The 230,686-nt window shown below is 58.7% G+C and carries 183 protein-coding genes, 2 tRNA genes, 3 rRNA genes and 8 pseudogenes (2 of these 196 running past the window's edge); 107 read left to right on the top strand and 89 right to left on the bottom strand.

Annotated features, from left to right (window positions below):
• The 3 genes in view from GH657_RS16630 to GH657_RS16620 are tightly spaced (at most 17 nt apart) and all read left to right on the top strand, a layout consistent with a single transcriptional unit that may run on beyond the window.
• Positions 1-786 carry the 3' portion of an acyl-CoA dehydrogenase family protein gene (locus GH657_RS16630; RefSeq protein WP_153102128.1) on the top strand. It extends 411 nt beyond the left edge of the window, so only the last 786 of its 1,197 coding nucleotides appear in the window; its start codon lies beyond the left edge, outside the window; it ends in the stop codon at positions 784-786.
• Between the two features lie 10 nt (positions 787-796).
• Positions 797-1,954, top strand: coding sequence for an acyl-CoA dehydrogenase family protein (locus GH657_RS16625; protein WP_153102127.1), 1,158 nt, complete (start codon positions 797-799; stop codon positions 1,952-1,954).
• 17 nt (positions 1,955-1,971) lie between these two features.
• Positions 1,972-2,433: a MaoC family dehydratase gene (locus GH657_RS16620; RefSeq protein WP_153102126.1), complete on the top strand. Its 462-nt coding sequence runs from the start codon at positions 1,972-1,974 to the stop codon at positions 2,431-2,433.
• Between the two features lie 86 nt (positions 2,434-2,519).
• Here the strand turns inward: GH657_RS16620 and GH657_RS16615 are convergent.
• Both GH657_RS16615 and GH657_RS16610 read right to left on the bottom strand, forming a co-directional pair.
• Positions 2,520-3,226 (bottom strand): annotated as a pseudogene (locus GH657_RS16615) (glutathione S-transferase N-terminal domain-containing protein).
• A gap of 95 nt (positions 3,227-3,321) precedes the next feature.
• Positions 3,322-4,890 carry a 3-hydroxyacyl-CoA dehydrogenase gene (locus GH657_RS16610; RefSeq protein WP_153102125.1) on the bottom strand — a complete coding sequence of 523 codons (1,569 nt, stop codon included), beginning with the start codon at positions 4,888-4,890 and terminating at the stop codon, positions 3,322-3,324.
• 137 nt (positions 4,891-5,027) lie between these two features.
• On the opposite strand from GH657_RS16610, the pseudogene GH657_RS16605 reads away from it, so the two are divergent.
• Positions 5,028-5,674: pseudogene (locus tag GH657_RS16605) on the top strand (glutathione S-transferase family protein).
• 81 nt (positions 5,675-5,755) lie between these two features.
• Here the strand turns inward: GH657_RS16605 and GH657_RS16600 are convergent.
• A complete protein-coding gene (locus GH657_RS16600) occupies positions 5,756-6,937 on the bottom strand; it encodes a pyridoxal phosphate-dependent aminotransferase (protein WP_153102124.1) in 1,182 nt (393 codons plus the stop codon).
• A gap of 118 nt (positions 6,938-7,055) precedes the next feature.
• Positions 7,056-7,541: a putative toxin-antitoxin system toxin component, PIN family gene (locus tag GH657_RS16595; protein ID WP_153102123.1), complete on the bottom strand. Its 486-nt coding sequence runs from the start codon at positions 7,539-7,541 to the stop codon at positions 7,056-7,058.
• A gap of 83 nt (positions 7,542-7,624) precedes the next feature.
• Between GH657_RS16595 and yaaA the strand changes: the two genes are divergently transcribed.
• Both yaaA and GH657_RS16585 read left to right on the top strand, forming a co-directional pair.
• Positions 7,625-8,407, top strand: coding sequence for a peroxide stress protein YaaA (gene yaaA, locus GH657_RS16590; protein ID WP_153102122.1), 783 nt, complete (start codon positions 7,625-7,627; stop codon positions 8,405-8,407).
• 56 nt (positions 8,408-8,463) lie between these two features.
• A complete protein-coding gene (locus tag GH657_RS16585; protein WP_153102121.1) occupies positions 8,464-9,618 on the top strand; it encodes a M14 family metallopeptidase in 1,155 nt (384 codons plus the stop codon).
• A gap of 100 nt (positions 9,619-9,718) precedes the next feature.
• Here GH657_RS16585 and GH657_RS16580 read toward each other — a convergent pair whose 3' ends face one another.
• From GH657_RS16580 to GH657_RS16565, 4 genes are all read right to left on the bottom strand, one after another.
• Positions 9,719-10,333 (bottom strand): BspC domain-containing protein, encoded by a 615-nt coding sequence (locus GH657_RS16580; protein ID WP_153102120.1) that lies wholly within the window; start codon positions 10,331-10,333, stop codon positions 9,719-9,721.
• A 161-nt stretch (positions 10,334-10,494) separates the two neighbouring features.
• Positions 10,495-11,169 (bottom strand): energy-coupling factor ABC transporter permease, encoded by a 675-nt coding sequence (locus tag GH657_RS16575; protein WP_153102119.1) that lies wholly within the window; start codon positions 11,167-11,169, stop codon positions 10,495-10,497.
• Between the two features lie 87 nt (positions 11,170-11,256).
• Positions 11,257-12,117 (bottom strand): response regulator transcription factor, encoded by an 861-nt coding sequence (locus GH657_RS16570; RefSeq protein ID WP_153102118.1) that lies wholly within the window; start codon positions 12,115-12,117, stop codon positions 11,257-11,259.
• A 508-nt stretch (positions 12,118-12,625) separates the two neighbouring features.
• Positions 12,626-13,843 carry a DUF2863 family protein gene (locus tag GH657_RS16565; RefSeq protein WP_153102117.1) on the bottom strand — a complete coding sequence of 406 codons (1,218 nt, stop codon included), beginning with the start codon at positions 13,841-13,843 and terminating at the stop codon, positions 12,626-12,628.
• Between the two features lie 704 nt (positions 13,844-14,547).
• Between GH657_RS16565 and GH657_RS16560 the strand changes: the two genes are divergently transcribed.
• The 5 genes from GH657_RS16560 to rrf all read left to right on the top strand — a co-directional run bounded on the left by GH657_RS16560 (position 14,548) and on the right by rrf (position 19,789).
• A 16S ribosomal RNA gene (locus GH657_RS16560) occupies positions 14,548-16,078 on the top strand.
• Between the two features lie 62 nt (positions 16,079-16,140).
• Positions 16,141-16,217 (top strand) — tRNA-Ile (locus GH657_RS16555).
• Positions 16,218-16,280: 63 nt separating this feature from the next.
• Positions 16,281-16,356 (top strand) — tRNA-Ala (locus GH657_RS16550).
• A 302-nt stretch (positions 16,357-16,658) separates the two neighbouring features.
• Positions 16,659-19,538 (top strand): 23S ribosomal RNA (locus GH657_RS16545).
• Positions 19,539-19,676: 138 nt separating this feature from the next.
• Positions 19,677-19,789, top strand: a 5S ribosomal RNA gene (rrf, locus tag GH657_RS16540).
• The 16S, 23S and 5S rRNA genes sit together here with 2 tRNA genes alongside, the layout of an rRNA operon.
• A 244-nt stretch (positions 19,790-20,033) precedes the next feature.
• Here rrf and GH657_RS16535 read toward each other — a convergent pair.
• Positions 20,034-21,098, bottom strand: coding sequence for a HoxN/HupN/NixA family nickel/cobalt transporter (locus GH657_RS16535; protein ID WP_153102116.1), 1,065 nt, complete (start codon positions 21,096-21,098; stop codon positions 20,034-20,036).
• A gap of 439 nt (positions 21,099-21,537) precedes the next feature.
• Between GH657_RS16535 and GH657_RS16530 the strand changes: the two genes are divergently transcribed.
• The 7 genes from GH657_RS16530 to ureG all read left to right on the top strand — a co-directional run bounded on the left by GH657_RS16530 (position 21,538) and on the right by ureG (position 27,060).
• Positions 21,538-22,407 (top strand): urease accessory protein UreD, encoded by an 870-nt coding sequence (locus tag GH657_RS16530; protein ID WP_153102115.1) that lies wholly within the window; start codon positions 21,538-21,540, stop codon positions 22,405-22,407.
• 240 nt (positions 22,408-22,647) lie between these two features.
• Complete coding sequence (gene ureA, locus GH657_RS16525; protein WP_153102424.1) at positions 22,648-22,950, top strand: urease subunit gamma; 303 nt, start codon at positions 22,648-22,650, stop codon at positions 22,948-22,950.
• A 32-nt stretch (positions 22,951-22,982) separates the two neighbouring features.
• On the top strand, positions 22,983-23,288 hold the full coding sequence (locus GH657_RS16520; protein WP_153102114.1) for an urease subunit beta: 306 nt from the start codon (positions 22,983-22,985) through the stop codon (positions 23,286-23,288).
• A gap of 73 nt (positions 23,289-23,361) precedes the next feature.
• Positions 23,362-25,068, top strand: coding sequence for an urease subunit alpha (gene ureC / locus GH657_RS16515; protein ID WP_153102113.1), 1,707 nt, complete (start codon positions 23,362-23,364; stop codon positions 25,066-25,068).
• A 2-nt stretch (positions 25,069-25,070) separates the two neighbouring features.
• Positions 25,071-25,697 (top strand): urease accessory protein UreE, encoded by a 627-nt coding sequence (gene ureE / locus GH657_RS16510; protein ID WP_153102112.1) that lies wholly within the window; start codon positions 25,071-25,073, stop codon positions 25,695-25,697.
• Positions 25,684-26,364 carry an urease accessory protein UreF gene (locus GH657_RS16505; RefSeq protein ID WP_153102111.1) on the top strand — a complete coding sequence of 227 codons (681 nt, stop codon included), beginning with the start codon at positions 25,684-25,686 and terminating at the stop codon, positions 26,362-26,364. The genes ureE and GH657_RS16505 overlap by 14 nt, the downstream gene beginning before the upstream one ends.
• 51 nt (positions 26,365-26,415) lie before the next feature.
• Positions 26,416-27,060, top strand: coding sequence for an urease accessory protein UreG (gene ureG / locus GH657_RS16500; RefSeq protein ID WP_153102110.1), 645 nt, complete (start codon positions 26,416-26,418; stop codon positions 27,058-27,060).
• 44 nt (positions 27,061-27,104) lie between these two features.
• Here the strand turns inward: ureG and GH657_RS16495 are convergent, their stop codons facing one another.
• The 4 genes from GH657_RS16495 to GH657_RS16480 all read right to left on the bottom strand — a co-directional run bounded on the left by GH657_RS16495 (position 27,105) and on the right by GH657_RS16480 (position 30,313).
• The gene (locus GH657_RS16495; RefSeq protein WP_153102109.1) at positions 27,105-27,926 is read right to left on the bottom strand and encodes a hypothetical protein; all 822 of its coding nucleotides are present in this window, start codon (positions 27,924-27,926) and stop codon (positions 27,105-27,107) included.
• A 133-nt stretch (positions 27,927-28,059) separates the two neighbouring features.
• Complete coding sequence (locus GH657_RS18435; RefSeq protein WP_153102422.1) at positions 28,060-28,377, bottom strand: 4-oxalocrotonate tautomerase; 318 nt, start codon at positions 28,375-28,377, stop codon at positions 28,060-28,062.
• On the bottom strand, positions 28,335-29,270 hold the full coding sequence (locus GH657_RS16485) for an urea transporter (RefSeq protein WP_153102108.1): 936 nt from the start codon (positions 29,268-29,270) through the stop codon (positions 28,335-28,337). Before GH657_RS16485 ends, GH657_RS18435 begins: the two co-directional genes overlap by 43 nt.
• 119 nt (positions 29,271-29,389) lie before the next feature.
• A complete protein-coding gene (locus GH657_RS16480; RefSeq protein ID WP_174770012.1) occupies positions 29,390-30,313 on the bottom strand; it encodes a mechanosensitive ion channel family protein in 924 nt (307 codons plus the stop codon).
• A 278-nt stretch (positions 30,314-30,591) separates the two neighbouring features.
• On the opposite strand from GH657_RS16480, the gene GH657_RS16475 reads away from it, so the two are divergent.
• Positions 30,592-32,256 (top strand): ATP-binding domain-containing protein, encoded by a 1,665-nt coding sequence (locus GH657_RS16475; protein ID WP_153102107.1) that lies wholly within the window; start codon positions 30,592-30,594, stop codon positions 32,254-32,256.
• An 89-nt stretch (positions 32,257-32,345) separates the two neighbouring features.
• Entirely contained in the window at positions 32,346-34,199 is a 1,854-nt protein-coding gene (locus GH657_RS16470; RefSeq protein WP_174770026.1) for an ATP-binding response regulator, read from the top strand.
• Positions 34,200-34,258: 59 nt separating this feature from the next.
• Here the strand turns inward: GH657_RS16470 and GH657_RS16465 are convergent, their stop codons facing one another.
• Entirely contained in the window at positions 34,259-35,134 is an 876-nt protein-coding gene (locus GH657_RS16465; RefSeq protein WP_153102106.1) for a helix-turn-helix domain-containing protein, read from the bottom strand.
• 414 nt (positions 35,135-35,548) lie between these two features.
• Here GH657_RS16465 and GH657_RS16460 point away from each other — a divergent pair, with 414 nt between their 5' ends.
• The 3 genes from GH657_RS16460 (at position 35,549) to zwf (ending at position 42,027) form a co-directional block, all read left to right on the top strand.
• On the top strand, positions 35,549-36,637 hold the full coding sequence (locus GH657_RS16460; protein WP_246174204.1) for a potassium channel family protein: 1,089 nt from the start codon (positions 35,549-35,551) through the stop codon (positions 36,635-36,637).
• Positions 36,638-36,832: 195 nt separating this feature from the next.
• Positions 36,833-40,186, top strand: a complete 3,354-nt coding sequence (locus tag GH657_RS16455) for a hypothetical protein (RefSeq protein ID WP_153102105.1) — start codon at positions 36,833-36,835, stop codon at positions 40,184-40,186.
• Positions 40,187-40,521: 335 nt separating this feature from the next.
• Positions 40,522-42,027 (top strand): glucose-6-phosphate dehydrogenase, encoded by a 1,506-nt coding sequence (zwf, locus tag GH657_RS16450; protein WP_153102104.1) that lies wholly within the window; start codon positions 40,522-40,524, stop codon positions 42,025-42,027.
• Between the two features lie 183 nt (positions 42,028-42,210).
• Here the strand turns inward: zwf and GH657_RS16445 are convergent, their stop codons facing one another.
• From GH657_RS16445 to GH657_RS16435, 3 genes are all read right to left on the bottom strand, one after another.
• A complete protein-coding gene (locus tag GH657_RS16445; protein WP_153102103.1) occupies positions 42,211-43,395 on the bottom strand; it encodes a hypothetical protein in 1,185 nt (394 codons plus the stop codon).
• Between the two features lie 367 nt (positions 43,396-43,762).
• On the bottom strand, positions 43,763-45,055 hold the full coding sequence (locus GH657_RS16440) for a hypothetical protein (RefSeq protein WP_153102102.1): 1,293 nt from the start codon (positions 45,053-45,055) through the stop codon (positions 43,763-43,765).
• A 167-nt stretch (positions 45,056-45,222) separates the two neighbouring features.
• Positions 45,223-46,377, bottom strand: a complete 1,155-nt coding sequence (locus tag GH657_RS16435; protein ID WP_246174203.1) for a GlxA family transcriptional regulator — start codon at positions 46,375-46,377, stop codon at positions 45,223-45,225.
• Here GH657_RS16435 and GH657_RS16430 point away from each other — a divergent pair.
• Together GH657_RS16430 and GH657_RS16425 are read left to right on the top strand one after the other, a co-directional pair.
• Positions 46,376-46,609, top strand: a complete 234-nt coding sequence (locus tag GH657_RS16430) for a hypothetical protein (RefSeq protein WP_153102101.1) — start codon at positions 46,376-46,378, stop codon at positions 46,607-46,609. The two genes, GH657_RS16435 and GH657_RS16430, sit on opposite strands and share 2 nt — an antisense overlap.
• Before the next feature lie 166 nt (positions 46,610-46,775).
• Positions 46,776-47,117 (top strand): annotated as a pseudogene (locus tag GH657_RS16425) (FAD-dependent oxidoreductase); the annotation flags it as partial.
• 346 nt (positions 47,118-47,463) lie between these two features.
• Here the strand turns inward: GH657_RS16425 and GH657_RS16420 are convergent.
• The 3 genes from GH657_RS16420 to GH657_RS16410 form a co-directional block, all read right to left on the bottom strand.
• The gene (locus GH657_RS16420) at positions 47,464-48,786 is read right to left on the bottom strand and encodes a hypothetical protein (protein ID WP_153102100.1); all 1,323 of its coding nucleotides are present in this window, start codon (positions 48,784-48,786) and stop codon (positions 47,464-47,466) included.
• Between the two features lie 371 nt (positions 48,787-49,157).
• Positions 49,158-50,444 (bottom strand): hypothetical protein, encoded by a 1,287-nt coding sequence (locus GH657_RS16415; RefSeq protein WP_153102099.1) that lies wholly within the window; start codon positions 50,442-50,444, stop codon positions 49,158-49,160.
• A 167-nt stretch (positions 50,445-50,611) separates the two neighbouring features.
• Positions 50,612-51,766 (bottom strand): GlxA family transcriptional regulator, encoded by a 1,155-nt coding sequence (locus GH657_RS16410; protein ID WP_246174202.1) that lies wholly within the window; start codon positions 51,764-51,766, stop codon positions 50,612-50,614.
• Between GH657_RS16410 and GH657_RS16405 the strand changes: the two genes are divergently transcribed.
• The 7 genes from GH657_RS16405 to GH657_RS16375 all read left to right on the top strand — a co-directional run bounded on the left by GH657_RS16405 (position 51,765) and on the right by GH657_RS16375 (position 59,403).
• Entirely contained in the window at positions 51,765-51,935 is a 171-nt protein-coding gene (locus GH657_RS16405) for a hypothetical protein (protein ID WP_153102098.1), read from the top strand. The two genes, GH657_RS16410 and GH657_RS16405, sit on opposite strands and share 2 nt — an antisense overlap.
• Before the next feature lie 166 nt (positions 51,936-52,101).
• Positions 52,102-53,346, top strand: a complete 1,245-nt coding sequence (locus GH657_RS16400) for a sarcosine oxidase subunit beta family protein (protein ID WP_153102097.1) — start codon at positions 52,102-52,104, stop codon at positions 53,344-53,346.
• 63 nt (positions 53,347-53,409) lie between these two features.
• Positions 53,410-53,748 (top strand): sarcosine oxidase subunit delta, encoded by a 339-nt coding sequence (locus tag GH657_RS16395; RefSeq protein ID WP_153102096.1) that lies wholly within the window; start codon positions 53,410-53,412, stop codon positions 53,746-53,748.
• Positions 53,745-56,768, top strand: coding sequence for a sarcosine oxidase subunit alpha family protein (locus GH657_RS16390; protein ID WP_153102095.1), 3,024 nt, complete (start codon positions 53,745-53,747; stop codon positions 56,766-56,768). The genes GH657_RS16395 and GH657_RS16390 overlap by 4 nt, the downstream gene beginning before the upstream one ends.
• Entirely contained in the window at positions 56,758-57,423 is a 666-nt protein-coding gene (locus GH657_RS16385) for a sarcosine oxidase subunit gamma (RefSeq protein WP_153102094.1), read from the top strand. The genes GH657_RS16390 and GH657_RS16385 overlap by 11 nt, the downstream gene beginning before the upstream one ends.
• 189 nt (positions 57,424-57,612) lie before the next feature.
• On the top strand, positions 57,613-58,131 hold the full coding sequence (locus GH657_RS16380; protein ID WP_153102093.1) for a hypothetical protein: 519 nt from the start codon (positions 57,613-57,615) through the stop codon (positions 58,129-58,131).
• A gap of 141 nt (positions 58,132-58,272) precedes the next feature.
• Entirely contained in the window at positions 58,273-59,403 is a 1,131-nt protein-coding gene (locus tag GH657_RS16375; RefSeq protein WP_153102092.1) for a nucleoside hydrolase, read from the top strand.
• 47 nt (positions 59,404-59,450) lie between these two features.
• Here the strand turns inward: GH657_RS16375 and GH657_RS16370 are convergent, their stop codons facing one another.
• On the bottom strand, positions 59,451-60,227 hold the full coding sequence (locus GH657_RS16370; RefSeq protein WP_153102091.1) for a class I SAM-dependent methyltransferase: 777 nt from the start codon (positions 60,225-60,227) through the stop codon (positions 59,451-59,453).
• An 81-nt stretch (positions 60,228-60,308) separates the two neighbouring features.
• Positions 60,309-60,659 carry a zinc ribbon domain-containing protein YjdM gene (locus tag GH657_RS16365; protein ID WP_153102090.1) on the bottom strand — a complete coding sequence of 117 codons (351 nt, stop codon included), beginning with the start codon at positions 60,657-60,659 and terminating at the stop codon, positions 60,309-60,311.
• Between the two features lie 190 nt (positions 60,660-60,849).
• On the opposite strand from GH657_RS16365, the gene GH657_RS16360 reads away from it, so the two are divergent.
• Positions 60,850-61,968 carry a hypothetical protein gene (locus GH657_RS16360; protein ID WP_153102089.1) on the top strand — a complete coding sequence of 373 codons (1,119 nt, stop codon included), beginning with the start codon at positions 60,850-60,852 and terminating at the stop codon, positions 61,966-61,968.
• Between the two features lie 180 nt (positions 61,969-62,148).
• Here GH657_RS16360 and GH657_RS16355 read toward each other — a convergent pair whose 3' ends face one another.
• Positions 62,149-63,117 carry a hypothetical protein gene (locus tag GH657_RS16355; RefSeq protein ID WP_153102088.1) on the bottom strand — a complete coding sequence of 323 codons (969 nt, stop codon included), beginning with the start codon at positions 63,115-63,117 and terminating at the stop codon, positions 62,149-62,151.
• A 274-nt stretch (positions 63,118-63,391) separates the two neighbouring features.
• Here GH657_RS16355 and fdhA point away from each other — a divergent pair, with 274 nt between their 5' ends.
• Positions 63,392-64,588 carry a formaldehyde dehydrogenase, glutathione-independent gene (fdhA, locus tag GH657_RS16350; protein WP_153102087.1) on the top strand — a complete coding sequence of 399 codons (1,197 nt, stop codon included), beginning with the start codon at positions 63,392-63,394 and terminating at the stop codon, positions 64,586-64,588.
• 105 nt (positions 64,589-64,693) lie between these two features.
• Here the strand turns inward: fdhA and GH657_RS16345 are convergent, their stop codons facing one another.
• The 7 genes from GH657_RS16345 to GH657_RS16315 all read right to left on the bottom strand — a co-directional run bounded on the left by GH657_RS16345 (position 64,694) and on the right by GH657_RS16315 (position 74,116).
• Positions 64,694-67,264, bottom strand: coding sequence for an adenosylcobalamin-dependent ribonucleoside-diphosphate reductase (locus GH657_RS16345; RefSeq protein WP_153102086.1), 2,571 nt, complete (start codon positions 67,262-67,264; stop codon positions 64,694-64,696).
• 111 nt (positions 67,265-67,375) lie between these two features.
• A complete protein-coding gene (locus GH657_RS16340) occupies positions 67,376-68,107 on the bottom strand; it encodes a LytR/AlgR family response regulator transcription factor (protein ID WP_153102085.1) in 732 nt (243 codons plus the stop codon).
• 1 nt (position 68,108) lies between these two features.
• Positions 68,109-69,146, bottom strand: coding sequence for a sensor histidine kinase (locus tag GH657_RS16335; protein WP_174770011.1), 1,038 nt, complete (start codon positions 69,144-69,146; stop codon positions 68,109-68,111).
• A 25-nt stretch (positions 69,147-69,171) separates the two neighbouring features.
• The gene (locus tag GH657_RS16330) at positions 69,172-70,533 is read right to left on the bottom strand and encodes a hypothetical protein (RefSeq protein WP_246174201.1); all 1,362 of its coding nucleotides are present in this window, start codon (positions 70,531-70,533) and stop codon (positions 69,172-69,174) included.
• A gap of 193 nt (positions 70,534-70,726) precedes the next feature.
• Entirely contained in the window at positions 70,727-71,701 is a 975-nt protein-coding gene (locus GH657_RS16325) for an outer membrane lipoprotein-sorting protein (RefSeq protein WP_246174200.1), read from the bottom strand.
• 106 nt (positions 71,702-71,807) lie between these two features.
• Positions 71,808-73,319 carry an ABC transporter permease gene (locus tag GH657_RS16320; protein ID WP_153102083.1) on the bottom strand — a complete coding sequence of 504 codons (1,512 nt, stop codon included), beginning with the start codon at positions 73,317-73,319 and terminating at the stop codon, positions 71,808-71,810.
• Entirely contained in the window at positions 73,316-74,116 is an 801-nt protein-coding gene (locus tag GH657_RS16315; protein WP_153102082.1) for an ABC transporter ATP-binding protein, read from the bottom strand. Before GH657_RS16315 ends, GH657_RS16320 begins: the two co-directional genes overlap by 4 nt.
• Positions 74,117-74,693: 577 nt before the next feature.
• Here GH657_RS16315 and GH657_RS16310 point away from each other — a divergent pair.
• From GH657_RS16310 to GH657_RS16260, 12 genes are all read left to right on the top strand, one after another.
• Positions 74,694-75,194, top strand: a complete 501-nt coding sequence (locus GH657_RS16310; protein WP_153102081.1) for a hypothetical protein — start codon at positions 74,694-74,696, stop codon at positions 75,192-75,194.
• Between the two features lie 95 nt (positions 75,195-75,289).
• Positions 75,290-75,655 carry a hypothetical protein gene (locus tag GH657_RS18080; RefSeq protein ID WP_174770010.1) on the top strand — a complete coding sequence of 122 codons (366 nt, stop codon included), beginning with the start codon at positions 75,290-75,292 and terminating at the stop codon, positions 75,653-75,655.
• Positions 75,655-76,086, top strand: coding sequence for an ApeI family dehydratase (locus GH657_RS18075; RefSeq protein WP_174770009.1), 432 nt, complete (start codon positions 75,655-75,657; stop codon positions 76,084-76,086). The genes GH657_RS18080 and GH657_RS18075 overlap by 1 nt, the downstream gene beginning before the upstream one ends.
• A complete protein-coding gene (locus tag GH657_RS16300; protein WP_153102079.1) occupies positions 76,083-76,811 on the top strand; it encodes an SDR family NAD(P)-dependent oxidoreductase in 729 nt (242 codons plus the stop codon). The genes GH657_RS18075 and GH657_RS16300 overlap by 4 nt, the downstream gene beginning before the upstream one ends.
• Positions 76,812-76,826: 15 nt before the next feature.
• Complete coding sequence (locus GH657_RS16295) at positions 76,827-77,198, top strand: acyl carrier protein (RefSeq protein ID WP_153102078.1); 372 nt, start codon at positions 76,827-76,829, stop codon at positions 77,196-77,198.
• Between the two features lie 78 nt (positions 77,199-77,276).
• Positions 77,277-78,383 (top strand): beta-ketoacyl synthase N-terminal-like domain-containing protein, encoded by a 1,107-nt coding sequence (locus GH657_RS16290; protein WP_153102077.1) that lies wholly within the window; start codon positions 77,277-77,279, stop codon positions 78,381-78,383.
• The gene (locus tag GH657_RS16285) at positions 78,383-79,654 is read left to right on the top strand and encodes a beta-ketoacyl-[acyl-carrier-protein] synthase family protein (protein WP_153102076.1); all 1,272 of its coding nucleotides are present in this window, start codon (positions 78,383-78,385) and stop codon (positions 79,652-79,654) included. Before GH657_RS16290 ends, GH657_RS16285 begins: the two co-directional genes overlap by 1 nt.
• Positions 79,655-79,656: 2 nt before the next feature.
• Complete coding sequence (locus GH657_RS16280) at positions 79,657-81,231, top strand: AMP-binding protein (protein ID WP_153102075.1); 1,575 nt, start codon at positions 79,657-79,659, stop codon at positions 81,229-81,231.
• An 8-nt stretch (positions 81,232-81,239) separates the two neighbouring features.
• On the top strand, positions 81,240-82,496 hold the full coding sequence (locus tag GH657_RS16275; protein WP_246174199.1) for a phenylacetate--CoA ligase family protein: 1,257 nt from the start codon (positions 81,240-81,242) through the stop codon (positions 82,494-82,496).
• Positions 82,497-82,614: 118 nt separating this feature from the next.
• Positions 82,615-83,949: an MATE family efflux transporter gene (locus GH657_RS16270; protein WP_174770008.1), complete on the top strand. Its 1,335-nt coding sequence runs from the start codon at positions 82,615-82,617 to the stop codon at positions 83,947-83,949.
• Positions 83,950-84,011: 62 nt separating this feature from the next.
• A complete protein-coding gene (locus GH657_RS16265; protein ID WP_153102073.1) occupies positions 84,012-84,944 on the top strand; it encodes a nicotianamine synthase family protein in 933 nt (310 codons plus the stop codon).
• Positions 84,925-85,524, top strand: coding sequence for a GNAT family N-acetyltransferase (locus GH657_RS16260; RefSeq protein ID WP_153102072.1), 600 nt, complete (start codon positions 84,925-84,927; stop codon positions 85,522-85,524). The genes GH657_RS16265 and GH657_RS16260 overlap by 20 nt, the downstream gene beginning before the upstream one ends.
• 25 nt (positions 85,525-85,549) lie before the next feature.
• Here the strand turns inward: GH657_RS16260 and GH657_RS16255 are convergent, their stop codons facing one another.
• Together GH657_RS16255 and GH657_RS16250 are read right to left on the bottom strand one after the other, a co-directional pair.
• Entirely contained in the window at positions 85,550-86,530 is a 981-nt protein-coding gene (locus GH657_RS16255; protein ID WP_153102071.1) for a GlxA family transcriptional regulator, read from the bottom strand.
• 75 nt (positions 86,531-86,605) lie between these two features.
• On the bottom strand, positions 86,606-86,938 hold the full coding sequence (locus GH657_RS16250) for a hypothetical protein (protein WP_153102070.1): 333 nt from the start codon (positions 86,936-86,938) through the stop codon (positions 86,606-86,608).
• A 215-nt stretch (positions 86,939-87,153) separates the two neighbouring features.
• Here GH657_RS16250 and GH657_RS16245 point away from each other — a divergent pair, with 215 nt between their 5' ends.
• The 15 genes and pseudogenes from GH657_RS16245 (at position 87,154) to GH657_RS16180 (ending at position 112,339) form a co-directional block, all read left to right on the top strand.
• Positions 87,154-88,125, top strand: coding sequence for a dipeptidase (locus GH657_RS16245; protein ID WP_153102069.1), 972 nt, complete (start codon positions 87,154-87,156; stop codon positions 88,123-88,125).
• A 112-nt stretch (positions 88,126-88,237) separates the two neighbouring features.
• Positions 88,238-88,783: a DUF5943 domain-containing protein gene (locus GH657_RS16240; protein WP_153102068.1), complete on the top strand. Its 546-nt coding sequence runs from the start codon at positions 88,238-88,240 to the stop codon at positions 88,781-88,783.
• A 76-nt stretch (positions 88,784-88,859) separates the two neighbouring features.
• On the top strand, positions 88,860-90,923 hold the full coding sequence (locus GH657_RS16235; protein ID WP_153102067.1) for an NADH:flavin oxidoreductase: 2,064 nt from the start codon (positions 88,860-88,862) through the stop codon (positions 90,921-90,923).
• 2 nt (positions 90,924-90,925) lie between these two features.
• The gene (locus GH657_RS16230; protein ID WP_153102066.1) at positions 90,926-92,845 is read left to right on the top strand and encodes a (Fe-S)-binding protein; all 1,920 of its coding nucleotides are present in this window, start codon (positions 90,926-90,928) and stop codon (positions 92,843-92,845) included.
• Between the two features lie 5 nt (positions 92,846-92,850).
• Positions 92,851-94,044 (top strand): annotated as a pseudogene (locus tag GH657_RS16225) (electron transfer flavoprotein subunit alpha/FixB family protein); the annotation flags it as partial.
• 113 nt (positions 94,045-94,157) lie between these two features.
• Positions 94,158-94,976 carry an electron transfer flavoprotein subunit beta/FixA family protein gene (locus GH657_RS16220; protein WP_153102064.1) on the top strand — a complete coding sequence of 273 codons (819 nt, stop codon included), beginning with the start codon at positions 94,158-94,160 and terminating at the stop codon, positions 94,974-94,976.
• 39 nt (positions 94,977-95,015) lie between these two features.
• Positions 95,016-96,338 carry an aromatic ring-hydroxylating oxygenase subunit alpha gene (locus GH657_RS16215; RefSeq protein WP_153102063.1) on the top strand — a complete coding sequence of 441 codons (1,323 nt, stop codon included), beginning with the start codon at positions 95,016-95,018 and terminating at the stop codon, positions 96,336-96,338.
• Positions 96,339-96,578: 240 nt separating this feature from the next.
• Complete coding sequence (locus GH657_RS16210; protein ID WP_153102062.1) at positions 96,579-97,745, top strand: FAD-binding oxidoreductase; 1,167 nt, start codon at positions 96,579-96,581, stop codon at positions 97,743-97,745.
• A gap of 155 nt (positions 97,746-97,900) precedes the next feature.
• Positions 97,901-98,761 carry a glycine betaine ABC transporter substrate-binding protein gene (locus GH657_RS16205; RefSeq protein ID WP_425495771.1) on the top strand — a complete coding sequence of 287 codons (861 nt, stop codon included), beginning with the start codon at positions 97,901-97,903 and terminating at the stop codon, positions 98,759-98,761.
• Positions 98,762-98,988: 227 nt separating this feature from the next.
• Positions 98,989-100,167: a porin gene (locus tag GH657_RS16200; protein ID WP_153102060.1), complete on the top strand. Its 1,179-nt coding sequence runs from the start codon at positions 98,989-98,991 to the stop codon at positions 100,165-100,167.
• 392 nt (positions 100,168-100,559) lie between these two features.
• Positions 100,560-100,877, top strand: a complete 318-nt coding sequence (locus tag GH657_RS16195) for an ESPR domain-containing protein (RefSeq protein ID WP_153102059.1) — start codon at positions 100,560-100,562, stop codon at positions 100,875-100,877.
• Entirely contained in the window at positions 100,874-101,641 is a 768-nt protein-coding gene (locus GH657_RS16190; RefSeq protein ID WP_153102058.1) for a hypothetical protein, read from the top strand. The genes GH657_RS16195 and GH657_RS16190 overlap by 4 nt, the downstream gene beginning before the upstream one ends.
• A 5-nt stretch (positions 101,642-101,646) precedes the next feature.
• On the top strand, positions 101,647-107,526 hold the full coding sequence (locus tag GH657_RS16185; protein WP_153102057.1) for a YadA-like family protein: 5,880 nt from the start codon (positions 101,647-101,649) through the stop codon (positions 107,524-107,526).
• A gap of 598 nt (positions 107,527-108,124) precedes the next feature.
• Positions 108,125-108,877: pseudogene (locus GH657_RS18580) on the top strand (hypothetical protein); the annotation flags it as partial.
• Positions 108,878-108,910: 33 nt separating this feature from the next.
• Positions 108,911-112,339, top strand: a complete 3,429-nt coding sequence (locus tag GH657_RS16180; RefSeq protein WP_174770007.1) for a YadA-like family protein — start codon at positions 108,911-108,913, stop codon at positions 112,337-112,339.
• Between the two features lie 243 nt (positions 112,340-112,582).
• Here GH657_RS16180 and GH657_RS16175 read toward each other — a convergent pair whose 3' ends face one another.
• Entirely contained in the window at positions 112,583-113,566 is a 984-nt protein-coding gene (locus GH657_RS16175; RefSeq protein WP_153102055.1) for a GlxA family transcriptional regulator, read from the bottom strand.
• Between the two features lie 424 nt (positions 113,567-113,990).
• On the opposite strand from GH657_RS16175, the gene GH657_RS16170 reads away from it, so the two are divergent.
• The 6 genes from GH657_RS16170 (at position 113,991) to GH657_RS16145 (ending at position 120,045) form a co-directional block, all read left to right on the top strand.
• Complete coding sequence (locus GH657_RS16170; protein WP_246174198.1) at positions 113,991-114,884, top strand: choline ABC transporter substrate-binding protein; 894 nt, start codon at positions 113,991-113,993, stop codon at positions 114,882-114,884.
• Positions 114,885-114,987: 103 nt separating this feature from the next.
• Positions 114,988-115,917, top strand: a complete 930-nt coding sequence (gene cdhC / locus GH657_RS16165) for a 3-dehydrocarnitine:acetyl-CoA trimethylamine transferase CdhC (RefSeq protein ID WP_153102054.1) — start codon at positions 114,988-114,990, stop codon at positions 115,915-115,917.
• 107 nt (positions 115,918-116,024) lie between these two features.
• Positions 116,025-116,990, top strand: a complete 966-nt coding sequence (locus GH657_RS16160; RefSeq protein ID WP_153102053.1) for an L-carnitine dehydrogenase — start codon at positions 116,025-116,027, stop codon at positions 116,988-116,990.
• 113 nt (positions 116,991-117,103) lie between these two features.
• Positions 117,104-117,700: a thioesterase family protein gene (locus tag GH657_RS16155; protein ID WP_153102052.1), complete on the top strand. Its 597-nt coding sequence runs from the start codon at positions 117,104-117,106 to the stop codon at positions 117,698-117,700.
• 50 nt (positions 117,701-117,750) lie between these two features.
• The gene (locus tag GH657_RS16150) at positions 117,751-118,740 is read left to right on the top strand and encodes an alpha/beta hydrolase (protein WP_153102051.1); all 990 of its coding nucleotides are present in this window, start codon (positions 117,751-117,753) and stop codon (positions 118,738-118,740) included.
• A gap of 117 nt (positions 118,741-118,857) precedes the next feature.
• A complete protein-coding gene (locus GH657_RS16145; RefSeq protein WP_153102050.1) occupies positions 118,858-120,045 on the top strand; it encodes a TauD/TfdA family dioxygenase in 1,188 nt (395 codons plus the stop codon).
• 550 nt (positions 120,046-120,595) lie between these two features.
• On the opposite strand, the gene GH657_RS16135 is transcribed toward GH657_RS16145, so the two are convergent.
• Positions 120,596-120,886 carry a DUF3331 domain-containing protein gene (locus GH657_RS16135; protein ID WP_174770006.1) on the bottom strand — a complete coding sequence of 97 codons (291 nt, stop codon included), beginning with the start codon at positions 120,884-120,886 and terminating at the stop codon, positions 120,596-120,598.
• A gap of 376 nt (positions 120,887-121,262) precedes the next feature.
• Between GH657_RS16135 and GH657_RS16130 the strand changes: the two genes are divergently transcribed.
• Positions 121,263-122,345, top strand: a complete 1,083-nt coding sequence (locus tag GH657_RS16130) for an AI-2E family transporter (protein ID WP_153102048.1) — start codon at positions 121,263-121,265, stop codon at positions 122,343-122,345.
• A gap of 19 nt (positions 122,346-122,364) precedes the next feature.
• Here GH657_RS16130 and GH657_RS16125 read toward each other — a convergent pair whose 3' ends face one another.
• The 4 genes from GH657_RS16125 to GH657_RS16110 all read right to left on the bottom strand — a co-directional run bounded on the left by GH657_RS16125 (position 122,365) and on the right by GH657_RS16110 (position 126,592).
• Complete coding sequence (locus GH657_RS16125; RefSeq protein WP_153102047.1) at positions 122,365-123,222, bottom strand: alpha/beta hydrolase; 858 nt, start codon at positions 123,220-123,222, stop codon at positions 122,365-122,367.
• 160 nt (positions 123,223-123,382) lie between these two features.
• Complete coding sequence (locus GH657_RS16120) at positions 123,383-124,492, bottom strand: OpgC domain-containing protein (RefSeq protein WP_153102046.1); 1,110 nt, start codon at positions 124,490-124,492, stop codon at positions 123,383-123,385.
• A 523-nt stretch (positions 124,493-125,015) separates the two neighbouring features.
• Positions 125,016-125,414 carry a DUF883 domain-containing protein gene (locus GH657_RS16115; protein ID WP_153102045.1) on the bottom strand — a complete coding sequence of 133 codons (399 nt, stop codon included), beginning with the start codon at positions 125,412-125,414 and terminating at the stop codon, positions 125,016-125,018.
• 92 nt (positions 125,415-125,506) lie between these two features.
• On the bottom strand, positions 125,507-126,592 hold the full coding sequence (locus tag GH657_RS16110) for a calcium:cation antiporter (protein WP_153102044.1): 1,086 nt from the start codon (positions 126,590-126,592) through the stop codon (positions 125,507-125,509).
• A 259-nt stretch (positions 126,593-126,851) separates the two neighbouring features.
• On the opposite strand from GH657_RS16110, the gene GH657_RS16105 reads away from it, so the two are divergent.
• Positions 126,852-128,006: an acyl-CoA dehydrogenase family protein gene (locus GH657_RS16105; RefSeq protein WP_153102043.1), complete on the top strand. Its 1,155-nt coding sequence runs from the start codon at positions 126,852-126,854 to the stop codon at positions 128,004-128,006.
• A 295-nt stretch (positions 128,007-128,301) separates the two neighbouring features.
• Complete coding sequence (locus GH657_RS16100) at positions 128,302-128,628, top strand: DUF4148 domain-containing protein (RefSeq protein WP_153102042.1); 327 nt, start codon at positions 128,302-128,304, stop codon at positions 128,626-128,628.
• A 153-nt stretch (positions 128,629-128,781) separates the two neighbouring features.
• Here the strand turns inward: GH657_RS16100 and GH657_RS16095 are convergent, their stop codons facing one another.
• The gene (locus GH657_RS16095) at positions 128,782-129,228 is read right to left on the bottom strand and encodes a CBS domain-containing protein (RefSeq protein WP_153102041.1); all 447 of its coding nucleotides are present in this window, start codon (positions 129,226-129,228) and stop codon (positions 128,782-128,784) included.
• Between the two features lie 297 nt (positions 129,229-129,525).
• Between GH657_RS16095 and ribA the strand changes: the two genes are divergently transcribed.
• Positions 129,526-130,173, top strand: a complete 648-nt coding sequence (gene ribA, locus GH657_RS16090) for a GTP cyclohydrolase II (protein ID WP_153102040.1) — start codon at positions 129,526-129,528, stop codon at positions 130,171-130,173.
• Between the two features lie 96 nt (positions 130,174-130,269).
• Here ribA and GH657_RS16085 read toward each other — a convergent pair whose 3' ends face one another.
• Positions 130,270-132,309 (bottom strand): glycoside hydrolase family 3 protein, encoded by a 2,040-nt coding sequence (locus tag GH657_RS16085; RefSeq protein ID WP_425495763.1) that lies wholly within the window; start codon positions 132,307-132,309, stop codon positions 130,270-130,272.
• 376 nt (positions 132,310-132,685) lie between these two features.
• Between GH657_RS16085 and GH657_RS16080 the strand changes: the two genes are divergently transcribed.
• A complete protein-coding gene (locus GH657_RS16080) occupies positions 132,686-134,299 on the top strand; it encodes an ABC-F family ATP-binding cassette domain-containing protein (RefSeq protein ID WP_153102039.1) in 1,614 nt (537 codons plus the stop codon).
• A 104-nt stretch (positions 134,300-134,403) separates the two neighbouring features.
• On the opposite strand, the gene GH657_RS16075 is transcribed toward GH657_RS16080, so the two are convergent.
• Positions 134,404-135,186 (bottom strand): M15 family metallopeptidase, encoded by a 783-nt coding sequence (locus tag GH657_RS16075; protein WP_220094868.1) that lies wholly within the window; start codon positions 135,184-135,186, stop codon positions 134,404-134,406.
• 236 nt (positions 135,187-135,422) lie between these two features.
• Positions 135,423-136,403 carry a DNA-binding protein gene (locus GH657_RS16070; protein WP_174770005.1) on the bottom strand — a complete coding sequence of 327 codons (981 nt, stop codon included), beginning with the start codon at positions 136,401-136,403 and terminating at the stop codon, positions 135,423-135,425.
• Between the two features lie 196 nt (positions 136,404-136,599).
• Between GH657_RS16070 and GH657_RS16065 the strand changes: the two genes are divergently transcribed.
• The 3 genes from GH657_RS16065 to GH657_RS16055 all read left to right on the top strand — a co-directional run bounded on the left by GH657_RS16065 (position 136,600) and on the right by GH657_RS16055 (position 141,576).
• The gene (locus GH657_RS16065; RefSeq protein WP_246174197.1) at positions 136,600-137,880 is read left to right on the top strand and encodes a tyrosine-type recombinase/integrase; all 1,281 of its coding nucleotides are present in this window, start codon (positions 136,600-136,602) and stop codon (positions 137,878-137,880) included.
• A gap of 86 nt (positions 137,881-137,966) precedes the next feature.
• Positions 137,967-138,893 (top strand): class A beta-lactamase, encoded by a 927-nt coding sequence (bla, locus tag GH657_RS16060; protein WP_153102036.1) that lies wholly within the window; start codon positions 137,967-137,969, stop codon positions 138,891-138,893.
• 298 nt (positions 138,894-139,191) lie between these two features.
• Entirely contained in the window at positions 139,192-141,576 is a 2,385-nt protein-coding gene (locus GH657_RS16055; protein WP_153102035.1) for a Rad50 family protein, read from the top strand.
• A 14-nt stretch (positions 141,577-141,590) separates the two neighbouring features.
• Here the strand turns inward: GH657_RS16055 and GH657_RS16050 are convergent, their stop codons facing one another.
• Positions 141,591-142,451, bottom strand: a complete 861-nt coding sequence (locus GH657_RS16050; protein ID WP_220094867.1) for an IclR family transcriptional regulator — start codon at positions 142,449-142,451, stop codon at positions 141,591-141,593.
• A gap of 276 nt (positions 142,452-142,727) precedes the next feature.
• Between GH657_RS16050 and GH657_RS16045 the strand changes: the two genes are divergently transcribed.
• From GH657_RS16045 to GH657_RS16020, 6 genes are all read left to right on the top strand, one after another.
• A complete protein-coding gene (locus tag GH657_RS16045) occupies positions 142,728-144,062 on the top strand; it encodes an MFS transporter (protein WP_153102034.1) in 1,335 nt (444 codons plus the stop codon).
• 108 nt (positions 144,063-144,170) lie between these two features.
• Positions 144,171-145,220, top strand: coding sequence for a 2-dehydro-3-deoxygalactonokinase (locus GH657_RS16040; protein WP_153102033.1), 1,050 nt, complete (start codon positions 144,171-144,173; stop codon positions 145,218-145,220).
• Positions 145,213-145,911: a 2-dehydro-3-deoxy-6-phosphogalactonate aldolase gene (locus GH657_RS16035; RefSeq protein ID WP_153102032.1), complete on the top strand. Its 699-nt coding sequence runs from the start codon at positions 145,213-145,215 to the stop codon at positions 145,909-145,911. The genes GH657_RS16040 and GH657_RS16035 overlap by 8 nt, the downstream gene beginning before the upstream one ends.
• Before the next feature lie 135 nt (positions 145,912-146,046).
• Positions 146,047-147,774 carry an IlvD/Edd family dehydratase gene (locus GH657_RS16030; protein ID WP_153102031.1) on the top strand — a complete coding sequence of 576 codons (1,728 nt, stop codon included), beginning with the start codon at positions 146,047-146,049 and terminating at the stop codon, positions 147,772-147,774.
• Between the two features lie 94 nt (positions 147,775-147,868).
• Complete coding sequence (locus tag GH657_RS16025) at positions 147,869-149,224, top strand: MFS transporter (protein WP_153102030.1); 1,356 nt, start codon at positions 147,869-147,871, stop codon at positions 149,222-149,224.
• Positions 149,225-149,264: 40 nt separating this feature from the next.
• Complete coding sequence (locus GH657_RS16020) at positions 149,265-150,197, top strand: dihydrodipicolinate synthase family protein (RefSeq protein WP_174770004.1); 933 nt, start codon at positions 149,265-149,267, stop codon at positions 150,195-150,197.
• A gap of 158 nt (positions 150,198-150,355) precedes the next feature.
• Here the strand turns inward: GH657_RS16020 and GH657_RS16015 are convergent, their stop codons facing one another.
• Together GH657_RS16015 and GH657_RS16010 are read right to left on the bottom strand one after the other, a co-directional pair.
• Positions 150,356-152,638, bottom strand: a complete 2,283-nt coding sequence (locus GH657_RS16015) for an amylo-alpha-1,6-glucosidase (RefSeq protein WP_153102029.1) — start codon at positions 152,636-152,638, stop codon at positions 150,356-150,358.
• Positions 152,639-152,867: 229 nt separating this feature from the next.
• Positions 152,868-153,866: an N-acetylmuramoyl-L-alanine amidase gene (locus GH657_RS16010; RefSeq protein WP_153102028.1), complete on the bottom strand. Its 999-nt coding sequence runs from the start codon at positions 153,864-153,866 to the stop codon at positions 152,868-152,870.
• A 525-nt stretch (positions 153,867-154,391) separates the two neighbouring features.
• On the opposite strand from GH657_RS16010, the gene GH657_RS16005 reads away from it, so the two are divergent.
• The 3 genes from GH657_RS16005 to GH657_RS15995 all read left to right on the top strand — a co-directional run bounded on the left by GH657_RS16005 (position 154,392) and on the right by GH657_RS15995 (position 156,869).
• Positions 154,392-155,693, top strand: a complete 1,302-nt coding sequence (locus GH657_RS16005; RefSeq protein ID WP_153102027.1) for an NCS2 family permease — start codon at positions 154,392-154,394, stop codon at positions 155,691-155,693.
• A 100-nt stretch (positions 155,694-155,793) separates the two neighbouring features.
• Complete coding sequence (locus GH657_RS16000) at positions 155,794-156,327, top strand: cytochrome b (protein ID WP_153102026.1); 534 nt, start codon at positions 155,794-155,796, stop codon at positions 156,325-156,327.
• Positions 156,328-156,578: 251 nt separating this feature from the next.
• A complete protein-coding gene (locus GH657_RS15995) occupies positions 156,579-156,869 on the top strand; it encodes a DUF1488 family protein (protein ID WP_153102025.1) in 291 nt (96 codons plus the stop codon).
• An 85-nt stretch (positions 156,870-156,954) separates the two neighbouring features.
• Here GH657_RS15995 and GH657_RS15990 read toward each other — a convergent pair whose 3' ends face one another.
• The 8 genes and pseudogenes from GH657_RS15990 to GH657_RS15955 form a co-directional block, all read right to left on the bottom strand.
• The gene (locus tag GH657_RS15990; protein ID WP_153102024.1) at positions 156,955-158,220 is read right to left on the bottom strand and encodes an MFS transporter; all 1,266 of its coding nucleotides are present in this window, start codon (positions 158,218-158,220) and stop codon (positions 156,955-156,957) included.
• Positions 158,221-158,795: 575 nt separating this feature from the next.
• Positions 158,796-159,047 carry a PAAR domain-containing protein gene (locus tag GH657_RS15985; protein WP_153102023.1) on the bottom strand — a complete coding sequence of 84 codons (252 nt, stop codon included), beginning with the start codon at positions 159,045-159,047 and terminating at the stop codon, positions 158,796-158,798.
• A 10-nt stretch (positions 159,048-159,057) separates the two neighbouring features.
• Positions 159,058-159,954: pseudogene (locus GH657_RS15980) on the bottom strand (type VI immunity family protein); the annotation flags it as partial.
• A gap of 311 nt (positions 159,955-160,265) precedes the next feature.
• Positions 160,266-161,477, bottom strand: coding sequence for a VRR-NUC domain-containing protein (locus GH657_RS15975; protein WP_174770003.1), 1,212 nt, complete (start codon positions 161,475-161,477; stop codon positions 160,266-160,268).
• A gap of 26 nt (positions 161,478-161,503) precedes the next feature.
• Positions 161,504-164,293 carry a type VI secretion system Vgr family protein gene (locus GH657_RS15970; RefSeq protein ID WP_153102021.1) on the bottom strand — a complete coding sequence of 930 codons (2,790 nt, stop codon included), beginning with the start codon at positions 164,291-164,293 and terminating at the stop codon, positions 161,504-161,506.
• 47 nt (positions 164,294-164,340) lie between these two features.
• Positions 164,341-165,367 (bottom strand): annotated as a pseudogene (locus GH657_RS15965) (transposase family protein).
• Positions 165,368-165,539: 172 nt separating this feature from the next.
• A complete protein-coding gene (locus GH657_RS15960) occupies positions 165,540-165,734 on the bottom strand; it encodes a CsbD family protein (protein ID WP_153102020.1) in 195 nt (64 codons plus the stop codon).
• 164 nt (positions 165,735-165,898) lie between these two features.
• On the bottom strand, positions 165,899-166,366 hold the full coding sequence (locus GH657_RS15955) for a hypothetical protein (protein ID WP_153102019.1): 468 nt from the start codon (positions 166,364-166,366) through the stop codon (positions 165,899-165,901).
• Positions 166,367-166,478: 112 nt separating this feature from the next.
• Between GH657_RS15955 and GH657_RS15950 the strand changes: the two genes are divergently transcribed.
• The 3 genes from GH657_RS15950 (at position 166,479) to GH657_RS15940 (ending at position 168,848) form a co-directional block, all read left to right on the top strand.
• The gene (locus tag GH657_RS15950) at positions 166,479-166,760 is read left to right on the top strand and encodes a hypothetical protein (protein WP_153102018.1); all 282 of its coding nucleotides are present in this window, start codon (positions 166,479-166,481) and stop codon (positions 166,758-166,760) included.
• Positions 166,761-166,900: 140 nt separating this feature from the next.
• Positions 166,901-167,185 (top strand): translation initiation factor IF-1, encoded by a 285-nt coding sequence (gene infA / locus GH657_RS15945; RefSeq protein WP_153102017.1) that lies wholly within the window; start codon positions 166,901-166,903, stop codon positions 167,183-167,185.
• Positions 167,186-167,666: 481 nt separating this feature from the next.
• Positions 167,667-168,848 (top strand): cyanate transporter, encoded by a 1,182-nt coding sequence (locus GH657_RS15940; RefSeq protein ID WP_246174233.1) that lies wholly within the window; start codon positions 167,667-167,669, stop codon positions 168,846-168,848.
• 111 nt (positions 168,849-168,959) lie between these two features.
• On the opposite strand, the gene GH657_RS15935 is transcribed toward GH657_RS15940, so the two are convergent.
• The 4 genes and pseudogenes from GH657_RS15935 to GH657_RS15920 form a co-directional block, all read right to left on the bottom strand.
• Positions 168,960-169,940, bottom strand: a complete 981-nt coding sequence (locus tag GH657_RS15935) for a GlxA family transcriptional regulator (RefSeq protein ID WP_153102015.1) — start codon at positions 169,938-169,940, stop codon at positions 168,960-168,962.
• Positions 169,941-170,023: 83 nt separating this feature from the next.
• Entirely contained in the window at positions 170,024-170,929 is a 906-nt protein-coding gene (gene choW / locus GH657_RS15930) for a choline ABC transporter permease subunit (RefSeq protein WP_153102014.1), read from the bottom strand.
• A pseudogene (locus tag GH657_RS15925) lies at positions 170,922-172,088 on the bottom strand (quaternary amine ABC transporter ATP-binding protein); the annotation flags it as partial. The pseudogene GH657_RS15925 and the gene choW, both read right to left, overlap by 8 nt.
• A gap of 482 nt (positions 172,089-172,570) precedes the next feature.
• A complete protein-coding gene (locus GH657_RS15920) occupies positions 172,571-173,200 on the bottom strand; it encodes a LysE family translocator (RefSeq protein WP_153102012.1) in 630 nt (209 codons plus the stop codon).
• A 145-nt stretch (positions 173,201-173,345) separates the two neighbouring features.
• On the opposite strand from GH657_RS15920, the gene GH657_RS15915 reads away from it, so the two are divergent.
• The 4 genes from GH657_RS15915 (at position 173,346) to GH657_RS15900 (ending at position 176,045) form a co-directional block, all read left to right on the top strand.
• The gene (locus GH657_RS15915) at positions 173,346-173,810 is read left to right on the top strand and encodes an Lrp/AsnC family transcriptional regulator (protein ID WP_153102011.1); all 465 of its coding nucleotides are present in this window, start codon (positions 173,346-173,348) and stop codon (positions 173,808-173,810) included.
• A 179-nt stretch (positions 173,811-173,989) separates the two neighbouring features.
• A complete protein-coding gene (locus GH657_RS15910; RefSeq protein WP_153102010.1) occupies positions 173,990-174,223 on the top strand; it encodes a hypothetical protein in 234 nt (77 codons plus the stop codon).
• Between the two features lie 358 nt (positions 174,224-174,581).
• A complete protein-coding gene (locus tag GH657_RS15905) occupies positions 174,582-174,884 on the top strand; it encodes an ArsR/SmtB family transcription factor (RefSeq protein ID WP_153102396.1) in 303 nt (100 codons plus the stop codon).
• Between the two features lie 99 nt (positions 174,885-174,983).
• The gene (locus GH657_RS15900; RefSeq protein WP_153102009.1) at positions 174,984-176,045 is read left to right on the top strand and encodes an alkene reductase; all 1,062 of its coding nucleotides are present in this window, start codon (positions 174,984-174,986) and stop codon (positions 176,043-176,045) included.
• Between the two features lie 56 nt (positions 176,046-176,101).
• On the opposite strand, the gene GH657_RS15895 is transcribed toward GH657_RS15900, so the two are convergent.
• The 3 genes from GH657_RS15895 to GH657_RS15885 form a co-directional block, all read right to left on the bottom strand.
• Positions 176,102-176,524, bottom strand: a complete 423-nt coding sequence (locus GH657_RS15895) for a bactofilin family protein (RefSeq protein WP_153102008.1) — start codon at positions 176,522-176,524, stop codon at positions 176,102-176,104.
• 90 nt (positions 176,525-176,614) lie between these two features.
• On the bottom strand, positions 176,615-177,004 hold the full coding sequence (locus tag GH657_RS15890; RefSeq protein ID WP_153102007.1) for a hypothetical protein: 390 nt from the start codon (positions 177,002-177,004) through the stop codon (positions 176,615-176,617).
• Positions 176,997-177,944, bottom strand: a complete 948-nt coding sequence (locus GH657_RS15885; RefSeq protein WP_153102006.1) for a M23 family metallopeptidase — start codon at positions 177,942-177,944, stop codon at positions 176,997-176,999. Before GH657_RS15885 ends, GH657_RS15890 begins: the two co-directional genes overlap by 8 nt.
• 95 nt (positions 177,945-178,039) lie before the next feature.
• On the opposite strand from GH657_RS15885, the gene GH657_RS15880 reads away from it, so the two are divergent.
• Positions 178,040-178,183: a hypothetical protein gene (locus tag GH657_RS15880; RefSeq protein ID WP_153102005.1), complete on the top strand. Its 144-nt coding sequence runs from the start codon at positions 178,040-178,042 to the stop codon at positions 178,181-178,183.
• Positions 178,184-178,399: 216 nt separating this feature from the next.
• On the opposite strand, the gene GH657_RS15875 is transcribed toward GH657_RS15880, so the two are convergent.
• Both GH657_RS15875 and GH657_RS15870 read right to left on the bottom strand, forming a co-directional pair.
• Positions 178,400-179,254, bottom strand: coding sequence for an aminoglycoside phosphotransferase family protein (locus GH657_RS15875; protein ID WP_153102004.1), 855 nt, complete (start codon positions 179,252-179,254; stop codon positions 178,400-178,402).
• A gap of 78 nt (positions 179,255-179,332) precedes the next feature.
• Entirely contained in the window at positions 179,333-179,827 is a 495-nt protein-coding gene (locus GH657_RS15870; RefSeq protein WP_153102394.1) for a GNAT family N-acetyltransferase, read from the bottom strand.
• 154 nt (positions 179,828-179,981) lie between these two features.
• On the opposite strand from GH657_RS15870, the gene GH657_RS15865 reads away from it, so the two are divergent.
• Positions 179,982-180,569, top strand: coding sequence for a nucleotidyltransferase family protein (locus GH657_RS15865; protein ID WP_153102003.1), 588 nt, complete (start codon positions 179,982-179,984; stop codon positions 180,567-180,569).
• Positions 180,570-180,910: 341 nt separating this feature from the next.
• Complete coding sequence (locus tag GH657_RS15860; protein WP_220094865.1) at positions 180,911-182,236, top strand: hypothetical protein; 1,326 nt, start codon at positions 180,911-180,913, stop codon at positions 182,234-182,236.
• A gap of 45 nt (positions 182,237-182,281) precedes the next feature.
• On the opposite strand, the gene GH657_RS15855 is transcribed toward GH657_RS15860, so the two are convergent.
• The 3 genes from GH657_RS15855 to aepX are packed head-to-tail and all read right to left on the bottom strand — an operon-like array spanning position 182,282 to position 186,299.
• Positions 182,282-183,361, bottom strand: a complete 1,080-nt coding sequence (locus tag GH657_RS15855) for a 2-aminoethylphosphonate aminotransferase (RefSeq protein ID WP_153102001.1) — start codon at positions 183,359-183,361, stop codon at positions 182,282-182,284.
• Complete coding sequence (gene aepY / locus GH657_RS15850) at positions 183,358-184,533, bottom strand: phosphonopyruvate decarboxylase (protein WP_153102000.1); 1,176 nt, start codon at positions 184,531-184,533, stop codon at positions 183,358-183,360. Before aepY ends, GH657_RS15855 begins: the two co-directional genes overlap by 4 nt.
• Positions 184,530-186,299: a phosphoenolpyruvate mutase gene (gene aepX / locus GH657_RS15845; RefSeq protein ID WP_153101999.1), complete on the bottom strand. Its 1,770-nt coding sequence runs from the start codon at positions 186,297-186,299 to the stop codon at positions 184,530-184,532. The genes aepY and aepX overlap by 4 nt, the downstream gene beginning before the upstream one ends.
• Before the next feature lie 454 nt (positions 186,300-186,753).
• Between aepX and GH657_RS15840 the strand changes: the two genes are divergently transcribed.
• From GH657_RS15840 to GH657_RS15830, 3 genes are all read left to right on the top strand, one after another.
• Positions 186,754-187,383, top strand: a complete 630-nt coding sequence (locus tag GH657_RS15840) for a trimeric intracellular cation channel family protein (RefSeq protein WP_153102392.1) — start codon at positions 186,754-186,756, stop codon at positions 187,381-187,383.
• Positions 187,384-187,479: 96 nt separating this feature from the next.
• Entirely contained in the window at positions 187,480-189,261 is a 1,782-nt protein-coding gene (locus GH657_RS15835) for a peptidoglycan D,D-transpeptidase FtsI family protein (protein WP_153101998.1), read from the top strand.
• A 204-nt stretch (positions 189,262-189,465) separates the two neighbouring features.
• Positions 189,466-190,911 (top strand): catalase, encoded by a 1,446-nt coding sequence (locus tag GH657_RS15830; RefSeq protein ID WP_153101997.1) that lies wholly within the window; start codon positions 189,466-189,468, stop codon positions 190,909-190,911.
• 188 nt (positions 190,912-191,099) lie between these two features.
• Here the strand turns inward: GH657_RS15830 and GH657_RS15825 are convergent, their stop codons facing one another.
• Entirely contained in the window at positions 191,100-191,801 is a 702-nt protein-coding gene (locus GH657_RS15825) for an H-NS histone family protein (protein WP_246174196.1), read from the bottom strand.
• 685 nt (positions 191,802-192,486) lie between these two features.
• Here GH657_RS15825 and GH657_RS15820 point away from each other — a divergent pair.
• A complete protein-coding gene (locus GH657_RS15820) occupies positions 192,487-193,461 on the top strand; it encodes a DUF535 family protein (protein ID WP_174770002.1) in 975 nt (324 codons plus the stop codon).
• A 159-nt stretch (positions 193,462-193,620) separates the two neighbouring features.
• Here the strand turns inward: GH657_RS15820 and GH657_RS15815 are convergent, their stop codons facing one another.
• From GH657_RS15815 to phnN, 15 genes are all read right to left on the bottom strand, one after another.
• Positions 193,621-194,985 (bottom strand): MFS transporter, encoded by a 1,365-nt coding sequence (locus tag GH657_RS15815; protein ID WP_153101994.1) that lies wholly within the window; start codon positions 194,983-194,985, stop codon positions 193,621-193,623.
• 264 nt (positions 194,986-195,249) lie between these two features.
• The gene (locus tag GH657_RS15810) at positions 195,250-195,459 is read right to left on the bottom strand and encodes a hypothetical protein (RefSeq protein ID WP_153101993.1); all 210 of its coding nucleotides are present in this window, start codon (positions 195,457-195,459) and stop codon (positions 195,250-195,252) included.
• Positions 195,446-197,212 (bottom strand): FAD-dependent monooxygenase, encoded by a 1,767-nt coding sequence (locus tag GH657_RS15805; protein WP_153101992.1) that lies wholly within the window; start codon positions 197,210-197,212, stop codon positions 195,446-195,448. The genes GH657_RS15810 and GH657_RS15805 overlap by 14 nt, the downstream gene beginning before the upstream one ends.
• A 28-nt stretch (positions 197,213-197,240) precedes the next feature.
• The gene (locus GH657_RS15800) at positions 197,241-198,398 is read right to left on the bottom strand and encodes an alpha/beta hydrolase family protein (RefSeq protein ID WP_246174195.1); all 1,158 of its coding nucleotides are present in this window, start codon (positions 198,396-198,398) and stop codon (positions 197,241-197,243) included.
• Positions 198,395-198,931, bottom strand: coding sequence for a VOC family protein (locus tag GH657_RS15795; RefSeq protein WP_153101991.1), 537 nt, complete (start codon positions 198,929-198,931; stop codon positions 198,395-198,397). Before GH657_RS15795 ends, GH657_RS15800 begins: the two co-directional genes overlap by 4 nt.
• Positions 198,932-199,061: 130 nt before the next feature.
• Positions 199,062-199,919 (bottom strand): helix-turn-helix transcriptional regulator, encoded by an 858-nt coding sequence (locus GH657_RS15790; RefSeq protein ID WP_246174194.1) that lies wholly within the window; start codon positions 199,917-199,919, stop codon positions 199,062-199,064.
• Between the two features lie 157 nt (positions 199,920-200,076).
• Positions 200,077-201,279, bottom strand: a complete 1,203-nt coding sequence (gene pcaF, locus GH657_RS15785; protein ID WP_153101990.1) for a 3-oxoadipyl-CoA thiolase — start codon at positions 201,277-201,279, stop codon at positions 200,077-200,079.
• A gap of 341 nt (positions 201,280-201,620) precedes the next feature.
• On the bottom strand, positions 201,621-202,604 hold the full coding sequence (denD, locus tag GH657_RS15780; protein WP_153101989.1) for a D-erythronate dehydrogenase: 984 nt from the start codon (positions 202,602-202,604) through the stop codon (positions 201,621-201,623).
• 66 nt (positions 202,605-202,670) lie between these two features.
• Entirely contained in the window at positions 202,671-203,462 is a 792-nt protein-coding gene (gene otnI, locus GH657_RS15775; protein ID WP_153101988.1) for a 2-oxo-tetronate isomerase, read from the bottom strand.
• 88 nt (positions 203,463-203,550) lie between these two features.
• The gene (locus tag GH657_RS15770) at positions 203,551-204,882 is read right to left on the bottom strand and encodes an MFS transporter (protein ID WP_153101987.1); all 1,332 of its coding nucleotides are present in this window, start codon (positions 204,880-204,882) and stop codon (positions 203,551-203,553) included.
• A gap of 151 nt (positions 204,883-205,033) precedes the next feature.
• A complete protein-coding gene (gene otnC, locus GH657_RS15765; RefSeq protein ID WP_153102386.1) occupies positions 205,034-205,690 on the bottom strand; it encodes a 3-oxo-tetronate 4-phosphate decarboxylase in 657 nt (218 codons plus the stop codon).
• Positions 205,691-205,695: 5 nt separating this feature from the next.
• Positions 205,696-207,108 carry a 3-oxo-tetronate kinase gene (gene otnK, locus GH657_RS15760; RefSeq protein ID WP_153101986.1) on the bottom strand — a complete coding sequence of 471 codons (1,413 nt, stop codon included), beginning with the start codon at positions 207,106-207,108 and terminating at the stop codon, positions 205,696-205,698.
• Between the two features lie 22 nt (positions 207,109-207,130).
• Positions 207,131-208,030: an L-threonate dehydrogenase gene (ltnD, locus tag GH657_RS15755; RefSeq protein WP_153101985.1), complete on the bottom strand. Its 900-nt coding sequence runs from the start codon at positions 208,028-208,030 to the stop codon at positions 207,131-207,133.
• A gap of 80 nt (positions 208,031-208,110) precedes the next feature.
• Positions 208,111-208,815: a FadR/GntR family transcriptional regulator gene (locus GH657_RS15750; RefSeq protein ID WP_153102384.1), complete on the bottom strand. Its 705-nt coding sequence runs from the start codon at positions 208,813-208,815 to the stop codon at positions 208,111-208,113.
• Positions 208,816-209,071: 256 nt separating this feature from the next.
• Positions 209,072-209,647: a phosphonate metabolism protein/1,5-bisphosphokinase (PRPP-forming) PhnN gene (phnN, locus tag GH657_RS15745; protein WP_153102382.1), complete on the bottom strand. Its 576-nt coding sequence runs from the start codon at positions 209,645-209,647 to the stop codon at positions 209,072-209,074.
• A gap of 433 nt (positions 209,648-210,080) precedes the next feature.
• Between phnN and GH657_RS15740 the strand changes: the two genes are divergently transcribed.
• From GH657_RS15740 to GH657_RS15725, 4 genes are all read left to right on the top strand, one after another.
• Complete coding sequence (locus GH657_RS15740; protein ID WP_153101984.1) at positions 210,081-210,848, top strand: ABC transporter substrate-binding protein; 768 nt, start codon at positions 210,081-210,083, stop codon at positions 210,846-210,848.
• Between the two features lie 441 nt (positions 210,849-211,289).
• Positions 211,290-212,405: a succinylglutamate desuccinylase/aspartoacylase family protein gene (locus tag GH657_RS15735; RefSeq protein ID WP_153101983.1), complete on the top strand. Its 1,116-nt coding sequence runs from the start codon at positions 211,290-211,292 to the stop codon at positions 212,403-212,405.
• 180 nt (positions 212,406-212,585) lie between these two features.
• Complete coding sequence (locus GH657_RS15730; RefSeq protein ID WP_153101982.1) at positions 212,586-212,981, top strand: DUF6232 family protein; 396 nt, start codon at positions 212,586-212,588, stop codon at positions 212,979-212,981.
• Positions 212,982-213,235: 254 nt separating this feature from the next.
• Entirely contained in the window at positions 213,236-214,303 is a 1,068-nt protein-coding gene (locus GH657_RS15725) for a hypothetical protein (RefSeq protein WP_246174193.1), read from the top strand.
• 116 nt (positions 214,304-214,419) lie between these two features.
• Here GH657_RS15725 and ltaE read toward each other — a convergent pair whose 3' ends face one another.
• The gene (gene ltaE / locus GH657_RS15720; RefSeq protein WP_153101981.1) at positions 214,420-215,424 is read right to left on the bottom strand and encodes a low-specificity L-threonine aldolase; all 1,005 of its coding nucleotides are present in this window, start codon (positions 215,422-215,424) and stop codon (positions 214,420-214,422) included.
• 604 nt (positions 215,425-216,028) lie between these two features.
• On the opposite strand from ltaE, the gene GH657_RS15715 reads away from it, so the two are divergent.
• On the top strand, positions 216,029-216,574 hold the full coding sequence (locus GH657_RS15715; RefSeq protein WP_153101980.1) for a hypothetical protein: 546 nt from the start codon (positions 216,029-216,031) through the stop codon (positions 216,572-216,574).
• Between the two features lie 170 nt (positions 216,575-216,744).
• Here GH657_RS15715 and GH657_RS15710 read toward each other — a convergent pair whose 3' ends face one another.
• Positions 216,745-217,074: a DUF4148 domain-containing protein gene (locus GH657_RS15710; RefSeq protein WP_153101979.1), complete on the bottom strand. Its 330-nt coding sequence runs from the start codon at positions 217,072-217,074 to the stop codon at positions 216,745-216,747.
• Positions 217,075-217,275: 201 nt separating this feature from the next.
• On the opposite strand from GH657_RS15710, the gene GH657_RS15705 reads away from it, so the two are divergent.
• Positions 217,276-218,568 (top strand): MFS transporter, encoded by a 1,293-nt coding sequence (locus GH657_RS15705; protein ID WP_153101978.1) that lies wholly within the window; start codon positions 217,276-217,278, stop codon positions 218,566-218,568.
• A 31-nt stretch (positions 218,569-218,599) separates the two neighbouring features.
• On the opposite strand, the gene gndA is transcribed toward GH657_RS15705, so the two are convergent.
• From gndA to GH657_RS15680, 5 genes are all read right to left on the bottom strand, one after another.
• Positions 218,600-220,039, bottom strand: coding sequence for an NADP-dependent phosphogluconate dehydrogenase (gene gndA / locus GH657_RS15700; RefSeq protein ID WP_153101977.1), 1,440 nt, complete (start codon positions 220,037-220,039; stop codon positions 218,600-218,602).
• Positions 220,040-220,278: 239 nt separating this feature from the next.
• Positions 220,279-222,318 carry an acetyl/propionyl/methylcrotonyl-CoA carboxylase subunit alpha gene (locus GH657_RS15695; protein ID WP_153101976.1) on the bottom strand — a complete coding sequence of 680 codons (2,040 nt, stop codon included), beginning with the start codon at positions 222,316-222,318 and terminating at the stop codon, positions 220,279-220,281.
• A gap of 30 nt (positions 222,319-222,348) precedes the next feature.
• A complete protein-coding gene (locus tag GH657_RS15690) occupies positions 222,349-223,146 on the bottom strand; it encodes an enoyl-CoA hydratase/isomerase family protein (RefSeq protein ID WP_153101975.1) in 798 nt (265 codons plus the stop codon).
• Positions 223,147-223,176: 30 nt separating this feature from the next.
• On the bottom strand, positions 223,177-224,784 hold the full coding sequence (locus tag GH657_RS15685; protein WP_153101974.1) for a carboxyl transferase domain-containing protein: 1,608 nt from the start codon (positions 224,782-224,784) through the stop codon (positions 223,177-223,179).
• Positions 224,785-224,835: 51 nt separating this feature from the next.
• Positions 224,836-226,017 carry an isovaleryl-CoA dehydrogenase gene (locus GH657_RS15680; RefSeq protein ID WP_153101973.1) on the bottom strand — a complete coding sequence of 394 codons (1,182 nt, stop codon included), beginning with the start codon at positions 226,015-226,017 and terminating at the stop codon, positions 224,836-224,838.
• 327 nt (positions 226,018-226,344) lie between these two features.
• Here GH657_RS15680 and GH657_RS15675 point away from each other — a divergent pair, with 327 nt between their 5' ends.
• On the top strand, positions 226,345-227,115 hold the full coding sequence (locus tag GH657_RS15675) for a TetR/AcrR family transcriptional regulator (protein ID WP_153101972.1): 771 nt from the start codon (positions 226,345-226,347) through the stop codon (positions 227,113-227,115).
• Positions 227,116-227,140: 25 nt separating this feature from the next.
• On the opposite strand, the gene GH657_RS15670 is transcribed toward GH657_RS15675, so the two are convergent.
• Positions 227,141-228,634 carry an aldehyde dehydrogenase gene (locus GH657_RS15670; protein ID WP_153101971.1) on the bottom strand — a complete coding sequence of 498 codons (1,494 nt, stop codon included), beginning with the start codon at positions 228,632-228,634 and terminating at the stop codon, positions 227,141-227,143.
• Between the two features lie 1,037 nt (positions 228,635-229,671).
• Here GH657_RS15670 and GH657_RS15660 point away from each other — a divergent pair.
• Together GH657_RS15660 and GH657_RS15655 are read left to right on the top strand one after the other, a co-directional pair.
• The gene (locus tag GH657_RS15660; protein ID WP_153101969.1) at positions 229,672-230,460 is read left to right on the top strand and encodes a gamma-glutamyl-gamma-aminobutyrate hydrolase family protein; all 789 of its coding nucleotides are present in this window, start codon (positions 229,672-229,674) and stop codon (positions 230,458-230,460) included.
• 30 nt (positions 230,461-230,490) lie between these two features.
• Positions 230,491-230,686: the 5' portion of a glutamine synthetase family protein gene (locus tag GH657_RS15655; protein ID WP_153101968.1), read on the top strand. 1,139 nt of this gene lie beyond the right edge of the window; the window shows 196 of its 1,335 coding nt (coding positions 1-196); its start codon is at positions 230,491-230,493; the stop codon falls past the right edge of the window.

Genomic DNA, 230,686 nt, shown 5'->3' with positions numbered 1-230,686 from the left:
GCGTCGTTGCGCACCCGCGCCGAGCGTCATACCGATCACTACCGGGTTAATGGCCAGAAAACCTGGACCACGCTGGCGCAGCACGCGGACATGATGTTTTGTCTGGTACGCACCGATAGCGGCGGGAAGAAGCAGGAAGGCATTTCATTTTTGCTGATCGACATGAAAACACCGGGCATCACGGTGCGTCCGATTGCCATGCTCGATGAGGATCATGAAGTTAACGAGGTTTTCTTTGAAGATGTGAGCGTGCCGCTTGAGAATCTCGTCGGCGAAGAAAATCACGGCTGGACCTACGCGAAATATTTGCTGGGGCACGAGCGCACCGGCATTGCCCGGGTTGGCCAGTCGAGGCGCGAGCTGGTGTTTCTCAAGCAACTCGCGCTGAAGCAGCTTAAGAATGGCGCACCGCTTTTGCATGATCCGGTTTTTGCGGCCAAAGTCGCGCTACTCGAAATCGAGCTGATGGCGCTGGAGGTCACCGTGCAGCGTGTCGTGGCGAGCGAGGCCGGGGCTCGCGGGCCGGGACCTGAAGCCTCCATGCTGAAAATTAAAGGCACCGAAGTGCAGCAGGGTTTGACTGAACTGATGGTCGAAGCTATCGGGCCCCTCGCAGCACCTTTCGATGTGCTGTTTCTGGAAGGCGAGCGTGACCATGCGCTTGGCGGCGATGATGACGCGGCGCCACTCGCCGCGTACTACTTCAATTTTCGCAAGACGTCGATTTACGGCGGCTCAAATGAGATTCAGAAGAACATCATCGCGCAGATGATTCTTGGACTTTAAGGGGCGGCGCATGGACTTTACCCTGACGGATGAACAGCAACAGTTCGGCGACACGGTGCGCCGTTATCTGGAGCGGCATTATGGTTTCGAGGCACGCCGGGCGATTGTGCATTCGCCGGAAGGCGTCTCCGATACGCACTGGCAAGCGTTCGCCGAACTCGGTTTGATGGCGTTGCCGGTGCCAGAAGCACAAGGGGGCTTTAACGGTAATGCGATCGACATGATGGTTGTGATGCAGGCGCTCGGGCGCGGCCTGGTCGTCGAGCCTTATTGGGCGACAGCCGTCGGTGTCGAAGCGCTGCGTGTGGCTGCATCAGGAGCTTGCGCCGATACATTGCTGGCACCATTGCTTGAGGGCGTGGCTCAGGGCAAGAACCGTCTTGCCGTGGCGTTTCATGAGCCGCATGCGCGCTATGACCTGTTTTCGCTCGCCACGCTGGCCACGGCCACGCAGCAAGATGGGCTGTATCGGCTGGAGGGCATCAAATCGGTTGTGCAGCACGGTGCTCAGGCTGACCACTGGATCGTGCCTGCGCGGCTCGCTGATGAGATCGTGTTGTTCCTGGTCGCGCGTGATGCAGCTGGCGTCGACGTGACGGAATACCGCACGATTGATGGTCAGCGCGCCGCGACGCTCACGTTTCGCAGCACGCCGGGCCGCCGCTTGAGCGCTCCAGGCTGTGGTGCTGAACGCCTTGAGCAGATTGCCGATTACGGTGTGGTGCTGTTGTGCGCGGAAGCGCTCGGCGCGCTTGATGCGTTGAATCACGCCACGCTTGAATATACGAAAACACGCCAGCAGTTCGGTGTGCCTGTCGCCCGTTTTCAGGCGTTACAGCATCGCATGGTCGACATGCTGATTCATACCGAACAGGCCCGTTCGCTTACCTGGCTGGCCGCGATGCGCTATGCCAGTACCGATACCGAGGTTCGCCATCGCGCCGTATCCGCCGCAAAGACCCGGGTTGGGCAGGCCGCGCGGTTTGTCGGGCAGCAGGCCATCCAGTTACACGGCGGCATGGGCGTGACCGACGAGGTCGCGGTCGCGCATCTGTTCAAACGTTTGACGGTGATCGAAACCACCCTGGGCGATGTCGATCATCATTTGGCACGGTTTGCCGCGCTGCCGGGCTTTGCGAATACCGTGGCGTATGCCCCGGTTAGCTGAATCAAAGAGGAAGCAGAATGAAAATCAGTTTTGAGGACATGGTGGTGGGTTCCACGATGGATATCGGCGAACACACATTCACGCGCGATGAAATTATCGCGTTTGCCACGCAGTTTGACCCTCAGCCGTTTCATCTCGATGAGGCCGCGGCTGAGCGTTCGATGTTTGGCAAGCTGGCCGCGAGCGGCTGGCATACCTGTTCGGTGATGATGGGGCTGCTGGTGCGCAATGTACTCGCGGATTCGACTTCGTTAGGGTCGCCCGGCATTGACGATATTCGCTGGTTCAAACCCGTGTATGTAGGCGACACGATTAGCATGAAGAATACGGTGCTCGACAAGCGGGTTTCATCGAGCAAGCCCGACCGGGGTATTGTATCGACGCAATGGGACGGTATTAATCAGCACGGTGAGACGGTGATTACCGTGCGTTCGAAGGCGTTTTTCGGGCTGCGTCATCCGGGTGTCCAGAGTACCTGAACACGTCTGCCGGGCGGAGGCGGCGCTTGGGGTTTGAGCGCTTTTAAACAGCGGCCTTGCTGCCCGGCAAAACAGGCTATGCGACGTTAGCGCCGCACGTATTGCGTTGCGCCGTAAAGCACTTCCTGTTCTTGCGCGTTCATTTTCGGGCGGCGTGCCGTGCCGAAGCCAGCACCTCAACGCCGCGCTGGACCGCCGGACGCGCAGCGATTTCTTCATGCCAGCGTTGCACGTTGGCAAACTCGCTCAGCTCAATGCCCTGATTGAGCCATGAACGCGTCCACGGAAAGGCCGCAATGTCGGCGATCGTATAAGCATCGCCTGCCAGATAGCGGGTCTTGCCGAGTTGCGTGTCCATTACCTGGTACAGCCGCTGCGCCTCATTGGAGTAGCGCTTGATCGCGTATTCGATGCGCTCGGGGGCGTAGAGGCGGAAGTGGTGTGCCTGCCCCAGCATGGGCCCGAGGCCACCCATCTGGAACATCAGCCATTGCAGCGTGGTGTATCGCGCTAAAGGATCGGAAGGTAAAAATTGCCCGGTTTTTTCCGCCAGATAGATCAGGATCGCTCCTGATTCAAATAATGAAAAAGCTTGGCCATCTGGCCGTATGGGGCCATCCGTATCGACGATTGCTGGAATTTTATTGTTGGGGCTCAGCGCCAGAAACTCGGGCTTGAACTGCTCGCCTGCACCGATGTCGATGGGATGCACCCGATACGGAAGGCCGGTTTCTTCAAGCATGATGTGAATCTTCTGGCCATTCGGCGTGGCCCAGCTATAGACGTCGATCATCTTCGCTCCTTCACGTAGTCAGGGCGATGCCACGATATGCGGCATCGGCAGAGGCAGATTAAAACATGCCCTGCAGCCTGCTGCCGGGCATGGGTTCATGATGGGCTTTCGGGCGCCATGCATGTGCTGTCATCGGCCCGCTCGCCGTGGGTCAGCGGGAGTCCCAGTTGCGCCCGCCGTGCCAGCCAGGGAGACGCACGGTAGCGTGGGTCATCCAGCACGCGTGAGATGTTGCGCAAGATCATCAGGATGGTTTGCGCGCCGAGCGCATCGCCGAGCGCGAGAGGCCCTTTAGGATAACCCAGGCCGAGCGTGACAGCGAGATCAATGTCGTGTGGCAAGGCGATCTGGCGCTGGGCGATGTCACAACCGATATTCACGATGGTGGCCACCACCCGTTGCGCGACAAACCCGGTTGAATCGCGGATGACGGTGACGGGGACGCCATCTGCGGCAAAGAGTGCGTGCGCGGTGTCGCGTGCATGGCGTGTGGTCGCGGGCGTGGTCATCAACGTGCGGCGCCGGGCGTGGACGAGCGGGAACAACGTATCCACTGCGATGACGCGGCTGGCATCCAGCGCCTCGTCGAGCGCTGCCGTGGTGGCATCGAGGCCGAAGGGGGTGAGAACCAGTAGTGCATCGGCTGCGGGTAGGTCGCCTTCATCGAGAAGCACGCCTGTTTTTTCGATCAGCTCAAGCACGGCAGCCCGTGCCTGCGGATGCCGCTTGCTGACCCAGACTCGGGAGGGTAACGCGGTGGGGGCGGGCGCTTCAGCCAGCACCTCGCGCTGGCCGTCGACGTAGCGATAGAAGCCCTCTCCGACCTTGCGTCCGATGAGCCCGCCGGCGAGCCGCGTGCCGATAATGGGCGATGGCGTAAAGCGTGGCTCTTCGTAAAACTGGTGATAGATCGATTCCATCACGGGATGAGAGACGTCGAGCGCGGTCAGGTCAAGCAGCTCGAAGGGCCCCAGCCTGAAGCCTGCCTGTTCGCGCATGATGCGGTCGATGTCGGCGAAGCTCGCCACGCCCTCATCGGCGATGCGCAAGCCTTCGGTATTCATGCCACGCCCGGCATGATTCACGATAAAGCCCGGCATGTCTTTGGCGCGCACGGGCGTGTGGCCCATGCGCCGCGCCAGGTCCATCAGCGCATCGCCGATAGCCGGGTCGCCGCGCAAGCCGTCGATGACTTCGACTACTTTCATCAACGGCACCGGATTGAAAAAGTGATAGCCCACGACCCGCGACGGATCCTGGCATGCCGCGGCCAGCGCAGTGATCGACAGCGAAGAGGTATTCGATGCCAGTACGCAATGTCTGCTGACGATGGTTTCCAGTTCGCGCAAGAGCCTGCGTTTGGCATCGAGTTGCTCAACGATGGCTTCGATGACGAGATCGCACTTCGCCAGCATGCCGATCTCCTTGGCCGCACTGACCCGCGCGAGCGCCGCGTTTGCCTGTGTTTCGTCGAGCCGGCCTTTGGCGCAAAGCTTGCTGAAGGTGTCGCCAAGGTAGTAGCACGCTGCGCTGATGGCAGCCGGATCGGCATCATGCAGGCGCACGTTCAGGCCAGCCAGCGCGGCGATTTGCGCGATGCCGCGTCCCATTGCGCCCGTGCCGACAATACCAAGGGTTTTGAAGCTGAAATGGCGAGAGGTCATGTTGAGGCTTGACTCCGTGGTTACTCTAGAATGGCGTTCACCTGTCAGCGTGTTTTGACGATGTACTGAGAGTTGCATTGCAGTTCGCCAGGCACTGGTCAGGGATGCTGAATTCAATCATGCGAAGGAGAGGTCAGATGATCAGGCTTTGTGGTTTTCCACTGTCTAATTACTACAACAAGGTTAAGTTCGTGCTACTCGAGCATGAGATCCCGTTCGAAGAGGTCCGCGTGATTCCGGCTCAGGATGAAGCGGTTTTGGCGCATTCTCCGCTGGGCAAGGTGCCGTACCTTCAAACCGAACAGGGGGACTTGAGCGAATCGGCCGTCATGGTCGAATACCTCGCCGCGCGTTACCCAGACAAGGCAATTTTTGCCTCCGACCCTTGGGAAGCGGCAAAGGAACGCGAACTGATGACTTACATCGAGTTGCACCTTGAACTGGTTGCGCGCGAGCTGTACGCGGAAGCTTTTTTGGCGGCACCGTGAGCGCTGAAGTTCGCGCACGCGTTGAGAAGCTGCTGACGCGCCACCTGCGAGGTTTTCGGCGGTTGGCACGGTTCGAGCCTTACTTGCGCGGAGCGGCGTTTGGCGTGGCGGATATTGCGGGTTATATCAGCTTGCCTCTGGTTGCCATGGCAACCCAAAAAATTTACGGGCGCGATTTTCTGCTTGAAGCCGGCATCGACTGGCAGCCGTATAAGGAAATAATCGAAGCACGCCCCGCCGCGCGCCGTGTGATGGACGACCGCAAGATGTACGTTGAAAGCACTCGCACCGCTTAAGCCTTGGGATTGGCGCATAGTCAGACCGTGCTGCGGCAGCGCTTTTGTCGACATCCGCGTGTGCTGCCGCGTGCGGGGCGGTTAAAGACGCGCTAACCGTTCAAGTGCGGCAGCGAGCGTGCGCTCTTGCTTGGCAAAGCAAAAGCGCACGACGCCAGATTCGTGGGGTGCATGATAAAACGCCGATACAGGAATGGCCGCAACGCCAATTTCGCGTGTGAGCCATTGGGCGAACTCCGCCTCGGGGAGGTCGCTAATCGCCGAATAATCGACGCACTGAAAATAAGTCCCTGTGCAAGGCAGTAGCTGAAAGCGTGAACCCGCCAGCCCCGCGCGGAAGAAATCACGTTTTTTCTGATAAAACGCGGGCAGTTCAAGATAGGGCGCCGGGTCGCTCATGTACTGCGCGAGGCCGATCTGCATCGGCGTATTGACGGTAAATACATTGAACTGATGCACTTTGCGGAATTCGGCGGTGAGTGCCGCAGGCGCCGCTACATAGCCGATTTTCCAGCCGGTGACGTGATAAGTCTTGCCAAAGCTCGATACGACAAAGCTGCGCGACGCCAGCTCGGGATAACGCGCGACGCTTTCATGCGGTGCACCGTCATAAACCATGTGTTCGTAAACCTCGTCTGAAAGAATCAGGAGGTTGGTGTCACGCACGATGGCTTCGAGCTGACGCATGTCTTCAGCGCGCCAGACGGTGCCGGTCGGATTGTGCGGTGTATTGATCAGGAGCAGACGGGTTTTGGGCGTGATGGCTGCGGCGATCCGCTCGAACGGTATCGCGTAGTCAGGCGCTTCCAGCGTGACGAAGACGGGCACGCCGCCCGCGAGTTCAATGGCGGGCAGGTAGCTGTCGTAGGTTGGCTCGATCACGATGACTTCATCGCCTGGATGAACCGAGCACAAGATCGCGGTCAGCAAGGCTTGGGTTGCGCCTGCGGTGACGGTGATTTCGCTGTCGGCAGCGTAATGGCGGCCGTACAGGCTGGCGATCTTGTCTGAAATCGCCTGGCGTAACGGAGCCGCGCCGGCCATCGGCGGATACTGATTGTGCCCTTCGCGCATTGCGCGTGCGACGGCATCGACAATACGCGGGTCACATTCGAAATCAGGAAAGCCCTGGCCGAGATTGACTGCGTTTTTTTCGGCGGCAAGCGCGCTCATCACGGTGAAGATGGTGGTGCCCACGTTTGGCAGACGCGATGGAAAGGACGGCGGCGCAACAGGTGACTCGTGATGGTGAGAGGCGTTCATGGTGCGATCCAAAAAGCGGGAGAAATGGCCGCGATAACCGAGGGCGGCCGGGTAGTTTTGTTGCTGGCAACATGCCAGACGCCACCCGATTGTAGGCAATTGCTCCGCAACGCGTGAACTAGCCAGATGGCTGGGATGCTGGCACGAGTGCGCATGCGGCAACAAACGGTGCGGGCTGGGCGATCTGGAAGCCGAAGTCACGCGCGATCCGGCGCGCGAGTTTTAACACGGCCCGGTCTTTCGAAACTAGCCAGTCGGCCTGTATCGCGTGGGCGAGTTCGAGGAATTTCTGGTCATCACGATCTTTGCATTTGGGCAGCGGCGTGGCGGGGTCGCCGGAGGCGGGAAGGGCGACTTGCTGCGCGAGACGTGCGAGCTGTGCGAGCACGGCTGGCTTGTCCACGGCGCGCTGGACGAATTGCGGATAGTCCAGCACATAGGTGAGCTCTGCCAGACACCTGGCGTCAATCAGCGCGACCAGCCTGCCAGACTCAAGGGCGGCGCGGATGGGGCGGGTGTGAGGGTCATCGAATACAAGAATATCGATCCAGACGTTCGAATCGAGGACGACGCGCAGCGCGCGTGAGGCGTGGGAAACAGACATTCAAGCAGGCATTCAAACAGGCATTCGTTACAATCGGGGTTTCGTCTTTGACTGCCAGGCACGGCGTGCCTGCAAGTGCCCCTATGATAATCGTTCTGTCGCCAGCGAAATCGCTCGACTACGACACCCCTGCCCACATTCAAACGCACACCATTCCTGATTTTGTCGATGACGCCGCTGAACTGGTGAGCGGGCTGCGGAAAATGTCGCCGCAACAGATTGCAACGTTGATGGGTATTTCTGACCCACTCGCCCAGCTTAACTTCCAGCGTTACGCGGACTGGTCACCACAATTCGATACCGCTAATGCGAAGCAGGCGGTGCTGGCTTTTAACGGCGACGTGTACGAAGGGTTTGACGCCAAATCGCTTTCGCCGGCTGATCTGGACTACGCGCAACAGCACGTGCGCGTGCTCTCCGGGTTATACGGTCTGCTGCGGCCACTCGATTTGCTTCAACCGTACCGGCTGGAGATGGGTACGCGTTTCGCAAACAGCCGTGGCAAAGATTTATATGCGTTTTGGGGTGAGCGAATTACTCAGGCGCTGAATGCACAATTTCGCCAGAACACACATGCGGAACCCGTATTGGTGAATTGCGCATCAACCGAATATTTTCGCTCGGTCAAACCCGGTGCATTGCAGGTCCCCGTGGTCACGCCGGTGTTTGAAGACTGGAAAGGCGGGCGTTACAAGATCATCAGTTTCCATGCCAAACGTGCCCGTGGCCTGATGGCCCGTTATGCGGTTGAGCATCGGCTCGATACGCCCCAGCAACTCCGGCATTTTGATGCGGAGGGATACCACTTTGATGCGCAGGCATCGAATGACTCGACATATATTTTTCGTCGGCGTCTTGCCGATTAAACCGAAAATCAGGCCGATCAGGCCGGGCCTCCCCTACACCGAACTCAGGACATACCATGACGCTTTCGATTAGCAGCCATTTCGACGCAGGTGCAATTGAAGTCCTGTCGTGCACGCAAGCTGACGATATCCGTTTGCGAATCCGGCGCGATAGCCATGCCGACTTCGCGCAGTGGTTCTATTTCTGTTTGTCGGGGGCACGCGGCGAGCACTGTGTGATGACGTTCGAAAATGCCTCGGAGTGCGCGTTTGCCGAAGGCTGGCGCGGCTATCAGGCGGTAGCGAGCTACGATCGCACGAACTGGTTTCGCGTACCCGCGACCTATGATGGCCATGCGCTGACCGTCGAACATACGCCTGAGTTCGATCGCGTTTATTACGCCTACTTCGAGCCTTATAGCGAGGAGCGGCATCTGGCATTCCTGGGTACGGTTCAGCAGATGCCCCAGGCAAGCCTGACGGAACTGGGGACCTCGATCGAGGGCCGTCCGTTATCGGTGCTGACGCTTGGCACGCCGGAGGCCGACGGGGTGCCGAAAAAGAATATCTGGATCATCGCGCGGCAGCATCCTGGCGAAACCATGGCCGAATGGTTTGTTGAGGGGCTCGTGAAACGCCTGGCGGGATGGGGTGATTGGGCGGGTGATCCGGTTGCGCGCAAGCTGTACGATCACGCGGTATTTCATATTGTTGCCAATATGAATCCCGATGGCAGTGCGCACGGCAATCTGCGCACGAACGCCGCGGGTGCCAATCTGAATCGTGAATGGATGGAGCCGGATATCACGCGTAGTCCCGAAGTATTATGTGTGCGCGATGCCATTCACGCGACAGGCTGTGATTTATTTTTCGATATTCATGGCGATGAAACGCTGCCTTATGTATTCGTGGCAGGTTCCGAGATGCTGCCCGGATTTACTGAACGGCAGGCGCAGGAACAAAAGGCTTTTATTAATGCCTTTAAACAGGCCAGCCCGGATTTTCAGGATCAGTACGGATACGAGTCAGGAAAATATCAGCAAGACGCTTTGAAACTGGCATCCAAATATATTGGTAATAAATTTGGCTGTCTTTCATTGACACTTGAAATGCCATTCAAGGATAACGCTAATCTTCCCGATGAACGTGTTGGCTGGAATGGGGAGCGAAGTGCTTCATTAGGTGCCGCGATGTTGCAGGCTATTTTGCGGCATGTCGAAACGTTTTCCTGAGTGCATGACACAGATCAGGTAGGGATTTAGATGTAAAAAGCGGCGAATACACGATGAGGTATTCGCCGCTTTTTTATACGACCGCCGAACTGCTTTGCGTTCAGGATTTCTTTTTTGCGGGTGTTTTTTTTCTTGATTTCGGCGTTGCAGCCTTGGATGAGGATTTATTCTTTGATCGTTTTGCCACGGCCTTGTGATTGGTGGCATGCCTGTTTTTCACCGATTTTTTCTTCTTGCTGGAAGAAACAGTGCTGCGCGGCTTGGCTGGGGGCACGGGATCATTCCAGCTAAAAGCCAGCATCTGGTTGCCGACATAACCGCAACGAAACTCGAGATTGGCGGGTGTGCCGCCGTTCTGAGGAATGCCGAGGCCTGCCACGGTGACAATGCTGTCAACTTTGATGCGCTGCTTGCCTTCATCAAATGAATCGTTCCATGGCGTCACTGAGGCGCGTGAACTATCGAATGAACCCGGCGGGAATTCCACGTGGTCGAAAGCACTGGAAGTGCTAGCCACAAAATTGGCGTGGGCTGCACAGTCCGCAACTAACGGATTGGCAGACATGTCATCGATAAATTTGCTGGTCAGCTCGTTATGCTGTTCGATCTGATCGGCGAAGACGGGCGTTGTGAACAGAAGAGAAGCGCTTGCGGCATACATTACTAGCTGAAAAGCCAGGTGCAGCAGGTGGTGCGATCGGGTCTTGTGATCCATCTGGTGAATGAGTGACTGAAAAGGCAATAGGCACGTAAGATGCATGACAACAGCAAGGAGTTCAATCTGGAAATAAATATTTTTTTGTCTCGGCTTGATCCTGAAAAATTGGGCTATCCAGGCCAGCCCAAAATGTATCGTTCAGAACGCAATAACCGGATTTAGAGCGGTGGCTTACCTAGCCGGTAGCGCCGGGCATCGTAGGTAGTAATCCACGCTGGGCGGTAAGTGATGATGAGTGCGGTGGCGATTCCCGTGAACCATGCTTCACCCGAGGCCAGTAAAAGTGTGCTGAGGGCGTAGCCGGCGGGTGCCGCAGTTAACGGCTTGGCAACAAGTACGACGTGAACGGCCAGCGCGGCAATCGAGGTGACGATTGACGCACAAGCTGGCGAGACAAAACCCTGAGTGATAATAAATATCAATGGATTACGAGGTAGCCATGCAAGGCAGGCTCGTTGGAGTATGGCGGAGGCGCCTACGGGAACCCCACCAAAAATTAGAAAAGTGAGCCCGACCCCTTGCCAGGACGCTTCAAAAGCGATTGCCGCGAGCCCGGTGATGGCCGCCATGCCTATGAGAGCAAGCGGCCAGCCAAATAACGTGACCAACAACGTTGCACCGAGGAGGTGAATAACGGTTCCGTCATCTAGCCAGGCATTACCGGCCCACAACACGGACATGGCGACGACGACTGCCAGCCAGACATGCTGACGTGGGGCATCGTGCAAGCGTTTGAACGGGTTCCCCCACCCTGCCAGCACGAGCACGCACGCAGCGACCATCCAGCCACCGAAAGCAATCCAGAGCGAAAGCGGTGTATAGAGGAAACCCATGCGTCTCATATTACTCGCTGAGCGCAAATATGTGGGGAGGAAATCCCGTGCCGCTTAACTATTAATGAAAACTGGCACGGATATAGTCTAATTATTATCGGGTTCTGGGTCGTTATTTCCAGTGTCGCCGAATGGCTGCACAGGCTCAGCGGCAATTGGCGTATCCGCTGCTTCATTTGCCGTTGACGGGTATTTGAATGGCCGTCGGGTGGAGCGCCGTAGCGGGACGGGCCCCGGCTTGCCCATCACTGGACGAGGCGAGCCGTCGTGTTCAGCACGCAGCACTTCGAGATGTGCTGCCAGCCAGCCGTTGTAGTTTGCAACGGCAGCGGTGCGATTGCTGGCGCCCAGTTGTTGGAAAATGCTGCTGAGATGAACCTTAACCGTACCTTCTGCAATACCTAATGTTCGAGCAATCATTTTATTTGTGCTTCCCATGTGAACACAGCGGAGAATCTGTTGTTGTCGTGGTGACAGGTTGGCGATGAGTCGTATTTGGCGCGACAGGGGGCCTAGTGGATCAATGCGTTGCCCGGTCTTGTCAGTTATTTTGGGGAGACTGAAGGGCAGTGCTTCTTCTGGAATGTAACGCCAGCCGCGAACGATGATTTCGAGTGTCAAGGCAATTAAACGAGAATCATATGTTCGTGGAATGACGCCTCGTATGCCGCTCTTGAGCAAAAGATAAATATTGTCTAATGATGTGTCATCTGTCAGAACGGCCACAGGCAGGTGAGGATGGTTTTTTAACAATTGGCGAATGTCGTCAATACTCATCCATTCCTGCCAGTCAATTACCAGAAGATCGGTGTGATGCCGCCGAAGTATTCGCGTAGCCTGATGCCAGTCATGAATATCGGTGAAGCGGGCCTGGCGGTCGATTTGCCGTAGTAGAGCCTTGAGACCTTCACGACGTTCCGCATCTGCATGAAAGACTGAAAACCGCATTATTTGCCTCCTGTGGATATGTAGAAGTACGATTTATGCTAGCAGCGATGACTAATCGTCTAACGATTGGTCATTCGTATTATGCAGATTTTTTACCGGTAGGTGAACTGACTAAAAGTAATAAGACAAAATATTAAATGTTCTTATTTTCATATTATGGGGAAATTGTTAACGAGATGGTTGAATGTTGCTAATCGAACGTATGGTCAATATCGCTTTCCCAGTGTGTAAGATTTACGCAAAGCCTTTCGCAGCAAGGGCTTTGCGCTAGAGCGCGAGTGTGGCTGAACTCGTGGCCGGCAATGACTGGTTGATCGGTATTAGGAAAAAGAAATTTTGCCGGCCACAAATATTTAGGAATAAAGGACAAGCGTTCTCGGCGAAATTGATGTGTTTTGCATCAATTTCGCTGTATTTTGAATTGGGTGGGTCGGGTGCTAGAAGAACTGCGGGAAGGATACTTCGACACATCCGCAGGTTTTAGGCGGATGTGCTGGGGTGGGATGCTTTAGTGGAAGTTAGGTTGGGCAGGCATCGCGTCATCTGGCATTTCCGCATGGACAATTTCGCCTAGCGAATCGGCGTAAAGCGGTACCCCGCAATCATCGCAATATTCCGGTTCGAAACGTCCTGGGTGACGTCGAATATCGGTAACACCGGCTTCCTTGAGCAGGGTCACGATGTACTCCGGGGCCATGCGGGTTCCGTTTGTGCCAATGGCCTCCTTGCTTGCCCCCGATTCTCCATTTTCATGGCCATACAGTGGCCAGACTATGCCGTAAATGACGTCGTTGCTGCCTCGGCGGGTGAAGCCGACGCGATACTCATCGATCTGGATATCTCCGAACCCCGCGATAATGGCTCGCAAATCTTGTGGTTCGATGTCAAGGGTATCGAACAGATAACGCACCGCGGTGCGTACCGTGTGTGGGCGGATATGCTCATCGGCGTTGCGGCACGACGCGTAATAGGCGTCTGGCAACAGGCATTCGAATTCGCAGCCAGGCAAGGCCGCCGAAAAACTTGGCCCGCCTTGCGTAATCCACTGTTCGAGACATTGCTCACGGGTAACGGTTGCGCCTTCGTCCTCTTCTTGCCAGCGAAAGATCGGTGCTCCGGCAGGGGCTGTGACGAGTGCAAGCAGAAAGCGCGGATCAGCCAGAATTGGCGCGGTTTCAGGAAGCGCCGCAAAATTAACCTTGAACTTGCTGTTGCAACTTGCCGCCGCCTGGGCCAATTGTTGCGCGATTTGCCATGTTTCGACGTGTTGTTGTGGTAGCTGGTCAATGCTGTAAAGGCAAGGTGCCATGACAACGTTTGTGCCTGCGGCGAGGATGTGTGCCTGTAGCTGGGTGCGCAGCGCGTCCGCCGTGTCGTTTTTGAGCGCACCTGTTGGTATCGTGTAGCGTGTCCATGCAAGAACTGGCGCCGCAACAAGAAGTGCCTGGTATTGGCTGCCATCACGTTCGACGACGAACGATTCGCTGTACGTTTCGGCTATGTCAGCGAGTGCTCCATAGGCATCGGGATGATCCTGCTGCAAGTGATCTAACGCTGCGTCCAGTGCTGCCTGATTGCCGGTCCGGACAATTTTTGCGAGAACGAGATCAAGTTTTGTTTCCCAGAAGCGATCTTCGACGCGGCTGCCTGACGCACACAGCGCGAGCGAGCGTTTAACGAGTTTGTCGGCATCAGGGGGGAGGCGTTTGACGATTCGGGCGCGCATAAATCTGGGGGTAGAGAGCGAAGAGCTAAGTATTCTAGTCGCATCTGGACTGCGGATCACTTATTCGGGGATATAGGCGGGATTTGTTGGCGGCGCGTTGGTGAAGCCATATAAGAAAGAAGTTGGAAGCGGAGGTTGCTGACGGACGTTTTACATGATCCGCATCGTGCTTATGGGCCTGTGCGGTTGTTTGTGATTGTCTCCCGAGCCTGGTTTCGCCCCTTTTTATAAAAACCGCTTGCCAGCGGAGTCCGGCATGACTAGAATTGCGGTCTTTCGCGCTCTGGGTGGATGGGGTGCGAAAGCGGGAGGTCCTTGATGGACGGGGCTTTGGCGGTACAGGCAGCAGGTTGTCCGGGTAAGCAGGAAAAAGCGCTTCCCTGGTAAAAACAAGTTGACGGTATCGGGAAAGTTCTCCATAATCTCGTTTCTGTGCTGCAGGGCGGCACGGTGGAACTGGCAGGTGCTGTGCAGGTGTGGCGGCAGCGGGTTTCACAAATGATCTTTAAAAATTAACAGCCGATAAGTGTGGGTACTTGATGGAGGCGCGAGGGGTTTCTGCCGGTCCGTAAGGATGGGCGGGAGTCCCGATAAAGCGAAAGAATCAAGTCTCACACAGTAAAGTCAGGTATTGAAACAAGATACCTGTCAATACGTTGAGTGAGCGACCGGCCTCGAAAGAGGCCGAAAACAGTAACAGGTTTGAACTGAAGAGTTTGATCCTGGCTCAGATTGAACGCTGGCGGCATGCCTTACACATGCAAGTCGAACGGCAGCACGGGAGCAATCCTGGTGGCGAGTGGCGAACGGGTGAGTAATACATCGGAACGTGTCCTGGAGTGGGGGATAGCCCGGCGAAAGCCGGATTAATACCGCATGCGCTCTGAGGAGGAAAGCGGGGGATCTTCGGACCTCGCGCTGCAGGGGCGGCCGATGGCAGATTAGCTAGTTGGTGGGGTAAAGGCCTACCAAGGCGACGATCTGTAGCTGGTCTGAGAGGACGACCAGCCACACTGGGACTGAGACACGGCCCAGACTCCTACGGGAGGCAGCAGTGGGGAATTTTGGACAATGGGCGCAAGCCTGATCCAGCAATGCCGCGTGTGTGAAGAAGGCCTTCGGGTTGTAAAGCACTTTTGTCCGGAAAGAAAACCTTTGCCCTAATACGGTGGGGGGATGACGGTACCGGAAGAATAAGCACCGGCTAACTACGTGCCAGCAGCCGCGGTAATACGTAGGGTGCAAGCGTTAATCGGAATTACTGGGCGTAAAGCGTGCGCAGGCGGTTCGCTAAGACAGATGTGAAATCCCCGGGCTCAACCTGGGAACTGCATTTGTGACTGGCAGGCTAGAGTATGGCAGAGGGGGGTAGAATTCCACGTGTAGCAGTGAAATGCGTAGAGATGTGGAGGAATACCGATGGCGAAGGCAGCCCCCTGGGCCAATACTGACGCTCATGCACGAAAGCGTGGGGAGCAAACAGGATTAGATACCCTGGTAGTCCACGCCCTAAACGATGTCAACTAGTTGTTGGGGATTTATTTCCTTAGTAACGTAGCTAACGCGTGAAGTTGACCGCCTGGGGAGTACGGTCGCAAGATTAAAACTCAAAGGAATTGACGGGGACCCGCACAAGCGGTGGATGATGTGGATTAATTCGATGCAACGCGAAAAACCTTACCTACCCTTGACATGTACGGAATTCTGCCGAGAGGTGGAAGTGCCCGAAAGGGAGCCGTAACACAGGTGCTGCATGGCTGTCGTCAGCTCGTGTCGTGAGATGTTGGGTTAAGTCCCGCAACGAGCGCAACCCTTGTCCCTAGTTGCTACGCAAGAGCACTCCAGGGAGACTGCCGGTGACAAACCGGAGGAAGGTGGGGATGACGTCAAGTCCTCATGGCCCTTATGGGTAGGGCTTCACACGTCATACAATGGTCGGAACAGAGGGCAGCCAACCCGCAAGGGGGAGCCAATCCCAGAAAACCGGTCGTAGTCCGGATCGCAGTCTGCAACTCGACTGCGTGAAGCTGGAATCGCTAGTAATCGCGGATCAGCATGCCGCGGTGAATACGTTCCCGGGTCTTGTACACACCGCCCGTCACACCATGGGAGTGGGTTTTACCAGAAGTGGCTAGTCTAACCGCAAGGAGGACGGTCACCACGGTAGGATTCATGACTGGGGTGAAGTCGTAACAAGGTAGCCGTATCGGAAGGTGCGGCTGGATCACCTCCTTTCAGGAGCTTGCGTGCCAAGATGAAGTGCCCACGCTTATCGGCTGTAATCAGGACAGACTCAGGGGTCTGTAGCTCAGCTGGTTAGAGCACCGTCTTGATAAGGCGGGGGTCGATGGTTCGAGTCCATCCAGACCCACCAACTTTGTCTGCGGTGGTGGCGGGTGCAGGAATCCCCGGGGTTGTACAGGGTATACAGGGTACAGGGGGATTAGCTCAGCTGGGAGAGCACCTGCTTTGCAAGCAGGGGGTCGTCGGTTCGATCCCGTCATCCTCCACCAGTCACCCGCCAGTCATCATTGCACAGGATCTGGAGCACCGCGCAAGCGGAAAGTCTCCGGGGTTTGTGCATTGGTGTTTGCGCCAGTCATGGCGGCATGAAAGTGCCGGCTGTCCCGTTCTTTAAAAATCAGGAAGAAGTAGTAAAGAGACCGGTTAAAAGCGCCTCGAGATGGGCGTGAGTAGACTGGTCAGGGTTGTGATTGTATCAAAAGTATGAAAAGTTCATCGAGAGATGGGCCTGGAATACGGCACAACGCGAAAACTCAACCTGTAGCGTGTGTGCGAGACACACTCGTTATAGGGTCAAGCGAACAAGTGCATGTGGTGGATGCCTTGGCGATCACAGGCGATGAAGGACGCGGTAGCCTGCGAAAAGCTCCGGGGAGCTGGCAAACGAGCTGAGATCCGGAGATGTCCGAATGGGGAAACCCGGCCCGAATGGGTCATCCGCAGCTGAATACATAGGCTGCGCGAAGCGAACGCGGTGAACTGAAACATCTAAGTAACCGCAGGAAAAGAAATCAACCGAGATTCCCAAAGTAGTGGCGAGCGAAATGGGAGCAGCCAGTACTCTTTAGCATGACCGTTAGCCGAACGCTCTGGAAAGTGCGGCCCTAGCAGGTGATAGCCCTGTAGGCGAAAACGGACGTGTGGAACTGAGTGTACAGAAAGTAGGGCGGGACACGTGAAATCCTGTCTGAAGATGGGGGGACCATCCTCCAAGGCTAAATACTCGTGATCGACCGATAGTGAACCAGTACCGTGAGGGAAAGGCGAAAAGAACCCCGGGAGGGGAGTGAAACAGATCCTGAAACCGCATGCATACAAACAGTAGGAGCCCTGCAAGGGGTGACTGCGTACCTTTTGTATAATGGGTCAGCGACTTACATTCAGTGGCAAGCTTAACCGATTAGGGCAGGCGTAGCGAAAGCGAGTCCGAACAGGGCGTCCAGTCGCTGGGTGTAGACCCGAAACCAGGTGATCTATCCATGGCCAGGATGAAGGTGCGGTAACACGTACTGGAGGTCCGAACCCACTAACGTTGAAAAGTTAGGGGATGAGCTGTGGATAGGGGTGAAAGGCTAAACAAACCTGGAAATAGCTGGTTCTCTCCGAAAACTATTTAGGTAGTGCCTCGTGTATCACCTTCGGGGGTAGAGCACTGTCATGGTTGAAGGGTCCATTGCGGATTACTTCGCCATAGCAAACTCCGAATACCGAAGAGTGCAATCACGGGAGACAGACATCGGGTGCTAACGTCCGGTGTCAAGAGGGAAACAACCCAGACCGCCAGCTAAGGTCCCCAAATATTGCTAAGTGGGAAACGAAGTGGGAAGGCAAAAACAGTCAGGAGGTTGGCTTAGAAGCAGCCATCCTTTAAAGAAAGCGTAATAGCTCACTGATCGAGTCGTCCTGCGCGGAAGATGTAACGGGGCTAAGCAATATACCGAAGCTGCGGATGCACAGTAATGTGCATGGTAGGAGAGCGTTCCGTAAGCCTGCGAAGGTGCACTGTAAAGTGCGCTGGAGGTATCGGAAGTGCGAATGCTGACATGAGTAGCGATAAAGGGGGTGAAAAGCCCCCTCGCCGTAAGCCCAAGGTTTCCTACGCAACGTTCATCGGCGTAGGGTGAGTCGGCCCCTAAGGCGAGGCAGAAATGCGTAGCTGATGGGAAGCAGGTTAATATTCCTGCACCAGCATGAAATGCGATGGAGGGACGGATCGCGGAAGGTTGTCCGGGTGTTGGAAGTCCCGGTCCTTGCATTGGAGAAGGCGCTTTGGCAAATCCGGGCGCAGGATTCAAGGGTGCGAGGCGAGTCACTCCGGTGACGAAGCAACTGGAAGGGGTTCCAGGAAAAGCTTCTAAGCTTCAGTTTCATGGTGACCGTACCGCAAACCGACACAGGTGGGCGAGATGAGTATTCTAAGGCGCTTGAGAGAACTCGGGAGAAGGAACTCGGCAAATTGGTACCGTAACTTCGGGATAAGGTACGCCCCGGTAGCCTGACTGGCCTGCGCCAGAAGGGTGAAGGGGTTGCAATAAACTGGTGGCTGCGACTGTTTAATAAAAACACAGCACTCTGCAAACACGAAAGTGGACGTATAGAGTGTGACGCCTGCCCGGTGCCGGAAGATTAAATGATGGGGTGCAAGCTCCTGACTGAAGTCCCGGTAAACGGCGGCCGTAACTATAACGGTCCTAAGGTAGCGAAATTCCTTGTCGGGTAAGTTCCGACCTGCACGAATGGCGTAACGATGGCCACACTGTCTCCTCCCGAGACTCAGCGAAGTTGAAGTGTTTGTGATGATGCAATCTCCCCGCGGCTAGACGGAAAGACCCCATGAACCTTTACTGTAGCTTTGCATTGGATTTTGAACCGGTCTGTGTAGGATAGGTGGGAGGCTTTGAAGCGTGGACGCCAGTTCGCGTGGAGCCATCCTTGAAATACCACCCTGGCTTGTTTGAGGTTCTAACCCTGGCCCGTTATCCGGGTCGGGAACAGTGCATGGTAGGCAGTTTGACTGGGGCGGTCTCCTCCCAAAGTGTAACGGAGGAGTACGAAGGTACGCTAGGTACGGTCGGAAATCGTGCTGATAGTGCAATGGCATAAGCGTGCTTAACTGCGAGACCGACAAGTCGAGCAGGTGCGAAAGCAGGTCATAGTGATCCGGTGGTTCTGTATGGAAGGGCCATCGCTCAACGGATAAAAGGTACTCTGGGGATAACAGGCTGATACCGCCCAAGAGTTCATATCGACGGCGGTGTTTGGCACCTCGATGTCGGCTCATCTCATCCTGGGGCTGTAGCCGGTCCCAAGGGTATGGCTGTTCGCCATTTAAAGAGGTACGTGAGCTGGGTTTAAAACGTCGTGAGACAGTTTGGTCCCTATCTGCCGTGGGCGCTGGATATTTGAAGGGACCTGCTCCTAGTACGAGAGGACCGGAGTGGACGAACCTCTGGTGTACCGGTTGTCACGCCAGTGGCATCGCCGGGTAGCTATGTTCGGAAGAGATAACCGCTGAAAGCATCTAAGCGGGAAACTCGCCCTGAGATGAGATATCCCCGGGGCTTCAAGCCCCTTGAAGGGTCGTTCGAGACCAGGACGTCGATAGGTCAGGTGTGGAAGCGCAGTAATGCGTTAAGCTAACTGATACTAATTGCCCGTAAGGCTTGATCCTATAACCAGTGTGTCTTCTCCTGTACCGGAGTTTGACATGCGTGGGTCATTTGCTGTGTGCCATACGCTCACACCCCCATTTTTTACTGCTTCTTCCCGGTTTGCCGCTCCTGCGCATGCAGCTGCTGCTCCCCCTTTGCCTGATGACCATAGCGTGTCGGTACCACCCCTTCCCATCCCGAACAGGACCGTGAAACGACTCCACGCCGATGATAGTGCGGATTCCCGTGTGAAAGTAGGTAATCGTCAGGCTCCCCTTTCTGCTCAACGCCCCAGATACCAATAGTGTCTGGGGCGTTGTGCTTTCTGCGGCCCTTTCCCCGCTTCTCTCTCATCCCCCGCTTTTTTTGCCGGAACGTGTTTGTTGTTTTGCGTTGTATTCCGGGTAGCAAATCGTTGTATAGCCTTAGACTGCCCGAAGAAGAACATGGTGGCACACAGGTTATGCGATGGGTGACCTGTGTGCCTGCATTACTGTGCCTGCATTACATCTGCATCAAGCTTGCTCAGATGGCGCTTCCAGCTCGTCGAATCGTTTCCAGCGATAGATCGCCATTGAACAAAGCCAACTGACGATAAACACGCCGACGACGGTGTAGCCGATCAATCCAAAATTGTCGTTTAGCGAGCCGATCGCTTCCCAGAATGCCCCGGAGAAGTGTAGCTGGTCCTCGATCCGTCCGAGCCCCTCGATACTGCCGACCACAAGCGCGACGATCACCGAGATCGATGTGATCGTGATGTTGTAATAGAGCTTGCGCACTGGCTTCACGAATGCCCAGCCATAGGCACCGAGCATCAGGATGCTGTCGGTTGTATCGATCAGCGTCATGCCAGCGGTGAATAGCGCCGGGAACACGAGGATCGACCAGATCGGCATGCCCTGTGCAGCGCCAGCAGCTGAGATACCGAGCAACCCGACCTCGGTCGCGGTATCGAAGCCGAGGCCGAACAGGAAGCCAAGGAAATACATATGCCAACTGCGCGTGATGAGTGCAAACAGAGGCCGGAAAATCCGCGCAAGTAGCCCCCTTTGGGCGAGTAGCGTGTCGAGTTCCTCTCCAGCGTAGGGTTCGCCGCGTCGCACGCGCTGGAATGCAGCGATGACTGATTTCAGGACGAACAGGTTTGTTAGCGCGATAGCGAACAGGAAGAATGTTGAAACCAGCGTACCGACGGTGCTGCCGATGTCCTTAAAGACATTCATGTGGCTTTTCATCGTCAACGCTGTCGCCGCGATGCCGATGGAGGCAAGCACGACGATCGTCGAATGGCCGAGCGAGAACATTAGCCCAACGGTAAGCGGTCGTTGGCCCGATTGCATCAGCTTGCGTGTCACGTTATCGATGGCGGCAATATGGTCAGCATCCATCGCATGACGCAGGCCGAACGACCATGCGAGCAGGCTCATGCCCATCAGCAACGGGTAGGAGTGAAACGCGGCAAAGGCCCACAGCCATGCTCCAATGTTGAACGCGATCAGCAGCGCGTACAGCACACCGATTTTTCGCTTCATCTGTTCTTGCCCGCTGCTCTGTAACGCGGTGATCGCCCTGATCATGTCGCTCTCTCTTTGTGTGTTGATATAGTGGAGTGAGGATGATAGCGGAGCATCGAGATTTTTTGTACATTCGACTCCTAAGCGAATCTTTGCCGGCAAGCTCTATAACTGCCAGGCATGCCTTAGGATACGAAAGAGGCACGGAAGAACCGGCGCTTCAGCGCGAAGTCATTGCATACATGCTAGCTTCACTGGCCGTGCCATCCGTGCCATCCGTGCAGTCCTGATCTCGCTATCGCGTACGCTACTCTGCTGTGTTATTTTGTTGCGCCATGTGCGATTGATGGGTTCGATGCATGGCCGCATCAAGCCGGTTCGTCCGTTTCCTTTTCCTTTTCTTTCCACTTGTTGAGCGATTGAGTCCGGTAGCAAGCCGCCGTACAGTCCATCGTCACCAGCAGTCGTAGCTTGGCGATTGACCTCTCGTTGACTCCTCCGCATGCCCCGTTCCGAACACCATGTCACGCTGACCACCCTGCAAATGCCATGGTGCGCCCGGCTTGAACTCGGCTTCGTCAGGCACGATGAACGCACCACGCTTGTGCACCGGCTGCACGATGGGGCGTTGCGCGTACAGCGACCGCTTTACCCCGAAGGCCCGACGATTTGTCATGCGGTGATCGTGCATCCGCCCGGCGGTATTGCGGGCGGCGATCAGCTCGATATTGACGTCGCGCTCGGGGCAGGCACACACGCAGTGCTAACGACGCCCGGCGCGACCCAATGGTACAAATCGAATGGCCGTTCCGCGCAGCAGCGTATTGCTGTGCGCGTAGGCGAACACGCGAAGCTCGACTGGCTGCCGCAGAACAACATCATGTTTGACAGCGTGAATGCACAGCTCGATTTTTCGCTGACCTTGGCCGAGGGCGCGAGCGCGATCGGCTGGGATGCGACCCAGCTTGGGCGGCAGGCCGCAGGCGAGTGCTGGTCGGCCGGACAGTTGTGCGCGGTATCGCGTATCGTCGGCGCACGTGGCGAGTTGCTATGGTTCGAACGCGTGGGTCTCGCTGCTCACGATCCGCTGCGTAATGCGCCCCAGGGGCTTGCCGGGTTTCCCGCCTACGGCACGTTATGGGCCATCGGTGCGGCATGCGATGACGCGCTCGCCGAAGCGCTGAGCGGACAGTTGCCGTTCGACGATACGTTGCGCGCCGCAGCCTCATGCGTGACGAATGGCGTGCTACTCGTGCGCGTAGTGTCGCGGTCGATGGAAACGTTACAAAAGGCGCTCACGCGTTGCTGGCTGCAATTGCGGCCGGTTGTGCATGGCGTCGCGGCAGTGCCGTTGCGGATCTGGTCGACCTGAGCCGCGCGATCTACTTTGGCATGAAGTCGTACCAGGTCATCGGTGTCGCTGTGCTGTCTGCCGATTCACGAATCGGTTAGTATGGTTAATCGTTAGAAAGACGTGATATTGTTACCCCCGACTTGCGATTCATAAACGGTGAATGGCCGGGTGAGCGGTCAATAACCAATAGCCAATAACCAATAACCGAAGCCGATAGGCAATCGCAACGTCGTGCACCTCAACGTCGAGACCCATCCGATGAAGCTGACACCCCGTGAGAAGGACAAGCTGCTGATCTTCACTGCCGCGCTGCTCGCCGAACGGCGCCGCGCACGTGGTCTCAAACTGAATTACCCGGAGACTGTCGCGTTCATTAGCGCCGCGCTGATGGAAGCGGCCCGCGATGGCAAAACCGTCGCTGAGGTCATGCACTATGGCACCACGCTGCTCACACGCGCTGATGTGATGGAAGGCGTTCCTGAAATGATCCCCGAAATCCAGGTGGAAGCAACGTTCCCCGATGGCACGAAGCTCGTCACTGTCCATCATCCGGTTCCCTGAATTCTTCATCGTTCACCGTCAAGGCAGGCTCCATGATTCCCGGCGAACTCCTCATCGACGATGGTGAGCACGAACTCAATGCGGGTCGTGCGACCATCACGGTAGTCGTGTCGAATACCGGTGACCGGCCGGTACAGATCGGCTCGCACTATCACTTTTATGAAGTCAACGAAGCGCTGTTATTCGACCGCGATGCGGCGCGCGGTTTCCGGCTGAACATCGCAGCGGGCGTTGCCGTGCGCTTCGAGCCGGGCCAGGAGCGTACCGTGGAGCTCGTTGAACTGGCAGGCGCGCGCGTCGTCTATGGCTTCAACGGCCGGGTGATGGGCAAGCTGTGATGCATTGTTCGCGCTGTTCGCGTTCATCCGTTACAGCCCGCTTCACCGCCTTGGCCATTTCCGGATCTACACCATGACACTGCATATTGGCCGCCACGCTTACGCGGAGATGTTCGGCCCCACCACTGGCGATCGTGTGCGCCTCGCCGATACCGAACTGCTGATCGAAATCGAGCGCGACTTCACGACTTACGGCGAAGAGGTCAAGTTCGGTGGCGGCAAGGTGATACGTGACGGCATGGGCCAGTCGCAGCGCGTGCATGCGGAGGTGGTCGATACGGTGATCACGAACGCCGTGATTCTCGATCACTGGGGCATCGTGAAGGCCGACATCGGCATCAAGGGCGGCCGCATCGCCGCGATTGGCAAGGCGGGAAACCCCGACATTCAGCCGAACGTGACGATTACGATTGGTGCGGCAACCGAGGTGATCGCAGGCGAAGGCCTGATCGTGACGGCGGGCGGCATCGACACACACATTCATTTCATCAGCCCGCAGCAGATCGAGGAAGCGCTCGCCAGTGGCGTGACGACGATGATCGGCGGCGGCACCGGCCCCGCGACGGGCACGAACGCGACCACCTGTACGCCGGGCCCGTGGCATCTCGAACGGATGCTGCAGGCGGCCGATGGCTATCCGATGAATCTCGGTTTTCTCGGCAAAGGCAATGTGAGCCAGCCGCAGCCGCTGGTCGAGCAGATCGCCGCTGGCGCGATCGGCCTGAAGCTGCACGAAGACTGGGGTGCGACGCCTGCCGCGATCGATAACTGTCTCTCGGTCGCCGAGGATACCGACACGCAGGTGTCGATCCACACGGACACGCTGAACGAATCGGGCTTCGTCGAAACGACGGTGGCGGCATTCAAGGGCCGCACGATCCACACGTATCACACCGAAGGCGCAGGCGGCGGCCATGCGCCCGACATCATCAAGGTCTGTGGCGAAACAAACGTGCTGCCTTCGTCGACCAATCCGACGTGCCCGTATACCGTCAATACACTCGATGAGCATCTCGACATGCTCATGGTGTGTCATCACCTGGACCCATCGATTGTGGAAGATATCGCGTTTGCCGAATCACGCATTCGCCGCGAGACCATCGCCGCCGAAGACATCCTGCATGATCTCGGCGCGTTATCCATGTTGTCGTCGGATTCGCAGGCGATGGGCCGCGTCGGCGAGGTCATCATCCGCGCGTGGCAGGGTGCGCACAAGATGAAGGTGCAGCGCGGCGCATTGCCCGAGGACAACGCGCGCCACGATAATTTCCGCGCGAAACGCTACGTTGCGAAGTACACGATCAACCCGGCGATCACGCATGGCATCGCGCACGAAGTCGGTTCGATCGAACCAGGAAAATGGGCCGACCTCGTGTTCTGGGAGCCAGCGTTTTTTGGCGTCAAGCCTTCGCTGATTCTCAAGGGCGGAATGATCGCCATGGCGCAGATGGGCGATCCCAACGCCTCCATTCCCACACCGGAGCCGGTCCACTATCGCAACATGTTTGCCACGCGCGGCGGCGCCTTGAGCCGGACATCGCTGACCTTCGTGTCGCAGATGGCGGCCGATGCGGGCATTGCCGAGCGCTATGGTTTGAGCAAGCGGATCGTCACCGTGAAGAACTGCCGCAATCTCACGAAGGCGGACATGATTCATAACGCGTGGCGGCCTGCAATCAGCGTCGATCCAGAGACCTATCAGGTGATCGCCGATGGCCAGTGGCTGACCTGCGATCCCGCTGCCGTGTTGCCGATGGCGCAACGCTACTTCCTGTTCTGATCATGCGCACACTCGACAAACTGCTGGCGCCGCATCTGAAGATCGCCCCTGTACTGGTGAAGCGTGCCCCGACCTTGACGCTCGCGTTCGATGAACGTCGCAAAAGCCGCCTCGCAGCCACGCTCGATCATGGCGAGCCCATCGCCCTGCTGTTGCCGCGCGGCACCGTGCTGCGCGATGGCGACCTGCTGATCGCCGACGATGGCGCGCTCGTGCGTGTGGTGGCTGCGCCGGAAGCGGTGCTGGTCGTGCGGGCGCAAGACGGGCTGACGCTGACGCGTGCGGCGTACCACCTCGGCAATCGTCATACTCCCGTGGAAGTGGGTGTGGATTATCTGAAGCTCGAATACGATCCGGTACTGGCCGATATGCTCAGGCGTCTTGGTGCAATGGTCGAGCAACTGCAGATGCCGTTCCAGCCGGAGGCCGGTGCTTATGGCGGCGGTCATAAGCATGGGCATGATGAGACGTTCGCCGAAGACTATGCACTCGCGCAACAGGTGTTCAGGGAACATCACGTGCATGACCATCCGCACTCGCCGCACGACCACGACCACCATGACCACGTGCATGGCGAATCGTGTGACCACGTACATCACCTAACCCGTTCGCCCCGTGCGCATCGCTGAACTCACCGCGCTGCTGCATCTGGCTTCGCCCGCGCTGCCGATCGGCACGTTCAGCTATTCGCAGGGGCTTGAGGCGGCGATCGAAGCACACATCGTCACCGATGCCGATTCCGCACGTGACTGGATTGCCAGTGGCCTGAGCGACGTGCTCGCGCGCGCTGAACTGCCGTGCCTGGCGCACCAGATGGAACGTTGGCGCACGCATGATGCCGCCCGCCTTGCCGACGCCAACGGCGAATTTCTTGCTAGCCGCGAGTCCGCGGAACTGCGCCGGGAAACGGAACAGATGGGCTGGTCGCTGCGGCAACTATGCATATCGCTGGAATGGGGCGATGCGCCGCGACGCGCGACACTCGCCTCGATCACTCCGCTGGCGCAACCGACGGCATTCGCATTGGCTGCTTACGCACACGATGCCGCGATTGACGCCACGCTCGCCGCTTATGCTTTCAGTTGGGTGGAAAACCAGGTGGCGGCCGCATTGAAGTCCGTGCCGTTGGGACAGCTTGCGGGGCAGCGCATCATCGTTGCGCTGCGCGGGCCGATTGACGCCGCTGTGACTCGCGCGCTCATGATCGCGCCTGAGCAGATCAACACGTTCGCGCCGCAACTGGGCATTTTATCGGCGCGTCATGAGTCGCAGTATTCAAGGCTCTTCCGCTCGTAACGCACATCAGGCCACGCATCACGCCACGCATCACACAGAACACGATCTCTCATGAACGCACCTCATCATCCCGTTGCCCGCACGAAGAAACTGCCCCCGCTACGCGTGGGCATTGGCGGCCCCGTCGGTTCGGGCAAGACCACGCTGCTCGAAATGTTGTGCAAGGCGATGCGCGAGCAGTACGACCTCGTCGCCATTACCAACGACATCTATACGAAAGAGGACCAGCGCCTGCTGACGGTCGCGGGCGCGCTGCCGGCCGAGCGGATCATGGGCGTTGAGACGGGCGGTTGCCCGCATACGGCGATTCGGGAGGATGCTTCGATCAATCTCGAAGCGGTCGACCGGATGCTTACCCGCTTTCCCGATGCGGATATCGTCTTTATCGAATCGGGCGGCGATAATCTTGCGGCAACGTTCAGCCCGGAACTGTCGGACCTGACCCTCTACGTGATCGACGTCGCGGGCGGCGAGAAAATCCCGCGCAAGGGCGGCCCTGGCATCACGAAATCGGATCTGCTCGTGATCAACAAGACGGATCTCGCGCCGCTGGTTGGCGCGAATCTCGATGTGATGGCCTCCGATGCAAGGAAGATGCGTGGCGAGCGGCCCTTTGTGATGTGCAATCTGAAAGCGCTCGACGGCCTGGATGAAGTCGTGAGGTTTATCAGAAAGAAAGGGTTATTGAACGTCTAAGCACTCACTCGTCCGCCCACCCGAATGCCATCATCCCGGCACCGCTATGTCGTTTCTTTTTGCAGGGCGCCGCTTTGGGTGAGCGGTATCAATTCGCAGGCGAAGTGGCGATAAAGCCATCCTGCCGTTACTGAAAAAATAACGGTGGTTAAAGTGATATAAATTGCCCTGACTGGAATGCTTGCGAATATTTGTCCAACTGGTGTTAGTTTCTGGAAAATTTCCTCAAAAATATAAAACACGGCCAGCGTGCAGAGAATAATGGAGGCGATAATGCCAGCCATTATTCTGAATAAATTCCAGAAATGAGGCGAACTATTTTGCCATGCCGCGCGCAATGCAATATTGCTACCCAGTGCGATTGCCGGAAATAATAATGCGAGCCTGATGAATATATAGCCGGAACAGCCGAATGCAATCAGGCTGACGATATAGATCTGGGGCTTGGACAGATGAGATCCTGTCAGTAATAGCGCAATGATGAACAGGCCCAGGGTGATGACAAGGCAAATCAAAAGATACAGGAAATTTAATTTAACATACCGATGTAGCGCTTTATATCCGTCAGGGTCAAGAAATTTATTCTGTTCATTCAGAAAAAGCAGGCGATTGATTTTAATGAAGACAATTCCAGTGACATAAATATCAATTATCTGGATTACCCAGTTTTCGTTTCGCGCGGATTCTATTGCTTTGTAAATTTCGTTATTTTCTGAAGCCGAGACCATCGCCAGGACGATTGAGGATAAATCAACGATTGCAAAGATAACGATGATGGTCAGCAGGAAAGCCGGCATCGTTTTAATGATGTGCCAGGTGGTGCGATAGATTTCGCCGCTGTATGTTTTGAAAGTCAGGTGTCTCATAAGGTCTCAGATGTAGTTGTTGGTTATGCGCCATGCAGTCCAAGCATGGCGTCGGCCTGAATCTACATTTACTCAACTGATAACCTGTAAAAATTGTTTGCAGGCAGGATGCCGAAGCGGATATGCGACGTGCCTAGCTGCTTGCGTCAGACCACAATTGCCCACCGGTTGCCCAGTTTTCCCGTTTGACCTCGGTCAAAATAATATCAATGGTATTGGGTGCGACGCCTAGCGTTTGAACGCTCGCCTGAGTAATAGCAGCGATGAACGCACGTTTTTGTTCAATCGTGCGGCCTTCAAAAAGCTCGATATGAAAAGTCGGCATGCCAGATCCTCGTTGGTGTGGTTTGTGTGAAGTGAGTGAAAGCGCGCTGATTGTGGCGGGTGTCGCGGGTGTCGCGGGTGTCTTTAACGGGCCGGACGCCGGGAAAAACGTCGGACACGTTGCCATGACAGCCCGAGGAAACGGGCCCATGCCGGCTTGAGTGCGTGCTGTCCTAGCCACAGCACGCTCCACGTTGCCAGCACGAAGGGCACGCCCAGTGTGACGAGGCCGCAATGATCGGCGAGCCGTTGCAACACGACGGCCAGCGCGATTCCGCTGAGTGCCGCTAGCGCACCGCTATTGGCCAGGGCCAGGGCGGTCAGGGCGCCGTTAAAACCCAGCAGGCCCAGATCGAATGACACAACGCTTGCGCCCAGCAGGAGATGCGCCGTGCTGCCCAGTACCGTGCCGGCGAGGGCCCAGAATGCGTGCCTGCGGGATGCGGCAGCGATGCCCGCGAGAATCAGCAGGCCAGGCCATGCGCCACAGGCAAAGCTGGTTTGCGCCAGCCCGGAGAGCCAGTTGCCAGCGTCATGAAGCAAGGCGGTGCTGTGTGCCGTGGCGCGCTGAACAGTGGGGTTGCTGAGATTGATCAATGGCAGCCAGAGGCCACTGACCAGCAGCGCGGGGCTGGAGTAAAACTTCAAGCCCTGGCTACGCAGCCAGCGGGCCCAGGGCTTGAGCAGCCACGTGGTGGCCAGTGCGCTGGGCAGGGCAAACGAGATAGCCCGCGCGTTATCGGCAATAAAAGTGAAGACCACGACTGCCGCGAGTGCGCCGTTGAAACCGTGTAGCCCGCGATAGGTATCGCGCCAGGCAAATCGGTTTAAGCGCAGCGCAGCGGCATTGGCAGCCAGCGCGCCTAGCAGCCCTGCACAGGCGAGCCGTGGGCTGTAGGCCAGCCATGCGGCAAACACGCAGGCGCCGGTGGCGGCATTGCCTTGCAGCACGAGCTGGCCAAAGCTGCGCAACAGTGTGCGCAAGCCGATGAGCGTTTTTCTGGAGACTGCGGCGGGCATGAGGCGAATCAAAAGGGAGGATGCGCGGCCTGTGTGCCGCGCAAAACGTAGCAGCCGTGAGGATAGGGTGCCGGGTGCGAGCCTGGGTGTAACGCTGCGAATAGTCGCTATTTGCGCGCTTAGCGTGTTTCGGGCGGGGTTGCCGGAGGCGGTGAGGTGACGGATGTGGGGGGCATGGGCGCTGCCGCTGCGGGTGCCGCAGCCGTAGGCGCGGCATTCTGCACAATATGCAAACGCGTGCGTAATGGCAGCGAGCATTGCGCCTCGGTCAGCACATGCCGGACTTGCCGGGCAAGATCCCAGCGCAAATCCCAGAACACATCGATGTTTGACCAGACACGGATATTGAGCACCGTTGTGCTGTCTTCGAAGCGGTTGACCATGATTTGCGGCGCAGGCTCGGCGAGCACCCGCTGATCCGCCTTGACCAGGGTCAGCAGGGCATTCATGGCGTGGTCGAGATCGTCGTTGAGCGAAATCTCGACTTCCAGATCAAGCCGGCGAGTCGGGTTGCGGGTGTAATTACGGATCGAATTGCTCCAGAGCGCACTGTTGGGCACGTATTCGCAGATGCCATCGGGTTTGGTCAGACGTGTGGTGAACAGGCTGACTTCTTCCACCGTGCCCGCGACCGTGCTGCTGTCGATATAGTCCCCCACTCTGAAGGGGCGCAACAGCAGCAACATGATGCCTGCCGCGATGTTCTGCATAGTGCCCTGTAGCGCGAGACCGATGGCCAGGCCGGCTGCGCCGAGCACCGCGACGATGCTGGCTGTCTGAATGCCGATTTGCGAGAGCGCGCCCACGATGGCGATGATGCGAATGCCCCACAGGCAGGTATCACAAATAATGGGCCGCAATGTGGCATCGACACTTGACTGGCGGGTGAGCAGGCGGTTCAGCCAGTTCGAGGCACGGCGCGCCACCCACCAGCCCACTAGCAGCATGAGCACCGCGGCGCACAGCGAGAGTGAAAACGTGGTGAGCGCGTCCCAGAGGAAGTTCCAGCGATCGGGACGAATCCCCATGAACAGGTTTGACATAGTGTCGATGATCCTTGTAACAGAGTGCAGAGTGGGAACGGCGGATTGTGTCGCGCAAGACTCGCGGCGCAATCCGCACCCAGGCTGGGGAAGACCTCGCCAGTAGATGAAAAGTTCGCCAGACAACCGAACTTTTACAGCAGCAGGCAACGTGGCATGGCATCAGGATCGGGTTCCATCCCGCCCGCTCCTTCCGGTTATGGCGCACGGCGCAGCGGGTGGCGGCGTCAGCCGCGTTGCGTACAATGAGCGGCCCCGAACCTGGCGAGACCTCCCGCATGGCCCGTATCGTCCCCGACGACTGGAAACATCTTGCCGCCACTGGCGCCGCCGCACGCGAGCGCGAAACGCTGGCGTTGCTCGAAGCCACCTTGCCCGACGGCTATACGGTGTACCACGGCGTGCACTGGACCCGTCTCAAACAAAATTTTTCGGTGTTTGGCGAAGCCGATTTCATGATCGTGAGCCCCGCAGGGCGCACCCTGCTCATCGAGCAGCAAACGGGTTTTCTGCGGGAAACGCCGGAAGGTCTCGTCAAGGCGCACTTGCAAACCGAACGCAACGTGGCCATCGCGCTGGCGCGGACCAGCGAGCGCCTGCATCGCCGTTTCACTACCGCGTTTGGCGCAGGCATGTATGGCATCGAAGCGCTGTTGTACTGTCCCGACCACACGATCAAGCATGCCGCGATCGCTGGGGTGAACCCGGCTTGCATCGTCGACGCGACACGCAAGCAGCACCTCCCCGCGCTTATTCTGGCGCTGTTGCCTGCTACTGAAACGCGTCTGGCCTGTGCCGCGAAAATTCATCATTTTCTGGCCGATGAACTGGCGCTCACACCCGATGCCGGTGCGCTGATCGGTCAGGCCGGCACGCTGGTGACGCGTTTGGCAGGCGGGCTCGCCACATGGGCGCGGCGGCTCGAATTCACGCCGTTCCGGCTGCGCGTGAGCGGCACCGCTGGTTCAGGCAAAACCCAGCTCGCGGTGCAGGTGATGAAAGACGCCGTCGCGCGCGGCCAGCGTCCGCTCTACGTCTGCTTTAACCGGCCGCTGGCCGATCACATCGCACGCATTGCCCCGGCCGAAGCCAAAGTGGCCAACTATCACCAGTTGTGTGACTGGGTGGTACGCGATAGCGGCGCGCGGCCCGATTTCACGGCGAGCGATGTGTTCACCCAGCTCGAAGCCGCCTTCGCGCAAACGAGCGTGAATGCCCGCTGGCAGTTCGACGTGCTGATCGTGGATGAAGGCCAGGATTTCCAGCAACCATGGGTCGATGCGCTCGCCCGGCTGCTTAAGCCGCATGCCGCCTGGTGGTGGCTCGAAGATCCGCTGCAAAACCTCTACATGCGACCGGATGTCGTTTTGCCCGGCTGGACGCTCTTGCGCGAAAGCACCAATTACCGCAGCCCACGCGACATTCTCGATTACGTGCGTGACGTCGTGGGCGCCTCAAACCCGCTCGCGGCGGAGCTCGTACCCGGCAGTCCGTTTGCCGGCTCGGAGATCGCGTTTTCGGTTTATGACGCAGCACAGGCGCCAGACAGTGTGATCGATGCCACCAAACGCGCCATTACCCAGGCGCTGGGGCTGGGCTTTCGCCGGCAGGACATCGCGGTATTGTCGTTTCGCGGACGCGAGGGCTCGGTGCTGAGTGCGCTCGACCAGCTCGGGCCACACCGGTTGCGCAGTTTTACCGGCAAATACGATCTTTTTGGCAACCCTGGCTTTCGGGAGGGCGATGTGCTGCTCGAATCCCTTTACCGCTTCAAAGGCCAATCCGCACCGTGTGTGATTTTGAGCGAAGTCGATTTTCCGGCATTTGACGAGCGCGTGGCCCGCAAGCTGTTCGTCGGGGCCACGCGCGCGACGATGAAGCTGATGATCGTGGCTTCGTCGCGTGCCGCCGCTTATCTGCGCGCAGGAGACACGCCATGCTGAATATGAATACCGTGCTACCCGAGACCGGGCCTGCCGCCGCGACATCCCAGGCGGCAGGGCTGGCCGCGAACCGTCGGCCCCGCCAGCCCATGCGGCGGCGCCTGTTGTTCATCATCATCTGGCTGGCCGCGCTGGCCACGCCGCTCGGCGCGATCGGCTATCTGCTGTACGCCAATTTGCTCGAGCCCGAAGCGAGTGGCCAGGTCAGCGCAGGCGATGGCGGTTTCGTTTGGGATGCCACCCAGTTGCAGATCGCTTACGTCTGCCTCGAAAACCAGTTGCTGCTTTATCGCAGCGGCATCGATCCTGATTACGGCAAAGTGACGCAACGTTATCGGACGTTGAAGGACAAGCTGGGCACGATGTCCAGCCAGGCCCATCTGCATGTCGGGCGCTTGATGCGCGTGCAACGGCAAAAAGAAGATATGCGGCAACTCGGCGCGCGTCTGGACAGCATGGCCCCGGCACTGGCGGCCTTGCCCGCAGACATCACGCAAGCCGACCAGATGATCAACGCGTTGCATGCGCATGGGCGCGAGATGGACGACATGGCGAAAAGCCGGCGTTTTGTCGATGTCGCCGAACGTGCCGCGCTCAACGACGACTTTGCCGCCAAGCGCCGCATGCTGTTTATCAGCGGTTTGTGTCTCGCGCTGCTGCTCTCGGCGGTGGCGGCGCTGCTGCTGGTGGCCAATAGCCGCCGCCGCACCCGGCTGATCCGGCAACAGCACGCCGCGCTGGAGGCCGAACATCAAGCCAGCCGCGCCGCGCGCGAAGCCAATCTGGCGAAAGACGCATTTCTCGGCATGATTAGCCACGAGTTGCGCACGCCGTTGCATGCGATTGTGTCGTCGGTCGAGCTGCTGGGTTTTAACCCGCATTCCGCAGCCGACCGCAAGGTGATCCAGCGGCTTGAAACCGCCGCACGCCAGCTCGAAGCCCAGATGAAAGACCTGACCGATTACGCCCGCCTCGGTGCGGGCAAGCTCGAGTTGCGCTATGAGCAGTTCGAGCCCCGTGCGCTGTTGCTGTCGATCATCGATGAACACGAGCCCGAGGCGCGTGCCAAAGGGCTCGTGCTCGAAGGCGAGGCGCAGGGCGAGAGCGGGCAGGTCGAATCTGATCCAAACCGCATCCGGCAGATCGTCAGCAACCTCGTGACCAATGCGATCCGCTATACCGAAACCGGCTCCGTGCAGGTGCGGCTGGTGCAGCAGGCCAACGCGCTGTCGATTGCCGTCAGCGACACCGGGCCGGGTGTGCCGGTGCAACAGATTCCGCTGGTCTTCAAGGCTTTCACCCAGCTCGATACGTCATCGGCACGGCGCTTCGAAGGCGCGGGCATGGGGCTGGCGATCGTGCGCGGGCTGGCCGACTTGTTCGGCGGCAAGGTGGACGTCGAGAGCCGGGTCGGAGAAGGTTCGACGTTTAGTGTGACGCTGCCGGTCAACCCCGTTGCCGCACCGGCCTCGGCCCCGGCATCGGGGCCCGCCTCTTCACTGGCGGCCATACACAACGCGGCGCTGGCCTCCGGTGCGCGGGCGCCCGCGCCGATACCGCCACGAGTCCTGGTGGTCGACGACAATCCGCTGGTGCGGGAGTCGCTGTGCGAGATGGTCAGTCACATGGGCGGTACCGCAACGGCTGCCGCCAGCGCCGATGCGGCGTTAGCCTGGCTCGATGCGCAATGCTGCGATCTGGTGCTGCTCGACCTGCATATGCCTGAGCGCGATGGCTATGCGTTCGTGACGGAGTTCCGGGCGCGCAGCACGCGCTCGGCGAATGTGCCGGTGATTGCGGTGAGCGCCTATGCACCCGATGCCCAGGCGGGCGAGAACATCGGCCCATTTTTTGAATGCCTGCTCAAACCGGTGCGCTACGACATCTTGCGTGCCGCGATTCAGCGGGCGCTGGCCGTGGCGGCACGGAATCGCGCTCAATGACGCCGTCTGGAGGCGGCCGGCGTGGAAACAAGAACCACGCTTGGCGCAGCCGTGCAGGCTTATGCGCCCGCGCTCAGCGTCGGAGCGTGATTGAGCCGCTTGGAAAGATCCGCGACGAGAATCGCCATGCGCGCTGGTTTTTCATAACAGGCCACATCGTAACGACGGATGACCTCGCTGATTTCGGATTCGCTGGCCTTGCCCGTCAGCAACTCACCTGTCAGCACGAAAATCGGCGCATCCGGGTTTTCTGAATGACGCACCAGGCGGATCGCTCCCGCTGCGGTTTGCGCGCCAAACAGCCAGTCGATTACCACGCCATCGAACGCCTGCGTATGCAGGGCCTCGGTGAAGGCCGACAAACTATAAAAAGCGGTCGCGGCAAAGCCGTGATGTTCGAGATAGTCGCGCAGGTTGTCCGCCGAAGCGTGATCGTCATCGACCACGGCCACGAGCGGCTGATCGTTTTCCGCGCGGCGCGGATAGATCTCGATCTTGTGTACCTCATGGGCGTTCTGATAGAGCGCGCCGTCGTGACGTACCACCCGCCACTGCTCGAGCTGCGTGTACGCGACAAACTCCGGACGGCTGCCCGGCTCAAGCGCTACACCAATCCATACCGTGCACGGCAACTCGATCGCGCCAATGGCGAACACCGCCTCCTGCGCGGTTGCGCTCACTATGCCAGGGTCCAGCGTTGGTGTGCCGAAAAGCTGTGCCGCAGGCTCATCGAAGACTTCCGCGACCTTTTTGATCTGCGCCAGGGTCCATGGGCTATTGCCGCGCAGCTTGCGGTGCCCTTGGGAAAAGCTGAGCTCGAGGATGCGGCAGAGCTCAGTGGTTTGGCGGCGCTTGCCGATACCGTGACGGCTCATCAGTTCGCGCACGCGCTCGGCGATGGCGAGCGCGTCGGATGAGGGGGCTTCGTTGACCATACTGCGAGATTTTCCGCTGGGTGGGAGAAGAAAGGGAGCCAGGGGGAGCCGCCTTCAGGGCCCAATGGTGAGCCGGGGTGGCGGATGGCTTGTTTATAGGGTGCTCAGGTGCGCCTGGATAAGTGTCCAGAGCAACGTTTTAACGTGAGGCACCGGAGAGCAAATGTACCGCAAAACGGTTACAAAAAATCGACACAAGAGGGATTTTGCGTGCATGGGCGAAATTGATAGCGTGTGGCAAGCCGCTTCAGGCCCATGGGGGGCGGAAGGGGGAGTCGTGCGGTCAGCCGAGGCTTACCGCCGCCGCGCCTTAACTTCGCCACAACTTTGCCGCAACTTCGCTCGCTGCAACGAATCGCCGGTGTGTGCACCAGTCATCGTAGAATCAGCCGTTCCCACTGCTGGAGCCGTTGCGTGCCGCAAAAAAAGAGCCCCCAATCCCGGCAATCCCATCGCTTTCGTTTGCCGCGTTTGCCGCGCGGGTCATGGAAGCCGCCTCGCGCCCAAACCCTCTTCACCCGTCCCTACGTTTCGCCACGGCGCATGCTGCTGCATCGCCTGCTCCTGGTGGCCGCGCTGTGTCTGCTGGCGTTCACCGTGCTGTATCTGGACCGGCGCGGGCTGCGCGATGCCAGCCGCGATGCGCTGGGCATCATCGACCTGATGTACTTCACGATGGTGACCGTGGCGACAGTCGGCTATGGCGATATCGTGCCCGTCACCGCCCGCGCCCGGCTGATCGACGCGTTTTTTATCGTGCCGATTCGCATCGTGATCTGGTTTGTGTTTCTGGGCACCGCCTATCAGTTCGTGATTCAACGCGTGATCGAGGAATTTCGCATGAAACGTCTGCAAAAACAGCTGCATGAACATATCGTCGTGTGCGGCTACGGAATGAGCGGCTCCGTAGCGATCCGGGAGCTGCTCGAAAGCGGCGTCAAGCCTGAAGCGATCGTCGTGATCGACCCGCAGCAAACCGCGCTTGAAGCCGCGACGGGCCTCGGCATCGCGGGCCTGCTCGGCGACCCGGTACGGGAGGATCTGCTGCAGCAAGCCCAGGTGCGCGAAGCGCGTGCGGTCATTATCAGCGTGTCCGACGACGCCACGGCGATCCTGCTCACGCTGACCGTGCGCAGCATCGCGCCGCAAACCAAGATCGTCGTGCGCATCCAGGAGCAGACGTTTCAGCGGCAACTGCGCCAGGCCGGCGCGGATGTGATTGTCTCGTCGACGAAGATCGGCGGGCTATTGCTGGCCGACGCGGTGGAGAGCGAATACATCGTGCCGTTTATTAACGATCTGCTTTCAACGCGTGGCCGGGTGACGCTGCTGGAGCGCCCGGCTGAACTGCACGAGGTGGGCTGCTGGAGCAATGCCGTGCCGGGGATCGTCGTGATTGGGCTGGTGCGCGAGGGTACCGTGCTGTCGTTTTATGAAGATGCGCCGTGTCTGATTCAGCCGGATGACGTGCTGATGGTGATCCAGTCGTCCCGGGCGGGCTGAGAGGGGGGTGTTGTGTGGGGGGGCGGATGGGCTGTCGGCCTTTGGCGATAAGGCGTTCAGGGGGATCGGATAGGGCAGCGGATGTCTCGCCTCAAAAATATTTGTCAACATAGCGTTTACGAGGGAACGATCTGCTTTCCAGTTGTTACATAGGCCGCAGACAAATCTATTTCTATTTTTGGATGCCGGGCCATCATGAAAACTTCTCCAGTCAGTGGTGCTTCAATTTCCCATTTGTTGTGTGCCGTCAAGAATAAGGCTCTTGAGTTCTCGGAAGCCGTTCAGCGTGCGGCAGGGCAGATATACCTGCATTTCACGACGGTGTTCAAGGAGCGAAAGGTTAGCTCTGACACGAGCGGGGGGGTAAATCGTGCGGCGCTTCACAACCACGTAAAGTGGCTGACGCAAATGTCGCCGAACGAACGTTTGTATCAGATGGAGTCTATGAGCCAGCATATCCAGCGCGTGGGGTTTGAGTCTCAAACGGCTATGGCCGTGCAGCTGAAAGCCTTGGTGCTGACCTATATCGAGGAAACAAGTTCTCACACGGGTTTGGAGAGCGGAGAGGCGCTCTTGTACCACCTGCTTTGGGAATTCGAGGTTATGGGCGAAGTGTTTGCTTCGCTTGACAAGCAGGCCAGGTGGGATAAATTTGAATTGGCTCAGAATGTAGCGGATTACAAAAAATTCATAAAAAAAATCGCACCGGACGTAATTAAAAAATCCGAAGAAAATTTAAAGCGGATTACTCAGTTGAGGTGCTCGCTGAACTGTGCCCCCAACAGGAACTTTGATGTAATAATCAGTAATTTCAAGTTGGCAAGAGACTTGATGTGTGTTGACAAGTCATTGGCTTCATCTGTAAAAAAATTGCAGCAAGCTGTTACGGATTTTGTAGGGGCGATGATTTCTCTTGATGATAAGAAAGCCATAGAATGTTTGAAAAATATTCATACTCATTTCTCTGCAGTTAAAAGCCAGGGAAAAAAAGATTCGTTTACGCAATGGATGCCATTGTGGTTGCATAATGCTTGCAAGACGCATGGTGAAAATGATATGCCTGCATTCATGGTCACGGTAGACCTCTTTGGGAGCTATCTGGCGCAATCATTGAAAAATCCTGAATACAACAGGAAAGATTATAAAAAAATATTGTCGGCTGTAAAGCTGGTGAATTTAAGCTGGTTTATTCCGGTAAATAAAGACATTTTGCAGCAAGAGCTTGTGCAAGAGCTGCATGTTTTGCCGGAATCGAATGTGAGGCAAGCGCAAAATATTCAGGGGTCTGATACGGACTCGAATTTGGATATCATGGAGACTTCGTCGCAAATATCAAATGATGAGCGAAGTTCATCTCTCAATATGAGTTCGAGCCCGTCGTCAGGCTCGATGTATGCCACTGATACGAATTCAGGATCGGGTATTAGTGATGATGCTGATGATGTCGCTATGCTGAAGGATGCGGAATTATCTGAAATAAAGCATAATAAATCATTTGGTGATGAAATTCAGTTCGAGGGTAATGAAGAAATTATTGCTTCGAACAGGCATGTCAATCAGGCTTCCATGGGCGATGTCGTTGATATTGAAAATGAAGGCCCTGAGGATATTGTCACTCAGAAAAATATATTTGCGAAAATAACCGATAGGACAATATTGGTTGAATCTCGCCTTGGCATGCTGAAAACTTATCTGGATAAAAAATTTGATGCGGGGGTGAAATCGAAGAATTTTTCTGATTTTGCCAGCGCCGTCAAAAATCTGGGACGTGAGTTTGTAAAAAATAATTACTCCGCAAGCGGAGAAGAAAGTATCGAGAATTTGCTCATCACTAATTACCTCTGTGATTATATCGAACAAGTTGATCAGCAACTGGCGAGCGTAAATCCTAAACTTGCCTTTGATTTAAGCGTTGAGCGCATGCTTTTAAAGTTGTCACGGAGTTTGCCGCAACATCTTAATGCCTCCGAGCATGAACTTCCTAGTTATGTACCGTCAGCCCGTGGTATCTCCGATTTAATCCGGCCGGTCACCCCGGAGGGCGCGAAGGAAATCAATGCTGACGTATGGCGAGCAAAAGCGCTGCTGACGCTGGAGGAGCTTTTCCGTAGTCATTACACGGGGACGTCCTCGTTCGAACAAGTTTTCTGCGCGACGATGTCCCGATATATTGCCAATTCAAATCTGACGGCAACGGAACGTATCGAACTGGGTTATTATCTGGCCTCCAGAAAAAATATATTAATCTCGATTAGAGATTTTGCAGGAACTTCGGCGCGCTATAAAAAGAAGGCTGGCGCTATAGTTAAGTTTATTGAAAGCTTTCAGCGTGAGGCCAAAGTTGGTTCGATTGATTCGACACCGGGCGGAGAATTGAGCCACGAGGAAATTAAAATTTTCAGCAGTAATTTAGGCGTAGCTTGGGCTGACGGAAAAATGATTGCTATTGGAGCTTCTGTTCCGGTTCCATTTGATTATCATAAAAATAATTTGCTCGATTTAATGGCTGAGCGTGAAATTTCAACAGATGGCGAAGGCAAGATTGACGAATATCTGAAACTCTGCGTTGGGAAGGATGCGGAGCGTTCCGGAGTGGTGCTGGATGGCGGCGTTACACTGCCGCCTGGGGAAAATCAGGATTATTACCAGTCGCATATTGTTAACTATATTAATCCGATGGGGCAGTTGACTTCTGAAGAAGTAAAAAATATTACCCGTGGGGTGATGTTCGCAATGACTCAGATGAGTTCGGGCCCGTTGTCCCATGTTTTATTTTCTCCATGTCCAGATGACGTTGAAATATCGAAGGTGCTATTAAAAGACACGGTTGAAAATATAGATCAATTTAAACCCGGCAGTTTAGCCATGTCGAAGGACGATCTGGGTAAACATACGTTTTTTGGTTCGGTAGTGCGGGAAACCAATGATTTTGAGGAAAGTAAGGTAACCCTGGTCAAGCATCTTGATTATATTGAAGTGACTCAAGAGCGAGTATCGCAAGTACGTGAAATAAGGCCTTTTGGGAAAGAGTTTCATACATTCCCGCTTGATACGAAAAAGAGCTTTATTTATTGGAAGTCCACCATTCAGGTTTCCAATAATGGGGATATTGTGGCGCATGACGGGCAGCTATTAAAGAATTCGTGGTTAATGCCCGTGCAAGAAATTGCGGCACTTCAAAATGCGGCAGATTCCTCTGTATCAGTGGAGACAAAAGTAAAGTATGTTAAGGAATACGTCGAGAATTTATGGGGGAATTCTGGCGATATTCGAAATTCAGTTCATCATTTACAGAGTTTACTTCCTGTATTTAAGGAAATTTCCGCCAGTGTGCGTGCAAGTAAAAATGTTGCACTACGCAATGCTTTGGCCCAGTATTTTCAAACAATAGCGACCAAAGCAGATTTAAGAAAGAAAAGTTCGGAAATCACGAAGGTAGTGGCCGAAATTAAAATGGAAATTAAATCCCTGGAAAAAGCCCCTGGTATTATGGCGCGCTTCTTTCCCAGAGCGAATAATATTCGCACTGTCGAGCCGATTAATAGTTAAAGTTAAAGCAAATAAGATCCCGGAAGTATTCCGGGATCTTCCCTAAGCCTTAAACCAGGCGGGCTCATTTTTCAGAAAATGCGCCCGCCTGTGTGCGTCTATACAGATGTGTTTGAATCGTCGCTCAACGCAAACTATCTGTTTGAACGCGTGTTTGAACGCGTGTTTGAGCACGTGTTTGACCGCGCTCCGCATCCCCCGTGCAAACCTCCGCAAAACCCTGCACCATGAGCGCTTTGCGAAACGCCTGAAGCCATATTGTGTCTGCGCGTCCAACCCGTGCTGCCTCAAGCGTTTCATCCCGACCATCGCACACGCCCAGGGTATGCCGCGCCATGACGACTTCCACCCCCGTTTCAACCGCTTCCCCCGCTTCCGATTCATCCGGTGTTCCTCTCGACATGATCATCTTCGGCGGCGGCGGCGACCTGTCGGCGCGCAAGTTATTGCCTGCGTTATATATGGCGCATCTGCACGGCAACTTGCCGCCCAGCACACGCATCATCGCCACGGGCCGGCGTGACTGGAGCCGGGACGATTACCTGAATTTCGTCAATGAGCATTCCAGACCCTTCGTCGATAAAAAAGCACTAAACCCCGATGCGTGGCAGGCCTTCGTTGGCCTCTTCGACTATGTGCGTATCGATGCGGGCGAGGCGGGTGATTACGCGGGCCTCACGCAAATTTCCCGCCCAGGGGCGCTGCGTGTGTTTTATCTGGCGACCGCGCCGGACCTCTTCACCACGATTTGCGACAACCTGGCCGCGAGCGCATTGGTCGATGCGCAATCGCGCGTCGTACTCGAAAAACCCCTGGGCCATGACCTTGCTTCCGCGCAAGCGATCAATACGGCGGTGGCGCGTCATTTCGCCGAAACGCAGATTTACCGCATCGATCACTACCTGGGCAAGGAGACCGTGCAAAACCTGATGGTGCTGCGTTTTGGCAATGCGATTTTTGGGCCTTTGTGGCAAGCGCCGTATATCCGCAGCGTGCAAATCACGGTGGCGGAGACGGTGGGCGTCGGTAGCCGAGCGGGGTTTTACGATGAAACCGGCGCGCTGCGCGACATGGTGCAAAACCATCTGCTGCAACTGCTGTGCATCGTTGCCATGGAGCCCCCCGTGTCGCTCGATCCCGACGCGGTGCGCGACGAAAAACTCAAGGTGCTGCGTTCGCTGCGCCGCATGACACCCGAGGACGTGGCGCGCGATACCGTGCGCGGCCAGTACACCGCAGGCGCGGTGAATGGTGAGGCTGTCAGGGGCTATCTGGAAGAGGACAACGTGCCGCCGGGCAGCCGCGCGGAAACGTTTGTCGCATTGCACGCCCAGATCAACAACTGGCGCTGGGCGCATGTGCCGTTCTTTTTGCGCACGGGCAAGCGCATGCAAAAAAAGGTCTCGGAGATCGTGATCGAGTTTGCCGACTTGCCGTTCTCGCTGATCCCGAATGGGGCATCGCATGGCGGGGCGGGCGGCAACCGCCTGGTGATCCAGCTGCAGCCTGCGGAGTCGATCCAGTTGCAGATGCTGGCGAAAGAACCGGGCAGCGGCATGAAGATGCTGCCTGTCAATCTCAATCTCGATCTGGAGCAGGCTTTCACCGAACGCCGCGCGGAAGCCTATGAGCGTTTGCTGATCGACGTGATTCGCGGGCGTCTGACGCACTTCATGCGGCGTGACGAACTGGAAGCGGCATGGGCTTGGGTCGAGCCGATCATCGAAGGCTGGAAGGCCTCGGGCGAGCGTCCGCGCAGCTATACCGCTGGCACGTTTGGGCCCTCGGCATCGACGGTGCTGATGACGCGGGAGAACCTGGCATGGGCTGAAGAAACTTAGGGTTTTGGCTCCCGGCGATTGCGCCGGGAGCCGGAAAACGTGCTACGAAGGGAATAAACCGGTTAAACCACAGCCCATTTCGCGGCCGTTCGCGGCTGTGATTCCTGGGGCCGCTGCGAACGACTGGGCGAAATAGGGTACCGCCGAAAATCCCGGGAGCGGTAAAGTGACTGACGTAACGTATTACGATTTAACGGACGTGTTTGATGGGCTGAGTAAATTGGGATCTAGTCTTTGTAAAGTCAAGGGTACTTCGTAAAACCATTTCGGTTTGGAAAAACGGCAGTAATTTTTCATCATGGGGTCAGTCGCCATTTTATAGATTTTATCGCCGAGAATCGCAAGAAATTTAGCATCATAAATAGCTATTGCAGCATGGCCTGAATTAATAATGTCGTAATTGGAGTATGCCTCAGTTTTGGCACTGCGAGTGGTGACGTGTTGAATCGTTCCGGTTGTGGCGGCCTTTTTCTTGGTTAGTTCTTTTGTTTTAGATACTATTTCTTTATACGTTTCAAGTAGTTTTGCGAGGTCGTTCTGTTCTTTATCGAGTTGAGCGGTTTCCTGAGAGATAAGGGCCTCATATTTTTTATTTTCTGATGCGGGAGCTGTTGCTTCTTGGTATTTGAGTCTACGCAGTTTTGCACTTAACTGATTAACTCGCTCTTCATTTTGATTAGTTTGTGAACAATTACTTTCCAAGTCATCTTTGGCTTTATGTAAATCTTGATTTATTTCAAGCAGATTATAAACATCGTCCAGGTCCTTATAGATTTTTAAGAATGATTGGACTAACTTATATGCGGGGATCTTATCTGCCGACATGGGCTCTGCGGATTTGGAATTGCCAAGAAATTTCTGGGCATACGAGGTGTTAACTAGTTCGATAATATCGGAGCGTGAAATAGAATTTTTAGTGTAAAAACATTTATTGAATTTATCTTCTAATTTTGCAGTAAAATCATCAATATCTTTGCTGGTGCTTGAGATATTTATTTTGTCATCGGATGAAGAAAGGGGAGATATTTTTTTTTCCAGGTCGGAATCAGATTCCGGCTGCAATATGGACAAAGGTAGCTGCGATATTTCATTTTCTTCATTTATTGGAGGAATATTATTTATTTCGATATTATCTTTATCAGATTTATCTTCATCAGATTTATTAACTTTTTTTTCTTGGTTGTCGGTGTCCGCCACCACGGGATTCTTTATCCCAGTTGGAGTAATTTCTACAGAGCCCCGTCGGGATTCCGACGGTTTTTCGATTGATTTTTTATCATTTTGATTCTGGAGGCTGTTTTGATCGCTGTCGCTTATGATGTTGGGCGTGGTGGAATTTATAGGGGTGAGGCCGTGAATATTGCTCATGCAAATCTCCAGAGGATGTTGAACTGAATAAATTCAGGAATATGATAAAAATATCAGGGCAATTCAGCGGAAGTCACACCGCATGATTATGTAACATTCAGGCGCAAGAGGTTCCGTGAAAATCCGGCTGGAATATAGGCATCGCCAATACCTTCAGCCGTATTTAAAATACCTTCGTGCGCCTGAGAATGTTTTATCGAGCAAGGCCCGTCGGAAAGTCAGCGCTCGAAGCGGCATCGGTCAGGCCGCTAGGCATCCCGCCGGCAAACGTGTTGTCCAAGGAATAAACCGGTTGAACACTGTGAGCGGCTGGGCGAAATAGCGCATCGCCGAAAATCCCGGGAGCGGTAAAGTGCTGGGTAGCGTATTACCATTCAACGAGATCGTTTTTCAGGCGGGTTTGCGTTTTATTTATTTCAAATATTTTGCGTGCCTCGCAGCTAAAAAATTCTGGTTTGGAGAATTTGCAGTAGTTTTTCATCACGGGGTCTTTTGCTAACCTGGTGATTTCAGTGCAGAGAATAACAATCCGGTTTACATCATCACCGTTGATTTTGATTTTTCTATCTATAAGCTGCTTGATATTGAGGTGTGCGATCTCTTTTTGAGCGCGGGTGCTGACGTATTGAATTTTTTCGGTTATGGAATTATTTTCCTGGGTCAGCATTGCTATTTGAGATAATAGGGTTTTATGCGATTCTTCTAGTTTTGCGATGGCATCAATTTTACTATTGATTTCGACTTCTGGAGCTAAGTCAGTATATTGGTTTGCTGATTTTTTTTCTGTAATGAGCTGGTATTTATTTTTTTGACTCGTTGCGTTTAATGATGGCGACTGGTTTTTATTGTTCTGAATTTCAGTCTTGTTCTTATTCAATTCTGTCTTGGTGTGCTCTAATTTTTCCTTGACCTTGAGCGGATAATAAGCCTTGCTTAGGCTGGTATGGATAGCTATGAGTGAAGTGATTAATTCGTCTGCAGGAGTATGTTTTAGAGATGTGCTCGCGCCAAGAAGTTCATGGCCAGATTGACCAAAAATTTTCGTGTTTTTGAACATGAAATCCAGGTTGAAATTTAGGCCGCGATACCGCAGGGTGGCTACGGATTTTAATAGCTGTGATTTTAATTCAGGCTTATCTTTGAAGAACTGATTGAGATCGGTTGGGTTGATCATTTCTAGAAGGCGGTTTGCGTAGATGCTGGACGCGACGACTGGGAGAGAATTGAAATATTTTGCACGACGCATCATATCTAGTGCATCAGCTAGTATTTCTTTACCATTTTCGGTGGTCAGTAAAGGCGCAACTTTTTTTGGATCTGGGGATTCATTTTTAAATAGTCGAAAAACTTCTTCACGAGTATCTTGGTAGCTGATTGTATTATTTTTTTCATTTGTTTCAAGGTTATTATGTGTTTTATTGTCGCTAGTGGTTGATGTAGTTGTAGTCTCGTTGACTTTGGGTTGTTGATCGGTATCAACCAAAACTTCTGGGTTATTCAACGGAGTTGAAAAATTTTCTATAGAACCCCGCCGGGAGCCAGATGCTGTTCCAACTGATTTGCCATTATTCTCGTTTGATTGATTATTTTGATTGTTGTCATTTATGTCGATAGAGTTTTGGTTAATTGAATTAGGGGCGATGCTGCTAACGTTGCTCATATAAATCTCCTGGGGGAAGTCGAATTAAATAAATACAGGAACATCATAAAAATATCAGGGCGATTCAATAGAAGTAACGCCGCGTGGTATGTAACATTCAACCGCAAGAAGTTCCGTGAAAATGCTGGCCGGCAATGACTTTTCGAAGCCAGTGTTTTCAGCCGTATTTAAAATACCTTCACGCGTCCAGGAAACGTTTCATCGAGTAAGGCTGCCGCTGCGCTAGCACCCCGGCCCCGATCGCGGAACGCCACGGGCGGCACGCCATAGTGCTTGCGCAGTTCCCGTCCCAGATGCGAGGCATCCGAGAAGCCACAGCTCGAAGCGATATCGGCCACGCTGCGTCCAGAGCGGGTGAGCAGCCAGGCGGCGGTGCGCAGCCGGACCTGGCGCGCGAAGGTCTGTGGGCTCTTGCCGGTCGCGGCCTTGAAGCGCCGCTCCAGCTGCCGCGGTGAGACATCGAGCTTGCGTGCGAGCGCCTCCAGCGGCAGGGCGTGCCCGACGTGCTGCTCCATCAGCAAAATCGCGCGCGTGACGAGCGGATGCGTTGCAGGCTCAAGCCCTGGCGGATGGGGTTGCGGTGCATTACCTGTTTGTCTTTCTCCCACCAGCAAGATACGCAGCGCTTTTTGCACTGTTGCGCGATCGAGGTGGCGCAGCAGGATCGCGGCGGCGACGTCGATCGTCGCGCGCCCGCCGGAGCAGGTGATGCGTCGCCGGTCGATCACGAACAGACGGTCAGCCACCAGGGCGCTGGCATCGGCGGCGGGAAAGCGCTGCAGAAAATCCCAGTAATGAAACCAGCTGACGCAGATGCGATGGCCGTCCAGCACGCCCGCGCGCATCAGCGCGAACGCGCCGGTGCAGATGCCAACGAGTGTCGTGCGGCCACGGGCGGCGGCGCGAATGAACTGCAAGGTGTCGTCGCCAACTTGTGGCCCGGCATGCAGCAGGCCCCCTGCCACGACGAGGTAATCGAAAGCGTCTTGCGGCCGGGTCGTGGCGAAGGTGGCCTCGGGGGTGAGCGGAATGCCGCAGCTTGCGCGCACCGGAGCGAGGGAGGGGCCGATCACGCTCCACGTGCAGCGCACGGGCTTGCTGCCGTCACCGTCGTCGGCGGCAAGCCGCAGCATGTCGATAAAGCCGGAAAGCGCTGTCAGCGTGAAGTTGGGCAGCAGCACGATGCCAAAGCGGAGGCGTGGCGGGCTGGGAAGCACGGTGGCGGTACTTGTCAGGTTCGTCAGGTCCGTCAGGTTCGCATCAGGCGTGGGCGATTCGGTGAGGGTCATGGGGTGCGGCGCGGCAGCGGCAAGTGAGGGCATGAGCGGTTGCGGGAAGGTTGGCCGGAACGGAGCGCAGCGCTCGGAGACCGGCGTGGAGACATGGCGCGGCAAGCGGCAAGCGTCAAGCGGCAAGCGTCAAGCGGCAAGCGGCAAGCGGCAAGCGGCAAGCGGCAAGCGGCAAGCGGCAAGCGGCAAGCGGTATTCAAGCGTGGCGCAACGTATGCGCTACAACTTGCGTTTTTGCGCCAGCAACCTGCGTAAAAACGTATAGATCGCCTGCCGCAACGTGGCGTGTCGTGGCGATCCCGGATGTTTGGCGGGTTTGTTCTATCGGCGTTTCTTTTGTCCGGGTGTAGTGGCGCCGGGATACAACGCACGGCAGCGCACGGCAGCCTCGTCGTGAACGTCATCGCCTGCTAACGAACGGGATGGGCCGGATGAGCCGTTATTCGATTTTCAGTTTGCTGCGCAACGGGTTGTCGTATCACGAGAACTGGGCGCGCCAGTGGCGCAGCCCTGAGCCTCGGCGCGAATACGACGTGGTGCTGGTCGGCGGTGGCGGGCACGGCCTGGCGACGGCTTATTACCTGGCGAAAGAGCACGGCGTGCGCCATATCGCGGTGCTGGAAAAAGGCTGGCTGGGCGGCGGTAATACCGCGCGCAATACCACGATCGTGCGCTCGAATTATCTGTGGGACGAATCGGCGAGGCTCTATGAAAAGGCGATGAAGCTGTGGGAGGGGCTTGCGCAAGATCTGAACTACAACGTGATGTTCAGCCTAAATTCAGGAATATGATAAAAATATCAGGGCAATTTAGCGGAAGTCACACCGCATGATTATGTAACACTCAGGCGCAAGAGGTTCCGTGAAAATCCGGCTGGAATATAGGCATCGCCAATACCTTCAGCCGTATTTAAAATACCTTCGTGCGCCTGAGGATGTTTTATCGAGCAAGGCCCGTCGGAAAGTCAGCGCTCGAAGCGGCATCGGCCAGGCCGCTAGGCATCCCGCCGGCAAACGTGTTGTCCAAGGAATAAACCGGTTGAACACTGTGAGCGGCTGGGCGAAATAGCGCATCGCCGAAAATCCCGGGAGCGGTAAAGTGCTGGGTAGCGTATTACGATTAAACGAGACCGTTTTTCCGGCTGGTTTGCTTTTCATTTATTTCAAATATTTCGCATGCCGCGCGGTAAAGCAATCCTGGATCGGAGAAGTTGCAGTAGTTTTCCATCACGCGGTCGTTTGCTAACCTGTAGATTTCAGTGCAGAGAAGAAAAATCCGGATTACATCATCATCGTTGATTTCGATTTTTCCATTTATAATCTGCTTGATATTGAGGTATGCGATCTCTTTTTGAGCGCGGGTGCTGACGTATTTAATTTTTTCGGTTATGGAATTATTTTCCTGGGTCAGCATTGCTATTTGAGATAATAGGGTTTTCTGCGATTCTTCTAGTTTTGCGATGGCATCAGTTTTACTATTGATTTCGACTTCTGGAGCTAAGTCAGTATATTGGTTTGCTGATTTTTTTTCTGTAATGAGCTGGTATTTATTTTTTCGACTCGTTGCGTTTAATGATAGCAACTGGTTTTTATTGTTCTGAATTTCAGTCTCGTTCTTATTCCATTCTGTCTTGGCGTGCTCTAATTTTTCCTTGACCTTGAGCGGATAATAAGCCTTGCTTAGGCTGGTATGGATAGCTATGAGTGAAGTGATTAATTCGTCTGCAGGAGTATGTTTTAGAGATGTGCTCGCGCCAAGAAGTTCATGGCCAGATTGACCAAAAATTTCCGTGTTTTTGAACATGAAATCCAGGTTGAAATTTAGGCCGCCATACCGCAGGGCGGTTACGGATTTTAATAGCTGTGATTTTAATTTAGGGTTATCTTTGAAGAACTGATTGAGATCGGTTGGGTTGATCATTTCTAGAGTGCGGTTTACGCAGACCATTAACGGGTGGCTATCGTAATAAATTTGATTATTTGTATCATACATTTGCGTTACTACATCAGCTAGTATTTTTTGACCATCTTGGGTGAGCAGTAAAGACGCAATTGTTTCTGAAGCTGTGGCTTTATTTTCGAATAGTCGTGAAAGTTTTGCAAAAGACTCTTTGTAGCTGATTATATTATTTTTTTCATCTGTTTTAAGGTTGTTATGTGTTTCATTGTCGCTAGTGGTTGATGTAATTGCAGTTGTAATTGTAGTTGTAGTTGTAGTTGTAGTTGTAGTCTCGTTGACTTTGGGTTGTTGATCGGTATCATTCGAAATTTTTGGGTTATTTATCGGAGTTGAAAAAAATTCTGTAGAACCCCGCCGGGAGCCAGATGTTGTTCCAACTGATTTGCCATTATTCTCGTTTGGTTGATTATTTTGATTGTTGTCATTTATGTTGATAAGGTTTTGGTTGCTTAAATTAGGGGTGATGCTGCTATTGCTGCTCATATAAATCTCCTGGGGGAAGTCGAATTAAATAAATACAGGAACATCATAAAAATATCAGGGCGATTCAATAGAAGTAACGCCGCATGGTATGTAACATTGAACCGCAAGAAGTTCCGTGAAAATGCTGGCCGGCAATGGCTTTTCGAAGCCAGTGTTTTCAGCCGTATTTAAAATACCTTCGTGCGCCTGAGAATGTTTTATCGAGCAAGGCCCGTCGGAAAGTCAGCGCTCGAAGCGGCATCGGCCAGGCCGCTAGGCATCCCGCCGGCAAACGTGTTGTCCAAGGAATAAACCGGTTGAACACTGTGAGCGGCTGGGCGAAATAGCGCATCGCCGAAAATCCCGGGAGCGGTAAAGTGCTGGGTAGCGTATTACGATTTAACGAGATCGTTTTTCAGGCGGGTTTGCGTTTCATTTGTTTCAAATATTTCGCATGCCTTGCGGTAAAGAAATTCTGGTTCGGGGAGGTCGCAGTAGTTTTTCATCACGGGGTCGTTTACTATGTTGGTGATTTCAGTGCAGAGAATAACAATCCGGTTTACATCATCATCGTTGATTTTTCTATCTATAAGCTGCTTGATATTGAGGTATGCGATCTCTTTTTGAGTGCGGGTGCTGACGTATTGAATTTTTTCGGTTATGGAATTATTTTCCTGGGTCAGCATTGCTATTTGAGATAATAGGGTTTTATGCGATTCTTCTAGTTTTGCGATGGCATCAATTTTACTAGTGATTTCGGCTTTTGTAGTTAAATCAGTATATTGGAATGCAAATTTTTTTTCTGTAATGAGCTGGTATGTATTTTTTCGACTCGTTGCGTTTAATGATAGCAACTGGTTTTTATTGTTCTGAATTTCAGTCTCGTTCCTATTCCATTCTGTCTTGGCGTGCTCTAATTTTTCCTTGACCTTGAGCGGATAATAAGCCTTGCTTAGGCTGGTATGGATAGCTATGAGTGAAGTGATTAATTTGTATTCACAAGTATTTTCTGGAGATGTGCTCGCGCCAAGAAGTTCATGGCCAGATTGACCAAACATTTCCGTGTTTTTGAACATGAAATCCAGGTTGAAATTTAGGCGGCGATACTGCAGGGTGGCTACGGATTTTAATAGCTTTGATTTTAATTCAGGCTTATCTTTGAAGAACTGATTGAGATCGGTTGGGTTGATCATTTCTAGAAGGCGGTTTGCGTAGATGCTGAACGAGAGGGTTTGGCGATAATCGAAATATCTTGCATAATGCATCATATTTAGTGCATCAGCTAGTATTTCTTTACCCTTTTCGGTGGTCAGTAAAGGCGCAATTTTTTTTGGATCTGGGGATTCTTGGTTAAATAGTCGAAAAACTTCTTCGCAAGTATCTTGGTGGCTGATTGTATTATTTTTTTCATTTGTTTCAAGGTTATTATGTGTTTTATTGTCGCTAGTGGTTGATGTAGTTGTAGTCTCGTTGACTTTGGGTTGTTGATCGGTATCAACCAAAACTTCTGGGTTATTCAACGGAGTTGAAAAATTTTCTATAGAACCCCGCCGGGAGCCAGATGCTGTTCCAACTGATTTGCCATTATTCTCGTTTGATTGATTATTTTGATTGTTGTCATTTATGTCGATAGAGTTTTGGTTAATTGAATTAGGGGCGATGCTGCTAACGTTGCTCATATAAATCTCCTGGGGGAAGTCGAATTAAATAAATACAGGAACATCATAAAAATATCAGGGCGATTCAATAGAAGTAACGCCGCGTGGTATGTAACATTCAACCGCAAGAAGTTCCGTGAAAATGCTGGCCGGCAATGACTTTTCGAAGCCAGTGTTTTCAGCCGTATTTAAAATACCTTCACGCGTCCAGGAAACGTTTCATCGAGTAAGGCTGCCGCTGCGCTAGCACCCCGGCCCCGATCGCGGAACGCCACGGGCGGCACGCCATAGTGCTTGCGCAGTTCCCGTCCCAGATGCGAGGCATCCGAGAAGCCACAGCTCGAAGCGATATCGGCCACGCTGCGTCCAGAGCGGGTGAGCAGCCAGGCGGCGGTGCGCAGCCGGACCTGGCGCGCGAAGGTCTGTGGGCTCTTGCCGGTCGCGGCCTTGAAGCGCCGCTCCAGCTGCCGCGGTGAGACATCGAGCTTGCGTGCGAGCGCCTCCAGCGGCAGGGCGTGCCCGACGTGCTGCTCCATCAGCAAAATCGCGCGCGTGACGAGCGGATGCGTTGCAGGCTCAAGCCCTGGCGGATGGGGTTGCGGTGCATTACCTGTTTGTCTTTCTCCCACCAGCAAGATACGCAGCGCTTTTTGCACTGTTGCGCGATCGAGGTGGCGCAGCAGGATCGCGGCGGCGACGTCGATCGTCGCGCGCCCGCCGGAGCAGGTGATGCGTCGCCGGTCGATCACGAACAGACGGTCAGCCACCAGGGCGCTGGCATCGGCGGCGGGAAAGCGCTGCAGAAAATCCCAGTAATGAAACCAGCTGACGCAGATGCGATGGCCGTCCAGCACGCCCGCGCGCATCAGCGCGAACGCGCCGGTGCAGATGCCAACGAGTGTCGTGTGGCCACGGGCGGCGGCGCGAATGAACTGCAAGGTGTCGTCGCCAACTTGTGGCCCGGCATGCAGCAGGCCCCCTGCCACGACGAGGTAATCGAAAGCGTCTTGCGGTCGGGTCGTGGCGAAGGTGGCCTCGGGGGTGAGCGGAATGCCGCAGCTTGCGCGCACCGGAGCGAGGGAGGGGCCGATCACGCTCCACGTGCAGCGCACGGGCTTGCTGCCGTCACCGTCGTCGGCGGCAAGCCGCAGCATGTCGATAAAGCCGGAAAGCGCTGTCAGCGTGAAGTTGGGCAGCAGCACGATGCCAAAGCGGAGGCGTGGCGGGCTGGGAAGCACGGTGGCGGTACTTGTCAGGTTCGTCAGGTCCGTCAGGTTCGCATCAGGCGTGGGCGATTCGGTGAGGGTCATGGGGTGCGGCGCGGCAGCGGCAAGTGAGGGCATGAGCGGTTGCGGGAAGGTTGGCCGGAACGGAGCGCAGCGCTCGGAGACCGGCGTGGAGACATGGCGCGGCAAGCGGCAAGCGGCAAGCGGCAAGCGGTATTCAAGCGTGGCGCAACGTATGCGCTACAACTTGCGTTTTTGCGCCAGCAACCTGCGTAAAAACGTATAGATCGCCTGCCGCAACGTGGCGTGTCGTGGCGATCCCGGATGTTTGGCGGGTTTGTTCTATCGGCGTTTCTTTTGTCCGGGTGTAGTGGCGCCGGGATACAACGCACGGCAGCGCATGGCAGCCTCGTCGTGAACGTCATCGCCTGCTAACGAACGGGATGGGCCGGATGAGCCGTTATTCGATCTTCAGTTTGCTGCGCAACGGGTTGTCGTATCACGAGAACTGGGCGCGCCAGTGGCGCAGCCCTGAGCCTCGGCGCGAATACGACGTGGTGCTGGTCGGCGGTGGTGGGCACGGCTTGGCGACGGCTTATTACCTGGCGAAAGAGCACGGCGTGCGCCATATCGCGGTGCTGGAAAAAGGCTGGCTGGGCGGCGGTAATACCGCGCGCAATACCACGATCGTGCGCTCGAATTATCTGTGGGACGAATCGGCGAGGCTCTATGAAAAGGCGATGAAGCTGTGGGAGGGGCTTGCGCAAGATCTGAACTACAACGTGATGTTCAGCCAGCGCGGCGTGATGAATCTGGCGCATACGCTGCAAGACGTGCGCGACACCGAGCGGCGCGTCAATGCGAACCGGCTCAATGGGGTGGATGCCGAGTTCATCACGCCCGAGCAGATCAAGGCCATCGAGCCGACGCTCAACCTCAAGAGCCGCTATCCGGTGCTGGGCGCTTCGCTACAGCGGCGCGCTGGCGTGGCGCGGCATGACGCGGTGGCCTGGGGCTTCGCCCGTGGTGCGGATCAGCATGGCGTCGACCTGATCCAGAATTGCCAGGTGACCGGGATTCGCCGCGAAGGCGGGGCGGTGACGGGCGTCGATACCGTCAAGGGTTTCATCCGCGCGAAGAAAGTCGCCGTGGCGGCAGCGGGCCACACGACGACACTGGCTGAGATGGCCGGGCTGCGCTTGCCGCTAGAAAGCCATCCCTTGCAGGCGCTGGTGTCGGAGCCCATCAAGCCGGTGCTGAACACGGTCGTGATGTCCAACGCGGTGCATGCGTATATCAGCCAGTCCGACAAGGGCGATCTGGTGATCGGCGCGGGCGTGGACCAGTACACCGGCTTTGGCCAGCGCGGCAGTTTTCAGATCATCGAAGGCACGTTGCAGGCGATTGTCGAGATGTTCCCGGTGTTTTCGCGCGTGCGCATGAACCGGCAGTGGGGCGGCATCGTCGATGTCTCGCCCGATGCCTGCCCGATCATCGGCAAGACCGATGTGAAGGGCTTGTACTTCAATTGCGGCTGGGGCACTGGGGGCTTCAAGGCCACGCCGGGGTCGGGCTGGGTTTTCGCTCACACCATCGCCCACGATTGCCCGCATGAGCTGAATGCGCCGTTCTCGCTGGAGCGTTTTTATACCGGCCACCTGATCGACGAACATGGCGCGGCGGCGGTGGCGCACTAGCGCGGCTTCTTCTGGCTCCAGGCCTTTAGCCTGTCACGGAGAAACGAAACAATGGAGAACTCCATGCTACTGATCGAATGTCCATGGTGCGGCCCGCGCGCCGAATCTGAATTTACCTGTGGCGGCGAGGCCAATATCGTGCGGCCGCTGAACCCCGAGACGCTCAGCGACCAGGAGTGGGGCGAGTACCTGTTCATGCGCGACAACCCGCGTGGCGTGCACGCTGAGCAGTGGTTGCACGCCATGGGTTGCCGCCGCTGGTTCAAGGCGCTGCGCGATACGGTGACGTATGAATTTCTGGGCTACGTGAAATTTTCGCGGCCGCCTCAAGCGGAGCACGACACGAGCCCCACCAGGCCCGGCGCTGTGGCTGCGGGTGTGACAGGAAGCACGACGTCATGACCCTCAGCCAGAAGAGACGCCTCGCCACGGGCGGCCGCATCGATCGCACCCGGCCGCTGAGCTTCACGTTCAATGGCCGCCCGTATCAGGGGTTTCAGGGTGACACGCTGGCCTCCGCGCTGCTGGCCAACGGCGTGCATTTTGTCGCGCGCAGCGTCAAGTATCACCGGCCACGCGGCATCGTCACGGCGGGCGTCGAGGAGCCCAATGCAATCGTGCAGCTTGAGCGTGGCGCGTACACAGTGCCGAATGCGCGTGCGACCGAGGTCGAGTTGTACGAGGGGCTGGTCGCGGCGAGCGTGAATGCGCAGCCGAGTCTCGAACGCGACCGCCTGGCGATCAACCAGCTATTCGCCCGGTTTTTGCCGGCGGGCTTTTACTACAAGACCTTTATGTGGCCGCGTCAATGGTGGCCGAAATACGAAGCGCGGATTCGTCAGGCGGCGGGCCTGGGGCGCGCCCCGGAGACCCCCGACGCCGACCGGTACGACAAGTGTTACGCGCATTGCGATGTGCTGGTGGTGGGCGGCGGCCCGGCGGGACTGAGCGCCGCGCAGGTGGCGGCGCGGGCTGGTGCGCGCGTGATGCTGGTGGACGAACAACGCGAGCTCGGCGGCAGCCTGCTGGCGCAGCACGCTGAGATCGATGGCGAAAACGGCTTGCACTGGGTTGAAACAGTGGCCTCTGAACTGGCGCAACGGCCTGACGTGACGATCCTCACGCGCAGTACCGCCTTCGGCTACCAGGACCACAACCTCGTCACGGTGGTGCAGCGCTTGACTGACCACCTGCCTGTTTCCGCGCGCCAGGGGCCGCGCGAGCTGCTCTGGAAGATTCGGGCGAAGCGCGTGATTCTGGCTACGGGCGCGCATGAGCGGCCCCTGGTGTTCGGCAACAACGATTTGCCTGGCGTGATGCTGGCCTCGGCGGTTTCGGCCTACGTGCAGCGCTATGGCGTGCTGCCGGGGCGCAACGCAGTGGTCTTCACGAACAACGACGCAGGCTATCAGTGCGCACTCGATCTCAAGGCCTGTGGCGCCCAGGTGTGCGTTCTTGACCCGCGCGGCACGAGCGATGGCACGCTGCCTTCGCTCGCGCGGCACGCGGGCGTGACGGTGATGCAGCACGCGGTGGTGTTGGCGGCTCACGGCAAGCGTCAGGTGGCCTCGGTCGAAGTCGCGTCGTATTCGCCCGCGACCCAAACGCAGCCTGGTTGCACCGGCGCGAAGCAGGCCGATCTGGCGTGTGACTTGCTGGCGGTCTCGGGCGGTTGGAGCCCGGTGTTGCATCTCTTCGCGCAGTCGGGCGGCAAGGCGCACTGGCATGACGCAAAAGCCTGCTTTGTGCCCGGCCCGGCGCGCCAGGCGGAATGCAGCGTCGGCGCGGCGGCAGGCGAGTTTAGCCTCGCGCGCGGGATGTGTCTCGCGCGCGAGGCGGGTCTCGAAGCGGCACGCGCGCTGGGTTTTACCGTGGCCCAGAGCACCGCGCCGCAGGTTGGCGAGACCCGCGACATGCCGCTTGAGCCGCTCTGGCGGATCGGCAGCCGCGAGAGCGCAACGCGTGGCCCGAAGCAGTTCGTGGATTTCCAGAATGACGTTTGCGCCTCCGACATCCTGCTGGCCGCGCGCGAAGGGTTCGAAGCGGTCGAACAAATGAAGCGCTATACCGCGCTGGGCTTTGGCACCGATCAAGGCAAGCTGGGCAATATCAATGGCATGGCGCTTCTGGCTGAAGCGCTCGGCCAGACCTTGGCCGAAACCGGCACCACGACTTATCGCCCCAACTACACACCGGTGACATTTGGCGCTTTCGCGGGGCGAGAACTAGGCGAACTGCTCGATCCCGTGCGCAAGACCTGCCTCCATGAATGGCACGTCGAACACGGTGCGCGCTTCGAGGACGTCGGTCACTGGAAGCGCCCCTGGTATTACCCGCGCGAGGATGAAGACCTGCACGCGGCGGTGGCCCGCGAATGCCTCGCGGTGCGCCATGGCGTGGGCCTGCTGGATGCTTCGACACTGGGCAAGATCGATCTCCAGGGCCCGGATGTCGCGCAATTGCTCAACTGGGTCTACACCAATGCCTGGAGCAAGCTCGAAGTCGGCAAATGCCGTTATGGCCTGATGCTCGATGAAAACGGCATGGTGTTCGACGATGGCGTCACCGTGCGCCTGGCCGCGCAGCATTACCTGATGAGTACCACCACCGGTGGCGCGGCGCGTGTGCTGGGCTGGCTTGAGCGCTGGTTGCAAACCGAATGGCCGGATCTGCAAGTCCGGCTTGCCTCCGTGACCGATCACTGGGCGACGTTCGCGGTGGTCGGGCCGCAAAGCCGCAAGGTGCTGCAAAAAGTATGCAGCGAGATTGATTTTGCCAATGCCGCGTTTCCCTTCATGAGCTACCGCGCGGGCAGGGTCGCCGGGGTTGGCGCGCGGGTGATGCGGATCAGTTTCTCGGGTGAGCTGGCCTATGAGGTCAACGTGCCCGCCAACTATGGGCGCGCGGTGTGGCAGGCCTTGATGGCGGCGGGAGCGGAGTTCGGCATCACGCCTTACGGCACCGAAACCATGCACGTGCTGCGGGCGGAGAAGGGCTACATCATCGTCGGTCAGGATACCGATGGCTCGGTGACGCCCCATGACCTGGGCATGGGCGCCCTGGTGGCGCAAGCAAAGGATTGTCTCGGCAAGCGCTCGCTTGCCCGTAGCGATACCGCCAAAGCAGGCCGCAAACAGTTCGTGGGCCTGCTTGCCGAAGAGGCCTCATGTGTGATTCCGGAGGGCAGCCAGATCGTGGCTGGGCCGTTTACAGGTGAGACTGCCCCGATGCTGGGGCACGTGACATCGAGCTATTACAGCCCGATTCTGCAGCGCTCGATTGCGCTGGCGATGGTCAAGGGCGGGCTGGACAAGATGGGGCAGCACGTCACGGTTGCGCTGGCAAACGGCAGGCAGATCGCAGCCATGATTACGAGCCCCGTTTTCTATGACACTGAAGGAGCACGCCAGCATGTGGAATGAAACCGGTGATGCGTCGTTGGGCGGCACGCCCGATTACATTCAGGCCATGGCCGGGACGCCGCAGCCGGTCTCGCCGCTTGATGGGGTGGCGGAGCTGTTGAGCGCGCATCAGGCTGCGGCATCGAAACAGTTCTGTTTGCGCGAACGGGCGTTTCTCGACCTTGTGACTGTGCGCGGCGATGCCGCCGATACGGCTTTTACCCGCGCCGTGAACAGCGTCACGGGCTGTGACTTAAGCGCAACGCCCAATACCCATACCCATACCGTGACCTCGGGTGCACAGGCCGAGGTGCTGTGGCTGGGGCCGGACGAGTGGCTGGTGCGCTCGCATGAGCCGCAACACGCGACGCTCGAAGCCGCCTTGCGCGAGGCGCTGGCCGGGCAGTTTGCCGCGGTGGTGGATGTCGGCAGCGGCCATACGGTGCTCGAAGCATCGGGCCAGCGCGTGCGCGAGGTGCTGGCGCGCGGCTGTCCGCTCGACCTGCATCCTCGTGTGCTGGCGCCCGGACAATGCGCGCAGAGCCACTATTTCAAGGCGGCGATCGTGCTGGTGCCGTTGCTGGGCGAGCGTTATGAGTTGATCGTGCGGCGTAGTTTTGCCGATTACTGTTGCCGGATCATGCTCGACGCGGCACAGCCGTTCATGAAGTCATGAGGCCATGAAGCCATGAAGTCGTCAGGTAAGCGGATGAAGGGTGGGTAAAAATTGCAAAAAATGACGGCAAAAATGGAACCCTGGAGCGATAACTGGTTACTTAACAGACGACCAGGTGAACTTGATCTAAAGCACCGCTCGTGGCTCTGTCCGATTGGCCGATATTTTAATTTCATTGGTGAGTGATTTATGTCTGGATTTAATTCCTGTTTTGCTTCGCTTTATAAAATTTCTTCCTTTTTTAATTCGCCAGGCCCTGATTCTGCCGATAATCAGAAAGGCTTGCTCGGTGGTAAAAAGACCACTCTGGATCATGAGGGCTGTGCGGAACAGCTCAAACGCATTGCGCCCCCAGCGTATGGTGGGGCGATCGTTGGTTTGATTACGGTCTGTGCGACCCATGACTTGGGTTGGTCAATGGCGGAGATTATCTGTTCCGGTGCTGGCAGTACATTATTGGTGGGTGGCATGATGCACTTTGGCGCCAATTATTATCGTAGCCAGATGAATTCCGCTGAGAGTTCACAAACGAATGCAAAAAAGAAGGCCGAAGAGAAAATAAAATTAAATTCTCTGGATGAGAAGCCGGTTGTAAAGCAATCAGATGGAAATCATGTCGTATTGAATATCAATGACGAGAACCAGGGTTTAATTTCATTAAGCGTTGGCAATAATGATGCAACGCTTTATTCAAATATGAAAATCTGATAATGCCTGTTGCCTTTGGTTAAGTTCATGTTTTAAGTAAAAAATCAGGCCTTGCAGGATTAAAATGCGGCGCAGTCCGGTGATGCGCCGCTATTTTTATGGGCCCGGCCTCGATCTATCAATACAGCACAGGAGAATACGATGAAGCGATGGGGTGTCATGCTGGCCTGTTTAACCGGGCTGGCGGGGTGCGGTGGAACACACGTGGCAGAAAACCCAGGCGCGCCGAAGGTGATCGTCGATAGCGACTACAACACGCTGAGCGACGATGGCCAGCTCGGTGTCATGGCCGCGCAGTTGCAGGCCACAGGCCAGGTCAATGTGTTGGGTATTACCGTGGTAAGCGGCAACCAGTGGTTGAAACAGGGCGTAGCCGATGCCCTGAAAGCGGTGGAGCGTCTCGGCATCGAAACGCAGGTCGGTGTCTACGCCGGGGCGAACTATCCCTTGTCGCACGATTTCAGCACGGTGCATCAGGAGTTGTTGGCGTTTCCGGGGGGCGATGGTTATCTCGGCGCCTGGAGCAAGCCCGAACCGAAATCGGACAGCGATCTGGTCGCGCCTCCGGATGGCTTTGCCAGCCATACCCAGGTGCAAGGCAAGAGCGCGGTGGATTTCATCGTGGATACCGTCAAGCAGCATCCCGGCGAGATCAGCATTCTGGCGATTGGCCCGCTGACCAATATCGCCCAGGCCACGAGCCAGCATCCCGAGATCGTGCCGCTCATCAAGCAAATCATCTACATGGGCGGCGCGATCGACGTGCCGGGCAACACCAGCCCCACCGCCGAATTCAACTGGTGGTTCGATCCGCTGGCGGCACAACAGGTGCTGCGCTTGCCGGTCCGTCAGGTCGTGATTCCGCTCGACGTCACGAACACGGTGAAGATGGACAAGGCGGTCTACGACAGCATCGCGCACAACCCGGCGAAGCAAACCACGATCACGCAACTGTTCAAACAGCTCAATGGTTATGGCTATGACGGCAAGAACGGCTTCGAAACCAATCCGGCTTACACCACCAACATCTGGGATACGCTGACCCTGGCCTATCTGATCGATCCCACGTATGCCACGCAAACGACGCAGGAATGGGTGGATGTCAACGCCAGCTACGGCCCGAACGATGGCAAATCGACGGGGTATCTCACCTCGCCTCCTCCCGGCTTGCAGAAAATGACGGTGGTGCAGCGCTTCGATAACGCGCGTTTTTTCAACCTGTACACCGATCTGCTGACGCGGCCCGTGCCGGTGAAACTGCCGGGCTCATAGCGGCAGAGAGAGACGGAAGGCTCCCGCCAGGGGGCCTCGCCTGGACTTCAAGGATGAGCGTCCAGGCGAGCCATGAGCCAGTCGGGGGCTTGTTTCAGCGCCAGATGATAGAGATTGCTGAAGTGATGAACCCGGTAGCCGAAAGTACCGAACATGATTTCGAGCGAGCGGTTTGTGTGAATCGAAATGTGGCCATTGCGGGGTGCGATGTACCAGAAATGAATGGCCTGCGGCGGCAGATGGTCGATGGTCAGCGTCGAGAATAGCAACGCACCGTTTTCGCGCAAAAAGCCAAGCGCCTCGCCAGCGGTTTTCAGCGGATCGGGCGTGTGCTCCATGACTTCAAAGGCGCTTACCAGATCAAACGCCGCGAGTGGCGGAAGGTCGTGGCCTTCATTGGCCACCGGGTCCCAGCTTTGGGCATTGAGACCCTGTTCGGCGAGCAGCGTGGCCATTTTGCCGTTGCCACCGCCATAGTCGAGCAACGCGAGCGGTGGGGCCTGACGAACGAAATCCTGCATGACGCCAGCGAGTGCCCGAGGGCGCTCATCGACATAATCCGGATCAACCAGGACGTAATCGTCGTTATAGATGTGCTCGCGGAACTGGTCGTTGCTCCAGTGATCGAAGGCGCGAGTGAAAACCAGGCCGCAGTGGCTGCACTGATGGTAATAAATGGGAACGCCCAGGAGCGGAAAATAACGTCCCCAATGTTCCGCGCAAGTTTTATTGAAATCCGCCACGCCATAAAGCGCTGTCGCGTTGCCGCAGACCTTGCATGTCGATACAGCGTCATGAACAGCGAGAGTGTGGGCAGCAGACATGGCGAATTTCAGCGAAAAGAAAATGTGGAAATGTGAAAATGCGAAGGCGCGCCAGCGTAGCGCGGAAACGGAAATTTAAGTTTAAGCCTGAGCTTTCTTCAGGTAGCAGGCTTTTAACATGAAGCTGCCGCCTTCCATCTTGCAATCGACTTCATGATCGCCGCCCACGAGGCGGATGCTCTTCACTTTCGTGCCCATCTTCAGCGTGATGGACGAGCCCTTCACTTTCAGATCCTTGATGAGTACCACGGCATCGCCATCGGCGAGAACATTGCCGTTGGCATCCTTGACCGGCGGGCCATCGTGTCCGTCATTCTCGCCAGCGGGCGCGACGACAGGCCATTCATAAGCGCAATCCGGGCAGACGTAATGATCCGCATCGGGATACGTGTTTTCCATCGCGCATTGCGGGCAGGCAGGGGGAGTGGACATGGCGGAAAGCAAGGAGGATTGGGGAGCGCGAAGTATAGCGGAGGCCCTGAGGCCTCCATCCCGGATTGCCGGGCGGCTTTAATCCGGACGCGAGAGGAACTGTCCGGGGGCTGACGTTACCTAGTGGAGGCCCCCGGTTTATAAAAGGGCGGATAAACGATATTTTTTAATTTTTAGTGAAGGTTGTATTGTGAACAAGATACCTGGGCGCGGCTTTAAAATAGAACCGGATCGTCAGCCAAAACGTGTGGCGAACCCGGCGGACCCGGCGAAAGCGGATAAAAAAATTCTTGACGTGGCGCCCAATGATCAAGGTTCCCATGCATCGAATTATGGCCAGAAGTTTTCTGAGAAAAATATAAAAAATCCTCGAGGTAAAAATTTTCGGGGCGGTCTGGAAATTAATCCAGCCAAGATTGAAGAGTTTAATAAGAATTTTGATGAAGACACATGGCAAATTGAAAGTCTGGAGCAATTGCCACTGGCCGAGATCAGGGAGAAATTAATTAAAAATTCCGATCCGGCAACGAAGAGAAATGAACGGGTAACAAAGTTACTCAATCATGTCTTGAAGAATAGTGCCACGACGACGTCGCTGGAAATATTCGAAATGATTATGATTAATTTTAAGGATTTTGGCATGAATGATTTTTGGGATTGTGCCAAATCACTGGACGGTCCTGTACCTCTGTCGTCTGAGTATTATCAAATTAATAAAAACATTATTAAGATTTACTCCAGGGTTCATGCGCGGTTGCAGTATTTTGAAAAAGAAAAAAGAAAGAATGAGCTTGGCAGGGTTTCGGAGTCTCTGGTGGAGGCAAGATATGTGATTAATACGCGCGAGGAGGTGATGAAAAAAATAGGCGCATTGAACGAGACTCAAGAATATAAAAATCAACTTGAAAGCGGAATTTCAAAAGTCATTGAGAATAGTCAGGAAGAGATTAAAGTTCTGGAGCAGGAAAAAGGAACATTGCTTGAAAGCTTTGCAAAATACAGGCAAAAACCAGGAAATGACCGGACAACCATGGAAAGGGGTGATTTAAAAATTCAGGATGAATTGGAATTTTTGAAGCAGGCGCTTGCACGGCTATCAAATGAAGAAATAGCCGGAGTGGGGGAGAAACTGTCTCTCGGGCTGGCACTGGCTCGTTTGAGCAAATTGCGGGCGGCAACGGCGAAAGAGATTAATGACGGCGACCGGAAGAATCTGGGGGAGTTAGTCACCGATCTGGAGAAACTTTTGTTGCAGCAGGGTGGTGCCGCATCCTCCCATCACGCGGTCAAGCACGGATCGTTTGTCTGACGATATTAACGATATTGAATCAGTCAAGCCTGGCTGCCGCGATTTCGTGATTTCGTGATTTCGTGTAGTGCTTTGATCAGACCGGGATCGCGCACCTTGAATTTTTCGATATAGGCATCGACCGTCATGAGGCCCGCCAGAATCAGGGATTTTTCTTCGTTCTGGCTGGGTGGAGACAGGTTATTTTATGTCCTGCAGTCTTTTTAGATATCTTCTCGGTGCAGAACTAGTGATGCCGAATTTCACTATAGCCTGGAGTGTCGTTGCCTCATGACGATAAACCAGGGCGATGGCATCGAAGAAACCCTTGAGTTCGGTTTGAATATTGCCAGCGCAACCGTATTGAATCAGTTCCGTGTAAATCTGGGCGGCCTTGTCCGCGCCTGAAAAATCGTAGAGTTGTTGTATCAGCTCATAAATCCCTACCAGATATTCAAGCTGAAATTCGCTGCGAATTCTATTTTCGTGATTGCCGCTGGGCTGAATCAGGCCTAATTGTATAACCCGGGAGAGCGCGCTTTTAAACGCAAGCAATTCGTGTTTTTGATTTTCTTCCAGTTGCAGTTGTTGCGCGATGGCGTCAGGGTCTTCTCCCGCCATGATGTATTGCGAGGCAATTTTCCCGGTGACATAGCTATACAGCCGGTTTTTTTGTTCTGGCGTGCAGGGCCCGAATGATTTTAAAAAATCTTGAACGCCTTTATCTCTGTTGCTGAACACTGTCTCTATGTGATGCTCGAATGAGTGAAGTGCGAGAGGCGTGGCTTGTGCCGTGGTGGCACGCAATACGGAGGGTTCGGCAAGAAAAAGCCCTTTTTTAAAAGCATTAAATGCCCCATTGACTTCCTGGAAAATATTTGTTGCTCTTTCTTGATGTTTTACTGCACCAGATTTATCCGGGTGATTGGCTTGACTCCATGTGGCGAATTTTTTTTTGACATGCGTGATTTGCGCCTCATGCCAGAGCGGAAGGTCGTGGGGCTTGACCTCGATGATTTCAAAAAAATCCCTCAGGTTTAATTTTGTATAGCAGGCGGATGTTTCGTAATTAATCATTGAATTGGGCTTTAATTTAAAAATAATAAAAAATAGCGTTGCAGGCAGTGGTTGCCGCCCTTCGAATGAAACAAACGCAAGATACCTGCTCACGTCAGTAACAAATGCGGTGATGCCGGTTCCCGATACTCCCGATACAGGATGTTTTGCTTGAGCGTTGGCTCAGCGCAACCATGAAAATCATCATGGCGCGTCCGTGTCGGTTTGAGGAAAGCCTGCGTCGGGTTGGGCACCCGGATGCCGGGGCCTGACCCGCTACGCTCAGGGGCAGCCGCAATCGCGGTTCATCGGGCATGCGGGCGGCGCTCAGGCCACCCATGCACAACGGCGCGCAGCGCCAGAGCCAGACAGGAAGGGAGACAAGGTCATGAGCAGCAATCGCGGTGTGGTGTATCTGGGCGAGAACCGGGTCGAAGTACGCAACCTTGACTTTCCCCGCATGGTCGATCCACGGGGCCGCGCGATCGGTCATGGGGTGATCCTCCGGGTGGTATCCACCAATATTTGCGGCTCCGACCAGCACATGGTGCGTGGCCGCACGAGCGCCGAAGTGGGGCTCGTGCTGGGGCACGAAATTACCGGCGAAGTGATCGAGCTGGGACGCGACGTCGAAACCCTGGCGCTGGGCGATCTGGTTTCGGTGCCCTTCAACGTGGCCTGTGGCCGCTGCCGGACTTGCAAGGAACAGCACACCGGCGTGTGCCTCAATGTCAATCCGTCGCGCGCGGGCGGTGCCTATGGCTATGTCGATATGGGGGGCTGGATTGGCGGCCAGGCGGAGTACGTGATGGTGCCGTATGCCGACTTCAACTTGCTGAAATTCCCTGACCGTGACCGGGCGATGGCGAAGATCCGCGATTTGACTTGCCTCTCCGATATCCTGCCCACGGGTTATCACGGCGCGGTGATGGCGGGCGTCAAGCCTGGCGCGACGGTTTATATCGCCGGTGCGGGGCCGGTCGGGATGGCGGCGGCCGCATCTGCCCGGTTGCTCGGCGCGGCTTGCACCATCGTCGGTGACATGAATGAGGCACGCCTGGCGCATGCGCGTGCCGTGGGCTTCGAAACGGTGGATTTGGCACGCGATGCAACGCTCGGCGAACAGATCGCGCAGATTCTCGGCCAGCCAGAAATCGATTGCGCGGTGGATTGCGTGGGGTTTGAAGCACATGGCCATGGCCGCCAGGGACATCACGAAGAAGCCCCCGCCACCGTGCTGAACTCGCTGATGGAGGTTACGCGCGTGGCCGGGGCGATCGGCATTCCCGGGCTTTATGTGACCGACGACCCCGGCGCCGCGGATGCGGCCGCGCGGCAGGGCAGTCTGAGCCTCCGTTTTGGCCTGGGCTGGGCCAAGTCGCATTCGTTGCATACCGGGCAGACGCCGGTGATGAAGTACAACCGCAACCTGATGCAGGCGATCTTGTGGGACCGGCTGCCGATTGCGGAGATCGTCAACGTTACCGTGGTGTCGCTCGACGAAGCCCCCGAGGGCTACCGCCAGTTCGATGGCGGCGCGCCACGCAAGTTCGTGATCGACCCGCATGGCTTGCTGGCGGCGTAGCGTGCGCGTGCGCTCTTGCCCGCCAGCGTGAGGCCAGGGGCCTGGCTCCTGACCTCTGACCCCTGGCCTCTGACCTGTTCAATCGCACTAACCGCATTAACCGCACTAACCACACGCCCCGGTTTCTCCGCAAGCCGTACAAAAATCACAGCCATCTTTACGAATGACCGCATGCGCGCCGCAGGTGTGACAGGGGCGGCCCGCCATCGCGTGGAGCGCGTAGGTGCCCGATAAAGCCTCATCGCCCGGTGGCTCGTCCCGCTGCACGTGTTCCGTGAGCGGCGCATCGGCTGGCACGGGCTCGTTCAGCACGCCGCGCGGCAAGCGCGAGAGCCGCCGCGACGGCACCTGGTTGCCTTCTTCATCGAGAAACCCCCGGCGGTGCAAGATCTGCTGGATCGCATAAGCCAGCGCCGCGACCTCCGAATCGTGCCAGCGCGGTGCGCGTTGTCCGTCCAGCCGGCGTACCTCACCGAGGCGCACCGGGCCGCGATCCCACGAAACCTTGCGCAAGTCCTGCAGATTGCGTGCGACAAAGCCGCCGCGCGCCGCTAGCGACAGTGAGCGCATCGTCGCCGTGATCCATTGCTGCGATTCGTCACGCTGTCCCACCGGGATAAAAAACTCGATAGGGCGCGCAATGGTCATCTCTTCGCTGCCAATGCGCCCCGTTACCTCCATGAACGACACCGCGACATACAACGATTTTTTCCCCGCCTGGGTCAGGTATTCGACTTTCTCGATGATCGCGGGCAACTCGCCGCGCGGCCGGTGATCGATGGCGATTCGCAGTGGATCGAGATTCGCTAGTGCCTGGGCATCGGCCTGCGCGTCATCCTGGGCCGTAGGCGTCACGCTCAGCACGGCGCCCAGCGTGGCATTCGGACGATAGGTGGCGAGCCCTTTCAGGCCGCTTTTCCAGGCATCGAAATACAAGCTCTCGAAGGCGTCGAAGGGATAATCCGCCGCGACGTTGACGGTCTTCGAGATCGACGTGTCGATATAGGGTTGCACGGCCGCCATCATGTGCAGATGGTCGTGTGCGGACATCTCCAGCGCGCTGACGAAATACGGCGGCAAGGCCGTGACATCCCCGCCCAGCTCACGATAGAGGCGGTATGCGTAATCTTCGACGGCGAAGGATTCGCGGCTGCCATCGGCCATTACTTTCATGCGTGTGTAGGTCCAGGAGAAGGCGGGCTCGATGCCGTTCGAGGCGTTGTCGGCGAACGCCAGGCTCACGGTGCCGGTCGGCGCGACCGACAGCAGATGGCTATGGCGGATGCCGTGACAGCGGATGGCCTGCTGCAAGTCGTCCGGCAGGCGCGAGGCGAAGGTGCCCGGCTCCAGATAGCGTTCGGCATCGAATAGCGGGAAGGCGCCGCGTTCTTGCGCGAGTTCGACCGAGGCGCGATAAGCCGCATCGCGCATGCAACGCGCGATGCGCACCGCGAACGCGCGCCCGTCCTCGGTGTCGTAGCGCAAGCCAAGCATCACCAGGGTGTCGCCCAGCCCCGTGAAGCCCACGCCGATGCGCCGTTTCGCCTGCGCTTCGGCCTGCTGCGCGGGCAGCGGCCAGAGCGTCACGTCCAGCACATTGTCGAGAAAGCGCACCTGGGTGGCGGTGCGCGCCGCCAGCGCGTCCCAGTCGAAGCCCGGCTTGCCGCCGTGGCGTTGCGCGAAGGGATCCAGCACGAAGCGCGTCAGGTTCAGCGGCCCGAGGTTGCAGCAGCCATACGCGGGCAGCGGCTGCTCGCCGCAGGGGTTGGTGGCGCGAATGGTTTCGAGCGCACGCAGGTTGTTGTCTTCGTTCATGCGCGAGATGAAGACGACGCCAGGCTCCGCGATCTCGTAGGTGGAACGCATGATGCGCTCCCAGAGCATACGTGCCGCGGGCTCCGCATAAATCCACTTGCCGTCGTCACGCTGGCGCATGCCACTGGCCGCGAGCAGGGCCGGTGAGGGCGCGGCGCGATGTACCAGAGGCCAAACCTCATCGGCTTCGACCGCGCGCATGAAGGCGTCGCTCACCGCGACCGAGATATTGAAATTGTTCCAGCGTCCCTTCAGATGCTTGGCTTCGATGAATTCGAGCAGGTCCGGATGATCGCAGTCGAGCACCGCCATTTGCGCGCCGCGCCGTGAGCCCGCGCTTTCGACGGTACGGCACGAGGCGTCGAACACATCGATATAGCTGCACGGGCCCGAGGCGGCGGAGTGCGTCGTATGCACGCGGGCCCCCTTGGGCCGGATCGCGGAGAAGTTATAACCGACGCCGCCGCCCCGGCGCATGGTCTCGGCGGCTTCGAGCAGCGCGACATAGATACCGGGCAGCCCGTCGTCGTCCGTGCCCTGGATGCTGTCGCCGACCGGCTGCACGAAGCAGTTGATCAGCGTGGCGGCAATGCCGGTGCCCGCCGCGCTCATGATGCGGCCCGCGCCCAGCGCGCCATGGCGCAGGTTATCGGCGAAGCGCGCGGCCGTGGCCGCGCGCAACTCAGGGGACTCGGCTTGCGCGACCCCTTGGGCCACGCGGAGATAAATATCGTCGGCGGTTTGCTCGACGCCCTTGGCGTATTTTTCGAGCATGACGTCGAGCGAGAACGGTTGCGCGCTCATCGCGGGAGGGGCGGATGCAGTGCGTCCGGAGTGCCTGGAATGATCGGTGTCAGCCATGATTGCCTCGGGTTGCCTCAGGTTTGCGTGACGGGTTTGCGTGACGGCGCCATGTCAATGGGACACGGCCAAAGCCCTAGCTTGACACAGGCGGCCCACTGGCCTCGTGCTTCACATCTGGCGAAACAGGCTGACATAGCCCCGGCTGACCGGCAGCGTTTCGCTGCGCTCGCGCAAATGAATGCGCGAGCGGCCCAGCAGATCACGCTCCACCCGGTCGATCTGCGCCAGCGCCACGATCACGCTGCGATGCACCTGCACGAAATGTGCGGCATCTAGCCGCGGCAGCAGTTCCTTGAGCGGCGTGCGGATCACATGGCGATGCCCGGCGGTTACGACTTCGGTGTATTTGTCGGTGGCCTGGAAGTAGATCACGTCGTCGATCGCCACGAGCCGTGTGGCATCGCGGTAGCCGACGGCGAGCCAGCGGATCGGCGCTTCCTCGCGTGGCGCACTGGCCGCGGCGGCTTCGCGGCTGTCGGCCGGCATGCGGCCGCCGCGTTGCAGCCGGGTGATGCATTTGAGCAGCCGCTCATCGGTCAGCGGCTTCATCAGGTAATCGATGGCCGAGGTATCGAAGGCGCGGGCGGCGTATTCGTCGTAGGCCGTGACGAAGACGATCTGCATGTGCGGCACCGAACGCGCGATCTGCAAGCCATCCAGCCCCGGCATGCGGATATCGAGGAAGGCGAAATCCGGTTGCTGCGCGTTGAGCTCGGCGAGCGCGTCGATGCCGTTGCGTGGCATCGAGATGATCTGCAGTTCGGGCCAGAATTGCGTCAGGCGCGAGGCGAGTTCGATGGCGAGATTGGGTTCGTCGTCGGCGATCAGGGCGGTGGGCATGTCATTGCAGCGGAATCAGAAGTTGCGCGGTGACACCGCGCATCGGGTTGGACTCTATAGAAAGATAGGCCGCGCCGCCATAGAGCGTCGCCAGCCGGGCGCGCACATTCGATAACCCGACGCCGCCATACAGCTTGCTGGCGCGGCTCAAGCCGACGCCAGAATCCACCACGCGCAGCCGCAGCATGCCGGCTTCGCGTTCGATATCGACGTGGATTTCGCCACCATCGATGGAGGGCTCGACGCCATGAATCAGCGCGTTTTCGACCAGCGGCTGTAGCAGCAGCGGCGGCAGCGGTAACTGACGCAACTCAGGGGGCAGCGTGATGGTGTAGCGCAGCCGGTTGCCCAGCCGCATGATCGCAATCGACAGCAACGCGTCGATCAGTTCCAGCTCTTCTTCTAGCGATGACACCGGTTTGCGTGTGCGCCCGAGGCTGGCGCGCAAATAACGGTTGAGGTTGTCCAGCATGGCCGAAGCCGCAGGCGGATCGCGTTCGATCAGGCTGCGCACGTTGGCGAGGGTGTTGAACAGAAAGTGCGGTTCGATCTGTGCTTGCAGCAAGGCGAGACGTGCGGCGGTTTCGGACTGGCGTAGCTCGGCGGCTTCGCGGCGCTGTTTTTCGAGTGCGGCGCGGACCTTGAGCGACTGGACGAAGACCGAGGCGAAGGCGCAGGCGATGCCGACGATCAGGAACGTCGGGACAAACGAGGCCCAGCGCGTGAGCTTGAAATGCGATAGCAGGGGCGGCTCGTGGCCGCCCAGCAACGCGGCAACCTGAACGCCGGTGACCACGGCGAGTGGCGCGACGATCAGCACGCGCACCGGCAGCGCTAGCCGCACTCGCGTGAACATGCCGAAGAGCGTGCTCAGCAGCCAGGCGCTAAAGCCGATGGCGTTGGCGACGATCAAATAGGAAAAGAGCGGCGCCTCGCGTCCGCTGAGCCAGAAGCACAAGCCGATCAGGCAGTTCAGCAAAAACACGCGCGTGAGCAGTTGCGGTTCGTTATCGCGGCGCGGGTTGCTGGGTAAGGACATGAATAGGGGCTTTTTCTGCATGAGGCTAGAAGTAGACCAGAAAGAGGGCCTGCACGATCTGCTTTTGCGCCGCTGCGCCATACGCGCTGTGCGAGGCACCATAGCTGGCTTGCCATTGCAGTGCGACTTCGGTGCGCGGCCAATGGTAGCGCGTCTCGAACCAGGTGAAATAGCTATGTTCGATCAGGCTGTAGCGCGCCATCGCAAGCAGCCCGAGGTGCCGCAGCCCGATATCGTTCCAGCTTGCATAAAGAAACAGTGACTGGCGTGTGGGCAGCTCCTGGGCCGTGGCGGCCGCCTGGCGGTAAGCGGCCAGGGCGACAGGCGCTTGCGTGAGTTGCTGCCAGGTCGAGCGGTCCGCCGCCGCGCCATCGTAGTCGTATTCGAAAGTCACCGCGAGGTTGCTGTTCCAGGTGTGCGTGAGCCCGGTGGCGAGTTTCGAATACGTGTGCCGCACGTGGGCCGCCTCGTCAGGCAAACGGGCGAGCGGTGTGGCCCGGCCCAGCGCGTATTCGGCGAAGGCGACGCTGGCCTCGTCGAGCAAGCCGCTCAGATTCACACCGAACTGCGGCTCAAGGCCTGTGCCGCCATACAACAGGAATTCCGGCGCCAGGTTCGGCGTGAGCCGTTGCGTGGCGCTGAGCAGATAGCGCGTGAGCCCATTGGTCGCGGCGAAGTCGGGGTTGAAGATGCCGTTGCTGCCGCTGCCGCTGCCGTTGCTGTTGCCGCTTGCCGCCGGGGCCAGCGCGGGCGCGATCAAGGCGGTGAGTGCACCGCCCTCCCACACGCGCTGGCCGCGCAGCATGACCGTGCCCTGGCGGTTCTCGCGCAGGCTGGCCGGATCGATCGAGATCACCGAGCGCAGCGCATGAACCTTGAAAAAATCCGTGGGATTGAAACCTGTGGCGACACCTTCGCGCTGGTTGATGCGGCCTGCGTCGAGGCTCCAGAGCGTCGTCGGCTGCCAACTGATGTAGGCCTCGCGCAGTGTATTAAGCGCGCGGGTGGGGCCCCCGCCTGGGGTGCCGCGCGAGCTGCCGTCGAGCGTGCTGTCCGCGCGCCAGCCGCTATCGAGCTGATCCGCCAGCCGCACGCGCCAGCGGGTATTGAGGGCGTGGTCATAGGTGAGTGTCAGCGAGGCGCGCAAGGTGTCGTTGAGTGCGGCCGGGCGGCTCGGATGGGCGGCGTTGTAATGGGCGACGGCGGTTTCGAAGGCGATTTTCCAGTCACGCGCCGCCGTCGTGTCGGTCGGGGCGGCCGTGGGCTGGAGCGGCGGCTGGGCGAGGCGGTCAGCCAGATCGAGTGCGGCTTGATCGTCCGCGGCGAGAACCCGGCTCGACACGAGGCAACACAGCAGCGCGAGCGCGGCCAGCAGAAAAGACGGCATGAATAAAAACACGAAGCGAAGGAAAGTAGGCCTGTTGAACGGCGTGAGTCAGGCTGGAGGAGCCGGTTGGTGGTTGGTGGTTGGTGATGCCAGGTGATGCCGGGTGATGCCGGGTGATGCCGGGTGATGCCAGGTGATGCAGCGGGCGGTTTGGCGGGCGATGAGCTCAGGGCATCGGCGGGCCGTGCCGCGCTCAGCCGGGCTGGAAATGCGGCAGATACGCGCGCTGGAACCATTCGTCGGGGAGCGGGCGTGAAGCGTAGTGGCTGTAGCGCATCACGGTGACCCAGGCCGGATCGAGGCCATCAATGATGACGATTTCGCTTGGGCGCAGGGTGCCGAGCGCGAGTTGGAAATGGCGGTAATAAGCGGTTTTCAGCAGGTTGCCGCTTGCCGCGTAAAAGCGTGCCTTGATGGGCTGATGGCTCTGCGCATCGAGCCAGAGGTCGATCGCGTGATAGGTGACCTCCGGATCGCGGGCACGCAACGCGAGCTTGTCGCAGTGGCGCAATTGATGTTCGCCATCGGTGATGTTGTCGTCACCGGCGAGCGTGGCGTCGTAATCCAGCGCGAGATTCGTGCTGACGACGTCGCCATTCGCAGCCTGCCCCAAAAGGCGCTGGCGCGGCGAAATGCGCACGCTGGCCTGGCTGGCGGGATCGTAGAACCAGAGATCGTTGCCATTTTTCAGCAGCAGCTTGCCGTGATCGCGCGCGGGGGCATCGAACCGCACCAGGCTGCGAAACTGTCCATCGGCGGGGTTGACGCTCGAATACACCGCCAGGACATCGGTGGCGGTGGCAATACCGTTTCTGAATTCGAGCAGCGTCGTGACAAGGCTGAAAGGCTTGCCTGGATTGCGGCAGGCATCGCTCGCGGCAAGCAGTTGCTGGGCGGAAAGCGGCTGGGATGGCGTGGCGGGCTGCGCCAGTGGGTTCGTTGCCTGAGCCGGGATGGGGGCCGCCAGAAGGGCGGCGATGAGCGCGAAGGAAAGGGTGGCCGCCGCTAACGTGGCCAGGCGTGCCAGCGATTCCCGGAGCGTGATGCGTGTGGCGTGGTGAGGTGTGACGCGTTTTGCACGCATGGCATGCATTGCACCGCGCATGGCACGTATTGCGTCAGGCCCGCGCAGGGACGGCTGGCCGGGCGGGTGGAAGCGGTTCTTCATGGCGGCTCTCTTCTCAGGCTTTGGGGTTGCACGTGTGTGGTGCGTTCCATTCTTTTTTTGGCTCGTAGGCGAAACACAAGCGCTTGAATCAGACCTCAAGCGAAATTCAAGCGACATGCAAGGCCTGAACGATGTTCAGGCGCACTGCCCGTGCCGCGGGCCAGCACGATGACACCAGCGCCACGACGATCACGGCCAGACAGATGGGCGCGAGCATCGGGGTCTCGCCCCAGATGCGCAAGTTCAGCGCAACGGGTTGCAACTGCCCCGGCGGTGTCCAGTGCCAGCCTGCGCGATTCACCAGCGCCGCGACCAGCAGTGCCAGCAGCACGCCCAGCACCGCGCTGCACAGGCCTAGCAACAGGCCTTCGAACATGAACATGCGCAGCAGCGTGGCGCGCCGCATGCCGAGGGCGCGCAGCGTGCCGATTTCGACCGTGCGCTCAAGCACCGCCAGGTTCATCGTATTGCTCACCGTAAACAGCACGATCGTCGCAATCAGCAGGGCGATAAAACCGAAGACCGCGCGAAACATGCCGGTGATTTGCCCGTACTGCGGGTTCAGGGTTTTGAAGTCAAGCACATCGAGGGCTTCGTGCCCGAGCAAACTACGCATTCTTGCGCGCGCCAGCGCCATATCCGCCGTGTGATGCAACTGCACGATGATTGAAGTGACCTGAGGGCGCTCGTCGCCATACACCAGTTGTTGCGCGCGTTGCAGATGCATCTGCACAAACGTGTCGTCGAGTTCTTTCACGGCTTTTCGCTCCATGCGAATCACCTTCAGGTCGGCGACGTCCGGCGCGCCGTAGGCATTGGCAACCAGTAACTGGAGCCGTGCGCTGTCCGTGCTTTCCTGTGCGCGTTGGGACGCGTTGTGTTGCGCTTCAGCGGCGGCCAGCCAGGTGATATCGGCGGGCTGGATAACAGGCTGCGGGGGCTGCGCCACCGGCACGCCATGCGCCGTGCCCGGCATCGAGCCCTGCACCCGTTTTGCGCCATCGGCGGCTGCGGTGTCATCGACGCCATCGCCGCCATCGACGCCATCGACGGTCGCGGCGGCATGGACGGTGTTCACGCAACGCGGCAGGTTCGCCGCGCCGCATAAACGCAGCACGCGGGCCACACCGCTACCCGTGACGATGGCGTCGTCGGCGCTGCCGCTTAAGCCCAACTGCGCGGCGGGCTCGGAAAAGCGATAGTCGTTCCATAGCCGCAAGCGGTTTTGTTCAGCCACTTCCACGCCCAGCCCCGCGACGGTGCGCGACACCCCAGCGCGAAAATTCCCCGCGATGCCCTCCACGGCGAGCACTGGGGTCACGACACTGAGCAACGGTGCAAGGACCGGATCGGTACGCAAACGCCTCACGATGCTCAGGTAATCGCGTATGCCATATGCGAGCGGGTCGCCGCTGCCATACAGAAAGTAGCCGCGATGCTGAACCTGCAATTGCCCGCCGCTGCGCACGAAGCTGGTTTCGAGGCCGTAGTGGATGCCGCGCGCGTAACCGCCGAACAGCAGCAACGCGGCCACGCCAACGACCATCGTCATGAGCGCCGCGGCCATACGGCGCGGATTGCGGCACAGGTTGCGCCACGCCAGCGCGAGCACGTTCATGACAGTTGGGCCTCGTGTTGCGCGCGGGGGGCGGGATGGGCGGCGCGGCAGGCGGCGCTGAGGTCCGGCGCGATGATCGTGTCGGCAGGAACGGCAGGAACGGCAGGAACGGCAGGAGCGCTATCCGGCGCGACGATCTGGCCATCGCGGATACGGATGATGTCGTCCGCGCAGGACAGTACCTGCGGGTCGTGCGAGGAGAACACGAAGGTTGTCGCGTACTGCCGCTGCAAGCGCCGCATCAGGGCGAGGATTTCCAGGCCGGTGGCGCTGTCGAGATTAGCGGTGGGTTCATCGGCCAGCACCAGGGCGGGTTCGGCCACTAGCGCGCGAGCAATGGCGACACGCTGCCGTTGCCCGCCAGACAGCTCGCCTGGGCGGCGCGCGCGATGGGCGTCCAGCCCCACCGCATGCAGCAGTTCGCGCACGCGTGCGCGCCGGGCGGCACGGCGCCAGCCTAGCAGGGTGAGGGGATATTCGACATTCTCGTCAGCGCTGAGCACCGGAATCAAATTGAACGACTGAAAAATAAAGCCGAGATGGCGCGCCCGGAAATCCGCCAGCGCCGCATCGCGCAGCGTGTTGAGCGCGTATCCGGCGACGACGACTTCGCCCGCGTCGGGTGAATCGATACAGCCCAGCAGGTTGAGCACCGTGGTCTTGCCGCTACCCGATGGGCCGCTGAGTACCGTGAAGCGGTTGCTCGCAAGGCGAAGTGTGACGTCGCGTAACGCCGGGACGGCGGCGGGGCCGCTGCCATAGGTCCGGGTGACGCCGGTGAGCGTGGCTGCCAGCATGACGCTTGAAATTCCGGTGAATAAAGTGCGGCCACTATAGTCAGGCGTGCTTGCCGCACGCAGCTGATGCGATGAAATGCCGTAAACGCTGACCACGTGCAGCGCACGCCGATGAATGACGGGCTCGCCTGGCGCACGATGCGGGCCGGACGCGATGAAAGCCCGTGGTGGGCTCGTGAAAGCTGCCCCAGACAGAAAATAAACAGCAGATAGTCAGTAAAACGTTATCTAAAACGCATAACAGGTTCCAGGCTGATGCCGTTTCATCCGTGCTGAATGCATTTCATCCGCATCCAGTGCCGTTGGTCGCACCAATCGGTAGGGGCGGGAAGCGGAACCTAGAATCCGCCGCAGATCAAGTTCACCCGGCCCAGCCTGCCGCGGCAAAACGTTGTCCGTACTGGCTGGCAAGGCGTTAGACGTTACCCGTTATCCGGCCATGCGGTTGGGCACTGATTGGGCCCAGGGCGGTAGTCCGCCTGGCGCATGACGGCAGACGCAGCCCACCGTGGTGCCGCCGTTGTGCCATGTTTGAGACGCGGCCTGGCTTTCTGCTCATCCGACAAGGAGTTCTGCGATGTCGCACATCCCCCCTTATGGGGTCATTCTGTTTGGCGTGCTGCTGTATCTCGGCATCAAGCGCTGTTATGCGCGCAGTGTGCGGCCCGCGCAGTTATTTGTTCTGCCGCTGGCGATGGCCGTGTCCGGTGCGCTGAGCCTGCCGCACCTGTTCCCTGCGGCGGGCTGGCAGTCGGGCCTGGTATTGCTGCTTGCCTTGCTGGCGGGTTTGCTGGCCGGCTGGGCGCATGCGGCGCGCTGGACGCTGGCGATGGATGTGACCCGCAGCCGGGTGAGAATTCCTGGCGACCCGGCGTTGCTGGGGATGATCTTGCTGACCTTTGCGCTGGGATATGTCATCCACTATCAGGTCGAAGCCCACGGCGCCTGGGCGGCCAGCTCGCTGTTCGCGCCGTTTTCATTGGCTGCGTGGGGTGTGCTGGGTGGCATGGCGCTGGGTCGTGCGCTCAACGTGCTGATGCGCTACTGCAAAACCGATGCCGCGTTCCCGGGAAGCTGATGCGTGCTGTGCCAGACCGTCTGCTTGTTCCGCTGCTCAGGAGACTCCCCGTGATACGCACCACCGATGTAAACGTTCCATTTGGAACGGGATTCTTGAACGTCTGCGAAGTGACCCGCAGCGATCCGGCTTCTGGCCGTTTCAGTGGCCGTGTCGAACCGGGCGAGCGTCATGCCTACGCCCGGAGTGCGCCGCTCGTGCTGTTGTTCGAAGCCTTGCACCAGTTCGCGGTGAAGGCTGCGCGGCAAATGCACGGACATCCGGCGCTGCTGGTGCCGGCCCAGTTGCGCGATGTCTCCGTGCGGCTCGCGGAACCGCCTCTGCCTTCCCGTATCAGCGGCGAAGTCACCTGTTATGGCAGCGCGTACCGCGTGAGCATCGAGGTGTGCAACGAGGCGGACGAACTCATCGCCGAAGGCAAGGTTTTTGTCTCCGTGCTGATCGCGGGGGTGCAGTCGTGATGCCGGCTACTGCGCACGCGACACCGCTCGCGCTGGTTTCCGTCACGCCGGGCCTCGCGGTGCTCGGGACGATCAACGTCGCGGCCGAGGCGCCGCTCTTCACGGAACATTTCCCACAATTTCCGGTGCTACCGGGTTCGCTCGGAATAGCGTTGGGCCTGGAGTTGCTGTTCGAGCGGTTCAGGCTCACCGGCGAGCGCATGGCGCCCGATCTGACCTTGCATCGCATCGCCTTTCTTGCTCCGGTACGTCCGGGCGACCAGCTGACTGTGCTGCTGCATACCCAGCGCAGGCGCGACAACGAGATGCTGGCGCGGGTGGAATGGTTGCGCGAGGCCGAATGCGTGATCGACGGCGTGCTGGGCTGGCCTCTGTCCACCCCGGCTCCCGCGGCTACGCCAGACACGTCCCACGCGGCGCACGCAGCATGAACCCCGTGGCGGTGGTGAGTGGCGGCACGCGAGGCATTGGACGCGCGATTGTCGAAGCGCTCCTGGAACGCGGCTTCGATGTGTTCTTCACCTATCAGCACAGCACCGCGCTGGCGCAGCAGCTTGAAGCCCGGCACGGCACGCGGGTACGCGGCTTTCAGGTGGATAGCCACGACTGGCAGGCCGTGCGCGCCTTTGCCGAAGAAGTGAACGCGGCGCGCCAGGTCGAGGTGCTGGTGAATAACGCGGGCGTGAATGACGACCAGCTGTTTGTCAGCAGTGCGCTGGAACAGTACTGGCAGACCGTCCAGCTCAACCTGGGCTCGGTGATGGCGTTTAGCCACGTGTTTTGCCAGCCGATGATGCAACGCCGCCGTGGGCAGATCATCAATATTTCGTCGCTCGCCGCGACTAAACCCAAAGTGGGCAATGGCGCTTACGGCACGGCGAAAGCCGCGATCGAGCGTTTCACCCGAACCCTGGCGCTTGAAATGGCGCGCTTTAACGTGCGCGTCAATGCGGTGGCGCCGGGCTTTGTGCATTCGGACTTGCTGAGCCGTTTTCTGGCAACGCGGGACAGTACCGCGTTTTATCGCTCAATACCCTTGCGCCAGGTACTGGAGCCGGAAGCAGTCGCGCGCGTGGTGGCACTTTTCGCCAGCGGCGAGCTGGAAGCGACCGGTACGGTGATGGCGCTGGGCAATGGAGAAAATCTCAACGGCTGAACAGGAGCGCGCATTTTGAAACAGCAGATTAAAACCATCGTGGCGCAAATCCTGTATCTCGACGATAGCGCCGCGATTGCGGATCACGCTTCGCTTTTTCTGGATCTGAACATGAGCTCGATTGATTACGTCGACCTGTGTTTCGAGCTCAAGGAGAAGGTGTGTCCCGGCGTGAGTCTCGACAACCTCTGGCCGTTCAACCGGATGTTGCTGGAGCCGCGTTTTTACACCGATGCCGCATGGACTGCCGAAGGCTGGCAGGAGGTGTGTCGTGTGATGGGCTGGCAGGCCAGTGAGCTTGCACCGCTGGCGAATATGGATGCGCTGTACGCGCATTTTTGTGTGGACTACATCGCGCGGCGCATTGAGCAACTGGAGTGCGTCTGAGCTGAGTGCGCCTCGCTCAGCGGGCTGCCGCACCAAAGAATTCGAGCATTCCAGGACTACTGGATTACAGGAGCCGTGATGTCATACATCACCGGGGTGGGAATCGTGACCCGCGCGTTCCCTGATACCACGTCGTTGCGTGGCGTCGATTTTGCCAGCCGTGGCCCACTGCAGGCTGCGAGCGAAGTGAGCGAGTATTTCACGCGACACATGACGTTTCGTTGTGCCGCACGGGTCGCGCGCGAGGACCGCGCGCTGCTCAACGACACCAGCCGCCTGGCGCTCGATGCCACGGCCCAGGCGTTCGATTACGCCGAGGCGCGGGTGCCTTACAGCCCGGCTGACAAGGAAAGTTGCGCGCTGTATACCGGCATCGAAGGCGGCGATTACCGCGTGAGCGCGTTGTACCCGCATCTGCGGGCTCATGCCGGTGATGTCGCCGCGAGCCTTGCGGCCATGGGCGAGATTCGCCAGCATTTAAACCCGCTCGACATGCTGCGTTTGCTGAGTACCAATCCGCTGTATCACTTGTCGAAAGTGTTTGCCTTGCATGGCGAAGGGTTTCCACTGCGCCGCATGTCGCTCAGTGGGCTATGCGCGCTCGAAGCCGCGCATGCACAGCTCGATGCGGGGGCGTTGCAGCACGCCGTGGTGGCCGCCGTGGGCGATCTGACGACCCCGGAGAACCTCGGCGCTTTCATCAAGATGGGGCTCGTGCGCTTTGCGCCGCACCAGGATGGGGTGATTCCCGCCTATGGCGCGGCGACGCTGATGCTCGAACGTGCGCCCCCGGCGGGACGCACGCCCCTCGCCCAGGTGTTGACGGTGCTGTCGCGCTATGCGCCGCAGGTGCTGGTGTCGGAGGGCGACTGGCGCACGCTGTTTTTGCTGCTGGCCTCGCGCCAGTGCACACCGATCCAGCATGTGGTGCTGTACCACAACGGTGTCGGCACTCTGGAGCGCGCGGAACGCGAGGCCGTGCGCGCGGTCTGGCCGCATTGCACTCTTCATCGTTACAAGCCGCACGTCGGCTATACCGGCCAGGCGAACAACCTGATTGACCTTGTGCTGGCGCTCGCTGATCCGGCCATCGCCCCAGGCGAGACCGTGCTGGTGAATGGCGTTGGGCTTGGCACAGGGCTGGGCTCGATTGTGTTGCGCAAACTTGCAGGAGCAGTGTCTTGATGACTTCACCCGATGCCGTGGTGATTAGTGCGTTTGGCGCCGTGACGCCGCTGGGCGGCGATTACGGCAGCATTCACCAGGCATTGCGCCAGGGGCGTTCAGGCATTCGCGCCATCGAAAAATTCGATTGCAGTACGTTTATCACTCACCACGCGGGCGTGCCGGAAGAGGGCAACCTCTTGCTGCGCGGTTTTCAGGCGCGCAAGCTGCCCGCCGAGGTGCTGTATGCACGGCTGGCCGCGGAGCGATTGATGGCGCGTGCCGGGCACTTGTCGCGCGACTATGCGCCCGAGCGTCTCGGCTGCATCGTTGGGGTGGATGTGCCGGGAGCCGAAGCGCATAGCGCCCTTGAAATCGCCAGCCGGATCACGGGCGAAGCCACGCGCGAGGCGTTCATGCAGCAACTGCTGCGCGCATTTCGGATGGCTGATTTTTTTAATCTGGAACCGACTGCCGTGCTGAGCGAGATTCATCAGCACGTGCGCTTCGCGGGCTTTGCCACGACGCATGTCGGACTGTGTTCGGCCTCCCTGCAGGCGCTGGGGATGGGCTTGCAGGCCTTGCGCCAGCAGCGGCTGGATGCGGTGATCGTGGGTGGCGTGTCGGGCAAGGTGAATCCGCTCAACCTGGCGCGGCTGGAAGCGCTCGATGTGATCTCGACGGATATCCGGCTCTTGCCTCAACAGCGTTCGCGGCCCTTCGACCAGCGCCGCTCGGGCTTTGTCCTGGCGGAAGGCGGCGTATTGCTGCTGCTGGAGCGCGAGGCCGCGGTGCGGCGGCGTGGCGCGTTAGCGCTGGCGCGTGTCACCGGTTACGGCGCGAGTCTCGCGGCCGAACACATCGTGATGCCGCATCACGCCTCGCTCGAAATGACGCTAGCGATGCGCCGCGCACTGGCCGATGCGGGACGGCGCGCCGATGAAATCGACTATGTGAATGCGCATGGCACCTCGACGGTGCTTAACGATCGCCATGAGGCCGGGGCGATCCGCGAGGTGTTCGAGCGTCACCAGGCGGTGCCGGTGACGGCGAACAAGTCCTTGCATGGGCATCTGATGGCGACTGCGGGGGCGATGGAAGTGCTCAATACGCTGATCGCCTTGCGCGAAGGGTTTATTCCCGCAACGTGCAATCTCGACGCGCAGGATGCCAACTGCGCGGTGAACGTGGTGCGCACGACCCTGCCCTGCCGGGCCGCTCGCGTACTGAAGAATTCGTTTGGCATGGGCGGGCTGGCGGCCTCGGTCGTGCTCGAAGGGATGACGCAATGAGGATGAGTTTTGCCCAAACCTTGCTAGGCGATACGCACTGGCGCGTGATTCATCGCGGCTGGTCCGTCGGTGCGCCGGAGCTGCGCGCGTGCCTTGCCACCGTACAGGCCACGCTGGCCGGGCTGGCGCCGCAACTGGCGGCGGGACGTTGCCTGCTTGCCGTCGGCCAGGGGGGGCTGGATTACTTTTTCTTCTCGCTGGTGGCATCGGCGTTGCGCTGCCGCGTCGTGCTGTGCGATCCGAAGCTGCTGGGCCAGGCGCTGGCGTGTGAGCTCAATGCGGCCGCGATCATCACGACCCGGCCGCTCGCGGACAAGCCCTTGCCGGTGTTTGTGTTTGCCTGGCAGCAGGCGGCGCGCTGCGCTGCATCTGAGGTAACGGACAGCGAGGACGGGCCGGTTCGGCTGGCCCTGGAAGCCCCGGAAGCGCATCAAGCCCCGGAGGCCCCGAAAGACGAAAGGACGGCGGACAGCACGGCAGCGGCCTCGCGCCAGGGACAGCTTGTTTTCATGACGTCCGGTACGACGGGTACGCCGAAGCTCGTGCTATACGACGAAGCCCCGCTCTGGGCGAATGCGCGTCTAGTGGGGGACTATCTGGGGATTCGTCCTGGCGAGCGCGTGCTGTGCCTGTTCCCGGTGCATTACATGTATGGCTTTTCGACGGTGATGAGCGGCGTGCTGAGTGGCGCGGCGGTGCATCTCGAACGCGCCTCGCTGACAGCCCACGAAGTGCTGGCGTATATCGTGGGACGCGGGGTGCGCCGGGTGCGTTATGTGCCGCTGATTCGCAGCGTGATCGAGCGGCTGTGCGATCTGGTGGAAGGCACGCCGGGGATGAAGCTGGAACAGGTGGTCATTCTGAATGCCTCGGATCGTCTGTATGTGCAGCAGATGCAACGTCTGCTGGCACTCGGGGCCGAGGTCTGGAATAACTTTGGTCAGACTGAATCAGGCCCGCGCTTGTTCGCGCTCAAGCTCACGCCCCATGATTTGCCGCGTCTCGCGGCGCGGAGTTGCGATGGCGTGATCGCACCGGGCCGCCCGGTGGATCCGCGCATCGAGATCGAACTCCACGATCCCTATGGACGGCCCTGCGCGCCAGGGCAGGTCGGTGTGATGCATTACCGCACGCCGTATGCGATGGCCGGTTATGTGCGAGCGGATGGCGTGCTGGAGCCGCAAGCGCTGATTGATTCGGGTGATCTGATGTTTCGTGACACCAATGGTGTGCTGCACTGGGTCGGGCGTAAGGACGAAACGTTCAAGGCCAACGGCATGTTTATCAATCCGGGCTTGCTGCACCGGCATTTCGACCGGTTGCCGGGGATCGCCCAGAGTTACTTCATGACCGATCCGCATTCGTCGGCGCTGAGTGCGTTTATTGCGCCCGCGCCGCACGGCCTGATCGACGACGCCGAGTTACGGCGGCAGATCATCCATGAATATCGCCAGGCTTTTCCGCTGTATCCGCGTCTGGTCCATGTGTATATCGTCAGCGCGCTGCCGCTCACGCGGACCGGCAAGGTATGCCTCGCGCGTCTGCGGGCGTGGATGGCCGGGAAGGAAGCCGCATGATGCGCTCCATGACAAGCCTCATGCCGGCTTGCGCGGCAAGCGTGCCGACGACGCCTTTTATCGCCGCCTCGATCAATGAAGCGCTGCGGCATCACGCGGCTTACGCGCGGCAGTTGCCCATGGGGGTGAGCCACTACGACATGTTTTGCCGGCAGGTCGCCCGCGAAACGGGCGCTGACCTGCAACGCCGGGTCCGGCAACTGATGCAAGACGGTGATTTACGCGGTGCGACGCTGCATGCCAGCTCGGGTACGAGCGGCATGACAAAACTGTTGCTGCACGTGGCGGCCCGCTTGCCGGGTGACGCGAGCTATGGCCGCACGCTCAGCGCGGCGCTGGCCAGCACGATGCTGGCACCTGGCGACACCGTGTTGAACCTGTTTACGGCAGGGGGCTTGTCGCTGCTGTTCGACCACTGCAACCGGCTGCTTGAGGCACTGGGCGTGAATCTCTTGCCGGTGGGCCGCCTCGATACCTATGGCACGGATCTGAAAGCGCTGCTCGAATGGCTCGTGCTGGCGCGCCCGAACGTGCTGCTGGGGACGCCGACGAGCGTGCTGCATTGTCTGCAGGTGGCCCGCACGCATGGTGTTGCGCTGGATATCAGGAAGATCATTTTCAGCGGCGAGGCCTTCAGCCAGAGCCGTCGCGCGGCGGTTCTCCAGCACTGGCCGCAAGCACGGATCTTCGGCCTGTATGGCCAGACGGAAGCCGGTTTTATCGGCTACGCCACCCCTGAATGCGATGCTGCGCACTATCACGTGTTCGATGACTGGTTCTTCCTCGAAGCCCAGCATGGCCAGATGCTGGTGACCAGTTGGGCGAACGCCGCGTTGCCGCTCATGCGCTATGAAAGTGGTGACCGTGTGCGTTTGCTGGAGGGTGGCCACTGCCGCTGTGGCCGCACGGGGGTGCGGCTGACGTTGCACGGACGTCATGACACGCGCTTTAACTATGCGGGCAATCTGGTTCACGCCCAGGCCCTGGCGGAATGCATTCATGCGATCGTGGGCTGGCCGGTCGAATGCCAGTTTTTGCTGACCGCGCAAGCCGATGGCCGTGAGCGGTTGCGCATCGTGCTCGATCTCGATGCAAGCGAACTTGCCCCCCTGCGTTTTGCCGTGGAGCACGCCGTGAGTGCGATCGAGGCGATCCGTGAATGCCTCGACAAGGGAGCCGGTGTCATCGATGTCGCGGCGCGCACCGCCTTGCGTTACACACAACGGCAGAAAACTCCTTTACTGCTGGACCTGCGCAGGTCATGAACAGGCCATGAGCAGGCGAGAACCCTCACGCCCGCCCGGTCGCGCCGGGTGCCGGATTTTATGTCGTGCGCTGTGGCATTGGCCGTGGTTTGACGCCAGCCCACGAGTGGAGACCGGCGTGTGGGCGGAATTCAAAGGTGTCTGGCGGCTGCTCTATCCGATGATGATGGCATCGCTCGCCAGTTACAGCCTGGGCCTGCTCGATTACCACTGGATTCGCCATCTGGGCGCGACCGATCTGGCTTTGCTGGCGCTGGTCAATGGCAGCGTGACGGCTTTCATGTTCCTGTTGAGCAAGAGCTTTGAAGAATCGTTCGTGGCATTGTTTGCGCGCGCGCCGCTGCCGGAGCAAGGCCTGCTGCTTCAGCAGGCGCTGGGGTTCGCGGCTGGGGCGGGCGCCAGTGTGAGCGCGCTGCTGCTGTGGGCACAGACACCGTTGCTGCGCTTTCTCTCGGGCGGTGCGCTGGCGAGCCCGCATGCAGGCGTGTTTTACACCGTGGTGGTACTGGGTTTTCCGCTATTGCTGGTGAATACCGTGCTCTCGGCTGCAACACGTGTGTACGGTGACGCCCGAACCCCCGCGCGCATCAGCGTGGCCTGTGGGCTGCTGAATAACCTGCTGGACCCGCTGCTGATTTTTGGCGTGCTGAGCCATGCGCCTGCAGCGCAGATGCTCGGCCTGGCTGCGGCCTCATGGATCACACGTGTGCTGTATCTGCTGCTGAGCAGCGTGACCTTGCGCACGCATCTGCAACGCCATCAGGTGCGCTTGCCGCGCTGGCACTGGGTAGGGGCATGGCAGCAGCGCCTGCTGCGGCTATTCGTGCCGTCCGCGCTGCTCGAAACGTTGACGTTTGGCGCCAACCTGATGGTGTATGCAGCGATCTCGTCCTACGGCGTGCATGCGATGGGTGGCTATGGCGTGGGTTTCGAGCTGCTGACAATCGGTTTTATCCTGGTCAAGGGCTTGAGCGTGGTGTTCATGATCCGGCTCGGCAGCCGCATGCGGCAAGGGAGCGGCTTCGATGCGACGGTGCGCTCGGTGCTGGTGCTCGGCACCTTGTTCGTGATGGCGCTGAGCGCCGGGTTTTTTGCCCTGCGTGGGCTGGTGTTGCCTTTTCTGGTTTCCGACCCCGACGCCCAGGCGATTGCGCGCCAGCTACTGAATTACACACCGGTCTTTATTGCAAGCTATCTGCTGAGAAATCTCGTGGGCGGCTGCTGCCAGTTGCTTGAACGTCCCGCCTGGGCGCTTGGCCTGGGGCTTTTTTATAGCTGGGTCATCAACCTGGGCGCGGTGTATGCCGCGCTCTGGGCACGTCGCCCTGTGACGGACGTCTTCGCCGTGCTGGCACTGGCTGGGGCAATCCGGGTGGTGCTTTATCTCGGCGTCTTTCGCTGGCTGGTGCACCGGCTTGCGACACACGCTGGCCTGCCGCTGCGGCAGGCATGAGGTCGCCAGATACAGCAGCGCCAGATACAGCGCTTGATATCAGATTAACTACACCACCTGTTATGCCGCCATCCTCGCCATCTTCGCCATCTCCGTCATTAAGCGATGCACCCCATTCATCCGGGAGCAAACTGCTCACGCCGCCGCGCACACATATCGAGTTTGTCAAACAGCAGATTCACGGCTGGCTCGACGAATTGCTTGACGCGCCGCAAGGGCAGGATTTGAAGCAGTCGTTTGGCAAAATGCTGACGCTGCGCAACTACATCCTGTCACCAGTGCTCGATGCCAGCGAGATCGCGCGCTACCTGGACGATCCTGAAGTGCGGACCTATATGGCGCGCTACCAGGCACTCTGCGCGAGCAACGAAGTCCGTTTCGAGCGCCAGATGAGCACACTGCTGCGCCAGCAGAACGATAACGAGGCGCTGGTGCAGATCATTCGCGGCTATTACGCCGATATCTACCGGCTGCTGGCGCGCAGCGAAATCTTCCTGAGCGCGATGAACGCGGAATCGACCGTGGCGATGGTGGGATCAGGGGCGATGCCGTTGTCGCTGCTGTTTATGCAGCGCTATAGCGGCGCGCGGATGATTGGCATTGACTGCAGCGCAACATCGCTGGCGTGCGGCCGCGAATACATTGATTTTTTGACGGCCCAGCATCCGCAGCATTTCCAGCGCGCGGCGATCGCGCTGGAATGCGCCGATGGCGCGGCCTTCGATTACGGCATGTGCGACATCGTGGTGCTTTCGATCCATCTGCCGAACAAGCGCGCGGTGATCGAGCGCATCATCGCTACCGCACCGCGCGGGCGTCCGGTGGTGATCGTCGAGCGCCAGGTGCAGGGGTTGGGCCAGTATTTCTATCGCAACTATGGTTTCGATCCGGCCGGGTTGCCTTTGCTGCGCATGGACACGCTGTGCTCGTCGCTGCTGCAAAGCACCGCTTACCGCCTCATGCAGGAGGCGGCTGATGCAGGCCAACCCGTTTGAACTGACGGTATGCGAGGCCGCGCGTTTTGCGGAGTGGGAGACGCGTTTTATGGCGCTTTATCTGGCGGCCTTCACGAGCGGCGATTACAGCGGCCATTACCTCGATGAAGAAGCGGAGCGCGGCTGGCTGCGCGGATTATTTGCACAGCATCGGGCGCATTGTTATGTGCTGCACGAGGGTGCGACGCTCGTGGCATTCTTGCTGAGGGCGGATGCCCGCTATGACAGCAAGCTGCCGCTGGTTTTGCGGCAGCAGTTGCAGGGCCAGCCAGCCTGGGCGATTGCGGAACTGGCCGTGGCCCCGGCATATCGGCGGCGTGGTCTGGCAACGCGGCTCATCGCGCGTTGCATGGCGGACTGTGAGGTTGAGGCAGAAGGGGCGGGCCCAGACGCAAAAACACCGCGCCCGCAACTGATCGTCCGCACCCAGGCGAATGCGCTAGCGGCGCGGCGTTTGTATGAGCGGCATGGGTTCACGTGGTGGGGCGCGGTGCAGGTTCAGACGCCTGTACGGGAAGCGCCTGGGTTGCGCTGGCGTCAGGTTGAAAAGCATTACTACCGCTGGCTTGCGCCGGTGTGAGCGCCGGCATGACCCATCGTGGCGCTCACACTTGCGCTTCAAGCGGCGCGGCCTGACGCCGCTCGCGCGTTGGCGCGGCGCCAAACGCATCGCGGTAGCTCTTGCTGAAATGGCAGGCGGACTGAAACCCGCACGCCATGGTGATATGCATGATCGACATGTTGGTTTGCAGCAGCAACTCGCGTGAGCGGCGCAGCCGCAGCGTGAGGTAGTAATGCGTGGGCGTCATGCCCAGATGTTCGCGGAAAAGCCGCTGTAGCTGACGCTGCGACATCCCCGCCAGGCGAGCTAGCTCTTCGCGTGAAAGCGGCTCTTCAATGTTGCTCTCCATCAGCGCGATGACTTCGAACAGCGACTTGTTCGCCGAGCCGAGCCGCGCGATCAGCGGCATGCGTTGTTGCGCGCTGGCTTCCCGGACATGTTCGATGATGAACTGCCCGGCGATCTGCGCGATGCGTGCGCTGCCGACGCGCGCGCTGATCAGATTGAGCATCATGTCGAGCGGGGCCACGCCGCCGGTACAGGTCACGCGATCGCGGTCGATGACAAACAGCTCTTTGAGGAAACGCGTCTGCGGAAATTCTTCCTTGAGTGCCGAGAGGTTTTCCCAGTGAATCGCGCAGGCATACCCCGAGAGCAAACCGGCGCGGGCGAGTGCATAGGTGCCGGTACACAGGCTGCCTAGCACCGTGCCACTGCGGGAAAAACGCCGCAGCGTGGACAGGTGTTGTGCGCTGGTTTCGCGCCGCACGTTGGTGCCGCCGCAGACAAACACAATATCGGCGGAGACCACCTCATCGGCATGGCGGGTTTCAACGCTCAAGCCATTGCTGGCGTGGACCGGCCCGCCTTCCGGGCTGACCAGGGTCCAGCGATACAAGGTTTCTCCACCCAGATGATTGGCCATCCGTAGCACTTCAATCGCGTTGCTGAACGCGATCAGTGTGAAATTGGGCAGGGGCATGAAAACGAAATGAGACAGTGACGCGAGGCGGTCCGGCGACATGAGGCGAAACTTCCTTTGAAGCATGGTGGGGCGAACCGCTAGTGTTTTGCGGCGAGGTTCATTCTCGGTTTAAGTTCAAGTTTCATGCCATACGGCGAAACCCTGAATTTTATGGGTTTTCCTGATGAATTTTATTGCCGCGCATGAACGTGGGTTATTTGCTGAGGTGAATATAGGATCTGCATCAAACGCCCATCTTTTGAGGAAGCTTCCGCCTTGCATTGCAACAACACGAAAAATACCGCGAAAGTAAAGCGAATACCGCGAATGCCGTGCACGGCGTGCGCTGAAAGCCTGTCGCGCAGGCGTGGCGTAAAAAGCCAGGAATGCGTCTGAATTCATCAATTTGCGCCCCAGGCGAAAGACAAGAATAGAGCCGTCTCCCAGCCATATCCAGGCTGTTTTCAAGTTATTTCCAAGCTGTTTTCAAGCTATTTCCAGGCGGTTTTCAAGCAGTTTCCATGCGGTTTTCAGGCATTTTTGCCGCAAGACCTTTGCGCCCTGCGAGCGCTTTTTTACTGCGTTGGTGCTTTCCCGCTTTCCCGGCGCTTTCCCGGTATCGGCACCTGGACCCGACGGTTAGAACCCACAAGCCCCCTACGCAAGCAAGACGGAGCATTGCCATGAGTACCCTGCATCAGGACAGCATCATCATCGACGGGCTGAATATTTCGAAGTTCGAACGCACCGTCTTTGAAGACATGCGCACTGGTGGCATTACGGCGGCCAATTGCACGGTCTCGGTTTGGGAGAGCTTTGCCAGGACCGTGGACAACATCGCGCAAATGAAGCAGCAAATCCGCGCCAACAGCGAGCATCTGATACTCGTGCGCAGCACGGCCGACATCCTGCGTGCCAAGCAGGAAAACCGCACGGGCGTGATTCTCGGTTTTCAGAATGCGCAGGCCTTTGAAGACAATCTCGGCTATATCGAGGCATTTGCCGATATGGGCGTGCGCGTGGTTCAGCTTTGCTACAACACACAGAACCTGGTGGGCACGGGGTGCTATGAACGCGATGGCGGGTTGTCTGATTTTGGCCGCGAAGTCATTACCGAAATGAACCGCGTTGGAATCATGGTCGATCTGTCGCATGTGGGAGGCATGACTTCATCCGAGGCGATTGCGTGGTCGAAAAAGCCCGTGTGCTATTCGCATTGCCTGCCGTCGGGGCTGAAAGACCATCCGCGCAACAAGTCGGATGAGCAACTGCGCGAGATCGCCGATGCGGGCGGTTTCGTGGGCGTCACGATGTTCGCGCCGTTTCTCCGGCGCGGCAGCGAGGCGACCATCGACGACTACATCGAAGCGATTGCGTACATGGTGAACCTGATTGGCGAGGACGCCGTTGGCATCGGCACCGATTTCACCCAGGGCTATAGCACCGATTTCTTCGACTGGCTCACGCATGACAAAGGGCGTTATCGCCGTCTGACTGATTTTGGCCGGGTAGTCAATCCGCTTGGCATTCGCACGATTGCGGAGTTTCCCAACCTCACGCACGCGATGCAGCGTGCAGGCTGGCCTGAGTCACGCATTCGCAAGATCATGGGCGAGAACTGGGTGCGTGTGTTCCGCGAGGTTTGGGGTGCCTGAATAATTCCTGTCTTGTTGCGACGTTGAGAGAATGAGTGCGTGCTCTGAAGGTACCAGCAAGGTGCCAGCAAGGTACCGATAAAGCACAGATAAAAACCGCGAGACAAAGCCCATGCATCCCCAACTCCCCATCGACGTCGATCCTGATACCGGCGTCTGGACCACCGACGCACTGCCGATGCTGTATGTGCCCCGGCATTTTTTCACCAATAACCATGTTGCTGTCGAAGACGCGCTGGGCCGCGATACCTACGCCGAGATCCTGTACCGGGCGGGCTACAAGTCGGCCTGGTACTGGTGCGACAAGGAAGCCAAACAGCAGGCTTTAAGCGGCATGGCGGTGTTCGAACATTATCTGCGGCGTTTGTCGCAACGTGGCTGGGGACAGTTCTCGCTGATCGAAGCGGAGTCCACGCAGGCGCGGGCGCGCATCGGGTTGCGTCATTCGTCGTTCGTGCTGGCGCAGCCCGACAAGGAAGGCCAGCTTTGCTACATGTTCGCGGGCTGGTTCGCCGGTGCGATGGACTGGGTGAACGACACCCGCCCGCGCCGGGACGCGTGTCCTGACGTACCGCCCCGGGCCATTGCGCGCGAAGTGCGGTGCGCGGCCGAAGGCCACGATCATTGCGTGTTTGAAGTTTCACCGCTGACGTTGTGAGCTTGCCGTTGCCGTTGCCGTTGCTGGAAGCCGAAAAAATACCTCGTCCCACCGATCCTTGCCCAAGGTCGCCGCAATGCGCTATCCGAATCTCTTCAAACCGCTGACGCTCAATCACTTGACGCTGCGCAACCGGATCGTCAGTACCGCTCATGCCGAGGTTTACGCCGAGCCGGGAGGGATGCCCGGCGAGCGCTATATCCGCTACTACGAGGAAAAAGCCAAAGGAGGAGTCGGCCTTGCTGTGTGTGGCGGTTCAAGCCCGGTTTCGCTCGATAGCCCGCAAGGCTGGTGGAAATCGGTCAATCTCGCCGTCGATCAGGTTGTCGAGCCATTGGCTCGCCTGACGGAGGCGATGCATCGCCACGGCGCGAAGATCATGATCCAGGCCACGCATATGGGACGCCGCTCGGCTTTTCATGGCGAACACTGGCCCCACCTGGTATCGCCTTCTGGTGTGCGCGAGCCGGTTCATCGGGGCAACGCCAAGATCATCGAGGTCGAGGAGATGCGCCGCATCATCGGCGATTTCGCGGCGGCGGCCCGGCGCGTGCAGCAAGCCGGCATGGATGGCATCGAAATCTCCGCGGCACACCAGCATCTGATCGACCAGTTCTGGAGCCCGCGCACCAACTTCCGCAACGACGAATGGGGTGGCAGCCTGAGCAACCGCCTGCGCTTTGGCATCGAAGTGCTGCAAGCGGTGCGCGAGGCGGTTGGGGCAAATTTTTGCGTGGGCCTGCGCATGTGTGGCGACGAGTTCCATGAGGACGGTCTTGATCATGGGCAACTCAAGGAAATCGCTCAGGCCATGGCCGAAACCGGCTTGATTGATTACCTCGGGGTGATCGGCTCGGGGGCGGATACGCACAATACGCTGGCCAACTGCATGCCGCCGATGGCGCTGCCGCCTGAGCCGTTCGTGCATCTGGCGGCGGGAATCAAGGCGGTGGTGACGCTGCCGGTGATGCACGCGCAGAGCATCCGTGACGCAGGGCAGGCCGAACGTTTGCTCGCCACGGGCATGGTCGACCTGGTTGGCATGACACGCGCGCAGATTGCCGACCCGCATATGGTGCTCAAGATCCGCGAAGACCGCGAAGACGAGATCAGGCAATGCGTCGGCGCGAACTATTGCATCGATCGCCAGTACAACGGGCTCGATGTGCTCTGCGTGCAGAACGCCGCGACCTCGCGTGAGGCGACGATGCCGCACGTCATCGGCAAATCGCGTGGTCCGAAGCGCCGCATCGTCGTGGTCGGCGCAGGGCCGGCAGGGCTTGAAGCGGCGCGCGTGGCGCGCTTGCGCGGCCATGAGGTGGTGCTGTTCGAGCAAGCCGATACGGTGGGCGGGCAAATTACGCTAGCAGCCAAAGCGCCGCAGCGCGAGCAGATGGCGGGCATCGTGCGCTGGTTCGACATGGAAACGAAACGTCTCGGCGTAGTACGGCGTCTGGGGATCAAAGCGGATGCGGCGCAGATTCTCGCGCAGCAGCCCGACATCGTGGTGTTGGCCACGGGTGGCTCCAGTTACACCCAGCAAGTCAGTGCCTGGGGCGTGCAGGAGGGCCTCGCCGTGAGTTCATGGGAGGTGCTCGCAGGCCGCGTTGCCCTGCGTCCGCATGTGCTGGTGTACGACGGCGTCAGCACGCATGCGGGCGCGGGCGTAGCTGATTTCATCGCTAGCCGTGGCTCGGATGTCGAGATCGTCACGCCCGATGTAAAGATTGCCGATGACGTGGGCGGCACAACGTTCCCGATCTTCTATCGCCGCCTGTATGCGCTGGGCGTGATCCATACGCCGAATTACTGGCTCGAGCGTGTCTATGCCGAGGACGACAAGAAGATCGCCGTGCTGCGCAACGAATACACCGACGAGCAGGAAGAACGCGCTGTCGACCAGATCGTGATCGAAAACGGCAGTATCCCGAACGATGCGCTCTATTGGGCACTCAAGCCCGAATCGCTCAACCGTGGCCAGACCGACGTGCAGGCGCTTTTCGCCGCGCAGCCGCAACCCTGTCTGACGCAAACGCTGGGCGCGGGGCGTTTTCTGCTGTTTCGCGTGGGCGACTGCATTTCGATGCACAACATCCACGGGGCGATTTACGACGCGCTGCGTCTTTGCAAGGATTTTTAGTCATGAGCCTAGCGTTCCTGATCTCGCTATTGCTGTGGCTCGCGCTTGCCAGCCTGGCATGGGCCGTGGCGCGCCGTGCCGCTTACTGGCGTCTGGGGCGTGCGGCCGAGCCCGGCGCGTTGGGCTTCGTGCAACTGCTGACCATTCCCAAACGCTACTTCGTCGATTTGCATCAGGTGGTGGCGCGTGATCCTTATATCGCTCGTGCCCATGTCGCCACGGCCGGAGGGGCGCTGAGCGCGTTGGTGCTGGTGTTCGTGAACTACGGCCTGGCGCTGTATTCGCCGTGGCTGGACCGGCTGATTTTGCTCGCCGCGCTGGTGATGCTCGGGGGGGTGGCTTGCGTCGGGTATCGGCGGTATGGCAAGCGCGGCATGCCGGAGCGGCTCTCGCGCGGCTCGTGGAATACGTTGCCGCTCTGGCTGGCGGCCTTCGCGCTGGGGTTGACGCTCTTGATGGCCGTGCCGCCGCAGGTGATGTCGGGCGCGTTGGCGCTGCTGTGCGTGCTGTTGCTGGCCGCGGGCGCCTATGCGCTGACACTGGGCGCGGCGCGCGGTGGGCCGATGAAACATGCGCTCGCGGGGCTCCTGCATCTGGCGTTTCATTCTCGCCAGGAGCGTTTCGCCGCGTCCGGCACCTTGCCCGCCACGGCGCTTCCCCCCACCGCACTCAAGATGCCCACGCTGGCCGCGCAAGAGTACGGCGTGAGCCAGCCCGCTGATTTTCGCTGGAACCAGCTTTTGAGCTTCGATGCCTGCGTGCAGTGCGGCAAATGCGAAGCCGCGTGTCCGGCGTTCGCCTCGGGCCAGCCATTGAATCCGAAGAAGCTGGTTCAGGATCTTGTCACCGGTATGACCGGCGGCAGCGATGCCGCCTATGCAGGCCGTCCGGCGCCTGGCATCGCGCCAGGGCAGCATCGCGGCGTGCCTCATGGCCCGCTCGTGCCGGGGCTGATCGAAGCCGGAACGCTCTGGTCCTGCACGACTTGCCGCGCCTGCGTGCAGGAGTGTCCGATGCTGATCGAACATGTCGATGCCATCGTCGATATGCGCCGTAGCCAGACCCTCACGCTCGGCGCCGTCCCAGGCAAAGGGCCGCAAGTGCTGGCGAACCTGCGCGAAACCGGCACGGCAGGCGGTTACGACAACACCGCGCGCTACGACTGGGCGATTGATCTGAACGCACCGGTAGCGCAGCCCGGCCAGGCGGTCGATGTGCTGCTTGTCGCAGGCGAGGGCGCATTCGACATGCGTTACCAGCGCACGCTGCGCGCCTTGCTCAAAGTGCTGAACCATGCCGGCGTGAATTACGCGCTACTGGGTAGCGCCGAAACCGATACCGGCGACGTGGCACGCCGCCTGGGCGATGAAGCGACGTTCCAGCTTCTGGCGCGGCGGCTGATGGGCACGCTGCTCACGCTCGACTTTAAACGCATCGTGACGGCGGACCCACATGTGATGCACAGCTTGCGCAACGAATATCGCGCGCTCGGGGCACGCTTTGAGGTTCTGCATCACACGAGCCTGATCGCATCGCTGATCGTGGCGGGCAAGCTGGCGCCGAAAGCGCTTGAGGCCTGGCAGGAACAACGCATCACCTATCACGACCCGTGCTATCTCGGCCGCTATAACGGCGAGACGCAAGCTCCCCGGCAACTGTTGCAAAGGCTGGGCATCGAGGTGATCGAGATGGCGCGCCATGGCAAGCAGGGCCGATGCTGCGGGGGAGGCGGTGGGGCGCCGCTAACCGATATTCCGGGGCAGCAGCGCATTCCGGATCTCCGCGTGGCCGATGCGCGTGCGGTGGGTGCGGAGATTGTCGCCGTCGCTTGTCCGAACTGCACCGCGATGCTCGAAGGCGTTGTCGGGCCGCGCCCCGAAGTACTCGACATCGCAGAACTGGTTGCAGCTGCACTGGAGTGAACCTGATGAACAGGAATGCCCCGCTCAAGCGGATCAATCCGCGCCGGCCGTTCATGCTGACGCCCGATGGACTGCGCCGTGTGATGTCCGGCGCCCCCGGCGCGGCGCTGGCTGTTGCCGCATCGGGCAAGGCTCCGCTGAAGCCAAACGCCCCGGATGTCCCAGGCGGGCATGGCCAGGCAGCCAGCAAGCCGCGGCGTCAGGTGACGCAACCACGGCATGCGCTGCTGGTGGCGCTGCATAGCGAGCGCGGCGCACTGGATGACCATGCTTGCCAGGCCCTCGCCGCTGCCGCGCTGATGGCCGACAGCGAAACTCAAGTGGTGCTGCTGGTATTCGGCGAACTCAAGGACGATGCCGCCGCGCTGGGCGCAGACCAGATCATCGTGCTGCCCGGGTTCGACACCCGCATCTTCGCGCCGCAACACGAATTGCAGATGCTTGCCGCTTGCGTCGAACAGGTTGCACCGCGCCACATCCTGATGCCGGATAACAGCACGGGCGATGGCGACCTTGGCCGCCGCTACGCCGCGCGGGCTCGCCTGAGCATTGCGTGTCATGGCGTGGAGCTCGGGGCGCAGCATATAGGTGTGCGGCTCCACGCCAAGCGCGCGTTTGCCACGCGCGCATGGCCCAAAATGATTTTGCTGGAGGCGGGGGCGGTGGATTCACGCTTGCCGTTCGTCGGCGCGGGCGAGCGCATCGAGCTGGCCACGACGGTGGGTTCCGGCACACAGACGAACAGGGACAGGCATCACGCGTGTTATTTCGATGAAGGCATCGACGAGATCGACGCCGCGCAAGTCGCGCTTGAAGAGGCCGACTTTATCGTCTCGGCGGGTCATGGCGTGACCGATGTCGCCCTCTTCGAAACACTCGCAGGCAAGCTGGGCGCGGCGATGGGGGCGAGCCGCGTGGCCGTGGATAACGGGCTTTTTGCCCGCGACAGGCAGATTGGCGCGACCGGCAAAACCGTGAGCGCGAGCGTGTATCTCGCGTTTGGCATTTCAGGCGCGGTCCAGCATTTGCAAGGGATCAAGGATTGCCGTCATGTGATCGCGGTGAACCTCGATCGCAGCGCGCCCATGGTCAAACGCGCGAACCTGGCCATCGTGGACGATGCCCAGGCGACGATGGCCTCGCTGCTCGACATGCTGGCTAAAGATAAAGGCCAAGCTCAAGACCATGCGCCGTGCGCGGACGAATGCGAAGCGCAGGCCATGGTTTCCGGTTTGGGCTCTCCACCGGCAGGCGCGGCGCTGCCCCTGCTCCTGCCCTTTGAGCCAGATCCACAGCGTGAAGGAGTCCCCGCATGAGCCACGTCTTGCAACGGATCGCGGTGCTGGTATCCGTGGGATGCCACCCGCTGAATGGCGCGCCACGGTATAGCCGCAATGATGCCCTCGCGCTTGAAATCGCCCGTCATCTTGCGCAACACCATGCTGCGCAACTCGATGTCATCCATGCGGGCAACCCCGCTCATCCCGCGCTCGAAGACTATCTGGCGCTGGGCGCTGCCCGCGTCGATGTGCTGTGTTGCGATAGCACGCGTGATGATGTAGCGGCGCTGCTGGCCATGCACGTGCGCGGCTACGACCTGATCCTCACCGGCACCTGTGCCGAAGGCGCTTTCGATAGCGGGCTGCTGCCTTACCAGATCGCCGCCGCGCTGGATTATCCGCTGCTCGGCGCCGTGGTCGAAGCGCATCTGAGCGATGACGGCCAGCGCATTGCCGCGCGACAGTTTTTGCCGCAAGGGCGGCGGCGCAAGGTGAGCGTCACGCTGCCTGCCGTGCTGGCGATTCACCCGCTTGCCAGCGCCACGCCACGCTATGCCTACGCCCGCTCACGCGCGGGCTCGGTTGACATGGCCTTGCCCGCGCTCGCGCTCGCACAAAACCCTTCCGGCGATGCGCCTGAACACAACGAAACCCATGCCTGGCGCATCGTGTCCACACCGCGCCAGGCCGTGAAACTCACCGCCCCGGAAAAACGCTCGGGCGCTGCCCGCATGCGCTCGGCGACCACCACCGAAAGCCGGGGCGGTAGCGTCGTAATTGAAGGAAGTTCAGTCGAAAAAGCGCAAGCGATTCTCGATTATTTACGCGAGCATCAACTCATCAACGATTAAAGGGTGCCCGCTGAAGGCCCCCGCATTCCGGGAGCAGTGATGAACCTGATGGCTGACATTCGCGCGCTCGTCGAGCGGCGGCAACCGGGCTATAGCCTTGAAGCGCCGTTTTATCTGAGCGAAGCCATTTTTGCTTTTGATTTGCAGGCGATCTTCCGCGAGCACTGGATCTATGTCGCCGTTGAACCCGACATTCCCGAAGCGGGCGATTACGTGACAGTCGAACTGGGCCATGACTCGATCCTCATCGTGCGCGATGACGACATGCAGGTGCGGGCGTTTCATAACATCTGCCGACATCGTGGCTCGCGCCTGTGCAACGAAGCGCGCGGCTCGCTAGGCAATATCGTTTGCCCCTATCACAGCTGGACCTACAACCTGAGTGGCCGGCTGATGTTCGCCGAACACATGGGTGAACGGTTCGATCACGGCAAGCACAACCTCAAACCGGTTCATGTCGAGAACCTGGCAGGGCTGATTTTCGTCTGTCTGGCCGACTCGCCGCCTACCGATTTCGCCTCGATGCGCGCGGTGATGGAGCCCTATCTGCTGCCACACGATCTGTTCAACTGCAAGATCGCCGCGGCCGTCGACCTCATCGAAGAGAGCAACTGGAAGCTCACCATGGAGAACAACCGCGAGTGTTACCACTGCGTGGCCAATCATCCCGAACTCACGATCTCGCTTTACGAATACGGCTTTGGTTATCAGCCCGGCGTGACGAACGCCGAGGGCATGGCCGAGTTCGAACGCACGTGCGCGATGCGCAATGCACAGTGGGGTGCGCTCAATTTGCCGTCAACGGAAATGGATCAGCTTTCCGCTATCACGGGTTTTCGCACCCAGCGTCTGCCGCTCGATCGCAGCGGCGAATCGCAAACGCTCGATGCCAAAATCGCCTCGAAAAAACTGCTGGGCGAATTCCGTAATGCCGATCTCGGTGGGCTGTCGTTCTGGACCCAGCCGAACGCCTGGCACCACTTCATGAGCGATCACATCGTGACGTTCTCGGTATTGCCACTCTCCGCCAGCAAAACCCTGGTGCGAACGAAATGGCTAGTGCACCGCGAGGCGAAAGAAGGCATCGACTACGACGTGGAAAATCTGATGGCGGTCTGGAACGCAACTAACGATCAAGACCGGGTGCTGGTCGAGTATTCGCAGCGGGGCGTGTCGGGTAGCGCTTATGAGCCAGGACCGTATTCGCCTTACACCGAAGGGCTCGTGGAAAAATTCAGCAGCTGGTATATCAGCCGCCTGGCCGCCTATCTTGAGCGCCTCCCCCAATCTGGACGTGATCTGGCGCCGGTTGAGCGACATGCGGGTGAGCCCGTCCTGCAGCCGATGCACAGCGTTGTATAAGCCTGAGCGATAGCACTTAACCCGCTAAATAGCCGCAGCTCCACGGTTCCACAGTTTCAATAGACAACCCGTTGAATCAAGCTGAGTGGGTCCATGGGCCGTGCTAGCAAACGTTCGCTACAGTGCCAGACCGGATAAAACCTGTCATTTCCGCTGGCTACGCTGCCGTGCCTATCGTGGCGGGCGCGCAGCCAGCACTCGCCTCACAACGTGATGCCAAACCAGCAAGTGGAGCCAATCATGATGCGCGATGCGGCAACCCTGGCGAGCGAGCCTGCCCTCGGCCGGTTGGCCCAGCCGCAGTTCTGGCATGCCTTGCCCGCGCGCTGGAACTGCGAAGAGGAAGAAGCGTTGCTCTGCTGTCAGGTGCGGGAGGAAACCCACGACGTCAAAAGTTTCTTCTTTCGCTCGCCCCTGGGGCGGGCCTTTGTTTTCGAGCCGGGACAGTTCATCACGCTTGAACTCGAGATTGACGGTGAGCACGTCAACCGCTGCTACACGATCTCGTCGCCACCGACACGGCCCCACACGTTTTCGATCACCGTGAAGCGGGTGCCTGGCGGCAAGGTGTCGAACTGGCTGCACGACAAGCTTCAGGCGGGCGCGAGCGTACGCATGCTCGCGCCCGCTGGCGATTTCACCTGCGCACGGCATCCGGCGCGCAAGTATCTGTTTCTCTCGGCAGGCTCGGGCATTACTCCGTTGATGGCGATGAGCCGCACTTATCACGAACTCAACGAAGATCGAGATATCGTTTTCGTGCATAGCGCCCGCACGCCGGACGACATCATCTTTGCCCGCGAGCTGGACCTGATCGCCGCGAACCAGCGCCATTTTCGTACCTCGTTTGTCTGCGAGCGCTTGGGGACGCGAACGAACTGGGCCGGGGTGACGGGTTGGCTAACGCTGCCCTTGCTGCGGCTGATTGCTCCCGACTTTGCCGGACGCGAGGTTTTTGTTTGCGGCCCCGCGCCCTATATGCAAGCCGTGCGGGCGCTACTGGACGAAGCGGGCTTTGATCCCGAGCACTATCACGAAGAGAGTTTTTCGTTCGAGACCCTGACGGCGCGGGCCACGAACGAGGTCGCCGCGGATCAGCCCCCGGGTACACCTGAAGCAGCCCCAGGAGAAGCCTCCGCCCGGGAAACTTTCGCGGTGAGCTTTACCCGGAGCCAGCGCGAGATCGTCTGCGCCAGCGGCCAGCCGGTGCTCGATGCCGCCCGGCAAGCGGGCTTGCGCCTGCCCGCGTCATGTACGCAAGGCATGTGCGGCACCTGCAAGGTCAAGCTGGTCTCCGGCGCAGTCGAGATGAAGCACAACGGCGGCATTCGCCAGCGCGAAATAGATCAGGGGATGGTGCTGCTGTGTTGCAGCACGCCGCGCTCCGATCTCGTCATCGACAAGTAGGTTGCGTGATGGCTCTCAGCGCCGATCGTCCTTCGTCGCCGTTGAGCGGAAAGCGTCACCCAGGCGGTCTGATTAACGATGTCAGGCATTCATCGTAACGACGACTTGACAGGAGCGTGATCATGAACGGCGAAAGAAGGGCGGTCTGTTGCAGGATGCTGGGTGCTGTCCTGTTGACCCCATTGAGCGCTCCGGCACAAGCCGGCACAGACGCTATACCTGCCAGGCTAGCCAAACCGGTGATCCGGATTGGCTATGTCGAGGGCTGGGATGACAGCGTGGCGACCTCGAATATCGCAGCCCAGGTGATCGAAAAGCGTCTGGGCTATCCGGTGCAACTTATTGCCGTGGCTGCCGGAATCATGTGGCAAGGCGTGGCGCGCGGTGATCTGGATGTCACGCTTTCCGCCTGGCGGCCCGTGACCCAGGGGGCGTACTGGACACAGTTCCAGCACAAGGTAAAAGACCTCGGAGCGAATTTCCCCAACGCCAGGATTGGACTGATTGTTCCCGCTGCCATGCCTGAAACCAGCATTGCCGATCTGGCTGCGAGCAGGGCGCGTTATGGCGCGCGCATTATCGGCATCGACGCGGGCTCGGGCGTGATGCAAAAAACCAGCGATGCGCTCAAAGCCTATGCGCTCGATTACACACTGATACCTAGCTCCGGCAGCGCCATGACCATCGAGCTGGCGCGTGCGATGCAGGCAAGCAAGCCGGTCGTCGTGACCGGGTGGGCACCACACTGGATGTTTGCGAAGTGGAAGCTGAAGTTTCTTGATGATCCCAAGCAGATCTATGGCGCGGCCGAACATGTCGATAACGTGATTCATGCAGGGTTTGAGAGCCGGGCGCAACCCGTGGTGGCATTTCTCGAACGGTTTCAGTGGCAGCCCGGTGAGATCGACGCCATCATGCTCGCCATCGAACGCGGCGCCACGCCCGCGGCGGCGGCTGAGGCGTGGCTGGCCATGCATCCTGGGCGGGTGCGAACGTGGCTCGCTGGGCAGACGTAGTGTGTCTTCGTAGTTAACCCTCGTAATTAACCCTCGTAATTAACCCTCGTAATTAACCCTCGTAATTAACCCTCGCAGTTAGTCCTCGCAGTTATCCCTCTCAAGCCCGGTTTGCCGCCGGGTTGCCCCTGTCGCCCTGGCATCCGTGCCTGTCGTATCGCTTTGCGTGAGACGAAATATGGGCTTGTACTGTGCCTCCATCTTCGATAGGACAGGAGGCCCAGGCAATGCAAGCGACATCAACTTCATCTTCCCTTTCTTCTCCCTCTGCCACTCGCACCGTGGCCGCAATCGCGCTGGCCTGCACGCTGAGCGCAATCTCCGGGGCTAGCCGCGCGCAAGGCAGCATCACGCTTTACGGCGTGCTGGATGCTGGCATGACCTATGTCAGCAATACCGGCGGCGCTTATGTGACGAAGTTCGACGATGGCGTGTCCTACGGCAACCGCTGGGGCATCAAGGGACGCGAAAACCTTGGCGCCGGGCTAGATGCCGTGTTTGTGCTGGAAAGCGGTTTTCGCCTCGGCAATGGACAACTCGGCTTTGGCGGTGCGCAGTTTGGACGCCAGGCTTACGTTGGGGTGCACGGTGCGTGGGGCACACTGTCGTTTGGCAACCAGCTGGATATGACGAACGAAATGGTGACGTCCTATAACGTCTCCGGCTGGGCTAGCGGCTACGCGATCCACCAGGGCGATTTCGACCGCTTCAATGGCGACCGCTTGCCCAACGCGCTGAAATATCTCTCTGATGAAATGGCTGGCCTGAAGCTGGGTGCGATGTTTTCGTTTGGCGGCATGGCAGGCGATTTCCATCGCTATAGCGCCTATAGCTTTGGCGCGCATTACGCGAATGGGCCGTTCACGCTCGGTGCGGCCTATACGCAACTGAACCAGCCGCACGGCATCTACGCCTTCGATCCTTACGCGATGCTCGGCACGCGGACCTTCCTCGGCCAGGCGACGGTCAACGTGGACCCAGTGAGCGGGACGCTGACCGACCTCTATGCCCGCCAGCCGTTTGCGCTGGAGCGGCAAGCAACATTTGGCATCGGTTCGAGCTATGCGCTGGGAAACGTGACTCTGATGGGCAATTTCACCTATACGACGCTCAACGCCTTCGGCGTCGCTTCGGTCATGAAAGTGCTGGAAGGTGGGGCGAACTGGCAGATCACGGCCGCATTGAGCGCGATCGGGGGGTATCAGTACAGCCGCTTTGAAGGGCACCACTGGAATCAGGTTTCATTTGGCATACATTACCTGCTGTCCAAACGGACGGATATTTATTTGTCCAGCGATTATCTGAAGGCCACGCAGGGCGTGAATGCGGTAATTGGTTATAGCTTTGCGCCGTCATCTACCCCTTCCCAGGCGAATGTACGTGTCGGGATGCGACATTCATTTTAATGCCGTTTAAATATTGATGATTAATTGAGGCTGGATCTGATGAGATAAGTCTTAAAACAATCCTGGCTTGATCTGATTTAATCGTGGCATAACTGTAATTTTTCCTGGTGGGATATTTCGAATAACAGAAAAAATACTCTGAATGTTGCATTTCTTTCTATCTTATATTTATTTTTTATGCGTTTACAGGGTTCTTGTTATAGATTAGGAAATTTCTGCAACTAATATTTTAAGTGATTGTATTTAAAGGTTAATTGTGTAACTAGAATTAACTGTGGCAGACAATGCATAATAATTAAAGGTCTGACGAATATTAAGACCAGTCCTATTCATTTAAACCCTGGGAACCGCGATATTCTGCGGTTCTAAAATAAACATTTCCGAGGGTTATTATGAATAAGATCTATCGCACAGTATGGAATCAGGCAACGTCTACCTGGATGGCGGTTCAAGAAAATGCAAAAGGACGGCGTAAAAATCGTGCCGCAAAATTAATTGTTACAAATTCTATTTTACCCATGGTGACTGGATGCAGGGCTTTATTGTTTGGATCTTCCCTGGTTATTGCCTCATTTTCGTCCATGGCGTATGGCAGCAATTTTTGCGTTAAAGATGGATTAGAAACCTTCCAGCTTAATTCCAGCGGGACAAAAACAGGCTGTACCACCCCCCCCTACGCCCCCCGGGAGTATCGAATTACGCGCTCATGAGCGTTGACGATGGTGTCAATCATGCTGGCCTGCTGCTGACACCCGGAAAGATGAGTCTTGCCTTGTCGCCAGATAAGGAGAATGTGAATGTGCTTACCGCGAGTGCCACGGAAAACGGCGTTTTGCTGTCAGGGTTAGCGGCAGGCACAAACGCAAAGGATGCGGTGAACAAGGGCCAGTTCGACACGTTAAGCGATGCGACAACCGCGGCGCAAGCGACAGCGGACAAGGCACAGGACGGGCTCAAATTGCTGGATGGCATTAGCGTGACATACGACGGCATGTCGAAGGACAAGGTCACGCTGGGGGGAGGTGCCGACGGCACGACGTTGAGCAACGTGAAAAATGGCATAGCGCCAAAGGACGCGGTGAACAGGAGTCAGCTCGATACGGTCAACACGACGCTGAGCAAGGCGGCGCAGGCGGCACAGGCGGCAGCGGACACGGCGCAGTCCGGGGTCGTTACGCTGGACGGCGTCGCGGCGAAGTACGACAGCACGGCGAAGAACAAGCTGACACTGGGGGGGACGGATGGCGGCACGACGCTGAGCAATGTGAAAGCAGGCACCGTGGCGCTGGATGCGGTCAACAAGAGCCAGCTCGATACGGTCAACACGACGCTGAGCAAGGCGGCGCAGGCGGCACAGGCGACAGCGGACACGGCGCAGTCCGGGGTCGTTGCGCTGGACAGAATCGCGGCGAAGTACGACAGCACGGCGAAGAACAAGCTGACACTGGGGGGGCGGATGGCGGCACGACGCTGAGCAATGTGAAAGCGGGCACAGCAGCACTGGACGCGGTCAACAAGGTGCAGCTCGATACGGTCAACACGACGCTGGGCAAGGCGGTAACGGCGGCGCAAAGCATGGCGAGTGCCGCGCAGACTGACGTCAACGCGCTGGAAGGCATTGCGGCGAAGTACGACAGCACGGCGAAGGACAAGCTGACACTGGGGGGGGCGGATGGCGGCACGACGCTGAGCAATGTGAAAGCCGGCACCGTGGCGCTGGATGCGGTCAACAAGAGCCAGCTCGATATGGCTTACTCGACCTTGAATACCGCAGTCGTCAAGGCGCAAACGCAGGCGGACATGACGGCCAAGTACGTTGCGATCGAACCATCTGGCCCAGCGGCCAGTGCGACGGGCCCGAGCTCGATAGCGATTGGCTCGGGCGCGAAGTCGGATTTTTCGAAGAACACGGCACTGGGCGAAAAAGCCGCGGCTATAGGCGGAGGATTTAACACGGCGCTTGGAGCCGAAGCGGTGGCAGAAAGTATCGGCCCGGGTGGATACAACACTGCGGTAGGTGCTCACGCCTATGCCAAGATAGGAAGCGCGACGGCGATAGGGTCTTATGCGAATGCGGAAGGGCAATATTCGGTGGCGCTTGGGGTAGATACAACTGCGACAGGGCAATATTCGGTGGCGCTTGGGAGAGGTACAACTGCGACAGGGCAATCTTCGGTGGCGCTTGGGGGAGGTACAACTGCGACACGTGATCGCTCGGTATCGGTGGGGTCACGCCAGATCGTGGAGGTAACGAATGGTACAGAAGCGAATGATGCGGTGAACAAGGGCCAGCTCGATGAGGTCAACACGGTAGCGGCAACAGCGCAAATGGCAGCGGACACAGCGCAAACGGGCCTCGACACGCTGAATGGCGTTGCGGCAAAGTACGACAGCACGGCAAAGGACAAGTTGACGCTGGGTGGCGGTGCGGATGGCACGACGCTGAGCAATGTGAAGGCAGGCGTAGCGGCTACGGACGCGGTAAACAAAGGCCAGCTCGATGTGGTGAACACCGTGGCCACGACGGCACAAACAGGCCTCAACACGCTGGATGGCATCGCAGCGAAGTACGACAGCACGGCAAAGGACAAGTTGACGCTGGGTGGCGGTGCGGATGGCACAACGCTGACAAACGTGAAGGCGGGTGGATCGCCCATGGATGCGGTCAACGTGACGCAACTGAGCGGCGTAACCGATGTGCTGGGCGGAGGCGCGGCGGTCAATGCGGACGGCACGCTGAAAGCGCCCTCATATGTCGTTCAGGGCACGACCGCGAATAACGTGGGCACAGCGCTGTCGAGCCTGGATACCGTGACGACCAAAAACACCGGCGATATCGCTAAAAACACCGGTGACATCACGAATCTTGAGACGACGGTCAACAACATCAATACAGGTGCAACAGGACTGGTGCAGCAGGACGCGACGAGCAAGGCGATCACGGTAGGCAAGGGCCTTGAAGGCACGACGGTGGACCTAACGGGCACGGCAGGTGCGCGGCAGCTGAATGGCGTGGCAGCAGGCGTAGCGGCTACGGATGCGGTGAACAAAGGCCAGCTCGATGTGGTGAACACCGTGGCCACGACGGCACAAACGGGCCTCAACACGCTGGATGGCATCGCAGCGAAGTACGACAGCACAGCAAAGGACAAGCTGACGCTGGGTGGAGGTGCGGACGGCACGACGCTGAGCAATGTGAAGGCGGGCGTAGCGGCTACGGATGCGGTGAACAAAGGCCAGCTCGATGTGGTGAACACCGTGGCCACAACGGCGCAGACGGGTCTTAACACACTGGATGGCATCGCGGCGAAGTACGACAGCACGGCGAAGGACAAGCTGACGCTGGGCGGTGGTGCGGATGGCACGACGCTGGCAAACGTGGCAGCAGGCGTAGCGGCTACGGATGCGGTGAACAAAGGCCAGCTCGATGTGGTGAACACCGTGGCCACAACGGCGCAAACAGGCCTCAGCACGCTGGATGGCATCGCAGCGAAGTACGACAGCACAGCAAAAGACAAGCTGACGCTGGGCGGTGGTGCGGATGGCACGACGTTGACAAACGTGAAGGCGGGCGGATCGTCCATGGATGCGGTAAATGTGACGCAACTGAGCGGCGTAACCGATGCGCTGGGCGGAGGCGCGGCGGTCAATGCGGATGGCACGCTGAAAGCACCTTCGTATGTCGTTCAGGGCACGACCGCGAATAACGTGGGTACAGCCTTGTCGAGCCTGGACACAGCGACTACCAAAAACACCGGTGACATCACGAATCTTGAGACGACGGTCAACAACATCAACACAGGCACAACAGGACTGGTGCAACAAGACGCGACGAGCAAGGCGATCACGGTAGGCAAGGGCCTTGAAGGCACGACGGTGGACCTAACGGGCACGGCAGGTGCGCGGCAGCTGAATGGCGTGGCAGCAGGCGTAGCGGCTACGGATGCGGTGAACAAAGGCCAGCTCGATGTGGTGAATACCGTGGCCACAACGGCGCAAACAGGTCTCAGCACGCTGGATGGCATCGCAGCGAAGTACGACAGCACAGCAAAGGACAAGCTGACGCTGGGCGGTGGTGCGGACGGCACGACGCTGAGCAATGTGAAGGCGGGCGTAGCGGCTACGGACGCGGTGAACAAAGGCCAACTCGATGTGGTGAACACCGTGGCCACAACAGCGCAAACAGGCCTCAACACGCTGAATGGCATCGCGGCGAAGTACGACAGCACGGCAAAAGACAAGTTGACGCTGGATGGCGGTGCAGATGGCACGACGCTAGCAAACGTGAAGGCGGGCGTAGCGGCTACGGATGCGGTGAACAAAGGCCAACTCGATGTGGTGAATACCGTGGCCACAACGGCGCAGACGGGTCTCAACACACTGGATGGCATTGCAGCGAAGTACGACAGCACGGCGAAGGACAAGCTGACGCTGGGCGGCGGTGCGGATGGCACGACGCTGACGAACGTGAAGGCAGGCGGATCGTCCATGGACGCGGTAAACGTGACGCAACTGAGCGGCATAACCGATGCGCTGGGCGGAGGCGCGGCGGTCAATGCGGACGGCACGCTGAAAGCGCCCTCATATGTCGTTCAGGGCACAACCGCGAATAACGTGGGTATAGCGCTGTCGAGCCTGGACACAGCGACAACGAAAAACACCGGTGACATCACGAATCTTGAGACGACGGTCAACAACATCAACACAGGCACAACAGGACTGGTGCAACAAGACGCGACGAGCAAGGCGATCACGGTAGGCAAGGGCCTTGAAGGCACGACGGTGGACCTAACGGGCACGGCAGGTGCGCGGCAGCTGAATGGCGTGGCAGCAGGCGTAGCGGCTACGGACGCGGTAAACAAAGGCCAGCTCGATGTGGTGAACACCGTGGCCACAACGGCGCAAACGGGTCTCAGCACGCTGGACGGCCTCGCGGCAAAGTACGACAGCACGGCAAAAGACAAGCTGACGCTAGGCGGTGATACGGACGGCACGACGCTAAGCAATGTGAAGGCAGGCGTAGCGGCTACGGACGCGGTAAACAAAGGCCAGCTCGATGTGGTGAACACCGTGGCCACAACGGCACAAACGGGTCTCAGCACGCTGGATGGCATCGCAGCGAAGTACGACAGCACAGCAAAAGACAAGCTGACGCTAGGCGGTGGCGCAGATGGCACAACGCTGACAAACGTGAAGGCAGGCGGATCGTCCATGGACGCGGTAAACGTGACGCAACTGAGCGGCGTAACCGATGCGCTGGGCGGAGGCGCGGCGGTCAATGCGGACGGCACGCTGAAAGCGCCCTCATATGTCGTTCAGGGCACAACCGCGAATAACGTGGGTATAGCGCTGTCGAGCCTGGACACAGCGACAACGAAAAACACCGGCGACATCACGAATCTTGAGACGACGGTCAACAACATCAACACAGGCACAACAGGACTGGTGCAACAAGACGCGACGAGCAAGGCAATCACGGTAGGCAAGGGCCTTGAAGGCACGACGGTGGACCTAACAGGCACGGCAGGTGCGCGGCAGTTGAATGGCGTGGCAGCAGGCGTAGCGGTTACGGATGCGGTAAACAAAGGCCAGCTTGATGTGGTGAACACCGTGGCCACAACGGCGCAAACGGGTCTCAGCACGCTGGACGGCCTCGCGGCAAAGTACGACAGCACGGCGAAGGACAAGCTGACGCTGGGTGGCGGTGCGGATGGCACAACGCTGACAAACGTGAAGGCAGGCGGATCGCCCATGGACGCGGTCAACGTGACACAACTGAGCGGCGTAACCGATGCACTGGGCGGAGGTGCGACGATCAATGCGGACGGCACGCTGAAAGCGCCCTCATATATCGTTCAGGGCACGACCGCGAATAACGTGGGTACAGCCTTGTCGAGCCTGGATACCGTGACGACCAAAAACACAAAAGACATCGCTAAAAATACCGGCGACATCACGAATCTTGAGACGGCAGTTAACAACATCAGCACGGGTTCGCTGGGTCTGGTGGAGCAGGATCCCATCACCAAGGCCATCGCCGTGGGTAAAACGCTCGAAGGCTCAAGCGTCGATCTGACCGGCTTGAAGGGCCCACGGCAATTGCGCGGTGTCGCCCCCGGGGCGATCAGTGCGGCTAGCACCGACGGGCTTAACGGTGCGCAGTTGTATGGCATGTCGGGCAGCATGGCGAACGCGTTGGGTGGCGGGGCCGTGGTGAATCCCGATGGCACGATCACGATGCCGAGCTACGCAATCGGTGGCACAACGGTCAGTGGGGTGGGCGGGGCTATTTCACAACTGGACGATCGGCTGACGCAAAATTCGGCGTCGATTACCCAGATCACCAACAACATCAATAATGGTGTGATTGGCCTCGTGACGCAGGACAGTACGAGCGGCAATATCCTGGTGGCGAATGGGCTTGGCGGTCAGGCGGTCAGTTTCGCCGGCACCGATGGCCTGCGTGTGCTGAGCGGCGTGGCAAACGGCAAGAACGATAGCGATGCGGTGACAGTTGCACAGCTGAAGGCCGTGGGCCTGGTCGACCCAAGTGGCCAGGCGCTGAGTGCCATTGTGTATGACGACCTGAGTCTGGGACGCGCGACCCTGGGCGGGGTAAACGGCACGGTACTGGCGAACGTCCACGATGGTCTTCTGGCTTCAGGCAGCCGCGAGGCCGTGAACGGGGGGCAGTTGTATGCGCTGCAGCAAGACTTCCAGCAACAGTACAACACGCTCAATGGCCGGGTTGACAGTCTGAATACCCGCGTTGAGAACAGCCAGATCGGAGGAGGCGATAACGGTCTGGTTAAACCTGGAAGAGGAGCTTCTAGCCTGGTGGTGGGCCCAACGGCTGACGCAGGCGGCGAAAAAGCCATTGCGGTTGGCGCCAATGCTTCGGCGGCTGGCGCCAATAGTCTGGCGTTGGGCGCGGATACATCGGCATCCGCTAATAACGCCATAGCGCTTGGTCAGGGTTCGGTTGCCGACCGGGATAGCACGGTATCGGTGGGCGCCCAGGGAAAGGAGCGTCAGATCACCAATGTGGCGCCTGGCTCGGCCCCAACCGACGCGGCGAACATGCAGCAACTGCGCGGTGTCCAGGGGCAGGTCAGCGAAGTCGCGCGACGGGCTTATTCGGGCGTGGCGATGGCGATGGCGATGTCGGGAACTTACCTGCCGTCACTCGCACCCGGCAAAAAAGCGCTGGGTGTAGGGATCGGCGGCTACAAAGGCTATGGTGCCGTGGCGGTGAACTTCAAGGCGCTCACCAATACAGGCAATATCAGTTGGGGCGGAGGGGTATCGACCAGCGGTCACGATGTGGGCTTCAACGCGGGCGCTGGACTGATGTGGTAACCGCATGAACGGCAGGTCTGAGCGGAGATTAATTTGCTGCTCAGGCCCTGCACCTCCAGAACAAGAAACCTGATTGTTGAGCAAGCAGGTGGGATCTGCCAGGCGGGACGTCCGGGTAACCGGCGTCCCGTTTTTTCATCCTGCCTTGCGCTTTGTTTTGTGTGCTGGCGATGACTTGATGCCGTTCCCAGCCTTTGTTTAAAGGAAATGCCAGTCGTAGGAATAAAGCATTAAAAACGTTATCTTCGCCCGTTTTATTGCTGTTTTAATAATGTGCTTTATAAAATAAAAATAAGATTATTCTCAAAAAATATAACAGGGTTTACAGCAGTCTGTTTTCTTGCGGCGCAGCAATAATAGCTGAGTCGTGTTATTGCTGATCGAATATTTTCGACAGGAATCTAATGAAAACAGATAATTTTCAATTAAAATCCTTATGTATTTTTGTATGTATTTGTTATAAAAGGATTTTTTTATGTTTTTGGAAATGTGACAAATCAATTAAAATGGGTTATTTATTAGGATTAGTCCGATTTATTTAATCTCGTGAGGCGCGATATTCGAGGCGTTGCAATTAATTCTTTCGCCGGGATCGCGCATGATTAAGATCTGTCGCGTCATCTGGAGCGTAGCGGGTGGGATGTGGACTAACGCTTCTGATTGGGTGCGCGGGCAAAGTAAGGGGCGTACCCATACTCGTCTGCGTTTTTTTTCACTGGTATTGCTGGGGAGTATTAGCTCATTCCATATAGCAATGGCCGGCGCTTTGTCGGATGCCATGCGAAATCGTGTTTTTACGAGTCCCGGCATTGATTTCAACTGTTTAAGTCAGGCGGCGCCGGATCTGGCTTGCGATATTCACAATCGGTCTGTGCCGGCCTTCGCCCCAGTGCTCGCGTCGGTACGACCGGATTTCATGGCTGCGGCGCTGGCTCAGAGGCAACCCAAAAGAATGAGTGCTGCGGCTCCGGCAGCCGATCCTCTAGCGACTGGCAGCACGTCTGCTGTCAACGGAAGCGATGCCGCAACGGCAACGGGAGTCCTGGATATAGCGATTGGGTCTGCTGCAACGGCTAACTCAAGTGATGCACCAGAAACCTCCATTTTTGATTATTCAACCGCGGTGGGGGCGGGAAGCACTGTTCAGGGCGGAAGCTCAGTTGCGTTTGGTGCTGGGGCAAGATCAGGCAAGAATGCCATGCGTAATGTTCAGGCAACAGCGATAGGGGCTGGAGCCAATGCCGCTGAGTTTAATTCATCTGCTTTGGGCTATGGGACGAGAGTTTCCGCGATTAATGGCACGGCATTGGGTTCTGGGGCTGTGGTTTCAGCAAGGAATGCAACCGCCATAGGTTCTGGCGCAATCGCGGATCGGGAGAATACGGTGTCGGTGGGCCGTGCTGAGGTGAAGGACAGCGGGGGGCAGGTGACGCAAACGGAGTTGACGAACCAGATTGTGAATGTCGCGGATGGTACGCAAGCTAAAGACGCGGTGAACAAGAGCCAGCTCGACGCGGTGGGCACGGCGAGCGCGACGGCACAAACCACAGCGGAGGCAGCGCAATCCGGGCTGGGCACGCTGGATGGAATCGCGGCGAAATACGACAGCACGACGAAGGACAAACTGACGCTGGGCGGCGGTACGGGTGGCACGACGCTTGGCAACGTAAAGGCAGGCACAGCTGCAACGGATGCGGTGAACAAGAGTCAGCTAGATGCGGTAAGCACGGCGAGCGTGAAAGCACAAACCACAGCGGAGGCAGCGCAATCCGGGCTGGGCACGCTAGATGGAATCGCGGCGAAATACGACAGCACGGTGAAGGACAAGCTGACGCTGGGCGGCGGTGCGAATGGCACGACGCTTGGCAACGTAAAGGCAGGCACAGCTGCAACGGATGCGGTGAACAAGAGCCAGCTCGATGCGGTGAGCACGGCGAGCGTGAAGGCACAAACCACAGCGGAGGCAGCGCAATCCGGGCTGGGTACGCTAGATGGAATCGCGGCGAAATACGACAGCACGACGAAGGACAAGCTGACTCTGGGCGGCGGTGCGAATGGCACGACGCTTGGCAACGTGAAGGCAGGCACAGCCGCAACGGATGCGGTGAACAAGAGTCAGCTCGATGCGGTAAGCACAGCGAGCGCGACGGCACAAACCACAGCGGAGGCAGCGCAATCCGGGCTGAACACGCTGGATGGAGTCGCAGCGAAATACGACAGCACGACGAAGGACAAGCTGACGCTGGGTGGCGGTACGGATGGCACGACGCTTGGCAACGTAAAGGCAGGCACAGCTGCAACGGATGCGGTGAACAAGAGCCAGCTCGATGCGGTGAGCACGGCGAGCGTGAAGGCACAAACCACAGCGGAGGCAGCGCAATCCGGGCTGAACACGCTGGATGGAATCGCAGCGAAATACGACAGCACGGCGAAGGACAAGCTGACGCTGGGTGGCGGTACGGGTGGCACGACGCTTGGCAACGTAAAGGCAGGCACAGCTGCAACGGATGCGGTGAACAAGAGCCAGCTCGATGCGGTGAGCACGGCGAGCGTGAAGGCACAAACCACAGCGGAGGCAGCGCAATCCGGGCTGAACACGCTGGATGGAATCGCAGCGAAATACGACAGCACGGCGAAGGACAAGCTGACGCTGGGTGGCGGTACGGGTGGCACGACGCTTGGCAACGTAAAGGCAGGCACAGCTGCAACGGATGCGGTGAACAAGAGCCAGCTCGATGCGGTGAGCACGGCGAGCGTGAAGGCACAAACCACAGCGGAGGCAGCGCAATCCGGGCTGAACACGCTGGATGGAATCGCAGCGAAATACGACAGCACGGCGAAGGACAAGCTGACACTGGGTGGCGGTACGGGTGGCACGACGCTTGGCAACGTGAAGGCAGGCACAGCTGCAACGGATGCAGTGAACAAGAGCCAGCTCGATGCGGTGAGCACGGCGAGCGTGAAGGCACAAACCACAGCGGAGGCAGCCCAATCCGGGCTGAACACGCTAGATGGAATCGCGGCGAAATACGACAGCACGACGAAGGACAAGCTGACACTAGGCGGCGGTGCGAATGGCACGACGCTGACAAACATCAAGGCCGGGGGATCCGCTACGGATGCGGTAAACGTAACGCAGTTGCAAGGCATCACAGGGGCCTTGGGCGGAGACGCTGCGGTAAACCCCGATGGCACGCTGAAAGCGCCGTCGTACGTCGTGCAAGGCACGACTGTGAACAACGTGGGAGCGGCCCTGTCAAGCCTGGACACAGTGACGACGAAAAACACCAGAGACATCACAAAAAACGTCGGCGACATCACGAATCTGACCGCGAGGGTGAACAGCATCGACACGACTTCGATAGGCCTTGTGCAGCAGGATGCGACGAGCAAGACGATCACGGTAGCGAAAAGTCTCGCAGGCGCCGCCGTCGATTTCAGCGGTACGGCTGGCGCGCGGCAATTGAACGGCATCGCCGCGGGGACGATCGGTGCAACCAGCACGGATGCGGTTAACGGCTCACAACTGCATGTCACGGCGACCAGTCTGGCAGGCGTACTGGGCGGTGGGGCCACGGTGAACAGCGATGGCTCGGTCACGATGCCGAGGTACACGGTCGGCGGTGCAACGGTCAGGGGGGTGGATGGCGCCATTACAAAACTGGACGAACGCCTGACGCAGGATGCGGCCTCGATGGCCCAGCTCACCACCGGTATCGATAATGGCGTACTTGGCCTGGTCAGACAGGACAAGACGAGCGGCAATATTCTGGTGGCGAATGGCCTGGGCGGCCAAACGGTCAGTTTTGCCGGAACCCAGGGGTTACGGGTCGTGACCGGCGTGGCAAGCGGCAAGAGCGACAGCGATGTGGTGACCGTTGCCCAACTGAGGGCGGTGGGCCTGGTGGACCCGAATGGCCGGGCAATGGGTGCCGTCGTATACGACGACCTGGGCCTGGGACGCATCACGTTAGGTGGAACGAACGGCACGGTATTGGGGAGTCTAGCCAATGGACTGATTGCCCCGGGTAGCCGGGAAGCCGTGAATGGTGGCCAGTTGCATACGCTGCAGCAAAACTTCCAGCAACAGTACGACACGCTGCATAGGAGGGTTGACGATTTGAACGCTCAGGTTAAGAACAGCGGCGGCCAGGGAGGAGGGAATGACAATGAACTGGTTAAAACTGGAAGAGGCATAGGTAGCCTGATAGTGGGTCTGTCGGCTGATGCATCCGGCGATAAGGATATTGCGGTGGGGTCCAATGCAGCCGCGCACGGTGACCTTGCGATGGCAGTGGGCCCGAACGCCCTGGCCGATGGCGATGAAAGCATGGCGGTAGGCTCGAACGCCTCGGCAGCTGGCGATGAAAGCATGGCGCTAGGCCCTGACGCATCCGCACCGGGGAGGTACTCCATTGCCATGGGTCAAGGCTCGATTGCTGACCGGGACAATACGGTGTCGGTCGGCTCCAAAGGCCATGAGCGTCAGGTGACGAATGTGGCGCCGGGTACGGCGCCAACCGATGCAGTGAATGTCCAGCAGTTGCAAGGTGTCCTGGGGCAAGTCAGCGATGTCGCCCGGCGGGCTTATTCGGGCGTAGCGATGGCGATGGCCATGACGGGAGCCTATCTGCCGCCACTGGGGCCCGGTGAAAAGACGCTGGGCGTGGGTGTCGGTGGCTACAAGGGCTACGGCGCCCTGGCTGTGAACTTCAAGGCGCTTGCCAATAATGGTCGTCTTAGCTGGGGCGCAGGAGTATCGAGCAGCGGTCACGACGTCGGCTTCAATGCGGGGGCTGGATGGAAGTGGTAACAGCATGGGGCATGGGCAGTGAAGTGACGAGACGAATGACGAGATCAGGCGATCTGCGCAACAAACCGTTTTCTGCATTGGCGACGTGCATCCAGAAAGAAAAATCTGATTTTTGAACAGGCAGGGAGTCTGTCAGGTTGTCCCCCAAGCGGGACGCCCGGACATGGGCATCCCGTTTTCGCCTTGCCTCGTGTTGCCTCGTGTTTCTGCCCCTTTCCTGCCCCTTAACCCCTGTCTTGAGCCTTAGCGCACGGCTGCAATGAACGCACCCTCCGCATGGGGGCTATGTGAACTGCGATCCCGGCTGGGACTTGCACCAAACCGCTCACGGTAGGTACGGGAGAAATGCGACGGCGATTCGAAACCGCACGCCACACAGATCGACGTAATCGACATGTCTGTCTGTTGCAAAAGCTCGCGCGCTCGGCTAAGCCGGAGTTGAAGATAGAAATGCGTGGGGGTGTCCTTGAGCGCCGCGCAAAAAAGCCGCTCCAGTTGTCTGCGTGTCACGTCGATGTGCTGCGCGAGCACATCCGGTGCCAAAGGCTCTTCCATGTGCTGTTCCATCATGCCAATGACATGAATCAGCTTCGGATTGTGAATGCCATAGCGCGCGGCGATCTGCAGGCGTTGATGATCTGAGGGCCGGCGAATCCGGCTCATGACGAACTGTTCTGAAATGGCGGCCGCGAGCGCTGCATCATGATCGCGTGCGATCAGGTCGAGCATCATGTCGATCGACGCAGTTCCCCCCGCGCACGTCATGCGCCGTGGCCCGGTTTCAAACAACTCCTGGCTGACCTGTAACGCGGGATAGCGTTCACGGAATGCGGATAACGCTTCCCAGTGCAGCGTCAGGCTGTCCGTCAGGCTGAAAAGCCCCGCTTCCGCCAGCACGAAGCTACCTGTATCAATGCCGCCGAGGGTGATGCCGGCCCGGTCCTGTTGCCGCAACCAGTTTTCTAGCTGGCGGGTGTAGCAGGCTAGCGGCTTAAACCCGGCGATGACGAAGAGTAATTTTGCCGCTTGTCCGCCCATGCCATAGGCCGGTTCAGCATTCAGGGAAAAACCGTTGCTCGCGGTCACGGGCAAGCCGTCCGTGCTCAGGATGCGCCAGCGATAAAGATCGTTACGAAAGCGGTTGGCAACGCGTAACGGCTCAACGGCGGAGATAAAACCGAGAGCCGAAAAACCTGGCAGAAGCAAAAAAGCGATGTCTTGGGGCATGAGGGACGCGTGGGCTGATGCAAGAGGTCAGGAAAGCGTAACAAGTGCTTGCAGCGGCGGCAAGATAGATAACTGAATGCTGGCCGCATGGCCAAGGGCCATGTTGCCGTCAGCGCGGCCTGGCATGGAGGTTTTCCCTCGTAGTCGCGGGCAAGCAAGAACGGGTCGCCAGTGGTCGCGTCCGGTGACATATGAGGCGGTAACTTTGCCTCACTGTCAGCCATGCCGAACGGGTGCCCGGGCAAGTCAGGCAAGTCATGATTTGGCCGATAACGTCAGTAACGTCAGTAACGTCGATAACGTCAGTAACGTCGATAACGTCAGTAACGTATGCGGCCGCACTTTTCCTCACGTGTTCGAAGGGAACGCAATGAAGTATTTCGTCAAGCTTGTGTCAGTTTTTTGTGTGCTTACGGCCGCATGCATGCCACCCGCTGTTGCCAAAGATCCCGCCAGCTGCCAGACAGTCCGTTTTGCCGACATCGGCTGGGCGGATATCACATCCACTACGGCGCTGGCTTTGGTCATTCTCGATGCTCTGGGTTACCGTCCAGCCAGCACGATCGCATCGGTCCCAATCTCGTTCGCCGGCTTGAAGAGCCGTCAGATCGACGTCTCCCTGGGCTACTGGTGGCCCGTGCAGGAACAGGCGCTTACTCCATTTTTGAAAGCGGGCTCGATCGACCTGATCGAGCCCGCCAATCTGACTGGCGCCAAAGCCACGTTCGCGGTTCCTGCCTACGTTTATCAAGCCGGGTTGCGAACCTTTGCCGATATTGCCAAACACCACAAGGAGCTGGACGGCAAGATCTATGGCATTGAGCCGGGCAGCAGCGCCAACGCGGCCATCCAGAAAATGATCTCGAGCAACCAGTTTGGGCTGGGTAGTTTCAAGCTGGTTGAGTCGAGCGAGGCCGGGATGCTGGTAACCGTCGAGCGCGCTATCCGCGACAAAAAATGGGTGCTGTTTCTCGGCTGGGAGCCGCATCCCATGAACATCCAGATCGACATGAAATACCTGGGCGGCAGTGACAACGTTTTCGGTCCGAACGATGGCGAAGCGCGTGTTTATACGCTGACTTCACCGGGCTATCAAACCCGGTGTCCGAATGTCGGCAAACTGCTCGCCAACTTGCACTTCACCGTACAACTTGAAAACCAGCTGATGCAATCGGTCATGCAGCGGCAAAAACCAGCCGACGCTGCACGGGCTTATCTGAAGAAAAACCCGCAGGTGCTTGATGCCTGGCTGGCTGGTGTGAAGACTTTCGATGGTGGAGAGGGTTTGCCCGCAGTCAGGGCTTCTCTTGGGCTATAGGCGATCAGGTTCAAAACGGGCCCGTCTCAGGTATTTATCCGGCAGGCCGGCTTTTTCCGGCTTTTTCCGGCTTATCTCATCAGAACCACAGGAATTCACGCACATGAATGACGAAGTGATTGTGACCTGCGCTGTCACCGGGGCGGGCGATACGGTTGGCAAACATCCCGCTATTCCTGTTACGCCGAGACAGATTGCCGATGCGGCCATCGAAGCCGCCAAAGCGGGTGCGACGGTTGCGCATTGTCATGTGCGCGATCCCCAAACAGGCCGTGGCAGCCGCGATCCCGATCTATACCGCGAGGTGGTTGACCGTATTCGCTCGTCCGATACCGACGTCATCATCAATCTGACGGCGGGCATGGGTGGGGATCTCGAAATCGGTTCAGGTGAAAATCCCATGCGGTTTGGTGCGGGCACGGATCTTGTCGGCGGGCTCACGCGTCTCGCGCACGTTGAAACGCTGCTGCCAGAAATTTGCACGCTCGATTGCGGCACCCTCAATTTTGGTGATGGCGATTACATCTATGTCTCAACGCCAGCCCAGCTTCGGGCTGGAGCGAGGCGCATCCAGGCGCTGGGCGTCAAACCCGAACTGGAAATCTTCGATACGGGTCATCTGTGGTTTGCCCGGCAGTTGCTGAAAGAAGGTTTGCTGGATGCGCCTCCGCTATTTCAGATTTGTCTTGGCATTCCATGGGGTGCGCCTGCCGATACAACCACGATGAAAGCCATGGTGGACAGCCTGCCGCCGGGGGCGCAATGGGCTGGGTTTGGTATTGGCCGCATGCAAATGCCCATGGTCGCGCAGGCCATGCTGCTCGGAGGGCATGTCCGGGTAGGTCTTGAGGACAATCTATGGCTAGATCGGGGTATTCACGCGACTAACGGCACGCTGGTTCAGCGTGCCTGCGAAATTATTGAGCGTCTGGGAGGACGGGTGTTGACGCCAGAGGCAGGTCGCAAAAAGCTTGGCCTGCCTCCCCGAGGCGAACGGCTGCTTGAACAACGTTCGCTGGAACACTTTGCTTAGCTTAGGTGCTTTCATTCATATAGTGCCCGTCCGGGTTGCCGTTCGTTCGTCTGGCTGGCGGCGAATCATTCAAGGCTGACCTGGCCGACTCTCCAGAGGTTTCAGTCATGACGTACATCGTCGAACTCAAAACATTTGCGGCAATTGGCGTGGGCGTGATCGGCAGCGGCTGGGTTGCCAGAGCATTGGCACATGGGCTGGATGTCGTTGCATGGGATCCAGCGCCCGGTGCGGGGCAGCAACTGCGGGCAAATGTCGCCAATGCGTGGCCCGCGCTTGAACGGGTGGGGCTGGCTCCGGGTGCTGATCAAGGACGGCTGAAATTCGTCGAGACGATCGAGGCCTGTGTGAGGGACGCGGATTTTATTCAGGAAAGCGCCCCTGAGCGCGAAACACTGAAGCTCGCCCTGCACGATCAAATCAGCCACGCGGCCAAACCGGATGCCATTATTGCGTCGTCTACCTCGGGCTTGTTGCCGAGCGATTTTTACGCGCGAGCCCTGCATCCAGAAAGATGCGTGGTGGGCCATCCGTTTAACCCGGTTTATCTGCTTCCTCTCGTCGAGGTGCTGGGCGGTGTTCAGACTACGCCTGCAGCCGTTGACGCCGCGCTGCAAATCTACCGCAATTTAGGCATGCGGCCCTTGCTCGTCAGAAAAGAAGTGCCAGGTTTTATCGCGGATCGCTTGCTCGAAGCGTTGTGGCGTGAAGCGCTGCATCTGGTCAACGATGGCGTTGCCACGACAGGCGAAATTGACGATGCGATTCGTTTTGGCGCGGGCATTCGCTGGTCGTTCATGGGAACATTTTTGACTTATACCCTCGCCGGAGGCGAGAGCGGCATGCGTCACTTTATGCAGCAGTTTGGCCCGGCGCTTGAGTTACCGTGGACCCGTCTCGTCGCCCCAAAGCTGACTGACGAGCTGGTTGACCGTGTTGCAGAAGGCACGGCAGAACAGGTAGGGCCCCGTTCGATCAAGGAACTGGAACGGTACCGGGACGAATGCATTACTAGCGTGATGGCAGCCATTGCCCAAATCAAGGCCCGCTACGGTATGCGTGCCATCGACTAAAAACTGAAAAGAGTGTTTTTTCTTCATGTGGTCTGGCATGCATCGGGTTCCTGGTTTCAGGTCTTACGCCCCTGACTCTCCAGCCATTGCTCTAAACCTCACCAGGAAAAGTCATGCGGCCTGATTCACCATTTCTGCACTATCACAGCACTGTCGTGGACGAATGGGTCGATTACAACGGGCACTTGCGCGATGCGTTTTACATGCTGCTCTTTAGTTTCGCCACCGATGCGCTGATCGAGCACCTTGGGCTCGATGCCGCGACACGTCAGGCACGAGGTCGTTCGATCTACACTCTTGAGGCGCATCTCAACTATCTTCACGAAATCAAAAAAGACGCGCAGGTGAGGGTCGAGACACGTTTGCTGGCGCACGACCAAAAGCGTTTGCATCTCTATCTGGAGATGTTCGCCGATCAGCGGGAACAGCCTGTCGCCGCCGGTGAGCAGATGTTGTTGCATGTGGCGACCGGCAGGGACGATACGCCAGCGCATTCAGCGGTGTTTGATGCGGATGTCTATGCCCGGGTATTGCTATTGGCAGAGGCGCACTCCGGCGCGCCGCCCGCGAAGTATGCCGGACGGGTTATTGGCTTGCCGCCCCCCCAGTCCGACAATATCCAGACAGATCTTCAAGACACACAGGGGTGCACCCGTCGCACCCTTTTGTCCTTTTGTCCTTTTGTCCCCGCTAACTGCTCCAAAGTTTAGCCACAGTCACAACCACAACATTCAGCCGGAACCTGGAAGACCACTCCACCATGCTAGAGCCGGAAATCGAGGCGTTTGTCGCATCCGCATCGGCGCTTTACCCGGCTGATGCCGCATCGCTTCCTGTGGCGCAGCAGCGGATGCTTTACGAGCGTTTTAGCGCAACATTCACAGCGCCATTACCGCTGGGAGTGACGGTCCGGAATGCGGTGTTTACGGCGGCAGCGGGGCATACGGTCGCCTTGCGCGCGTATTACAGCCACGATTGCAACCACGGCCATGGCCGTGAGATGTCCAGCGCAGCGGGGACGGTGCTGTATTTCCATGGCGGCGGGTTCGTGCTTGGTTCGCTCGATAGCCATCAGCTCATCACCGCGCGCCTGGCAGCCGATACCGGGTTGTGCGTTGTGGCAGTCGATTACCGCTTGGCTCCCGAGCACCCGGCTCCCGCGGCCCATGACGATTGTCTCGAGATCACGCTGGCGGCACTCGCGGGCCACTTGCCGTTGGCGCTTCCCCGGTGCAAATCATTGCAACTGGCGGGAGACAGCGCGGGTGGCACGCTAGCAGCCAGCGTGGCGATGCAGTTGCGTGAGCGCAATATCGAAGGCGTGCAGGGTATGACGCTGGTTTATCCCATGCTCGGGGCTGTACCTCAACCTCCTGCACGCGATACCGAAGCGCATGCGCCATGCTTGACACTGGCGGACGTTCAGGCGTTTCGCCGCTTGTACTGGCAAGACACGGCCCCGCCCTGGACAACACCGCTTGACGCGGCCCGTTTCGACGGATTGCCCTCGACGCTGGCAATCGGCGTCCAGCACGATCCGTTGCGCGATGACGCGGTTGTCTTTGTTCAGCGTATCCAGGCCACAGGTGGCCGCGCTGAAATATGGCTGGGCGAAGGGTTAGTGCATGGATGCTGGCGTGCACTCGATACAAGCCCGGGCGTGCAACGAATGCACAGCAGGATCTGTGCTTTTCTACGCGGAACCGCAGATGCACAAGGTTCCGGCCTCCAGCATGTTCTTACCGTTTGAACCTGCCGTTTGAACCATTTGAACCATTTGAGCCATTTGAACCATTTGAACCATTTGAACCATTTGAACCCCGATCAAACCCGGCTTAAAACCCGATCCATAACAAGGAGACTGGCCATGCAACTCGCTGAATCGATGATCGAAGACTGGCGCGCCTTTACGACCAACGTGTCGCTGGCCGATGCGGTGATAACCGGGCCTGCCATCATCGTTACCTGGGGCGACGGACGAGTCTCGCCGTTTCATTTCATGTGGCTGCGTGACAACTGTGCGTGCAACCAGTGCGTTCACCCACTTACCCGCGAACAGGTATTCGAAATCGCCGATGTACCTGATGACCTTGCCGCTCAGGCCGCGTCGATAGGAGGGGCGGGGGCATTGCATGTCCAGTGGACGGATGGGCACCGAAGCGTCTATACACCGGGCTGGCTACGAGCTCATGCTTATGACGACGCCTCGCGTGCCGAGCGTCATCGCGCTGGCAAGGCGCATCCCTGGGCCGCTGAATATGGCGCCGCGCTGGCGACGTTTGACTGGCGCGATGTCGAACATGACGACGCTGCGTTACATGCCTGGCTGAGCGCGCTTCGCGCAACGGGGCTTACGTTATTGCGTGGCGTGCCCGTTGAACCTGGCAGTGTCGCGGCCGTCGCGCGACGCATTTCGTTTATCCGCGAAAGCAATTTTGGCGTGCTGTTTGACGTTGCGTCAAAGCCCATGCCAGACAGCAACGCATATACGTCGATCAATCTGCCGCCGCATACCGATTTGCCAACGCGTGAGTTGCAACCCGGTTTGCAGTTTTTACATTGCCTCGTCAATGATGCCCCCGGTGGAGACAGCATCTTTATTGATGGTTTTGCGTTGGCGACACATTTACGTGAGCACGAGCCTGATGCATTTGCCACGCTGTCCTCTACGGCGTTCGAGTTCTGGAACAAAAGTGCGACAAGCGATTATCGTGCATCGGCGCCGATCATCGCGCTCGATGGCCGTGGCGAAGTGATTGAAGTGCGTCACGCCAACTTCCTGCGCGGCCCGATCGACGCGCCACTGGCTAGCATGCCCGCCATTTACGAGGCATACCGGCGCTTTATCGAATTAGCCCGTGATGAACGTTTTCGTGTTCGACACCGGCTCGCGGCGGGCGAAATGTGGGCCTTCGATAACCGGCGTGTGCTTCACGCCCGGACCGAATTCGATCCTCAATTGGGTGCGCGGCATTTGCAAGGGTGTTATATCGACCGTGACGAGTTGCTGTCGCGTATCCGGGTGCTGGAACGTGCGCTGCCGCCAGGCTCCTGAAAAGCGTAGGCCCACCTATCATTTAAGACATGTGGGCCTGCCTGCTGCATGTCTCCGGCTGGGGTACGGCTTGAATATCTAGTGCGGAATGTTCAGCGTGAGCCGGTGGCACAGCAGCTACGTGATATGCAAAGCCTTTCGCGCCTTCGCATTACGCGCTTCGTCATCTGCGAGCACAAAACCTTTATCGACCAGCATGCGCGTCATGTATTGACGGTTGTACAAAAATGCCATGATAAATTGCCATAAGCCCGCCGTGACAAATATGAACAGAAGATGAAGCGCAGCGGCTGATCACTCTCCGCGAAATAACGGTACAAAAAGCCAAAAAACAGATAATTCCAGCTGAAACCAAAATAGCCTTTTTCCACCACGGGCGCCGAATGATCACAGAAGTCGCCATCCTGTTTTTCCTGAGTCAATTTGCGCGAAACTGGAAAATACTCGAAATGTGATTCGGCTTAAGCAGAAAATAATCTTTGCTGTTTGGACGGGGCGACGTTGAATAAAAACAAAATGAAAAGGCGGGTGATCGATTGTGCAAGATGCGCTAGATGCATTCCGTAAGACTGTTGATAAGCTCGGCTGAAATCATGGCAGTTGCATTGGCGGGCGCGGGACGTTCGGCAGGCTTGAATACGGCATCGCCTCGGCGAATTTTGCAGCACGATACCGCACATGTCCCCGACGTATGTGCGGAGCGTCTGCGCCAGCGCTGTTCGCCATAATGACAGCGGCCAGGCTCTACCCAACGTATGACCAAGGTGGTATCTGAGCGCTCCAGAATTTCGATGCGCACGCCATTGGTGCCATTCAGGGGTAAAAATGCGGTGGAAGTCATCGTCAACTCCGTGAGTAGGATTGGCGAATGTAGCCGCCCCCGGCATCTTGCGCCATTACCTCGCAGGAATACAGTGTTTTAAAAATAGCAATAATGCCGCATCAGTTAAGGTGCCGGTTAACTTCCAGCCCCGATCCAATCCTTAATGAGATGACTTCCGCTGCTTTATGTAGATTGGGTAATTCGATGCGGCATAACTCAGCTATATGCCGCAGCAATTAATGAGATATTGGGAGGGGTGTAATAACAGAGCGTGTCAGGTGCGGCATTTCTATTAAGATGGCGCATTGTTACAGGTTTCTTTCAGTCTTGTCGCTGCAATAGTTTTCGTCTGAACGAAGCGGCAAGGTTCTGTACCCTATCTAGTCGAGGTTGTATGAGCTTGCGTTTGCCCGTGTTGCCGAACAAGGCGGCTTCCCCCAATCACCGAAAAATGCAGCACGCCGCGCTGGCGGTGTTGTATACCGCGCTGGTTTTGCTTGCTGTATGGGTGGTGCGTGATTTCATCCGGCCTGTGGTCTGGGCTGCCGTCGTTGCGATTGCATTGTGGCCGCTGCTGCGTTTGATTGAAGGATCTTCATGGTTCAGGGGCCGGGCAACATTGATTGCCGGTTGCCTGACGCTGGCGGTGTCGCTGCTTTTGTTATTGCCATTGGGTATTGGGATCGCTCAGGCAAGCAACGAGGCACATGATCTGATCGTCTGGTTTAGAACCGTTCAGGAAAATGGCATTCCATTGCCGCATTTCGTGGAGCATCTGCCTTTCGGCGCGCACCAGGTGACGGCATGGTGGCAAGCCAATCTGGCCCAGCCCTTGCGTGAATCACCCGCCATCAAAAGCTTGCATGGTGCGGCGTTGATGACATTCAGCCGACACTTTGGCATGCATGCGGCACATGGGCTCATGCTGTTTGGCTTCATGCTGGTCACCCTGTTTATTATTTTCCGGGCTGGATCACGGTTATCGGACACCTTGCTCAAAGGGGCCTGTCGTGCGTTTGGGGACGACGGCGCAAAACTCGTTGCGCAAATGGCGAAAGCAGTACGCGGCACGGTGTCGGGGCTCGTCGTGGTCGGGCTCGGCGAAGGGCTCTTGCTAGGCGTGGCCTACATTCTGGCGAGCGTGCCGCACGCTGCATTGCTTGGCCTGATCACTGCGCTTGCCGCGATGCTGCCCTTTTGTGCTCCGCTTACGTTTTGCGCGGCAGCGTTGTGGTTATTGCTGAATGGCTCACTCGCCAGCGCCATTGCGCTGGTGGTGTTTGGCTTTGTCGTGGTGTTTATCGCCGAACATTTTGTGCGTCCGGTACTGATTGGCAATTCGGCGCGGCTGCCATTTTTGCTGGTGTTATTTGGCATTCTGGGCGGAGCCCAAACTTTCGGTTTGCTTGGGCTCTTTATTGGCCCTGCCCTGATGACCGTGCTGATGGTGCTCTGGAGCGAGTGGGTCAGACACTGACCCGGCAACAGGCTGGACGTTATTCGCGCGTGGGCGATTTGATACAGCCCAGCGCATACCGGAGCGCATGAGGCAAAAGCGTGCGCCAAACGTCCCAGGTATGGCCACCGCCAACAATCCTGAGCGCTGCCGGGTTGCCCACCTGACGCAGATGCGTATACAGCAGCGACGCTTCGGCCTGGATAATCAGATCATCGTCGCCTGCTGCGATAAACATCGGAAGGCGATATGGCTTGCTCAGATAGCGTGGCCATAACGCCGGATAGTTGAGGGCATGCCAGATACGCGGATCGAACTGCTGTTCGCCGAACACTCCGACGCGGCGTGCCGCGGAATCCGCAGGGGGCTCGTCGGCATAGATCGCCGGGCTGAGTAACAACGCTCCGCAAAAATATCGGGGATGTGTCATCGCGTAGCGCAGCGCGCCAAATCCCCCCATTGAAACCCCGCCAATTACACGGGCATTGCGTTGGGCCAAAACCCCATAGTGTTTTTCGATTTCAGGCATCAGATCTTCGAAAAATGCCGTTTCGATTTTCTCCTTGCGATCGACGTACCAATCGGTGCCGCCTTGCGGCATGACGATCACTACCGGCGCGATCTCCTTGCGTTCAATTAATGCATCAGCCGTGGCTTGCAGATTGCCCTGGGTGATCCAGTCGGTAGCGTTGCCGTTATTGCCATGCAGCAGATACAACACCGGATAATGCGTGGCTTCTGACGTGGAGAAATAACCCGCTGGTAGATACACCGTATAGGCCCAGTCGCGCGCCAGCGCCGCGGAGTGGAACGTGCGGTTGAAGACGGTGCTACCCAATGCCGGTGTGCTGGCTACTACAGCCACGAGTAGTGTCACAAGTCCTGTACGAAGCCTCATGTGAAAGCCTGTGCCGGCTGGCAGATACCGCTGCATCCAGGCGGCAACCTGCCGGATGCGCTGCATGAGGCAGAGCGTTGGTGTTGGCATTGACGCGGGTATTGACGCTGGCCTGGCGACAGCACAAACGCTGCGAGAAACAGCCGGAATCGGCATCGTCTTAACCCGAGGTTTTAAAACGAAAGGCGAAGAGCCTCGGATAGATTCGTGCAACTGGCCCAGCCGCCTGGGCTACGCCGATGAGCGCACTAATGGCGATTGCATCTGCCATGAGCCCGAGCGGCAGGTTCAGGTAGCCGCTGGTCGCGGTGTAAAGCAGCGAATCGATCACCAGTGAAATTGCCGAGCCAGCGATAAAACAAAGCAGGCCGTGACGGCCAATCAGGCCCACCCATGGCAGCCAGCGAGCGAGACGTCCGGCCCAGCCTAGCCGGATCAGGTTGGCGATGAGCCATGCGATGGCGAGAAAATTCACCACTCGCAGCCAGGAAAGGTTTGGTTTAAAGATGCCAATGAGCGGTACATGCTCGAACAGCAGTTTGTAGCAAGCCGCGGCAGCCACGATAGCCAGTGCGAGGACGTTGATAAGCCAGCCATGGCGCGCCGCGCTCAGACGCGGATACACCGGCTGGCAGCGCATCACGATGCCTAGCACGAACAATAGTTGCCAGGCAAACGGATTGAAATCCCAGCGCGTGCCCGCGGCAACCGGCAGGTAACCATAGAGCGCGGGCGCGCTGGCCCAGAGCGCGACGCTGCCGGCCAGCAGTAACCAGGGGCGGGTGCGGGCAAGCGGCAAAATCACCGGCACGATCAACGCGAACCCGGCATACATGGGCAGAACCGATGCGAGATAAGGCTGACGGCGCAGCAGCAAAATATCTCGCAGCGCGCTGGCGGGCGTGGCGGCCAGATCGGTGAGATCGGTTGTCGTGAGGTTGGGGGCGTCAATACTGAAGGCAATCAGCACGGCGCTAACCAGCAACATCAAGCCTGCAGTGACGAGAAAGGCGCGGTAGATTTCGAGCGCGCGGCGCAAGAAGCGCTGTTGTGCAACGGTTTCGCTGCGCCGTTCGGCGAGCGCGGCATAGGCCGTCGCCGTGGCAAACCCGCCCAGAAACACAAAGACTTCGGCCGCATCGCACAGCGCATACGCATGCAGCGTAATACGCGAGAGGATGCTGCCGCCAATGTGATCGACAACGATAATCAGAAGAACCAGCCCGCGAAAAAAATCAAGTTCGACGAGACGGGATTGAAACTTGGGCATATCGGGAAACTCAAGCCAGGCGGAGCCTGGTCACGGTGAACTGGATCGCACGTGCCCGGTTGCAGCGGGTGCGCCGCGCTGGCCCGGGGAGAAAAGAACAGCCTGAAATACTGGCTATATCAGCTGTATCAGCTATATCAGATGAAAAGGCGAATTCTCGCATATCCGAAGGATTTACCCCCCGGGCTGCCGATGACGCTCTTTTTTCCGCATGGCCATGGCGCTGGATGGCAAATCCTGACGCTGGCCATGAGCCTCACGAGCAGCATAAGCACAAGCGTCATCGACTCCTGTAAAAACTCACCTTGGTAACGGCGAAGGCAATGCACCCATTGCGCAGTTTTTTGCTGCATATTTGCCAGAAATGGCGCGAGTGGCATGAAAGAAAGAGCCTGCCGCCAGATAAGCCGCGATTTCCCCCTTGGCCGAAGAAAATACCGACACTTATCGTGCGATGTTCTGACAGATTTCATGCCAGGCCAAGGTGAGACGATACGGGAGAAAAGGTGAGCATTAACAGGGGTCAAGTGGTTTCAATGTCGCGCAGGATCTGTGCAACCTGACTATGCCCATGAAGGATCGCTGGACTCTCCTGCAACAACGCCTGGTAGCGCTCCATGAATGGGTTTTCAGTTCCACTGGCTGTGAACAGGCGCGTGACGGCTTCCACCGAAGCCAGACGCTCGTCAACCCCCGCTTTTTTATCGTCGAGCGTTTCGTCGACATTGGCGATGACGCTGGAAAGCGGCGTGATCCAGCGAAACCCCGAGCCATTGATTAGCATCTGCAAAAACGCCGCGGGTGTGACGGGGCCAAATTCGCGTTCGTAGACGGCCCGCTCGTGATCGAGAATGGCCTTGTGCAAGTTCAGCAGCGGCCGGCGCACGTCATTGAGAAACTGGATAGCACGTTGTTCATTCATGGTTTCACTCCTTCGGAAATAGCATTGAGCATTGAGCATCGGCATCACTACCACAACTGACGCCGCCCATGCCGGGCAATACGGCTGGCGCGTCACGGGGCAAATGACAGGAACAGGTAAGCCGCGAAGAGCGACAGATGGACCGCGCCTTGCAAGATGGTGGTGCGCCCGGTACTCAAGGTGAGCGTGCCGACTAGCAATGTGAGCAGCAACAGCACCGTTTCCTTGCCATCGATGCCCAGCACTAAAGGCCCGCCGGTCCAGAGAAACACGACAGCGACCGTTGGAATGGTCAGGCCGATACTTGCCAGCGCCGAGCCTAGCGCGAGATTCAGGCTGTTTTGCAAGCGGTTGGCGCGTGCGGCCCGCACGGCAGCGAGCCCCTCAGGCAATAGCACAAGCGCTGCAATCACAATCCCGACAGCGGAGGCGGGCGCACCCACGTCGCGGACGGCGGTTTCGACAGCCGGTGAGAGCAGTTTGGCTAGCAACACCACGGCAACGAGGCAGACGACCAGCAGCACAAGGCTCACAAGTGCCACGGAGCGGCTGGGCGGCTCGGCGTGGACGTCTTCGTCGGCCACTGCCGCCAGAAAATAATCCCGGTGACGCACGGTTTGAACAAAAACAAACACGCCATACAGCACGAGTGATGAGATTCCTGCGAACGCGAGTTGTGACGATGAAAGCACCGGCCCTGCGTGGGTCGTGGTGTAGTTGGGCATCACCAGTGTGAGAACCGAAAGTGACGCCAGCACGGCGAGCGCGGCGCTAGCGCCACGAATCTGAAAGTCTTGCTCACGATGGTGCAGCCCACCCACCAGCAGACAGATGCCGACAATTCCGTTGCACACGATCATCACGGCAGCGAACACGGTGTCGCGCGCGAGGCCCGCTTTTTCCGGACCTGCTGTCAGCATCACGGACACGATCAGGGCGACTTCGATCACGGTCACGGCGATAGCCAGCACGAGCGTGCCAAAAGGTTCGCCGACACGATGCGCCACGACTTCGGCATGATGCACGGCCGCGAACACCGAAGCGGCCAGCGCCCCGCCAAACAATGCCAGCACTATGCCCCCGTGGCTGGGCATCACGAAAGCTGCACCCAGCACGATCCAGGCGGCAATCGGCGCCCACATGGTCCAGCGAGACAATGCAGGGGAGGTCGTAGTCATGCGGTGAGTTTCCTGTGGATTCGATACGGCGAAAAAAGAGGAGGGGGTGTTGCATGTGTTTGTTGCACGTTTGTGCGTATTCTCGCAGAGCCAGCCTGCTTCGTGAACGTCCAAGGTACCGGAAGATGCGTGACATGCACCATCCGGACTATATCTGTTGGCTATCGTTGAGAAAAACGCCTGCCGCGCACCTGACTCGCGCGATGCCTGGCGGTATCCTTGCAACTTCATCAATACACCGAATATTCAAGGAGCGTCCGTGATTCGTAGTGAAGAAACGCTGAACCTGCTGCTCGACAGCATTGCCCGTTTCGTGCGCGAGCGGCTCGTACCGAATGAAGCGCTCGTCGCTGAAACAGATCAGATTCCCCCAGCGCTGCTACAGGAAATGAAAGATCTGGGGTTGTTCGGCCTGTGTTTGCCTGAGGAGTATGGCGGTCTGGGCCTGACGATGGAAGAAGAAGTGCTGGCTGCGTTCGAACTGGGCCAGACCTCGCCGGCCTTTCGCTCGGCAGTGGGAAGCAACAATGGCATAGGCTCGACGGGCATCGTGAACGACGGCACCCCTGAACAAAAAGCCCAGTATTTGCCGCGTCTTGCCTCGGGCGAGCTGATTGGTGCGTTCTGCCTGACAGAACCCGAGGCAGGCTCGGATGCCGCATCGTTGCGCACCACGGCGCGACGCGATGGCGATCATTATGTGTTGAATGGCACCAAACGATTTATCACCAATGCCCCCGAGGCGGGGCTTTTCACGGTCATGGCGCGTACCGATCCAGCGGGCAAGGGGGCGGAGGCCATTTCCGCGTTTCTCGTTGAAGCGGGCACGCCGGGGCTGACGCTGGGCAAGATCGACAAAAAGATGGGGCAAAAGGGCGCGCATACCTGCGATGTGATTTTCGACAATTGTCGTGTGCCGTTAGCGGGCCTGATCGGCGGCAAGGAAGGGGTGGGGTTTCGCACGGCAATGAAAGTGCTCGACAAGGGCCGGTTGCATATTGCAGCAGTGGCGACAGGCGCCGCGCAACGCATGTTGCGCGATGCCGTGCGATACGCGCTGGAGCGTAAGCAGTTTGGCCGGCCGATTATTGATTTCGAACTGATTCAGGCGATGCTGGCTGACAGCCAGGCTGAAATTTACGCCGCGCGCTGCATGATCGTGGATGCCGCCCGGCGCCGTGATGCGGGCCTGCGAACCACGAGCGAGGCATCTTGCGCCAAGATGTTCGCCAGTGAAATGTGTGGCCGGGTCGCGGACCGGGCAGTGCAGATTTTCGGCGGCGCAGGCTATATGAGCGAATATGGAATCGAGCGGTTTTATCGTGATGTGCGCCTGTTTCGCATCTATGAAGGCACGACCCAGATCCAGCAGATTGTGATCGCGCGCGAGCTGCGACGACAATTCGAAAATTAATGACGGTGGATGAGCAGGGCGATGGCCGCGGACAAAATGAGTCGCGGCGCGTACATTCAAACCGGTTTGCCCAATGACATTTTTACTATAAAAACACGTTGATTATTGCGATTAAATAATGGGGTTCGGTTTTTATATTCTCCATAATCGCTTATTGTTTCAAATTTTGTAACTATTTTTCTGTAAATCAAGGGTTTTTCGTCTTAATCCTGCTGGCTACACTTCAGTCACTCACTTGCCCCGCTGTACCCGATGCGAGGGCAAGGAATACCCAACACTCTGAAGGTAGGTCATCATGAAATCGCTTCTTCAAGCTGTGGCTATCGCAACTATTCTGGCTACGCCAATCGCTTCATTTGCCCAGACCAGCCAGCCGCTCACGCGCGCTCAGGTTCGTGCGGAGCTCGTCCAGCTCGAACAGGCGGGTTACAACCCTGCAACAGCGGGCGATAACACCACCTATCCTGCCCGGCTTCAGGCCGCAAGCGGGCGTCTCGCGTCTTTGGGGCACCCCGGCGTGGCCAATACAAGTGGTTATGGCGCATCCATGAGTGGCTCGTCGCAAGCGGGCGCGGCGGCGACCTCCGCGGCACCGGCCCAGGCGGTTTATTTTGGGCACTGATTTCACGCCTTGATTTCAGCCTGGCCTTCAGTTTTCAGTTATTTCACGGTGATTCACGGTCGTTAATCAAACGAGCCCGATACGCTCCGGTTTCCGGGCGTATCGAGTTCGTTTTGCAGCGTTGAGAGGTGCGCCAGATACGAGGCTTCAGGTTCAGGTCCGCTCACCACCCTTGATGTAGTGTTCCAGTTGCTGGATTGTGAACTGTTGCTCGGCAATGATGTTTTTCACCAGATCCCCAATTGATACCATGCCTACCAGCCGGTCCTGGTCAATCACTGGCAAATGGCGCATGCGCCGCTCGGTCATGAGCGCCATGCAGTCATCGGTGGTTTCAGTCAGCCGGACAAAGCGAACGGCGCGGCTCATGATATCGCGCACCGCAGTCGCCTTGGAGGCGCGGTCAAGCAACACCACCTTGCGAGCGTAGTCACGTTCTGTGACGATGCCGACGATTGCTTCCCCCTCAGTGACAACCAGTGCGCCAATCTGCTTTTCCGCCATGAGTTTGACCGCATCGAATACGGAATCTGACGCGGCAATGGTATAGACCGTTGTAGCGTCTGATTTCGATTTCAAAACTTGTGCAACGCTTGTCATTAATGTGCTCCTTCTAACGGTACGGCCTGTCGTAGTATCGACAGGCCGTTGTTTCGCGCTATCCCGCTTTGCCACGCGTCGATGCGTTACCCGATGTTACGGCGATTATGAGCGGGCACTGGGAGTTTCAGTATAAAGCGCGCGGATAATGGACGCGATTCGTTTTACGGCATTCACTTGCTTGTAGACGTCTGCTACCGTTTGAGGCCGAACGCTCAGTCATGATTAGCGCTAGACTCATATATTGTTCAGCTTCCCGCTGCACAAGCGGTTTTTTCAGCCCTTGCATCACACCTTATGCCTAGTTTTCATGATTTACCGCCCGAAACAGGCGAGCCTTCCGACACAGGTGTCGTCCTTGATGCTACGGCCCAGCTTCCCACGCGTTACGGCACCTTTACTTCGTTTGTATTTCGCGTGCCGGACGGTGGGGCGGAGCATCTTGTCCTCGTGATGGGCGATGTGGCACATCAAAATTCGGTGCTAGTGCGTCTGCATTCCGAATGTCTAACGGGTGACGTGTTCGGCTCCTATCGCTGCGATTGCGGTGAGCAGCTTGATCTGGCGTTGCGCTATATCGCGGCGGAAGGTCAGGGCGTGCTGCTCTACATGCGGGGACACGAAGGGCGGGGTATCGGCCTGAGCAACAAGATTCGTGCCTATGCGCTGCAAGAACAGGGGCGGGATACGGTCGATGCCAATCTTGAACTGGGTTTGCCCGACGACGCGCGCGAATATGATTCGGCGGCGGCGATCTTGCGCATGCTCAATGTGACTTCAGTGCGTCTGATGAGCAATAACCCGGAAAAATTCGATACGCTGGCCCGGCACGGTATCCCCGTCTGCGAGCGGGTGGCGCTAGCCATTCCGGCGCGATCGCAAAATGCGCATTACATACGGACCAAGCAGGTTCGGTTGGGGCATTACCTCGACGAGAATGAGTAAGCGTCCGGGTTTATTCTTCGTCAGCAGGGGCAATAAAAGGTGGCCGGCCTCAATTTTGAAGCCGGTGCACGGGTCAATTCTCTTTTTGCATGCGGCTCAATACTGCAAGCCGAAACCACGCGGATAACGTAGCGGACCTAGCGTCCCATCGGCATTCTGTGCATGGATGACGACTGGTAGTTTCCCCACCGGGCGTTGTACACCCAGCATCACATCGACCGCAACGGGCATTGATGGGCCGCGCAGCCCCCCTTCATACCCGTAGTACGAGTAGGTAGCCAGCGTTGCATCGGCGATATCGTCATAAGTAACGACGTCATATGGGGCGCGCATCGACACATGGATCAGCGTTTTCCGCGCGGCCTTCGCATATTCCATTGCATAGCGCAACTGCTGAGCCTCACTGGGAGCGGCAGCCTGCAGCCCGCGCAGAATACTTGCGTGAGCGGTGGAAGCCGGACGATCGTCATCGACGTTGAAAACCAGGGAACCTTCAATTCCGCTCATCGCTGATGGCTGCCGCATCGCAAGAAGCTGCTGCCGTACCGTGGGTGCATCTGGATCGCCGTTGCGTTCGACGGGCGTCACACCGGAGGACAGCGTGCCGACGATCACGATGTCCGCCATGTCGATAGCCTGTTTCTGGATAGGCCACGGCGTATTGCTCAGCTTTGCGCCCGTCACAAGCGGATAGCCCAGTTCGGCGAAGCGGCGGCGCATCGCCTCTGCCTGCTCGCCCCATGGCGTCAAAATGAAGATCCTTTTGCCTTGCGCCTGCAACGGCAAGGTCGCGTTCGCGTTGTGTAACAACGTGATGGATTTTTGCGTGATATCGTGCTCGATCGCCCGGTGCTCGGGGCTGCCGATCGACGCCAGATCGGGTACCGGATGACCCCGGCCATTCGGCGTAACGCCGTTGCGCAGCTTCATCTGCACAATCCGGCTCACCGAACGCTCGAGTTCCGCGCGGTTGATCTGGCCTGCTTCAACTGCAGCGGTTACCCGGTCCACCAGCGCCGTGAGTCGGCCTGCGTCAGCCTCTGTGCGAAACTCCACAGGCATGAGGGCGATATCGACATCCGCCTGAAAAATCCTGATAACGGCGTCAGCCTGCTCAAAGAAATCCGCAATCCCCTTCATATCCAGCGCATCGGTGATCGTAACGCCCCGATAACCCAGCTCGTCGCGCAAGATATCGTGCTGGATCTTTCTGGACATTGTGGCGGGCACGATCATCTGTTCGCCCGTCCGGGTCGTAATGTGCGTGTCATCGAGTGCGGGATACTGGATATGTGCCGTCATGATCATGTCTGGAACCTCTCCAGACACAATGGCCTGCCGGTATGGCGCGAGATCAATGGCATAAGCATCGGCGCGCGATTTGTTGACGACAGGCAAGCCATAATGGGAATCCGTGGTGGTGTCCCCATGGCCTGGAAAGTGCTTGAACGTACCGATCACGCCCTGGCTTGCCATACCTTGCGCGGCGCGGCGGCCCAGAAGGCTGATCGTGGCCGGGTCGTCACCATAAGAACGAACGTTGATAACCGGATTAAGCGGGTTGCTGTTGACATCCACATCCGGTGCGAAGTTGACATTGAATCCTGTCGCTGCGATTTCAGCTGCGAGTACGCGGCCTTCGTCGTAAGCAAGCCGGCTATCTTGCGTCGCCTCATACGCTGCCCCAAGCGCCATGTTCCCAGGCATCGACGTCGCTTCGATACGCGGCAGGCGGAACACGTTGCCGCCTTCTTCATCGGTTCCGATGAGCAGGCCAACCGGTTGGTCCTGAGGCACCGAGCGCTTGATCTTGCTGATCAGCCGTTGGGTTTGCTCAATGCCAATCAGGTTGTTCGAGAACAGAATGACGCCACCGATCCCGTTGTCCCGCAACGCGTTGCCGGCGGCATCTGGAAATTCAGTCATGCCGCTCGTGCAATCAGGCTGAGCGTCGGAGCACCAGTAGCGGAATGCCATCATGATTTTCTGGCCAACCTTTTCGCGGGTCGACATCTTCTCGACGATGCTATTTGCCTGCATTTCGAGGGTCGTGTTATCGACATCCGACGAACATCCGTTCAATAGCGTGAGGGAGATCAACCCCATGAGCAGATGACGGGATCTTGATTTTTTCATTCGCATTATTTTTTCGTTCACCCAATGATAGTTGGGTAGATGCTAACTCAACCCGCCCCTGGACTGTCAACGTAACGTATTGGGTATTGGCGCAGGCAAGGGGTGAACGCGTGTGCTCAAGCTTAAACTCAAGCAGGCTTTACCTTGATGTCTGGCCGTTTGCCAAACATTTGCAGTGCCGTGCTGGAGCGCCGAGTGTTTTTAGAGGGCTGAGTTTGACAGTTGAAAACCTGAAATTTTATAATTAGGTCTCTTTTACGTTTCATGTCAGGCGTTCGTCCGATGCGCAATTAATTAATGCCCGCTGCCATCTCAGGCAGCCTTCATGCAGCTCCTTCCGGGAGTTGTTCTGGTGCATTAATTTCAAGGTTATCGCATGACGAATCCCATTCTCACACTGGAACACGTTTCTTTTATATTGCCTGACGGCAAACCGCTTTTCTCCGAACTCACTGAACAATTTGACCATCACCACACCGGACTGGTGGGGAACAATGGTGTCGGTAAGAGCCTGCTGGCCAAGATACTGGCTGGTCTGCTTACACCAACTTCCGGCCAGCGTCGTTGCTCAGGTCGCGTCAGGTATCTGGCGCAGCATCTGTTACCTCGGCACTACCATAACGTTGCGATGCTGGCGGGAGTCGACGCCCAGCTAGCCGCGCTAAAACGCATTGAAGCAGGAAGCGCCGACCCGGCTGATTTTGATCTTGTCGGTGACGGTTGGGACATTCGCCAACGCTTGCAAACGCAGCTTGAGTCTGCGGGATTGGGCTACCTTGCGCCAGAATCAGCGGTCAACCGACTGAGCGGCGGGGAAGCAATGCGGGTGGCACTGACTGGCGCGACGTTATCGGAGGCGGATTTTCTTATTCTTGATGAGCCAACCAACCATCTGGATGCTGCCAGCCGATTAGCGTTGATGCAGCAACTGCAACAATGGCCGCATGGCCTGCTGGTCATCAGCCATGATCGAAAGCTGTTGCAACAGATGGAACGGATTGTCGAATTATCGTCGCTCGGTTTACGCAACTACGGCGGCAACTATGATTTATATCAGCAGATGAAAGCGCAAGAGACAGTCGTCGCCGCGCAAAACCTTGAGCGCCTCAAAACCGGGCACAAGCGAGAAGAGCAAGCTTTACGTGAGCAGCGTGAACGGCTCGAAAAACGTCAGTCTCGTGGCTATCGTCAGGGCAAAGAGGCTAATCAGGCAAAGCTACTGTTGAGCCGTCAAAAAAGCCGTAGCGAGGCCTCGACAGGCAAGCTGGTAAAACAGCAGGCCCAGGCGCGGGCGCAACTCCACCAGCAGGTTCAGCAGGCAGCAAAGGAAATTGAGGCATCAACAGCTATCGTCATGCACTCACTCTCCTCATTCAGGGCATTGCCACAGAATGTGGCCACATTGACCGATGCCGTTTTACCCTTTGCCCCTGCACCTTTTAGCCAGATAACGCTGACCATTAACGGTGGCCAGCGGATTGGAGTTGTCGGTTCAAACGGCTGCGGTAAATCGACGTTGTTAAAAGTATTAGCGGGCCTGTTGCCGCTGGAGTCGGGTCATGGTGAGGTCTGGGTTAAAACGGCTTATCTTGACCAGCAGCTTTCCATTCTGGACCCACAAAAAACGGTTCTCGAGCAACTTCTGGCGGTGAACACTCAGGCAGGCGAACCCCAACTGCGTATGCAGCTTGCCCAGCTCGGATTAGATGCAACCCGGGCGTCACTGCCCTGTAGCAAACTCAGCGGCGGCGAACAGCTTAAAGCCGCGCTGGCAACAGTGATTTATGCCGAGTCGCCCGCCAGCTTTTTACTACTCGACGAACCGGGCAATCATCTGGATTTTTCCTCTCTGTATGCACTAGAGTCTTTGCTCAATCAGTATCGGGGAACCCTGATGGTGGTGTCACACGATGAGGTATTTCTCAATCGAATTGGACTGACGCATTGGCTGGTTGCGGGTAAGAAGGGCTGGGAATTCTCTTTTCATTGACATTTTGTATAAGGGGTTCGGGGAGCAATAACGTGGACGTGGTCGTGGTCGTGGCCAAATGGGGAGAGTCGTGTCACGTCTCAACGGCCTGGCCGGTTCACTTCTTACTGCATCCCTAACTGCTGTTCCACCGGGAAATCAAAATAGGTGTCTGGGTAGGGTTCGTTGATCAAGGTAAAGTGCCACCACTCAGTGTCCAGTGGCTTAAAGCCAGCCTGAACCATTAAAGATTGTAGTAACAGTCGATTGGCTTTCGCCTGGGCCGGGATATCCTGATAGTCCGGATGCGCTACCGGGCTAAAGCAGTCAAAGCCGGTCCCCATGTCCAGACTGTTATCGGGGGTACGTTGCGACGCGGGTGCAGTGCACTTCATCTGGCTTCGCGCCTTGTCGTAGGCTGGAATTGGGCTGCCGAGTGGCACGATCGTCAAGTCCATGGTACTGCCGCGGCTATGGCCCGACTGATAGGCAATATAACCCTCGCTAAACAAGAGACTCTTATCGACCGCTGAATAAAACTCAGTGCGCATCCTGGTGTTCTCGAGTTCCTTGGCCCATCTGGCGAAATCATTGACAGCAGTTTGCGGCCGGTAGCAATCGTAAACTTTTAAGGTCAGGCCCATCGGCAGCAATCGTTCCTCGACATTCTTAAGCGCCTGCGCCGCGGGCTGAGTCAAAAGGCAATTCGGCGCCTGATAGCCATCAATCTTGCGACCGACGAAATTGTGGTCTGTAACATACCGCATGTCCGTTTGAATCTGTGGCATGACCCTTTTCACATCCACGAAATTGTCGGGCCGACGTGTTTCAAGCGCGATGCTTTCAGCCGATGTGGAAAGCGGCATCGTGGCCAATAACACGCATAGAAGCTTGGTATGAATGTCCACGAGAACTGATTCCAGGTTTGGTATCGGAGTCGCCAGGCAGCCTCTCGATCGCGGCATTGATGGTTGCCTTTGTCCCGGTGATTAAACGTCGTCAATGTCACTTCGCGTGTTTTCGGACAATAACCATCAGATTGCGTTCGGGACGTTAGGACGCTATGTGCGGCGCAATTATAAAGTGCCCGATGGAGCCATATATGAGATTAAACCCAAGTCTAGACACAAGTCGTTTTTGGCCCTCAACCTCCCTTTACGCGTACCTGTGGCACCCGGCGGCGCATGACCTTCGGCATCTTTAGCGCAGAACGCCGCGCGAGTTCATCGGTGAATTTATCCAGTTGCCGCCGCAGCAAATCGGCCTGGGCCTGTTGTCCGGCTAGCGCCGCCGTTTCGAGTGCAAGCCGGTTTTCCAGGCTGGCGCCGTGCGCTTTTGCCATGTGCAAAAGCGACTGGATACGGGCGAGATCGTCTTGCAACTGGTCTCGTTCTGCCTGATGCGCGGTTTCACGCCGCGCCATTTCAGCCTGGGTCCGCTGTGTTTTGGCCCGCTCACTTTCTATTTCAAGCAGTGCGCGCCGTTCCGCGGCGGCGAGCCGCTGTTCATTCTGGCTGAGCGACTGGCGCAGCTTTTCCAGTTCTCCCGCAAAATCCCGTCGCGCTTCAGCCAGTGCCGCTGCGGCGGCTGATGTTTCCTGTTTGGCTTCTATCAACTGTTCGCGCAGCATCGTATTTTCGGTTTGCTGTTCCACCCGATGCGCATTCAGCTCGGCCAGACGCCGCTGAGCGTCTGCTGTGGCCTGTGCTGCCTGTATGGCGGAGGCTTCGGCAGCCTGGCGTTGTTGCGTGGCCTCGAGCGCAGCTTTGCGGGCGATCTCGACCTCTTGCTGCGCGTCCTGGCGAAAAGCGGCCAGGCCTTCGGCGGCGGTTTCGCTCGACATCCGCCAGAGCGTAGCGGCCAGTTCGCCGGCAGCGGTCGCCACCTCGGACGGCAAATCCGGCTGACCAACGTCGATCCGGGTTTTATCCCGCATGTCCGCCCAAAAATCCTTGAGCGCTTTCGCTGGCGCACTCATGCTGCCTTTGCGCACCAGTTGATAAAGCTTGTTGGCGGTCGGGGTTTCGCCATAACGGAAAAACATGAGCGCGCAGACTTCCCGGTAAAGCGTTTGGGTGTCGGTGATCCGTTCACGCAGCGTCTGGATTTCGGCTTCGAGAGTCATGGTAGGGAGTTGAGTTGGAATGGCCAGCAACGGCATGAAAATAATACAACATAAAACGTTGAGTATTTAACACTTAATCCGCTGGACACCTCTGTAACACGACATTAGTACTATAATGTCGTGTTACAGAGGGCAGCCAAAACAGCCCGCCGAAGCCACTTCATCCGTTCAATCCTGCTTTTTGAGGCATTGCGCCGTGTCAAATCCGCCTGTTACGCCAAACGCAAGCATTGCAGCGCTCACGCCCATCGCCCCCGTTGAGTTATTGATCCTGCCCGAGCGTCTCGATGGCCGCGACGGGGCCAACCGTGCGGACGACGCTCACTCCCAGCTTTCTGCGCAAAACGATCTGGATGCGGTTCGCGCGTGGCTCGCCAATTACGCCGAAACCAAAACCACGTTCGACAATTACCGCAAGGAGGCCGAGCGTCTGTTGCTCTGGGCCGTGGCGCACATGGAAAAACCGCTGTCGTCGCTGACCCATGAAGATTTGCTGCGCTACCGGGCTTTTCTGGCCGATCCGCAACCCGCTGCGCGCTGGGTATCCAGCACCGGGGGCAAATATCCGCGCGGCGATGCGCGCTGGCGGCCGTTCAATGGCCCGCTTGCGGTGGCCAGCCAGCGGCAGGCGCTGATTATTCTGAATGCGATGTTCGCCTGGCTTGTGCATGCCGGTTATCTGCGAGGCAATCCGATGGCGCTGTTGCGCCAGCGCACCCAGCGTTCTGCGCCGCGCATTACGCGTTATCTCTCCACCTCGCTGTGGGACGAAGTCAAATGTTTCATCGCGCAACTGCCCGAGGCCAGCGAACGCGAGCGGGCCTATGCCGCACGCAGCCGCTGGCTGGCCACGCTGTTCTATCTCCAGGGCATGCGGATTTCGGAAGTCGCTAATGGCCAAATGGGGCATTTCATGCGCCGCCTTGGCGCTGACGGGCAGCATCAGTGGTGGCTCGAAACACTCGGCAAAGGCAGCAAGGTGCGCATCGTGCCGGCTTCAGCTGAATTGATCGCCGAAATGAGCCGTTATCGGCTCGCGCATGGTTTGTCCGCCCTGCCCACGCGTGCTGAAGAAACGCCGTTGATTCTTCCGTTGAGTGGTGCCATGCGCTGTTTATCGCGCTCAGCCGTGCATGACGCGATCAAGCGTATTTTTGCCGATGCCGCAGGCTCGCTGAGATCGCGCGGGCTAGCGTTCGCTGATCGGGCCGACGAACTGGAGCAGGCCTCGGCGCACTGGCTGCGACATACCGCTGGCTCGCATATGGCCGATGGTGGTGTGGATTTGCGGACTGTGCGTGACAATCTCGGCCATGTTTCGCTGAACACGACCAGCCTTTATCTGCATGCTGAAGACGATGAACGCCACCGTGAAACGGTTCAGCGGCACCGGATGGGCTGGAATGCCTTACCTGACACCTCTGACACGCCCGGCCCACCCAACGACGAGCCCGGCGATACGCCAGACACGGCCTGACGGGTTCTGGCGCCAACGCGCATTCAAGGTTTCAAGGTTCAACGTCCCCTCATCCTGATTTGCTTCATTCGCCAGGTTCAGCCCTCATGAACAACGTCCTGACTCGCCGTAAATGCTTGCTTGCAGCCGCATCGCTTGCCGCGTCATTACCCTTTATCACCGGCCGCGTCCTTGCGCGGCCTACAGATCAAGCTGCCAGACACAATCACCATCACGAGTCACTGGCCTCGGCGCATGCGTCACTGGCTGAACTGGAGCGCGCCTCGAACGGACGTCTTGGCGTCTTCGCGCTCGCCACAGCAGGCCCTACCTTGTTGAGTTACCGTGCCGACGAGCGCTTTCCGCTGTGCAGCACATTCAAGGTGATGCTCATAGGTGCGGTTCTCGCCCGAAGCAGGCAAACGGAGGGGCTCCTCACGCAGCACATTCTCTATGGCGCAGGCGATCTGGTTGCCTATTCGCCCATCACCCAGCCCCATGCGGGCAATGGCATGAACGTTGCCGCGCTGTGCGCCGCTGCCCTGCAGTACAGCGACAACACAGCGGCGAACCTGTTGTTGAACATTGTCGGCGGGCCTGCGGCGGTGACCGCGTTCGCCCGCGCGATAGGCGATGACACGTTCCGTCTGGATCGCATCGAGCCTGAACTCAATACCGCTGTTCCAGGAGACCCGCGCGATACTTCAAGCCCCGCTGCCATGGCGCGAAGCCTGCAGCGGCTAGTGCTGGGAGATGTGCTGGGCGCACCGCAGCGGCAACAACTGAATGACTGGATGCGGGGCAATACGACAGGTCATGCCCGCATTCGTGCCGGGGTTCCAGCAGCATGGCCGGTCGCCGACAAGACTGGAACGGGCGATTACGGCACCACCAACGATATCGCGGTACTTTGGCCCACTGGTTTACCGCCGGTTGTGCTGGCGATTTATTTCACTCAACACAAACAAGACGCAAAGATGCGCGATGACATGCTGGCTGCCGTGGCCCAGGTGCTGGCGGCAACCTTCGGCTGAGATTGATTGCGCCTGTCCCAACGCTTCGGACAGGCATTTTTTGCGTGATGGAACTCACTCTGCCGCCGATGTTACTTAAGCCCTGAACAGCCAGGGAGCATGCCTGAACGGTATCCGATGGCAACAACACCCTGTTTTACCTCGGCTTGACCTCGCATTTGAGCGTTTTATTTGAGAATTTTTCCAGATAAATAAAGCCGTTTTATGTTTTTCGTTGCAAGCAGTTTGAGCCTGATTAAATATTAATCTTGTTTTAGTGTCAAACTTTCCGCTGATTTAATTTTTACCTGGAGTCGTCATGAAGTTTAATGACATTAAGCGCTTATCTTCCTCTTCAAATAACAAAGCCGATAATGACAATCAGGATGAATACTTTACTGGCTTATTAGACAGGAAGATAACGCAGGCTCCCGTTTCCTCCACATCATCAAAATCCAGAGAAAATCCACAGCCACCTAAAGACACATCACCACCAGTTTATTCCGGATGCAGTGCGGGTGGCGATGGAGTGCCCAGACACGAATATACAAAACAGGTTAATGCCCTGCGTCAACAGCTAGATGAAGAAACATTAACCGAAGCGGACCTTGAAAAAGCGCTGGATCAGTTTGGCCATGACTGGATGCGTAACGTTCAAGCACTTCTTCCGCAGATTTTAAAAAATCCTTATTTTTCTCGTGTGGTAATGAAAAAGTGGATCAAGAGCTGCCAGAAAAATAATGCAGCGCCTGATTCCGCATTAAAACCGGCTATTTCAAGGCCGCTCAATCGGACAGCTCCTCCGCCTGTTGCTAAAGCGTTGGCCAGACCCGCACCGCATGCCGCACCACAAGCCACGGTGAGAAAGGCACAGTCCACCGTTCCAGCGGCCGGCCGTGAACTAAAGCCTGTTGCGGGCTATTCCCGTGGTTCCCTGCCAGAGGATCACATCAAGGTCTGGGGTCATTGCGAGCGTGGCGGCGAAAGCTCGGCTATCTCGCTGATTCTCAAGACAGCGGATAACCACGATGCCTTGCCCCCTGAACTGGTATTTGATTTTCTGTCGACTTTTTCGACAGAACAGCTGGTCGCTATTTTCCTGAATGAAAAAAATCCGGTTGCCGGATATCTGCTCAGGCAAATCATTTATTTAAATAACGATAAATTGCAATACGCAATTTATCGTGCCTTGTCTGAAAAAAACATTTTTATTGATAAGTCATGGCTGGATGCAGCCTACCGGATGGCGAACAGACCAGTCGTCAATTTAAAGGGAATTCATGCCGGACTGCTTGAATCTAGCCGCAATTTCGAGAAAATATTATTATCCATTGTAGCTAAAGATAATTTGAACGGTATATTGCATGACATTACCAAACTGCTTGATTTAAAATATCTCGATTTAAGTTATCCAGATCTCGATGAAGTGCGCTTGACCCTGATGATGGCAAGGCTGGCAAAGCAGTCGATGACAAGCGATGAAAACGCGCTTAAAAAATGGCAAATTATCATGAAACGCCTGGCGCATCTGGAAGCCCGCGTCAGGAAAAGTGCTTTTTATCAGGAAGATATTATCCCGAATAATTTCGAATATATTCTGGGGAATTTATGGCCGTGCCCCACAGATTATAAAGATAACCCTGAAATGCCTGAAATGCAGGAACAGTACGATGATTCCATGGAAAATGATTCTGATTCTACATCAAGTTCATGCGGATACCCTTCAGGATATGATAGCGATTCGGATTTCAGTGAATATTCCCAAGGGAATACTGATGATAGCAGCGATGAACAATCGGAAAATTCGCAGGCCGATAACGAAAAGCCTGTGATCATTCACGATAAGAAAAACGATATCAGTTTTCCAATAAGCCCAATCAAGCGCAATAGCAATGATGAATTGACTTCAAGTACTTCGGGTAGCGAGGAAAGTCCTCAGGAAATATCGTATTTAAAAAACCATGATTTAAATGAAACGATTGATTTTATGCAACTGAACCCAGAGCAAGAGGATCAGGTCTCAGGGTTATTAAATCGTGGTGCAGAAAATTCATACTCACATCCTGAAATTGAAGAAGAAGAAAATATCGTTCCACAACAATCTGAAAATTCGTTAATCGTCAACGAAGAGCCCGAGACAAATCAAAACAAAATTCTGGACGATGATTTTCTCAATTTAATTACAAAAAATATAGATTCCATGAAAAAAGAACTTCAGGATAAAAATAAAACAATTAATAAGCAATCTATTGAAATTAATGAGCTTTACGCTGAAAATGATAAACTTCACGAGAAGCTTGAGCAACAAAATAATCTTCTTGAGAAAACAGAAGAGGAATATAACGAACTTCGCGGAAATTCCACTCGCCTTTTTCAATTACATGAAAATGACACTGCTCGATATGAAAATGATATTTCAAGCAAATCGAAAGAAATATCGGAACTGAAAAAATCTCTCGCCGCAATCACTAAAGATTTTCACCAGGATCAAGACACAGCGCTTCACACTATCGAAGAAAAAAACATGGAGATCGAAAGGCTATCCAAAAAATCGGCAGAAAATGAACGCACCATTACTCAACTGAAAGACGTCAATGACCGTTTAACTGAAGAAAAATCAAAAATCGCAGAAGAGAATAAAAAATTAGTACAAGAGCATCACGACATGGAACTACGGATTGCATCAAAATGGCAGCAGGGTTGAGTACCAGAAGGATTTCATAGCTGTGAGGTTCGGCGGGGGGCTGTCTGCCTGCCCCGAAAAAAGCCGTCTGCTTGCCCGCCAGCACCCTCTCCTCCCAGCTCTTTCGATATCCCTGTTGCCGCTTCGATCACCATCGGGATCAGTTCCTGAATCCGTTCGTCGGACATATAAGGAGCTGTACTCGAAACGCTCAAGGCCGCAACGATCTCGCCGGTCGCATCGCGGATGGGTGCGGCCACGCAGCGGATGGACGGTTCGTTTTCTTCCAGATCGAGTGCATATCCCCCCGCCACATAGTGCTGCATACCCATAAGAAAGATGTTCCAGGGCTGCGACGGCACCGATGTCGTGGCACGCTCGGCGGATGTCTGCAGCAGCGTTTGCCACGCGCCTTCCCCGAGGCCCAGCATTAATGCCTTGCCGATTCCGGTGCGTGCCACCGGCATCCGGAGCCCAATCCGGGAGCGCATCTCCAGCCCGCGCTGACCGGGGATCTTGTCCAGATAGAGCACGTCGTCATCTTCCCGAACAGCCAGATGGATAGTGTCGCCCGTGGCTTGCGCCAGAGCCTGGAGAAATGGCCTGGCGACGGTTGGCAGGGAAATCGCCTCGCGTGCCTGATAACCCAGTTCGATCAAACGGGAACCTAATACATAGCCGGTTCCTGGCAAGTTGCGCAAATAGCGCTCCTGAACCAGACAGGCTGTCAGACGGTGAGTCGTGCTGCGCGTGGTGCCGAGCGCTTGCGCGATTTCTTTCAGATCCCGCGCGCCTGCCGCCACCGCATGCACGACCGCCAGACCACGCAGCAGCGTTTGCACCCCGATGGGCATGCTGCTGTCTGTATTCATGTCTGTCTTGATGTCGTTAGTCATCTTGATCGTGTCTCGTTCTGTGATTCAGGCAGGCATTTTATTCCAGCATCAAGGGCACAAAAGCAGCAGAGTGTTTCACAAATCCGTTCATTTCCGCCCTAAAAATCCCACATTTTGGGATTGACATTCATATATTGACGCTCAACGGGGCTGTCAGTACAGTCATTCCTCTGACGATCATTGCGGACAACTATGTACCGCAAAAACAGCCAGCCATGAAGGCATCGTTAGAAAGGCGAGCCGCTCACCGTGCTCGTTTTGACGGAGACAAAGCCCATGACCTCGCAAGCGGACGGATTGCACGCCGCAACCCTCGGACGGATTAACCGGCGCCTGCTTCCCTTCCTGATGTTGCTGTACCTGGTCGCTTACATCGATCGCTCCAACATCTCGGTCGCCGCGCTGCAAATGAATGTGGATTTAGGCTTGACGGTGCAAATGTATGGTCTCGGCGCAGGCCTGTTTTACGTCACGTACATCCTGTTCGAGGTGCCAGGCAATCTGGTTCTGGCCCGTGTGGGCGCACGCCGCTGGATTGCCCGCATCATGCTGACCTGGGGCGTCATCGCGGCGGGCATGGCCTTCATTCAGACGCCCACCCAGTTTTACGTCATGCGTCTGCTGCTGGGCGCTGCTGAAGCGGGCTTCACGCCAGGCATCATTTACTACATTGCGTGCTGGTATCCCTCAAGCGACCGTGCCCGGGCGATGTCGTTTTTCTATATCGGAGCCGCGCTTGCCTCGCTGATCGGCTTACCGCTGTCAGGGGTCTTGCTGGAGCTGCATGGCGGCCTGGGTTTCGCGGGATGGCGCTGGCTGTTCTTCCTTGAAGGCATTCCTGCTGTGCTGCTAGGCTGGGTTGTGCTGCGCCGGCTGCCCGAGCGGCCCGACGATGCACCGTGGCTTGCGCCCGCGCAACGCGCATGGCTCAACCGCGCCTTGTCCGCGGAGACGCCCCGCCACGAGGCCGCACGCAGAACAGAAGCCGGCTTCGCTGCAGAATTAAGCGCACTCAAAACCGCGTTCGGCAGTCGCACCGTCTGGGCGCTGGCGGCCCTCTGGTTGCTGCAGGCTTTTGGCACGATTGGTATCACGCTGTTTCTGCCCTTGCTGGTCAAGAACCTGTCGGGCCAGTCCAATTTCATCGTCGCCAGCCTCTCCGCGCTGCCCTTCCTCCTGGCTTGCGTGCTGATGTATGCCAATGGACATCATTCCGATCTGACCGGTGAACGCACGTTGCATCTGGGCATTCCGCTGATAGGCAGCGGCCTGCTCCTCGCCAGTTGTCTGTATGCCAGCCATGTGCCTACCCGCTACGCGATGCTGGTGCTGGCAATTGGCTTGAACTGGGCTGTGACGCCCGTGTTCTGGGCGCTGACAACCGAATTCGTCTCCGGCATGACCGCTGCGGCGTCGATCGCCCTGATTAACGCGGTGGCCAATCTTGCCGGGCTAGCCTTGCCACCCGCGATGGGGTGGATCAAGGACACCACCCATTCCTATGATCCGGCGCTGTTGCTGATCGCCGCCGCGCTCATGCTGGGCGGCATGCTCGGCTTGCGGATCGCGTCACGAAGCCAACTGCTCAGGCCGGTCTCGCGCCATGTCTAGTTCCATACCGGCCGTTCACGACAAAAGTTGCAAACAGGTTGCAAACAGGCCATCAGCGTCATCACGAAACCCTGAGGTTTCCATCCACCCATGAACCAGGATAAATAAATGCACGCGCCTCAAGCGCAACTCATCGCCCTGGACTGGGGCACCTCGTCCTTGCGCGCGTATTTGCTCGGTGCACAAGCCACCGTGATCGAGCAGCGCCATCTGCCCTGGGGCTTGATGCAGTTGCCGGAGCGCGGTAACGCCCGGGCGTTTGAACAGGCTTTCGCTGCAGTTTGTGGCGCCTGGCTAAGCGCGGCACCCGCGCTCCCCGTGATTGCCGCCGGGATGATTGGCAGCGCGCAAGGCTGGCGCGAAGCCCCCTATCTGGCATTGCCGGTCGATGTCGCACAAATCAGCCAGCAGCTCACGCGCATCGAAACTTCCCTGGGCAAGGTCATCCACGTCATTCCTGGCTTGATCGAGCATTCGCTGTTGCCCAACGTGATCCGGGGCGAGGAAACCCAGGTCATCGGCGCACTGCACGGGCGCTCGCCTACCGTACCGCTCAATCTGCTGATTGGCTTGCCGGGCACGCATTCCAAATGGGTGCGGGTGGAAAGCCGCCACGACGCGTGCCGCCTTCGTCCATGGCCTGCATGGATTACGCATTTCGATACGTTCATGACCGGCGAGGTCTACGCCGCGCTGCGCCACCACACGATTCTCGGCCGCACGATGTCATCGGAAACGCTGACTGACGATGCGGCATTCGCACGGGGACTCGAGGTGATGCGCGCCGGTGTAACCCAGGCGGGTTTGCTCTCGACACTTTTCAGTTGCCGCACATTGGGATTGACCGGCGCGCTGCGACCGGAGGCACAGGCTGACTATCTCTCAGGGCTGCTGATCGGTCATGAGCTGGCGGGCCTTCAAGCCCTCTCGAGCTTGCCGCCAGCAACCTCGCCGAACCCTCTGCCTATCGTGTTGGCGGGCAACGCTGCCTTGTGCCGCCGTTATCAGCGTGCGCTGACGCTCTACGGCTACGCCCCCGCAGAAATCGCCGAACAGGCTGCGGCGGGCGGACTCTGGCAAGTCGCGCAACAGGCCGGATTGATCGACCTCAGGCTGCGCCCAACACACTCAACCGATAAAGGATCTAGCCATGACTGAACCTGCACTGAGCCCACTCAACGCACTCAACCTGTACGGACTGATCGCTATTTTGCGGGGCGTGCTTCCCCACGAGGCCAGTGCGATTGGCCAAGTTTTATATGACGAGGGGTTCCGCCTGATTGAAGTGCCGCTGAATTCGCCTGAGCCCCTGCAAAGCATCCAGACGCTCAGCACCTGTTTGCCTGCAGATTGCCTCGTGGGCGCAGGAACGGTTCTCGCGCCAGAACAAGTCATCCCGCTGCGCAAGGCGGGAGGCCGGCTCATCGTCATGCCGCACTGCGATCCGGCTGTCATTCGCGCAGCCAAAGCGGCTGGGCTCGTGGCGATCCCCGGCGTGGCCACGCCGACGGAAGCTTTTGCCGCGCTCGCGGCAGGCGCTGATGCACTGAAGCTTTTTCCCGCGGAACAACTCGGGCCCAGCACGCTGAAAGCCTGGCGCGCTGTCTTGCACCCCAGCACGGCATTGCTGCCGGTGGGCGGGATCACGCCAGGCCATCTAGCTGATTTTGTGGCCGCGGGCGCCAGCGGTTTCGGGCTGGGCAGCGCGCTCTACACGCCAGGTCTGGACGCAGCGGAGGTCGCGGCGCGGGCGCGCGATTTCATGGCGGCCTGGAAACAGGCGCACTCACCCAGGCGCAAACGGCAAAAAACCGATACCGCTCATCCAGGGGCGGCTAACAGCCAATAGCGCACGGGCGAGAGGCGAACCATGGTTGAGCACGGCGTCCAGCCTCGCCTGAGTCCACCTGTTTGCGCTCATTCCGATATTTCGCCTCCCTCGCCCCTTCTGTCTTCCTCTTCCCTATTACACCTACCCCTCATCATGGACCCCATCGTCAAGAAACCCCTGCGCAGTCAAGCCTGGTTTGGCCGGGCCGACAAGGACGGTTTTATCCACCGTTCATGGATGAAAAATCAGGGTTTGCCGCAGCATCTGTTCGACGGCAGGCCCGTGATTGGCATCTGCAATACCTGGTCGGAACTCACGCCCTGCAACGCGCATTTCCGCGAACTCGCCGAGTACGTCAAAAAAGGAGTCTACGAAGCGGGAGGATTTCCGCTGGAGTTTCCCGTGATGTCGTTAGGCGAATCCAATTTGCGGCCTACCGCCATGCTGTTTCGCAATCTGGTTTCGATGGATGTCGAGGAATCCATTCGCGGCAATCCGCTTGATGGCGTGATTCTGCTGTGCGGTTGCGACAAGACCACCCCCGCACTCCTGATGGGCGCGGCGTCGTGCAACCTGCCCACACTGGCGCTCTCGGGTGGCCCGATGCTGAACGGCCGCTACCGTGGCCAAACCCTCGGCTCCGGCACGGGCGTGTGGCAAATGTCCGAACAGGTGCGCGCGGGCACCCTCACCCTGGAGCAGTTCATCGAAGCGGAAGCCTGCATGAATCGCTCGCGCGGTCATTGCATGACCATGGGCACGGCCTCGACCATGGCCTGCATGGTCGAGGCGCTGGGCATGGGGCTGCCGCACAACGCGGCCATCCCAGCCGTCGATGCGCGCCGTCAGGTGCTGGCGCATTTAGCCGGGCGCCGCATTGTCGAGATGGTCCGGGAAGATTTGACGATGGACCGGATTCTGACGCGTCAGGCCTTCGACAACGCGATCCGCACGAATGCGGCGATTGGCGGCTCGACCAATGCGGTGGTGCATCTGCTGGCGCTGGCGGGCCGCATCGGCGTTGCGCTGAAGCTGGAAGACTGGGAACGCGGCTCCGATGTGCCCTGTCTCGTGAACGTGCAGCCTTCCGGCGAATTTCTGATGGAGGATTTTTACTACGCGGGCGGCCTGCCTGCCGTGCTGCGCGAACTAGGCGAAGCGGGCCTGTTGCACCGGGAAGCGCTGAGCGTCAACGGACACACCTTGTGGGACAACGTTAGCCAGGCGGCCTGCTTCGAGCGCAAGATGATTTTCCCGTTCGCCACGCCCTTTAAGCCTCGTGCGGGCATCGCTGTGCTGAGGGGCAATCTGGCGCCCGACGGAGCGGTAATCAAACCCTCGGCGGCGACCCCGGCCCTCTTGCAGCATCGTGGCCGGGCCGTGGTCTTCGACAGTGTCGAAGACCTGCACGCGCGCATTAACGACGACAGCCTCGAGATCGACGCAAGTTGCGTGATGGTGCTCAAAGGAGCGGGTCCGAAGGGCTACCCGGGTTTTGCCGAGGTCGGCAATATGCCGTTGCCCGCGAAAGTGCTGAAACAGGGCATGACCGACATGGTCCGCATTTCCGATGGCCGCATGAGTGGCACGGCTTACGGCACAGTGGTGCTACACGTGGCGCCGGAAGCCGCGGCGGGCGGGCCACTGGCGCTGGTGCGCGATGGCGACATGATCGAGCTGGATGTCGCCCGGCGCCGCTTGCATCTGGACGTCACCGATGACGAACTGGCTCGCCGGCGAGCCGCCTGGCAAGCGCCACCCGCGCCCGAACGGGGCTGGTACAAGCTGTACGTCGATACCGTGCAACAGGCCAACCTGGGCGCTGATCTGACGTTTCTGGTCGGCGCAAGCGGCGCAGCTGTGCCGCGCGATTCACATTGATGCGGGAATGAATCGGGCCAGCCCCAGGCATCGCGCCAGCCAGCACAACAAGCCAGTCAAAACCAGGCCGCCAGAGAGAACGAGGGACGCCACCATGCACGAGCCACTCTCCCCCGCTGAGCGTGAACGCGTCATCGCCCGAACGGCGCGTGCGCTCATGCCCTTGCTTGGCCTGCTTTATCTCATCGCCTATATCGACCGCCAGAATATCGGCTTTGCCAAGCTGCAAATGGTGGCGGATCTGGGGGTGAGTGAAGCGGCCTATGGTTTCGGCGCCTCGCTGTTTTTCATCGGCTACCTGTTGTTCGAGATACCCAGCAATATCGTGCTCGATAAAGTCGGCGCGCGTCGCTGGTTTGCCCGAATCATGCTGTCGTGGGGCATGGTGACCGTGGCGCTCGCCTTTACCCGCAGCACCACGATGTTTTACCTCCTGCGTTTTCTGCTTGGGGCCTGTGAAGCGGGGTTCTATCCCGGTGTGCTGTATTACTTGACGCTCTGGTTCCCAGCGCGCCAGCGCGCAAAGCTGATTGGCTATTTCATGATGGGCAGCGCAGTCGCCAATGCGATTACGGCCCCTGTGAGCGGCGTCCTGCTCGATTTCGACGGCCTGCTTGGCCTGCGAGGCTGGCAATGGGTGTTTCTGGTCACGGGCATGGCCGCCGTGCTGATGAGCGCGGTGGTCTGGAAGATCTTGCCCGAAACGCCGCACGCGGCGAAATTTCTCACCCCGCGTGAAAAAGACTGGCTGCTCGCCACGTTACGCGCCGAAGCCGCACGCATTGCGCCGGGCATTCACACGAACCCGTTTGCCGTCCTGCTGGATCGGCGCGTGCTGCTTATGGCGTTTTATTTCCTGTTCTTTCCGCTGGCGGCTTACGGCCTGAGTTACTGGCTGCCCACGGTGGTCAAAGGCTTCGGCGTGAGCAATACCGTGAACGGCTTGCTGAATGTCATTCCGTGGCTGCTGGTTGGGGTCGCGTTGTGGTGGGTGCCACGCCACTCCGTGAGCCACAACGAACAGACCTGGCACATCGTCGTGCCCGCGCTACTGGGGGCACTGTTTCTGCTGCTAAGCGTCTTCGTGCCCGGCAATGCGTTGCGTTTTGCTTGCCTGTGCTTCGCGGCAGCGGGCATCTTTGCCGGACAGCCCGTGCTGTGGTCGCTGCCGGGACGCTTTCTGACGGGCGCCAATGCGGCAGCAGGCATCGCCGCCATCAATTCGATTGGCAACCTGGGCGGCTTCATCGCCCAAAACGCCGTCCCCCTGATTCAAGAGCGCACCGGCAGCAGCATCGCGCCGATGCTTTTTCTCTCCGCCTGCATGGCCTTTGGCGCCGTCATGACGTTTGTGCTTCAGGCGCTCATCCGCGCCTCGGAACAAAAAACGTTGCGTCCTGCGGCAAACGGTCCAGAACAGGGCAGACACCCGCGCGCCCAAGTGGATTAAGCGCACCCGGTTTAATTCATCCCTATCGCTATTCGACGTCATGAACTCCTCCACTGCACCCTCGCCCGCCCTCCGCATCGCGGGCATTTACCCTATCCTTTACGCCTTCTTCGACCAGGACAATCGCCTCCAGCGTGCGGCGATGCGCCGTCAGGTCCATGCCGCGATCCTCGCTGGCGCGCCTGGGATCGCCGTATTGGGTCTGGCCACGGAGGTCAGCAAACTGTCCCGCGCCGAACGCGAGCAGGTGATCCTGTGGGCCATGGAAGACAGCGCAGGGGCTTTGCCGCTGACTGTCACGGTCAACGGCGCCTCGGTCGAGGCCCAGCGCGATCTGGCTCATTTCGCGGTGGCGCACGGGGCGCAATGGCTGATCCTGCAGCCACCTCCTCTTCGGGCCGGCGATGCACCCTTGCCTGAAACCTTTTATTTCGATTTTTTTGCCGCGGTCATGGAGGGGCTCGAGGTGCCCGTGGGCATCCAGAACGCGCCCGACTATCTCGGCGTGGGCCTGTCGCCCGAGCGCCTTGAAGCGCTTGCCGCACAATGCCCGAACTTTCGCCTGCTTAAAGGAGAAGGCCCATCCATCGTGCTCGCGGACACCATCGCGCGCATCGGACAGCGGATGCCCGTCCTGAACGGCCGTGGCGGCATGGAGCTGCTTGATAACCTGCGCGCGGGCTGCGCGGGCATGATCGTCGCGCCTGATTGCTTCGACTGGCAACAGCGTATCTATCAGGCGTTCATGCGCGGCGATGAGAAACAAGCTGAAGCGTTATATCAACAGGTACTGCCAACGATAGTCTTCGTCATGCAGTCGCTCGATACGCTGATCTGCTATGGCAAGCGGATTGCGGCGTGGCGCATGGGGTTCGATGTCGTGTACGAACGCGAGGTGAAGTTACGGCCCAGCCGTTTTGGCCTGGAAGCCGCGCGCCGGTTCGCGGACAGGCTAGGGCCATTGAGCCGTTAAAGAGAAAAAGATCAGGACATAGGACATGAATCAGGTTGACTACCCGTTCATGAAAGTACGCTGCGCCAGGCTGTCTGTATAAAAAGCTAACCGTTCTTTTGTTACCGCCAGGGCGAAGCAGGCCCGGCGCCCCGAGCCCGAGCCCACTTTGCTCATGGCTATAACAGCGCCACGACGCGCACTTCGCCTTTTTCCGCCGATGCCACCACCTTGCCATCCACGCGCCGGAACGTGATCGACACCGATGCCTCGCCGACACGCAAATCGTCGATGGCAAGCCAGTCGATTCCGTCCGGCAGCATCGGCTGCTCGATCAGCACCTCACGCTTGGCCGCATCGACCGTCATGCCAAGGCATGCTTCAAGCATCATGAACGGCGAGCCAGCCGCCCATGCCTGGGGCAGACAGGCCACCGGATAAGCGGTCGGAGGCTCGCCCCGGCGGCGTGGAAAACCGCAAAAGAGTTCGGGCAGCCGCATATCGAAATTGACTGCGGCCTGAAACAGCGCCTGTAACAGCCGCACCGCCGCGGCTTTGCCGCCATAAGCCGCTAGCCCACGCGCACACAGCGCGTTGTCGTGCGGCCAGACCGAGCCGTTGTGGTAGGCCATCGGATTAAAACGCGACTGGCCTGCGGCCAGCGTGCGCACGCCCCAACCGGTATGAAACAGCGCTGAGCCCAGCACATGCACCACCGCTTCACCGCGTTTGCGCTCGGGCAGGCCAAACGCCAGCAGATGGCCTGCGTTCGATGCCAGCACCCGGCACAACTCGCCATGGCCATCGAGCGCGATGCCGTAGAACCCGGCATCCTCCATCCAGTATTTTTCTTCGACACAGGCGCGAATCGTTTGCGCCCTCTGGGCATATTGCTGCGCGTTGCTGCTGTCACCGCGCAGCGTGGAAAAATGCGCCATCGTATCGAATGCGGCACTGGCATAGGCCTGCACTTCGACGAGGGCAATCGGACCATCTGGAAAGCGGCCATCGGCATGGAATACCGAATCGTGGCTGTCTTTCCAGCCCTGGTTGGCAAGCCCGCCATCCGAGGCACGCTGATAGTCGAGCAAGCCAAAGCGGTTCCTGTCACAGACGCCCGCCACCCACTGCGTGGCCAGCTTGAGAGCCGGCCAAAGCTCGTCGATCAGGTCGAGATCGCCGGTGCGTGCGGCATAGGCGCCGGCCAGCACGATAAACAGCGGAGTCGTATCGACACCGCCGTAATACAGCGCAAACGGCACTTCGCCGGTAGCGGCCATCTCGCTTTTGCGCATCTCGTGCATGATCTTGCCCACCGCCGCATCCCGAAAGGCGGAGTCCTCCAGCGCCTGATGCTGCGCCAGAAAACGCAAGACGCCGCGCGCCAGCGCGGGCTGCAACCACAACGTCTGCAGCGAGGTAATCACCGCATCGCGGCCAAACGGCGTGGAAAACCACGGAATTCCGGCGTAGGGATACGGGCCGCTCGCCAGATCGGTGGTGAGCAAATCGAGATCCGCGAAGGAACGGTCGATCCACGCGTTAAACAGCGGATTGCTGGAGCGCACGCGCGCGGTGCCACGACGCCGGCCGCGCATCATCAAATGCGCCTCGACCAGCCCGGCGCGCACTGCGGCGCGTCCGACTCGAGGCCGCGCCGCGCCGATCTGCGACCAGTGGCCTGAGCGCACAGCGGCATCGGGGGCTGTGCTGGGCGTTGCCGTGGCGGCGGAATCAGGCGCTTCGAGCCGTACCGCGACCGCCAGATAAATCGAGACGCAGGTCTGCGCCGGAAGCTGCACCGAATAATCGGCACGATCGGCGAGCAATTGTTGAGGGGCCGGCGAGAACGCGATGCGCACGCGCCGCGCGACCTGATCGAGCCCGATATAGCCTAGCCGCACTTCACCGTCTTCAACGCGCGGCGGCTCGATCTCGCCGCGCTGGGTCCGCGTCAGACCGCGTACTTCGAACATGTCGCGGAAATCGCTGGCGAATGAAATAGACAGTGGAACGATGGCATCGTTGGTGCCGTAATTGGTCAGCTCGATGGCCTCGTTGAGGACCGAGCCTGACAGCACCCTGACCCGCTGCACGTGGATCACGCCTTCGGGCGTACTCGTGCCGCCGAGGGGCGGCAGCGGGCGGTTGGTCAGGTGCGCGGTGAAAGCGGTGTTATCGCTGCTGACGCTGCCCGATAACAACGACGGCGCCCGCCCGCCAAACGTCAGACGCAACTGCGACAGCACCCGGGTGTCATTGACAAACAGGCCGTCATCCTTGCCGGTGATATCTCCGAGGGGATCGTTGACGATAAAGGTGTCGTCCGATTTCAGCACATACTGCTTGGCGCTGGCGACATTCTGGTTTTCGGGCGCGATGAAGGCGTCGCTGGACGCGCTGGCCACGTGATCGGCGCCACCTGCATTGCTTAGGCCGCCGAGTGCTTCTGGATCTTGCATCTACCCGCTCCTGTGCGATTAGCCGGGCTCCGATTGTAGACGCTCGGGAGCCGTCGCACGCGCTGTTTGTCCCGGGCATAAAGCAAAATTTAAATTACCGTTCAAGCAAATGGAAAAAACCAGAAGCCCGTCCGCGACAGGAAATAACAGCGCATCGGCGCTGAGGCGGTATTGCGTACCTTTGCCAAGACCTGGCCTGGCCTTAAGCCCGATGACACTGTGTTTTCAGTTATAGGCCATCGCCTTTTTCGTTGGTGTGCTCCCCTGGCTCCCTTGGCTCCACTTGCCGAAGTGTGGCTGGACTGGACTGTGAGCGGTCACGATGCATATATTTTTCCAGCAAGGCATCGAGAATCGCCACGGTTTCGACATCGGGAACGCCGTCGTATCGCGCCTGACGAAAATGCATCTGGAACGCTGACACAACGTTGGTTGTTTGCAGATCGAGTACGCCCGTCTGGGGCGAGTCATAACCATACGCCAGCAGTTTTTCCTGGAGTGACGCGATGTCGCCGTTGAACGGCCGGCGGCTACTATAAAAACCGGTTGCTTCTGCTTCGGGCCAGGCGCCGATACCGTACTTCTCATATAACTGTTGCCACGGAAACAGCGGGCCCGGATCGACCTTGCGCCCCGGCGCCACGTCGGAATGCCCAACAACTTTTTGCGGCAGGATTTCGTGGCGCGCGATGACATCGGCCGCGAGCTTGCCGACCACGGCAATTTGTGCGGGCGTATAGGGATACCAGCGGCGCTTCATGAGCGGTAAGTTTTCGTCCTCTTTCGGATAACCCACGTTGACGATTTCGATGCCGATCGAGCCCGCATTGAGCATCCGGTCGCCTTGCCAATAACTGACACCGGCATGCCACGCGCGGCGCGCTTCCGGTACCAGCGCAAGCACACGGAAACGCCCGCCGTCACTAATCCCATCCGGGACAAGGTAGTGCGAGCTCACCTGCCTTTGTGGATCGGTTAGCGTGGCGAGCGACTTTGCCAGCGGCCCGGCGGTGTAATGCAGCACCAGATCACGCACGCGCGAATCCTGATTGGGCGACTGAAACGAGGTATCGATCGTATACGTGGCATCCTGCAATTCCTGCGCGATACTGCTGCCGCATCCCGCGAGCGGCAATGCCAGCGTACCGGCTGACCATATCGAACTTTTTGCCAAAAAATCACGCCGTCCCAGACTGGTGACGGGTAAAGCTTGCTGTTCTTTTCTCATGTTATTTGAAGCTCCATACAGTGAGTCGCGCCGTGGTCAGGTGCCATGCTCAACGCTAGCGTCAACGGCCCGGTGAATGTCGCCAGCAGAGCCAGCAGATAAGCGTTTTAAGGGCGCGCCAATTTTCATGATTAACGATTCCTCTGTAAATGAGAGGCATCCTAAGTTCGTCCGAAACGGTGGACTATTTCTCGCCTTTGGGCCGCTGGCAGGGTGACCTCGCCCGTGACCGCTGCCCGTCAAGTTGAGCGCGCCGGTTCAAGAACCCGGTTATAAGTTTAGAGCGCTATGTTGCCGAGGCGGCTTGGTGCAAGGCGATGGAATACCCGTGAGGTTGAAGGGGCGAAAACAATACAAGCCATGGTCATGCGTCATATCGGCACCGCAATTGTTGGTTAATTGTTGATTTTTTACGACTACTCTGTGTGAGAAATTTTTTTTCAGCCAATTCTGATTACAATCCGCGCGTGACAAATTTCTCTCCCGATACTTAATTCCCTCACCACGACGAGAGACTTGACGTTTATGGATTTCGTAAAGCGTTACTTCGGCTTTGACGAAGCAGGAACGAACCTGCGCACAGAAATACTCGCAGGGCTCACCACGTTTCTCACGATGGCTTACATCATCGTTGTCAATCCCGCGATCCTGGGCGATGCGGGCATGCCGAAAGATGCGGTATTCGTCGCTACCTGTCTCGTCGCGGCGATTGCCTCGCTGATCATGGGCCTGTATGCCAACTACCCGATCGCGCTAGCGCCGGGCATGGGCTTGAATGCTTACTTCGCCTATACCGTGGTCAAGGGCATGGGCTTCACCTGGCAAGCGGCGCTAGGTGCGGTTTTTATTTCGGGTTGCCTGTTTTTTGTCGTGACGCTTTTTCGCATCCGCGAGGTGATTGTCAACGGCATTCCGCCTTCGCTGCGCATTGCGATTACCGGCGGCATCGGGCTCTTTCTGGCGATTATTTCGCTGAAATCAGCGGGCGTGGTGGTGGGCAACCCAGCCACGCTGGTGACGCTCGGCAACCTGCATGAGCCTCATGTCGTGCTGGCCGTCATCGGCTTCTTCATCATCGTCACCCTTGATTTTCTACGCGTGCGCGGCGCGATTCTGCTCGGCATCCTGGCGGTGACCGTGCTCAGTTTTTTCTTCGGCGGCAACCAGTTTCATGGCATTGTCTCGGCGCCGCCCGCCATTGACGCCACGCTCTTCCAGCTTGATATTCGCGGTGCGCTGTCCGCTGGCGTGCTGAATGTAATTCTGGTATTTTTTTTGGTCGAGCTGTTCGACGCGACGGGCACCCTGATGGGCGTGGCCAATCGTGCCGGGCTGCTGGTCAAAGGCAAAATGCATCGTTTGAACCGGGCCTTGCTCGCGGATAGCACAGCGATCCTGGCAGGTTCAGTACTGGGCACCTCCTCCACGACAGCCTTTGTCGAAAGCGCTTCTGGCGTGCAGGCAGGCGGACGCACAGGGGTGACGGCCATCACGGTCGCGGTCCTGTTTTTAGCCGCACTCTTTTTTGCGCCGCTGGCAGGCGTGGTTCCAGCCTACGCGACCGCGCCTGCACTGCTTTACGTTTCGTGCCTGATGTTGCGCGAAATGGTCGAGCTGCCCTGGGAAGACGCCACGGAGGTCGTGCCTGCAATGCTGACGGCGGTGTTAATGCCTTTTACTTATTCGATTGCCAATGGCGTGGCTTTTGGTTTTATTTCGTATGCCGGGCTCAAGCTGCTGACAGGGCAAGCCCGCAAAGTCAAACTGGTGGTCTGGGTAATTGCCGCCGTGTTTTTATTCCGCTTCTTTTACCTCGGTGCCGAATAAAACAAAACGCCACACGGGTCATGGCAAATGGCAAATGGCAAACACCTCGCATTAAATACCCGCAACACACTCACGATAAACACAACAACAGGATTTCCCCATGTCGGTCCATTCCTCCTCTTCCGAACGTTATTCCAAGCCTGCTATCTTCTTTCACTGGCTAATCGTCGTACTGGTGGCACTGGCTTATCTGGCCATCGAAATACGCGGCCCCAAAGGTAGCGACAGCCGTGCTTTCTGGAGTGACATCCATTTCTGGGCCGGCACGCTGGTTCTGGGGCTGGCGCTCTGCCGTCTCCTGTGGCGTTTATGGCAGGCTCCCCCTGCCGAAATCGAAAGCAATCCCTTGCTCGCGTTTCTTGCCCGGCTAGCCCATCTTGCCCTTTATGTATTTATTTTCGTTCAGCCCTTACTGGGTATGTTGATGTCGAATGCCGCCGGATATCCGGTGGACCTCGCATGGCTCAATATCGAGTTCAGCCTGATTGGTCCAGATGCCATCGCCGCTCCCATGCTTAAAAGCGCCCATGTCTGGCTCGGCAACGCGTTCTACTGGATCATCGGGCTGCATGCGCTAGCGGCACTCGTGCACCACTTCGTGCTCAAGGATCGCACGCTCAAACGCATGCTTTGAAGGGGCCGGGCCAGCCGCCGCCGGTTGCCCTGCGTCATGCGACAAAGGAAAGCTTGCGGCTGGCGTAAAGTCGTCTAGAGTGGATAAAATCAGCCGCGTCGTTGATGGGTCTGGTTCATGCATGCGGCGGATATCTTTCGTTCCGGCTTCGGGTTTGACCCGAGTTTGTTCTGGGCAACCGGGGCAAAAAACAGGTTGGCGCGCTCCCGTTACTCGTTGCCTTGCCCGCAGCCCAACCCAGGAAAAACGCCATGCAAATCATTTTCCCCAACGAATCGCCTGAATATTCAGGACGAGAGCTGACGCTGGCGTTTGCGGCCATGGTGAACGGTGAGCGGGTCAAGTGTGCGATTACGGCTGAAGCACTGGAGGACCATTTTGGTGCAGCATCGCCCCGCGCCGAAGATATGCTGGGAGCATTCGATCAGCACCGTCCCCGTATTGAAGCCGCTGCACGGCGTTTGTTATCCGAGACGCGGGCGCAATGCCTGACGTTGCGCAGTGGATATGTCCGCTTTTACAAAGCAAACTTGCGCAACTGACTGACGCGCATCACACGCCAGATTTTAAAAAGCAGCTTGAATTCAGCTGCTTTTTTTATGAAAAGTGCACGCAGCACACGCATGGCTAAGCCTTCTGCAGCTCAGCAGCATCCGCTCTTTGTTTCTCCAGCGGCGGCACGCGGGCCAGTTCCGGAAAAATTCGCATCCACAACAAGGCCACGGCGATTGTCGCCACGCCACCTGCGAGCACGGCAGTCCGTGCGCCCCACCATCCCGCGGTAAGCCCCGATTCGAATTCTCCCAACTGGTTCGAGGTACCGACAAAGAGCGAATTAATGGCGCTGACACGGCCCAGCATCTCGTCGGGGGTGCGTAATTGCACCAGAGTCATCCGGACAACAACACTGATCACATCCGCCGCGCCCAGCAGGGTGAGCGCGCCCAGTGACAGCACAAAACGATGGGAGAGGGCAAACACGATAGTCGCCGCGCCGAACGCGATGACACCCGCAAACATTGCCGCGCCGGCCCGCTTGCGTAACGGAAACCAGCTCATCCAAAGCGAGCCCAGCAGCGCACCGACGGCGGGTGCGGATCGTAGCACCCCAAGCCCAAGCGGACCGGTGCGCAATACGTCGCTGGCAAAAATGGGCAACAGCGCAGTGGCGCCGCCAAATAGCACGGCGAGCAAATCGAGGGACAGCGCCCCGAGCATGTCGGGTTCGCTCCAGATAAACGCGACACCGGAAAATACTGCGGCGAGCGTGACAGGCAAAGGTTTTACCGGCACAGATCGCACCCGGAGTGACTGAATCAGCACGGCTGCGCAAACGAAGGCCAATACGCTGATGAAATACACCAGGCTAGCTCCTCTCGCATACAGCAAACCGCCGAGCGCAGGCCCGAGAATCTGCGATGCCTGTTTGGCCGAACTTGCCAGGGTGGTGGCGCGAGCCAGTTTTTCACGCCGCACCACACTTGGCAGCAAGGCGGTCAGACAAGGCGCTTCGAATGCACGTGTGGCCCCGAGCAGCACGGCCAGGACGAAGATCATGGGAACGGTAAGCCAACCGCCCAGCGAACTCAGCAGAAAAACCAGTGCGAGCGCCGCTTCGAGCAGCAGACAGGCCAGAGCAATACGTTTGCGGTTATAACGGTCGGCGACATGACCCACGACCAGGGTCAGCAAAAACATCGGCAGAAACTGCGACAACCCCATGAGACCCAGCACGAAGACATCATGCGTCAGCGCATAAACTTGCCAGCCCATGGCAACGGTCAACATCTGGAAGGCGATCGACGCCAGCGCTCGCGCGCACCAAAAGCGCTGAAAGGTCCCTGCACGCAGGCGAAATCGTCTCGCCGAGGGAGAAGACACGGCGCGCGTCAAGCGCTAGTCCTCAAAAGACGAACGGAGCCCGGCAAAAAACTTTCGCAAATGACGGTCATGGTAGTCATGGACATTGAGGACCTGATGAATTACAACCTGAGGGGCCAAGTCTTATGTCGGTGCTTAAATGAATTGACTGGCATATGGGTCTTTCACTGCTCCTTAAGTGACATTTGCGTTCAATACGTCCGCATAATTCATAGAGCATACATTCAAATTTGGGCGACATTGAGGCCCGTCGGGCGTCAGCGCGTTGTTAGTGGCCTCTTGAAAATATAAAAAGCCCTGGCCTGTGAACTGCCCCAGGGTTTCCCGCCAGGCAAAAAGACCGGCCCATTCGCAGGCGCATTCCAGCAAGTCCAGCGTGACGGCATCCAGATGAAACGAGCGCCTGTTTCCGGATGGATGCAGTGTGATCGGTCGGGCCTCTGCCACCGGCCTTTGCCATGTGCAGGAATCTACCGCGAATCTGAGCACCTCCCGGTCCAGCCCCGTCGTCGCAATCTCGAACGCCTGGCGAAACTCCGATGTCTCAAGCGGTTCGTTGGCGCTTTCGATCCTGTGAAAGCGTCACTTCATTCTTCAACGCTCGATATGAGGCGACAGCCGCACGTGCCGCGATGACCATGACGGGCGAGCGGACGGCCCTCATCATCCGTCTCGTCGTCACCCTCGATGATGATGTTCGGCTGCACCCCGGGATGCAGCGGGCATTCGATCAGGTCACCCTTGCGGGCGAGCGAAATGCCGTCATAGTCCGCTGTTTCGGATGCGCTAACCACCTTGCCGCCGTGGTCGGTCGTGTCGCCGAGCCGGATGAAATCCATATGATTTTCCTCAACGGGTTTTCGCGGGGACGATCACAGGCGTGCGGGGAAGCGGGGGCGCATCCCGGTAATCAAAACGACCTTCCCATCGCCGCGCGCCGTCACTGTCGGCATGAGGCGCACCTGGAACGTGGGTCTGCAATCCCTGGGGATCGGGATTGCGCAGCACGCGAAGCATACTGTTGACGACGAGGTAAGGCGCGGACCACCCCTCTTCCGGCGTACCAAGCCAAGGGAAATCGCCCGCCCGAATGAGCAGGCACTGCCCGATCCGCTCGATGTTGATATCCGGGCGCGCAAGTTCGGCACGCACCTTTGCCTCGCCGCCGAGGCGCTCTACGAACAGGTCGCCAATCAGCGTGTACCAGTTCACGCCCTTGATAAAGCCATAGCGTTTCACTTTCGCACCCGGACGAAGATCGCCGTAGACAGCCGTTTTCCGTCCTTCCGAATCTTCCTCATACGACATCGTTTTATATTCTTCACCCTGCACGAAAGCGTAGCTGTCAATTTCAAACCCCCTGAACCGCTGCGCCATGATCCATTCCTGCGACAGGTAAGGATGGAAGTTGTACGGCAGGATGGGCGACAGACCGCCATAGCCGCCACACACCGGAAGCTGGCTGCAGACGAAGCGCAGGAAGGCTTCGTACTGTTGGACGCCTTCCTGCGTGCCAACAAAATCCATCGGCATCCAGAATTTCAGGTAAGACACGCCATGATCCGTTCCCTGCTTGCCTACGAGGCTGGTGCCCGGCAATCGGTAGTCTTGCGCCAATGCCCTACTGGTGAGCGTCTTGATCTGGTAAGCGGCGGCTGCATCCGGATCGGCCTCACTGGACCGCACCGCCTCCACAGCTTCGTATGGCGGCGTCTCGACAATGGCGCGGCGGATCGCCTCGACCCCGGACGCATCCTGCGACCAAAGTTACCCGTTCCCTCCGGCCCCCTGCCGCCCTTGAGGTATTCGCCAAAGAGTTCCGCGAAGCGGTCAAAGCAGGCGAGGATGCCCTGGCGGACTTCCAGCGTCGAACCGCCCCGGAAAAACACCGTGCCGATCACGCCAGGCAGCACCACGAGCCGCCCCTGTTTGTCATGCAAACACAGTTCTTCACGGTAGCGCTTCAGGGCTTCTTCCGGTGTTAGCACCGGTTTTGATGGCGCATTGGAACTCATCATTCAATCCGAGTGAAAGTCGTTAAATCCAGGAACCACGGGCTAGGCGAGTGCGGCAATCAGTACGGTCCCGCCTGCCGTTGTCGCAATTGCCACCAGCGCCGCCAGAATAGCGATCAGCGTCTGGGCCAGCACAACGACAACCACCACCCCAGCAATCAGCAGCACAACGGTCGCTACGCCCTTGACGGCAGTAATCAGGACATGTCCCCAGTCGATCTGTTTGAGCTGCGCTGCCGTGAGATCAGTCTGCCTGCGGATCTGCTGCCAGCCCTGCACGAGTTCCATCGTCGTGTAACGCCAGAGCGTGTGGCTCTTCTCATCAACGTAATGCCACGTCTGACCCGACATGTCCGCAACCCATCGACCCTTCTCAAACAACCAGCCCGCGCTCTCGTGCAGCCACGCCTGGGTTTCATCGGAGAGCTGGCGTACCCCCTGCCTGGTGGTATCCCACAGTGCAGCGACCTGGTTTCCAGCCGAATCAACCCCAGCTTCCAGTGCGCTCCAGGCTTCGAACCATGCCGGCTGCTGAACCGGCTTTCTTGAGCGGATACGCGCCCGCACACGGGTTCTGCCCGCGAGCCAGCCGAGAAACGCTGCGGTAACAGCCGCTTTGACCAGTTCCTTCGAACGCTGATCGCCTCCTTCTACGTTCAGCACGGTCATGTGACTATTGCCGCCCGCAACCGTAAGGTAATCCCTTTCCTGGTTCTCCCCCCAGTCATCGCGCGGAAACTTGACCTCGACCAGCCGCTGCAGGTTCGGCGTCTGCTTTCGTCCATCATGATCGACGCTCCCACGCCCCGGCCAACGGTTGCCCTCATCCGTGACAATGATGACATCGGGGCGGCGCACATAACCCTTGATCGTTCCCTTTGCCGCACCTTTCAGGGGAAACGGGTTCAGGGTATGACGTCGCCCCACCTCATCGGTGCCATTCGATGTGCTCAGAAACGGCATGGGCGGTTCATCTGCGAAAATGAACGGTCGCATGTCGAACGATACTTCCGCCTTGTAGCGAAAATAGTAATCCCTGTCTTTTTCATCCCACCGGATTGCGGCGCTCATCGCTATTTGCTTGAGCAGGCTGACACCCACCAGCCCATCGCTTTTCCGCACCCGCAAGCCGATATCAGGCCACCACAGCGCCGAGCGGATTTTTTCTTCCAGATAGCCCATACCTCCATCGGGCAACCGGACATACTTTTGAGTATCTTCCTTGATCGTTACAGTCGAATCATAGGGAGTCATTGGTGTTGCCATGTTCAGCCATCCTCTCAACTATCCACGTAATCTGAAAAGATATCGTTGCCCCCGCCAACCAGATGCCATGCCTCGGTTTGCGGCGTCTTACCCGGACCAGCTACCTGCAACTGGACGGGCTGCGAGGCAGACGTAAATACCGGCACTGTTTCACCCAGATCCGTCGTGACCCCGCTCAACGTGCGCCCGTCCGGCAACTTGAGCTGATAGGGATGCCGGGCCATCGGCAACCCGCTCTTTGCGTTAGCCAGTACGTATTGCGCCTGGTAATCGGGCTTGAACGATTTCAATGGCCGTAGCGTTGAATCGGGAGCTGTCTTGCTCCACTTCACGCATTTTTCAAATATCTTGCCGGTCGTCGCATTGGTAATGCCGCTACCGTTGATACAGATGAATGAACCACCCGCACCGATCCACACCTCCTGTTTAGCCTCGATGATGATCCTCCCATCCGTGCTGCTGACCGTCACGTCCTTCAGCGCCGCCAAGTCCATCGCATCACCCTGCGCCTGGACCTCGACCTTTCCCTTCGCCGCGAACAGCCTGATTCCGGCTTGCGCTGCAAAGAAAGAGAGTCCCCCCCGCACCGAAGCGTAAAGTGACTTGAGCGCCGCTATCGCGACATTGCCGCCCGCGGTCAGCGCCGTGTGGTTACGGCTCGCAATGTGTGTACTGTCCTGCGCGCTCAGGTGGGTACTGGCCGCGCTCGATATCGCTATATCGGGGTTCTGGAATTCGGGGAAGTCGCCACCCTCGCCGCGTAGCGCAGTGTTGGCATTTTTAATCGCGTCTGTCACGTCGCCCTGGTTGCCCGTCACGTCCTGCGCGCAATGCTGCTGCGCCAGTTTTGCCAGTTGCTCGTGAATGCCATGCGCCTCGTTGAGCTGCGTATGCGTTTCAGACATGTCCGTGACCTTGCCCTCTGCATTGGCGCGGCCATGTGTAGTCGCCAGCATGCCCTGCATCGCGCGAAGCGCGCCTCGCAGGTCGGTGCGCACCTCGAAGCCTTCCCCTCTGGCGTCTTGCCTTCCCTTGTTGCCGTCAATACGCGTGTTGTAACCTAGGCTCACGCTCGACTTGCCATGATCACTGGCAAGCTGCGCCTGCTGCTGGCCATGCGTGTCGTCCAGCGCCAGATGATTCGAGGACGAGCCGCCTTCCATGCAACTCCGTATCCCCGACAGCCACTGGTTACGCGGCAGTTCCCACGCGGGCAGGTTGTTCGCATTCACGACACAACCGTAAAGGAACGGCATGTCGGGATCGTTGTTGACATGCCCCACCAGGATTTCACTTCCGATGCGCGGAACCCACGCTGTTCCCGTCTGGCCGCCCTGCCACTGCTGTACCGGCTGAATCCAGATAAACGACCGGTGATCGAACGTGCCTTCCCTGTCGGGCACGAGCTGGCACTTGATACGGCCATAGGCGTCACACCAGATTTCCTGGCCTTCGGGACCGGTTACGATGGCACGCATGACCCCGGCCACAGGCCGTGGCGTATCAAACGGCATGCGGAAATATTCGCGTACCGGCTGGATTTCGAAATCCGTCTCGCACCGGAATACCTGTCCCGTGCCGCTGGCCTGATCGGTTTCCGTGATTTTCAGCCGTGTAAACACGACCAGATATTCAACGTTCGCCTTGACAAGGGGATAGTCGGTCAGGTGAAACGTGAAGCCCGCCTTCAGACCGCGCATGTCGCCATGGCCTCTCGCACGCAGGCCGACGCAGCGCAACGACTGCATCCGCACTAGCGCCGCGAACCGCGCCTGCGCATCGGCATCGAGCGGACGGGCGTTCAGCCCCCCCGCACCCTGGCTCGGCTCGCTCACGTTCCCGTAGGCGTAGTATTCCTGGTCCGCGCCCGCTGTATCACGAGGCTGCCTGTCCTCCACGCGCACCGGTATGGCACGTGCGCCGAGACGTGGCCGCGTGTACTCATGCGCCACAACGGTGGATTTGCCTTCAGTCTGCTGGCTCGCCAGTTCAAGCCGGTCGATGTGTTCTTCGTCAATGCGGTCACCGTTCGAAAAGCGCAACGGCTCGTACGCTTCACCGTGCCGGTGAAATGCGCCCAGCGTGTCTGCGATGACAATACTATGAGCGCCGTTCCTATATTCGAACCAGTAGAACAATCCGTTCGATTCACACAAACGCTGGAAAAAAATGAAGTCCGATTCGAAAAACTGGACCGTCAGGTCGCGCCGTGGGTAGTGGTCAATGACCAGCGGCCCTGCAATACGCCACTCAACCGAAACCCGATAGCCCGCCAGTACTGCTTCAATAACCTCGACCACCGTACTGTTCTGGAAGTTACGATAGTTGCAGCCCTTCGTGGCCTGCGCCAGCACAGGCTCGACAATGAACCTGTAGACCTTCGAGCGGTCATCCTGCCGCACGAAATCTGCCTTGGTCACGATCCCGGTTATCTCACGCACATGGAAACCGCGATTACCCAATCCGGTATCGCCAGGCATGCCTGGAATGAATTCCCCCCTGCCGGGGATGTCGATCTCCATCGTGACCTGCGTTCCGACGATGCTGTCAAGGTTCAGCGTGGTGCGCCCGGGATCCGTCACGGCAATATCCGTCCGGCAAAGCACCGCATAACGGGACAGCCTGCCGATACCTTCCTCGCCTTCCAGATCAATGACATGAAGCAGGGGCTTCGAACCCTCATCCTCGGGCAGTAGACAGTTTTCTGGCGGTGTCCAGCGCGGAAGTGCATCGCCGTTTATTTCGACAGTGCGCTCGGGCTTCCGGTAGACCCTCACCGTGCAGTTATCAAGATAATTTTTCATAGCCTCTCCGGCTCATCCCAGCGACACAGCGACACAGCGACACAGCGTTATGAACTGCCCCTGCAAAGTTGGACAGTTAAAAACCAGGCGGCTCTCGAGGTCTGAGTCCTGTATTGCGCAGGGCCCAGACCTTTCAATTTCAGCTTGATGCGTTCATGGTTGTATCGTAGAGGGTCGCCCTGATCCGGATGCAGCAAGAGCAAGAGGCGTCCCTTGCGCCCGAGCACTGCACAGCTTTTTCAACATGCGGCCAACCCGTTCAAAGCTGGGGCGCCGGTCCATCTGGCAAGCGACGATTTCACCGTTATACAAGTCCTGTACGAGCGACAGATACAGCCTTTGCTTGCCCACGTTGAGTTCAGTAACATCCTAACGTCCGTTACCCACTTCGGGTTGGAGCATGGCGCCTCAAATTGACGCACCAGAAAATTCGGCGCGGCTTGACCCGTTTCACCGCGCCAGGAGCGATATTTTCTGGGGCGCACCCGGAATTTCAGAAGGATAGCGAACATATAGTTGATGCCGCAGTTCACGCACTATTCGCGCTTTTTCTTCTGCGTGGCCTGCTTCCAGGCTTGCAACAAGTGCATCGAATTTTTTTAGGTACGCCACCTCCCGCGCGCAAATATTCGTTTTCCTTGAACAAGTCTGCGCGCGCGTGCTCGTCGACACCTTGCTTTTTTCGGTTGGCTTGGCGGGCGGGGGCGTCGTCATCTTCTTCGGAGGACGTCCTCGGGGGCGAGGCGTTAAAGCATCTATACCACCCTCATGATATAGACGCGCCCACTCCGCCACGATCCCCTATGCCCAAATATCGAACAAGGTCAAAGCCTCACAGAACGCCAAATTGGCCTGCCGGATATGCTGCAGAACCTTAAGCTTGAACTCTGCATCGTAGTTGCCGGCATGCTTACGGCTCAAACCCGCCCGCCCGTGCTGGTGGTAACTTGCTACCCAGCCACGCAACACCGGTTTATCGAGATTGAATTAGCTCGATACCATTTCGAAACCTTTCTCTGCGTTCAGGTATTCATCAACAACCTGACGCTTGTATTCCTCTTTGTACTTCACCATGAAAAACACCCCAAACGCTGGATCGATGTCCAACGTTTGGGGTGCAGTCAAATGGCCAAGGCTTCATCCATGCCTTGCAACGCTATTACATAACGGATAATTTTCTGCGAACCAGACAATATGCGTTGCTTGCCACAGCATATGTTTCTGGATAATTACCGTATTTTTATGATTAACCTTTGCGGATCTTATCGGCGGCATGATTCACCGTGTTTTGTACCTTGCCCACGCCTTCCTGAACTTTGCCACTGACTTTTTCAGCGGCTCCTTCGGCTTCAAGTTTGCTATTTCCGGTAACTTTTCCCACAACTTCCTTCACCGAACCCTTAACCTGCTTCAAGGCGCCATCAACCTGATTCTTGTTCATTGTCGACTCCATAAGTAAGAGATCAAACGTGATTAATCCAAGGATATAACGGGCACTGAACGTAAAAATATACGCGCAATGACGCGATATCTCAATATTATATTTTCCGCGAAATAGTTAATTTCTCATGACTCAACATAAAACAGCTGCGGCTATCAGGCAGATCAGGCAGGGAGCCAGTGCCACGTCATGCGGAATATCCGTGCAGCAAAACAAATAATCAGACAATAAACGTTGCATCGCGGAATAAACGCAAGAGAAGGAATCCGGGACCTCCGGCGCACCCTGCTCCGGTACTGGAGCCAGCAAGTTTCCACTATCCAGATAGCCGGATTTCGTGCATGATGGCGGGATTTTCCGCATTCTGAATTTTCAGCATCGACAATATCAATGGCATTTTGGGGCATTTTTGTATCACCCTGACCGTTTTTCGCCGGTGTCCCGTCATCATGCAATGCGCCCATGCATTGGCTGCCGCGAGTCGTGCCACTGTGCCGCTGCCCTACAACCGATTCCCATGGAATCCATGCCCCAAGCGGCATCAGCGTGGTTCTTTTCTCCGCCAGATCCGCGATTGATTGTGTGCGGCAGCGCTCGAGCTCCCGGTCAAAAGCAACCGCCGCAACGGCCATCTTTTTCCAGGCGACTGTCCCAAAGCGGGTACAGTCAGGTGCTTGCGCTGGCTCATATGCATGACACATCGCCGCGTCTGCCACGTATTACAGGAACAGGACACAAGTTTGTATGACCCAGACTGTCAGAATTTATAAAGGTTTTGAAATTTATCCACTGGTTTACCCGTATCGCCCGACGGATGCTTCCGCGGGACGTAATCCGGGAGCGGGCTACAACGCCTCGGTGCGCATCAGCCGCACGGGCACGGACCCTGCAACTGATGGCCGGGTATTTCGCCTTCCTGGCGTGAAACCCTTTGAGCAAACAGGTGAAGCGCGCCTCGCCTGCATTGCCTATGCAGAACAGGTGATCGACAATCAGAAAAGTGGCCAGACGGTCGCTGATCTCTGAGTGATCACCCGTGCCTGTCGTTGTACTGTGTACTGGTGTATTAACCCGATGAAACCCGGTGCAGGTTAAAACACTGCATCATTAAACCCTTGCTTTGCCGAGCGGGCAAAGCCGATTTATCCCTCGACCAGGAGCTATGCATGGCGAAAGAAGAACTGCTGGAACTTGACGGTATTGTTGACGAAGTCCTTCCGGATAGCCGTTACCGCGTAACGCTGGATAACGGTGTCGTTGTAGGTGCTTATGCGTCCGGACGCATGCGCAAGAACCACATTCGTATTCTCGCGGGTGACCGCGTCACGCTTGAACTGTCAGTCTATGACCTGACAAAAGGCCGCATTAATTTTCGTCACAAGGACGAACGCGCATCTGGCGGCGGTGGCGGAGCAGGCGGCAACCGCAATTCGCAATTCCGTCGGCGCTAATAGCGCGTTCACCAGCAAGACAGCAGACAGCCGACCGGCTTTCGCGCTGTTTTCAACATGGCGCGCAGCGGCTTTGCTCCGCTTTGGCCCGGGTTGCGCACTTGCGATCAGCAACCAGGTTCACACCTGTCTGAGCGGGTGCGCGATGCGCTATGTCCGGTACAGTCTTCTATATGGCGACATATACGGCGTCAGCGAATACCCGGCATAGAAGATCAGCACTGTGTTTAACGCTACCATGGCCGGCCCAGCCGTCGCAGGTAGCAGCGCACCCTTCTTTCTGTTGCATGCCCGCGCAGCGTTTAAACGAAGGCTATTCGTGCATCCCGTGCATCCCGTGCATCCCGTGCATCCGCGCTCTCACGTTTCCTGCCACGCGCCTCCCCGCGTCCCCGCTCCCTCCCCGCTAACCACTGCGCCGCTTTCTTCCGCTGCCGCCCCACCCTCTGCCACTGTTTCGGCGCTAACGTGGCGCGATGGTATATGGCTAGCCGCCATCATCGTCATCGGGCTCAATTTGCGCCCATTGCTAACCTCAATCAGTCCCTTGCTCGACGAGATTCGTCACACGACCGGCCTGAGTTTCTCCGGGGCAGCGCTGCTGACCAGTTTGCCCGTTATCGCAATGGGGCTCGGCGCTTTTGGAGCCCATGCTCTCGTGCGTCTTGTCGGAGAAATACGGGGAGTGTCGCTCGGGCTGCTCGCTATTGCGCTCGCTTGCGCTGCTCGCTGGGAAACCACAAGCGGAGGCGCGCTACTAGCTAGCGCAGCACTGGCAGGCATCGGGGTCGCGGCCATTCAGGCGCTTTTGCCAGGCTTGATGAAACGCCGTTTTCAGTCACGTATTGCCCTCGCAATGGGCGTGTTTTCGGCGTCGATCATGGCGGGTGGGGGGCTCGGCGCTAGCCTCAGCCCATGGGTCGCGCATCTCGCCGGGTCGTGGCATGCCGGGCTCGCCTTATGGGCGCTGCCTGCGCTGTTGGGTTTTGCCGTGTGGCGGGTACTCAATCGCGTTCTGGCACTCCCGGCAGCAATAGTTCATGCCTCGTCACATGCAGCGGCACGCTTGCCTTCGATGTGGCGCAAACGTCGCGCCTGGGCGCTAGGTCTGCATTTCGGCATAGTCAATGGAGGCTATACCTGCCTGGTGGCCTGGCTGCCGTTGTATTACCAGCAACAGGGCATGAGTGTGGCCGCGAGCGGCTCATTGCTGGCCCTGATGACACTGTTCCAGGCCGCTGCCGCCCTGCTGCTGCCTCTGCTCGCGCAGTGGTCACAAAACCAGGACCGGCGTCCGTGGTTGCTCCTCGGCCTGCTAGCGCAATTGGCCGGTATCGCGGGCCTGATGGAATGGCCCCTCGCCGCGCCTTTGCTTTGGGTCGCACTAGCGGGCGTGGGCCTGGGCGGTACCTTTTCGCTGACCCTGGTAACCGCACTCGATCATTCAGATAACCACCTGATTGCAGCGCGGCTGGTTGCATTCATGCAAGGCGTGGGCTTCATCATCGCAGCGCTTGCGCCGGCTATCGCAGGCTTCGTGCGCGATACGACGGGAACCTTTGGCGCGGCATGGGCCATGTTAGTAGCGGGCCTGCTGGCCATGATCGCGCTGACGTCCGTATTTTCGCCGCGCAGTTATGCGCGTGTCTGGATGCGTAGCTGAGTGAGCATCGATATTCCAGATGGGATGGCCGCCACGGCCTTCTTCATCGCCTTCTTCACCTTCTTCATTCATCACGAATCACGAATGGCATTCGTGCCTGGATCGATCATCTTAATGACGTCGTTCGGTACTAGGCGCATGGCCAAACTGCGTACGGTATGCCTTGCTGAAATGGCAGGCTGAATGAAACCCGCACGCCGTCGTGACATACGCGATGGAGGCATTCGTGCTACGCAGCAAATCACGAGCGCGCCGCAACCTGAGCGCCAGGTAATAGTGTGTAGGCGACATGCCCAGATACACCTTGAACATGCGCTGCAAATGTCGCTGTGATAATTGCACGAGGCGTGCCAGCTCTTCGAGCGAAAGCGGCTCATCAATATTGGCCTCCATGAGCCGGACCGCTTCGATCAGTTCAGCCCGCGAAAAACCCACACGGGCATCCACGGGAATAGGCTGCGAATCATTCCCGTGGCGAATCCGCTCAACAATAAACTGTTCTGAAATTTGCGCGGCAATGCGCTTGCCAAGACGGTGAGCGACGAGACTCAGCATGAGGTCAAGGGGCGCCATGCCCCCTGTACAAGTCAGCCGGTCGCGGTCGATCACGAATAACTCGTCAGCAAAATGCACGGCGGGAAACTCACGATGCAACGCCGAGAGATTTTCCCAATGAACAGTGCAGCGATAACCATCCATCAAACCCGCCGAGATCAGCGCATACGCCCCCGTGCAAAGACCGCCCAAATACATGCCCCGTCCGGCGGCGCGCTTAAGCTGCTGCGTCAGATATGCATCCACACCCTGACGAATCCGCATGCCACCACATACGATCAGCACATCGGGCCGGTCTTGCGCCTCGTCAAACTCATCGAGCCTGCGCGCCGGTTTGAGCGTAATGCCATTGCTCGCACTGACAGGCACGCCATCGGTTGTGAAAACCGACCACCGGTAATGCGCCGCGCGTCCGACGTAATTGGCCATGCGCAGCACTTCGATCGCGCTACTAAACGCGATCATCGAAAACTCCGGCAGCGTGATAAAGCCGAAATGGGCCAGGTCAGGCAATGACGCAGTAGCAGCAGGCGGCATGTTGGGTTTCCTAAAACAGACACCGATAGCGCCTGGATCTGTGCACCAGGCTCAGGCCATCACGTCACACAAGCAAAAGACCGCTATGAACTTTGTGGCGCAGCCACCGGACGGCGCAGCCTCAGCGCATTGCGCAACCCGGCAAAGCGCGGTGCCGTGACGGCGCCGGGCGAGCGGCCAAAGCTCTCCGTGATGCGATCGAGCATGATCGCCAGCAACACCACCGATAGCCCGCTTTCGAAACCCAAGCCGATATCAAGCCGCTGGATGCTGGCCAGCACGTCGTTACCCAGGCCACCCGCGCCTACCATCGACGCGATGATCACCATCGACAGCGCCATCATGATGGTCTGGTTCACGCCTTGCATGATCGACGGCAAGGCATTGGGAAACTGCACCTTGTAAAGCAGTTGCCACGGCGTACAGCCGAATGCCTGTCCGGCTTCGACAATTTCGCGGTTGACGTGGCGGATGCCGAGGCTCGTCAGGCGCACCGCGGGCGGCATGGCAAAGATGACCGTGGAGAGAATGCCCGGCACGCGCCCCAGACCAAACAGCATGGCAGCCGGAATGAGATAAACGAAAGCGGGCATGGTTTGCATCAGGTCGAGCACCGGACGCACGATCAGGGCCACATGTTTGTTCTGCGCGGCCCAGATACCCAGTGGAATACCCAGCATCAGGCTGATCAGCGTGGCGGATAGCGTTAGCCCCAGCGTGACAATCATCTGCTCCCAAAAGCCCGTGGCGTAAATCAGTAAAAGAGCGAGCAGCGCGAACAACGCGAAACGCCAGCCCACGCGCCATAAACCCACACCAGCGAAAAACGCGATCATCAGCCACATCGGCACGGCCTGCAGGCCGTGTTCGATCAGGGCCGCGAAGCTTTCGATGGTTTTGCCGATGGTGTCGAAGGTGCTGGCGTCATGCTCCAGCAAGTAGTGAACCCACTGATCAACCCAGCGTCCCAGCGGAATGATTTCAGACATGAGCACCTCGATGACGCGACAGGACTTTGAGAAGCCGTGCCTGGTCAACCGAACCACAATAACGGTTCTCGGCATCGACCACCGGTAACGGCTCGTGGTGGGCGCACACGCGCGCCACCACGTGGTCCAGTGAGGCATCGCGCGCGATGCTTTCGACCTGTTGCAGCGCGGAGGGCGCGCCAGACGCGCCGCGTGCCACAAAGCCGTGAATGCGGCGCTCGCTATCCAGCACAAACGTATACTGCGCGCGGCCGTTCAGCGCCGCCGCGATCCCCTGGGCATCCAGATGATGCACGAGAGGTACCGCATGGGTTTGCATCAGATCACCCGCATTCATGTAACGGCTGGTGTCGACCCCTTCGAAAAAAGCGCGGACATAGCTGTCCGCCGGGTTGCTGATGATGTCTTGCGGCGTGCCGATCTGCACCACCCGCCCGCCTTCCATGACCGCGATCCGGTTGCCAATACGCAGCGCTTCTTCGAGATCGTGCGAGACAAACAGAATGGTGCGGCGCTGGCTTTTTTGCAGCTCAAGCAGCACGTTTTGCATTTCTTTGCGCTTGAGCGGATCAAGTGCGGAAAAAGCTTCGTCCATGATCATCAGCGATGGATTGACCGCGAGCGCCCGTGCCAGCCCCACGCGCTGCTGCATTCCCCCCGAAAGCTCGGCAGGCAGCTTGTGGGCAAAAGGCGCCAGACCGACTTGCTCCAGCACCTCGAACGCGCGTTTTTCGCGCACCGGACGCTTGACGCCCGCCACCTCAAGGCCAAAGGCCGCATTGGACAGCACCGTGCGTTGCGGCATGAGCGCAAACGACTGAAACACCATGCTCATATCAGTGCGGCGCAGCGCCACGAGTTCGGTCCGCGACAGCGCGGCGATATCGCGGCCATCGACACAGATCGAGCCCCGGGTCGGCTCAACCAGACGATTGATGAGCCGGATCAAGGTGGATTTACCTGATCCCGATAAACCCATCAGCACAAAAATCTCGCCTTCCTGGACTTCGAACGACACATTGTGGACACCCGCGACATTGCCTGTCTGGGCGAAAACGTCATCTTTTGAAGCGCCGCCAGCCAGCATGGCTAACGCCCGTTGCGGATTAGGACCAAATATTTTGGATAGCCCTGCGACTACGATCTTGGGGGAATTCATTAATGTCGTCTCCTTGTGGAGCAAGTGCCGGCTCGCACCGTGGCATACATGGTTGCGATAAAAAACGCGTGCCAAGCGACTAATTACGACAAACGATTGATGAAATACGACATGAAATTTTGCCGAATTGTAATTAAGGGATCAGCGACTTTTAATGAGATAAGTGGCTTGCATGATCCTTCGCATTTGATTTCTAGCGTTAGGCCATCCGGTTATTTTTTGTCGTGGACAAAAAACACCCGATCGCTCGCCACGATACGAGGCTGAAATATTCATTAGATAAAGACGGGCATTAAGATAAAAATTGCCTACAACCAGGACCCGATTTCGTGTAAGGCCGATGGTTTAATGAGTCATAACGCGACTCGGCTATCACAATTAATAAAATAAATAACCGTGAAAATTCTTATTTTTAATTTTAAATGGCGCAAATTTTTATCGGCATGAAAACAGCAATAAAAACGGCAATAAAAAGTCTACCGTCAGTCGAACGACAGCCGCCATGCGAAGCCCAGCAATACAGCGGAAAAAGTCCAGCGCTGAGCGGTTTGCGCCAGCGGATGGCGTTGCATCCAGTGCGCGATGCGGCTTGCGCCCAGCGCGCAGGCGACGTCGAAACAAGCGCCGGTCACGACCAGAATGCCGCCGAGCATCAGCATTTGCAGGGCAACCAGACCCTGTTCCAGACGCACGAACTGCGGCAGCAACACCGAGCAAAATAACAGCGCTTTCGGATTCAGCAAATTGGTCAAGAGCCCCTTCACGAAAATCGTCCGTAGCGGTTTGCGCCCATGGTGTGACACCTCATCGCCGGGCAAGGCAAAAACCGGGGAGCGAAAAATCTGCCACGCGATCCATGCAAGGTAAAGCGCGCCGCCATAGCGCACACCGTCATAAAGCCAGGGCGCGCTGCGCAGCAAAGCCGCCATGCCACACGCCGATAACGTGACATGTGTTGCTCGCGCCAGTGCCAACCCAGCGGCGGCGGCCAGTCCGCCACGCGGCCCCTGGCCGATACCCGTTTGCAGCATGAGCGCCATGTCGGGCCCAGGCACGGCATAAACCGCAGCCAGCGCGGCGATATAAAGCAGCAAAAGATGGGCGGAAATCATGCTGTTTTCTCACAATCAAAGGGGTTCTATCTTGCTATTGCTGATTGAGGATATTTCGTCAAATTTTTGGCAAAAATCGCCTCAACGTGACGTATTTCGCTACGATTCTGGATTCCAATAGCGAATTTCATTAGCTGGGGTTCTGATGAGTGAACTGGACAAGGTTGACCGGGCGATTTTGTCCGCGCTTCAATCCGATGGGCGTATGTCGAATGCCCGTCTGGCCGAGGTCGTCGGCTTGAGCGAAACCCCTTGCGCGCGGCGGCTACGGCGCCTGGAAAGCGCGGGCTATATCGAGCGCTATCGCGCCATGCTGTCCCGCCCAGCGTTGGGGCTGGGCGTCGTGGCCTTTGTCTATGTGCGCTTCGCCGTGCATGACCGGGCAGTCGCCCTGCGCTTCGAACGCGAGGTATTGGGAATTAGCCGAATCCTGTCGTGCCATAACGTTTCGGGCAGCGCCGATTACGTTTTGCAAGTCGTGGCACGCGATCTCGATGATTACGGCGCCTTCATGCGCGACGAGCTGCGCGGCTTGCCGGGAGTAACGTCGGTCGAATCCGCCTTGTCCCTGCGCGAAGTCAAGGCGAATGGAAGTTTGCCGCTTCCCTGAGACCTGTGGCTGGGCTGGGCCACGTTGCGCGAAGCACAACGCATGACTCACGGATACCGTTGCCGTGGCCGTGGCATAGTGGCGGCCACGCTGTATTACATCCTTTTCCACATCCTTTTCCACGTCTTTTTCCGCGCCTTGTGCATGCCCTTTTTCACGTACGTTTTGCCGGAGGTTGAATGAATCCCGAACAGGCCCGAGCCGAAGAAAGCCGCGCGATGGCGCGTGTCGTGACTGCCACACAACGCGTGCAAAGCGCGTTTACCGCGCTTCAGTCGCTCTTTCCCCCAACCGGCGATGGGCGGCTGTCCGCCATGACCTTGCAAACGTTCGATGCCGCCCTTCAGGAACTGGAAGATGCCCAGGCGGATTTCGATACCCTGCTCGGCGATTTGCTCGACGGCAAACGCTAGCTTTTGCAACAGTAAGGGCGGGGTTATTGCAGAGCGGTTTTCTTCATGTACCCGATGCCATTACCTTTCGAGATGGCGCTTGTGATGGGGCGAGGCGCCCGGGCGCTAGACCGTTAGTTGCGTTTTTAGTTACGCCTTATAAGGCGAGCGATCCTGTTGGGTGAAGCCAATCAGGAAAACGCTTCAATGCCACACCGTGCGCCTGACGAGACAATCAAAGCGGAGAACGTCAACGGTTCAAGCCCCTTCCTGCAACAGGGTCATCGCCAATATCGTAAAAACACGATATATGATTCGTCTCATGGCGATTCACTTGACCGATGCTCATCCTGCCGGCCAGGCTTCACCCAGGTTTTCCATGACTCTCGACATCGATGCGATTCACAAAGCACTAGCCAACCCGGTGCGCCGCGAGCTTCTCGCCTGTCTGCAAGATCCCGCCGCGCATTTCGCCGATCAGGAACTACCGCTCGATCATGGCGTGTGCGCAGGCAAGCTCGAAGCCCGTTGCGGACTGTCGCAATCCACGGTCTCAGCCCATCTCGCCACGCTGCAACGAGCGAAGCTCCTGACGGCCAAGCGTATTGGCCAATGGGTTTTTTTCAAACGCAACGAGCCGGTCATCCAGGCTTTTCTCGAGCACATCAACCGCAGCTTATGACTGGCCACACAGGCTGTTAGGGGCCAGTTGCAGTTGCAGTTGCTGTTCTTCCGGCCCGGGCACCCCACCCGTCAACCCATCAACAAAAAGGTGATTTCCATGCCGACACTCCACGACCCGCTTCAGATTGGCGACCTGACGTTGCCTAACCGCATCATCATGGCGCCGCTTACGCGTCAGCGTGCCGGCGAGGCGCGTCTGCCCAACGCGCTGATGGCCCAGTATTACGCCGAGCGCGCCTCAGCCGGCCTGATCCTGAGCGAAGCCACTGCCGTCACGCCACACGGGGTCGGTTACGCGGCAACGCCCGGCATCTGGTCCGCGGCGCAGGTGGAAGGCTGGAAACTCGTGACGCAGGCGGTACATGAAGCAGGCGGACGGATTTTTCTTCAGCTGTGGCATGTCGGTCGCATTTCCGATCCGATCTTTTTAAATGGCGCCTTGCCGGTCGCACCCAGCGCGCTTGCCGCGCAAGGCCACGTCAGTCTGGTGCGGCCACTGCGCGATTATGTGACGCCCCGTGCACTGGACCTCGAAGAAATCCCCGGCATCGTCGAGGTTTATCGCAAAGGTGCGGAAAACGCCAAAGCAGCAGGGTTCGATGGCGTGGAAGTACATGGGGCCAACGGTTATCTGCTAGACCAGTTTCTGCAGGACAGCACCAACCGCCGCACCGATGCCTATGGCGGCCCGATAGAAAACCGGGCGCGCTTGCTGCTCGAAGTCACGGATGCCTGTATTGCGGTGTGGGGCGCGAATCGTGTCGGGGTCCATCTTTCGCCGCGCGGCGAAAGCCATACGATGGGCGACTCCGATCCGGCTGCGACCTTCGGTTATGTCGCGCGTGAGCTCGGTCAGCGCAAGATCGCGTTTTTGTGTGTGCGTGAATCGCTAGGGGAGAATCGTCTGGGGCCGGCATTGAAGGCGGCGTTCGGCGGGCCGTATATCGCCAATGAGAAATTTACCCGGGACAGCGCGCAACAAACGCTGGATGCCGGTGAGGCCGATGCCGTCGCGTGGGGACAGCTTTTTATTGCGAATCCGGATTTGCCTCGCCGCTTCGCGCTTAATGCGCCGTTGAATGCACCCAATCCGGCAACGTATTACGCCGCAGGCGAAACCGGTTATACCGATTACCCCGCCCTGGAGGACGCAAGCTAGCCGCGAGCGAAGCACGGTGCTCCAAGCGCTCAGACGCGTTTTTCGCGCGTCTGGATTCAAGCTTCGTCGTCGTCCTCAGCCGCTTCAGCCTCGGTGTCCGCATCGGGTGCCGCCCCATCGCGCCGCGCCAGCTTGCCGTCCACCACGGCGCCGCAATCCAGGCGCAACTGCTGATAATAAATATTCCCGATGACATGCGCGTTCGCCTGCAACTCGACGAAATGATCGGCAATCACATCCCCGACGATGCGGCCATTCACCACGATGTCATAGCCGTGAACATTGCCGTCAATCGAGCCGTGGTCGCTCAGCACCAGCAACGTCTGGCTACCAGGCTTACCCGTGACATTGCCCTCAATGTGGCCATCCATGCGCAAGCCCTCGCTGAACTGAAGGTCACCGCACAGATGCACATCGTGGGCGATCAAGGTCGCTATCTTGGTCTGACGGATACCCGTCTGTTTTTTTTTGCCAAACATAATGTGTCTTTACCCGGATTAATTCACTTGGATCAAACGGCTCGCCAGCAACAAGCCGCGTCGTACCGGCAGCCCCTGGCCTGATGCCGCTTAGCGGGGAGCCTGTTTCTGGCCGCGCAGAAAAAGCAGCTCGGTATTCAGGCGGCTGACTTCAGCCGCTGACGCATTCGCGGTTTTTTGCACCGCAGCGCGCGATGCGCGCTCCTGCATCAAGGCTAGCTGGGTACGCGCCAGTTCGGCCTGAAGGTCCGCTCCTGCCGCAGGTGCCTTGCATAACTCAAACGGCACGGTGCCGCTATGTTGTAAATACATGCCCGTCAGCGCCATGCCGATGAGGCCGCTGATGATGCAAGCCGCCCCCCAGAGCATCAGCCGCCGCGCCCGCGAATGCACGGGCTGAGGAGCGAAACTGCCCTGCGTCAGCTTACCTGAGACCTTCCGGGCCGCGCGTGTCACACGTGGATCACGCGATCTAGCCATGTGAATCGGCGGCGAACAGCGCCAGATAGGCCGAGGGATCCGTCGGCGTGCCATTCACCAGCACCTCGAAATGCAAATGCGGGCCGGTCGAGCGGCCGGTCGACCCGACATCGGCGACATGCTGTTGCGGCAACACCAGATCGCCCACGCGGGCGATCAGCTTCGAAGCGTGACCGTAACGCGTCACAAGGCCATTGCCGTGATCGATTTCAATCGTGTTGCCGTAACCCGAACGTTGACCCGAGAAAATCACCAGGCCACCCGCCGCCGCGCGGATAGGCGTACCCGATGGCGCGGCCAGATCAATGCCCGAATGAAAATGCAGATTGTGGTTGAACGGATCGAGCCGGTTGCCAAACGGCGAGCCCAGCCGCGCATCGGCGACAGGCACGCGTCCAGGAAACGCGGCATACGCCACCGCATGGGAGGTCGTGGCTTGTTCGAGAGCGGACAGCGTGGCCGACAGACACGCGAGTTGTTCATGAATGGTCGCGGCCTGCGGCTGCATACCCGTTGCAACGATATCCGCGCAACGCTGTGGTGGCAGCGACGGGCCGCCTTCATTTTCGAAACCCGTGTGTGCGCCCTTGGCGACGGGCGCATTCAGCAACGGCTTAGGCGTGTTCAGACGGGCCTCGAAATCATGCAAGGCACCCACCTGGGTGGCCAGACGTGCGATGCGCGGCTCTAGCTGGGCGACGGAGGCATTGAGTTTGCCGAGCTGCTTGATCGCGTAATCGCGCTCCGTCTGGCTGGCACCAGGATCGGCGCTGCTGCTGTGAGAGGCAAACCAGCGCTGGCCGATCAGCACGCCCACACCCAGTGCCAGCACCGCCGTGCCCAACGCCGCTGCGATGGCCACCATGCACGCGGTACGACGTGTGACCAGCCCCACCGAGCCACAGCTTAGGCTTTTGCTGCCACTGAAGATTGACAGCATCAACGCCTCCTGACGGATACGAATACCGCAGCAACCACACAAGCTGCACGCAACCGCTTGGCAGGCGGAGAGTCAGGCGGGGATTCGAAGCGGAGGTGAAGAGAAAAAAGGAAATCCAGCATGCACACGTGCCGGACGCGATCCGACAAAAAGTTGAAAAGAGCGGCGCGTATTATCGCCTGCCCTGGCGCGGCAACATCTCAAATTGGGATGAGCCGGATGAAGCGGGAAATTTATAAAAACAGGTCACCGATTCCCTGAATTCCTGATTCCCTGAATTCCTGAATTCCTGAATTCCTGAACGTCGGATAGTACATGGGGAAATGACCGACTGGGGGCGACAGCATGATTGTGGCAGGAACGACAGCCCGAAACAGGCTCCCTGAGACCGTTTTCATACCGTTACCGCCATCCACACCGCCACACATTTTGACCTTTGCCACAACGCTTGGCGCTCAAAGCAGCGGCCATGTTGCGTCGGCCACCGCGATACCACGTGCGATAGCCCGTTCGGATTCGCCGTCCGCGGCGGCCCAGACGCTGGATAGCACCGCCTGGCTGAAACACCAGCCCGCGAGCCGCATGCGCTCAAAACCCAGCTCATCGGCCGCGATGGCAATCCTCCGTGCAATGATTGCACGGTCAGCGTAAAGCGCCGTGTCCAGGCCTGGATTGCGCAAGGCCGCGCCCAGCTCATACTCCGGTTCGCCAATCACGCCTTTGGGATCAATCGCCACCCAGCCGCGCGCCGCGCTGTACAACACATTGTCATGGTGAAGATCGCCGTGCAGGAGCCGCCGGGGTCCTTGTGAATAACACAGCGCCTCATACATTTTTTCGGCGCGCTCGACGAGCGCCGCAGGCAACAAGGGATGCAGCGCTCCGTGGCGAGCGCTCGCCAGGCCTGCACCCCAGCGTTCAACCGTGGGAAACCCCTCTGGGCCTCCGGGAATCCCGCTGTGGGCATGCAGCCTGCGGATGACGCCACACAGGCTCCGCATAGCCTGATCGTCGTCGCCAGCCAGCACTTGCCGGCTCAGCGTGAAGCCCGGCTCCACCCGCTCAAGCAACACGGCATGACCTAACTGCTCGAGGCAACGCACAGCCCCATCGCCCGCGTAGTGCACCAGCGCGGCCGCGCCCTGGTGTTCGTCGCTCCCGTCCTGCATCACTTTCAGGACAACGGCCTCGCGGCCCCGATGGCCAAAAGCCAGCGTCGCGCGGGGCGTATGTAAAAAACCGGGTTGCAAGTCCAGGCCCCAATGGCTTGCGTAAAACAGCGGATCCCGTGAAATCGATTCAATCTGCATCGTCGCCGCCTGAAATGTGTCAATCTTGCTCCAGCCCGAGCACCCATCCGATACGGTCAGCCAGCCAAACGACGCGTGCTACGCGTTCAACGGCTTGCGAAAAAATACGACGCGTTCGGTGGGCGCAAAACCCAGCGCGCGGTGCATCTCTTGCGCGGCGAAGTTGGACAGTGCCGTGTCGGAGGCGAACTCCGTACAGCCTTGCTGCAAGCCCCACTGTTCAAGCGCCGTACATAGCCTCCGGGCCACGCCCTGACGGCGAAATGCCGGGGCCACATACAGACCTTCCAGAAACAGCACGGGCGAAGACTGGCAGCCATTCACGTAGTCATCGCGCAAAACTGCTTCGGCAAAAGCGATGCAGGCTGCGCTTCCAGCCACGCTCGGAACAGCGCTCCCGCTCCCCGGAAAAGCCGCATCCGGCACGCGCGCCATGAAAGCAACGCTGCGCGCCCGGCGCTGAAGCAGTTTCTCAATGTCTTGCCTGTGCTGTTGCGCCGACGCATGCGGCCAAAGCGCCTGGCGCAGCGCCAGCCAGTCTTCCACCTCAGGCCCGGCGCATTGAATCAGCATCGGATGACAGTTCATAAATCCTCACGAATCAAAGAGCAGCGGGCCAGTTTATCAAGCGCTTTGTTCCAGTTTCCTGCTGGTTTCTGCCCACCGCTTGCCGCTCCCAGCCGCGCACTGCACAATCGTCCTCTTCCGCTGGCTTTCCTCGCACATCATGGCTTACGTCTCGCTCGCTACCGGAATCCTGCTCGCGGCAGGTCAAGGCAACCGCTTCGATCCAACGGGCGCGCGCAACAAATTGCTCGCGCATCTGCCGCAGGGCGCTCAAGTCGCGCATGAAGCGGCCCGCCGCCTGCTGCTCGTGGTGCCGCGCGTGCTGGCGGTCGTTCGGCCGGGAACGGAGCCGCTGGCGCACGTGCTCCGCGAAGCTGGCTGCGAGGTGGTGGTCGCGCCGCTCGCCACGCGCGGCATGGGCGCCAGCCTCGCCGCCGCCATTCGCGCCTCGCCCGACGCCTCTGGCTGGATCATCGCGCTAGCCGATATGCCCTGTATCGCGCCCGCCAGTATCGCCGCCGTGGCGCAGGCACTCGACCATGGCGCCACACTCGTCGCACCGTTTTATCGTGGCCAGCGCGGCCACCCCGTTGGCGTCGGAGCACCGTATCGGGAAGAATTAACGGCACTGGATGGCGATCGCGGCGCGCGAACCCTCTTCGAGCGCCGCGAGATCCAACGGCTTGAGCTGGACGATTCCGGCATCGTGCGCGATATCGACACGCCCGATGACCTGCATCAGTTTTAAGCGCCGGGCGACATCGACATCGACATCGACATCTCCGCAATGTGTAGCGAATCTTCAATGCAGCCCGGCCTCGTACCAACACATTTGCAACGAATCAACTACGCTTGGCAAAGACCGCACCATCTCTTCAGGAGGTCAATCATGATGCAGCACCTGCATACCAGCCCCATACCCGAGCCGCTAGCCGACCCCACCCGAGACCCGGACAGGGACCCGCTCATTCCGCCCGCACCGGGCCATCACCACAATGAACCTCAGCACCCCGACGGCCCGCCGGACAAAGATCCGGTGAGCCAAAAGCGGATGTCCTAAGCACAGCCAGACGGGTTCCCGTTTGGCCGATGAGCCTTCCGCAGACAAACGTGCGATTCGCCTGGTTCGCACCACCTCATGGAACGATGCCGGGGGATATGTTCCTCACACAGGAGACAAAACAAACTCATAAAAAAGGCATTGAATTGATCCCTTCCAACATCCCGGCGAAAAACACGACACATCAATCCGACACCTTGCCCAGTCACATCACCGGTTCAGGGCATGAGGCTTCCGGAAGGCTTCAAAATCGTCCTGTTCATCTTGTGCTATCGGAAATACCCGGTAAGCCAAACAACCTGGTCCAGCACAGTATTGACCCGAAGCCGTTAGGTCAGGTCACGCAAGTGATGGTGGATGAGCAGGAACTTCAGGCGGAACAAGTGGTTTTGAAGTCATTGCCAGACAACCCGGCTAGCGCTGTGGCGGCAAATAAAACATTTCGTGATTTTTTTCTTCGCACAAATATTTTCCAGTTTCATGCAAAAAATTCAGCCGCATCCTGCCATAAAATGATTGGCGATTTGGTGCAAACTCATCGAGACCCCGTTATATTCAAGGAAGCACTTGAAACAGAACTGAACACAGGGAAGTGGAGGTTTCTGGCTGTAGATTTAAAGTTAAATACATTCAGCGTGGCACACAAGACGGCAATTCTAGATGTTTTTTTCCATCTGGATGACTCCAGATATAAAACAATAGAAATCAAGGGCATTAAAAAGATAGTGGGTTTAAATTTAAATTCACATCCACATTCATATGAACATTTAGAGCTGAAAAATGACGAGTTGAAACTGCAAAAAATGGCTGATTATGTTTTAGATAATACGCTTTTGGCTCGCAAGCTGACGAGCCTTTCCATGGAGATCAGCGGGCATTTTCCAGGAAAAGTAGAGCGTAGCCGTCTTTTTGATTTCTACGGGATACATAAAATGAAAAAAATCGAGCTGATACTGCATAAACTGCCTGGTAGAAACATATGCAATAGATTTTTCGAATCATATTTAACCGGAGTTGATGAATTAAAAATAAAATATCTTTCTAATTTTTCATTTGACGGATATTGTGAACGCGACCATTCATGGCTTGAAAATTTTTATGTATTTAATAACTTTGCCACAAATTGTAAAAATATCATCCTGGATTTTTCGATTCTCGACCTTAAAATTGACTGCCAAATTATAGAACATGCAACTAGCAGTTTTTTACCGATAGACGGACTTGAGAAATTGAAATTCATAGGGGTGGTAGATGACACCGCCAATGAAAGTATCCAGACAGCGATCGAAACAGCGGGAAAGAAAAACGTGATTCTGGAAATTGATCGCTGTTTCAAGAATGACGACGCCAAATAAAGTCAATTCAGCAGCGCTGCGGCACTCAGCCGCAGCGCTTAAAGCCTAATGCAGCAGCAGCGAAGCAAACGCCGCAAGCAGTCGCGCCATATCCGCCGCCTGTAACGCACCCATCGTCGACACCCGGAACAGTTCCGCCGACAAACCGCCCTGTCCCGCATAGATGACAAAGCCACTCGCCTTGAGCGCGTCATGCAATTGCGCATACGTCACGCCCGGCGGCAGGCGGTACGCCCGCAAGACCACCGACGAGGCCGCCACCGGCAACACGCTGTCGATACCGTATTGCGCGAGGCCCACGCGCACCTGTTCGGCTAGCGCGGCGTAACGCGCATGACGCGCCTGCCAGCCCCCTTCATCGGCCAGTTCGCGCAAAGCTTCGACAAGCGCGTAACAGGCATGCACGGCAGGCGTGAAAGGCGTATTGCGCTGTTCCTGCAAACGCACCAGCCGCCCGAGATCCAGATAGAAAACACGGCTCGCCGCCTCGGCCAGCGCGCGGCGGCGCACCAGCGTGAAAGCCACGCCCGGCACGCCATGCAGGCACTTGTTAGCCGTGGCCGCCACCGCGTCGAGCGGGCCGTCCAGGCTAAAACCGATGGCCTCGGCGCCAAAGCTGCTCACGCCATCGAGCAGCAAGCGCACCCCATGCGCCTGACACAGCGCGCTCAAGCCCGGCAGATCATTGAGCCGCCCCGTCGTGGTCTCGTGATGAATCGCGGCTACATGGGTGATGCCCTCATCGGCCTTGAGTGCGGCGGCGATCTGCTCGAGGTCCAGCGGCGCCATCCAGTCGCCGCGCAGCACCTCATGTGCAATCCGGTACTGGCTCGCCATCTGCGAAATGCGCTCGCCGTACACGCCGTTTTCCAGCACCAGGAGTTTGCCGTTTTCCGGCACCAGCGAAGCGATCATGCTTTCCACGGCGGCCGTGCCCGAGCCGGTCAGCAGCGCTACGCTCCATTCAGCCGGGTCTAGCTGATAAACGTCCAGCAAACGGGCGCGGGCTTCGTCCTGCAAAGCGAAAAATTCGCTTTCGCGGTGGCACAAATCAGGTTGCAGCAGGCTGCGGCGCACGCGTTCGCTCAGCGTGACCGGGCCGGGGTTGAGTAACAGTGGGGTCATGGCTTCTCCTGAAGCGCGCCGATGTGGCGCATCAGACGCGCTTTCACTTCCGGCGGGGTGATCGTGGGGCGTGGCAAGCCCTCGGGCGTGCCACAGGCAATCGCTAGCCGGATGAAACGCGGCCCATCCAGCGGCGCAGAGGCGAACAGCGCATCGAGGCCCTCCAGCGTGTCGCTATCCTGGGCACTGGCATAGCCGCAAGCAGCAGCCACGCCAGCGAACGAGACCTGAGGCGAGACCGTCGCCTGGCCGCCGGTCGAATCATGCGCGCCGTTATCGAGCAGCACATGCGTGAGGTTGGGTGGGCCATAAGCGCCCAGCGTGGCGAACACGCCCATACGCATCAGCGCGGCGCCATCGCCATCGAGCGCGACGACGTGCAAGTCGGGACGCGCCAGCGCAAGGCCGAGAGCCAGCGGTGTCACGCAGCCCATCGAACCCACCATATACAGCTGGTTGGGCCGGTCCTCGATGGCGTACAGTTCGCGGCCGCAAAAGCCGGTCGAAGCCAGCACCACGGTGGCTTCAGGCGGCGTATGGCGCATCACGCGCGCCAAGGCCGCTTGACGCGTGGGCAGCGTAGCGGCAGCCCGCGCAACAGAAGCCCGGGCCACCGTGCACGGCACGCGCCGGGGCCGGATCTCCGTCCCCGGGCGCAACGGATAAGGTGCGACGCTGCCCTTTTGCATCAACAAGGCGTAGGGGCGGCCCGTGGCATCCATATGCGCCACGGCGCGATCCAGCGCGGCGTCAATCTCGCGGGCTTCGGTCGGGAACGTTTCCCAGGGAATCTCCATCGTCTCGAGCAGCGCGGGCGTGATCGGCCCCATCAGCGCATGCTGCGGCTCGTCAGCCACGCCAGGCTGGCCACGCCACGTGACGATCAGCAATTGCGGCAAGCGAAACGTCCAGGTCAGCGAAGTCAGCGGGCTCACCGCGTTGCCCAAGCCGGAGTTCTGCATCATCGTCACGCCCCGGCGTCCTGTCGCGCCCAGCGTGACGCCCGCGATCAGCGCCACCGCATCGCCTTCATTGGCGGCCGAGACGTAGTGCAGCGTGGGGTCCTGCAGCACGTAATTGATGAAGGGCGTCAGATAGGAACACGGCACGCCCGCGTACCAGTCGAAGCCGCGCAAACGCGCGGCTTCGACGAACTCGGCCGCCTCGATCATGACGCCGCTCCCGGCGCGCAAGAAGAGGCAGGCGCCTCGGCATCGCCCGCCACACCGCTCGCCAGCGGCGTTTGCGCATGAGCGAAATCGCCCGCGCGGCGGAAATCTTCCAGATCGTTCACGCCACGCCAGTGACCATGCACGTATTGCACCTCGATGGCTTCGCCAGCTTCGATCAGCGCGTTCAGCAGCACCGGCATATCCAGCGTGGCGAAATCCGTGCGCTCGCGCAACGCCGCCAGCACCGTACGCAAGCGCTCAAGGCCCGCGCCGCGCACATTCAGCAAGCCAATCCAGCGCCCGTGCGGCGCCTGGTCCATCGTGGCGGCGCTGGAGCGGGCAGCGGCCGTGGCCGCTAAAGCCGCTGGGCCCGGCGCCGCGCTGGCGACATGGCGCAGCAGCACCCGGTTGCCAAACAGCGCGCGATCATCGGGCGCGGAACACCACGCAAAGTCACGCACGCTCGCATTCGCCTCCTCCGCGGTCGAATCGACGACAACGCTAAACGCCGCCTCGCTTTCGACAAGATCGCGCAGGATGTAGCTGCGAAACAGCAGATCGCCATAAGAAATCACTGTATCGGCCTGCATGCCGTCCAGCGCGCAGGCCAGCGATGCCAGTTCCCCGGTGTTCGCGTAGTCCTCGTTGACGACCAGCCGGATGCCCGCCGTTTCAATCGCATCGGCGCGATAGCCGCCCACCACGGTGATGTCGTTGACCCCCTCGCGCTTGAACGCATCGACCAGCCAGCGCAGCAACGGCTTGCCCGCGACCGGCAGCATCACCTTCGGCCGCTCGGCGGTGACGGCTTCCAGCCCGGCCCCCTGGCTGGCGGCCAGCACCACCGCCGCGCCCGAGGTCTGCGCCTGCGACAGGTAACGCCGCTCGGCCACCGAATACTCCTCGGCATCTTGCAGACGGAAGATTTCGTTGACGGGAGCGATCCGGTCTTCGACATCGACCAGGGTCTGGGTGTCGTGAATCTCGCGGGCCACGGCTTGCATCGCTGAAGCCGAGGCCCGGATCAGGTGGTTCGCCCAGATCACCGTGCTGATACCCGCCTGGCGAAACACCTCGGTCGGCGTGCTGTAGTACTTCGTCGGCACAATCACGAGCGGGCCCCGGCCAGCCCATTCGCGGGCAAACGTGAGGATTTCGTCGGGCCGCGACAGTTTGCTGTGAATCAGGATCGCATCCGCGCCCGCCAGCCGGTAAGCCTCGGCGCGGCGCAAGGCTTCATCCATGCCCCAGCCTGCGATCAGCGCCTCGACCCGGGCCACCAGCGAAAAATTCGCATCGTTTTGCGAATCCTTGCCCGCCTTGATCTTGCCGCAGAATTCGTCGATCTCCGCGAGCGGCTGGCGCTCGCCGTTGATAAAACTGTTGGTCTTGGGAAACTGCTTGTCCTCGATACAGACCCCGGCAATGCCACGTTGCTCGAGCTTGCGCACCAGACGCCGCACATTGTTGAAGTTGCCGTAGCCGGTATCGCCATCCAGCAGGATCGGCAGATCGCTGGCATCGGCCATGAATTCAAGCGTATCCACGACCTGGGTCCAACTGGCTTCGTTGTTATCGCGCACGCCGTATTGCGCCGAAATCGCCAGGCCCGAGCCCCAGATCGCGCGAAACCCGGCCTCCCGCACAATCCGCGCCGACAGGCCGTTATGCGCTTCCATCATGAATTCGAGCTGAGGGCTGGTCAGCATCTCGCGCAAGCGCTGGCTGCGTGACTGGGGAGAAAAAACAGATTCGCGTGGATTCATCGTGTCACTCCGGCAAAGCGGCGCCGCCCAGGCAAGCTTGCGTTGCCCGTCGAAACGGCAGTGAAAAAAATGGACTTGAATGCTTGAGTTCAGGTTTGCACCCAGAGCACAGGTGGCCTGCCAGGCAATCCTGGTTGCGCCGTTGGCGCAGAGGACTTGCCCTAAACCGGGGGACTATAGCGGAAATCGGCCGGGGTTGCCGTATGCCCTGCATGGCACGAAAACACCGCCGCCTCATCGGATAGCGACCATCCCTGCCTCTTTCTCCTCCCTTCCCCACCCCTTCGAGCGCCCGTCCTGCAAGCAGCTTAAGTAAAATTTCGCATCGCCGAATTTCGCTTAAGACATTTTCGCCAGCGTGGGCGCCTTCCGATAATGGCGCCTTTCCAGCACGGCTCGCAGCCTGCGTCGCCCGTCCCGTCAGCCCGCTTCACGGAGCTTCACTTTCATGCTGCTGCACACGCTCTACCTCATTGCGATCACCGCCGAAGCCATGTCTGGCGCACTCGTTGGCATGCGCCGCGGCATGGACCGCTTCGGCCTGTGCCTGGTCGGCGCCGTCACCGCGCTGGGCGGCGGCACGGTGCGCGACGTGTTGCTCGGGCACTATCCGCTCAGCTGGATCTCGCATTCGAATTACGTCTTTATTACAATTGGAGCCGCGTTGCTGGCGGCCGCGATCGCACCATGGCTGCGGTATTTGCAAAAGCTGTTTCTCGCCATCGATGCGCTGGGCCTGATTGCCTTCACGATCATCGGCTGCAATGTCGGCCTCGAGCTTGGGGTCAGCGCGCCTGTTATCGTGCTGGCCGGAGCGATTACCGGTGTGTGTGGTGGCATGTTGCGCGATCTGCTGTGCAACGAAATACCACTGGTGCTGCGGCAAGATCTTTATGCCAGCATCGCCCTGGCGGCAGGCGCGTTGTATCTGTTGCTGCAGCACTGCGGCGTGACGCCCGATACGGCATCGCTCATCGTGCTGGCGAGCGGCTTCAGCATCCGCATGCTGGCCATCCGCCTGCGCTGGCAATTCAAGGTTTTTTCCGCCGCCGATACCGATACCGGTACCGGTGGCGCTCATTAATCATCGGGCGGCCACGCGTCACGGCTGCCTTCTGCCGGGGGCTCTATCCGGATCGCGCGTCTTTCTGTGCCACTCGTGCGCGCGCCGGGTTCCAACATGATCCAGAAAAAGAAACCGCGTCAGGATGCCTACGCCCCTGTCGCCCGCAATCCAACGCTGGTTACCCGCTTGCCGTTGTGGCGCTCGAAGCTGGTGATCTTCCTGATTTTTGCCGCCTTCGCCGCGCTCATCGGACGCGCGTTCTGGGTCCAGGTGGTCAACCAGGATTTCTACGTCGTTCAGGGGCAAAAACGCTACCAGCGCACGCTTGAGCTGGACGCCTCGCGCGGACGCATCGTCGATCGCCACGGCGCGCTGCTGGCCGTAAGCCTGGCGACCTACGAGATCTGGGCCACGCCGAAACTGCTCGATCCCGCCACCTATGCGCCGCTCGCCAAACTGCTCGGCCTGCCGCTGCCGGAACTGCGGCGGCGTCTGGGCGGAGAGCGTTCGTTCGTGCTGCTCAAGCGTCAGGTGGACGCCGATACCGCCGCCGCCATCGACAAGCTCGATCGCGCGGGCATCACGCGCATTGCCGATTCCAAACGCTTTTATCCAGAAGGCGAATCCGCCGCGCACGTGGTCGGCTTCACCGATATCGAAGACAAGGGCCAGGAAGGCGTTGAACTGGCCGCCAACGAGCAGCTCAGCGGCACGCCCGGCCAGCGCGAGGTGATCCGCGACCGCCTGGGCCGCGTGGTGCTCGAAACCCGGCCGCAGGTGCCCGCGCTCAATGGCGCGACGATCCACCTGAGCATCGACCGCCGGGTGCAGCAACTGGCGTATTCGCAGCTCAAAGCCGCGATTGCCAAACATGGCGCCGAAGCCGGCAGCGTCGTCGTGCTCGACGCGCGCAATGGCGAGATTCTCGCGCTGGCGAACTATCCCAGCTTTGATCCGAACGACCGGGGCCGGTTAACGGGAAAGCAGTTGCGCAATCGCGCGGTGGTCGACACGTTCGAACCAGGCTCGACGATCAAGCCGGTGGTCATCGGGCTCGCGCTCGATAGCGGTAAGATCCGGCCGCAAACGATGATCGATACCGCTCCGGGCACCTACAAGATCGGGCCGAACGTGATCCATGACACCTCCGATCACGGCCGCATCACCGTGGCCGAAGCGCTGCAAAAATCGAGCAATATCGCGCTCGCCAAAATCGCCCTGAACCTGCCGGCCAAAACGATCTGGAACAAATACCAGGATTACGGCCTGGGCCGCGCCCCGGAGCTCACCTTCCCCGGCGTCGCCTCCGGCCGGGTGCGCGCCTGGCAAAGCTGGCGCCCCATCGAGCAGGCCACGATGTCCTACGGCTACGGCCTCTCGACCTCACTGTTGCAAATCGCCCAGGCTTATACCGCCTATGCCGGTGATGGCACGATGCATCCCGCGCACCTGCTGCTCGACGCCGACGCGGCCGCAGCGAGCACAGCAAGCGCGGCAAGCGCAGCGGACAGCGCCAGCGCCACAGCAGACACGGCCACAGCCCCAGGCCGCAGCGTGACCTCCCCCGCGACGGCCGCGGCGCTGCGGGCGATGCTCGAAGCCGCGGTCGGGCCGGGTGGAACCGGACGCGCGGCGAGTGTCGCAGGCTATCGCGTCGGCGGTAAAACCGGCACCGCACGCAAACAGATCGGCTCCACCTATGCCAAGAACCGCTATCGCGCGCTCTTCGTCGGCATGGCGCCGATGAGCCATCCGCAAATCATCGTCGCGGTCATGATTGATGACCCAGCAGGACGCGCATTTTATGGCGGCACGGTCGCAGGCCCGGTGTTTAGCGCAGTGACCGGCGGCACGTTGCAACTGCTGGGCGTGCCGCCCGACGCTCAGGGTCGCTAAACGATCCAGCGCGCATTACTTTTTGCTGTCATCGCTGTCATCGCTGTCATGTATCGTGCATGCATTCAATAACGATCTGCATGCATGATTGATGCCGCCGCAGCAACTTTGCGAAGGCCTTGCTAGACTACGGGCGCGCTCCACCCCGGCGCATCCGGCATCCCCAGCCTCACTTGCAGGTCTGGTTCAAAAAAGAGGAAAACCATGACAAAGACAAACCGTACCCTAACCACGGCAGCCGGCGCCGTAGTCGGCGACAGCCAGAATTCGGAAACCGTCGGCCCACGCGGCCCGATCGTATTGCAGGATTTCTGGCTCATCGAAAAACTCGCGCATTTCGACCGCGAAGTCATCCCCGAGCGCCGCGTGCACGCCAAAGGCTCAGGCGCCTTCGGCACGCTCACCATCACTCATGACATCACGCGCTACAGCAAAGCCAAGGTGTTCGAACCCGGCAAGGTCACCCCGACGTTCATGCGTTTTTCGACGGTCGCGGGGGAGCGTGGCGCAGCCGACGCCGAACGCGATGTCCGTGGCTTTTCGATCAAGTTTTATACCGAAGAAGGCAACTGGGACCTGGTGGGCAATAACACACCCGTCTTTTTTATCCGCGATCCGCTGAAGTTTCCCGATTTCATTCATACGCAAAAGCGCCACCCGCAAACCAACCTGCGCGATGCGACGGCGATGTGGGATTTCTGGTCGCGCACTCCGGAATCGCTGCACCAGGTCACGATCCTCATGAGCGACCGGGGCCTGCCTAAAAATCACCGGCAAATGCATGGCTTTGGTTCGCATACGTTTTCGCTGATCAACGCGCAAAACGAGCGCTTTTACGTGAAGTTTCACTTCAAGTCGAAACAGGGCATCGAAAACTACACCAATGCCGAAGCCGCCGCCATCGTGGGCCAAGACCGCGAAAGCGCGCAGCGCGACCTGTTCGAGCACATCGCCAAAAAGGACTTCCCGCAATGGCGCTTTTGCATTCAGGTCATGACCGAAGCCGATGCCCATGCTCGCAAGGAAAACCCCTTCGACATCACCAAGGTGTGGTCGCACAAAGAGTTTCCGTTGATCGACGTGGGTGTGCTGGAGCTCAACCGGAACCCTGAAAACTATTTTGCCGATGTCGAGCAAGCGGCATTCTCGCCCGCCAATATCGTGCCGGGGATTGGCTTTTCGCCTGACCGGCTGCTGCAGGGACGGCTTTTTTCTTATGCCGACACCCAGCGCTACCGCCTCGGCATCAATCACCATCAGATTCCCGTGAATGCGGCACGCTGCCCCGTGCATAGCTACCACCGCGATGGCGCGATGCGAACCGATGGCAACCTCGGCAGTACGATCAACTATGAGCCGAACCGGGAAGGCGAATTCCAGGAAGATCCCTCTGTGAAAGAGCCACCACTGGCCGTGGAAGGCGCTATCGCACGCTACGATCATCACGAAGACGGCGATTATTTCACCTATCCCCGTGCACTGTATGCGCTGTTCGATGCGGCACAACGTGAACGTCTTTATCAAAACATTGCCACCGCCATGGGCGGGGTGCCACAAGATGTCGTCGAGCGACAGCTCGCGCTGTTCGACCAGGTGGATGCCAGTTATGGCAATGGCGTGCGCCAGGCGTTGGGCTTGCCGGGCATATAAGCCCTGGCATTGAATCTTCAAACGCCGGGCTAGCTGTTTGGACATGAAAAAATGCCGGTTGCGAAAGTTATTTCGCAACCGGCATTTTCCATGGCGTTCAAACAACTGCATGCGAATGCTTGAGCCGTTAACGTTCGCTATGCACAATAGATCATCGCGGTATCGCCAGACTCATTTAATTCATGACCTTATGGGGTTTGAGTCAAAGACGTCTTGCTCATGCCAGCTTTCTTTGCCGCTGTCTTCTTTGCCGCCGTCTTCTTTGCCGCCGTCTTCTTTGCCGCTGTCTTCTTTGCCGCTGTCTTCTTTGCTGCTGTCTTCTTTGCTGCTGTCTTCTTTGCTGCTGTCTTCTTTGCCGCTGTCTTCTTTGCCGCTGTCTTCTTTGCTGCGATCTTGTCTACGGCTGCCTTTTTCTCTGCCACGCGCTTTTTCTTTGGCTGTTTTGCAGCGGAATGCGGTGTGGCCACGGCACCGGAACTCGCGGCTTTCTTTGCGTTGCGCTTATGCACCGCTGCTTTTTTACCGGACGCTTTAGCGGAAACAACCGAAGCAGTCGCCCCAGCACCATTAATCAGAAAAACCGTCCGGTCTTTCGCCTGCTTGATCCATTCGGGTGGACGAGCATGGCCGCTCCAGGTCGCGCCGGTTTTCGGATCGCGGTACTTGGGTGGCAACTTGCCCTTCGCGTGAACGACTTTTGCACCTTTCGGCTTTTGCGCGCGGCCCTTGCGTGTGCCAACGGCAGCATGCGCATCAATATCCGCAGTCGTCAAACCGTGTCGCTCCATCAACGCGCGGATATCGTTGAGTACGCTAGAAGCCTGTTTGGCAATAATCGATTCGGCCTGTTGCTGCAACTTCCTGATACGACTCTGGATTTGATCAAGCACGCTCACGGTGAACCTCCTTAAAAAATGACCGAAACATCAGGCCTGTCAGACCTCTTACATACAGGCCACCGATATCTCAATATTTGGGCATTTTCAGGATAACCTGGGCAAGCAGATTTAAGAAACATGAAAACAAAAGAAAAACGCCGTGTTACCTGGCTGGATTCGTGAACGCACAGATAACACGGCATCTGTTTTGCAACGCGATTGCGAAATACTTCGGCGATGGGACTTCAGGTTTTCCGGTTTTAGCTCGACGTCTATCGGGATCGTTTCAGAAAACAAAAAAGAAAAAAGGAAGGAAACACATTCACACGTCCGATGCCAAGTTCCCACACGACATTTGCCTCATAGGTTCATGTTTTTTCCGCGATGTTTATATCGATAAATTTGCAAATCTCAAATTGAATTTTTAAGCAAGTCTTTTTCTTAAAACGTCCTAATATTCTGACGTACAATCTGCGCGAACCGTATAGCCGTTATCGGTTTTTGCAGCAGGTTACGAATACATACGAAAGTAAAAATTGTTTTCGCCGGATGTTGAGGATGACCCAATCCTGGGCTGATACAACACGCGTCTTTGGCATCGCAGGCGTCATCCCGCTGTTGGCTTGGGTTGAGTTGGGCTGATCTGATGAAGAGATATTTAAACGCATACACGCTACTTCGAAAATTCATCCCTGGGATGAATGCGAAGGCCATTTTCCGCAGATGGCGGATTCTGCTGTATTCCACAATCTATCCACGCGCAGCATGGTTCTGGTTTCAGGCGTTAAGCACGCAATCGTTATTGGTGGATCTCGCTATTCGCAACCGGCGCTTTGCAGAAAAGCCATTCCATCGTTTTGGCCAGGCGAACATGCCGGCCCGCAATCGGGCAAGGCTGATTTCCGGGCATTATGCGGCCGTGGAGCAGATGCTGGGCCGAGCGCTCACGGAGCGCATTTATCTGCAGGGTGAATCGGTTTTCCTGGCGTCGACGCCTGCATACAGGATCGTTCTGCGCGAACCCATGCGATGCTGGCGGGAAGGCTTGCTGACAATGGCGTGGATGGACCAGCAGACTGGGATCGATCTTGCCTGGGCCACGGTCAGTATTGAGCCCTCGGCAAAGACACGTTCGTGGACGCTTTTGATTGGCGGCCTACAAGGGCCCGCCGGAGTGGATCGGGATGCGGTCCGTGACGCGACGAAAGCGTGTCATGGCCTTCGTCCTAAAGCCGCCGTGATGGAAGCGCTTTGCGAGTTGTGCCGTTTACTCCGCATCCCGGTGCTCGCGGCTGTGGCGAAACACTCGCACGTCTCAAACATCCGTGACAAAGGCTTTTACGCTGATTACGACGCCTTCTGGCGTGAGCTGGGTGGCGTGGAATCGGGCGATCGTTTCATCCTGCCCTGCGCCATGCATCATCGGGAAATCAGCGATGTACCGTCTAACCGGCGGGCCGCGTTCCGGCGAAAACAGGCTTTGATCGCGGAGATCTTAAAGCAGATTCAGGCAAGCCTGAGCCAGGAACCGTCGGGAAGAAGACGCATCACGGAGCCGGTGACTGACGGCCAGAATGCCGGGCATTTATCGACCGGCGAACTCCACGATGAACCTAAACCAGGCCGGCAAGAACCCACGGCACCGGCTTTCTGCATCGACCTGGTTTATTAAGGGAGCGTTAAGGAAGGGGGCTGACGGGCGACAGAAGTTGTCCGCATGCCCCCTCACCTCGCAAAACTTCACCAGCGCATCGATGCCCGTATGCCACCGGCAGCCGATACCGCGATATCACGATGCCACGATGCCGCGATGCCGCGATACTGGCGCCCCCTAGCGGGCATTCAATCTCCCCAGTTTCGCTTGCTTCGTTCCGGTCCGCCGTTCGTCCAGCGCGAAATACAGCAACATCCCGCCTGCCACCAGCAGCAACGCCAGCAGATACAAGCCGTTATCCATGCGCCCCGTTGCCGTTTTGATCAAACCGATCAGCGTCGGACTAAAAAAACTGCCGAGCTGTCCCAGACTGCTAATCAGCGCAATGCCCACCGCAGCGCCCGTGCCCGACAAATAATCTTGCGGAATCGACCAGAACACCGGCAAGGAGCCAAATGTCAGCATCACGGCGAGACTCAGCAGCACCATCGTCACAGGCAGGCTAGCCGTCACAGACCCAAGGGCGAAAAACACCAGACCTGCTCCCACCGTGCACGCGGCATAGTGACCGCGCCGCTCCTGATGGCGATCCGAGTGACGCGAGATCAGCACGATGCCCAACGCGCCGAGACCATACGGAATCGCGCTATACAGCCCCACCTGAAACACGCCCGTCACGCCGGCACTTTTAATCATCGCGGGCAACCAGAAGCTGAGCGCCATCGTGCCGCAATTCAGCGTGAAGTACACCACTGCCAGCAGATAGACCCGGGGATTGCGCAAAGCCTCAGCAAATGAACCCGAGACGGCATGGCGGCGCGCCGCCTGGTCGTCTGCCAGCACTTGCTGCAGACGGGCTTTTTCCGCGTCGGACAGCCAGCGGGCACTGGACGGATGGTCTTGCAGCAGCCACCACGCCGCCGCCCCTAACAAGGCAGCAGGCAAACCTTCGATGATGAACATCCATTGCCATCCCGCCAGCCCAAACAGGCCTGCGGCGTATTCCATGATCGTGCCGGACACGATCCCGCCGAGCACGCCAGCCACGGCCACCGCGACAAAAAGCCAGGAGGTGACCGTCGCCCGCCGCGATGCAGGAAACCAGTAGGTCAGATACAAAATGATGCCGGGGAAGAATCCGGCTTCGAAAACGCCCAGCAAAAAACGCAGCAGATAAAGCATCGACGGCGTTTTAACAAAGGCGATCGATGCCGAAATCAGCCCCCAGCCCACCATGATGCGAATGAAGGTGCGGCGCGCGCCGATTCGTTGCAGCAGTAAATTGCTCGGCACCTCGAAAAGAACGTAGCCCAGAAAAAACACACCCGCCCCCAAGCCATAGACCGCATCGCTAAAGCCAAGGTCACCCTTCATCTGCAATTGCGCAAAACCAATGTTGATGCGGTCGAGAAACGCGACGATGTACGCGACGAAGAGAAACGGCACGATCCGGAGCGTCACCTTGCGGTAAAGCGCGTGATCGTCCAGTTGGGGCGGTGAGGGGCGGCGTGGGGAGGTGGAGCGAGGCGATCGGGCTGACATGGGGAGGTCTCTCTCTTTAGCGGAATCAATCCGGTGGGCAGGACTTTCTTTGAGTCCGTGCCTTGGTGTGGTGAATGATGGGTAACGAGTAGTGGAGGAGTGGGTAATGAGCAGTGGGTAATGAGCAGTGGGTAATAAGCAGTGGGCAATAGACAACGGGTAAAAAGGTGGAGCATGAGGGGGATGGGTCACGCCTTAAAGGCGAGTACCGAATACGGAGTACCGACCCCCTCCCCCTGGCGCCCGCCAATCACTAACGGCTAATCACTGATGGCTGGAAAGGCTCGGCTGCGGCACGCTGTCGCTCGCGGCGCGCAACGCCGCCTCGCAACGCACCGGGTCACCCACCTCCTCGAAAAGCAACAATGCAAGCCGCGCCAGCATCAGGCTTTCGCGCTCGCGTCCAACCGCGCTGATCGCCTCGCAGCAGGCGCCATACAACATATCGCGTTCATCATCGTTAAGCGTAGGCATGGGGGGTCTCCGGTTGAACAGGTTTGAGCCGGGATGCTGGCCCATAGCCGCAGGCCTGGGCCAACGCGGCCTCTACCTGCGAAACAGTGGGGGCATACCACAGCGCGCACAGATGGCCATCAGGGCGAATCAGCCAGGCATCGCCGCGACAGACACCATAATCCCTCGACAACACCTGCCCCGTATCGACAATGAAGCGGCTCGCACCGGCAATCGCCCTGCCATGCGGCTCACCTGGGTGTAGCCAGACCTGCACCACCTGCAACGGCACGGCGAGCACATCATCGAACACGAAGCCGTGGTCTGGCGCATCGCCAAAAACCATTAACGTAAAATAAGCGCCCAGTGTATCCGATAAAAATGCCTCATCGCGGATGCCCGACACCGGCACATCCGGCATGACCTGGCCGGGTGCCAAACGCGGCACCGCCGAGGCCGGATCGATCCGGTCACGTGGCTCACCCTGATAGGACAGCGGCGAATCGACATACTGGATCGCGCTGGTTTGCCGTGGATTGACGAGTTTGGCAATCTGCCGATGCTGCCCCGCCAGCGACAGCGCCGCTTCACGCATCAGCGCATAACCCCGTGAGGGAGGCGCCATGAATTCGGTGCTGCGCTTCGCGCTCGCCGCATTCACGTGAAAAGCCTGCACCCGCTCACTCGAATAACTGTCGAGCAAGGCGTCAGCGCCCCACCCCTGAATCACCGCCACGAGCTTCCACGTCAGATTGTCCACATCGTCGAAGCCCGAATTGAGCCCGCGTACGCCGAAGATCGGCATCGCATGGGCCGCGTTGCCCGCAAACAGGATGCGGCCATGACGGTAGTGCTCCAGCGACATCGCACCCGCTCGATAAGCACTCGTCCAGACCAGCTTCCAGGGCCGGTGCGCATGGCCTGTCATCGCCAGTTGGCGTTCGATATAAGGGGTGACTGCTTCGGGTGTCAGGGCCGCGTCGATATCGGTATCGTCAGGCACCTGGTAATCCAGGCGCCACAGGTTGTCCGGCTGGCAATGCATCAGCATGGTCCAGCCGGGGTTCGAAGGCGGATCGAACCAGGCGCGGCGCTCCACCGGGTCAGGCAGATCGGCTTCGATATCGACAATCACGTACTTGCCTTCGTAAGCCGTGCCGCTCAGCGCCAGCCCCAGTGCTTTGCGCACGAAACTCTGTCCCCCATCGCAGGCCGCCAGCCATGCGGCCTCCAGCGTGTAGGAGGTGCCGTTCTGGCACACCTCCAGCACCACGCCATCGGGTTTTTGCGTCAGCGCGGTAACCTTCGTGCCCCAGCGGATCTCGACCTTGTCCGCGTAGTGCCGGGTGATTTCATCGACCAGAAACTGCTCGATGTAGTACTGCTGCAAGTTGATCATCGGCGGCAGTTTTTGCGTGTCGTCGTGAGGCATCCTGAAGCAGAACACTTCATCTTGCTGATAAAAACTGCGCCCCGCGGCCCATGCCAGACCTTTTGCCAGCACCACGTCCAGCACGCCCAGGCGCTCGAGGATTTGCAGGCTGCGGCGCGAAATGCAGGCCGCGCGGCTGCCCATGCAAACCGTATCGTCGGCTTCAAGCACCACCGACGCCACGCCCTGGCGCGCCAGGCCAAGCGCTAACGCCAGCCCAACCGGGCCGCCGCCGGCAATCGCCACGGTATGCGGGCACTCGCGCTGTTCATGGCCGCCCTCAAGCGCGGGCAACGGCGAAGTAAACCGTTCGTAGCGAAACGGCCCAATGGCTTCGATCATAGGTGTCTCCTTACAGATTCAAACCGTCTCAGCGCAGATGCGTGCCAATCCAGTCATGGAAGGTGTCGGCGCTCAGCCGCACCAGGTCGGGCTGTCCCGACAGGTAATGGTTGCCGCCCTTGACTGCGACTTCCGTCAGCCGCCCGGGCGCAGCGGCACGCCAGGCCGCCGCGGTGCTGGGGAAGGTCGAGCCGTCAGCGGTATGGGTCATCAGCAACACAGGAACCTGAGTGCGCGCGAGATTGTCCGGGCCATCGGCCAGCGAACGCGATGACCATTGCGACAACCATGAACGCAGCGTGTTAAAGCGCCCCATTGCGTTGGCGGCATAGTTGACCGTGCGCGGATCGCCCCAGATCGAGCCTGCGGCGCGATCGTTGGCATCGAGCGTGAGGTCGAGAAAGCGCGGGTCCGCATGCGTGCGGTAGACGAGAAACGTCTGGTCTTGCGGCCCTTGCGGCGTGGCACGCAACAGACGCAAGCGCTGCAGCACCCATTGTTCGATGCGTTCGCGGCGTGCGCGCTGCGCGGCGCGAAAAGCGCTGACGAACTCGGCGGTAAACGGCGTACTCAAGCTGCGATACAGGTCCCATTGCGGATCCGTGGCGAGTGGATCGTCTTCGTCGATCACGGAAGGATCGAGCCACTGCTCGATGAGACGCGCGCGTCCCGCATGGGCCGCCGACAGAATCAGCGCATCGGCCGCCGGCAAATCCTGCGCGACCAGATGCGTTGGCAGACCATCGGCAAAATGGGTTGCGCTCAACTGTTCGGCTTGCGCCTGATAAAAACTGCACAGCGCCGCCCCGCCCGAGTTACCGATCAACACGATCTTGCGATAACCCTGTTCGCGTAGCCACGCAACGCCCGCGCCTAAATCCTGGATGACCTGCTCCATGAGCAGCATGGCGTCGTTGCCCGCGTAGCGCGAGTTGAGCCCCAGGCAGGCAATGCCGCGCTCCGCTAGCGGCTGCAGCAGGTAATGCCCCATGAAATTGCTGGTTGGATGCATCACCAGCGCAGCCACCGCATGGTTGTCATCCTTGGGCGCGGCAAGCGCGCCATAAATACGGGGCCGTAAATTCTGCAAGCCCGACTGGCTTTCCATCGTCGCACCAGGCCGCACGTCGATCGCTACAAGGCGCAATGGGCACATTTCATGTTGCGCAATCATGCGTTGTGTCATGTCGCGCTCGTCTGGATGGCATGTTTTTCTTCGGTCCACGCATTGAGCAAGGCATGTGCCTCGCTGGCGTGCTCCTGCATCACCTGGGTACTGACGGTGGGTGTCGTCAGCTCAAGCCGGAAACCATTGGGATCGAAGAAATAGATGGATTCGATGATGTGGTGATCGGTGACACCCAGCACCTCGACCCCGTTGGCCTGCAAATGCGCTTTCATCTCGCGCAACTGCTCGGGAGAATCGACGCGCAACGCAATGTGATTCACCCAGGCGGGGGTATTGGGCGAGGGCTCAGCCATGACGTCATCGCCCAGATCAAAGAAGGCGATATACGCACCATCCGCCATTTCAAAGAAGATGTGGACATAGGGGCAATACTCGCCCGTACTGGGCACGTAATCATTGCGAATCAGGTGCACCAGCGGCAAACCCAGAATGTCTTCGTAGAAATGCCGGGTTTGCTCGGCATCGCGGCAACGCCACGCGAAATGATGCAGGCCTTGAACTACGCCAGCGAGGGACAGGGGAACGGACATCAGTGCCTCCAGAAACACCGCGCGTTTTAAATTAGGAGTCTGACAAAGCGCGGCGATATGGAGCGTTAGTCTAGGAAGACTGCGTCAAACTGTCTGTCCCCTTCCGTGAGGACATGGGCCGTTTTGGACCTCAGTGCTTACCCTGAGATGAAGCCGCGGCAAGACACGCGGTGAGCTCCGCCTGCCCGGGCTCTGCCGCTCCGAGCAGGGCCACCAGCGCCACCAGTTCGCTTTGCCGGGCAATGCCCAGCTTGGCGAAGCTGCGTTTTTTATAGGTGATGACGCTAGACGGCGCGAGCGCCAGCATGGCCGCAACGGCTTTGGCGGTCGCGCCGCAGCCCAGGCGCCAGGTGACGGCTTTTTCGCGCTCCGATAAAAGCGTGCGCCAGCGCCGCAGCAGTTCCGGCTCGGCATAGCTAGCCGCCGGCTGCGCCATGAGACGGCAATGCGTCTCGATCAAGGCGCCGAGAAAACCGCCGAGTGCGGTAATCGTGGTTTTTTCATGGGCCAGGAAGCACCCCATCTGCGTTGACTTATACAGATTCAGGAACAAAATCGCATCCGGCCCTGGCACGATAACGGACAGCTTGTCGGCAATCGCGGGCCGGGTGAAAAAACGCTCGAGGTAGTCGGTGTTAGCGAGTGCGTCAATGGGCGAAGAACACACCATCACGCTGCCGCATGACGAGTAAGGCAAAGCGGTGTGTTCGCGGACGAGCGGATCTTGCAGAAAATAACCCGCGACGTAGGCTTCGGTCAGCCGCAGCACATCCGACTGGGCCTCGAGGCTCGCAGTGGCTGCAATCGTCGCATGCCGGCCCGTCACGCGCACCAGCGTGCAATGGGCTAGCGCAACCACCGGGTTCAGGGCCGAGAGCAGCGTGGCGCAAAACATCTCGGTGCCCGCGGCGCGCAAGCTATCGGTAAACAACGCCAGGCTAACCGTAGGCGCGGGAGCCGAAAGTGAAACTGACGATGGAATCGGCATGGGGAAGTGAGGTAAAGCGGACAGCAAACGTCATTCATTGAAGCACAATTGCCGTCCGCCCCGGCACCAGGCAAAACAGCATACGGCTGTGATAAACCCTGCGTAAGCGGGCCGGCCCGGGTTTCACCCGGCCACCGGCCGCTCATCGGCCATCGGCTCAAACCCGCTCCAGCGCCAGCGCAATTCCTTGCCCCACGCCAATGCACATCGTACAGAGTGCAAAACGGCCACCGCTGCGTTGCAACTGGTACATCGCCGTGCCGACGAGACGCGCGCCGCTCATCCCAAGCGGATGGCCCAGCGCAATCGCTCCGCCATTCGGATTGACCCGCGCATCGTCGTCCGCCACGCCCAGTGCGCGCAGCACCGCCAGGCCCTGCGCGGCGAAAGCCTCGTTCAGCTCGATCACGTCGAACTGCTCAAGCGTCATGTTGAGCCGCGCCAGCAGCCTTTGCGTCGCGGGTGCCGGACCGATGCCCATCACGCGCGGCGCCACGCCCGCGCATGCCATGCCCAGCACGCGTGCCCGGGGAGTCAGGCCAAAGCGCGTGGCGGCCGCCTCGCTCGCCAGCAGCAAGGCCGCGGCGCCATCGTTGACACCCGAGGCGTTGCCCGCCGTCACGCTACCGTCGGGATGCACCACGCCCTTGAGTTTGGCCAGGGCTTCAGGCGTGGTCGCGCGCAAATGCTCATCATGTTCGAACACCAGCGGCTCGCCTTTTTTCTGCGGCAGCATCACGGGCACGATCTCCTGCCCGAGCAGGCCATCGCGCTGCGCCCGTGCCGCTTTTTGCTGGCTGCGCCATGCAAAGGCATCCTGATCGGCGCGGCTGATCTGATAATCGAGCGCGACGTTTTCAGCCGTTTGCGGCATCGAATCAACCCCGTATTTCTGCTGCATCAGCGGGTTAATAAAGCGCCAGCCAATCGTTGTGTCGAAAATTTCCGCCTGGCGCGAGAACGCGCTCGCCGCCTTGCCCATCACGAACGGCGCACGGCTCATGCTCTCCACGCCACCCGCCACCATCAGCGCCGCCTCGCCCGAGCGGATCGCCCGTGCGGCTTGCCCCACCGCATCCATGCCGGAGCCGCACAGACGGTTCACCGTCGCACCCGGCACGCTGTACGGCAAGCCCGCCAGCAGCAGCGCCATGCGCGCGACGTTGCGATTGTCCTCGCCCGCCTGGTTGGCACAGCCGTAGATCACGTCGTCAAGCGCACTCCAGTCGAGTGCCGGGTTGCGTGTCATCAGGGCCTTGAGCGGCAGCGCGCCCAGATCATCAGCGCGCAGCGACGACAGCGCGCCCGCGTAACGGCCAATCGGCGTGCGGATCGCATCGCACAGGAAAGCTTCGGTCATGGGATGTCTCCAGTGACGAATGACGCAGCCCGCCTCGAACCGGGGGGCCCATGCAGCATTCGTGTAAGGGGCGAGAAAGTGTCTCTGGCGCCGCCGGTAAGCCCGCCGCGCCGTACAGAAGACAGAAGGCGCGATGCCAGCGAGGGCGGAAAAAGAGAAAAGAGAAAGCGGATGCCGCTAGCGCGCCGATGTGTTCTTTAAGAGAACCAACCGTCCGCTATCGGACATTTAGCCGCGATGATAGGTCTGCGCCAGAAAACGTGTCAAGCCGATGCCGACACAGGAAACACCCAGCCCCGCCCATCCGGGCGGAGCCGGTAAGGGGGGCCGGTTCCCGCGGGTTAGCTCACGCTGATCCGCTCGTCTTCGATATAACTGCGAATCACCTCCGCGAACGAACGGTCGCCCACGAGGCCGAGTTGCTGCGCGCGCGAGGTATCCCACTGCCCCGGCCAGCTACCCACGATTTTTTCGACGCGGGCATCCGCTTGCCATTCGATGCGCGCAGCCACGGCCTCACCCGCCACCTCGCGCAGCGCCGCGATCATTTCATCGACACTGACCGACAAGCCCGGCAAGTTCACAACCCGTTGAATTCCCAGCGCGGCGGCGTCGATTTCGCAGCCCGCGATCAGGCATGCGATCGCCTTGCGCGGCGACAGCAACCACAAACGCGTGCTGCCCGCCACAGGGCACACCGCAGTCACTCCATTAAGCGGCTCGCGGATAATGCCGCTGGCAAACGACGAGGCCGCGGCATTGGGCTTACCGGGACGCACGCTGATGGTTGGCAGCCGCAGCACCCGGCCATCGACGAAGCCGCGCCGCGCGTAATCGTTCAGCAACAATTCGGCGACGGCCTTTTGCATGCCATAAGACGATTGCGGGTTCAGCGCCGTATCGTCTTGCACCACGGCTGGCAGCGTTCCGCCGTACACCGCGACGGAGCTCGTGAACACCACACGCGGCTGATGCCCCAGCGTGCGGCAGGTTTCAAGCAGCAAACGTGAGGCATCCAGATTAATGCGCATGCCAAGTTCAAAATCGGCTTCCGCCTGGCCGCTGACCACCGCAGCGAGATGGAAAATGGTATGGGTCTGGGTGTCGATCACGCGTTCGAGTGTCGCGCGCTCCGCGATATCGCCCACTTCGACACGTACCCGCGCCTCGTGCTCAAAACCGGTCGCGGCCACGACATCGAGCAGCACCAGTTCGCTAATGGATTCGGGCTGGCCGTTGGGGCCCTTGAGCTGTCCACGGTTCAGCAGTTCGCGCGCCAGGCGCTGGCCCAGGAAACCTGCGCCGCCAGTAATCAGTACTTTCATGATGGGAAACGTTGTGCAAAAAGAAGAAACGGAAGACGGGCTGTCTGCCCGGACTCAACCTGCGCTTTAACGTGCCGGCGCGGCCAGCCAGGGTTTGAGCCAGCCAAGGCCCGCCGAGGTCTGCGCCCGGGGACGGTATTCGCAGCCAATCCAGCCGTCATAGCCCAGCGTGTCGATGAGATCGAACAGGTACGGGTAATTCAGCTCGCCGGTATCGGGCTCATGGCGCTCGGGAACCCCCGCGATCTGGATATGACCGATGCCTGGCATGTCGCGCTTGAGCTTGACTGCCAGATCGCCTTCGACAATCTGGCAGTGATAGCAGTCGAATTGCACTTTCAGGTTGGGCGCGCCCACTTCGGCGCAAATCGCTTGCGCGTCATCCTGACGATTAAGAAAGAAACCGGGAATATCGCGCGTGTTGATGGGCTCGATGACGATGGTCACGCCTTCGCCCTGAGCCGCCTTGGCCGCATACGCAAGACGGCTGAGATACACCTGGCGTTGCAACTCATGCGGCAGTTCCGGCACGGCGAGGCCGGCCATCACATGAAGCGTGCGGTTGCCCAGCACCTGGGTATAAGCCAGCGCGGTCTCCACGCTACGTTTGAACTCGTCGTCACGTCCTGGCAGCGAGGCGATGCCGCGCTCGCCCGCCGCCCAGTCGCCTGGCGGCGCATTGAACAGCGCCTGGGTCAGGCCATGCGCGTCGAGCCGCGCCTTGATTTCAGCCGCGGGGAAATCATAGGGAAAAAGAAATTCGACCGCCTGAAAACCATCGCCCGCCGCCGCGGCAAAACGGTCGAGAAAGGCGTGTTCGGTGTACATCATGGTCAGGTTTGCTGCGAAGCGAGGCATGAAAAGCGCTCCTTTGATTCGTCAAGCTGGGGTAATAGTGAGCGAGGGCTGGCGAGCAGGCACCCTGGCAGATTAACGGTTTAATGGTTTAACGGTTCACCAGCTTTGCAGGGGTCAGCCAGACGGCGATCGCGCCCATCACCAGCATCGCCGACAGCACGTACATGCCCGATGCGGTGCTGTGCGTGAGGTCTTTCAGATAGCCGATCATGTACGGGCTGGCAAAGCCCGCCAGGTTGCCGATCGAATTGATGATCGCAATCCCGGCGGCGGCGCTCGCCCCTGACATGAACGCGGTCGGCAACGACCAGAACAGCGGTGCGCAGGTCAGCACGCCAGCCGCCGCCAGCGACAGAAACACAATCGAGACCACCGTGTTATCCGCGAACGAAGCCGCGGCAGAAAAACCGATGGCGCCACACAACGAAGGCAGGATCAGGTGCCAGCGGCGCTCACGACGCTTGTCCGAGCTGTGGCCCATCAAGTTCATCACGACAATCGCGCACAGGAACGGAATCGCGCTCAGCAGACCAATTTCAAAGGCCCCGCTGACACCGGTCGATTTCACCAGCGTCGGCATCCAGAACGTCAGCCCGTACTGCCCCGTGACAAAAGCAAAGTAAATCAGCGACATCCACCAGGTGCGTGGATCGCGGAACACCGCGGCCACGGAATGCGTCTTGCTTTTTTCCAGCTGCTGCGCATCGATCGCATCGGTCAGCAGCTTTTTCTCATGGGCGTTGAGCCACTTCGCGCTGGCGATGTTGTTGTCGAGATAAAGGATCGTGGCAATCCCGATCGCAATCGCCGGTACGGCTTCGATCACGAACATCCACTGCCAGCCCGCGAAACCGTGGTCCCCGTGGAAGACCTGCATGATCCAGCCCGAAAGCGGATTGCCAAAGATGCCGGACACCGGAATCGCCGACATAAACACCGCGATGATCTTCGCGCGCCGGTGCGAGGGAAACCAGTACGTCAGATACAGGATCACGCCCGGATAAAACCCCGCCTCGGCTACGCCCAGCAAAAAACGCAGCGTATAAAACTGCGCGGGGGTTTTGACGAAGACAAACAGCGCCGACAGAATGCCCCACGTAATCATGATGCGGGCAATCCAGATCCGTGCGCCGATCTTGTGCATCAGGATATTGCTAGGCAATTCGAACAGAAAATAGCCGATAAAAAATACCCCGGCGCCAAGGCCAAAAACGGTCTCGCTAAACGCGAGGTCTTGCGACATCTGCAGTTTGGCGAAACCCACATTTACGCGATCAAGATAAGCGACCACGTAGCACAGCATCAGGAACGGCACGATGCGCCAGAAGACCTTGCGGTAGGTACGCTCCACTTCGGCGCTGCCCGGCTTGCCAGAGGCGTCAGCCATGGAACGGCGCGCGGCCGTCGGGTTGGAACTCATGGGTTTCTCCTTTACTTCACGTCGTTTCATTTCAGGAATGCGGGCCCGGCCAGGACGCCATGCATGCGACCCGCCGGGTCTTGCCTGCGCCAGGCGGCAAGCGGCAGCGCCGCCCACTCATCTGCGCTGGAATGCTGTCACCTGTCGCGCCCTACCAGCGCGCGCCGAACACCGTGCGCAGCTCATCGAGCGCGGCGGTATCGAGCGGCGTGGGGCGGGGGTCCGACATGAGCCACAGGCGCGCGGTTTCTTCGAGTTCTTCGAGCGCGTAAGACGCGTGCGCCACCGAACGCTCCCACACCACCGGCCCGAGCCGCTCCAGTAGCACGGCGCGCACCGTGTCCGCGAGGGCTGCGATCTGTTGCGCGACATCCGGATCGCCCGGCCGCCGATAGCGGATCAGCGGCACGTGGCCGACTTTCATTACGTAGTACGGCGTGAGCGGCGGCACGACATCGGCTTCGCTCCAGACACCCGCGAGCGTCAGCGCCACGAGATGAGTCGAATGCGTATGCACGATGCCTTGCGCCGTGGCATTGCGAGCGTAGATAGCGCGATGCAGCGCGAGGGTTTTCGAGGCTTTGCCGCCCGACACCGGCTGGCCGTCCAGATCGACCTTGGCAATCCCGGCGGGGTCCAGCCGACCGAGACAGGCATCGGTGGGTGTAATCAGCCAGCCATCGGCCAGCCGGGCGCTGATGTTGCCTGCACTGCCCACCGTGTAACCGCGCTGGTACAGGCTGGCACCGGTGAGGCAAATCTCTTCGCGCAGTCTGGCTTCGTCGCGCTTGAAAGTCATGGAGGTCATGGCGCTCATGCGTGCTCCGCTGCGTTGAGTGGGCTCAGGCCATCGAGCTGGCGCAGCGCCTTGGCGAAGAAATCCGGCGTGCCGAAATTGCCCGATTTCAGAGCCAGCGCCAACGGTTGCGCATCGAGCGTGGCCGTGGCGGGCACGCCAGGGTCAATCTGCGCGCCGATGCGCAAGGTGTGGATCTCCAGCGCCTGCACGACCGCACCAGAAGTCTCGCCGCCCGCCACGACGAACTTGCGTACGCCCAGTTCGCGCAAACCACGGGCAATCGCTGCCAGCAGGGTTTCGACCAGATGTCCCGCCTCGCTCGCGCCGAGTTCGCGCTGCACCGCCTTGACTTCATCGGGCGTGGCCGTGGCATACACCAGAACAGGCTGCGGTTGGGCCGCTTCCAGGTGCTCGCGGGCAAAGGCCAGCGCCTGCTCCACCACCGGCTCGCCGCGTGCCGCCGCGAGAGGATCGAGACGGAATGCCGGACGGCTCGCACGCCATTCGGCGACCTGAGCGTTGGTCGCTTTCGACGCACTCCCCGCCAGCACCGCCGACAAGCCTTCGACCGATGGCAAACCCGCCGCATCGATGCGCGCGGCGAGTACTCCGGCGCGGCGGAAATTCTCCGGCAACCCGAGGGCCACGCCCGAGCCCCCCGTCACCAGCGGCATTCCCGCGCAGGCTTCGCCCAGCGTGCATAAATCAGCGTCCGACAACGCATCGGCCAGCGCCATGCGCACGCCTTCAGCGCGTAATACGGCGAAGCGCTCGCGCACAGCCGCCGCGCCCCGTGCGACCTGGTCATAACGCACCAGCCCGACCTTCGAGGGCGTCTGACGTTGCAGCACACGCACGAGGTTAGCGTCGGTCATCGGCGTCAGCGGATGGTTTTCCATACCCGATTCGTTCAGCAGCGCATCGCCCACAAACAGGTGGCCACGATAAAGCGTCCGGCCATTCTCGGGAAAAGCGGGGCAGGCAATCGTGAAAGACACGTCAGCACAACCCGTAGCGCTAGCAGTAGCAGCGGCAGTGCCAATAGCGGCGGCATTCGTCGCTGTCGCTGTCCCCGCCAGCGGCTCGCGCGCTAGCGCGTCAAGCAAGGCGTCGGTCACGGGGCCGATGTTGCCCGCATCGGTCGAATCGAACGTCGAGCAGTATTTGAAGAAAATCTGCCGGCAGCCTTGTGCCCGCAGCCACGCCAGCGCCTCGAGCGCTTGTGCGACAGCCTCGCTGGCAGGCAACGTGCGGGACTTGAGCGCGACAACCAGCGCGTCGGCCACAACAGCCTCAGCCGTAGCGGGCACGCCGATGGTCTGTACCGTGCGCATGCCGCCGCGCACCAGCATGTTGGCGAGATCGGTCGCGCCCGTGAAATCGTCTGCGATGCAGCCGAGCAGCGGCCGGTTCAGGGAGTCATTCATATTCATCTCGTTCGGTTTCCTGCTATTGATCCCGATGCGCTTCTGGCACATCAATGCCGGGGAAAATCTTGATCACGGCGGAGTCATCCTCGCCCCCATGGCCTGCTGTCGAAGCCATCATGAACATCTGGTGCGCGGCGGCGGATAACGGCAGCGGAAACTTCGACGCTCGCGCGGTATCGAGCACGAGCCCGAGATCCTTGACGAAGATATCGACCGCCGAAAGCGGCGTGTAATCGCCCTGCAGAATGTGCGGCACACGGTTTTCAAACATCCACGAATTGCCCGCGCTGTGCGTGATGACTTCGTAAAGCGCAGCGGGATCGACCCCTTCGCGCAAACCCAGTGCCATCGCTTCCGCTGCTGCCGCGATATGCACGCCCGCCAGCAACTGGTTCACGATCTTCACCTTGGAGCCCAGGCCATGCGCCAGGCCAAGCCGGTACACTTTGCCCGCCATCGCCTCAAGCACGTCCTCACAGGCGGCATACGCCGCCGCCGGGCCGGAGGTCATCATCGTCATCGCGCCACTCGCGGCCCGGGCCGCGCCACCGGACACCGGGGCATCGAGCATCTGCAAACCCAGCGCTTCCAGCCGGGCACCCAGCGCATGAGCGAAAGCGGGCGCCACCGTCGCGCTGGCCAGCACCACGCCGCCGCGCGGCATCGTCGCTGCCGCGCCTTGCGCGCCAAACAGCACGGTTTCGGTTTGCGCTGCGTTGACCACCAGCGTCACCACCACCTCGCAGTGCGCGCCCAGCTCCGCAGGGCTGGCACAAGCGATGCCGCCTTCCGCCGCAAAGCCCTGCAACAGCGCCTCGCGCACATCGCACGCATGCACTCGAAAACCCGCGCGCAACAACGACCGCGCCACGCCCAGGCCCATCGCACCCAGACCAATGACTCCGACATTTCTCGACATGCCCGATCCCCTATTCCTTTCACAGTTCGATTTTTCAGCGCGGTTTCAACCCCGCCGCAAGCACCCGGTTGTTTGCCGCTTCAGCCGAGGCCCGCTTCGCCCAAGCGCCGCGCCGCGTTGTACAGATGCGTACAGGCTGCGTGGCGCGCGGCGTTTGGATCGCGGGCGCGGATGGCCTCGACCAGCGCGGCGTGTTCATCCCGAACCTGATGCGACAAGTCATCGCGCAACGCCTCATGACGACGTGTGACAGTCATGCCTGCTTCCAGATACTGGTGCAGGAATGTCAGCGTCTTAAGAAAGTACGGGTTGCCTGTGGCCGCAGCGATAGCGCGGTGAAACGCCACGTCCTCGGCCACTCCATCGCGCCCCTGCGCCACCGCCTCATCAATCCTGGCCAAGGCGCGCTCGATGGCACGCAAGCTGGTTTTGTTGTGCCGTAATGCCGCCTCGGAGGCGACCTCGGCTTCGATCGCCCGACGCAACGCCAGAATGTGCAGCACCGAGCCCGCTGTGGCGGCTTCCGCCGAATCAATCCGCAAGGGCCGCGCCGCCCCACGCCCCAGCACGAACACGCCACTGCCCTGGCGCGGCTCGACGACACCTTCGTTTTTCAGGCGTGAGATGGCTTCGCGGATCACCGTGCGGCTGACCCCGAACTGCTGTGCCAGCACGGCCTCAGTCGGCAATTTGCCGCCGCTGGCAAACGTGCCTTTGTCAATTTGCTCAAGCAGTTGCTGCGCCACGGTGTCACTCAGCGCCCGTGCGGGAATTTTCTCGAACATACGACCCTGACTAGTCATGTAATCGGGTCATCATACAAATTTGACTTAAAAGCCGCCTATCGGGTCTAACCCTGGGAGCCAGCATGGACACATGAAAAAGGCGTGACGCGCATCGCCCTGGATTGGGCTGGGCTAACGCCACGGCCGTTTATGGAATCACACCGAACCTGTCATGGCCGTGTTTAGCGCACGCGCTCATCGTTCGAGAAAAGCCTGCCGGGCAGGGCCGCCAGGCGAGGCTGGGGATGGAGGTGATTCAGTGCGAGGAAGCGCCGCGCACGGCCGCAACAAACGCCGCGCCAGCAATGGCGAGTTCGCCCGAGTTATCAATCGCGGTGAAGGGCGTGTCATCAGGCAAGGTGAACGGCACACGACGTGCCAGCCGCTCAGCAACCTGTCCCGCCGTTTCTCGCTGGCGCGTGCCCAAACGGGCCGCCAAAACAGCCGGCGCGGCCTCCACATGCACGACTTCGGCTTGCGGATAGCGTGCGAGCACTTGCGGTAAATAAGCCCGCGAGCCGTTCACCACGACCCGCAAGCCGCGCGCCAGCCAACTGTCGAGTTCAACGCCGATGCCATAGCGCAAGGCGTGGCTCGCCCATTCGAGCGCAAAGAGACCTCGTGCCGAACGCAGGGCAAACTCGTCCGCACTCAACACAATGTGGTTTTCACCCTCACGACTCGCGCGGGTGATGTAACGATGCGCGAACACGACGGGCACGATGGGCTCGGACAGGGAACCGGACGGCTGTCCCAACTGCTGCCGGGCAAACTGGATCAGCGCATCCTTGCCTGCCCCCGACGGCCCGATCACGTACACCAGACGGCCCATACAGGGCGTTGCAATGACAGTGGAAGCAGGAGCAGAGGCAGCCACCAAAACCGGCGAATGGGACATCGAATCACGCAGCCTTTAATCTCAAAATAGTCATGGTGGAAGCCGGGAACGGACCACCGCGCCACCGTCGGCGGCCCATCCTAGCATGCCTCGTACATCATCTAGCGACACTGGACCATAGAGCCTTTCCTCGCCTGCCATTTATCTCAATATTGTCATCCTGGCTTTTTGAACTGTTAAGCTAGGCCCCGCTGCCTGACGGGGAAACCTGATGGGGAAAGCCGCCGGACGAAAGCCTGAAAGGCAGAGGCGGCGATTGATGGCAGCGTTTTAAACCAGACCGCCCAGTCATTCTTCGCGCAGGACAACGTTCCACAACAACGGCACCGCATGCGTGATGAAGCACAACCACCCAGGAGTAAAAACAGTGAAAAAACTGCTCGCAGCTTTAACGGTTGCCCTGCTCGCCACCGTCTCAATCGGCGCCCATGCAAAAGACTGGTCGACCATCCGTTTTGGCGTGGATGCAAGCTATCCACCGTTCGAATCGAAAGGCCCCGACGGCAAGCTGATCGGCTTTGACATTGATCTCGGCAACGAGATCTGCGCACGTCTGAAAGCCAAATGCGTGTGGGTCGAAAACGATTTCGACGGCCTGATCCCCGGCCTCAAGGCCAAGAAGTTCGACGGCGTGCTGTCGTCGCTGACCATCACGCCACAGCGTGCGGAGCAGGTCAGCTTCTCGGCCAAACTGTTCGACACCCCGACGCGCCTCGTGGCCAAGAAGGGCTCGACATTGCAACCGACGCCGGAAAGCATGACGGGTAAATCAGTGGGCGTGGAGCAAGGCACGATTCAGGAAACTTACGCCAAGGCTCATTGGCAGCCGAAGGGCGCGAAGGTCGTGCCTTATCAGAACCAGGACCAGGTTTATGCCGATCTGGTTTCAGGCCGCCTGGACGCTGCGCTGCAAGATGAAGTGCAAGCGGATATTGGCTTTCTGAAGACCTCGCGCGGCGCGGGCTTCCAGTTTGCCGGCAAGGCCATTCCGAGCGGTGCGGCCGCGATCGGCTTGCGCAAGGAAGATACCGACCTGAAAGCCAGCATTGACGGCGCCATCGCGTCGATGCTGAAAGACGGCACGTACAAAAAGCTCGAAAAGAAATACTTCGACTTTGATATATACGGCGATTAATACCCCTGCCGTCATGCCGTGAAATAGTCCAATAGTGCATCATGAAACGCGGGGCATTCGCACAGCACCAGGCTGGGAATGCCCCGCATTTTTTTACACGTGCGGAGTTTGATGTATCGCTTCAGTCAATGATTACGGCCTGACCTCAGGAAGAGATTCAGTCCCGTGCGCGAAAAAAATAACAGTAAAAAGACGCGTTATCCCAGCCAGGCTTGTTGCCGGGCCACGGGCCTGACGCTGAAGCGCCATACCGGCCGCCCCCTGGCTGCCCCCTTTCCGGCTCCGCATAGGCATAAAAACGCAGATCGGCTAAGATCGGACACGCTGCATTCCACTTTCGCGCGCCCCGCCGCATACCGGACAAACGGTATCCACCGACGTGTGCCTTTATTGACTGAACGCTCATCTTTCAGCGCCTGACAGCACAGCGCATCAAGACTCATGCACATCCAGACCCATCCCCTCCTCTCTCCCTCGCTCGGCACCGAGCGTCATTTGAGCAGTTTCCATTACGGCCCCAAGGGCGGGCCCAAGGTCTATATCCAGGCCTCGCTGCATGCCGATGAGTTGCCCGGCATGCTGGTCGCGTGGGCCTTGCGCCGCAAGCTCGCCGCGCTCGAAGCCGCAGGCAGGCTGTCCGGCGAAATCGTGATCGTGCCCGTGGCTAATCCCGTGGGCCTGAACCAGCATGTGCTGGGCCAGTTACTCGGGCGCTTCGAAACCCAGAGCGGCCAGAATTTCAACCGGAACTTCCACGATCTGGCCGCGCTCATCGAGCCCGACATCGAAGCCCAGCTCAGCAGCGACAGCGAACACAATCGCCAGGTGATTCGCACGGCACTTGGCGCGGCGCTCGCCGCGCAAACGCCTGAGTCCGAACTGGCTTCGCTGCGCCTGGCCTTGCAACGTCTGTCGTTCGATGCCGATATCGTGCTGGATTTGCATTGCGACTGGGATGCCGCGATGCATCTCTACACCCATCCCGATCTCTGGCCCGCCGTCGAGCCGCTCGCGCGTTATCTGGACGCCCGGGCCTCGTTGCTGGCGCTGAACTCGGTGGGCAATCCCTTTGATGAAATCCACAGCTTTTGCTGGTCTGAATTGCGCCAACGCTATGGCACGCGTTTTCCGGTTCCGGACGGCTCGATTTCAGTCACGGTCGAACTACGCAGTCAGCGCGATGTGTCCTATGAATTCGCCGAACACGATGCGCAAGCGATCATCGAATACCTGACCCAGCGCGAAATCATCAGCGGTATTCCCGCGGCGCTGCCCAATCTGGCGTTCGCGGCCACACCGCTCGCGGGCGTCGAGCTGCTGAGCGCGCCATGCAGTGGCGTACTGGTGTTTCGTGCGCCGCTTGGGGTGTGGCTCGAAGCGGGCGAGGCCATCGCCGATATCGTCGATCCGTTGACGAATCAAGTGGTCACGTTGAGCACCCGCGTCGCGGGCGTGATGTATGCACGGCATATCGCGCGCCTCGCTACGACAGGCATGGAAGTGGCGCGTATCGCCGGCGCCCGGGCGTTTCGCACGGGGTCTTTGCTCTCGCCCTGAGCAGTTTGCCTGAACAATTTGCCTGAGCGGTTTGCCTGAGCGGTTTGCCGCGCAGGTTCAGATTCCCATGAACATGGGAGCACAACCTTACGGGGTGCGGCTATCTGGCCGTACCCCGTAAAGAGGCATCTGGTACGCTGCGCGTTCTCCTTTTTGTCTGAACGTCAAATCGTCAAAGCCATGGATATCCCCTTCAACGAACGTGGTGTTTCTGTGACGCGCAATGCGCTTTCCGCTGCAGGCCAGGTTTTTCCACTACGCGAGATTCAGGACGTGCGCGTCGTCACCGTGGACAAAAACAAAATCCTGCCCTGGCTGCTCACGCTCGCCGGAGTTGCACTCGCCATCGCGGGTGGCATCTTCGGCTCGGCAGCCGGTCTTGTCTGCGGCATCATGCTGGTCGTGGTGGGCTGGTTATCGTGGCGCACACAAGATGTGATGCACTACCTGCTGGTCAAAACCACCGACACCGAGCGCGAGGCGCTCTCTAGCCTGGATCGGGAATTCGTCGAACGGGTCGGACGCGCCGTGAACACAGCGCAGCTCGCCCGGAACGCCAGCACAGCAGGCCTCTAAACCCGTTCCCAATCCGCTTGCCGCGCCAGGGTTCCTGTCACGAGGGATCCGGCACGGTTCATCTGCCGCCCCGATTTTTGACAGATTTTTACAATTTTGCCTAATCAGGCGAGTAGAGTGCCTATTTCTGTTACCCGCGCTTCCCTTAGGCGGGCTTCGCCAGCACCTTCGGTTTAACGTCTGCCTATTCGTAGCCAGCCGCTCCGCTCACGATGCCCATCCCTTGCAGGAGCGCTCTTTCGTGAAGTGCCATTATGTTTCCCTCTTTCCTGCGTCGCCGCCTGGCTGCCCTCGCCACACCGGTATTCGCCACACTCGCGGCTATCACCGTTCTTGGCGGCTGTGCCACCCACATCATCCCGCCGGTGCCGCCCGCGGCCAAAGCCGTACTGATCGACGAGGGCAAGGATGGCTTGCTGATTCCATTGCATGTCGAACGCGCCGATCAAGGCCATGCGCGTCTGGGTGTGCCGGTCCAGCTTGACGGCAAGGCGGTCTATCTGGCGCTCGACACGGGCACACAAGGCGTGCGCGTGCTGTCCAAGGCGCTGCCGCAAGGCTATTCCTCCAAGGGCCCAACGATCACGCTCAATCTCGCCAACGGCGCGAAGGTATCGGGCCCCACCGCCACGCTGCCGTTCAGCCTTTTCGGCACGCAACCGGTCAACATCACCGCCCAGACCGTCACCGACGTCGATTGCCAGCCCAACTTCAGGCGCTGCTTTGCGATGGATGGCTACACCGGTGAGTTTGGCTTCGCCTTTTCGGGGCTGCTCGGCATCGGCCTGCAACAGGATGATGACGCCTGCTGCAACGCCCCCTTCGCCGCACTTCCCGCCGATATCGGCAAACGCTACCTCGTCCATCCGAGCTTTACCAAGCCGTACCTCGTGCTAAGCCCGTCCGCCAAACTCACCAGCCGCTTCACGATGGTGCCGTTGCCCATGTCCGCGCAAGGCGTTGCGCAATGGCCGGAAGGTTGCGCTCAGGTTTCCAGCAAGATGCGGTTTTGCGCACCGGTGGTTTTTGCCACGGGCGGCACCGAAATGATCCGTATCGAAACCGACAAAGCACCCAGCTGGCTGGGCGAAAACGACGTCGGCAACGTGCTGGGACAAGGCAATTACGACACGGCGGTAGGTGTCGGCACATGGGTGCATCGCTTTAATGGTGCGCAAGTCACGATCGTGAAGGCGGCGCCAGGCCGCAACCGGATCGTGGTTGGCTTATCCGCGCTGCAAAACATCGATTTGCTATTCGATTTGCAACGCAATCAGATGGGCGTGTATTCCGCCAAAAGTGTCGAGGAATTTGGTCTTTGACCGGTTGATGCGACGGCGCTACTTGCGCCACGCACGCTGCAAGATAAACGCCAGGCCCGCTGCGGTTCAGTTCACTGTGAACCGCAGCGGGCCTGGCGTTTTTTCATCCAGCAGATTCAACGCGCAAAGTATGCTTTTACCGCGTCGATGAAGGTGTCGATATCGGCGCGCGACACATCCCGGTGCGTCACGAAACGCGAGGCGTACAACACCTGGGTGAGAATGCCCCGTGCCTTGAGCCAGGCTTCGAGTTCGGCGCAATCCGCCTGCGGAAACTGGGCGAACACCATATTGGTCGCCTGCGACAACAACGTCACCTGTTCGATTTGCGCGAGCCCGCGCGCCAGATGCGCGGCGTTGTCATGATCTTCGGCGAGCCGCTCGAAATGATGCTCAAAGGCATAAAGACACGCGGCGGCAAGCAGACCCGACTGACGCATGCCTCCGCCCAGCATCTTGCGCCAGCGGTGCGCCTGTAACAGCAACGCCCGGCTTCCCACCAGCACCGAGCCTACCGGCGCTCCCAGGCCTTTCGAAAAACAGATCGACACGGAATCAAACGGTGCACACAGCGCCGCCAGCGGCTGGCCTAAAGCCACCGCGGCGTTACAGACGCGCGCGCCGTCGAGGTGAGTCGCCAGCCCACGCTCATGCGCAAGCTGCAACGCCTGGCCCACATAAGCAGGTGCGAGCACCTTGCCTCCGATGGTGTTTTCGAGCGCGAGCAAACGGGTCCGGGCGAAATGGTCGTCGAGCGGTTTGATCGCTGCGGCGATCTTGTCCAGCGGCAACGAACCATCGGGGGCATTTTCCAGCGGCTGGGGCTGAATACTGCCCAGCACCGCCGCGCCACCTCCTTCGTAGCGATAGGTGTGAGCCGACTGGCCGACGATGTATTCATCGCCACGCGCGCAATGCGCCATCAGCGCGGCGAGATTGCATTGCGTGCCGCTCGGGAAGTAGAGGCCCGCCTCGTGCCCCGCCCGCTCAGCCACTACGGCCTGCAAACGAGCGACGGCCGGATCGTCGCCCCACACGTCATCGCCCACCTCCGCCGCGGCCATGACGGCCAGCATCGCTTGAGAGGGACGGGTCACGGTGTCGCTGCGCAGATCAATCATTGCGGGGTTCCTGTGGAAACGGTCGGTAAGCCAGCGGAGCTGGATGGGTTCTGTCGTGGCAAGTAAGGGCAACGGCCAGGAAATATGAGAATGAGATGGCTGGACAACGACCGAAAATGGTACAGGCTAAGCCCGGGGTTCGGTTAAAAACACAATACGCACACACAGGCCACCAGGCCACTCCCGTCGTCCTTCCTGCCACAAGACACCGGCTATGGACACCGGCTATGCCGGGAACTCCTGCTGTCAGAACGGTTACTTAACGCGGCAACTCCGTGCGATTTGAGAGCGCACGCAAATCAAAATCATTTTATGTCCGGGTTTTCATGGCCATTGCAAGCGAAAGAGTGATTAGCTTGTGGTCCATGACAGACAACGCAGCCGCGCTATCGCGCGTGATGCCCGGTTATTGGCTTAATCAAGGTTTCGAATGTTAAACAGAAAAAATAATTCCAACGGGTTTCGGTACCATCCTTATGTTCGCCCCTCATCCAGGACGCCTCATTCGCCAAGCGAAATCGCACCCTCAACCGAATTGTCGCCGCGGACCAGCACGAATCATGGACCGTCGAAACCATGGCATACCGGGTTGATGGCGAAAGGCATGTTAGAGATGGCTCCCCCGATCGAGCCGCGCCATCCAGCGCACAAGCAGCCGCGCGTAAAAAAAACGGAGCAGCCAGATGCCCAAATATCATCCGTCCTCTGCGAACTCGCCAATCTAGATTCCGAGGCACGGACTCCAACCGGAAAGCAAAAACAGCCGGCACACTCAAGCGCTAACGCCACCTCTTCGTCCTTTAACCTCCCTGATTTGAGATGTGCCGACGAAACCCTATCGCCACTGCTTTTGTCAGGCTTATCGCCTCTTAAAGGCACGCAGTGTGATAGCGCGCCGGACGAGCACTTCGTTTACCTCACGCCTCACATCCGGATAGCGAAATTCAATCTCGATGGTAAGAATGCCAGGGACGATGGCCCGAACAAGCCGCAAGACACGGAATTGCCCTCATACACGTCAACGCCAACGCCATCAGAGCAAAGCGACGTGTTCGACGAAGCCGTACTCGACTGGCTGCTGGCACCATTCAAGGTTCCGGATCTGGGCGATTTGCTACCAGAGCTTGACCGGCAAGGTTTTGAGTCGTAGGCGGGCGGCTAAGCCCAAGCCTTGTCCGGATAGGGATGAACCTCTCGATCTATGGCCCGATGCCATGACGGGCCATTAGCCTCAGGCGCAAACGCTCACATCAAACGCCCATAAAAAACGCTGACCCATTTGGGTCAGCGTTTTCGCCCTGAACAGCGTCAGCTTTTGGCCTAGTGACCGAAATAAACCGACTGGGCTGGCCGGACCGTCGCAGGCGTCATCGCGCCCGACTGGGACCGTCCTGCGGCGGGAGCGCCGTAACCGCTGTTGGCGAGCGGTGCCGCACCGTTTTGCAGGGAGACGCGCTGTTCAGCGGCCTGGATGCCCGAGGGGTAATCGAGGCGGTCCGAGTTGGGCTTGTAACCTGCCTGTTCAAGCTGCACCAGTTCGGCGCGCACTTGCGCCCGGGTGAGCGGCTGGTTCTGGCTGGATTGGGCAAACGAGGCAACGGGCAAGGCAACAAGGGCAGCCAGAGTCACAGCAGAAATAAGCGATTTCATGATGAATTAGCTCCAGATGATGTTTTTTATCGCCGTTGAACCGAATGTCCCGCAGCGGTTACCTAGAAGTCTAGGCAACGAAGACCGTCGTAGAAACCCCTATTTGAACCACAATCTTTCTCTAAAAACACACTAATCATTAAGCTCATACGAATAATCCGCAGTTATTGTTGCAAAAAATAGAATTTGAACTGGAGAGAGATGAGCTTCCTCGCCCGCCCGCCTCATACCGCGCGCACCATTGCTGCGATTGCGATTGGCAATACGCTCGAATGGTTCGATCTGGCCATTTACGCGTTTTTCGCGGTGTATATCGCCGGGAATTTTTTCCCCATGGCCGACGAAACGACCTCGCTATTGCTGACCTTCGGCTCGTTTGGCGCGTCCTATCTAATGCGTCCGCTGGGCGGGCTGATATTGGGCAGCTATGCGGACCGGCATGGCCGCAAGGCCGCCCTGCTTTTGTCGCTATGGCTAATGAGCGCCGGCACGGCATTGATTGCGCTACTGCCCAACTATCACGTAATTGGACTGGCGGCCCCCATCGGGCTGTTCTGCGCGCGGCTGATTCAGGGGTTTTCGAGCGGTGGTGAATTTGGCGCGTGCACCGCGATGCTCTTTGAGCAAGCGCCGAACAAACGCGGCCTGCATGCAAGCTGGCAGTTTTCCACCCAGGGGCTCGGTTCGCTCGGTGCGGCGCTCATGGGCTTCGCCCTGAGCCATTGGCTCACGCCTCATGCACTGATGGCGTGGGGCTGGCGCATTCCTTTTGCCGTGGGCTCACTGCTAGGACCGGTGGGCTGGTATCTGCGCCGTACGCTTCATGACGCCCCGGCTTTTATCCAGGCGCCTCGCGCCGCGGCACCGGTGCGTGAAGTATTGGGCCATTACAGGCCGCGGCTGGCCATCGTCGCCGGGCTGCTCAGCGTAACGACCACGCTCGCCTACCTGCTGCAGTACATGCCGACGTTTGCGCTGCGCACGCTGCATCTGAGCGCCGCAACCGGATTTGCCGCGGCCATCGTGCCGGGCGCGCTCTCGACGTTGCTCACACCGCTAGGCGGCTGGCTGTCCGATCGCCTCGGCCCCGTGCGGCAAATGAGTGTCGCCGCGATGCTGTGTCTGGTGAGCGCCTGGCCTGCCTTCACCTATGCCGCAGCACATCCGTCAGCGCGTTCGTTATTTTTACTGGTGACCTGGCTTGGGCTGATCAAGGCGCTGTACTCAGGCGCGCTGCCCCTCGTGCTCGCCGCGCTCTTTCCCATGCCATTGCGCGCGACCGGAATCGCGCTGGGCTACAACGTGGGGGTGATGGTATTCGGTGCATCCGCACCCGCGATTGTGGTGTGGCTGGCCAGCGTCACCGGCCAGCCCGGTGCCCCTGGACTTTATGTGATGCTGACGGCGGCGATCAGCCTCAGCGCGCTCGCGGGGCTCGCCGGGTTCGACAATGGACGACACCAAACGTCTAAAGCCGATGCCCAGCCAGCCTGAACGCAGCGTTGCGTTGCGTTGCGTTAGGCCCTCAGGACCAGTTCGCGTGGAAGCTGCCGGGTTTATCGATCCGCTCAAACGTATGGGCACCAAAATAATCGCGCTGTGCCTGGATCAGGTTGGCAGGGACACGCGCTGAGCGATAGCCATCGAAATACGCCACCGCCGAGGCCAATGCCGGCACCGGTACGCCTGCTGCCACGGCAGCGATCACCACGTCGCGCAGCGCAGCCTGGTAATTCGCTGCGATATCGGCAAAGTACGGATCAAGCAGCAGATTGGCGAGCGCCGGATCTTGCGCATAGGCTTCGGTGATCTTCTGCAAAAAACGCGCGCGAATAATGCACCCGGCACGGAAAATTTTGGCAATCGTGCCGTAATCGAGATCCCAGCCATATTCTTTCGACGCCTCGCTCAGTTGGGCAAACCCCTGGGCATAGGAAATCACCTTGCCAAAGTACAGCGCCCGCCGCACGGCCTCAATGAATGCCTCGCGCGCAGGCGGCGTGGCCAGCGAGCGTGCTACGGCAACCGTGGACGATGCTGCCGCGGGCCCGCCCAGCACCTTGCTAGCGGCCACGCGCTGGTCCTTGAGCGACGACAGCATGCGAGCGAAAACCGATTCGGTAATCAGCGGCAGCGGCACCCCCAAATCAAGCGCGTTCTGGCTAGTCCATTTACCGGTGCCTTTTTGCGCCGCGCGATCGAGAATCATGTCCACCAGCGCGTGACCGGTCTCATCGTCACGATGAGTGAAAATCTTCGAGGTGATGTCGATCAGATAACTGTCCAGCTCACCCTTGTTCCATTCGCGGTAAACCTCGGCCAGCTCCGTATTTGACAAACCCGCGACCTGCTGCAGCACCGCGTAGCTTTCGGCAATCAGTTGCATATCGCCGTACTCGATACCGTTATGCACCATCTTCACGTAATGACCCGCGCCGTCGGGGCCCATATAAGCCACGCAGGGTTCGCCATCGGGCGCTTTGGCGGCGATCTCGATGAGAATCGGCGCGACCAGGTCATACGCGTCACGCGGACCGCCTGGCATGATCGAAGGACCGTGCAACGCGCCCTCTTCGCCGCCCGACACGCCAGTGCCAATAAAGTGCAGCCCCGCTAGCGCCAGTTCCTTGTTACGGCGAATGGTGTCGGTGAAATGCGTATTACCGCCGTCGATCAAAATATCGCCTTGCTCAAGAAGCGGTTTGAGTGCGGCGATCGTGGCGTCGGTTGGCTCTCCGGCTTTGACCATGAGCAGGATGCGGCGTGGCGTTTCCAGCGAGGCAACCAATTCTTCCAGCGTATAGGCGGGCACGAGTTGACGCCCGGGGAAGGCCGCGATCAGTGCATCGGTTTTCTCGCGGCTGCGATTGAACACCGAAACCGCATAACCCCGGCTTTCAATATTGAGTGCCAAATTACGCCCCATCACCGCGAGCCCCACTACGCCGATCGCCTGCTTGCCCATATTAATTCTCCAGTCGAAGGAAAATGCAAAGTTGGGCCGTACACCCAAGCGCACGGCGCCAAGGCTGCAAGGATAAAAGAAATGGCTGGAACGTGGTGGCCAGGCGGGCAGTGGCGCTTCGTGTTCCGGGTGCGGCTCTCGTGTCGTTGCCGCCGTGATGGCGATGCGTGATGGCGATGCGTGAGCGCGATGCGTGATGGCGATGCGTGATGGCGATGCGTGATGGCGATGCGTGAGCGCTATCCCGCGTCCAGCACCAGCAGTTGTACACCTTCGCTTACCTGATCGCCCACCGCGTAGTGCACTTCGGTCACGGTTCCAGCAGTGGGCGCACCGATCGTATGCTCCATCTTCATGGCTTCCATCACCAGCAGCGGTGCGCCCTTTGCGACGACTTCACCGGGCGAGACCAGCACCGCGATCACCTTGCCTGGCATCGGTGCGGTCAGACGCCCTTCATCGCCCGCCTCATCGGCTGCATGGGCCAGCAGGTTTTGCCATTCGAGCGCATAGGCTTGCCCCTGGTAAAACACATCGAACACATCGTCCTGAGTCACAACCCGACCCGTGATGCGCCGCTCGCCCAGCATCACGCCAAACGCATGCGGCACGTCACCGCGCCACCAGGCAAAAGGTTCAGGCTCGCTGCACGGTGCGCAGGCCAGCGTTTGCGCCTCGTGATCGCTCGTGAAGGTCACGGCATACGGCCCGGGCTCGTCGCCTGCCGCCTCGCGTCCGCGCTGATACCAGCACAGTGTCTGAATACAGGGGCCATTGAGCCGCCAGTGCGCCAGCGCTGTCCACGGTGAAGCGGCTTCGCCCGCCTCCTGCTGCCGCGCCAGCAACGCGGCACACGCGAGCGCCAGCACGGCAGGCGGAGGGACAGGTTCAGCAGCAAAAAACGCGGCCTGGTGCCGCTCGATCAAGCCGGTATCGAGCTCGCCCGAGGCAAACGCGTCGTGCGACACAATGCGTTGCAGGAACGCGATATTGGTATGCAGCCCTACCACTTCGCATTCACCCAGCGCCTGCGCCATGCGCGCCAGCGCTTGCTGCCGGCTGGCGCCATGAACGATCAGCTTGGCGATCATCGGGTCGTAAAACGGCGTGATCGAATCGCCCTGGCGCACACCACTATCGATGCGCACGGCTGCCCGGGCGCCATCCGCTGCGCTCAGGGCGAACTCGACATGCGCCGGCCAGTGAAGATGCCGCAGCGTGCCGGTTGAGGGCAAAAAGCCACGCGCGGGATGCTCGGCATAAAGACGCGCCTCGATTGCATGACCTTCGCATACCAGTTGCGCCTGAGTCAGCGGCAAGGGTTCGCCTGCGGCGATACGCAACTGCCATTCGACCAGATCAAGACCGGTCACCATTTCAGTGACGGGATGCTCGACTTGCAAACGGGTATTCATCTCCATGAAATAAAACTCGCCCGAAGCCGTCATGATGAATTCCACGGTGCCCGCGCCCACGTACTTCACCGCTTGCGCCGCATTCACCGCGGCCTCGCCCATCGTGCGCCGCAGTTCGGCGGAAAGCCCTGGCGCCGGAGCTTCTTCCAGCACCTTCTGATGACGTCGCTGCACCGAACAATCGCGGTCGAACAGATAAACCACACCGCCTTGCTGATCGGCAAAAATTTGCACTTCGACATGGCGTGGGCGTGTCAGATACTTTTCGAGCAGCACGCGGTCATCGCCAAAGCTGCTAGCGGCCTCACGCTGACACGACGCTAGCGCCGCCGCAAAAGCATGGCTGTGCTCGACCACCCGCATGCCTTTGCCCCCGCCACCCGCACTGGCCTTGAGCAAGACCGGATAACCGATGGCATCGGCTTCGCGCTGCAATCGTTGTGCATCCTGATCAATACCGTGATAGCCCGGCACCAGCGGCACGGCGGCCTCGCCCATCAAGGTCTTGGCCGCGGCCTTCGAGCCCATCGCCGCAATCGCGGCGATGGGCGGACCAATAAACACAAGCCCCGCAGCCGCACATGCCCGGGCGAAATCCTCGTTTTCAGAAAGAAAACCATAGCCTGGATGCACCGCCTGTGCCCCCATCACGCGGGCGGCCTCGATGATTCTTGCGCCACGCAAGTAGCTGTCAGCGGCCGCCGCACCGCCGATCTGTACCGCTTCATCGCAAACCGCGACGTGCCTCGCCTGCGCATCGGCGGCGGAATACACCGCCACGCTGCGCACGCCAAGACGTTTGCAGGTTGCCGCAATACGGCAGGCGATCTCGCCCCGGTTCGCAATCAGGATCTTGTTGAACATGGGATATCTCGTGATGAAGCGGCCAGAAACTCAGAGGCGCCAGCGTGGCGTGCGTTTGTCGAGAAAGGAAGCGATGCCTTCGCGTCCTTCGTCGCTTGCGCGCACCTCAGCAATGCGCGCGACCGTGTGGGCAATCAGTGTGTCATCCAGCGCCTGGCCGGCGACTTCCTGCACGAGCCGCTTGCCCGCGCTGACGGCATGAGGCCCGTTGGCGCCCAGCGCGGCGCTGATCTGCTGCACACGGGCATCGAGCTCAGCATCAATATCAGTACCGGCGCAAATCTCGCTCACCAGGCCAAGACGCCAGGCGGTGGCGCAATCGAACGCCTCGGCGCTCAAAAAATAGCGGCGCGACGCCTGCTCGCCCAGGGCGCGAATCACATACGGTGCAATGGTCGCGGGGATCAACCCAAGGCGCGCTTCGGACAGGCAAAAACGTACGCTATCGGCCGCAACGACGATATCGCATGCCGCGACCAGGCCCACGCCGCCGGCATAAACATCGCCGTGCACACGGGCAAGCACCGGTTTGCTGCAGCGATAAATAGCCGCGAGCATCGCGGCGAGCTGCGCGGCGTCTGCGCGATTTTCCGCCTCGGAGAAGCTCGCCATGCGCTTCATCCAGTTCAAGTCCGCGCCCGCGCAAAACGCTGGGCCCATGGCCGCCAGCACGACCACGCGCACTGTGCTGTGCGTGCTGAGTTCGGTCAACACCGTGGTCAGCTCAGCGATCATGGTTTCGTTGAACGCGTTGCGCACCTCGGGGCGATTCAGCGTCACCGTTGCCTGCATGCCGTCGATCTTCAGCGTGAGCGTTTCATAGCGCATCGCCAGTGGCCTCCTGAGTTGAACCCGGCATCACATCCTGAACACGCCAAAACGCGTGTCCTCCACGGGAGCATGCCAAGCCGCCGCTAACCCGAGGCCAAGTACGTCACGGGTTTGCGCCGGATCAATCACGCCGTCATCCCACAGCCGCGCGCTGGCGTAATACGGATGCCCCTGACGCTCGTACTGTTCGAGAACCGGCTGCCTGAATGCGTTGTCCTGCTCCGCGCTCCAGCTGCCGCCTTTTGCTTCAACCCCATCACGCTTGACGGTAGCCAGCACCGAGGCGGCCTGCTCGCCGCCCATCACCGAAATGCGCGCATTCGGCCACATCCACAAAAAGCGCGGCGAATAAGCCCGGCCACACATGCCGTAATTGCCCGCGCCAAACGAGCCACCGATGATCACCGTGAACTTCGGCACCTTCGCCGTGGCGACTGCGGTCACCATCTTGGCGCCGTTGCGCGCAATGCCTTCGTTCTCGTACTTGCGGCCCACCATGAAGCCCGTGATGTTCTGCAGAAAAATCAGGGGAATCTTGCGCTGGCAACACAGCTCGATGAAGTGCGTCCCCTTGAGCGCCGATTCGGAAAAAAGAATGCCGTTATTCGCCACGATGCCCACGGGATGTCCCCACAGATGGGCAAAACCCGTGACGAGCGTGGTGCCATAACGGGCCTTGAATTCGTCGAAAACGGAATCGTCGACAATCCGCGCGATCACTTCGCGGATGTCGAATGGCTTGCGGGTATCGGCAGGAATCACGCCATACAGGCTAGTGGGCGCGTAGCGGGGCGCTTTGGGAGGCTTAAGCGCCCATGCTCCGGCTTCGGCGCGCCCGAGCCGGGACACGATATCGCGCGCCAGCGCCAGCGCATGCGCGTCGTTTTGCGCCAGATGGTCCACCACGCCGGAGAGCCGGGTATGCACATCGCCCCCGCCGAGATCTTCGGCGCTGACCTCTTCGCCCGTCGCGGCTTTGACCAGCGGCGGACCACCGAGAAAAATCGTGCCCTGGTCGCGCACGATGATGGACTCATCGCTCATGGCAGGCACATACGCCCCGCCCGCGGTGCACGAGCCCATCACGACGGAGATCTGTGCGATGCCTGCCGCCGAGAGATTGGCCTGGTTATAGAAAATGCGGCCGAAGTGATCCCGGTCGGGAAAAACCTCGTCCTGGTTCGGCAGATTGGCGCCGCCCGAATCGACCAGATAAATGCAGGGCAAGTGATTTTCCGCGGCGATCTCCTGGGCGCGCACGTGCTTTTTTACGGTGAGCGGATAATACGTTCCGCCTTTGACCGTCGCGTCGTTACACACCACCATGCAAATGCGGCCCGCGATGCGGCCAATGCCGCAAATAAGGCCGGCGCCTGGCGCCTCGTCGTGATACATGGCGAAGGCCGCCAGTGGCGAGAGCTCAAGAAACGGGGTGCCCGGATCGAGCAGTTGCGCCACGCGCTCACGCGGTAATAACTTGCCGCGTGCCACGTGCTTGTCACGGGCGGCGCGTGGCCCCCCTTCGGCTAACCTGGCGGTTTTTTCGCGCAGGTCAGCGACCAGCGCCTCAAGCGCTGAAGCATTGGCGCGAAACTCATCCGAGCGGGGGTTTAGTTTGCTTTCGATCACTGCCATTGCATGGCGCTCCTGATCAGTTTGGACGCACCGCAGTCGCGGATAACCGGGTTAGCAGGTTTCAGAGAAAAGTTCACGGCCGATCAGCATGCGGCGGATTTCGCTCGTGCCCGCGCCGATCTCATAGAGCTTGGCATCGCGCCATAAACGTCCCACCGGATAGTCGTTGATATAGCCATTGCCGCCGAGAATCTGGATGGCCTCGCCCGCCATCCAGGTGGCTTTTTCCGCGGTGTAGAGAATCACGCCTGCACAGTCTTTGCGCATCTGCCGGACATGTTCCGCGCCGAGTGTGTCGAGTTGCCGCCCCACGGCGTACAGATACGCGCGGCATGCCTGCAATGTGGTGTACAGATCGGCCACCTTGCCCTGGATCAGCTGGAATTCGCCAATCGGCTGGCCGAACTGCTCGCGCTCATGAATGTAGGGCACCACGGCATCCATCACGGCGACCATGATCCCCATCGGGCCGCCCGCCAATACCGCGCGCTCGTAGTCGAGGCCGCTCATCAATACCTTCACGCCGCCATTGAGCTCGCCCAGGATGTTCTCCTGCGGCACTTCGACATGATCGAAAACCAGCTCGCCGGTATGTGAGCCACGCATACCGAGCTTGTCGAGCTTTTGCGCCACCGAGAAGCCTTTCATGCCCTTTTCGACAATGAAGGCCGTCATGCCGCGCGCTCCCGCTGCGGCATCCGTCTTGGCATAGACCACCAGCGTGTCGCAATCCGGGCCATTGGTGATCCACATCTTGGTGCCGTTCAGCACGTAATGATCGCCCTGGCGCCGTGCCTGCAGCTTCATGCTGACCACATCCGAACCCGCATTGGGTTCGCTCATCGCCAACGCGCCGATATGCTCGCCCGATACCAGTTTGGGCAGATAACGCTGTTTTTGCGCCGCCGTGCCGTTGCGATGGATCTGGTTCACGCACAGGTTGGAATGCGCGCCATACGACAGACCGACCGAGGCCGATGCACGTGAAATTTCTTCCATGGCGACCATATGGGCGGTATAGCCCATGTTCGCGCCGCCGTATTCTTCGCCCACCGTCATGCCCAGCACCCCCAGATCGCCCAACTTGCGCCACAGGTCCATCGGGAACTGGTCAGTGCGGTCGATCTGCGCCGCGCGCGGCGCGATCTCTTTCGCGGCGAACGCGGCAACGCTGTCGCGCAGCATCCCGATCTCTTCACCAAGTGGGAACTGCAAGCCAGGCAGATGGGTCATGAGGTGTCTCCTGAATTCTTAAACTGCATAAACTTCACCAACAGCCATTGAGGCAAAACGAAATGAGCAGTAGCGCAACAGTTACCGCCAGGCGCGGACTAGATAGCTAGACGTTTCATTTTTTGAGTAAGGCTCAATTTTGCTTTGCATGGTTTTGCATCATGCTGCATCTTTTCCACTCACAAGGCGTAAATTTCACGCTACATTGACGTATACGTCAATAGGTATTTGACGAGCTTTTCTGAGCAACACTCAGATTCTGAAAATTCCACGCGTATCGTCCATGTATGACACACGAATGATCCTCAGGCAAAACAGGATGCAACCATGACGGCAGTCAAACCCGAATCCCCTCCAGCACGCTGGCAAACGGCTGGCGCACGGTCGCAACAACGCGTCCGGGAGATTCTTCAGGCCGGACGCGAGATATTTGGCGAAAAGGGTTACGAGCGTGCAACCACCGCAGAAATCGCGCAATACGCGGGCATTTCCGAGGCGACGGTGTTCAGCTACTTTCGTGGCAAGCGCGAGCTTTGTGCGCGCGTGATTCACGACTGGTATGACGAGATCATCGACGCCATCGAAGCCGGCTTGCCACGCGATGGCAGCGTGCGGCAGCAGTTTGGCTTCATCGTGCGCATGCATTTGCGGCTGATGCTGGTGAATGGCGCAGGATTGTGCGCACTGGTGCTATCGGAGGGACGTGCGCAACATCATGAACTGGGTGAAGCGCTGACTGAACTGCAACGCCGTTATACGGCACCGTTGATGGCGGTGCTTGCACGTGGCCAGGAAAGCGGCCAGATCAGGCGCGATATCCCGTTGCGGCTGCTGCGCTCGATGGTGTTCGGGCCCATGGAGCATGTGCTATGGGACGCCATGCTGGCAAAACGGAAGGCGGATCTCGATGCCACTGCGGCACAGCTGGGCGATGTGTTGTGGCAAGCGCTGCAGCCGCCCGATGCAGCGCTTGCCGCGTTACAGCAGTTCAGGCATGACGTCGGCGATGCATGGCTGCGCATGGAGGCGGCAAGCCAAATGCATCAACCTGCGGCTGAACCTGCATCGCGGCGCACACGAACTGCAAAAAAAACGTAACGCCGGGTTCAACCCGCCCATGCATTTAGCGCAAACGCACCAGCGTCGATTTCAGTTCGGTGTATTTTTCGAGCGCATGCAACGACTTGTCGCGCCCGTTGCCTGACTGACGATAGCCGCCAAACGGAAAATTCATGTCTCCGCCTTCGTCATAGCAATTCACCCAGACTGTCCCCGCCCGCAAGCTGCGCGCCATCTCATGCGCCTGCGTCAGGTCGGCGGTCCAGACCGCGGCAGCCAGGCCGTATTCGCTATCGTTGGCAAGACGAACGGCTTCATCCGCCGTATCAAACGTGAGCACGGACAACACCGGGCCGAAAATCTCTTCACGGGCGATCTTCGAGCCCGCTTGCGGCACATCAAAAATGGTCGGCTCGATATAAAACCCGCCGTTCTCAGGCTGTACCGCACTGCCGCCTAGCAACAGCCGGGCCTCTGCGCGTCCCGCCTCGATATAACCCAGCACACGCTCGAACTGCACCCGGTCGACAATCGCCCCCATCGCCGTAGCCGGGTCTAGCGGATTGCCTGGGGTATAACGCCGTGCAGCAGCGATCACCCGGTCGAGCAGCGCGGTCTTGATTTCGCGCTGCACGAGCAAGCGTGAACCTGCCGTACACATCTCACCCATGTTGTAGAAAATCGCCCCTGCCGCGGCCTTTGCGGCCCGATCCAGATCGGCACAATCGGCCAGCACGATATTCGGCGATTTGCCGCCCAGTTCCAGCCACACCCGCTTCAGGTTGGACTGACCCGCGTATTGCATGATCTGCTTGCCCACCGCGGTCGACCCGGTAAACGCCAGGCAATCGACATCGCCATGCAACGCCAGCAACCGGCCGACCTCGCCGCCCCCCGGCAGCACATTGAACACGCCTGGCGGAATACCCGCATCCAGCGCCAACTGCGCGACACGCAATGCGCTCAGCGGTGACTTCTCGGAAGGCTTGAGCACCACGCTGTTGCCCGCGGCTAGCGCCGGAGCAAATTTCCATGCCGCCATCAGCAGCGGGAAATTCCAGGGCACGACAGCAGCCACCACGCCAATCGGTTCGCGCGTCACCAACCCCAGCAAATGATGATCGGCCGGCACGACTTCGCCGCCGATCTTGTCGATGGCTTCGGCGTACCACTCGATGCTGTACGCCGTACCCGGCACATCCACCGATGTCGTATCACGAATCGGCTTGCCTGCATCGAGTGTCTCCAGCAACGCGAGTTCTTCCTCGTGCATACGGATCAGCGCGGCCCAGCGCAATAGCGCGGCTTTGCGTGCCCGCGGATTTTGTCCCGCCCAAACCTGGGTATCGAAGCTCCGGCGCGCAGCCGCAACCGCCGCCTCGACTTCCGCCGCACCGCAATCGGCCACGGCGCATAACACCCGGCCATCAATGGGGCTAACACAAGCAAAAGTACGGCCATCTTGCGCCCCATGGTATTGGCCATCGATCCATGCACGTCCTTCGAATTGCAGTGCATCCGCCTTGTCTTTCCAGTATGCCAGGGTCTTTTTACTCATATAAATTGCCTATGGTGTGTTACGTGATGACAGAGCGCGACCGGACACAAGGGCGCGCATGGCTACGCCTCCGGGCCAGACAGGGGATCCTGGACCCGGACCCGGAAGCGTTAGATATCCGAGTGACTTTAAGCCCGTTACTTTAAGGGCAATTTACGCATTCCGGCAAGCATGGACCATTTATCCGAATATTTATTGCACGAAACGAATCGGCCCGTGAAGCATAATAATTTATTCAAAATGAGGGAAAATCCCGAGGATCATTTTTTAAAAATAGATTGACGCCTCTCGCCGCTAGTATATGCTTACAGACTGAGTAACAGCGATATTCGATCCCATAACAGATATTGACAATTACGTCATTACCATGCTTATTCTGGCAAAAATTTTTATAGCTCTGGCAATGTAATTGCATAATATTTTTCCAGCTTTATTGACTCGTCATTGATTCGTCATTGATTCGTTAGGCATGGCTATTTATTTAAATAGCCGGCACTTTTAGCAGACACAACCGTTCAATACCATCAACCTCGTTATTCGAGTGTCATCGTGAAAGTCAAAGGCCCTTTGATGAAACGGGTGAATTCAACAGGATCGGGCCATCATTTGCCCGGCCGCACGTCCTGCGCCAGGTATGCGGCCACTGCCATTTACAGCAAAATTCATAGCAGACATGGCAGGCTAGCGGCAAGCCGCGCCCGGTTCGTCGATATCGCTCTTTCACGCCGTTCCGTGCGGCGTCATAACGTTATGTGCGCACGCGCCTTTATCGCCGTGCGTACCGACGAAGTCACCTCTCTTCTGCCCTAGCGCCTCCATCCCTTTCGCCGCACACTTCACGCCTTTGCATGCATCGAACGCTTGCCGTTCTTCATGTAGTTCGCTGAAGCCTCGCACGGCGCAATCTCGTGGATTTCCCGATGCAGTCGTCACCACTCCTGCACATCCCAGGATCCCTGGTTACGCGCGGCAATTGACGCCTGCACCGCGGACAGCATGAGCGCCGTCTTTCACCGTCATTTTATTTACAGCTCGTCATGCCATGCAAACCGTTGGTCGGCATCAGCGCCGACCGAACCCTTATTGGCCCGCATCCCACTCATGCCGCCGGCGAAAAATATCTCGCTGCCGTTGTAGAGGGCGCGCAGGCACTCGCATTGATCGTGCCCGCACTGGGTGAGCAGCAAGATACCGCCGCACTGCTGGAAACATTCGATGGCTTGCTGTTCACCGGCAGTTATTCGAATGTCGAGCCGCATCATTATCGGGGCGCAGCCAGCGCGCCCGGCACACTGCATGATCCAGCGCGCGATGCCACCACCTTGCCGCTGATGCGCGCGGCAATTGCGGCTGGCGTACCCGTACTGGCAATCTGCAGGGGCTTTCAGGAAATGAATGTGGTGTTCGGCGGCACGCTGCATCAGCACCTGCACACCATCGCCGGCCTGAACGATCACCGCGAGAACAAGGTGGACACGCTTGAAGTGCAATATGGCCCCGCCCATACCGTCCGCCTGACACCAGGCGGGCTGCTAGCGCAACTGGCTGGCAGCGGCGCGACACGCGTGAATTCGCTGCACAGCCAGGGCATCGATCAATTGGGCGCAGGTTTGGTCGCTGAAGCGTATGCGCCAGACGGACTCATTGAAGCCATCAGCGTCGCACATGCCTCCACTTTCGCTTTGGGTGTGCAATGGCACCCCGAGTGGAAGCAGGCCCACGACGCACTCTCCACCGCGATCTTCCGCGCATTTGGCGCCGCATGCCGCGAGCGGAGGCGCACCCGGGTCAACCGGAGCACGGCTGAGATCAGCCGCTCCGCGTAAGCCGACCCTTAGCCCGACAGGAGAATCCTCATGCACGAGATCGACGAGTTTCTGAAAAAACACCGCATCACTGAAGTCGAAGCCATCATTCCCGACATGGCTGGCATTGCCCGCGGCAAAATTATTCCGCGCAACAAGTTCGAATCCGGCGAGTCCATGCGTCTGCCTCAAGCCGTCATGATCCAGACAGTCACCGGCGAATATCCTGAAGATGGCACCCTGACTG

Origin of the sequence: Paraburkholderia hayleyella (assembly GCF_009455685.1) — a bacterium.
Taxonomy (GTDB): Bacteria; Pseudomonadota; Gammaproteobacteria; order Burkholderiales; family Burkholderiaceae; genus Paraburkholderia; species Paraburkholderia hayleyella.
This window is presented reverse-complemented; position numbering and strand designations above follow the sequence as displayed.

Excerpts from the sequence above, each read along its gene's own strand:
- GH657_RS15770 (WP_153101987.1), bottom strand. The coding sequence starts at position 204,882 with ATGAGTTCCAACCCGACGGCCGCGCGCCGTTCCATGGCTGACGCCTCT.
- GH657_RS16215 (WP_153102063.1), top strand. The coding sequence starts at position 95,016 with ATGAACCTGATGGCTGACATTCGCGCGCTCGTCGAGCGGCGGCAACCG.
- GH657_RS15680 (WP_153101973.1), bottom strand. The coding sequence starts at position 226,017 with ATGACCCATCTGCCTGGCTTGCAGTTCCCACTTGGTGAAGAGATCGGG.
- GH657_RS16195 (WP_153102059.1), top strand. The coding sequence starts at position 100,560 with ATGAATAAGATCTATCGCACAGTATGGAATCAGGCAACGTCTACCTGG.
- GH657_RS15935 (WP_153102015.1), bottom strand. The coding sequence starts at position 169,940 with ATGCCGCCTGCTGCTACTGCGTCATTGCCTGACCTGGCCCATTTCGGC.
- GH657_RS16030 (WP_153102031.1), top strand. The coding sequence starts at position 146,047 with ATGGACCCCATCGTCAAGAAACCCCTGCGCAGTCAAGCCTGGTTTGGC.
- GH657_RS15890 (WP_153102007.1), bottom strand. The coding sequence starts at position 177,004 with ATGGCTAGATCGCGTGATCCACGTGTGACACGCGCGGCCCGGAAGGTC.
- bla (WP_153102036.1), top strand. The coding sequence starts at position 137,967 with ATGAACAACGTCCTGACTCGCCGTAAATGCTTGCTTGCAGCCGCATCG.
- GH657_RS15750 (WP_153102384.1), bottom strand. The coding sequence starts at position 208,815 with ATGTTCGAGAAAATTCCCGCACGGGCGCTGAGTGACACCGTGGCGCAG.
- GH657_RS16275 (WP_246174199.1), top strand. The coding sequence starts at position 81,240 with ATGACAAGCCTCATGCCGGCTTGCGCGGCAAGCGTGCCGACGACGCCT.
- GH657_RS15920 (WP_153102012.1), bottom strand. The coding sequence starts at position 173,200 with ATGATTTCCGCCCATCTTTTGCTGCTTTATATCGCCGCGCTGGCTGCG.
- gndA (WP_153101977.1), bottom strand. The coding sequence starts at position 220,039 with ATGGGCAAGCAGGCGATCGGCGTAGTGGGGCTCGCGGTGATGGGGCGT.
- GH657_RS15805 (WP_153101992.1), bottom strand. The coding sequence starts at position 197,212 with ATGATCGAAGCCATTGGGCCGTTTCGCTACGAACGGTTTACTTCGCCG.
- GH657_RS16080 (WP_153102039.1), top strand. The coding sequence starts at position 132,686 with ATGACGAATCCCATTCTCACACTGGAACACGTTTCTTTTATATTGCCT.
- ureE (WP_153102112.1), top strand. The coding sequence starts at position 25,071 with ATGCGCACACTCGACAAACTGCTGGCGCCGCATCTGAAGATCGCCCCT.
- GH657_RS15950 (WP_153102018.1), top strand. The coding sequence starts at position 166,479 with ATGACCCAGACTGTCAGAATTTATAAAGGTTTTGAAATTTATCCACTG.
- GH657_RS16125 (WP_153102047.1), bottom strand. The coding sequence starts at position 123,222 with ATGAGGCTTCGTACAGGACTTGTGACACTACTCGTGGCTGTAGTAGCC.
- GH657_RS15735 (WP_153101983.1), top strand. The coding sequence starts at position 211,290 with ATGCACATCCAGACCCATCCCCTCCTCTCTCCCTCGCTCGGCACCGAG.
- GH657_RS16265 (WP_153102073.1), top strand. The coding sequence starts at position 84,012 with ATGCCGCCATCCTCGCCATCTTCGCCATCTCCGTCATTAAGCGATGCA.
- GH657_RS15995 (WP_153102025.1), top strand. The coding sequence starts at position 156,579 with ATGCAAATCATTTTCCCCAACGAATCGCCTGAATATTCAGGACGAGAG.
- cdhC (WP_153102054.1), top strand. The coding sequence starts at position 114,988 with ATGAATGACGAAGTGATTGTGACCTGCGCTGTCACCGGGGCGGGCGAT.
- GH657_RS16055 (WP_153102035.1), top strand. The coding sequence starts at position 139,192 with ATGAAGTTTAATGACATTAAGCGCTTATCTTCCTCTTCAAATAACAAA.
- ltnD (WP_153101985.1), bottom strand. The coding sequence starts at position 208,030 with ATGTCGAGAAATGTCGGAGTCATTGGTCTGGGTGCGATGGGCCTGGGC.
- yaaA (WP_153102122.1), top strand. The coding sequence starts at position 7,625 with ATGATAATCGTTCTGTCGCCAGCGAAATCGCTCGACTACGACACCCCT.
- GH657_RS16325 (WP_246174200.1), bottom strand. The coding sequence starts at position 71,701 with ATGAAGAACCGCTTCCACCCGCCCGGCCAGCCGTCCCTGCGCGGGCCT.
- GH657_RS16455 (WP_153102105.1), top strand. The coding sequence starts at position 36,833 with ATGAAAACTTCTCCAGTCAGTGGTGCTTCAATTTCCCATTTGTTGTGT.
- GH657_RS16330 (WP_246174201.1), bottom strand. The coding sequence starts at position 70,533 with ATGCCGTCTTTTCTGCTGGCCGCGCTCGCGCTGCTGTGTTGCCTCGTG.
- GH657_RS16495 (WP_153102109.1), bottom strand. The coding sequence starts at position 27,926 with ATGAGACACCTGACTTTCAAAACATACAGCGGCGAAATCTATCGCACC.
- otnK (WP_153101986.1), bottom strand. The coding sequence starts at position 207,108 with ATGAATGACTCCCTGAACCGGCCGCTGCTCGGCTGCATCGCAGACGAT.
- GH657_RS16315 (WP_153102082.1), bottom strand. The coding sequence starts at position 74,116 with ATGCTGGCAGCCACGCTCACCGGCGTCACCCGGACCTATGGCAGCGGC.
- GH657_RS16235 (WP_153102067.1), top strand. The coding sequence starts at position 88,860 with ATGCGCTATCCGAATCTCTTCAAACCGCTGACGCTCAATCACTTGACG.
- GH657_RS16290 (WP_153102077.1), top strand. The coding sequence starts at position 77,277 with ATGTCATACATCACCGGGGTGGGAATCGTGACCCGCGCGTTCCCTGAT.
- GH657_RS16530 (WP_153102115.1), top strand. The coding sequence starts at position 21,538 with ATGCCCCGTTCCGAACACCATGTCACGCTGACCACCCTGCAAATGCCA.
- GH657_RS16620 (WP_153102126.1), top strand. The coding sequence starts at position 1,972 with ATGAAAATCAGTTTTGAGGACATGGTGGTGGGTTCCACGATGGATATC.
- GH657_RS16280 (WP_153102075.1), top strand. The coding sequence starts at position 79,657 with ATGAGTTTTGCCCAAACCTTGCTAGGCGATACGCACTGGCGCGTGATT.
- GH657_RS16485 (WP_153102108.1), bottom strand. The coding sequence starts at position 29,270 with ATGCCCGCCGCAGTCTCCAGAAAAACGCTCATCGGCTTGCGCACACTG.
- GH657_RS16600 (WP_153102124.1), bottom strand. The coding sequence starts at position 6,937 with ATGAACGCCTCTCACCATCACGAGTCACCTGTTGCGCCGCCGTCCTTT.
- GH657_RS16335 (WP_174770011.1), bottom strand. The coding sequence starts at position 69,146 with ATGTCCTTACCCAGCAACCCGCGCCGCGATAACGAACCGCAACTGCTC.
- GH657_RS16470 (WP_174770026.1), top strand. The coding sequence starts at position 32,346 with ATGCGGCGGCGCCTGTTGTTCATCATCATCTGGCTGGCCGCGCTGGCC.
- GH657_RS16110 (WP_153102044.1), bottom strand. The coding sequence starts at position 126,592 with ATGACTACGACCTCCCCTGCATTGTCTCGCTGGACCATGTGGGCGCCG.
- GH657_RS15875 (WP_153102004.1), bottom strand. The coding sequence starts at position 179,254 with ATGCAGATTGAATCGATTTCACGGGATCCGCTGTTTTACGCAAGCCAT.
- GH657_RS16175 (WP_153102055.1), bottom strand. The coding sequence starts at position 113,566 with ATGCCCCAAGACATCGCTTTTTTGCTTCTGCCAGGTTTTTCGGCTCTC.
- GH657_RS16395 (WP_153102096.1), top strand. The coding sequence starts at position 53,410 with ATGCTACTGATCGAATGTCCATGGTGCGGCCCGCGCGCCGAATCTGAA.
- GH657_RS15715 (WP_153101980.1), top strand. The coding sequence starts at position 216,029 with ATGTTAGAGATGGCTCCCCCGATCGAGCCGCGCCATCCAGCGCACAAG.
- GH657_RS16145 (WP_153102050.1), top strand. The coding sequence starts at position 118,858 with ATGCAACTCGCTGAATCGATGATCGAAGACTGGCGCGCCTTTACGACC.
- denD (WP_153101989.1), bottom strand. The coding sequence starts at position 202,604 with ATGAAAGTACTGATTACTGGCGGCGCAGGTTTCCTGGGCCAGCGCCTG.
- GH657_RS16200 (WP_153102060.1), top strand. The coding sequence starts at position 98,989 with ATGCAAGCGACATCAACTTCATCTTCCCTTTCTTCTCCCTCTGCCACT.
- ureC (WP_153102113.1), top strand. The coding sequence starts at position 23,362 with ATGACACTGCATATTGGCCGCCACGCTTACGCGGAGATGTTCGGCCCC.
- GH657_RS16440 (WP_153102102.1), bottom strand. The coding sequence starts at position 45,055 with ATGAGCAACGTTAGCAGCATCGCCCCTAATTCAATTAACCAAAACTCT.
- GH657_RS16155 (WP_153102052.1), top strand. The coding sequence starts at position 117,104 with ATGCGGCCTGATTCACCATTTCTGCACTATCACAGCACTGTCGTGGAC.
- ureG (WP_153102110.1), top strand. The coding sequence starts at position 26,416 with ATGAACGCACCTCATCATCCCGTTGCCCGCACGAAGAAACTGCCCCCG.
- GH657_RS15725 (WP_246174193.1), top strand. The coding sequence starts at position 213,236 with ATGTTTCCCTCTTTCCTGCGTCGCCGCCTGGCTGCCCTCGCCACACCG.
- GH657_RS16150 (WP_153102051.1), top strand. The coding sequence starts at position 117,751 with ATGCTAGAGCCGGAAATCGAGGCGTTTGTCGCATCCGCATCGGCGCTT.
- GH657_RS15820 (WP_174770002.1), top strand. The coding sequence starts at position 192,487 with ATGAATGCGAAGGCCATTTTCCGCAGATGGCGGATTCTGCTGTATTCC.
- GH657_RS15685 (WP_153101974.1), bottom strand. The coding sequence starts at position 224,784 with ATGGCAGTGATCGAAAGCAAACTAAACCCCCGCTCGGATGAGTTTCGC.
- ribA (WP_153102040.1), top strand. The coding sequence starts at position 129,526 with ATGCCTAGTTTTCATGATTTACCGCCCGAAACAGGCGAGCCTTCCGAC.
- GH657_RS16205 (WP_425495771.1), top strand. The coding sequence starts at position 97,901 with ATGCTGGGTGCTGTCCTGTTGACCCCATTGAGCGCTCCGGCACAAGCC.
- GH657_RS16390 (WP_153102095.1), top strand. The coding sequence starts at position 53,745 with ATGACCCTCAGCCAGAAGAGACGCCTCGCCACGGGCGGCCGCATCGAT.
- GH657_RS15670 (WP_153101971.1), bottom strand. The coding sequence starts at position 228,634 with ATGAGTAAAAAGACCCTGGCATACTGGAAAGACAAGGCGGATGCACTG.
- GH657_RS15895 (WP_153102008.1), bottom strand. The coding sequence starts at position 176,524 with ATGTTTGGCAAAAAAAAACAGACGGGTATCCGTCAGACCAAGATAGCG.
- GH657_RS15675 (WP_153101972.1), top strand. The coding sequence starts at position 226,345 with ATGACGGCAGTCAAACCCGAATCCCCTCCAGCACGCTGGCAAACGGCT.
- GH657_RS15855 (WP_153102001.1), bottom strand. The coding sequence starts at position 183,361 with ATGACCCCACTGTTACTCAACCCCGGCCCGGTCACGCTGAGCGAACGC.
- GH657_RS16025 (WP_153102030.1), top strand. The coding sequence starts at position 147,869 with ATGCACGAGCCACTCTCCCCCGCTGAGCGTGAACGCGTCATCGCCCGA.
- GH657_RS15970 (WP_153102021.1), bottom strand. The coding sequence starts at position 164,293 with ATGAAAAATTATCTTGATAACTGCACGGTGAGGGTCTACCGGAAGCCC.
- GH657_RS16245 (WP_153102069.1), top strand. The coding sequence starts at position 87,154 with ATGAGTACCCTGCATCAGGACAGCATCATCATCGACGGGCTGAATATT.
- fdhA (WP_153102087.1), top strand. The coding sequence starts at position 63,392 with ATGAGCAGCAATCGCGGTGTGGTGTATCTGGGCGAGAACCGGGTCGAA.
- GH657_RS15790 (WP_246174194.1), bottom strand. The coding sequence starts at position 199,919 with ATGCCGATTCCATCGTCAGTTTCACTTTCGGCTCCCGCGCCTACGGTT.
- GH657_RS18075 (WP_174770009.1), top strand. The coding sequence starts at position 75,655 with ATGCCGGCTACTGCGCACGCGACACCGCTCGCGCTGGTTTCCGTCACG.
- infA (WP_153102017.1), top strand. The coding sequence starts at position 166,901 with ATGGCGAAAGAAGAACTGCTGGAACTTGACGGTATTGTTGACGAAGTC.
- GH657_RS16520 (WP_153102114.1), top strand. The coding sequence starts at position 22,983 with ATGATTCCCGGCGAACTCCTCATCGACGATGGTGAGCACGAACTCAAT.
- GH657_RS16340 (WP_153102085.1), bottom strand. The coding sequence starts at position 68,107 with ATGCCCACCGCCCTGATCGCCGACGACGAACCCAATCTCGCCATCGAA.
- GH657_RS16135 (WP_174770006.1), bottom strand. The coding sequence starts at position 120,886 with ATGACTTCCACCGCATTTTTACCCCTGAATGGCACCAATGGCGTGCGC.
- GH657_RS16170 (WP_246174198.1), top strand. The coding sequence starts at position 113,991 with ATGCCACCCGCTGTTGCCAAAGATCCCGCCAGCTGCCAGACAGTCCGT.
- GH657_RS16160 (WP_153102053.1), top strand. The coding sequence starts at position 116,025 with ATGACGTACATCGTCGAACTCAAAACATTTGCGGCAATTGGCGTGGGC.
- GH657_RS16420 (WP_153102100.1), bottom strand. The coding sequence starts at position 48,786 with ATGAGCAGCAATAGCAGCATCACCCCTAATTTAAGCAACCAAAACCTT.
- GH657_RS16115 (WP_153102045.1), bottom strand. The coding sequence starts at position 125,414 with ATGAATGAACAACGTGCTATCCAGTTTCTCAATGACGTGCGCCGGCCG.
- GH657_RS16385 (WP_153102094.1), top strand. The coding sequence starts at position 56,758 with ATGTGGAATGAAACCGGTGATGCGTCGTTGGGCGGCACGCCCGATTAC.
- GH657_RS15955 (WP_153102019.1), bottom strand. The coding sequence starts at position 166,366 with ATGGCCGTTGCGGCGGTTGCTTTTGACCGGGAGCTCGAGCGCTGCCGC.
- GH657_RS16020 (WP_174770004.1), top strand. The coding sequence starts at position 149,265 with ATGAACTCCTCCACTGCACCCTCGCCCGCCCTCCGCATCGCGGGCATT.
- GH657_RS15695 (WP_153101976.1), bottom strand. The coding sequence starts at position 222,318 with ATGTTCAACAAGATCCTGATTGCGAACCGGGGCGAGATCGCCTGCCGT.
- GH657_RS16085 (WP_425495763.1), bottom strand. The coding sequence starts at position 132,309 with ATGAAAAAATCAAGATCCCGTCATCTGCTCATGGGGTTGATCTCCCTC.
- GH657_RS16465 (WP_153102106.1), bottom strand. The coding sequence starts at position 35,134 with ATGGTCAACGAAGCCCCCTCATCCGACGCGCTCGCCATCGCCGAGCGC.
- GH657_RS15730 (WP_153101982.1), top strand. The coding sequence starts at position 212,586 with ATGGATATCCCCTTCAACGAACGTGGTGTTTCTGTGACGCGCAATGCG.
- GH657_RS15860 (WP_220094865.1), top strand. The coding sequence starts at position 180,911 with ATGAGCCTTCCGCAGACAAACGTGCGATTCGCCTGGTTCGCACCACCT.
- GH657_RS16580 (WP_153102120.1), bottom strand. The coding sequence starts at position 10,333 with ATGGATCACAAGACCCGATCGCACCACCTGCTGCACCTGGCTTTTCAG.
- GH657_RS16260 (WP_153102072.1), top strand. The coding sequence starts at position 84,925 with ATGCAGGCCAACCCGTTTGAACTGACGGTATGCGAGGCCGCGCGTTTT.
- GH657_RS15815 (WP_153101994.1), bottom strand. The coding sequence starts at position 194,985 with ATGTCAGCCCGATCGCCTCGCTCCACCTCCCCACGCCGCCCCTCACCG.
- pcaF (WP_153101990.1), bottom strand. The coding sequence starts at position 201,279 with ATGACCGAAGCTTTCCTGTGCGATGCGATCCGCACGCCGATTGGCCGT.
- GH657_RS16585 (WP_153102121.1), top strand. The coding sequence starts at position 8,464 with ATGACGCTTTCGATTAGCAGCCATTTCGACGCAGGTGCAATTGAAGTC.
- GH657_RS16095 (WP_153102041.1), bottom strand. The coding sequence starts at position 129,228 with ATGACAAGCGTTGCACAAGTTTTGAAATCGAAATCAGACGCTACAACG.
- aepY (WP_153102000.1), bottom strand. The coding sequence starts at position 184,533 with ATGATCGAGGCGGCCGAGTTCGTCGAAGCCGCGCGTTTGCGCGGCTTC.
- choW (WP_153102014.1), bottom strand. The coding sequence starts at position 170,929 with ATGTCTGAAATCATTCCGCTGGGACGCTGGGTTGATCAGTGGGTTCAC.
- GH657_RS16435 (WP_246174203.1), bottom strand. The coding sequence starts at position 46,377 with ATGCCCTCACTTGCCGCTGCCGCGCCGCACCCCATGACCCTCACCGAA.
- GH657_RS15885 (WP_153102006.1), bottom strand. The coding sequence starts at position 177,944 with ATGCTGTCAATCTTCAGTGGCAGCAAAAGCCTAAGCTGTGGCTCGGTG.
- GH657_RS15810 (WP_153101993.1), bottom strand. The coding sequence starts at position 195,459 with ATGCCTACGCTTAACGATGATGAACGCGATATGTTGTATGGCGCCTGC.
- GH657_RS15660 (WP_153101969.1), top strand. The coding sequence starts at position 229,672 with ATGCCATGCAAACCGTTGGTCGGCATCAGCGCCGACCGAACCCTTATT.
- GH657_RS16595 (WP_153102123.1), bottom strand. The coding sequence starts at position 7,541 with ATGTCTGTTTCCCACGCCTCACGCGCGCTGCGCGTCGTCCTCGATTCG.
- GH657_RS16100 (WP_153102042.1), top strand. The coding sequence starts at position 128,302 with ATGAAATCGCTTCTTCAAGCTGTGGCTATCGCAACTATTCTGGCTACG.
- GH657_RS16380 (WP_153102093.1), top strand. The coding sequence starts at position 57,613 with ATGTCTGGATTTAATTCCTGTTTTGCTTCGCTTTATAAAATTTCTTCC.
- phnN (WP_153102382.1), bottom strand. The coding sequence starts at position 209,647 with ATGGGCCGTCTGGTGTACGTGATCGGGCCGTCGGGGGCAGGCAAGGAT.
- GH657_RS16240 (WP_153102068.1), top strand. The coding sequence starts at position 88,238 with ATGCATCCCCAACTCCCCATCGACGTCGATCCTGATACCGGCGTCTGG.
- GH657_RS16300 (WP_153102079.1), top strand. The coding sequence starts at position 76,083 with ATGAACCCCGTGGCGGTGGTGAGTGGCGGCACGCGAGGCATTGGACGC.
- GH657_RS15910 (WP_153102010.1), top strand. The coding sequence starts at position 173,990 with ATGAATCCCGAACAGGCCCGAGCCGAAGAAAGCCGCGCGATGGCGCGT.
- GH657_RS16610 (WP_153102125.1), bottom strand. The coding sequence starts at position 4,890 with ATGACCTCTCGCCATTTCAGCTTCAAAACCCTTGGTATTGTCGGCACG.
- GH657_RS16565 (WP_153102117.1), bottom strand. The coding sequence starts at position 13,843 with ATGCGCGCCCGAATCGTCAAACGCCTCCCCCCTGATGCCGACAAACTC.
- GH657_RS16220 (WP_153102064.1), top strand. The coding sequence starts at position 94,158 with ATGAGCCACGTCTTGCAACGGATCGCGGTGCTGGTATCCGTGGGATGC.
- GH657_RS15800 (WP_246174195.1), bottom strand. The coding sequence starts at position 198,398 with ATGACACAACGCATGATTGCGCAACATGAAATGTGCCCATTGCGCCTT.
- GH657_RS16010 (WP_153102028.1), bottom strand. The coding sequence starts at position 153,866 with ATGAGAAAAGAACAGCAAGCTTTACCCGTCACCAGTCTGGGACGGCGT.
- GH657_RS16480 (WP_174770012.1), bottom strand. The coding sequence starts at position 30,313 with ATGTCAAACCTGTTCATGGGGATTCGTCCCGATCGCTGGAACTTCCTC.
- GH657_RS16365 (WP_153102090.1), bottom strand. The coding sequence starts at position 60,659 with ATGTCCACTCCCCCTGCCTGCCCGCAATGCGCGATGGAAAACACGTAT.
- GH657_RS15690 (WP_153101975.1), bottom strand. The coding sequence starts at position 223,146 with ATGCGCTATGAAACGCTCACGCTGAAGATCGACGGCATGCAGGCAACG.
- otnC (WP_153102386.1), bottom strand. The coding sequence starts at position 205,690 with ATGACCTCCATGACTTTCAAGCGCGACGAAGCCAGACTGCGCGAAGAG.
- GH657_RS15915 (WP_153102011.1), top strand. The coding sequence starts at position 173,346 with ATGAGTGAACTGGACAAGGTTGACCGGGCGATTTTGTCCGCGCTTCAA.
- otnI (WP_153101988.1), bottom strand. The coding sequence starts at position 203,462 with ATGCCTCGCTTCGCAGCAAACCTGACCATGATGTACACCGAACACGCC.
- GH657_RS16320 (WP_153102083.1), bottom strand. The coding sequence starts at position 73,319 with ATGAACGTGCTCGCGCTGGCGTGGCGCAACCTGTGCCGCAATCCGCGC.
- GH657_RS16210 (WP_153102062.1), top strand. The coding sequence starts at position 96,579 with ATGATGCGCGATGCGGCAACCCTGGCGAGCGAGCCTGCCCTCGGCCGG.
- GH657_RS16230 (WP_153102066.1), top strand. The coding sequence starts at position 90,926 with ATGAGCCTAGCGTTCCTGATCTCGCTATTGCTGTGGCTCGCGCTTGCC.
- ureA (WP_153102424.1), top strand. The coding sequence starts at position 22,648 with ATGAAGCTGACACCCCGTGAGAAGGACAAGCTGCTGATCTTCACTGCC.
- GH657_RS16405 (WP_153102098.1), top strand. The coding sequence starts at position 51,765 with ATGAGCGGTTGCGGGAAGGTTGGCCGGAACGGAGCGCAGCGCTCGGAG.
- GH657_RS15865 (WP_153102003.1), top strand. The coding sequence starts at position 179,982 with ATGGCTTACGTCTCGCTCGCTACCGGAATCCTGCTCGCGGCAGGTCAA.
- GH657_RS15835 (WP_153101998.1), top strand. The coding sequence starts at position 187,480 with ATGATCCAGAAAAAGAAACCGCGTCAGGATGCCTACGCCCCTGTCGCC.
- GH657_RS16415 (WP_153102099.1), bottom strand. The coding sequence starts at position 50,444 with ATGAGCAACGTTAGCAGCATCGCCCCTAATTCAATTAACCAAAACTCT.
- GH657_RS15710 (WP_153101979.1), bottom strand. The coding sequence starts at position 217,074 with ATGAAATCGCTTATTTCTGCTGTGACTCTGGCTGCCCTTGTTGCCTTG.
- GH657_RS16285 (WP_153102076.1), top strand. The coding sequence starts at position 78,383 with ATGACTTCACCCGATGCCGTGGTGATTAGTGCGTTTGGCGCCGTGACG.
- GH657_RS16130 (WP_153102048.1), top strand. The coding sequence starts at position 121,263 with ATGAGCTTGCGTTTGCCCGTGTTGCCGAACAAGGCGGCTTCCCCCAAT.
- GH657_RS16535 (WP_153102116.1), bottom strand. The coding sequence starts at position 21,098 with ATGATCAGGGCGATCACCGCGTTACAGAGCAGCGGGCAAGAACAGATG.
- GH657_RS16040 (WP_153102033.1), top strand. The coding sequence starts at position 144,171 with ATGCACGCGCCTCAAGCGCAACTCATCGCCCTGGACTGGGGCACCTCG.
- GH657_RS16255 (WP_153102071.1), bottom strand. The coding sequence starts at position 86,530 with ATGTCGCCGGACCGCCTCGCGTCACTGTCTCATTTCGTTTTCATGCCC.
- GH657_RS15985 (WP_153102023.1), bottom strand. The coding sequence starts at position 159,047 with ATGGATTTCATCCGGCTCGGCGACACGACCGACCACGGCGGCAAGGTG.
- GH657_RS15975 (WP_174770003.1), bottom strand. The coding sequence starts at position 161,477 with ATGACTCCCTATGATTCGACTGTAACGATCAAGGAAGATACTCAAAAG.
- GH657_RS16035 (WP_153102032.1), top strand. The coding sequence starts at position 145,213 with ATGACTGAACCTGCACTGAGCCCACTCAACGCACTCAACCTGTACGGA.
- GH657_RS16070 (WP_174770005.1), bottom strand. The coding sequence starts at position 136,403 with ATGACTCTCGAAGCCGAAATCCAGACGCTGCGTGAACGGATCACCGAC.
- GH657_RS15830 (WP_153101997.1), top strand. The coding sequence starts at position 189,466 with ATGACAAAGACAAACCGTACCCTAACCACGGCAGCCGGCGCCGTAGTC.
- GH657_RS16015 (WP_153102029.1), bottom strand. The coding sequence starts at position 152,638 with ATGCAAGATCCAGAAGCACTCGGCGGCCTAAGCAATGCAGGTGGCGCC.
- GH657_RS16445 (WP_153102103.1), bottom strand. The coding sequence starts at position 43,395 with ATGAGCAATATTCACGGCCTCACCCCTATAAATTCCACCACGCCCAAC.
- GH657_RS16310 (WP_153102081.1), top strand. The coding sequence starts at position 74,694 with ATGTCGCACATCCCCCCTTATGGGGTCATTCTGTTTGGCGTGCTGCTG.
- GH657_RS15705 (WP_153101978.1), top strand. The coding sequence starts at position 217,276 with ATGAGCTTCCTCGCCCGCCCGCCTCATACCGCGCGCACCATTGCTGCG.
- GH657_RS15900 (WP_153102009.1), top strand. The coding sequence starts at position 174,984 with ATGCCGACACTCCACGACCCGCTTCAGATTGGCGACCTGACGTTGCCT.
- GH657_RS18435 (WP_153102422.1), bottom strand. The coding sequence starts at position 28,377 with ATGGCAACGTGTCCGACGTTTTTCCCGGCGTCCGGCCCGTTAAAGACA.
- GH657_RS16045 (WP_153102034.1), top strand. The coding sequence starts at position 142,728 with ATGACCTCGCAAGCGGACGGATTGCACGCCGCAACCCTCGGACGGATT.
- GH657_RS16050 (WP_220094867.1), bottom strand. The coding sequence starts at position 142,451 with ATGACTAACGACATCAAGACAGACATGAATACAGACAGCAGCATGCCC.
- GH657_RS16345 (WP_153102086.1), bottom strand. The coding sequence starts at position 67,264 with ATGGCTGACACCGATCATTCCAGGCACTCCGGACGCACTGCATCCGCC.
- GH657_RS16005 (WP_153102027.1), top strand. The coding sequence starts at position 154,392 with ATGGATTTCGTAAAGCGTTACTTCGGCTTTGACGAAGCAGGAACGAAC.
- GH657_RS16120 (WP_153102046.1), bottom strand. The coding sequence starts at position 124,492 with ATGCCCAAGTTTCAATCCCGTCTCGTCGAACTTGATTTTTTTCGCGGG.
- GH657_RS16430 (WP_153102101.1), top strand. The coding sequence starts at position 46,376 with ATGAGCGGTTGCGGGAAGGTTGGCCGGAACGGAGCGCAGCGCTCGGAG.
- ltaE (WP_153101981.1), bottom strand. The coding sequence starts at position 215,424 with ATGATTGATCTGCGCAGCGACACCGTGACCCGTCCCTCTCAAGCGATG.
- GH657_RS16375 (WP_153102092.1), top strand. The coding sequence starts at position 58,273 with ATGAAGCGATGGGGTGTCATGCTGGCCTGTTTAACCGGGCTGGCGGGG.
- GH657_RS16000 (WP_153102026.1), top strand. The coding sequence starts at position 155,794 with ATGTCGGTCCATTCCTCCTCTTCCGAACGTTATTCCAAGCCTGCTATC.
- zwf (WP_153102104.1), top strand. The coding sequence starts at position 40,522 with ATGACGACTTCCACCCCCGTTTCAACCGCTTCCCCCGCTTCCGATTCA.
- GH657_RS16370 (WP_153102091.1), bottom strand. The coding sequence starts at position 60,227 with ATGTCTGCTGCCCACACTCTCGCTGTTCATGACGCTGTATCGACATGC.
- GH657_RS15960 (WP_153102020.1), bottom strand. The coding sequence starts at position 165,734 with ATGAACAAGAATCAGGTTGATGGCGCCTTGAAGCAGGTTAAGGGTTCG.
- GH657_RS15795 (WP_153101991.1), bottom strand. The coding sequence starts at position 198,931 with ATGTCCGTTCCCCTGTCCCTCGCTGGCGTAGTTCAAGGCCTGCATCAT.
- GH657_RS16625 (WP_153102127.1), top strand. The coding sequence starts at position 797 with ATGGACTTTACCCTGACGGATGAACAGCAACAGTTCGGCGACACGGTG.
- aepX (WP_153101999.1), bottom strand. The coding sequence starts at position 186,299 with ATGAATCCACGCGAATCTGTTTTTTCTCCCCAGTCACGCAGCCAGCGC.
- GH657_RS15905 (WP_153102396.1), top strand. The coding sequence starts at position 174,582 with ATGACTCTCGACATCGATGCGATTCACAAAGCACTAGCCAACCCGGTG.
- GH657_RS16190 (WP_153102058.1), top strand. The coding sequence starts at position 100,874 with ATGAGCGTTGACGATGGTGTCAATCATGCTGGCCTGCTGCTGACACCC.
- GH657_RS16570 (WP_153102118.1), bottom strand. The coding sequence starts at position 12,117 with ATGCGGTTTTCAGTCTTTCATGCAGATGCGGAACGTCGTGAAGGTCTC.
- GH657_RS16410 (WP_246174202.1), bottom strand. The coding sequence starts at position 51,766 with ATGCCCTCACTTGCCGCTGCCGCGCCGCACCCCATGACCCTCACCGAA.
- GH657_RS16575 (WP_153102119.1), bottom strand. The coding sequence starts at position 11,169 with ATGGGTTTCCTCTATACACCGCTTTCGCTCTGGATTGCTTTCGGTGGC.
- GH657_RS16475 (WP_153102107.1), top strand. The coding sequence starts at position 30,592 with ATGGCCCGTATCGTCCCCGACGACTGGAAACATCTTGCCGCCACTGGC.
- GH657_RS15870 (WP_153102394.1), bottom strand. The coding sequence starts at position 179,827 with ATGCTGATTCAATGCGCCGGGCCTGAGGTGGAAGACTGGCTGGCGCTG.
- GH657_RS16400 (WP_153102097.1), top strand. The coding sequence starts at position 52,102 with ATGAGCCGTTATTCGATCTTCAGTTTGCTGCGCAACGGGTTGTCGTAT.